Source organism: Micromonospora chokoriensis (assembly GCF_900091505.1).
GTDB lineage: Bacteria > Actinomycetota > Actinomycetes > Mycobacteriales > Micromonosporaceae > Micromonospora > Micromonospora chokoriensis.
The window spans coordinates 6,551,640-6,782,325 of the sequence record NZ_LT607409.1; the positions used below are offsets into that span (position 1 = coordinate 6,551,640).

192 protein-coding genes, 9 pseudogenes and 1 riboswitch (2 of these 202 only partly in view) are annotated in these 230,686 nt (G+C 71.5%); of the genes and pseudogenes, 58 read left to right on the forward strand and 143 right to left on the reverse strand.

Annotation, left to right across the window (positions count from 1 at the left end; translation table 11 throughout):
* Positions 1-574, reverse strand: partial view of a UdgX family uracil-DNA binding protein gene (locus GA0070612_RS29690; RefSeq protein WP_088990917.1) — the 5' portion only. The gene continues 131 nt to the left of window position 1, outside the view; the window shows 574 of its 705 coding nt (coding positions 1-574); it begins with the start codon at positions 572-574; its stop codon lies off the left edge, out of view.
* A 293-nt stretch (positions 575-867) separates the two neighbouring features.
* On the reverse strand, positions 868-2,208 hold the full coding sequence (locus GA0070612_RS29695; protein WP_088990918.1) for an aminotransferase class I/II-fold pyridoxal phosphate-dependent enzyme: 1,341 nt from the start codon (positions 2,206-2,208) through the stop codon (positions 868-870).
* 36 nt (positions 2,209-2,244) lie between these two features.
* Here GA0070612_RS29695 and GA0070612_RS29700 point away from each other — a divergent pair, with 36 nt between their 5' ends.
* Positions 2,245-3,486 carry a bifunctional pyridoxamine 5'-phosphate oxidase family protein/GNAT family N-acetyltransferase gene (locus GA0070612_RS29700; protein ID WP_088990919.1) on the forward strand — a complete coding sequence of 414 codons (1,242 nt, stop codon included), beginning with the start codon at positions 2,245-2,247 and terminating at the stop codon, positions 3,484-3,486.
* Positions 3,486-4,157 (forward strand): leucine efflux protein LeuE, encoded by a 672-nt coding sequence (gene leuE / locus GA0070612_RS29705; protein WP_088990920.1) that lies wholly within the window; start codon positions 3,486-3,488, stop codon positions 4,155-4,157. The genes GA0070612_RS29700 and leuE overlap by 1 nt, the downstream gene beginning before the upstream one ends.
* A gap of 153 nt (positions 4,158-4,310) precedes the next feature.
* Here the strand turns inward: leuE and GA0070612_RS29710 are convergent, their stop codons facing one another.
* From GA0070612_RS29710 to GA0070612_RS29755, 10 genes are all read right to left on the reverse strand, one after another.
* Positions 4,311-5,243, reverse strand: coding sequence for a sporulation protein (locus GA0070612_RS29710; protein WP_088990921.1), 933 nt, complete (start codon positions 5,241-5,243; stop codon positions 4,311-4,313).
* Positions 5,244-5,455: 212 nt separating this feature from the next.
* The gene (locus GA0070612_RS29715) at positions 5,456-6,520 is read right to left on the reverse strand and encodes a hemolysin family protein (protein ID WP_088990922.1); all 1,065 of its coding nucleotides are present in this window, start codon (positions 6,518-6,520) and stop codon (positions 5,456-5,458) included.
* 52 nt (positions 6,521-6,572) lie between these two features.
* Positions 6,573-7,928, reverse strand: a complete 1,356-nt coding sequence (locus GA0070612_RS29720) for a hemolysin family protein (RefSeq protein ID WP_088990923.1) — start codon at positions 7,926-7,928, stop codon at positions 6,573-6,575.
* 552 nt (positions 7,929-8,480) lie between these two features.
* Positions 8,481-8,810 (reverse strand): monovalent cation/H(+) antiporter subunit G, encoded by a 330-nt coding sequence (gene mnhG / locus GA0070612_RS29725; RefSeq protein WP_088991858.1) that lies wholly within the window; start codon positions 8,808-8,810, stop codon positions 8,481-8,483.
* Positions 8,810-9,073: a monovalent cation/H+ antiporter complex subunit F gene (locus tag GA0070612_RS29730; RefSeq protein ID WP_088990924.1), complete on the reverse strand. Its 264-nt coding sequence runs from the start codon at positions 9,071-9,073 to the stop codon at positions 8,810-8,812. The genes mnhG and GA0070612_RS29730 overlap by 1 nt, the downstream gene beginning before the upstream one ends.
* Complete coding sequence (locus GA0070612_RS29735) at positions 9,070-9,666, reverse strand: Na+/H+ antiporter subunit E (RefSeq protein WP_088990925.1); 597 nt, start codon at positions 9,664-9,666, stop codon at positions 9,070-9,072. Before GA0070612_RS29735 ends, GA0070612_RS29730 begins: the two co-directional genes overlap by 4 nt.
* Positions 9,663-11,168 carry a Na+/H+ antiporter subunit D gene (locus GA0070612_RS29740; RefSeq protein ID WP_088990926.1) on the reverse strand — a complete coding sequence of 502 codons (1,506 nt, stop codon included), beginning with the start codon at positions 11,166-11,168 and terminating at the stop codon, positions 9,663-9,665. Before GA0070612_RS29740 ends, GA0070612_RS29735 begins: the two co-directional genes overlap by 4 nt.
* Entirely contained in the window at positions 11,168-11,647 is a 480-nt protein-coding gene (locus tag GA0070612_RS29745) for a Na(+)/H(+) antiporter subunit C (RefSeq protein ID WP_088990927.1), read from the reverse strand. Before GA0070612_RS29745 ends, GA0070612_RS29740 begins: the two co-directional genes overlap by 1 nt.
* Positions 11,648-11,820: 173 nt before the next feature.
* Entirely contained in the window at positions 11,821-14,655 is a 2,835-nt protein-coding gene (locus GA0070612_RS29750; RefSeq protein ID WP_088990928.1) for a Na+/H+ antiporter subunit A, read from the reverse strand.
* A gap of 268 nt (positions 14,656-14,923) precedes the next feature.
* Positions 14,924-15,310 carry a hypothetical protein gene (locus GA0070612_RS29755; RefSeq protein WP_088990929.1) on the reverse strand — a complete coding sequence of 129 codons (387 nt, stop codon included), beginning with the start codon at positions 15,308-15,310 and terminating at the stop codon, positions 14,924-14,926.
* Positions 15,311-15,454: 144 nt separating this feature from the next.
* Between GA0070612_RS29755 and GA0070612_RS29760 the strand changes: the two genes are divergently transcribed.
* Positions 15,455-20,143, forward strand: a complete 4,689-nt coding sequence (locus GA0070612_RS29760) for an ATP-dependent helicase (protein ID WP_408630522.1) — start codon at positions 15,455-15,457, stop codon at positions 20,141-20,143.
* Positions 20,144-20,149: 6 nt separating this feature from the next.
* On the opposite strand, the gene GA0070612_RS29765 is transcribed toward GA0070612_RS29760, so the two are convergent.
* On the reverse strand, positions 20,150-20,752 hold the full coding sequence (locus tag GA0070612_RS29765; RefSeq protein WP_157742642.1) for a hypothetical protein: 603 nt from the start codon (positions 20,750-20,752) through the stop codon (positions 20,150-20,152).
* Between the two features lie 138 nt (positions 20,753-20,890).
* Between GA0070612_RS29765 and GA0070612_RS29770 the strand changes: the two genes are divergently transcribed.
* Positions 20,891-21,691 (forward strand): SAM hydrolase/SAM-dependent halogenase family protein, encoded by an 801-nt coding sequence (locus tag GA0070612_RS29770; protein WP_088990932.1) that lies wholly within the window; start codon positions 20,891-20,893, stop codon positions 21,689-21,691.
* 25 nt (positions 21,692-21,716) lie between these two features.
* Complete coding sequence (locus GA0070612_RS29775) at positions 21,717-21,959, forward strand: CPCC family cysteine-rich protein (protein ID WP_088946738.1); 243 nt, start codon at positions 21,717-21,719, stop codon at positions 21,957-21,959.
* 28 nt (positions 21,960-21,987) lie between these two features.
* Here GA0070612_RS29775 and GA0070612_RS29780 read toward each other — a convergent pair whose 3' ends face one another.
* Positions 21,988-23,247: a hypothetical protein gene (locus GA0070612_RS29780; protein WP_088990933.1), complete on the reverse strand. Its 1,260-nt coding sequence runs from the start codon at positions 23,245-23,247 to the stop codon at positions 21,988-21,990.
* 109 nt (positions 23,248-23,356) lie between these two features.
* Between GA0070612_RS29780 and GA0070612_RS29785 the strand changes: the two genes are divergently transcribed.
* Together GA0070612_RS29785 and GA0070612_RS29790 are read left to right on the forward strand one after the other, a co-directional pair.
* Positions 23,357-24,166, forward strand: a complete 810-nt coding sequence (locus tag GA0070612_RS29785) for a DNA-formamidopyrimidine glycosylase family protein (protein ID WP_088990934.1) — start codon at positions 23,357-23,359, stop codon at positions 24,164-24,166.
* Between the two features lie 155 nt (positions 24,167-24,321).
* The gene (locus GA0070612_RS29790; RefSeq protein WP_088990935.1) at positions 24,322-27,939 is read left to right on the forward strand and encodes a multicopper oxidase domain-containing protein; all 3,618 of its coding nucleotides are present in this window, start codon (positions 24,322-24,324) and stop codon (positions 27,937-27,939) included.
* A 19-nt stretch (positions 27,940-27,958) separates the two neighbouring features.
* Here GA0070612_RS29790 and pspM read toward each other — a convergent pair whose 3' ends face one another.
* From pspM to GA0070612_RS29825, 7 genes are all read right to left on the reverse strand, one after another.
* A complete protein-coding gene (gene pspM, locus GA0070612_RS29795) occupies positions 27,959-28,744 on the reverse strand; it encodes a phage shock envelope stress response protein PspM (protein WP_088990936.1) in 786 nt (261 codons plus the stop codon).
* Positions 28,745-28,767: 23 nt separating this feature from the next.
* The gene (locus GA0070612_RS29800; RefSeq protein ID WP_088990937.1) at positions 28,768-29,640 is read right to left on the reverse strand and encodes a PspA/IM30 family protein; all 873 of its coding nucleotides are present in this window, start codon (positions 29,638-29,640) and stop codon (positions 28,768-28,770) included.
* 196 nt (positions 29,641-29,836) lie between these two features.
* Positions 29,837-30,277 (reverse strand): helix-turn-helix domain-containing protein, encoded by a 441-nt coding sequence (locus tag GA0070612_RS29805; RefSeq protein WP_088990938.1) that lies wholly within the window; start codon positions 30,275-30,277, stop codon positions 29,837-29,839.
* A gap of 153 nt (positions 30,278-30,430) precedes the next feature.
* Positions 30,431-31,114, reverse strand: a complete 684-nt coding sequence (locus tag GA0070612_RS29810; RefSeq protein WP_408630523.1) for a CinA family protein — start codon at positions 31,112-31,114, stop codon at positions 30,431-30,433.
* A 99-nt stretch (positions 31,115-31,213) separates the two neighbouring features.
* Entirely contained in the window at positions 31,214-31,807 is a 594-nt protein-coding gene (pgsA, locus tag GA0070612_RS29815; RefSeq protein WP_088990939.1) for a CDP-diacylglycerol--glycerol-3-phosphate 3-phosphatidyltransferase, read from the reverse strand.
* A 77-nt stretch (positions 31,808-31,884) separates the two neighbouring features.
* Positions 31,885-33,393, reverse strand: a complete 1,509-nt coding sequence (rimO, locus tag GA0070612_RS29820; protein WP_088990940.1) for a 30S ribosomal protein S12 methylthiotransferase RimO — start codon at positions 33,391-33,393, stop codon at positions 31,885-31,887.
* A 114-nt stretch (positions 33,394-33,507) separates the two neighbouring features.
* Positions 33,508-34,431 (reverse strand): ornithine cyclodeaminase family protein, encoded by a 924-nt coding sequence (locus GA0070612_RS29825; RefSeq protein WP_088990941.1) that lies wholly within the window; start codon positions 34,429-34,431, stop codon positions 33,508-33,510.
* A 92-nt stretch (positions 34,432-34,523) separates the two neighbouring features.
* Positions 34,524-34,596, forward strand: a riboswitch (guanidine-III (ykkC-III) riboswitch).
* A 60-nt stretch (positions 34,597-34,656) separates the two neighbouring features.
* On the opposite strand from GA0070612_RS29825, the gene GA0070612_RS29830 reads away from it, so the two are divergent.
* Both GA0070612_RS29830 and GA0070612_RS29835 read left to right on the forward strand, forming a co-directional pair.
* Entirely contained in the window at positions 34,657-34,971 is a 315-nt protein-coding gene (locus GA0070612_RS29830; protein WP_088990942.1) for a DMT family transporter, read from the forward strand.
* Between the two features lie 74 nt (positions 34,972-35,045).
* Positions 35,046-35,291 carry a hypothetical protein gene (locus GA0070612_RS29835; protein WP_088990943.1) on the forward strand — a complete coding sequence of 82 codons (246 nt, stop codon included), beginning with the start codon at positions 35,046-35,048 and terminating at the stop codon, positions 35,289-35,291.
* Between the two features lie 65 nt (positions 35,292-35,356).
* On the opposite strand, the gene GA0070612_RS29840 is transcribed toward GA0070612_RS29835, so the two are convergent.
* Positions 35,357-37,810: a DNA translocase FtsK gene (locus GA0070612_RS29840; RefSeq protein WP_088990944.1), complete on the reverse strand. Its 2,454-nt coding sequence runs from the start codon at positions 37,808-37,810 to the stop codon at positions 35,357-35,359.
* A 113-nt stretch (positions 37,811-37,923) separates the two neighbouring features.
* Here GA0070612_RS29840 and GA0070612_RS29845 point away from each other — a divergent pair, with 113 nt between their 5' ends.
* From GA0070612_RS29845 to GA0070612_RS29855, 3 genes are all read left to right on the forward strand, one after another.
* Positions 37,924-38,403, forward strand: coding sequence for a type III secretion system chaperone family protein (locus tag GA0070612_RS29845; RefSeq protein ID WP_088990945.1), 480 nt, complete (start codon positions 37,924-37,926; stop codon positions 38,401-38,403).
* Positions 38,400-40,052, forward strand: a complete 1,653-nt coding sequence (locus tag GA0070612_RS29850) for a type III secretion system chaperone family protein (protein ID WP_088990946.1) — start codon at positions 38,400-38,402, stop codon at positions 40,050-40,052. Before GA0070612_RS29845 ends, GA0070612_RS29850 begins: the two co-directional genes overlap by 4 nt.
* A gap of 123 nt (positions 40,053-40,175) precedes the next feature.
* The gene (locus GA0070612_RS29855; protein ID WP_088990947.1) at positions 40,176-41,234 is read left to right on the forward strand and encodes an LPXTG cell wall anchor domain-containing protein; all 1,059 of its coding nucleotides are present in this window, start codon (positions 40,176-40,178) and stop codon (positions 41,232-41,234) included.
* A gap of 78 nt (positions 41,235-41,312) precedes the next feature.
* Here the strand turns inward: GA0070612_RS29855 and GA0070612_RS29860 are convergent, their stop codons facing one another.
* The 5 genes from GA0070612_RS29860 to GA0070612_RS29880 all read right to left on the reverse strand — a co-directional run bounded on the left by GA0070612_RS29860 (position 41,313) and on the right by GA0070612_RS29880 (position 47,573).
* Positions 41,313-43,001: a ribonuclease J gene (locus tag GA0070612_RS29860; RefSeq protein WP_088990948.1), complete on the reverse strand. Its 1,689-nt coding sequence runs from the start codon at positions 42,999-43,001 to the stop codon at positions 41,313-41,315.
* Between the two features lie 52 nt (positions 43,002-43,053).
* The gene (gene dapA, locus GA0070612_RS29865; protein ID WP_088990949.1) at positions 43,054-43,980 is read right to left on the reverse strand and encodes a 4-hydroxy-tetrahydrodipicolinate synthase; all 927 of its coding nucleotides are present in this window, start codon (positions 43,978-43,980) and stop codon (positions 43,054-43,056) included.
* Positions 43,981-44,027: 47 nt separating this feature from the next.
* Entirely contained in the window at positions 44,028-44,768 is a 741-nt protein-coding gene (gene thyX, locus GA0070612_RS29870; RefSeq protein ID WP_088990950.1) for an FAD-dependent thymidylate synthase, read from the reverse strand.
* A gap of 854 nt (positions 44,769-45,622) precedes the next feature.
* The gene (locus GA0070612_RS29875; RefSeq protein ID WP_088991860.1) at positions 45,623-46,240 is read right to left on the reverse strand and encodes a DUF2752 domain-containing protein; all 618 of its coding nucleotides are present in this window, start codon (positions 46,238-46,240) and stop codon (positions 45,623-45,625) included.
* A gap of 103 nt (positions 46,241-46,343) precedes the next feature.
* Positions 46,344-47,573, reverse strand: coding sequence for a winged helix-turn-helix domain-containing protein (locus GA0070612_RS29880; protein WP_088990951.1), 1,230 nt, complete (start codon positions 47,571-47,573; stop codon positions 46,344-46,346).
* Positions 47,574-47,652: 79 nt separating this feature from the next.
* On the opposite strand from GA0070612_RS29880, the gene GA0070612_RS29885 reads away from it, so the two are divergent.
* The gene (locus tag GA0070612_RS29885; RefSeq protein ID WP_088990952.1) at positions 47,653-48,204 is read left to right on the forward strand and encodes a GNAT family N-acetyltransferase; all 552 of its coding nucleotides are present in this window, start codon (positions 47,653-47,655) and stop codon (positions 48,202-48,204) included.
* Here GA0070612_RS29885 and GA0070612_RS29890 read toward each other — a convergent pair.
* Positions 48,103-49,377, reverse strand: coding sequence for a glycosyltransferase 87 family protein (locus tag GA0070612_RS29890; RefSeq protein WP_088990953.1), 1,275 nt, complete (start codon positions 49,375-49,377; stop codon positions 48,103-48,105). The two genes, GA0070612_RS29885 and GA0070612_RS29890, sit on opposite strands and share 102 nt — an antisense overlap.
* A 35-nt stretch (positions 49,378-49,412) precedes the next feature.
* Between GA0070612_RS29890 and GA0070612_RS29895 the strand changes: the two genes are divergently transcribed.
* Positions 49,413-50,006 carry a GNAT family N-acetyltransferase gene (locus tag GA0070612_RS29895; RefSeq protein WP_088990954.1) on the forward strand — a complete coding sequence of 198 codons (594 nt, stop codon included), beginning with the start codon at positions 49,413-49,415 and terminating at the stop codon, positions 50,004-50,006.
* Positions 50,007-50,015: 9 nt separating this feature from the next.
* Here the strand turns inward: GA0070612_RS29895 and GA0070612_RS29900 are convergent, their stop codons facing one another.
* The 4 genes from GA0070612_RS29900 to GA0070612_RS29915 form a co-directional block, all read right to left on the reverse strand.
* Positions 50,016-50,900: a carbohydrate ABC transporter permease gene (locus GA0070612_RS29900; RefSeq protein WP_088990955.1), complete on the reverse strand. Its 885-nt coding sequence runs from the start codon at positions 50,898-50,900 to the stop codon at positions 50,016-50,018.
* A 1-nt stretch (position 50,901) separates the two neighbouring features.
* A complete protein-coding gene (locus GA0070612_RS29905) occupies positions 50,902-52,023 on the reverse strand; it encodes a carbohydrate ABC transporter permease (RefSeq protein WP_088990956.1) in 1,122 nt (373 codons plus the stop codon).
* A gap of 71 nt (positions 52,024-52,094) precedes the next feature.
* Positions 52,095-53,345, reverse strand: coding sequence for a sugar ABC transporter substrate-binding protein (locus GA0070612_RS29910; protein WP_088990957.1), 1,251 nt, complete (start codon positions 53,343-53,345; stop codon positions 52,095-52,097).
* Positions 53,346-53,370: 25 nt separating this feature from the next.
* Positions 53,371-54,348 carry a LacI family DNA-binding transcriptional regulator gene (locus GA0070612_RS29915; RefSeq protein WP_231924392.1) on the reverse strand — a complete coding sequence of 326 codons (978 nt, stop codon included), beginning with the start codon at positions 54,346-54,348 and terminating at the stop codon, positions 53,371-53,373.
* Between the two features lie 157 nt (positions 54,349-54,505).
* Between GA0070612_RS29915 and GA0070612_RS29920 the strand changes: the two genes are divergently transcribed.
* Positions 54,506-56,626, forward strand: a complete 2,121-nt coding sequence (locus GA0070612_RS29920; RefSeq protein ID WP_088990959.1) for an amylo-alpha-1,6-glucosidase — start codon at positions 54,506-54,508, stop codon at positions 56,624-56,626.
* 235 nt (positions 56,627-56,861) lie between these two features.
* Here the strand turns inward: GA0070612_RS29920 and GA0070612_RS29925 are convergent, their stop codons facing one another.
* The 7 genes from GA0070612_RS29925 to truB form a co-directional block, all read right to left on the reverse strand.
* Positions 56,862-57,332 (reverse strand): GNAT family N-acetyltransferase, encoded by a 471-nt coding sequence (locus GA0070612_RS29925; protein WP_088990960.1) that lies wholly within the window; start codon positions 57,330-57,332, stop codon positions 56,862-56,864.
* 98 nt (positions 57,333-57,430) lie between these two features.
* The gene (gene dapB / locus GA0070612_RS29930; RefSeq protein ID WP_088990961.1) at positions 57,431-58,195 is read right to left on the reverse strand and encodes a 4-hydroxy-tetrahydrodipicolinate reductase; all 765 of its coding nucleotides are present in this window, start codon (positions 58,193-58,195) and stop codon (positions 57,431-57,433) included.
* A 152-nt stretch (positions 58,196-58,347) separates the two neighbouring features.
* Positions 58,348-59,745, reverse strand: coding sequence for a M16 family metallopeptidase (locus GA0070612_RS29935; RefSeq protein WP_088991861.1), 1,398 nt, complete (start codon positions 59,743-59,745; stop codon positions 58,348-58,350).
* Positions 59,746-59,792: 47 nt separating this feature from the next.
* Entirely contained in the window at positions 59,793-62,174 is a 2,382-nt protein-coding gene (locus GA0070612_RS29940) for a polyribonucleotide nucleotidyltransferase (RefSeq protein WP_088990962.1), read from the reverse strand.
* A 229-nt stretch (positions 62,175-62,403) separates the two neighbouring features.
* Positions 62,404-62,673: a 30S ribosomal protein S15 gene (gene rpsO, locus GA0070612_RS29945; RefSeq protein ID WP_030337594.1), complete on the reverse strand. Its 270-nt coding sequence runs from the start codon at positions 62,671-62,673 to the stop codon at positions 62,404-62,406.
* A gap of 189 nt (positions 62,674-62,862) precedes the next feature.
* Entirely contained in the window at positions 62,863-63,792 is a 930-nt protein-coding gene (locus tag GA0070612_RS29950; RefSeq protein ID WP_088990963.1) for a bifunctional riboflavin kinase/FAD synthetase, read from the reverse strand.
* 56 nt (positions 63,793-63,848) lie between these two features.
* Positions 63,849-64,733, reverse strand: a complete 885-nt coding sequence (gene truB / locus GA0070612_RS29955) for a tRNA pseudouridine(55) synthase TruB (protein WP_088990964.1) — start codon at positions 64,731-64,733, stop codon at positions 63,849-63,851.
* Positions 64,734-64,896: 163 nt separating this feature from the next.
* On the opposite strand from truB, the gene GA0070612_RS29960 reads away from it, so the two are divergent.
* Entirely contained in the window at positions 64,897-65,910 is a 1,014-nt protein-coding gene (locus GA0070612_RS29960) for a hypothetical protein (protein WP_088990965.1), read from the forward strand.
* Positions 65,911-65,921: 11 nt separating this feature from the next.
* Here the strand turns inward: GA0070612_RS29960 and GA0070612_RS29965 are convergent, their stop codons facing one another.
* The 10 genes from GA0070612_RS29965 to rimP form a co-directional block, all read right to left on the reverse strand.
* Complete coding sequence (locus GA0070612_RS29965; protein ID WP_088990966.1) at positions 65,922-67,244, reverse strand: MATE family efflux transporter; 1,323 nt, start codon at positions 67,242-67,244, stop codon at positions 65,922-65,924.
* A gap of 678 nt (positions 67,245-67,922) precedes the next feature.
* Entirely contained in the window at positions 67,923-68,132 is a 210-nt protein-coding gene (locus tag GA0070612_RS29970) for a DUF6186 family protein (RefSeq protein WP_197699506.1), read from the reverse strand.
* Positions 68,132-68,539: a hypothetical protein gene (locus GA0070612_RS29975; protein ID WP_088990968.1), complete on the reverse strand. Its 408-nt coding sequence runs from the start codon at positions 68,537-68,539 to the stop codon at positions 68,132-68,134. The genes GA0070612_RS29970 and GA0070612_RS29975 overlap by 1 nt, the downstream gene beginning before the upstream one ends.
* A 101-nt stretch (positions 68,540-68,640) precedes the next feature.
* Positions 68,641-69,699 (reverse strand): DHH family phosphoesterase, encoded by a 1,059-nt coding sequence (locus GA0070612_RS29980; protein ID WP_231924393.1) that lies wholly within the window; start codon positions 69,697-69,699, stop codon positions 68,641-68,643.
* A complete protein-coding gene (gene rbfA / locus GA0070612_RS29985; protein ID WP_088990969.1) occupies positions 69,696-70,178 on the reverse strand; it encodes a 30S ribosome-binding factor RbfA in 483 nt (160 codons plus the stop codon). The genes GA0070612_RS29980 and rbfA overlap by 4 nt, the downstream gene beginning before the upstream one ends.
* A gap of 126 nt (positions 70,179-70,304) precedes the next feature.
* Positions 70,305-70,601 (reverse strand): DUF503 domain-containing protein, encoded by a 297-nt coding sequence (locus tag GA0070612_RS29990; protein ID WP_088990970.1) that lies wholly within the window; start codon positions 70,599-70,601, stop codon positions 70,305-70,307.
* 90 nt (positions 70,602-70,691) lie between these two features.
* Entirely contained in the window at positions 70,692-73,709 is a 3,018-nt protein-coding gene (gene infB, locus GA0070612_RS29995; protein WP_088990971.1) for a translation initiation factor IF-2, read from the reverse strand.
* 93 nt (positions 73,710-73,802) lie between these two features.
* Positions 73,803-74,135 (reverse strand): YlxR family protein, encoded by a 333-nt coding sequence (locus GA0070612_RS30000; RefSeq protein ID WP_088990972.1) that lies wholly within the window; start codon positions 74,133-74,135, stop codon positions 73,803-73,805.
* Between the two features lie 16 nt (positions 74,136-74,151).
* A complete protein-coding gene (nusA, locus tag GA0070612_RS30005) occupies positions 74,152-75,195 on the reverse strand; it encodes a transcription termination factor NusA (RefSeq protein ID WP_088990973.1) in 1,044 nt (347 codons plus the stop codon).
* On the reverse strand, positions 75,192-75,881 hold the full coding sequence (gene rimP / locus GA0070612_RS30010) for a ribosome maturation factor RimP (RefSeq protein WP_088990974.1): 690 nt from the start codon (positions 75,879-75,881) through the stop codon (positions 75,192-75,194). The genes nusA and rimP overlap by 4 nt, the downstream gene beginning before the upstream one ends.
* Positions 75,882-76,036: 155 nt before the next feature.
* On the opposite strand from rimP, the gene GA0070612_RS30015 reads away from it, so the two are divergent.
* From GA0070612_RS30015 to GA0070612_RS30045, 7 genes are all read left to right on the forward strand, one after another.
* Positions 76,037-76,564: a hypothetical protein gene (locus GA0070612_RS30015; RefSeq protein ID WP_231924729.1), complete on the forward strand. Its 528-nt coding sequence runs from the start codon at positions 76,037-76,039 to the stop codon at positions 76,562-76,564.
* The gene (locus tag GA0070612_RS30020; protein ID WP_088990976.1) at positions 76,561-76,998 is read left to right on the forward strand and encodes a ferritin-like domain-containing protein; all 438 of its coding nucleotides are present in this window, start codon (positions 76,561-76,563) and stop codon (positions 76,996-76,998) included. Before GA0070612_RS30015 ends, GA0070612_RS30020 begins: the two co-directional genes overlap by 4 nt.
* 52 nt (positions 76,999-77,050) lie before the next feature.
* On the forward strand, positions 77,051-77,650 hold the full coding sequence (locus tag GA0070612_RS30025) for a PadR family transcriptional regulator (RefSeq protein ID WP_088990977.1): 600 nt from the start codon (positions 77,051-77,053) through the stop codon (positions 77,648-77,650).
* Positions 77,647-78,381 carry an ABC transporter ATP-binding protein gene (locus tag GA0070612_RS30030; RefSeq protein WP_088990978.1) on the forward strand — a complete coding sequence of 245 codons (735 nt, stop codon included), beginning with the start codon at positions 77,647-77,649 and terminating at the stop codon, positions 78,379-78,381. Before GA0070612_RS30025 ends, GA0070612_RS30030 begins: the two co-directional genes overlap by 4 nt.
* On the forward strand, positions 78,378-81,146 hold the full coding sequence (locus GA0070612_RS30035) for an FtsX-like permease family protein (protein WP_231924394.1): 2,769 nt from the start codon (positions 78,378-78,380) through the stop codon (positions 81,144-81,146). Before GA0070612_RS30030 ends, GA0070612_RS30035 begins: the two co-directional genes overlap by 4 nt.
* Before the next feature lie 68 nt (positions 81,147-81,214).
* Entirely contained in the window at positions 81,215-81,715 is a 501-nt protein-coding gene (locus GA0070612_RS30040; protein ID WP_088990980.1) for a nitroreductase/quinone reductase family protein, read from the forward strand.
* Between the two features lie 137 nt (positions 81,716-81,852).
* On the forward strand, positions 81,853-82,590 hold the full coding sequence (locus GA0070612_RS30045) for a hypothetical protein (RefSeq protein WP_088990981.1): 738 nt from the start codon (positions 81,853-81,855) through the stop codon (positions 82,588-82,590).
* A 6-nt stretch (positions 82,591-82,596) separates the two neighbouring features.
* Here the strand turns inward: GA0070612_RS30045 and GA0070612_RS30050 are convergent, their stop codons facing one another.
* Positions 82,597-83,310, reverse strand: a complete 714-nt coding sequence (locus tag GA0070612_RS30050; protein ID WP_088990982.1) for a VIT1/CCC1 transporter family protein — start codon at positions 83,308-83,310, stop codon at positions 82,597-82,599.
* A 55-nt stretch (positions 83,311-83,365) separates the two neighbouring features.
* Positions 83,366-84,223, reverse strand: a complete 858-nt coding sequence (gene map, locus GA0070612_RS30055; RefSeq protein ID WP_088990983.1) for a type I methionyl aminopeptidase — start codon at positions 84,221-84,223, stop codon at positions 83,366-83,368.
* A gap of 95 nt (positions 84,224-84,318) precedes the next feature.
* Between map and GA0070612_RS30060 the strand changes: the two genes are divergently transcribed.
* On the forward strand, positions 84,319-84,633 hold the full coding sequence (locus GA0070612_RS30060; RefSeq protein WP_197699266.1) for an STAS domain-containing protein: 315 nt from the start codon (positions 84,319-84,321) through the stop codon (positions 84,631-84,633).
* A 21-nt stretch (positions 84,634-84,654) separates the two neighbouring features.
* Here GA0070612_RS30060 and GA0070612_RS30065 read toward each other — a convergent pair whose 3' ends face one another.
* The 11 genes from GA0070612_RS30065 to pcaF form a co-directional block, all read right to left on the reverse strand.
* Positions 84,655-88,314 carry a SpoIIE family protein phosphatase gene (locus GA0070612_RS30065; protein ID WP_088990984.1) on the reverse strand — a complete coding sequence of 1,220 codons (3,660 nt, stop codon included), beginning with the start codon at positions 88,312-88,314 and terminating at the stop codon, positions 84,655-84,657.
* A 193-nt stretch (positions 88,315-88,507) separates the two neighbouring features.
* Positions 88,508-89,059 (reverse strand): pyridoxamine 5'-phosphate oxidase family protein, encoded by a 552-nt coding sequence (locus GA0070612_RS30070; RefSeq protein ID WP_088990985.1) that lies wholly within the window; start codon positions 89,057-89,059, stop codon positions 88,508-88,510.
* A complete protein-coding gene (locus GA0070612_RS30075) occupies positions 89,019-89,801 on the reverse strand; it encodes a gamma-glutamyl-gamma-aminobutyrate hydrolase family protein (protein ID WP_231924395.1) in 783 nt (260 codons plus the stop codon). The genes GA0070612_RS30070 and GA0070612_RS30075 overlap by 41 nt, the downstream gene beginning before the upstream one ends.
* 23 nt (positions 89,802-89,824) lie before the next feature.
* Positions 89,825-90,598 carry a 3-oxoacyl-ACP reductase gene (locus tag GA0070612_RS30080; protein WP_088990986.1) on the reverse strand — a complete coding sequence of 258 codons (774 nt, stop codon included), beginning with the start codon at positions 90,596-90,598 and terminating at the stop codon, positions 89,825-89,827.
* Positions 90,598-91,953 (reverse strand): aldehyde dehydrogenase family protein, encoded by a 1,356-nt coding sequence (locus tag GA0070612_RS30085; protein ID WP_088990987.1) that lies wholly within the window; start codon positions 91,951-91,953, stop codon positions 90,598-90,600. Before GA0070612_RS30085 ends, GA0070612_RS30080 begins: the two co-directional genes overlap by 1 nt.
* A gap of 107 nt (positions 91,954-92,060) precedes the next feature.
* Positions 92,061-93,425 (reverse strand): glutamine synthetase family protein, encoded by a 1,365-nt coding sequence (locus GA0070612_RS30090; RefSeq protein ID WP_088990988.1) that lies wholly within the window; start codon positions 93,423-93,425, stop codon positions 92,061-92,063.
* A gap of 114 nt (positions 93,426-93,539) precedes the next feature.
* The gene (locus tag GA0070612_RS30095) at positions 93,540-95,126 is read right to left on the reverse strand and encodes an amino acid permease (protein ID WP_088990989.1); all 1,587 of its coding nucleotides are present in this window, start codon (positions 95,124-95,126) and stop codon (positions 93,540-93,542) included.
* 383 nt (positions 95,127-95,509) lie between these two features.
* Positions 95,510-96,010, reverse strand: coding sequence for a DUF456 domain-containing protein (locus GA0070612_RS30100; RefSeq protein WP_088990990.1), 501 nt, complete (start codon positions 96,008-96,010; stop codon positions 95,510-95,512).
* A 108-nt stretch (positions 96,011-96,118) separates the two neighbouring features.
* The gene (locus GA0070612_RS30105; RefSeq protein WP_088990991.1) at positions 96,119-98,272 is read right to left on the reverse strand and encodes a putative bifunctional diguanylate cyclase/phosphodiesterase; all 2,154 of its coding nucleotides are present in this window, start codon (positions 98,270-98,272) and stop codon (positions 96,119-96,121) included.
* A 4-nt stretch (positions 98,273-98,276) separates the two neighbouring features.
* Positions 98,277-99,089: an SAM-dependent methyltransferase gene (locus tag GA0070612_RS30110; protein WP_088990992.1), complete on the reverse strand. Its 813-nt coding sequence runs from the start codon at positions 99,087-99,089 to the stop codon at positions 98,277-98,279.
* Positions 99,090-99,190: 101 nt separating this feature from the next.
* The gene (gene pcaF / locus GA0070612_RS30115; protein ID WP_088990993.1) at positions 99,191-100,396 is read right to left on the reverse strand and encodes a 3-oxoadipyl-CoA thiolase; all 1,206 of its coding nucleotides are present in this window, start codon (positions 100,394-100,396) and stop codon (positions 99,191-99,193) included.
* 107 nt (positions 100,397-100,503) lie between these two features.
* Between pcaF and GA0070612_RS30120 the strand changes: the two genes are divergently transcribed.
* The 4 genes from GA0070612_RS30120 (at position 100,504) to GA0070612_RS30135 (ending at position 104,765) form a co-directional block, all read left to right on the forward strand.
* Positions 100,504-101,469: a glutathione S-transferase family protein gene (locus GA0070612_RS30120; protein ID WP_088990994.1), complete on the forward strand. Its 966-nt coding sequence runs from the start codon at positions 100,504-100,506 to the stop codon at positions 101,467-101,469.
* A complete protein-coding gene (locus GA0070612_RS30125) occupies positions 101,462-102,178 on the forward strand; it encodes a DUF998 domain-containing protein (protein WP_088990995.1) in 717 nt (238 codons plus the stop codon). The genes GA0070612_RS30120 and GA0070612_RS30125 overlap by 8 nt, the downstream gene beginning before the upstream one ends.
* A gap of 150 nt (positions 102,179-102,328) precedes the next feature.
* Positions 102,329-103,621, forward strand: a complete 1,293-nt coding sequence (locus GA0070612_RS30130) for a dicarboxylate/amino acid:cation symporter (RefSeq protein ID WP_197699508.1) — start codon at positions 102,329-102,331, stop codon at positions 103,619-103,621.
* Between the two features lie 76 nt (positions 103,622-103,697).
* On the forward strand, positions 103,698-104,765 hold the full coding sequence (locus GA0070612_RS30135; RefSeq protein ID WP_088990997.1) for an NADH:flavin oxidoreductase/NADH oxidase: 1,068 nt from the start codon (positions 103,698-103,700) through the stop codon (positions 104,763-104,765).
* 48 nt (positions 104,766-104,813) lie between these two features.
* Here GA0070612_RS30135 and GA0070612_RS30140 read toward each other — a convergent pair whose 3' ends face one another.
* On the reverse strand, positions 104,814-108,590 hold the full coding sequence (locus GA0070612_RS30140; protein ID WP_088990998.1) for an ATP-binding cassette domain-containing protein: 3,777 nt from the start codon (positions 108,588-108,590) through the stop codon (positions 104,814-104,816).
* Between the two features lie 1,114 nt (positions 108,591-109,704).
* Here GA0070612_RS30140 and GA0070612_RS30145 point away from each other — a divergent pair.
* Entirely contained in the window at positions 109,705-110,265 is a 561-nt protein-coding gene (locus GA0070612_RS30145) for a hypothetical protein (protein WP_088990999.1), read from the forward strand.
* Between the two features lie 631 nt (positions 110,266-110,896).
* Here the strand turns inward: GA0070612_RS30145 and GA0070612_RS30150 are convergent.
* Entirely contained in the window at positions 110,897-111,736 is an 840-nt protein-coding gene (locus tag GA0070612_RS30150; RefSeq protein WP_088991000.1) for a GNAT family N-acetyltransferase, read from the reverse strand.
* Positions 111,666-113,006 carry an MFS transporter gene (locus GA0070612_RS30155; RefSeq protein ID WP_088991001.1) on the reverse strand — a complete coding sequence of 447 codons (1,341 nt, stop codon included), beginning with the start codon at positions 113,004-113,006 and terminating at the stop codon, positions 111,666-111,668. The genes GA0070612_RS30150 and GA0070612_RS30155 overlap by 71 nt, the downstream gene beginning before the upstream one ends.
* Positions 113,007-113,119: 113 nt before the next feature.
* On the opposite strand from GA0070612_RS30155, the gene GA0070612_RS30160 reads away from it, so the two are divergent.
* A complete protein-coding gene (locus tag GA0070612_RS30160) occupies positions 113,120-113,719 on the forward strand; it encodes a PadR family transcriptional regulator (protein ID WP_088991002.1) in 600 nt (199 codons plus the stop codon).
* Positions 113,720-113,852: 133 nt separating this feature from the next.
* Here GA0070612_RS30160 and ispG read toward each other — a convergent pair whose 3' ends face one another.
* The 17 genes and pseudogenes from ispG to GA0070612_RS30230 form a co-directional block, all read right to left on the reverse strand.
* On the reverse strand, positions 113,853-115,025 hold the full coding sequence (gene ispG, locus GA0070612_RS30165) for a flavodoxin-dependent (E)-4-hydroxy-3-methylbut-2-enyl-diphosphate synthase (RefSeq protein WP_088991003.1): 1,173 nt from the start codon (positions 115,023-115,025) through the stop codon (positions 113,853-113,855).
* A 9-nt stretch (positions 115,026-115,034) separates the two neighbouring features.
* Positions 115,035-116,285, reverse strand: a complete 1,251-nt coding sequence (locus tag GA0070612_RS30170) for a M50 family metallopeptidase (protein WP_088991004.1) — start codon at positions 116,283-116,285, stop codon at positions 115,035-115,037.
* A complete protein-coding gene (dxr, locus tag GA0070612_RS30175) occupies positions 116,285-117,496 on the reverse strand; it encodes a 1-deoxy-D-xylulose-5-phosphate reductoisomerase (RefSeq protein ID WP_088991005.1) in 1,212 nt (403 codons plus the stop codon). Before dxr ends, GA0070612_RS30170 begins: the two co-directional genes overlap by 1 nt.
* A gap of 171 nt (positions 117,497-117,667) precedes the next feature.
* Positions 117,668-118,327 (reverse strand): Uma2 family endonuclease, encoded by a 660-nt coding sequence (locus GA0070612_RS30180; RefSeq protein ID WP_088991006.1) that lies wholly within the window; start codon positions 118,325-118,327, stop codon positions 117,668-117,670.
* Positions 118,328-119,010: 683 nt separating this feature from the next.
* Positions 119,011-119,346 carry a hypothetical protein gene (locus tag GA0070612_RS30185; protein ID WP_088991865.1) on the reverse strand — a complete coding sequence of 112 codons (336 nt, stop codon included), beginning with the start codon at positions 119,344-119,346 and terminating at the stop codon, positions 119,011-119,013.
* Between the two features lie 420 nt (positions 119,347-119,766).
* Positions 119,767-120,120 (reverse strand): DUF6086 family protein, encoded by a 354-nt coding sequence (locus tag GA0070612_RS33105; protein ID WP_408630524.1) that lies wholly within the window; start codon positions 120,118-120,120, stop codon positions 119,767-119,769.
* A 333-nt stretch (positions 120,121-120,453) separates the two neighbouring features.
* Positions 120,454-121,287, reverse strand: a pseudogene (locus GA0070612_RS30190) (Hint domain-containing protein); the annotation flags it as partial.
* A 132-nt stretch (positions 121,288-121,419) separates the two neighbouring features.
* Positions 121,420-122,019: pseudogene (locus GA0070612_RS30195) on the reverse strand (1-deoxy-D-xylulose-5-phosphate reductoisomerase); the annotation flags it as partial.
* 283 nt (positions 122,020-122,302) lie between these two features.
* A complete protein-coding gene (locus tag GA0070612_RS31715) occupies positions 122,303-122,581 on the reverse strand; it encodes a hypothetical protein (protein WP_157742643.1) in 279 nt (92 codons plus the stop codon).
* A gap of 456 nt (positions 122,582-123,037) precedes the next feature.
* Positions 123,038-123,523 (reverse strand): SMI1/KNR4 family protein, encoded by a 486-nt coding sequence (locus GA0070612_RS30200; RefSeq protein ID WP_088991008.1) that lies wholly within the window; start codon positions 123,521-123,523, stop codon positions 123,038-123,040.
* Positions 123,524-123,541: 18 nt separating this feature from the next.
* Positions 123,542-123,898, reverse strand: coding sequence for an HNH/ENDO VII family nuclease (locus GA0070612_RS33150; protein WP_269458293.1), 357 nt, complete (start codon positions 123,896-123,898; stop codon positions 123,542-123,544).
* Positions 123,884-125,425: pseudogene (locus GA0070612_RS30205) on the reverse strand (polymorphic toxin-type HINT domain-containing protein); the annotation flags it as partial. The gene GA0070612_RS33150 and the pseudogene GA0070612_RS30205, both read right to left, overlap by 15 nt.
* Positions 125,422-125,952 (reverse strand): annotated as a pseudogene (locus GA0070612_RS30210) (1-deoxy-D-xylulose-5-phosphate reductoisomerase); the annotation flags it as partial. The pseudogenes GA0070612_RS30205 and GA0070612_RS30210, both read right to left, overlap by 4 nt.
* 403 nt (positions 125,953-126,355) lie before the next feature.
* A complete protein-coding gene (locus GA0070612_RS31720) occupies positions 126,356-126,883 on the reverse strand; it encodes a hypothetical protein (protein ID WP_157742644.1) in 528 nt (175 codons plus the stop codon).
* Positions 126,884-127,245: 362 nt separating this feature from the next.
* Positions 127,246-128,937: pseudogene (locus GA0070612_RS30220) on the reverse strand (RHS repeat-associated core domain-containing protein); the annotation flags it as partial.
* A 4-nt stretch (positions 128,938-128,941) separates the two neighbouring features.
* On the reverse strand, positions 128,942-129,415 hold the full coding sequence (locus GA0070612_RS30225; protein WP_088991010.1) for an NUDIX domain-containing protein: 474 nt from the start codon (positions 129,413-129,415) through the stop codon (positions 128,942-128,944).
* Positions 129,412-130,134: a helix-turn-helix domain-containing protein gene (locus GA0070612_RS30230; protein ID WP_231924733.1), complete on the reverse strand. Its 723-nt coding sequence runs from the start codon at positions 130,132-130,134 to the stop codon at positions 129,412-129,414. The genes GA0070612_RS30225 and GA0070612_RS30230 overlap by 4 nt, the downstream gene beginning before the upstream one ends.
* Before the next feature lie 270 nt (positions 130,135-130,404).
* Here GA0070612_RS30230 and GA0070612_RS30235 point away from each other — a divergent pair, with 270 nt between their 5' ends.
* A complete protein-coding gene (locus GA0070612_RS30235) occupies positions 130,405-130,653 on the forward strand; it encodes a flavin reductase (protein WP_088991866.1) in 249 nt (82 codons plus the stop codon).
* A 54-nt stretch (positions 130,654-130,707) separates the two neighbouring features.
* Here GA0070612_RS30235 and GA0070612_RS30240 read toward each other — a convergent pair.
* Positions 130,708-131,160: pseudogene (locus tag GA0070612_RS30240) on the reverse strand (tyrosine-type recombinase/integrase); the annotation flags it as partial.
* A 598-nt stretch (positions 131,161-131,758) separates the two neighbouring features.
* On the reverse strand, positions 131,759-139,546 hold the full coding sequence (locus GA0070612_RS30245; protein WP_088991012.1) for an RHS repeat-associated core domain-containing protein: 7,788 nt from the start codon (positions 139,544-139,546) through the stop codon (positions 131,759-131,761).
* A 445-nt stretch (positions 139,547-139,991) separates the two neighbouring features.
* Between GA0070612_RS30245 and GA0070612_RS30250 the strand changes: the two genes are divergently transcribed.
* Positions 139,992-143,108, forward strand: a complete 3,117-nt coding sequence (locus GA0070612_RS30250) for a DNRLRE domain-containing protein (protein ID WP_088991013.1) — start codon at positions 139,992-139,994, stop codon at positions 143,106-143,108.
* A 110-nt stretch (positions 143,109-143,218) separates the two neighbouring features.
* Here GA0070612_RS30250 and GA0070612_RS30255 read toward each other — a convergent pair whose 3' ends face one another.
* The 3 genes and pseudogenes from GA0070612_RS30255 to GA0070612_RS30265 form a co-directional block, all read right to left on the reverse strand.
* Positions 143,219-143,665: a hypothetical protein gene (locus tag GA0070612_RS30255; protein ID WP_088991014.1), complete on the reverse strand. Its 447-nt coding sequence runs from the start codon at positions 143,663-143,665 to the stop codon at positions 143,219-143,221.
* On the reverse strand, positions 143,662-143,853 hold the full coding sequence (locus tag GA0070612_RS30260; RefSeq protein ID WP_088991015.1) for a DUF397 domain-containing protein: 192 nt from the start codon (positions 143,851-143,853) through the stop codon (positions 143,662-143,664). The genes GA0070612_RS30255 and GA0070612_RS30260 overlap by 4 nt, the downstream gene beginning before the upstream one ends.
* Positions 143,843-144,124: pseudogene (locus GA0070612_RS30265) on the reverse strand (Scr1 family TA system antitoxin-like transcriptional regulator); the annotation flags it as partial. The gene GA0070612_RS30260 and the pseudogene GA0070612_RS30265, both read right to left, overlap by 11 nt.
* A gap of 160 nt (positions 144,125-144,284) precedes the next feature.
* Between GA0070612_RS30265 and GA0070612_RS30270 the strand changes: the two are divergent.
* Positions 144,285-144,524, forward strand: a complete 240-nt coding sequence (locus tag GA0070612_RS30270) for a hypothetical protein (protein ID WP_088991016.1) — start codon at positions 144,285-144,287, stop codon at positions 144,522-144,524.
* Complete coding sequence (locus GA0070612_RS30275) at positions 144,521-144,781, forward strand: hypothetical protein (protein WP_088991017.1); 261 nt, start codon at positions 144,521-144,523, stop codon at positions 144,779-144,781. The genes GA0070612_RS30270 and GA0070612_RS30275 overlap by 4 nt, the downstream gene beginning before the upstream one ends.
* 66 nt (positions 144,782-144,847) lie before the next feature.
* On the opposite strand, the gene GA0070612_RS30280 is transcribed toward GA0070612_RS30275, so the two are convergent.
* Positions 144,848-148,516 (reverse strand): CARDB domain-containing protein, encoded by a 3,669-nt coding sequence (locus GA0070612_RS30280; RefSeq protein WP_231924396.1) that lies wholly within the window; start codon positions 148,514-148,516, stop codon positions 144,848-144,850.
* A gap of 399 nt (positions 148,517-148,915) precedes the next feature.
* The gene (locus GA0070612_RS30285; RefSeq protein ID WP_088991019.1) at positions 148,916-149,467 is read right to left on the reverse strand and encodes a GNAT family N-acetyltransferase; all 552 of its coding nucleotides are present in this window, start codon (positions 149,465-149,467) and stop codon (positions 148,916-148,918) included.
* A 51-nt stretch (positions 149,468-149,518) separates the two neighbouring features.
* On the opposite strand from GA0070612_RS30285, the gene GA0070612_RS30290 reads away from it, so the two are divergent.
* Positions 149,519-150,367 carry a YhjD/YihY/BrkB family envelope integrity protein gene (locus GA0070612_RS30290; protein ID WP_088991020.1) on the forward strand — a complete coding sequence of 283 codons (849 nt, stop codon included), beginning with the start codon at positions 149,519-149,521 and terminating at the stop codon, positions 150,365-150,367.
* A 102-nt stretch (positions 150,368-150,469) separates the two neighbouring features.
* Here GA0070612_RS30290 and GA0070612_RS30295 read toward each other — a convergent pair whose 3' ends face one another.
* From GA0070612_RS30295 to GA0070612_RS30310, 4 genes are all read right to left on the reverse strand, one after another.
* Positions 150,470-151,681, reverse strand: a complete 1,212-nt coding sequence (locus tag GA0070612_RS30295; RefSeq protein ID WP_088991021.1) for an ABC transporter permease — start codon at positions 151,679-151,681, stop codon at positions 150,470-150,472.
* A complete protein-coding gene (locus GA0070612_RS30300; RefSeq protein ID WP_197699509.1) occupies positions 151,678-152,349 on the reverse strand; it encodes an ABC transporter ATP-binding protein in 672 nt (223 codons plus the stop codon). Before GA0070612_RS30300 ends, GA0070612_RS30295 begins: the two co-directional genes overlap by 4 nt.
* 62 nt (positions 152,350-152,411) lie before the next feature.
* Positions 152,412-153,485 (reverse strand): efflux RND transporter periplasmic adaptor subunit, encoded by a 1,074-nt coding sequence (locus GA0070612_RS30305; protein ID WP_197699268.1) that lies wholly within the window; start codon positions 153,483-153,485, stop codon positions 152,412-152,414.
* 46 nt (positions 153,486-153,531) lie between these two features.
* Positions 153,532-154,134: a hypothetical protein gene (locus tag GA0070612_RS30310; protein ID WP_088991024.1), complete on the reverse strand. Its 603-nt coding sequence runs from the start codon at positions 154,132-154,134 to the stop codon at positions 153,532-153,534.
* Between the two features lie 112 nt (positions 154,135-154,246).
* Here GA0070612_RS30310 and GA0070612_RS30315 point away from each other — a divergent pair, with 112 nt between their 5' ends.
* The 3 genes from GA0070612_RS30315 to GA0070612_RS30325 all read left to right on the forward strand — a co-directional run bounded on the left by GA0070612_RS30315 (position 154,247) and on the right by GA0070612_RS30325 (position 158,491).
* On the forward strand, positions 154,247-154,948 hold the full coding sequence (locus tag GA0070612_RS30315) for a response regulator transcription factor (RefSeq protein ID WP_197699269.1): 702 nt from the start codon (positions 154,247-154,249) through the stop codon (positions 154,946-154,948).
* Entirely contained in the window at positions 154,938-156,803 is a 1,866-nt protein-coding gene (locus GA0070612_RS30320; protein WP_231924397.1) for a HAMP domain-containing sensor histidine kinase, read from the forward strand. The genes GA0070612_RS30315 and GA0070612_RS30320 overlap by 11 nt, the downstream gene beginning before the upstream one ends.
* Before the next feature lie 92 nt (positions 156,804-156,895).
* Entirely contained in the window at positions 156,896-158,491 is a 1,596-nt protein-coding gene (locus GA0070612_RS30325; protein ID WP_088991025.1) for a phytoene desaturase family protein, read from the forward strand.
* 21 nt (positions 158,492-158,512) lie between these two features.
* On the opposite strand, the pseudogene GA0070612_RS30330 reads toward GA0070612_RS30325, so the two are convergent.
* Both GA0070612_RS30330 and GA0070612_RS30335 read right to left on the reverse strand, forming a co-directional pair.
* Positions 158,513-158,866: pseudogene (locus GA0070612_RS30330) on the reverse strand (TMEM175 family protein); the annotation flags it as partial.
* 191 nt (positions 158,867-159,057) lie between these two features.
* Positions 159,058-160,638 (reverse strand): Rieske 2Fe-2S domain-containing protein, encoded by a 1,581-nt coding sequence (locus tag GA0070612_RS30335; protein WP_088991026.1) that lies wholly within the window; start codon positions 160,636-160,638, stop codon positions 159,058-159,060.
* Positions 160,639-160,837: 199 nt separating this feature from the next.
* Here GA0070612_RS30335 and GA0070612_RS30340 point away from each other — a divergent pair, with 199 nt between their 5' ends.
* The gene (locus GA0070612_RS30340) at positions 160,838-161,059 is read left to right on the forward strand and encodes a DUF2631 domain-containing protein (protein ID WP_088991027.1); all 222 of its coding nucleotides are present in this window, start codon (positions 160,838-160,840) and stop codon (positions 161,057-161,059) included.
* An 84-nt stretch (positions 161,060-161,143) separates the two neighbouring features.
* Here GA0070612_RS30340 and GA0070612_RS30345 read toward each other — a convergent pair whose 3' ends face one another.
* The 3 genes from GA0070612_RS30345 to GA0070612_RS30355 all read right to left on the reverse strand — a co-directional run bounded on the left by GA0070612_RS30345 (position 161,144) and on the right by GA0070612_RS30355 (position 165,067).
* Entirely contained in the window at positions 161,144-162,340 is a 1,197-nt protein-coding gene (locus GA0070612_RS30345; protein WP_088991028.1) for a DivIVA domain-containing protein, read from the reverse strand.
* Positions 162,341-162,371: 31 nt separating this feature from the next.
* Positions 162,372-163,529 (reverse strand): 23S rRNA (adenine(2503)-C(2))-methyltransferase RlmN, encoded by a 1,158-nt coding sequence (rlmN, locus tag GA0070612_RS30350; RefSeq protein ID WP_088991029.1) that lies wholly within the window; start codon positions 163,527-163,529, stop codon positions 162,372-162,374.
* Positions 163,530-163,633: 104 nt separating this feature from the next.
* Positions 163,634-165,067 (reverse strand): phosphatidate cytidylyltransferase, encoded by a 1,434-nt coding sequence (locus GA0070612_RS30355; protein WP_088991030.1) that lies wholly within the window; start codon positions 165,065-165,067, stop codon positions 163,634-163,636.
* Positions 165,068-165,446: 379 nt separating this feature from the next.
* On the opposite strand from GA0070612_RS30355, the gene GA0070612_RS30360 reads away from it, so the two are divergent.
* A complete protein-coding gene (locus GA0070612_RS30360) occupies positions 165,447-165,890 on the forward strand; it encodes a hypothetical protein (RefSeq protein ID WP_088991031.1) in 444 nt (147 codons plus the stop codon).
* Positions 165,891-165,961: 71 nt separating this feature from the next.
* Here the strand turns inward: GA0070612_RS30360 and frr are convergent, their stop codons facing one another.
* From frr to GA0070612_RS30385, 5 genes are all read right to left on the reverse strand, one after another.
* Positions 165,962-166,519 (reverse strand): ribosome recycling factor, encoded by a 558-nt coding sequence (gene frr, locus GA0070612_RS30365; protein ID WP_088991032.1) that lies wholly within the window; start codon positions 166,517-166,519, stop codon positions 165,962-165,964.
* A gap of 79 nt (positions 166,520-166,598) precedes the next feature.
* Positions 166,599-167,366, reverse strand: a complete 768-nt coding sequence (gene pyrH, locus GA0070612_RS30370; protein ID WP_030335195.1) for a UMP kinase — start codon at positions 167,364-167,366, stop codon at positions 166,599-166,601.
* A gap of 161 nt (positions 167,367-167,527) precedes the next feature.
* On the reverse strand, positions 167,528-168,355 hold the full coding sequence (gene tsf, locus GA0070612_RS30375) for a translation elongation factor Ts (RefSeq protein WP_088991033.1): 828 nt from the start codon (positions 168,353-168,355) through the stop codon (positions 167,528-167,530).
* A 134-nt stretch (positions 168,356-168,489) separates the two neighbouring features.
* Positions 168,490-169,380, reverse strand: a complete 891-nt coding sequence (gene rpsB, locus GA0070612_RS30380) for a 30S ribosomal protein S2 (RefSeq protein WP_088991034.1) — start codon at positions 169,378-169,380, stop codon at positions 168,490-168,492.
* Between the two features lie 533 nt (positions 169,381-169,913).
* Positions 169,914-171,173, reverse strand: a complete 1,260-nt coding sequence (locus GA0070612_RS30385) for a hypothetical protein (protein ID WP_157742645.1) — start codon at positions 171,171-171,173, stop codon at positions 169,914-169,916.
* A gap of 282 nt (positions 171,174-171,455) precedes the next feature.
* Between GA0070612_RS30385 and GA0070612_RS30390 the strand changes: the two genes are divergently transcribed.
* The 5 genes from GA0070612_RS30390 (at position 171,456) to GA0070612_RS30410 (ending at position 177,221) form a co-directional block, all read left to right on the forward strand.
* On the forward strand, positions 171,456-171,815 hold the full coding sequence (locus GA0070612_RS30390; RefSeq protein WP_088991036.1) for a YraN family protein: 360 nt from the start codon (positions 171,456-171,458) through the stop codon (positions 171,813-171,815).
* 24 nt (positions 171,816-171,839) lie between these two features.
* Entirely contained in the window at positions 171,840-173,360 is a 1,521-nt protein-coding gene (locus GA0070612_RS30395; protein ID WP_088991037.1) for a YifB family Mg chelatase-like AAA ATPase, read from the forward strand.
* Positions 173,357-174,562, forward strand: a complete 1,206-nt coding sequence (locus tag GA0070612_RS30400; RefSeq protein ID WP_088991038.1) for a DNA-processing protein DprA — start codon at positions 173,357-173,359, stop codon at positions 174,560-174,562. The genes GA0070612_RS30395 and GA0070612_RS30400 overlap by 4 nt, the downstream gene beginning before the upstream one ends.
* A 284-nt stretch (positions 174,563-174,846) precedes the next feature.
* Positions 174,847-175,995: a tyrosine recombinase XerC gene (locus GA0070612_RS30405; protein WP_088991039.1), complete on the forward strand. Its 1,149-nt coding sequence runs from the start codon at positions 174,847-174,849 to the stop codon at positions 175,993-175,995.
* A 44-nt stretch (positions 175,996-176,039) separates the two neighbouring features.
* Positions 176,040-177,221 carry an aminotransferase class V-fold PLP-dependent enzyme gene (locus tag GA0070612_RS30410; RefSeq protein ID WP_088991040.1) on the forward strand — a complete coding sequence of 394 codons (1,182 nt, stop codon included), beginning with the start codon at positions 176,040-176,042 and terminating at the stop codon, positions 177,219-177,221.
* 49 nt (positions 177,222-177,270) lie between these two features.
* On the opposite strand, the pseudogene GA0070612_RS30415 reads toward GA0070612_RS30410, so the two are convergent.
* Positions 177,271-177,861 (reverse strand): annotated as a pseudogene (locus GA0070612_RS30415) (murein hydrolase activator EnvC family protein); the annotation flags it as partial.
* A 177-nt stretch (positions 177,862-178,038) separates the two neighbouring features.
* On the opposite strand from GA0070612_RS30415, the gene GA0070612_RS30420 reads away from it, so the two are divergent.
* Positions 178,039-179,199, forward strand: a complete 1,161-nt coding sequence (locus tag GA0070612_RS30420; RefSeq protein ID WP_088991041.1) for a sulfite oxidase — start codon at positions 178,039-178,041, stop codon at positions 179,197-179,199.
* A gap of 54 nt (positions 179,200-179,253) precedes the next feature.
* On the opposite strand, the gene GA0070612_RS30425 is transcribed toward GA0070612_RS30420, so the two are convergent.
* The 12 genes from GA0070612_RS30425 to proS all read right to left on the reverse strand — a co-directional run bounded on the left by GA0070612_RS30425 (position 179,254) and on the right by proS (position 187,559).
* Complete coding sequence (locus GA0070612_RS30425) at positions 179,254-179,577, reverse strand: DUF2469 domain-containing protein (protein ID WP_007075222.1); 324 nt, start codon at positions 179,575-179,577, stop codon at positions 179,254-179,256.
* Entirely contained in the window at positions 179,574-180,386 is an 813-nt protein-coding gene (locus GA0070612_RS30430) for a ribonuclease HII (RefSeq protein WP_088991042.1), read from the reverse strand. The genes GA0070612_RS30425 and GA0070612_RS30430 overlap by 4 nt, the downstream gene beginning before the upstream one ends.
* Positions 180,380-180,913, reverse strand: a complete 534-nt coding sequence (locus tag GA0070612_RS30435; RefSeq protein WP_088991869.1) for an NUDIX hydrolase — start codon at positions 180,911-180,913, stop codon at positions 180,380-180,382. The genes GA0070612_RS30430 and GA0070612_RS30435 overlap by 7 nt, the downstream gene beginning before the upstream one ends.
* A gap of 53 nt (positions 180,914-180,966) precedes the next feature.
* On the reverse strand, positions 180,967-181,602 hold the full coding sequence (gene lepB, locus GA0070612_RS30440) for a signal peptidase I (protein WP_088991043.1): 636 nt from the start codon (positions 181,600-181,602) through the stop codon (positions 180,967-180,969).
* A 10-nt stretch (positions 181,603-181,612) separates the two neighbouring features.
* On the reverse strand, positions 181,613-182,485 hold the full coding sequence (lepB, locus tag GA0070612_RS30445; protein ID WP_088991044.1) for a signal peptidase I: 873 nt from the start codon (positions 182,483-182,485) through the stop codon (positions 181,613-181,615).
* A gap of 181 nt (positions 182,486-182,666) precedes the next feature.
* Positions 182,667-183,023 (reverse strand): 50S ribosomal protein L19, encoded by a 357-nt coding sequence (gene rplS, locus GA0070612_RS30450; RefSeq protein ID WP_088991045.1) that lies wholly within the window; start codon positions 183,021-183,023, stop codon positions 182,667-182,669.
* A 143-nt stretch (positions 183,024-183,166) separates the two neighbouring features.
* Entirely contained in the window at positions 183,167-183,940 is a 774-nt protein-coding gene (gene trmD / locus GA0070612_RS30455; RefSeq protein WP_088991046.1) for a tRNA (guanosine(37)-N1)-methyltransferase TrmD, read from the reverse strand.
* Positions 183,941-183,951: 11 nt separating this feature from the next.
* Positions 183,952-184,563, reverse strand: coding sequence for a ribosome maturation factor RimM (gene rimM / locus GA0070612_RS30460; RefSeq protein ID WP_088991047.1), 612 nt, complete (start codon positions 184,561-184,563; stop codon positions 183,952-183,954).
* Positions 184,563-184,823 (reverse strand): RNA-binding protein, encoded by a 261-nt coding sequence (locus GA0070612_RS30465; protein WP_172862164.1) that lies wholly within the window; start codon positions 184,821-184,823, stop codon positions 184,563-184,565. Before GA0070612_RS30465 ends, rimM begins: the two co-directional genes overlap by 1 nt.
* Positions 184,798-185,265 carry a 30S ribosomal protein S16 gene (rpsP, locus tag GA0070612_RS30470; RefSeq protein WP_088991048.1) on the reverse strand — a complete coding sequence of 156 codons (468 nt, stop codon included), beginning with the start codon at positions 185,263-185,265 and terminating at the stop codon, positions 184,798-184,800. Before rpsP ends, GA0070612_RS30465 begins: the two co-directional genes overlap by 26 nt.
* Before the next feature lie 229 nt (positions 185,266-185,494).
* Positions 185,495-186,115 carry a DUF402 domain-containing protein gene (locus GA0070612_RS30475; RefSeq protein ID WP_088991870.1) on the reverse strand — a complete coding sequence of 207 codons (621 nt, stop codon included), beginning with the start codon at positions 186,113-186,115 and terminating at the stop codon, positions 185,495-185,497.
* Positions 186,116-186,152: 37 nt separating this feature from the next.
* The gene (gene proS, locus GA0070612_RS30480) at positions 186,153-187,559 is read right to left on the reverse strand and encodes a proline--tRNA ligase (protein WP_088991049.1); all 1,407 of its coding nucleotides are present in this window, start codon (positions 187,557-187,559) and stop codon (positions 186,153-186,155) included.
* Between the two features lie 69 nt (positions 187,560-187,628).
* Here proS and GA0070612_RS30485 point away from each other — a divergent pair, with 69 nt between their 5' ends.
* Positions 187,629-188,186: a hypothetical protein gene (locus GA0070612_RS30485; protein ID WP_088991050.1), complete on the forward strand. Its 558-nt coding sequence runs from the start codon at positions 187,629-187,631 to the stop codon at positions 188,184-188,186.
* 177 nt (positions 188,187-188,363) lie between these two features.
* Here the strand turns inward: GA0070612_RS30485 and GA0070612_RS30490 are convergent, their stop codons facing one another.
* From GA0070612_RS30490 to ftsY, 10 genes are all read right to left on the reverse strand, one after another.
* Complete coding sequence (locus GA0070612_RS30490; protein WP_088991051.1) at positions 188,364-189,443, reverse strand: amidohydrolase family protein; 1,080 nt, start codon at positions 189,441-189,443, stop codon at positions 188,364-188,366.
* Between the two features lie 18 nt (positions 189,444-189,461).
* The gene (locus GA0070612_RS30495; RefSeq protein WP_088991052.1) at positions 189,462-190,040 is read right to left on the reverse strand and encodes a Uma2 family endonuclease; all 579 of its coding nucleotides are present in this window, start codon (positions 190,038-190,040) and stop codon (positions 189,462-189,464) included.
* A 68-nt stretch (positions 190,041-190,108) separates the two neighbouring features.
* On the reverse strand, positions 190,109-191,668 hold the full coding sequence (ffh, locus tag GA0070612_RS30500) for a signal recognition particle protein (protein ID WP_088991053.1): 1,560 nt from the start codon (positions 191,666-191,668) through the stop codon (positions 190,109-190,111).
* A gap of 110 nt (positions 191,669-191,778) precedes the next feature.
* Complete coding sequence (locus tag GA0070612_RS30505) at positions 191,779-192,435, reverse strand: response regulator transcription factor (protein WP_088991054.1); 657 nt, start codon at positions 192,433-192,435, stop codon at positions 191,779-191,781.
* The gene (locus GA0070612_RS30510; RefSeq protein WP_231924399.1) at positions 192,432-193,568 is read right to left on the reverse strand and encodes a sensor histidine kinase; all 1,137 of its coding nucleotides are present in this window, start codon (positions 193,566-193,568) and stop codon (positions 192,432-192,434) included. Before GA0070612_RS30510 ends, GA0070612_RS30505 begins: the two co-directional genes overlap by 4 nt.
* Before the next feature lie 106 nt (positions 193,569-193,674).
* On the reverse strand, positions 193,675-196,005 hold the full coding sequence (locus GA0070612_RS30515) for a [protein-PII] uridylyltransferase (protein ID WP_088991056.1): 2,331 nt from the start codon (positions 196,003-196,005) through the stop codon (positions 193,675-193,677).
* Between the two features lie 7 nt (positions 196,006-196,012).
* A complete protein-coding gene (locus tag GA0070612_RS30520; RefSeq protein WP_172862163.1) occupies positions 196,013-196,351 on the reverse strand; it encodes a P-II family nitrogen regulator in 339 nt (112 codons plus the stop codon).
* 25 nt (positions 196,352-196,376) lie between these two features.
* The gene (locus GA0070612_RS30525) at positions 196,377-197,789 is read right to left on the reverse strand and encodes an ammonium transporter (RefSeq protein WP_088991057.1); all 1,413 of its coding nucleotides are present in this window, start codon (positions 197,787-197,789) and stop codon (positions 196,377-196,379) included.
* Positions 197,790-198,065: 276 nt separating this feature from the next.
* Positions 198,066-198,929, reverse strand: a complete 864-nt coding sequence (locus tag GA0070612_RS30530) for a phosphotransferase (protein WP_197699270.1) — start codon at positions 198,927-198,929, stop codon at positions 198,066-198,068.
* Between the two features lie 6 nt (positions 198,930-198,935).
* Positions 198,936-200,117 (reverse strand): signal recognition particle-docking protein FtsY, encoded by a 1,182-nt coding sequence (ftsY, locus tag GA0070612_RS30535; RefSeq protein ID WP_088991059.1) that lies wholly within the window; start codon positions 200,115-200,117, stop codon positions 198,936-198,938.
* Between the two features lie 215 nt (positions 200,118-200,332).
* On the opposite strand from ftsY, the gene GA0070612_RS30540 reads away from it, so the two are divergent.
* From GA0070612_RS30540 to GA0070612_RS30560, 5 genes are all read left to right on the forward strand, one after another.
* Positions 200,333-202,060 carry an alkaline phosphatase D family protein gene (locus tag GA0070612_RS30540; protein WP_088991060.1) on the forward strand — a complete coding sequence of 576 codons (1,728 nt, stop codon included), beginning with the start codon at positions 200,333-200,335 and terminating at the stop codon, positions 202,058-202,060.
* 10 nt (positions 202,061-202,070) lie between these two features.
* A complete protein-coding gene (locus tag GA0070612_RS30545; protein ID WP_231924400.1) occupies positions 202,071-202,511 on the forward strand; it encodes a MarR family winged helix-turn-helix transcriptional regulator in 441 nt (146 codons plus the stop codon).
* A 145-nt stretch (positions 202,512-202,656) separates the two neighbouring features.
* Positions 202,657-204,276: an MDR family MFS transporter gene (locus tag GA0070612_RS30550; protein WP_088991061.1), complete on the forward strand. Its 1,620-nt coding sequence runs from the start codon at positions 202,657-202,659 to the stop codon at positions 204,274-204,276.
* A 9-nt stretch (positions 204,277-204,285) separates the two neighbouring features.
* Positions 204,286-204,780, forward strand: coding sequence for a universal stress protein (locus GA0070612_RS30555; protein WP_231924401.1), 495 nt, complete (start codon positions 204,286-204,288; stop codon positions 204,778-204,780).
* A gap of 44 nt (positions 204,781-204,824) precedes the next feature.
* Positions 204,825-205,346 (forward strand): DinB family protein, encoded by a 522-nt coding sequence (locus tag GA0070612_RS30560; RefSeq protein WP_088991062.1) that lies wholly within the window; start codon positions 204,825-204,827, stop codon positions 205,344-205,346.
* A gap of 7 nt (positions 205,347-205,353) precedes the next feature.
* On the opposite strand, the gene GA0070612_RS30565 is transcribed toward GA0070612_RS30560, so the two are convergent.
* From GA0070612_RS30565 to GA0070612_RS30575, 3 genes are all read right to left on the reverse strand, one after another.
* The gene (locus tag GA0070612_RS30565; protein WP_088991063.1) at positions 205,354-205,974 is read right to left on the reverse strand and encodes an HAD family hydrolase; all 621 of its coding nucleotides are present in this window, start codon (positions 205,972-205,974) and stop codon (positions 205,354-205,356) included.
* Positions 205,974-209,588 carry a chromosome segregation protein SMC gene (gene smc / locus GA0070612_RS30570; protein WP_088991064.1) on the reverse strand — a complete coding sequence of 1,205 codons (3,615 nt, stop codon included), beginning with the start codon at positions 209,586-209,588 and terminating at the stop codon, positions 205,974-205,976. Before smc ends, GA0070612_RS30565 begins: the two co-directional genes overlap by 1 nt.
* A gap of 351 nt (positions 209,589-209,939) precedes the next feature.
* Positions 209,940-210,134 carry a hypothetical protein gene (locus GA0070612_RS30575; protein WP_007456482.1) on the reverse strand — a complete coding sequence of 65 codons (195 nt, stop codon included), beginning with the start codon at positions 210,132-210,134 and terminating at the stop codon, positions 209,940-209,942.
* A gap of 372 nt (positions 210,135-210,506) precedes the next feature.
* Between GA0070612_RS30575 and GA0070612_RS30580 the strand changes: the two genes are divergently transcribed.
* The gene (locus tag GA0070612_RS30580; RefSeq protein WP_088991065.1) at positions 210,507-211,640 is read left to right on the forward strand and encodes a CAP domain-containing protein; all 1,134 of its coding nucleotides are present in this window, start codon (positions 210,507-210,509) and stop codon (positions 211,638-211,640) included.
* 116 nt (positions 211,641-211,756) lie between these two features.
* Positions 211,757-212,599: an endo alpha-1,4 polygalactosaminidase gene (locus tag GA0070612_RS30585; protein ID WP_088991066.1), complete on the forward strand. Its 843-nt coding sequence runs from the start codon at positions 211,757-211,759 to the stop codon at positions 212,597-212,599.
* Positions 212,600-212,735: 136 nt separating this feature from the next.
* Here the strand turns inward: GA0070612_RS30585 and GA0070612_RS30590 are convergent, their stop codons facing one another.
* The 9 genes from GA0070612_RS30590 to rsmD all read right to left on the reverse strand — a co-directional run bounded on the left by GA0070612_RS30590 (position 212,736) and on the right by rsmD (position 220,646).
* The gene (locus GA0070612_RS30590; protein WP_088991067.1) at positions 212,736-214,955 is read right to left on the reverse strand and encodes an MMPL family transporter; all 2,220 of its coding nucleotides are present in this window, start codon (positions 214,953-214,955) and stop codon (positions 212,736-212,738) included.
* A 222-nt stretch (positions 214,956-215,177) separates the two neighbouring features.
* The gene (mutM, locus tag GA0070612_RS30595; RefSeq protein WP_088991873.1) at positions 215,178-216,035 is read right to left on the reverse strand and encodes a bifunctional DNA-formamidopyrimidine glycosylase/DNA-(apurinic or apyrimidinic site) lyase; all 858 of its coding nucleotides are present in this window, start codon (positions 216,033-216,035) and stop codon (positions 215,178-215,180) included.
* Complete coding sequence (gene rnc, locus GA0070612_RS30600) at positions 216,028-216,942, reverse strand: ribonuclease III (protein WP_231924402.1); 915 nt, start codon at positions 216,940-216,942, stop codon at positions 216,028-216,030. The genes mutM and rnc overlap by 8 nt, the downstream gene beginning before the upstream one ends.
* A complete protein-coding gene (locus GA0070612_RS30605) occupies positions 216,939-217,925 on the reverse strand; it encodes a phosphate acyltransferase PlsX (RefSeq protein WP_088991068.1) in 987 nt (328 codons plus the stop codon). Before GA0070612_RS30605 ends, rnc begins: the two co-directional genes overlap by 4 nt.
* A gap of 108 nt (positions 217,926-218,033) precedes the next feature.
* Positions 218,034-218,207, reverse strand: a complete 174-nt coding sequence (gene rpmF / locus GA0070612_RS30610) for a 50S ribosomal protein L32 (RefSeq protein WP_088646032.1) — start codon at positions 218,205-218,207, stop codon at positions 218,034-218,036.
* Between the two features lie 5 nt (positions 218,208-218,212).
* The gene (locus tag GA0070612_RS30615; RefSeq protein WP_088991069.1) at positions 218,213-218,776 is read right to left on the reverse strand and encodes a YceD family protein; all 564 of its coding nucleotides are present in this window, start codon (positions 218,774-218,776) and stop codon (positions 218,213-218,215) included.
* Between the two features lie 111 nt (positions 218,777-218,887).
* The gene (locus tag GA0070612_RS30620; RefSeq protein ID WP_088991070.1) at positions 218,888-219,385 is read right to left on the reverse strand and encodes an SPFH domain-containing protein; all 498 of its coding nucleotides are present in this window, start codon (positions 219,383-219,385) and stop codon (positions 218,888-218,890) included.
* Between the two features lie 218 nt (positions 219,386-219,603).
* Positions 219,604-220,086, reverse strand: a complete 483-nt coding sequence (coaD, locus tag GA0070612_RS30625; RefSeq protein ID WP_088991071.1) for a pantetheine-phosphate adenylyltransferase — start codon at positions 220,084-220,086, stop codon at positions 219,604-219,606.
* Positions 220,083-220,646, reverse strand: coding sequence for a 16S rRNA (guanine(966)-N(2))-methyltransferase RsmD (gene rsmD / locus GA0070612_RS30630; protein WP_088991874.1), 564 nt, complete (start codon positions 220,644-220,646; stop codon positions 220,083-220,085). Before rsmD ends, coaD begins: the two co-directional genes overlap by 4 nt.
* 305 nt (positions 220,647-220,951) lie before the next feature.
* Between rsmD and GA0070612_RS30635 the strand changes: the two genes are divergently transcribed.
* The gene (locus GA0070612_RS30635; protein ID WP_088991072.1) at positions 220,952-222,460 is read left to right on the forward strand and encodes a cell wall anchor protein; all 1,509 of its coding nucleotides are present in this window, start codon (positions 220,952-220,954) and stop codon (positions 222,458-222,460) included.
* 304 nt (positions 222,461-222,764) lie between these two features.
* On the opposite strand, the gene recG is transcribed toward GA0070612_RS30635, so the two are convergent.
* On the reverse strand, positions 222,765-224,963 hold the full coding sequence (gene recG / locus GA0070612_RS30640; RefSeq protein WP_088991073.1) for an ATP-dependent DNA helicase RecG: 2,199 nt from the start codon (positions 224,961-224,963) through the stop codon (positions 222,765-222,767).
* Positions 224,960-226,573, reverse strand: a complete 1,614-nt coding sequence (locus GA0070612_RS30645; RefSeq protein WP_088991875.1) for a DAK2 domain-containing protein — start codon at positions 226,571-226,573, stop codon at positions 224,960-224,962. Before GA0070612_RS30645 ends, recG begins: the two co-directional genes overlap by 4 nt.
* 287 nt (positions 226,574-226,860) lie before the next feature.
* On the opposite strand from GA0070612_RS30645, the gene rpmB reads away from it, so the two are divergent.
* Positions 226,861-227,052 carry a 50S ribosomal protein L28 gene (gene rpmB, locus GA0070612_RS30650; RefSeq protein ID WP_011905179.1) on the forward strand — a complete coding sequence of 64 codons (192 nt, stop codon included), beginning with the start codon at positions 226,861-226,863 and terminating at the stop codon, positions 227,050-227,052.
* 84 nt (positions 227,053-227,136) lie between these two features.
* Here the strand turns inward: rpmB and GA0070612_RS30655 are convergent, their stop codons facing one another.
* The gene (locus GA0070612_RS30655; protein WP_088991074.1) at positions 227,137-227,598 is read right to left on the reverse strand and encodes a GNAT family N-acetyltransferase; all 462 of its coding nucleotides are present in this window, start codon (positions 227,596-227,598) and stop codon (positions 227,137-227,139) included.
* A gap of 29 nt (positions 227,599-227,627) precedes the next feature.
* Entirely contained in the window at positions 227,628-228,560 is a 933-nt protein-coding gene (locus GA0070612_RS30660; RefSeq protein WP_088991876.1) for a thiamine-phosphate kinase, read from the reverse strand.
* Between the two features lie 153 nt (positions 228,561-228,713).
* Between GA0070612_RS30660 and GA0070612_RS30665 the strand changes: the two genes are divergently transcribed.
* Together GA0070612_RS30665 and GA0070612_RS30670 are read left to right on the forward strand one after the other, a co-directional pair.
* Positions 228,714-228,947: an Lrp/AsnC ligand binding domain-containing protein gene (locus GA0070612_RS30665; RefSeq protein ID WP_030487446.1), complete on the forward strand. Its 234-nt coding sequence runs from the start codon at positions 228,714-228,716 to the stop codon at positions 228,945-228,947.
* Between the two features lie 30 nt (positions 228,948-228,977).
* Positions 228,978-229,682 carry a DUF3515 family protein gene (locus GA0070612_RS30670; protein WP_167393729.1) on the forward strand — a complete coding sequence of 235 codons (705 nt, stop codon included), beginning with the start codon at positions 228,978-228,980 and terminating at the stop codon, positions 229,680-229,682.
* 50 nt (positions 229,683-229,732) lie between these two features.
* On the opposite strand, the gene GA0070612_RS30675 is transcribed toward GA0070612_RS30670, so the two are convergent.
* On the reverse strand, positions 229,733-230,686 hold the 3' portion of the coding sequence (locus GA0070612_RS30675; protein WP_088991076.1) for a D-alanine--D-alanine ligase family protein. Its footprint extends 147 nt past the window's final position; 954 of the gene's 1,101 nt are visible here — the last part of the coding sequence; its start codon lies beyond the right edge, outside the window; its stop codon occupies positions 229,733-229,735.

Consider the following 230,686-nt stretch of genomic DNA (forward strand, 5'->3'; position numbering starts at 1 on the left):
CGCGCTTGCCGGCGCTGTCCACCGGCACCCGTTGGAAGTCCTCCGGACGCTGGGCCGAGGCGGGCCAGGGCAGCAGCTCGCCCCGCTGCCGGGTGACCCGGAAGGACGGCCCGAGCAGGGCCTTGGCGGCGGTCGCGCCGAGCACCACCACGATCTCCGGGCGCAACCGGGCGAACTCGGCGACCAACCAGGGCCGGCAGGCGGTGATGTGCGCCTGGTCGGGGGTCTGGTGAATCCGCCGTTTGCCGCGCAGCTCGAAGCGGAAGTGCTTCACGGAGTTGGTCAGGTAGAGGTGCCGCGGGTCCAGCCCGGCGTCGTCGACGGCGCGACGCAGCAGCCGACCGGCGGGGCCGACGAAGGGCAGGCCCTTCTGGTCCTCCATGTCGCCCGGCTGCTCGCCGACCAGCACCACCCGGGCGCTCTCGTCGCCCCGGCCGAAGACCGTCTGCGAGGCGTCCCGGTACAGCTCGCAGCCCCGACAGCCGCCGGCGGCGGTGCGCAGTGCGTCGATGGTGTCGGCGTCGGGCGGGATGAACCGCTGGGCGCCCGGGGCGTTCCGGGTCTGCTCGGCCATGCCGACTGTTATATACCCGTTCGATGCCCGGTGCCGGGTACGCCCACCGGCCTAACGATCTCAGTAACCGTTTCCGCCACCGTCACCACCGGACGCGATGGCGATCAGCACGATGACGATGATGATGATCACCAGCGCCACCACGATCCAGATTCCCTTGCGTGCTCCGGGAGAAGCCATGGTTCCCACCTCCAGCGGCCCGCATACCCGCCCCGTTCACCCCGAATCCTCGCAACCTCGCACTTTCTGCCCGAACCGTAGACACCGGGTGCACGGTGGCGGAGCACGGCCGCTCAGGTGGTGAACCCCGGGGGCGGGGTGGGGTCGGCGGCGTGGGCCAGCGCGGCGGCCAGCGGGGCCAGGTCGTCGGTGTGCAGCGAGCTGACCGTGACGCGCACGGCGGGCGCGGCGGCGATCCGGTAGAGAGCGCCGGGGGCCACCGCCCAGCCGGCGTCGCGCATCGCGGTGACCGCGCTGGTCTCGTCCGGCACCGGCAGCCAGATGTTGATGCCGCTGCGCCCGTGCGCCCGCAGGCCGTGCTCGGCCAGGGCGGTCAGCAGCCCTTCGCGCCGCTGCTCGTAGCTCTGCGCCGCCCGCCGCACCAACTCGTCGACCGCGGGGTCGCGCCAGAGGGCGAGGACCAGCCGTTGCAGCACCGTGGAGACCCAGCCCGCGCCGACCCGGGTCCGACCGGCCACCCGGGCCACCGTCGTCTCGTCGCCGACCAGCACCGCGAGCCGCAGGTCCGGGCCGAAGGGTTTGCTCACCGACCGCACGAACGCCCAGCTCGCCGTCGCACCGGCCAGCGGGTGCAGGGGTACGCGGGCCAGTTCGGCGGCGTGGTCGTCCTCGATCAGCAGCAGGTCCCGCCGGCCGGCGAGCAGCGCGCGCAGTGCCTCGGCGCGCTCCGCCGAGACGGCCGAGCCGATCGGGTTCTGCGCTCGGCTGGTGACCACCAGCGCCCGCGCCCCGGCCGTGAGCGCGGCGGCCACCCCGGCCACCAGCGGACCCTCGTCGTCCACCGGTACGCCGATCGGGCGCAACCCCAGCGCGGCCACCAGGTCGAGCAGGTTGGCCCAGCCCGGGTCCTCCACGGCGACCGCGTCGCCGGGGCGCAGGTGGGCGCCGAGCAGCCGCTCGATGCCGTCCAGCGCGCCGCCGGTGATGGTCAGCTCCCCGGCCGGCACGCCGTCGGCCTCCAGTCGGGCCCGGGCGGCCTCGGCCAACTCGGGCAGCACTCCGGCGTCGGAGTAGCTGACCGACGGGCCGGCGTCGGCGGCGAGCGCCGCCAGGTGCGGGCCGAGTGGCGGGAGCAGCCGGCGGTCGGGTTCGCCCCGGGACAGGTCCCGGGCCCCGGGCAGTGGTGGCGGGCGTAGCGCGGAGCGGCGGGCGGCCACCGGGGGGCGGGGACGGACCCGGGTGCCGTGCCGCCCGGCGGTGACGAGCAGGCCACGTTGGCGCAGCTCCTGGTAGGCGCGGGCGACGGTGGCGGGGCTGACACCCAGGTCGGCGGCGAGCGCCCGCACCGGTGGCAGCGCGGCCCCCGGCGACAGCGTGCCGGTACGGATGCCCGACTCGATGCCGGCCGAAATCTCGACGGCCGTCGTACCACTGAGCTGATAGCGTGCTGACACAAACAAGGGATTGTACTAGAACAAAGGGGCGCGCGCATGTATCCACCCACCGCCCGGACCACACCCCACCGCTCCCGCGAACGGATGAGCTACGACGAGGCCGCCGCCCACGCCGTGCTCGACGAGGCGTACGACTGCGCGCTCGGGTTCACCGTCGACGGCCAGCCACGGGTGCTGCCCACCCTGCACGTACGCATCGGCGACACCCTCTACCTGCACGGATCCACCGGAAGTCGGCCACTGCTGGCCGCCCGGGGCGACGGGCTGCCGGTCTGCGTCGCGGTGACGGTGCTCGACGGGTTGGTCTACGCCCGTTCCCAGTTCCACCACAGCGCCAACTACCGCTCGGTGGTCGCGCACGGCACCGCGCGACTGGTCACCGACGAGCGGGAGAAGCTCGCCATGCTCACCGCGCTGGTGGAGAAGGTCGGCCCGGGACGCAGCACCGACACCCGTCCGCCCAGCCGGCGGGAGTTGGCCGAGACCGCCGTGCTGGCGCTGCCCCTGCGCGAGGTGTCCGTCCGGTCCCGCACCGGTGGGGTCCGCGAGGACGAGGCCGACCTGCACCTGCCGCACTGGGCCGGCGTACTGCCGCTGCGGTTGACCCCCGGACGACCCGAGCCGGACGCCGGCGTCACCGCACCGCTGCCGGCGTTCCTGCGGACGTCCCGCACCCGGTGGCACGACCCCGTGTCGCTGCACGGCGACCACGTCCGGCTGGAGCCGCTGGAGTTCGCGCACACCGACGAGTTGCACGCCGCCACCGCAGACCCGGAAGTGTGGCGACACCTCACCGTCGCACCGCCCACCGCGCCCACCGGCACCGCGGAGGTGATCGGCACCGCCCTGGCCGCGCAGCACCGCGGCGAGCGGGTGGCCTGGGTGCAGCGGTGCGCCGTCACCGGGGCGGTGGTCGGCAGCACGTCCTACTACGACATCGACCCGGAGCGGCGGGCGGTGGCGATCGGGCACACCTTCCTCGGACGGCAGTGGTGGCGTACCGGGATCAACACCGAGGCGAAGCTGCTGCTGCTCGGCCGCGCCTTCGACGACCTGGGCGCGGTCCGGGTGGCCTGGCACACCGACATCCGCAACGTCCGCTCCCAGACGGCCATCGAACGGCTCGGCGCGACCCGGGAAGGGGTCCTGCGGATGCACCGGCAGCGCCCGGACGGCTCCTGGCGGGACACCGTCCAGTACGCGATGACCCTCGACGAGTGGCCGAACGCACAGGCCAGGCTGCGAGAAAGACTTCGCCGTACGACACCGGTGGCGTGATGATGGCGGGCGTGCTGGGGATCACCGACATCTGGACGTACGTGCTGGGCACCGTGGCCATCATCCTGCTGCCCGGGCCGAACTCACTCTTCGTGCTCTCCACGGCGGCCAAACGAGGTGTCGCGGTCGGCTACCGGGCCGCCGGGGGCGTGTTCGTCGGCGACGGGGTGCTGATGTTCCTCTCCGCCGCCGGGGTGGCGTCGTTGCTCAAGGCGTACCCGCCGCTGTTCCTGGTGATCAAGTACGCCGGCGCCGCGTACCTCGGTTATGTCGGGGTGACCATGTTGCTCGGCGCGGTGCGGCGCTGGCGCGACCGCAACGACCCGAGCACGCCGCGGCTCATCGACGCCGCGGAGCCGGCGGCGCTGCGCAGCCCGTTCCGCAAGGCGCTGGTGATCAGCCTGCTGAATCCGAAGGCGATCCTGTTCTTCATCTCGTTCTTCATCCAGTTCGTCGACCCCGACTACGCCTGGCCGGCGCTGTCGTTCCTGCTGCTCGGCCTGATCGCCCAGGTCACCAGCGCGCTCTACCTGACCGCGTTGATCTTCGCGGGCACCTTCCTGGCCGCCCAGTTCCGGCAACGTCGCCGCCTGGCCGCCGGTGGCACCACCGCCGTGGCCGCCCTGTTCCTGGCCTTCAGCCTCAAACTGGCCACCGCAACCGCCGGCTGACCCGGTCGGCGCGGACCCTCGCGGACCCTCGCGGACCCTCGCGTCGATCATGGACTTGTGGTGCCCCCAAAAGGGGTGAAGCAGGATTTTCATCCCACCACAACTCCATGATCGACAGGGTTGGGGGTGGGGGCTGGGGCGGAGCGGGGGGTGTCAGGTGCCGTCGCCGCCGCCGGATCCTCCGCCGCCGACGCCTGCGCCGCCGGCGGTGCCGCCCAGCCCGAAGCCCGGGCGGATCGGCTCGTCGGGGTGGCGGCTGACATGGGCGGACCCGCCGATCTGCGCGGACCAGTCGGCGTGGGCGGCAGCGGCGGCGTGCCGGTTGATCGCCTGGCGGAGCCAGCCGTCCACGGTGGCGACCCAGTCCCGCCGGTCGGCGTCCTCGTGCCAGATCCGGAACCTGCTGATGCTCTGGTGGGTGATGCCGGCCAGCGCCAGCCGGCGGTCCATCCAGAGGATCGCCTCCAGGCCCGCCGAGTTGGTCACGAAGATCACCTCAAGCTCGGTGATCGGGCCGGCGTAGAGCGGCCCCACCCAGAAACCCCAGCGTTGGTGCAGCGGCAGGGTCTGCTCCACCCCGGGCAGCTCACCCTGCTGCAAGCCCGCCTGGCGAATCGCGAAGCCGAGCGTGTCCAACGCCGCGAACACGTGCTGCTGGGCGGGGAGCGGGTGCACGAAGACGGGCACCATCGCCCCCTGGTCGAGGTCGGGGTCGACGGATACCTCGGTCCGCAGACCCATCCGCAGGCTCAGCAGCGGCACCCCACCGAAGGTCGTCACCGGGGTCTCCCAGGGCAACGGCATGGCGAAGTCGACGGCCCTGCGCCGCCCGGCCGGTACGACGAACCGACCGGCGATCGGCACCTGGTGGAACTGCACGAGTCGTCGGGCGGCGGACGGGTCGTCCGGTTCGACAGTGGTGACCAGACCGAGCCGGATGTGCCGGACCAGCACGTCCTCCGGCCCGGCCGCGACAGTCACCCGCCCCGGCAGGCGCAGGCCCGGCCGGGTACTCGGGTTGGGGAGCGTGGTCTGCACGGACAGGCCGGTCCAACCGGACTCCCGGGACACTCCCGTCAGCCGCACCGCGCGCCCCCTCCCGGCCGGGGCCCCGTCGGCCCCACCCGGCGCGCCTACCCGGTCGGCGTGACCTCAAGCCCGCGGCGCCGACCGGGCCGCACCTGTCAGCGCGACAGCGCCAACCGGGCCGCACCTGTCAGCGCGGCAGCGCCGACCGGGCCGCACATCAGCGGCAGCGCCGACCCGGCCGCACACATCGGCGCGGCCGGGTCGGCAGGTCAGCGCAGGCGGCGTCCGCGCGGGACCGCGTCGGTCTCGTCGTCGAACTCCCCGATGACCTCCTCCAGGAGGTCCTCCAGGGCGACGAACCCGATCGGTCGAGCCGGGCCGCCGCCGTTGCGCACCAACGCGAGCTGCGACTGCCGGGCCCGCATCGCCGCCACGGCCTCGGTGACCGAGGACGTCGCGGGCAGGGTGAACGCGGGGGTCATCAACTCCCCGGCGGTCGCGACGCGACCGGTGGTGACCACCCGTACCGCCTCCCGGACGTGCACCAGGCCACACACGTCGCCCTGCTCGTCCAGCACCGCCAGGCGGGATCGGCCGCTGTCCCGGCTGACCTCCTCGATCCGCTCGGCGGGCTCGCTCCGACGGACGGTGACCATGGTGGCGAACGGTTCCATCACCTGCGCCACCGACGTGCCCTGCAACTCCAGCATGCTGGTCAGCAGCTGGTGCTGCTCCGCGCCGAGCAGCCCGTGCTCACGGGACTGCTCCAGCAGGATCCGCAGCTCGTCCGGGCCGTGCACCTGGGCGAGCTGATCCTGCTGGTTGACCCCGAACAGCCGCAGGATCGCGTTGGCCAGGGCGTTGAGCGCGGACAGCACCGGTCGCGCCACCCGGGCGAAGGCCCGGAACGGCAACGCGAGCAGCGTCGCCGACCGCTCCGCGTCGGTGATCGCCCACGACTTCGGGGCCATCTCCCCCACCACCAGGTGCAGGAAGGTCACCACCCCGAGGGCGAAGACCAGGGCGATCAGGTGGCTGGCCGCGTCCGGCAGGCCCACCGCGTGCAGCAGTGGGCTGAGCAGGTGCTCGATCGCCGGCTCGGCCAGCGCGCCGAGACCCAGGGTGCACAGCGTGATGCCGAGCTGCGCGCCGGCCAGCATCAGCGACAGTTCGCGGACGCCGTCCAGCGCGGCGCGTGCCGCCCGACCGCCGTTCGCCGCCGCCTGCTCCAGGCGGTACCGCTTGCTGGCCACCAGGGCGAACTCGGCGGCCACGAAGAACCCGTTCAGCGCCAGCAGGATCACCGAACTGAACAGCGCGATCCCGGGGCTCATCGGTGCCCGCCTTCATTCGCGACTGCGGGGCTCGCAAGCTCACTCCTCGCGCTCATGCGGACACCTCCGGCGTGGTCAGCTGCAACCGCACCGAGTCAGCCACATGCCGGTCCACGGCCAGCACCTCGACCAACGCGCGGGGCTCCGCCTCGTTGACCTCGCCGTCCGCGCCCTCCGGCAGCAGGCTGATCTCCAGCCGGTCACCGACCTCCGGCACCCGGCCCAACTCCCGCATCACCAAGCCGGACAGGGTGTCGTACTCCGGCGCCTCGGGCAGGGCGATGCCGGTGCTGTCGGCGACCTCGTCGATCCGCCAACGGGCCGGCACCACCCAGGACCCGTCGTCCTGGCGGGCGGGTGCCCGCTCCGGTGGGTCGTCCTCGTCCCGGATCGGGCCGACCAGCTCCTCGGCGATGTCCTCCAGGGTGATGACCCCGGCGAAGCCGCCGTACTCGTCGACCACGCAGGCCATCTGCCGGTGACCGGAGCGCAGGCGGTCCAGCACCGTGGGAAGGGGCAACGTCTCCGGCACGAGCAGCGGCGGCCCCGCCACCGCGCTCACCGGGGTGGTCGCCCGCTCCCCCGGGGGTACGCCGAGCACGTCGGCGATGCCGACGACGCCGATCAGGTCGTCGACACCCTCCGCACCGCGCACCGGGAAGCGGGAGTGGCCGGTGTCCAGCAGCTCGACCACCCGGCTGACCGGCTCGTGCGCCCGTACGGTGTGCACGTCGACCCGGGGCACCATGGCCTCCCCGGCGGTCAGCTCGCGGAAGTCCAGACCTCGGTCGAGCAGCGTGGACATCTCCGCGTCCAGGCTGCCCTCCTCGCGGGACTCGGCGATGATCTGCTCCAGGTCGGCCGGGGTGGCGCCGCTGGGCAACTCCTCGATGGGTTCGATGCCGACCCGGCGGAGCAGCCGGATCGACGCCCGGTCGAAGAGCCGGATCAGCGGCCCCGCGACGGCCAGGTAGACGAGGGTGGACCGGCTCAGCGCACGGGCCAACGACTCGGCGCGCGCGATGGCCAGGTTCTTCGGCGCCAGCTCACCGAGGACCATCTGCACGATGGTGGCGATGACCAGGGCCAACGCCACCGAGAGCGGCAGGGTGACCCCCTCGCTGACGCCCGCCACGCCGAGCAGGTCGGCGAGGCCGGCGCCCAGGTACGGCTCGGCGACGTAACCGACCAGCAGGGCGGTGACGGTGATGCCGAGTTGGGCGCCGGAGAGCATGAAGGAGAGCCGGCTGGTGACGGTCAGGGCCCGGGCAGCGGCCTGGTCGCCGTCATCAGCGAGCTGACGCAGCTTGCCCCGGTCCACGGCGACGTAGCCGAACTCCTGCGCCACGAAGTAACCCGTGGCGGCGGTGAGAACAACGATCAAGAGAAGACCGACGACGATCAACACGGGTCGCTCAGGGCTCCCGGGGTCGTCGGTACGGGAATATGCCGGGCACGACCCGGCTGGCTACTGCTGCCCTCCTGGGCAGAAGAGTCGATCATGCCGCCATTTTATCCGTCCCTGCTGAAGGGCCGCTGAGAGATGGTCGCGATGCTCGGCAGCCGGCCCCGGACTCCGCTCGGGGCCGGCTGACTGGTCGCTGCGGGGTCAGTACAACCAGTTGCACTCGGAGGTGCCGCCGCAGCGACGCCCCGTATCGAAGACGAAGTATCCGCCCCAGTAGAGGTCGACCTCCTTCTCGAACCTGTTCCCCCTCGTAGGCGTTCCCCGTCGTCAGTCTCGAGTAGGCCGACTGGATTCCGTAGTCCGCCAGGACGTTCGCCGCGGACGGGTAGCGCGCGTACGCGTCGGAGTGGATCACCTCCCGTTGTGAGGCGCACATCGTCACAGCTGTCGATTCGAGGCAGCAAGAGGCGTTCAGGCGCTGCCATAGCTACGTTGACATCTAGAGATCAAGAGGAGTGTGTGCCAAGGCCTGGTTCCCCGGGGGCGGGTGGGTCACCGGTCGGCCAGCTCGTCGGCGTCGAGCAGGCTCCGGTCGAGCCGCCCCGACCGGTACGCGGCCCGCCCGATCATCTGGGCCGCCACCGGCGCGGTGGCCAACTGGAAGACGGCCACCAGCAGGATCATGCCCAGATCCGCCGGGGACCGCAGTCGCAACCCGATGCCCAGCAGCAACAGCAGCACCCCGAGCACCTGCGGCTTGGTGGCCGCGTGCATCCGGGACAGCGCATCCGGGAAGCGCAGCACGCCGATCGCGGCGGCCAGGCCGAGCAACGCGCCGGCCACCAGGCAGAACGCGCCGAGCCAGTCCGCGATCGTCGCGATCACGGCTGCTCCCGGACCGCGAACCGGACCAGCGACACCGAGCCCACGAAGCCGAGCAGGGAGAGCACGACCAGCACCGGCAGTGTGGTGGCGTGCCGGTTGACCGCCGCCTCGGCGCCCACCGCGCCGACCATGGTGGCCAGCAGCATGTCCGCGGCGATCACCCGGTCCACCAGGGACGGACCGCGATAGAGGCGAATGAGCGCGAGCAGCGCCGTCACCGACAACAGAGCCGTGAGGACGACGGCCAGGAACGTGGTCACGGGCGGGTTCCCTTCTCGGACGTGCCGGTCTCGACGAGGCGCAGTTCGGCGGCGGAGCCCACCGCGCGGATGATCCGTCGTTCGACGGTGAGGGTGCGTTCCCGGGCCGCGTCCAGGTCCGCCGGCCGGTGGGTGTCCAACACGTGCAGGTAGAGCACGCCAGCGGCCCGGTCCACCTCGAGGATCAGCGTGCCCGGCACCAGTGAGACCGCCTCGGCGGTGAGCGCCAGGTTCAGGTCGCTGGACACCCGCAACCGGACCCCGATGATCGCCCCACGCGGCCGGCAGCCGGGCTGCACCGCGATCCGGGCGACGTGCAGGCTCGCGGTGACCAGCTCGACGACGAACCGGCCGGCGAACACCAGCAGCGCCCCGGGCCGCAGTCGGCCACCGAAGCTCACCGCCGGCAGCGGGTAGAAGACCAGCACCGCACCGCCCACCAGCAGGCCGCCGACCAGGTTCGCCCAGGTGACGTCCCCCCAGAGCAGGTTCCAGACCAGCACCAGCCACCCGAGCGCCACCACCTGGTCCCGCCAGCGCCCGAGCCGGCCGCGTCCGGACACCCCGGGGCCGGGTGCGTCCGGGCCGGTCACGGCTCACCGCCCGGAAGCACGGCACGCACATACGGGGTACGCAGCCGCAGGTCGGCCGCCGCGTCGGCGGTGACGTCGAAGAGCGGACCGGCCAACACCGTCAACACCAGCCCGAGCGCGACCAGGGCCACGGTGGCCCCGACCATCAGCTTCGGCAACTGGACGACGGGCTCACCGGTGGCCAGCCGGGGCGCGCGCCAGAAGGCGATGTTCCAGACCCGGGACGCCACGTAGAGGGTGAGCAGGCTGGTCACCGTGCCGGCGGCCACCAGCACCCCGGGCAGTGGCCCACCGGCCGCCACCCCGGCCTGGAGCAGACCGAGCTTGCCGAGGAACCCGGAGAACGGCGGCACCCCGGCAAGGTTCATGGCCGGGACGAAGAACAGCACACCGAGCAGCGGAGCCACCCGGGCCAGCCCGCCGATCCGACGCAGGTCGGTGCTGCCGGCGCGCTCCTCGACCAGACCGGCGACCAGGAACAGCGTGGTCTGGATGGTGATGTGGTGCACCACGTAGAAGATCGCGCCGGACAGCCCGGCGGCGGTGCTCAACGCCACCCCGAAGATCATGTAACCGATGTGGCTGACCAGGGTGAACGAGAAGAGCCGCTTCAGGTCGGACTGGGCCACCGCACCGAGGATGCCGACCACCATGGTCAGCCCGGCGACCACCATCAGCAGCGTGTCCGCCTGCCCACCGGGGAACAGCAACGTCTCGGTACGGATGATCGCGTACACGCCCACCTTGGTGAGCAGACCCGCGAAGACTGCGGTGACCGGGGCCGGCGCGGTGGGGTAGCTGTCCGGCAGCCAGGCCGACAACGGGAAGACCGCCGCCTTGATCGCGAAGGCCAGCAGCAACGTCAACTCCAGGGCCAGCCGGGCCCCGTCCGGCAGGTCGTCGAGGCGTTGGGCGAGCTGGGCGAGGTTGAGGGTGCCGGTGGCCGCGTACACCAGGCCCACCGCCGTCAGGAACATCATCGAGGAGAGGATGCTGACCACCACGTACGTCGACCCGGTCCGGATCCGCGTCTCGGTGCCGCCCAACGTGATCAACACGAAACTCGCCGCCAGCAGGATCTCGAAGCCGACGAAGAGGTTGAACAGGTCACCGGCCAGGAACGCGTTGGTCACGCCCGCGGTCAGCACCAGATACGTCGGGTGGAAGATCGACACCGGGGTGGACTCGCTCGTCTCACTGCGACCCTGACCGATCGAGTACAGCAGCACGCAGAGGGTCACCGCCGACGACACCACCACCATCAACGCGGCCAACTGGTCGGCGACCAGCACGATGCCGACCGGCGCCGGCCAACCGCCGACCGCCACCACCACCGGCCCGTGCCGGTACGCCTGCACCAGCAGCACCAACGCCACCACGAGCGTGCCGCCCAGGCAGAGCACGCTGATCGCCCGCTGAAGTCGGGGCCACCCGGCCAACAGCAGGGTCAACGCCGCACCGAACAGCGGCACCACCACCGGCAGCGGCACCAACGCGCCCATCACGCCTCGTCCCCGCGCCGCAGCCGACGACGGGCAGGCTCCGGATCGACCTGCTCCGGGTCACCGTTCGGCCCCTCGCCACCGTGGTCGACGGCACCCGCCTCGTTACGCCCGGCCCGGCGGATGATCTGCCGGTCCTCCAGGTCGTCGGGCACCTCGTCGTCACCGGACAGATACCAGCTGCGGTAGGCCACCGCGAGCAGGAACGCGGTGAACCCGAAGGTGATCACGATGGAGGTCAACACCATCGCCTGCGGCAGCGGGTCGCTCATCCGATCCACCGGACCGGTGCCGACGATCGGCGCCCCACCCGACCGCCCACCCAGCAGGATCAACAGGTTCACCCCGTTGCCGAGCAGGATCACACCCAGCAGGATCCGGGTCAGGCTGCGCTCCAACAGCAGGATCACCCCGCACCCGAACAGCACCGCGACGGCCAGCACCAGCACCAACGTCGGCCCAGCGTCGCTCGCGCTCACGGCGCCACCTCTGCTCGCGACTGCGGGGCTCGCAACACCGGCTCACTCCTCGCGCTCACGGCGCCACCTCTGCTCGCGACTGCGGGGCTCGCAAACCCGGCTCACTCCTCGCGCTCACCGTGCCCCTCCTGTTCGCGACTGCGGGGCTCGCAACACCGGCTCACTCCTCGCGCTCACGGCCGGTCCCCCTTGTCGACGGCCAGGCCACCGGTCGCCTCCCCGGTGGCCTCGATGTGCCGGTCCACCTCCGCGCCGAGGCTGCGAAGGATGTCCAGCACCAACCCGATCACGACCAGGTACACGCCGATGTCGAAGAAGAGAGACGTCACCAGGTGGGTGTCGCCGACCAGCGGCAGGGTCTGGTCGAGCCTGGCGCTCTCCAGCACCGCGCCACCGGCCAGCAACGCCACCACCCCACTGCCCGCCGACACGGCCAGCCCGGCACCGAGGATCGGGCCGGCGCCGATCGGAGCAGCCTCGGTCAACTCGTACCGGCCACCCGCCAGATACCGCACCACCAGGGCGAGACCCGCCACCAGACCACCGGCGAAACCACCGCCCGGCGCGTTGTGCCCGGAGAAGAGCAGGAAGAGGGAGAACAGCACAACGGTGTGGAAGATCAGCCGGATGACCACCTCCAACACGATGGAGCGGCGCTCCTCGTAGAGGGTGGGGCCACCGCGCAGCCACACCGACCGGCCGGACTCGCTCAGCCGCTGGTCCGACTCCGGACGGCGCGGACGCGGCCCGGTGCGGGACCGTTCGAAGATCAGGCTGGCCACCCCGGTCGCGGCCACCACCAGCACCGCCAACTCCCCCATGGTGTCCCAGGCCCGGATGTCGACCAGGGTCACGTTGACCACGTTGCGGCCGTACCCATGAATGACCGACAGGTCCGGGAAGACGGCGGAGATGTTCGGTGCCCGGCGGGCACCGGCGGCCATGAGGGCCAGCCCGGCGGCCACCACACCCACCGCCACCCCGATCAACCGGCGGACCCAACGGGTACGGCGCAGCGGGCGGGCCGAGAACCGCTCCGGCAGCCGACGCAGCACCAGCACGAAGACCGCTATCGTCGCGGTCTCCACCAGGAACTGGGTGAGCGCCAGGTCGGGTGCCCCGTGCAGCACGAACAGCATCGCGGTGCCGTAGCCGGTCATCCCCACCAGCAGCATCGCGGTCAGGCGGCGACGGGCGCCGACCGCCAGCACCGCGGCGACCGCGATCACCACGACGACCACCGGTTGCAGCGGGCTGTCCCAGAGCGGGAGCCGCGCCCGCCACGGGCCGGCGAAGAGCATCGCCGTGCCGGGCACCAACACGAGGGAGACCAGGATGACGCCCAGATACTGGGGCAGGGAACCCCGCTGGGTCGCGCCGGTGACCTCGATGGCCAGCCGGTCGAACCGACCCACGATCCACTCGTACCCCTGGTTGCCGCCCACCGGCGCGCGCAGCCGCGCCAGCACGGGGGCGAACGGCCCGCGCAGGGCGAAGAGCAGGCCACCGCCGACGAGCGCCACCACCGACAGACCGAGCGCCGGCGTCGGCCCGGACCAGAGCGCCAGGTGCGCGTGCACCCCACCGAGCAGATCGGCGTACGGACGCAGCAGGTCGTCCAGCACGCTCGCGGCCGGACCGGCGAGCAGACCTGTCCCGGCGAGCACCGCCGGCGGTACCAGCATCGACGCGGCGACCCGTCCCGGTCGGACCGGCTCCACACCCGGGCGGTCGGCGAACGCGCCCCAGAGGAAGCGTGCGCTGTACGCGACGGTGAGCACCGTCCCGGCCACCAGACCGGTGAGGAGCACCGGCTGATCGGTGAACGCCGCGAACACGGCCTCCTTGGACACGAAGCCGACCAGCGGCGGCACACCGGCCATCGATGCCGCGGCCAGCACCGCCACCACGAACAGCGGCCGGGACCAGCGCCGCAGCCCGGTCAACTCGCGCAGGTCACGGGTGCCGGCGCCGTGGTCGATGATGCCGACGACCAGGAACAGCGCCGCCTTGAACAGCGCGTGCGCCAGCAGCATCGCCACGCCGGCCAGGGCCGCGTCCGGGGTACCCGACCCGGTGACCGCGATCAGCAGACCGAGCTGGCTGACCGTCCCGTACGCCAGCAGCAGCTTCAGATCGGTCTGCCGCAGCGCCGCCCAACCGCCGACGAGCATCGTCGCCACGCCGGCGACCTGCACCACCGGCCGCCACGGGCCGACCGTGGCGAGCACCGGCGCGAGCAACCCCACCAGGTAGACGCCGCCCTTGACCATCGCGGCGGCGTGCAGGTAGGCGCTGACCGGCGTGGGGGCCGCCATCGCGACCGGCAGCCACGAGTTGAACGGCAGCACCGCCGACTTGGACAGCGCACCGGTCAGGATCAGCAGCACGGCCCCGACCAGGTACCCGCCGCCGGGCAGCGCGTGGGAGGTGATCTCCGACCACCGGTACGTGCCGGCGTGCTCACCCAGCATGATGAACCCGACCAGCATGGCGAGCCCGCCCAGCGTGGTGACCGTCAACGCCTGCGCCGCCGCCCACCTGCTGGAACGCCGTTCGGTGCTGTGCCCGATCAGCAGGTACGAGAAGATCGTGGTCAGCTCCCAACCGACGTAGAGCAGCAGCAGGTCGTCGGCGAACACCAGGACGAGCATCGCGCCGGCGAAGGCCACCAGGACCCCGGCGAACTGCGCCATCCCGGTGGAGCCGGTGCTGAAGTAGCGGGCGCTGTAGACCAGGACCAGCGCGCCGACGCCGCCGATCAGCAGTGTCATCAGCCAGGACAGCGTGGTGAGCCGTAGCGCGATGTCCAGACCCAACTGCTGGATCCACGGGTACGTCTCGACCACCGCCCCGCCGTCGGCGACGTCCGGGGTGCGCGCGACCGCCCAGCAGAACGCGGCGGCCGGCGCCAGCGCCAGCGGGTAGCAGGCGCTGGAACCCCACCACCGGACGAGCAGCGGTGCGGCGAGAGCCGCCGCGAGGTGGAGGACGAGCAGTACCAGCACCTGCGCTCCCGATCGAGGTGGCCGACGCCCGTGCAGCGGTGGCGCCTAGCAGCGATCAGACGCCAGTTCATCGCCCTTCGGGCGGTTTTGCCGGAATTAGTCCGCAGTCCACCGACCGGACCCCCGGCCCGAGGCCGTGCTGAACGGCGTCCCACAGTGCGGCCCAGCCGCGTCGATCATGGAGTTGTGGTGCCCGCTTTGCAGGGCAAAGACGCTTTTGTCACCCACCACAACTCCATGATCGACCCCGACTGGGGGTGGGGTGGGGTTAGTGCAGGAGGGCGTTGTTGAGGGGGTTGGTGTCGTCCGGGGTGGGGCGGTCGCGGTGCAGGTCGGCCAGCAGATCCAGGCGGCCGAGTTGGCGGGCGACCCGGTCGACGACCCGCTCGGCGACCGCCAACGACCGCACCGAGAGCAGTCGGCCACGGCTCTCGCGACGCAACACGAAGTAGTGGACGGCGACGCGGACCTGGCCGCGATCGGCGGCGCTCGCCTGGGCGGTGCAGCGGACCAACTCCCGCAGACAGCGGGCGAGGCGTTCGGCGAGCTCGAGCTCGGGGCCGTGCAGACCGCCACGGAGGGCGGCAAGATGACTGTCAACCTTGCGAATCAGCACGTCGGTGCCCGGTTCGACGGTGCGCTGCTCGCCGGCCATCAAATCCCCTCACCCCGGTTCGCGTTGCGAGTGAAGTTACTTTATGTTGCTCCTCAGAAGCAAGCAGTTAAGTGAGACTTAACGTATTAAGCGCACGTTCCACGCTTTTTGCTTTTGTCGGGCACATTCCGCGTCGGCTCGCTCGTGGATGTCGTACCGGCGGGGCACGATGGACCGGTGACCGGGGCAGACGCAGACACCGGCGCGGTGCTGGCCGGGTTCGGCGCGGCGACCCGCGCCTGGTTCGACGCCGCCTTCGCCGCGCCCACCGCCGCCCAGACCGGCGCCTGGCGGTCGATCGCCGCCGGCCGCAACGCCCTCGTGGTGGCACCCACCGGCTCGGGCAAGACGCTCGCGGCCTTCCTCTGGTCACTGGACCGACTGTCCCGTGAGCCAGCGCCGGCCGAGGCACGCCAGCGGTGCCGCGTGCTCTACGTGAGCCCGCTCAAGGCCCTCGCCGTCGACGTGGAGCGCAACCTGCGCGCACCCCTCGCCGGCATCCGCCAGGCGGCCACCCGGCTGGGGGTCGCGCCACCCGACATCACCGTCGGCATGCGCACCGGCGACACACCGGCCGACGAGCGACGGGCCTTCGCCCGCACCCCACCGGACATCCTCATCACCACACCCGAGTCGCTGTTCCTGCTGCTCACGTCCGCGGCCCGCGACTCGCTGCGCGGCGTCCAGACGGTGATCGTCGACGAGGTGCACGCGGTGGCCGGCAGCAAACGTGGCGCCCACCTCGCTCTCTCCCTCGAACGCCTCGACGAGCTGCTGCCCGCCCCGGCGCAACGCATCGGCCTCTCCGCCACCGTCCGGCCGATCGACGCCTGCGCGCAGTTCCTCGGCGGTGCCCGCCCGGTCGACGTGGTGCAGCCGGCCACCCCGAAGACCATCGAGGTCAGCGTCCAGGTCCCGGTGGAGGACATGACCCGCCTCGACGAGCAGGAGCAGCCACCGGAGGACGACCTCGGCGGCCCCGGGCCACGGCGCGCCTCGATCTGGCCGGCCGTCGAGGAACGGGTCTTCACCCTCATCGGGCAGCACCGCTCGACAATCGTCTTCACCAACTCCCGCCGCAGCGCCGAGCGCCTCTGCGCCCGGCTCAACGAGCTGGCCGCCGAAGAGGCGACCGAGGGCGCGAACGGCGTACCGAAAGGGTTGTCGGCCGACGACGACCTGGCGGTCGACCGCGACCCGGCGTCCGGGGCGCAGCGGTGGGGTGGGCCCGCGGGCCCGGTGCGCAACCGGCCACCGGCCGAGGTGACGGCCCAGTCCGGCGAGGCCACCGGCGCGGCGCCGGTGATCGCCCGCGCCCACCACGGCAGCGTCTCCCGCGAGGAGCGCAAGCACATCGAGGAGGCGCTCAAGTCCGGCCAGTTGCCGGCGGTGGTGGCCACCTCCAGCCTGGAGCTGGGCATCGACATGGGCGCGGTCGACCTGGTGGTGCAGATCGAGGCGCCACCGAGCGTGGCCGCCGGTCTGCAACGGGTCGGCCGGGCCGGGCACCAGGTGGGGGCGGTCTCCCGTGGGGTGGTCTTCCCGAAGCACCGCGGCGACCTGCTGTCCTGCGCGGTGGTCGCCGAGCGGATGACCGACGGCGCGATCGAGGAGCTGCACTACCCGCGCAACCCCCTGGACGTGCTGGCCCAGCAGATCGTCGCGATGGTGGCGTTGGAGCCGTGGCCGCTCGGCGACCTGGCCGTGCTGGTCCGCCGGGCCGCGCCCTTCGCCGAGCTGCCCGACTCCGCGTTGCACGCCGTTCTGGACATGCTCTCCGGCCGCTACCCGTCCACCGCGTTCGCCGAGCTCCGTCCCCGACTGGTGTGGGACCGGGCCACCGACCTGCTCACCGGCCGCCCCGGCGCGCAGCGACTCGCGGTCACCAGCGGCGGCACCATCCCGGACCGGGGCCTGTTCGGGGTCTTCCTGGCCGGCGCGGAGCGGGCCGCCCGCGTCGGTGAGCTGGACGAGGAGATGGTCTACGAGTCGCGGGTCGGCGACGTCTTCCTGCTCGGCTCCTCCTCCTGGCGCATCGAGGAGATCACGCCGGACCGGGTGCTGGTCTCGCCCGCCCCCGGTCAGGCCGCGCGGATGCCGTTCTGGAAGGGCGACCAGCTGGGCCGACCGGTGGAGCTGGGCCGGGCCATCGGCGCCCGGGTGCGCACCCTGCTGCGGCAGAGCGACGAGGCGGCGCTGGCCGCGCTGCGCGAGGGCGGCCTGGACGACTGGGCCGCCGGCAACCTGATGGCCTACCTGCGCGACCAGCGCGAGGCCACCCGCTCGCTGCCCGACGACCGGACGATCGTGGTCGAACGGTTCCGCGACGAGCTGGGCGACTGGCGGCTCGCCGTGCACAGTGTCCTCGGCGCCCGGGTCAACGGCCCCTGGGCGCTCGCCGTCGGCCGTCGGCTGGCCGAGCGGTACGGGGTGGACGCCCAGGTGATGCCCTCCGACGACGGCATCGTGGTGCGCCTACCGGACACCGCCGACGAGCCACCCGGCGCCGACGTGGTGGTCTTCGAGCCGGACGAGATCGCCCAGCTCGTCGAGGAGTCGGTCGGCACCTCGGCGCTCTTCGCCGCCCGTTTCCGGGAGTGCGCCGCCCGGTCGCTGCTGCTGCCCCGCCGCGACCCGCGCCGCCGCCAACCGCTCTGGCAGCAGCGACAACGCGCCGCCCAACTGCTCGACGTCGCCCGCGAGTACGCTGACTTCCCGGTCACCCTGGAGGCCGCTCGGGAGTGCCTCCAGGACGTCTTCGACCAGCCCGCGCTGGCCGGGCTGATGCGTGACCTGGCCAACCGCAAGGTGCGGCTGGTCGAGGTCGAGACCAGCGCGCCGTCCCCGTTCGCCCGGTCGCTGCTCTTCGGTTACGTCGGCGCGTTCCTCTACGAGGGCGACGCGCCACTCGCCGAGCGTCGCGCCGCCGCGCTCGCCCTGGACTCCACGCTCCTCGGCGAGCTGCTCGGCAGGGTCGACCTGCGCGAGCTGCTCGACCCGGCGGTGCTCACCGAGACCGATCGGCAGCTGCGGTGGCTGACCGAGCAACGCCGCCCCCGCGACGCCGAGGACGTCGTCGAGCTGCTGCGGGTTCTCGGTGACCTGAGCGATGCCGAGTTGACCGAGCGGGGGGTGCCGGAGGCCTGGCTGACCGAGCTGGAGGCGACCCGCCGGGTGCTGCGCGTCCGGATCGCCGCTGAGCAGCGCTGGGTGGGCGTCGAGGACGCCGCCCGGCTGCGCGACGCCCTCGGCGTGGCGTTGCCGGTCGGGGTGGCCGAGGCGTACCTCGCCCCGGTGGCCGATCCGCTCGGCGACCTGGTGGCCCGCTACGCCCGCACCCACGGGCCCTTCGCGGCAGCCAGTTGCGCAGCCCGCTTCGGGCTCGGCGTGTTCGTCGTCGAGCAGGCGTTACGCCGGCTCGGCGCGACCGGACGGGTGGTCTCCGGGGAGTTCACCCCGGACTCGGCCGGTGCCCAGTGGTGCGACGCCGAGGTGCTGCGGATGCTGCGCCGCCGCTCGCTCGCGGCGCTGCGCCGGGAGATCGAGCCGGTGCCGCCCCGGGCGCTCGCCACCTTCCTGCCCCGCTGGCAGCAGGTCGGCTCCTCCGGCCGAGGTGTGGAGGCGCTCGCCGCGACGGTGGAGCAGTTGCAGGGCGCGGCGGTGCCGGCGTCCGCCCTGGAGCGGCTGGTGCTGCCCGGTCGGGTCGCCGACTACTCCCCCGCCCAGCTCGACGAGCTGTGCGCCAGCGGGGAGGTGCTGTGGGCGGGTTCCGGCGCGATCTCCGGGGGTGACGGCTGGGTGACCCTCGCGTACGCGGATGCCGCACCGCTGCTGCTCCCGCCGCCGGACGAGGCGTTGACCCGTACCCCGTTGCACGACGCGGTGCTCGACGCGCTCGGCGACGGGCAGGCGCTGTTCTTCCGGGCGTTGGCCGACCGGGTCGGGTCGACCGACGACGCCGCGCTGACCACGGTGATCTGGGACCTGGTCTGGGCCGGGCACCTCACCAACGACACCCTCGCCCCGCTGCGCGCAGTGCTCGGCGCGGGCGGTGCGCACCGCTCGCGGCCGTCCGCGCCACGCACCCGTTACCGGCGTCCGGGTCGGGTGGCACTGCCCAGCCGGAGTGGCCCGCCGACCGTCGCCGGTCGGTGGTCTCGCCTGCCGGAGCGGGACGTCGACCCCACCCGACGGGCCGCCGCGCTCGCCGACGTCCTGTTGGAACGACACGGGGTGGTCACCCGAGGCGCGGTGATGGCCGAGCAGGTGGTCGGCGGTTTCTCGGCGGTCTACCCGGTGCTGTCGGCCCTGGAGGAGCGTGGCGCGGCCCGCCGGGGTTACTTCGTCGAAGGGCTGGGCGCGGCGCAGTTCGCGGTGCCGGGCGCGGTGGACCGGCTCCGCGCGTTGGCCGACCCCACCGACGGCGCACGGGGCCGGGGCGCACCGGCCAGCGTGCTCGCCGCCACCGACCCCGCCAACCCGTACGGCGCGGCGCTTCCCTGGCCGGACCGGGTGCTCGACTCCGGCGACGGGGCCGCCCCGGCGACCGGGCACCGGGCCGGCCGCAAGGCCGGTGCGCTGGTGGTGCAGGTCGGCGGTGACCTCGTCCTCTACGTGGAACGTGGCGGCCGGACGCTGCTCTCCTTCAGCGACGACGCCGACGCGCTCGCCGCGGCCGGCAAGGCGCTCGCCGATGCCGTCCACTCGGGCGCGTTGGGCGCGATGTCGGTGGAGCGGGCCGACGGCGAGGCGGTGCACTCCTCACCGCTGCGCGACGCGCTGACCGCCGCCGGTTTCCGGGCCACCCCCCGTGGTCTGCGCCTGCGCGGCTGACCACGCTCAGCCGAGGCCGTTGAGCACCTTCTCGTAGCGCAGACGGTCGGCGGCCGGGGTCTTCGCCGCCAGGTAGTTGAGCACCACAGTGCCCCGTCGGTACGACTGACCGCCCCAGGTCTCGGCGATGTCGCTGGCGCTGGTCTCGTCGGGGAACACGTACACCGTGACGGCGTCGGTGGCGACGATCTCGGAGCAGCCCAGGCCCAGCCCGTCCGGTCCGCAGTCGACCGAGCGGTCCCTCGGGTGCGGCACCTTCAGGCCCGCGGCCCTGAACGCGCTGACCACCTGCGTGGCACCCGGGGCCCCGGCCGGCCGCTGCGGCAGCACCACCGGCGGCGGGCTGGCCGGACGGCGCTGCGTGGGCCCCTGCGGCGGGAGGGACGGCGCGCCGGATCCTGGGGCCGGCGGCGGTGCGACCCCGTCGGTGCTGGGCGGGGCAGCCGAGGGAGTCGGCGCACCCGGGAGACCGGTGGCCGCCGGGGCCGAGAAGGACGAGACGCTGGGGGCCGCGCTCGACGGGCCCGCGTCGCCGTCACCGCTGCAACCAGCGGTGACGGCGACGACGACCAGCAGGGCTCCGACGGCGGGCAGGCTCCGAAGTGTCACCAACGCAGTCTGCACAACCGCGCCGGACGGCGCGAGGGGCCGGTCGGTCACCGCGCTGTCCCGTTTCCGCCAGCCACCGGTCGACCACCGTCGGCCGTCCGGGAACGACGTGTCGTCGCTCGGGGTTAGCCTGCGGGCATGTCCGCCACGCCCTGGATCTCCCTGACCACCGACTACGGTCTCACCGACGGCTTCGTGGCCGCCTGCCACGGGGTGATCGCCCGGCTCGCGCCGGCCGTCCGGGTCATCGACGTGACCCATCTGGTGCCACCGGCGGACGTCCGTCGGGGCGCGGCGGTGCTGGCGCAGACGGTGCCGCACCTGCCCGTCGGCGTGCACGTGGCGGTGGTCGACCCGGGGGTGGGTACCGCCCGACGGGGAGTCGCGCTGGCCACCCCCGGTGGGTTGCTGGTCGGCCCCGACAACGGACTGCTGCCGGATGCCGCCGCCGCTCTCGGCGGGGTGACCGCCGCGGTGCAGCTGACCGAGCCGCGCTGGCTGGCCGATCAGGTGTCCCGCACGTTCCACGGGCGGGACGTCTTCGCGCCGGCGGCGGCCCGGCTGGCCCTCGGCGCGCCGCTGGCCGAGGCGGGTCCCCCGGTCGATCCGGCGGACCTGGTCCGGCTGCCGACGCCGACGTTGACCGTGGACGACGAGGGCTTCACCGCCGAGGTGTCGACTGTGGACCATTTCGGCAATGTCCAGTTGGCCGCACCAGCGCGCCTGCTCGACCCGCTTCCGGCGACGCTGCGGGTCGGGCCGCCCGGTGCGGAGCCGTCCCGACCGGCCGTGCGGGGCCGGACCTTCGCCGACGCCCCGGCCGATGGTCTGGTGGTGTACGTCGACTCGGCTGATCTGGTGGCGGTCGCGGTCAACGGCGGGAGGGCGGTGGACCTCCTCCGGGTGGCCCCGGGTGACGTCCTGCGGGTTTCCCGCTGATATTCGACTGTGGAATGCTGCCCCGGTGGGTGAACAAGTGGTTCCCGTGGGTTGTCCCTGCTGCGCCTCACGGACCGGCGGGGGGACCTGCCCGGTCTGCTTCTGGACCGACGACGGCCAGACCGACGCCGACGCCGACGCGGTCCGGGGCGGCCCGAACGGCGACCTGAGCCTTTCGCACGCCCGACTCAACTACGCCGTCTACGGCGCCAGCCACCCGCGCTACCAGGACATGGTGCGGCAGGCCCGCCCCGACGAGCGCCCCTGACTCCACACCCGACGGGGCGGTGCGCGGCTCAGCAGACCGGCACGCTGCCGCCGTACACGCTGGAGATGTAGGCGTGGCTGACGTACTGCCCGGTCGCCAGGCGGTTCCAGCGGGTGGTGGTGCGGTAGGGCCCGGCCACCGACTGTCCGGTGACGTAGCACTGGATCGGCACGTGGGCCAGCCGGGCGGCGAGGCCCCGCACGGCGTACGAGGTGCCGGCCCCGGAGCGGATGTTGAGCGGGCCGCCACCGACCACGCCCCTCGGTCCGCCACCGGTCCACAGGTAGGCGACGTCCACCCAGGCGTTGGTGGTCAGCTGGAGGCCGTCCCAGAAGGTGCCGTCGGCGAGGTCGATGCCGGCCGGGTTGAGCACGGTCCGCCCGAACTGGTCCCGCCCACCGTTGTAACCGGACTGGTACGCGGCCTGCGCCTCGGGCCGGCCCTGCGGCAGGTCCTTCCAGTTCTCCCGTACGGATGAGGGGTTCCAGTAGTCGTCGCGGGTGTTCCACGGCCCGACGTCCCAGACCGGCGCGTACTCGCAGCGGGCGCCGTTGGTCGTGCAGACCCGCACCGTGTAGTCGCCGGTGTTGAGCGGGGACAGGCCGCGCCGCGACGGCAGCGCCACGAAGTGGTCGCGGGGTTGCACGGTACGGCCGTTGGCGGTCACCTCGCCGACCAGTCCGACGCGGGTGGCGTACACCCGGTAGGTGCGGCCGGGTGTGGCGGCGGACACGGCGGTTGTCGCGTCGGCGGTGAGCCGCACGCCGCGTACGGTCGCGGTGGCACCGTCGTTGGTCGCGGTGAGCACCACCCGGGTCTGCACCCGGGTGACCGATCTGTCGAAGACCGCGCCGGCGGTGGCGGTCTGCCACTCCGTCCAGCCGAGGGTCCGCCAGCCGCGGACCTGTGCCTCGACTGTCGCGCCGGTGGGGACCGACGCGTCGATCTCGGCGCGGACCCGGGTGGCCGGCCGGGCGAGGGTGCGGGAGCTGGTCAGCAGCATCCCTTCGGCGACGGCGCTGTGCGGGCTTCGCGCGCGGTGTCCGCTGGCCCGTGTCTCGCGCAGCCGCAGCCCGGCGGCGGTCCGTCGGACGTTGACGTCGTCGCGGTCCACGACGGAGAGGTCGGCGTGCCACTGTTCGCCGCTCGGGGCGGCGGCGAGGACGAGCGGACTGTGGGGTGCGGCGTCGGCGACGCCGCCGACGGTGGGTAGGAGCGCGGCGGTGAGCAGGAGGGCGGACGTGGCGACGAGGGCGGCGGACGGGATACGACAACGAGGTCGCGTCATGGGCATTCTCCTCAGAACCCCTTGACCTTCGCATGTCGGGAGATCATGAGGAACCTGAGTACAAATAGCGACACATGCGAATTCTGCTCGAAAGAGGGAGGATGGCAGGGTGCCCGAAGGAGACACCGTCTGGAACACCGCCCGCGTGCTGCACCGCGCGCTCGCCGGTGCGCGGATCACCAGCAGTGACTTCCGTGTGCCGCAGCTCGCGACCACCGACCTCAGCGGCTGGACCGTGCGCGAGTCGGCCAGCCGGGGCAAGCACCTGCTGCTGCGCCTCAGCGCCCCCGACGAGGCTCCCTGGACCCTGCACTCACATCTCAGGATGGACGGCGCCTGGCGGGCGTACGCGCCGGGGGAACGCTGGAACGGGCGGCCCGCGCACCTGATCCGGGTGGTGCTGCGCAGCCCCGGTGCCGTCGCGGTCGGCTACCACCTGCACGAGATGGCCCTGGTGCCGACCGCCGAGGAGGACGGGCTGGTCGGTCACCTCGGGCCCGATCTGCTCGGCCCGGACTGGGATCCGGCCGAGGCCGTCCGCCGGCTCGCCGACCACCCGGAGCAGACCATCGGCGAGGCGCTGCTCGACCAACGCAACCTGGCCGGGGTGGGCAACCTCTACAAGTGCGAGGTGCTGTTCCTGCGGGGTGTGTCGCCCTGGACGCCGGTCGACGCGGTGCCGGACCTGCCCGGCATGGTGACCCTGGCGCAGCGGCTGCTCGCCGCCAACCGTGGCCGGTGGACGCAGAGCAGCACCGGCTCGTTGCACCGGGGGCAGACCAGCTACGTGTACGGTCGCCGCGCCCAGCCCTGCCGCCGCTGCGGCACCGCGATCCGCAAGGAGGAGCTGGGCGACCGGGTCACCTACTGGTGCCCGGTGTGCCAACCCGAACGCCCCGGCCCACCCACTCCGGGCTGACCAGCGCGACGTTCTCCCAGAAACGGACGATTGGGTAATTCCTATCCGGTCGCCGGAGTCGCATGCTGCGGTTGAACCCTCACCGACCGTCAGCAGAGTGCCGAGGTCCGCCACGTCGGGGTGGCGGACGTCGTGCCCCGACCCCGGGGAGAGTCATGGCGATGTTCCGCAGACTCCGCTCCACCTTCTTCGAGCGGACGACCCGCGACACGGGCGACACCGCCAGCGGCCGGACGGTGTCCGTGCCCGCCGCGCGTACCGCCGAGGAGACCGCTCCGGCCCCGAGCCTGGACCCGGCCGTGGTGCCACGATGCTTCGGCCCGGTGCCCAACTTCGCCCACAGCCCCCGGCCGAAGCGTGATCCCGACGGACGGGTGGTGCCCGGCACCGGGCTGCGCAAGTTCGTCGACCCGCTGCCCGCTCCGGGCCGGCACTGCCGCACCGACCTCGGCAGCCACCTGCCGGTGGCGGCGCCGGACACGATCAGCTATCCGGGCTGCGACTACTACGAGATCGGCCTGCAGGAGTACGCGCAGCGGCTGCACCGGGACCTGCCGGCCACCCGGCTGCGCGGCTACCGGCAGCTGAACCTGGGCACCGACGCGACGGGCCACAACACGGTGGCACCCCCCGACCGGCCGTGGCACCTCGGCCCGATGATCCTCGCCCGCCGGGGCCGACCCGTCCGGGTCAAGTTCATCAACCAGCTCCCCACCGGCCGGGCCGGCGAGCTGTTCCTGCCGGTGGACGACACCATCGCCGGCGCCGGTCTCGGCCCGCTGGACGGACCGGCGCCGTACCCGCAGAACCGGGCCGTGCTGCACCTGGCCGGGGCGCGGACCGGCTGGACCAGCGCCGGCAACCCCGGGCAGTGGATCACCCCGGCCGGGGAGATCACCCCGTACCCCACCGGGGTCGGCGTGACCCACGTGCCGGACATGCCGGCACCGGGAGCGGGTGCCACGACGCTCTACTACCCGAACGACCAGAGCGGCCGGCTGCTGTGGTGGCACGACAACACCGCCGGCCTGGCCCGGCTCACCGTCTACGGTGGGCAGCTCGCCCTCTACCTGCTCACCGACCCGGCCGAGGATGAGCTCGTCGCCGACGGGGTGCTCCCGGCCGACCAGCTCCCCCTGGTGATCGAGGACAAGACGTTCGTGCCGGACGACACCCAACTCGCCGCCGAGGACCCGACCTGGGACCGGGAACGCTGGGGCGCCCGGGGCAGCCTCTGGCACCCACACGTGTACCAGCCCCGGCAGAACCCGTACCGGTCCGGCGGACGCAACCCGACCGGCCGGTGGGACTACGGCCCCTGGTCGCACAACCCCACACCGGACAGCGTCCACACCGACGGCTGGGCCCCGAACCCCCACCACGACCCGGTCGACGCGCCGGACGAGCCACCACTGAGCCCCGACCTGCCGCACCCCTCCGCGGTCCCCGAGGCGTACGGCGACACCCCGCTCGTCAACGGCGTCGCCTACCCGTACCTGGAGGTGCTACCGCGCGCGTACCGGTTCCGGATCCTCAACGCCTGCCTGGACCGCAACCTGAACCTCCAGCTCTACCGCGCCCGCTCCGACGGGGAGATGTGGACGGCCGACGGCGCGCTGGCCGACGCGGACGCCGGTGAGGTGCCGATGGTGCCCGCCGTACGGGCGGCGGACCGTCCGCCGGGCTGGCCGACCGACGGACGCGACGGCGGGGTGCCCGACCCCCGCGCGGCCGGGCCCGAGTTCGTCCAGATCGGGAACGAGGCCGGGCTGCTGCCCGCGCCGGTGGTGCTGCCGAACCGACCGATCGGCTACCGGTACGACCGGCTCGACCCGACAGTGCTCAACGTCGACGGGCACACCCTGCTGCTCGCCCCGGGCGAGCGGGCCGACGTGCTCGTCGACTTCTCCGCCGTACCGCCGGGCAGCACCCTGATCCTCTACAACGACGCGCCGGCGCCGCTGCCCGGCTACGACCCCCGCTACGACCAGCACACCGACGCGCCGGACCGCACCGCCGAGGGTGGCCCGCCCCCCACCGAGCCGGGGTACGGCCCGAACACCCGGACCCTGCTCCAGTTCCGGGTGAGTGGGGAGCCGGCGCAGCCGTACGACCTGCAGCGGCTGCGCGAGCGGCTACCAGTGGCGTACGCGGCCAGCCAGCGCCCGCCGATCGTGCCGCAGCCGGCCTACGACGCGGCGTTCGGCACGCGTACCGGGTCGGAGACGACGGTGCCGGTGCACGCCAGCACCGTGACGTTCACCCCGACGGGCAGCGCCGGCCCGGTCACCCTGCCGATCACGGCCAAGGCCGCGCAGCAGGTGTTCGAGCCGGACCATGGCCGGCTGGCCGGTCGGCTCGGCGTCGGGCACCCGCACGCCGGGCCGCTCAACCCGACGACGCTGCCGCTGGGCCCCACCGACCCGGTCACCGAGGTGCTCTTCGCCACCGACCCCGCCGTGCCGGTGGGCGCGCCGGGCGACGGCACCCAATTCTGGCGGATCAGTGGCAACGTCCGGCAGACCGAGCCGCTGCACTTCGGTGGCTGCGACGTGCAGGTGGTCAACCGGGTCGGCTGGGACGGCACGGTGCGGCCACCGCACGGCAACGAGCTGGGCTGGAAGGACACCGTCCGGGTCAACCCCCGGGAGGACGTCGTGGTGGCGTTGCGTCCGGTCGCCCCGGCGCTGCCGTTCAAGCTGGGTGACAGCGTCCGCCTGCTCGACCACTGTCGCCCGGCCGGTGCCCGTACCGGGTCGACGCCGGTCAGCCCCACGGACGGGCGACCCGCCACCGTGGTCAACCAACTGGTCAACCTGGGCTGGGAGTACCGCTGGCACAGCCGGCTCGCCGGCCACCGCGACGGGGGAATGACCCGGCCACTGGTGCTGCGGGTGGCGCCGAAGGCACCGACCGGGCTGACCGCCACGCCGGTGTCCGGCTCGGCCACCGCGCTACCCGCGATCGCCCTGGCCTGGACCGGCAACGGCGGGCGTCCACCAGCGACCAGCCACCTGCTGCAACGGGCCACCGACGCGACGTTCGGCGGCGAGGTCACCACGATCACCGTCGCGGCCACCGCCACCCGGTACACCGACGCGACGGTCACCCCCGGCGTCACGTACCACTACCGGATCCGGGCGGAGAACACCGTCGGCTACTCGTCCTGGTCGAACGGGGTACCCGCCTCGGTGCACCTGGCCGCCCCGAGCGGCCTGGTCGCGGCGCTCCCGCCGGCCGCACCGCTGCGGGTGGCGCTGCGCTGGTCGAACCGCTCGTTCGCCACCGGCATCGACGTGCAGCGGGCGACCAACCCCACGTTCACCAGCGGCCCGGGCACCACGGCCATCGGGGTCGCCGACAACCACCTGGACGTCACCGTCGCGCCGGACACCACGTACTACTACCGGGTGCGGACCACCTACCTGGGCGCCGCCTCGGCCTGGTCGACGGTCGCCACGGTGACCTCGCCACCAGCGCCGGGCACCCCCACCGGGGTGAGCGCCACCGCCAACGCGCCCGGCCCGGACACCGCGACGGTGATCCTGGCCTGGGCGGCGAGCACACCCACCGGGCAGGGGTCCGGGTTCATCGTGCAGCGGGCCCTCGACCCGGCGTTCGACCGGGAGGTCGCCACCTTCACGGTGACCGGTAGGGGTTTCACCAACACCGGCCTGGCCCGGGGCGTGACCTACCACTACCGGATCCGGTCGTTCAACGTCGTGGGCAGCTCGCCGTACACCGGCCCGGTGGTGGTCACGACCCCACCGTGACGGCCCGGCGCGGCCCGGTTCAGTGGGTGGGCGCGCGCAGTGGTGTGCCGACGGCACGCAGCTCGGCGAGCGCGCCGGCAACACCGTGCAGCAGGTCGGTCGCCTCGGTGAGCCGGTCGGCGGCCGGGTGGGCGGTGTCCGGGCGGGCATCCTCGGCCAGGTAACCGGCGGCGGCGACCACCAACCGTTCGTAGGCGGCGACCCCGCTCTCCAGTTGGGCGGTCAGCACGGCGTGCGCCTCGGCCAGCGGTGCCCGCGCGTCGGCCGGGGCCAGCCGCAGCGCTCGTTCGACACTGGCCACCCGGGACGCCAGGTCGCGCAAAGAATCGTCGGCGGCGGCGGCCTCCTGCACCGCGGGCTCGGCCAGCCCGGTGAGCCGGGGAGCCATCCCGGCCAGGGTGAGGGCTGCCCGGTCCAGGCGGGCCCACTGCTCGCCCGCGCTGGTGCCGCGTAGGGCGATCCGGGAGCGGACCCGGCGAACCTCGGCCAGCACACCCGGGCCGACGGGCAGCCGCTCGACGGCGGCGACCAACCGGGCCCGCGACCGGGCCGCGGCCTCGGCCGGGTCGAGCGCGGGGGGTGCCGGCTGGGCGGCCAGGGCACGCACGTCGATCCACCGCCAGGCGGCGAGCGCCACCGCGCTGCCCGCGGCGCCGGCCCAGGCCGCGTCGGGCAGACCGAGGCCGGCGTACGGGGTCAGCACCGCCGCGGCACCACTGAGCCCGCCGGCCAGCACACTCCATCGTCGGGCGGACCGGCGCAGCCGACCCAGCCTCCGGAAGTAACGCGTCCGCTCGTCTGCCACCCTGACCCCCTCGGTCCGCTCGTTCAGCCGGCGGCGGTCGGATCGCCGGTGCCCCGCTCGCGAGCCATGCTGGCGCGCAGCTCGTCCAGCCGGGCGGCGGCCGCCGGATCGTTGGCCGGGCCGGCCTTCTCGGCCTGCGGCACTGCCGGTCGCTGCGACGCGCCGCCGAGCTGCTCCCCCGCCATGCTGGACCGGATCTGCTCCAGTCTCGCGGAACCCGCCGAGTCGATGGTGGCCTTCTGAATCTCCAGCATCCGTCCTTCGACGGAGTTGCCGGCCAGCTCGGCGCGACCCATCGCGTTGGCGTAGCGCCGCTCGATGCGGTCGCGCACCTCGTCCAGCGACGGGGTGTTGGTGGGCGCGGTCAGCGACGACATCGACTCCAGCGAACGGGCCACCGACTCCTGCATCTTGGCCTGCTCCAGCTGGCTGAGCAGCTTGGTGCGCTCGGCGAGCTTCTGCTGGAGGATCATCGAGTTGTTCTCGACCGCCCGGCGGGCCTGGGCTGCGGCACCCAACGCCTGGTCGTGCAGGGTCTTCAGGTCCTCGGTGGCCTGCTCGGCGGAGACCAGCTGAGTGGCCAGGGTCTGTGCCGACTGCTCGAACCGGGTCGCCTCGGCCTCGTCACCCTTGGCCCGGGCCTGGTCGGACAGCACGAGGGCCTGTCGGGCGTTGCCCTGGAGCCGCTCGACCTCGGACATCTGCCGGGAGAGCTTCATCTCCAGCTGACGCTGGTTGCCGATCACCGCGGCGGCCTGCTGGACCAGCGCCTGGTGCTGCCGCTGGGCATCCTCGATGGCCTGCTGGATCTGCACCTTGGGGTCGGCGTGCTCGTCGATCTTGGCACCGAAGAGCGCCATCAGATAGTTCCAACCCTTGACGAACGGGTTCGCCATCTCCGCGGTATCCCCTCAGTCGCGTCGCTCCACCACGGTCGGGTCGGACAGGCCGACCACGACCGGCCGGTCTCCATCGTCCCAGTCGAACGCCAACGAGGGCACCCTTACCGTTGGTCGACTGCACCGGCAGCTCCTGCCGGCCACCCTACGCGGCCGGGGCCAACCCGCCCACGGTCGAACCGGAAGGATGGGGTCAGGCCGCGCAGACCACGTCGCGGTCGCGCTCGGTCGGGCGCACGCGCGCGCTGCGCAGCGTGGCCTTGAGCGGCGAATCCTGGCGGACCGACACGGCGACCTTGCCGTCGGAGGTGACCTGGCGGACGCCCCGGCTGGTGCTCTTGGCGGCCGCGGCGCCGTCGGCCGGCTCCTCCTGCATCGAGACCAGCACACCCGGCATCTGCTCGGCGAGCGCCACTGTGTCGCTCACCTCGCGCAGCAGCTCGGACAGGCGGGCGCCGAGGGCGTCGCAGATCGCGGCGAGCAGCTCGCTGGACGGCTCCTTGTGCCCCCGCTCGATCTCGGAGAGGTAGCCGAGGCTGACGTTGGCGGCGGTGGAGACCTCACGCAGCGTGCGCTGCTGCCCCTGACGGCGCGCTCGCAGTGCGTCACCGATCACCCGGCGTAGCAGGATCATCGCACCTCCCCCTGAGGGATACCTCGCGCTCGCCGCTGGCAGCCGGTCGCGGTGGAACCGCGCCGACCCCGAACGTCGGAGCCTTCCCGCAACCGTACCCGTTGCGAGCCCGGGCGACATCCCGCCCCGCCCGTCAGTTCGTCGGCACGGGGCTCACCGGTGGCCGGCGCCGGTCGTCCCCGCCCTGCCCGGAGGGGTCCCGGTCGGGGTCCGCGAGGTTTCCGGCGGGGGTACGACTTCTGGGGTGTCGGGGTCGGCGGTCGGGGCGCCCGGGAGTGCCTCCTGGGCGTCGACGTCGTAGATCCGCTCGGCGAGCAGCCGCAGCGCCTCGATCACCGCTGTCACGCGGACGTGTTCCCGGCCGCCGTCGAGGTCGAGGTGACGGACCTCCGCGCCGTTGGCCCCGGCGACCGCCACGTAGACCAGACCGACCGGTTTGCCGTCCTGCGGTTCCGGGCCGGCGACGCCGGTGGTGGCGACCCCCCAGTCCGCGCCGCAGCGCTCGCGCCCACCCTCGGCCAACGCCGCCGCCACGTCCGGGTCCACCGGTCCCCGCTCGGACAGCAGGTCGGCGGGTACGCCAGCCAGGCTGTCCTTCAGGTCGGTGGCGTAGACCACGAGCCCACCCCGGTAGATCGCGCTCACCCCGGCGACGTCCACGATCGAGGCGGCCAGCAGACCGCCGGTGAGCGATTCGACGGTGGCCAGGGTCTCGTGCCGCTGCGCCAGCCGGTGCACCACCGCTGCCGCCGCGCTGCCCGCCACCGCGTCGTCCGAGACACCGACCTCATGGTGTCCGAAACCAGCGTCCCGCCGCGTCGACCCGTCCGTTGCCACGCACCAATCCTTCCCCACCGACCGGTCCCCAACCCTGCCGGCCCGGACGCGTCGATCATGGGGTTGACCTCCCGACACGCCGGCCCGCAGGGGTGCGGGTCAGCGAGGGCGACGGAGGCGGAGCGCCTGGGCGATGTAGTCGAAGCCGGTGGCGACAGTGACCAGGACGGCGGCGCCCATGATCCACGGGCCGACGGCGGCGAGGGCGGCCGGCATCGGCCAGAGGTACCACGCGATGGCGAGGATCTGGAGCGCCGTCTTGAGCTTGCCGCCCCGGCTGGCGGCAATCACGCCGTGCCGGATCACCCAGAACCGCAGCCCGGTGATGCCCAGCTCGCGAACCAGGATCACCGCGGTCACCCACCAGGGCAGTTGGTCGTACCAGGAGAGCAGCACCAGGGCCGCTCCGGTGAGCGCCTTGTCGGCGATCGGGTCGGCCACCTTGCCGACCGAGGTGACCAGCCCGAAGCGGCGGGCGATCCAGCCGTCCACCAGGTCCGTCGCCGAGGCCACCGCGAAGATCAGGCAGGCCGCCATCCGCCAGCCCACGTGGGTCATCCCGGAAACGATCACCGACGCGGCGAAGACCGGTACGAGGACCAGCCGCAGGGCGGTCAGCGCGTTGGCCGCGTTGAGGACGGGCACCACGGCCGCCACCGCCGGGCCGGGCGTCGACTCCGTCGCCCCGGTCACCTCGGCACTCCGCTTCGGCTGCCGCGGCGTTGCCGGCACCGCACCACGTGGCTCCCCCGCTCCGCTCGGGCCCGCCGTCACCGTGCCGCGCCGGGCGCCGCCGAGATCATCTCATCCGGCACGGCGAGCAGGTCCACCCCTTCGGTGCCGGTCACCGTCGCGCGCACCAGATCACCGGGACGAAGCGCGGCCAGGTCGACCCCGCCGTCAGCCGGCGCGACCAGGGTGGTCGAACCGTCGACCTCCGGCGCCTGGTGCGCCGCCCGCCCCTCCACCACGCCGTCCGTGATCGAGTCGACGAGCACCTCGACGGTCGAGCCGAGCCGGTCCTCGGCCCGCTGCGAGCACAGCTCGTCGGCGAGCGCGCTGAGCCGGTCGTACCGCCGCTTGATCGTCGCGGCGGAGACCTTGCCGGGCAGCCCGGCGGCCTCGGTGCCGTCCTCGTCGCTGTAGTCGAACACGCCGATCGCGTCGAGCCGGGCCTCGGTCAGGAACCGCACCAGCTCGTCGACGTCGGCGCGGGTCTCACCGGGGAAGCCGACGATGAAGTTGCTCCGGGCACCCGCGTCCGGGGCCAGCGCACGCGCGGTCGCCAAAAGCTCCAGAAACCGGTCGGTGGAGCCGAAACGCCGCATCCGGCGCAGCACCGGCTCGCTGGAGTGCTGGAACGACAGGTCGAAGTACGCGGCCACACCCGGGGTGTTGGCGATCGCCTCGACCAGCCCGGGGCGGGTCTCGGCCGGCTGGAGGTAGCTCGCCCGCACCCGGACGATGCCGCTCACCGCGGCGAGCTGCGGCAGCAGCTTCTCCAGCGCCCGCGGGTCGCCCAGGTCCTTGCCGTACGAGGTGGAGTTCTCGCTGACCAGCACCAGCTCGCGTACGCCGGTCTTGGCCAGCCACTCCGCCTCGGCGAGCAGCTCGTCCGGCGTACGCGACACGAACGCCCCACGGAAGGCGGGGATGGCACAGAAGGCGCACCGCCGGTCACAGCCGCTGGCGAGCTTCAGCGAGGCCACCGGGCCGGTGTCCAGCCGGCGGCGCAGCACCTGCCGCAGGTGCGCCGGGGTGTGCTCGTCGGTGTCGACGGCCGTGCGGGTGACGGTGCCGTGTCCGGGCAGGGACACCGCGCTGTCGCGCCGCTTCACCGGGGTCAACGGCAGCAGCTCACGCCGGTCCCGGGGGGTGTGTGCGGTGACCTGCTCACCGGCGACGACAGCGTTCAGCCGGGCGGCGATGTCCGGGTAGTCGTCGAAGCTCAACACCGCCTGGGCCTCGGGCAGGCTGTCGGCGAGCTCCCGGCCGTACCGCTCGGCCATGCAGCCGGCCGCGACGACCTTGGCGCCGGTGCCGGCGGCGGCGAGCAGGGTCTGGATGGAATCCTGCTTGGCCTTCTCCACGAAACCGCAGGTGTTGACGACCACCACGTCGGCGCCCTCGCCGTCGGTGCTCACCTGCCAGCCGTCGGCGTGCAGCCGGGCGGCCAGCTCCTCCGAGTCGACCTCGTTGCGGGCACAGCCGAGGGTCAGCAGGGCGACGCGGCGGCCCTCGGCGTCGTCGGAAGGAGAAGGAGCGGTGGCAGACACCATCCGAGGGTACCGGGCCGGTCGGGGCGGCCCACGCACGCGGGCGGCCGGGACCGCTACCCACGTCGGTGTGCTCGGTCACTGGGCAGGTCCGCCGATCACCGCCAGCGGTGTCGGTCAACGCGCTGCGGCGGCCACCCGGGTCAGCGCGTCGAGCAGGAAGACCTCGGTCCCGGCCAGGCCGGTGGAGCAGAAGACCGAGACCTGGTCCGCGGTGGTCCGGCCCGGGGCCACGCCGGCCAGGATGCCGCCCAGGTCACCCAACCGCCCGGCGTACGGAGGTGTGGCCGCGAGCATCGGCGGCTGGTAGTCCGCCGCCTGGGTCGGCGAGTCGGTGACCAGCAGGTCCGCGACGTCCAGCAGGTCGGTGCCGAACTCGCTGCGGTCGAGCTGCTTGAAGCCGACCGCGTTGACGTGGGTGCCGGGGCTGAGGTCGGCGGCGCGGAGCACCGGGGTCGGGCTGGTGGTCGCGAGCACCACCACGTCCCGCCCGGCCACTGCCGATCCCGGGCTGGTCACCGCGCGGGCCGGCACACCCAGCTCGGCGCGGACCCGGGCGGCGAAGGCGTCCCGCCGTGCGGCGGAGCGGCTGTGCACGACGACCTCCCGCAACGGGCGGACCGCGGCGGCGGCCCACACCTGCGTCCAGGCCTGCCGGCCGGAGCCGATCACCCCGAGGCTGGCCGCGTCCGGGCGGGCCAGCGCGTCGATCGCGACACCCCCCAGCCCTCCGGTACGGCGGGAACCCAGCTCTTCGCCCACCGCCACCGCCCGCACCGCCCCGGTTCGGCCGTCGTGCAGCACCACCAACTGCTCCCCCTGCGGGTAGCCGAAGGTGTCGTACGAGCGGAAGCCGTACCACTCGCCGACCAGGTGCCCGGCGGTGAGCACCATCCGCCCACCGTCCAGCGGGGCGGCGGTCCGGGGCGGGGCGATCAGACGTCCCTCGTACGCGGCCAGGAGGGCGGCGCGCATGGCGTCGACCGTGGTGGCGGCGTCCAGGGCGGCGGCGACCTCGGGGTCGGCGTAGAGCAGGGTCATGATTGCCATCCTGCAAGTTGAAGTCAGGTGCAGGTCAACACGTGGTGGTGGTCGTCACCACCTGCCCCCGGACGCCGGTGCTAGCGTCGGCAGCGGTGGCCCCGGATGCCCGTGGCCGCTCCGGACGAGTGGTGGGCGTACCCGGTCAGGCCAAGACGCCCCGCGTGAGATGCAGACCCGACTCGTCCCGGCGCGGCAGCCCCGGGCACTACCGTGAGGTGAACGATGGCCTGGCTCGTACTCGTGCTCTCGGGAATGTTGGAGACGGCCTGGGCGGTCGCCCTGGACCGCAGCGCCGGCCTCAGCCGGTTGGTCCCGTCCGTGATCTTCGTTCTGACCCTGGTTCTGAGCATGGCCGGGCTGGCGTACGCGCTCCGGGAGATCCCGGTCGGCACCGGCTACGCGGTCTGGGTCGGCATCGGCGCGGTCGGCACCGCCCTGATCGGCATGCTGGCGCTCGGCGAGTCGGCGAGCCTGCCCCGGATCCTCTGCCTGCTGCTGGTGGTCGCGGGCGTGATCGGCCTGAAGGTCTTCCACTGAGGAAACAGGCGTGGCAACTCCCCATTGTGGGTAGTGATCGATTCGTCACGACAGGCTCTCACCCGGAGGACGACATGGCCGAGATGTCCAGCACCGCCCGCCCCCGCAGCAACGCCGCCCGCATCCTCACCATCGTGGGCTTCGTCTTCGCGGTCCTCGCCCTGCTGCTCAACCCGGTCATCTTCGGCGTGCTCGGCGTCATCGCCGGCGTCGTCGGCGCCGTGCTCGGCGACAAGCCGCTGGGCTGGTACGCCGCCGCGGCAAGCGTCGTCGCCGCGATCATCAGCCTGGTGATCATCGGTGCCCTGATCAGCAACTGACCACGCTCCGACACGGGCCCGCCGGATACCGGCGGGCCCGTCGCGTGTCCGGGATCGACCGGAGGTCAGTCCCCGTCGCCGCGGAGGCCGACCAGGACCTCGTCCAGCTCGTCGGGCTTGACCAGCACGTCCCGTGCCTTCGACCCCTCGGACGGCCCGACCACGCCGCGGGTCTCCATCAGGTCCATCAGGCGGCCCGCCTTCGCGAAACCGACCCGCAGCTTGCGCTGGAGCATCGAGGTCGAGCCGAACTGCGAGGTGACCACCAGCTCCACCGCCTGCACCAGCAGGTCCAGGTCGTCGCCGATGTCCTCGTCGATCTTCTTCTTGGTGTCCTGGGCCGGGGTCAGCACGTCCGGGCGGAACTCCGGCTCACGCTGGTCCTTGCAGAACTTCACCACGTCGGCGATCTCGCGCTCGGTGACCCAGGCGCCCTGGATGCGGACCGGCTTCGAGGCCCCCATCGGCAGGAAGAGCCCGTCACCCCGACCGAGCAGCTTCTCCGCGCCCGGCTGGTCGAGGATGACCCGCGAGTCCGCGAGCGAGGACGTGGCGAACGCCAACCGGGACGGCACGTTCGCCTTGATCAGACCGGTCACCACGTCGACCGAGGGACGCTGGGTGGCCAGGACCAGGTGGATGCCGGCGGCCCGGGCCAGCTGGGTGATCCGGACGACCGAGTCCTCCACATCGCGCGGGGCCACCATCATCAGGTCGGCCAACTCGTCCACGATCACCAGCAGGTACGGGTACGGGCGCATCTCCCGTTCGCTGCCCGGCGGGGCCTTGATCTCGCCGTTGCGGACCTTCCGGTTGAAGTCGTCGATGTGCCGGACGCCGTTGGCGGCGAGGTCGTCGTAGCGCATGTCCATCTCGCGGACCACCCAGTCCAGCGAGTCGGCCGCCTTCTTCGCGTTGGTCACGATCGGGGTGACCAGGTGCGGGATCCCCTCGTAGCCGGTCATCTCGACCCGCTTCGGGTCGATCAGCAGCAGCCGCACCTCGTCCGGGGTCGCCCGGGTGAGGATCGACACCAGCAGGGTGTTGAGGCAGCTCGACTTGCCCGCGCCGGTGGCGCCGGCGATCAGGATGTGCGGCATCTTGGCGAGGTTGGCCACCACGTAGCCACCCTCGATGTCCTTGCCGAGCGCCACCACCATCGGGTGGTGGTCGCTGGTCGCCGCCCGGGAGCGCAGCACGTCACCGAGGGCGACGTTCTCCGGGTCGGTGTTCGGGATCTCCACACCGACCGCGCTCTTGCCCGGGATCGGGCTGAGGATCCGCACGTCCGGCGACTTCACCGCGTACGCGATGTTGCGGGACAGCTGCGTGATGCGTTCGACCTTGACGCCGTGACCCAGCTCCACCTCGTAGCGGGTGACGGTCGGGCCCCGGGTGAAACCGGTGACGGCGGCGTCCACGTCGAACTGGTCGAACACGCCGGTCAGCGCGGCGATCACCTCGTCGTTGGCCTTGCTGCGGGTCTTGGGCGCCGCGCCGCTGCTGAGCATGTTCGCCGGCGGGAGGGTGTAGTCGCCGGCCAGCCCGGTCAACGCGAGCTGCTCGGCGCGGGTCGGCGCGGGCGAGTGCTCCGGCGGCTCGACCGGCGGCTTGCGGCTCGCCGGCACCTTCGCCGGCGACCTGCGCGGCAGCACCACGGTCTCCTGGAGGTCCGCGCCGTCCAGGTCCTCGAAGTCGTCCGGGTCGATCGGCGGGGGCATCCGCTTCGCCGGCCGCTTGCGCGCGGGCCGCGCCGCCTCCTCGGCCTCCTCGGCCGCCTCCGGGGCGGCGACCAGCCCTCCGGCGAGCAGACCCAGCCGCTCCGGGATCTTGTTGATCGGCGTCGCGGTGACCACGAGCAGGCCGAAGAGCAACAACAGGACCAGCAGGGGTACGGCGACCCAGGCGGTGACCGCCCGCTCCAGCACCCCGCCCACACCGGCGCCGACCAGGCCTCCGGCGTAGTCCCGCTGCACGGTGTCCACCGGGTCCTGACCGATCTGGAGCAGCGCGGCGGTCGACACCAGCAGCGAGCCCCACCCGATCAGCCCGCGACCCCGGTGCTCCGGGTCGGCCGGCTGACGCATCAGCCGCCACGCGCCGATCATGAGAAGCACCGGAACGACCACCGAGATCGCGCCCAGGAACAACCGGATCGAGTCGGCCAGTCGTGCGCCCACCGGGCCCGCTCCGGAGAACCAGAGCGCCACGGCGGAGAGCAGGGCGAGCCCGAACAGCAGCAGCCCGGCGCCGTCGCGGCGGTGCTCCGGGTCGAGGTCACGGGCCGAGGCGGCCTGTCGACCGGCGGCCCGCACCGCCCAACCCATGCCGTGTGCGAGACCCATCCACAGTGCGCCGACCGCGCGGCCCACGTAGACGGCCGGGCCGGGCCGGGCCGGCGCGGTACGACGCCGGACCGGCGCCCGGGTCTTCTTCGCCGGCTGACGGGCACGACTGTTGGTGCCACCGCGCGGCGACGCGCCGCGCCGCCGGCTCGCCTGAGAGGTACGGCCCGCCATAGAGTCACGGTAACGGTGGGGCCGGGCAGAACCCCGCTTTTCCGGGTCGTGTCCGCGCGTCGCAACACGAACCCCACCGCCGGTCGTGATATCCGCCTCAGAAGGGATGCCCCATGGCGTCGCCGGAAATCGCGAGCGATCCGGACGACCCGCTGGCCGGTCACCCCGGTACGCCGCGTCCACTGAGCGGCGAACTGGTCGCCGCGGTGCTCGCCGCTCGTGGCCGGTCCGTCGGGTTGAGCGTGGACGGCGACCTGGTGGGCCGCTTCGACGACAACCTGATCTGGTTCCTCCTGCTCGGCGACGACGGCGAGCTGCTCCAGGTCCGCACCATGGTCACCACCACGTTCGGGATCGAGCAGGTGCCCGCGCTGTACGCCTTCTGCAACTCGTGGAACCACGACCGGCTCTGGCCCAAGGCGTTCACCCACGTCGACGACGACGGTCGGGCCCGCGTCTACGGCGAGGTGATCACCGACCTGGAACGCGGGGTGACCCCACACCAGCTCGACCGTCTGCTCGACTGTGGCATCACCACCGGCTGCCAGCTCGCCGTGGCGGTCCGCCGACTGCCCGGTGCGGTGCCGTCGTGACCGGCCGGGACGAGTTCACCGGCCACCGCACCGGCACACCCCCCACCGGTGCGGACGACCGCCCCGCGCCGGTGCGCCTGCCGGCGTTGGAGGCCGCGCTCGCCGACGCCCGCGACCTGCCCGACGGTCCACCCCGGCAGGTGGCCCTGGAACGGCTCGCCGAGCGGGCCGACGCCGCCGGGGACGTCCGATCCGGTGTGGACGCCCGGTTCGCGCTGATCGAGGCGTACCTGCTGGACGGGGAGCGGTGGCGTCTGGTCGAGCCGGTCCGGCGGTGCCGGGCCGCCGCCGACCACCGGCCCGGGCTGCTCACCGACGCCGAGACCGGGCTGTTGCTGCGCTACCAGCGGTACGCGGTGGAGGCGCTGCTCGGCACCCCCCGGGTCGGGTTGGACCAGACCCGGTCCCTGCTGCACGACCTGGCCCACCGCGTCGGTGTGGACGGTCCGGACACACCCACCGTCGCGGAGCTGCACTGCCGGATCGCCGACCACCTGGGCGACGAGCCCACCGCCCGCCACTGGTACGAGCGGTGGTCCGGCACCCGGCCCGGTCCGTCCGGCGGCTGCCCGGGCTGCGCCTCCGCCCGCCGCGCCGAGCTGCTGACCGGCTGGGGCGAGTGGCGAGCCGCGCTCGACGAGCTCCGGGATTCCGACGGCGACCGGGCGGCCTGCACCGACCAACCCGAACGGGACCTGGTCGCCGTTCTGCTGCCCGCGCTGCGCGGGGGTGAGCCGGAGCGGGCCGCGGCGGCACACGTGCGGGCGTACCGCCGGCATCGGCGCGAACGTGCCGCGTTCCCCCACCTCGCCGCGCACCTGCGGTTCTGCGCGCTCGGCGGGCACCTGGAACGCGGGCTGACCATCCTGACCGAGCAGCTGCCCCGGTTCGACCGGCCCACCGACGACCTCGCCGCGATGGAGTTCGCCGCCGCCGGCGCACTGGTCTGCGCGCTGGCCGAGGAGGCCGGTCTGGGCCGACGGACGGTGCCCCGCCCGGCGTACGGCGAACGCCCCGCCACCGAGCCGGACGTGTCCACACTCGGCGCCCTGCTGGTCGGGGTGGCCAGCGACCTGGCCGGCAGCTTCGACGCCCGCAACGGCAGCGGCCACCACTCCGGTCGGATGGCCGCCTGGCTCGCCGAGCGCCCGCTCGCGGCGCCGGTCCCGCTGCCCCCCGACGACGAGCCCGGCGGGTACGACGAGCCGGACACCGGCGGGTCCGCCGAGGAGACCCGGCCCGACGAGCTGGTGGCGCTGACCCTCGACATGATCATTGGGGTGCTGGCCGGGCGCGGCGACCAGTACCTGGTGGAATCTGGCGACACTGTGGTCGGCCGCTGGGGTGCCGTGGTGATCCAGTTCCGGCGGGCCGGCGAACGTGGCGAGGTGCTGCACGCCCGGTCCATGGCCGCCCGGCGGCTGCCGGCGACCCGCCGCGCCGAGGCGTACGCCTTCTGCAACGCCTGGAACCACGACCGGCTGCTGCCCAAGGCGTACGCGCACGACCTCGGTGAGGAGTTGGTGCTGGCCGGCGACGTGGCCACCGACCTGACCCACGGGGTCACTCCGGCGCAGCTCACGGTGCTGATGGACGCCGCCGTCTCCACCGGCGTCGCCTATGCCGAGGCGGTCGCCGCGCTCCCCTGAGTCGCGAGTGGGGCATTCGGTTGCACGCCGGGGCGCGACTGTGCGACATCCGACAGCACGCAACCAGACGCTCCGCGTGGATGTGCTACGGCCATCACCGACCGCGAACCCCCGGGAGTCGTCATGAACCGCCTGCTCAGCTCCGGTCTCCTCGCCGCTGCCCTGCTCCTCGCGCCCGCCCTCGCCGGGCCGGCCGTCGCCGCGCCGACCGCGACCCCCACCGCGTCGCCCAGCCACACCGTCGCGCCCACGATCACCGCCCGGGGCGGCCTCGTCTTCCTCGGCGGGGACCCCTGGTCGCCCTCCGGCCCGCTGGAGGTGTCGGTCCGGAACTCGGGCATCACGGCGGCGAAGGGCTTCTTCATGCTGCGCCTACCGGAATCCGTCGACCTGACCTCGGGCGCGGACTGCCGGGCCGACGCCGACACCCCGCGCACCTGGCTCTGCGGCGGCGCGGAACTGCCCGCCCGGGGCGAGCGCACGTACCGGCTGACGGTGCTGTCGTCCCACGCCGAGCCGGTCTTCGGGGTGAAGGCGTGGGGCTCGGTCGCCGGCCGGAACGCCACCGGGATCACCGACGGGTTCACCGAGTTCCGGATCAACTGGCCGGACCGCACATCGGTGGGGCTGCGGGCCACCGCCACTCCGGTCGTCGACGGGACGACGAGGGTACGGGTGCGGGTGACCAACACCGGCAGCTTCGACATTGGGGGTTACTCGTTGGCCGTCACCACCCCGGCCGGTGTGCGGGTGACCGCGCCGGGGTGCTCCGACAGCGGCCGGATGAACGGCGTGGGCTGCGAGATCCTGCGGCCGATCGTGCTCACCGCGGGAACCATCGACAGCTTCGACGTACACCTGACTGTCACCGGCGGCGAGAAGACCGTGCGTCTGTCGCTCACGCCCGCCCAGCGGTACACCAACAGGGACACGACTGTGACGCTTCGCCTGGGCGGCACGGGCGGGTCCGGTGCCGGCGACACCCCGACGCCGTCGCCCGATCCGACCGCCACGGCTGCCACGCCCAGCCCGAGCGCATCCGTCCCGAGCGCGTCCACCACGCAGGCGGAGCAGCTGCCCCGGACCGGGCCGTCGGGTGGCGCGTACGCCCTCGTCGGCGCGGCGATGCTGGCCCTCGGGGCCGGGCTGCTGGTGCTGCGCCGCCGGTTGTCGCGGGGCTGAGTCGAAGCACCCCCAACAGAGCGCGGGCCGGTCACCGACATCCACGGGGGATGTCGGTGACCGGCCCGTTCACATCTGTCAGACCTCGACCACGGTCGGCACGATCATCGGGCGACGACGGTACGCGTCGTTGACCCACCGGCCGACCGTCCGCCGGACGATCTGCTGGAGCTGGTGCGGGTCGGTGATGCCATCCGCCGCGGCCCGGTTGAGGGCTTCGGTGACCAGCGGGATCACCGGGTTGAACGCCTCCGGGTCCTCGGAGAAGCCCTTCGCGGACAGCGTCGGACCGGCGACGACCTTGCCGGTGACCGAGTCCACGACGACGGTGGTGGCGATGAAGCCGCCGTCACCGAGGATCCGTCGTTCGGTGAGCAGCGACTCGCTGACGTCACCGACGGCGAGGCCGTCGACGTAGACGTACCGGCTCTTCACGTGCCCGACCAGGCTGGCGCGGCCCTCGACGAGGTCGACCACGTCGCCGTCCTCGCAGATCACCACCCGGTCGGGGGCGACCCCGGACTCGATGCCGAGCCGGGCGTGGGCCCGCAGGTGACGCCATTCGCCGTGGACGGGCATCAGGTTGCTCGGCCGCACGACGTTGAGCAGGTAGAGCAGCTCCCCGGCGGGGGCGTGCCCGGAGACGTGCACCTTCGCCACGTCCTTGTGCACGACCACCGCACCGGCCCGGGCCAACCGGTTGATCACCCGGTAGACCGAGGTCTCGTTGCCCGGCACCAGCGAGGACGCCAGCACGACGGTGTCGCCGGGGGCGATGGTGATGTGCCGGTGGTCGCCGCTGGCCATCCGGCCCAGGGCGCTCATCGGCTCACCCTGCGAACCGGTGGACATCAGCACGATCTGGTCCGGAGGCAGGGTAGTCGCCTCCTCGATCCCGACGACCAGACCGGCCGGGATGTTGAGCAGGCCGAGGTCCCGGGCGATGCCCATGTTGCGGACCATGGACCGGCCGATCAGGGCGACCTTGCGGCCGTGCTCGACGGCGGAGTCGAAGACCTGCTGCACCCGGTGCACGTGCGAGGCGAACGAGGCCACGATGATCCGGCCCTTCGCCTTCGCGAAGATCGAGTCGAGCACCGGCCCGATCTCCCGTTCGGGGGTGACGAAGCCGGGGATCTCCGCGTTGGTGGAGTCGGACAGCAGCAGGTCCACACCCTCCGCACCGAGCCGGGCGAACCCGGCCAGGTCGGTGATCCGGCCGTCCAGCGGTAGCTGGTCCATCTTGAAGTCGCCGGTGTGCAGCACCAGGCCGGCGGGGGTGCGGATGGCCACGGCGAGGGCGTCCGGGATCGAGTGGTTGACGGCGAAGAACTCACACTCGAACGGGCCGAGCCGCTCGCGGCCACCCTCCCGCACGGTCAGCGTGTACGGCTGGATCCGCCGCTCGGCCAGCTTCGCCTCGACCAGGGCGAGGGTGAACTGGGAGCCGACCAGCGGGATGTCGGGCTTGTGGGCGAGCAGGTAGGGCACCGCGCCGATGTGGTCCTCGTGGCCGTGCGTCAGCACGATCGCCTGGACGTCGGCCAGCCGGTCCAGGATCGGGCCGAAGTCGGGCAGGATCAGGTCCACGCCCGGCTGCTCGACGTCGGGGAACAGGACCCCGCAGTCGACGATCAGCAACTTGCCGTCGTACTCGAAGACGGTCATGTTCCGACCGATGGCGCCGAGCCCGCCGAGCGGGATGATCCGCAGGCCGCCCTCCGGCAGTGGCGGGGGTAGCTCCGCCTCGATGTGCGCCTCGGTCACGCGTCCACCTCAATCTGCGACGCCGTCACTCGGCGTCCGTCGTGTCGTTTGGTCATTCGGGCAGCTCCAGGCCCGCTGCCGCGAAGTCCGCGCGCAGCTGGGCGATCTCGTCGTTGGTGGCGTCCACCAGCGGGGGTCGCACCGGGCCGGCCGGCAGGTCCAGCGCTGCCAGGCCTGCCTTCACCAGAATCGTGCCCTGGGTGCGGAAGATGCCGGTGAACAGCGGCAGCAGCCGCCGGTGCAGCGCCAGCGCGGTCGGCATGTCCCCCGCGTCGTACGCGTCGATCAGTTGTGCGGTCAGCGCCCCGGTGAAGTGGGTGGAGGTGCCGACCACGCCCACCGAACCGACGGCCAGCGCCGGCAGAGTGAGGGCGTCGTCGCCACTGTAGAAGGCGAGGGAACTCCGGCTGGTCACCCAGCTGGTGGCGGTCAGGTCGCCCTTGGCGTCCTTGACCGCGACGATCCGGCCGTGCTCGGCGAGCCGGACCAGCGTCTCGGTCTCGATCGGCACACCGGAGCGGTGCGGGATGTCGTACAGCATCACCGGCAGGCCGGTGGCGTCGGCGACGGCCGTGAAGTGCCGGACCAACCCCGCCTGCGGCGGCTTGTTGTAGTACGGGGTGACCACCAGCAGGCCGTGCGCACCCGCCTTCTCGGCGGCTGCGGCCAGCTCGATGGTGTGCCGGGTGTCGTTGGTGCCGACGCCCGCGAGCACCTTGGCGCGGTCACCGACAGCCTCCACCACGGCCCGGATCAGCTGCTCCTTCTCCGCGTCGGTGGTGGTCGGCGACTCGCCGGTGGTGCCGTTGACCACCAGCGCGTCGTTGCCCTGCTCGTCGACCAGGTAGCTCGCCACTTTGGCGACGCCGTCGAGGTCGAGGGAACCGTCGGGGGTGAACGGGGTCACCATGGCTGTGATCAGCCGGCCGAAGGGGCGGGACGCCGGTCGGGCCGCGGCATCGAGGTGGTCGTGCGTCATACCCTCCAACCTAGCGGACGACCAGCCGGAGCCCGCCGGGGAAGGGCTCAGGACGCCTCGTGCGGGCTGGCCGCCACCTCGGTGCCGTCCGGCAGCGTCGAGATCACGAAATCGGCGAACACGTTGGGCGCGACACCCTGCAGCTGGCGCAGGCACTCCACGGCCAGCTCACGGATCTCCACGTCGGCGTGCTCGGTGGCCCGCATCGCGATGAAGTGCCGCCACGCCCGGTAGTTGCCGGTGACCACGATCCGCGTCTCGGTGGCGTTGGGCAGCACCGCCCGAGCCGCCTGCCGGGCCTGCTTGCGGCGCAGCGTCGGGTTCGGCTCGTCGGAGAAGCGCTGCTCCAGGCCCTCCAACAACTCGGTGTACGCCCGGACGCTCGCCTCGGCGGCCTCGGTGAACTTCTTGTGCAGCTCCGGGTCGTCGGCGATGACCGCCGGCTCGACCATGGCCGCGTCGCGCTCGGGAACGTACCGCTGGGACAGCTGGGAGTACGAGAAGTGCCGGTGCCGGATCAGCTCGTGGGTGAAGGAACGCGACACCCCGGTGAAGTAGAAGGTGACCGACCCGTGCTCCAGCACCGACAGGTGCCCGACCTCCAGGATGTGCGCCAGGTAGCCGGCGTTCGTGGCAGTGGCCGGGTTCGGCTTCTTCCAGGACTGGTAGCAGGCCCGACCGGCGAACTCGGCGAGCGCCTGACCACCCTCCGCGTCGGTCGACCACGGCACATCGTCCGGGGCCGCGAACTGGGTCCACGCGATCAACTTGACCTGGGGCTGCACCATCTCCGGCATTCCTGGGACTGTAGTGGCGCGGCACCCCCCGGCCCAACTCAGCCGCGCCCCGTGCAATCTCGATCACTCAGCCAGCAGTGAAGCCTCCGACGCCCGGCGTGTGGGCCGGGTCCGCGCCGGGGCCGCGCCTCGCTCCGTCGGGGCCGGGCCGGGCCAGGGCCGACGGCTTCATCGGCGTCCTTTGGAGCTGAATCGTTTACGACATCAGCCCCGCAGGTCGTCCACCAAGCCAGCGAGCCACCCGAGCGTCCAAGCCAAGTGCGCCGCTCCAACGCCCGAGCACAAACGGACGGACCCCGGCCAAGCGCCCAAGCCAACATGCGCCGGCCAAGCGCCCGAGCCGACGAGCGCCGGCCAAACGCCCAAGCCAACGTGCGCCGGCCAAGCGCCCAAGCCGACGAGCGCCGGCCAAGCGCCCAAGCCGACGAGCGCCGGCCAAGCGCCCAAGCCGACGAGCGCTGGCCAAGCGCCCGAGCCGACGAGCGACCAGGCGACACCACCGCCCGAACACTCAATCGACCAGCGCTGCGAGCGACCGAGCCGTCCCGAGCGCGCCGAGGGCGCGGGTGTCGGTGTGCGACACCCCTCGGGTGATCGACTCCGAGTCTTGAACATCGGGGTGTCCGGGGTGAGTGGATCGCCCGGCCTCCTGAAAACCGAGTCGATCATGGGACGACGACGGAGGGGGCGGCTCGTGATGTCGTGAACGATTCAGCTCCAAAGGATGCCCGACCGACGCATGCCGGCCGAGCGCCGCCGCAGCGAACCAGCACGAAGAACACCCGACCGACGCACGCCGCCCGAGCGCCGCCGAAAGCGAACCGGCGCGTCGGACGGCGGTGCGCTCAGACGTAGAGCGAGGTGAACGGTGCCCAGGGCAGGTTGCGCAGCACCGAGAACGCCAGCCACACGCCCAGGAACCCACCGATGACCTTCGAGCTGATCCGCAGCTCGGGCAGCCGCCAACCGAACGCCTGGTTTCCCGCCCAGGCCACGAAGAGGTACGCCAGGAACGGCAGCGCGAAGACGAACAGGAAGTGGTGCCGGGCGGCGGCCGGCAGGTCGGCGTGCAGCACGTACCAGAGCGCGCGGGTGCCGCCGCAGCCCGGGCAGTCCAAGCCCGTGGTCAATTTGAGCAGACAGGTGGGTGCGGCGTCCGGGGCGGCGTGGGTCGGATTGCTGAGCAACGCGTAGCCCATCCCGATGGCGACACAGCCGACCGCAGCCAGCGGCACGACCCAGCGCGGCGAGCGCTCGTAGAGCCGCAGCACGAACCGGGTAAGCCGGTCCGGCTCGGGAGCCGGGTAGCCACCCGGCGGGGGCGTCGGCCAACCGGTCGGACCAGCGCTGCCCGGGGCAGCGCCCGCCGGACCCGCAGCGGCCGACGCAAAGCCCGCCGGACCCGCAGCGGCCGACGCAAAGCCGGCCGAACCCGCACCGCCCGGACCGACAGCAGCCGACACCGCGCCGGTCGGACCCGCGTCGGTCGTCTCGGCCGGCACCGTGTGCACGGCCCCGGGGGTGGGCTGCGGCTCGTGGACCGGTCCGGAAGGGCTCGTCACGCGCTCACGGTACACCGGCCACGCCGGCCAACGCGGCGCTGAGCGGGCCGGCGAGGTCGCCGGCCACCGGCGGGGCCACCGCGTCCAGGCCGAGCCAGCCGGCGAGCCGGTACAGCTCGGCGGCGAGCGCGACAGCGGTCTCCCCCGGGTCGGCGCCGGGCTCGACCCAGGCAGCCGGCACCAGGAGCACCCCCGCCCTGCGGTCGGCCTTCAGGTCGACTCTCGCGGTGAACCGGTCGCCCTGCAGGAACGGCAGCACGTAGTAGCCGTAGACCCGCTGCGGCGCCGGAACGTAGATCTCGATCCGGTAGGTGAAGTCGAACAGCCGCTCGGTGCGGGCCCGTTCCCAGATCAGCGGGTCGAACGGGCTGACCAGCGTGTTGCCCCGGATCCAACGGGGCAGGCGCGCGGACGTGTGCAGCCAGGCCGGCTGACGCCAGCCTGGCACGGTGACCGGCACCAGCTCACCGGCCTCGGCCAGCTCCGCGACGGCCTGTCGCGCACCGGCCCGCGGCAGTCGGAAGTAGTCGCGCAGCTCCGGCTCGGCGGCCACCCCGAGCGACCGCGCGGCGAGGGCCACCAGCGTGCGGTACGCCTCGGCGTCGGTCGGGGTGGGCGCGGCCAGCACCGCCGCGGGCAGCACCCGCTCGGGGAGGTCGTAACGGCGGGCGAAGGAGGCGGTGCGCTCGGCGGCGACCACCTCGCCGGCCCAGAAGAGGAACTCCAACGCCCGCTTCACCGCCGACCAGTTCCACCCCCAGTTGCCGGTCTCCCGAGGGGCGTCGTGTTCGATCTCGGCGGCCGTCAACGGCCCCCGGGCGGCCACCTCGTCGCGGACCCAGGCGACCAGCTCCGGCTGCTCCTCGGCAATCCGCCGCATGCCACCCCAGGATTCGCTGTGCGCGCGGGCCATCCGCCAGCGCAGCATCGGGTGCAACTCCACCGGGACCAGAGACGCCTCGTGGCCCCAGTATTCGAACAACTCGCGCGGGCGGCGGTAGGCGGCCTGGTCGAGGAGCGTTGTCGGATAGGGCCCGAGTCGGCTGTAGAGCGGCAGGTAGTGCGCGCGTTGCAGCACGTTGACCGAGTCCATCTGGATCAGCCCGACCCGGCCCAGCACGCGCCGCAGGTGTCGGCGAGTGGGCACGCCGGTCGGCGCGGGGTCGGCGAAGCCCTGGGCGGCCAGGGCCACACGGCGGGCCTGGGCGAGCGAGAGTGATTCCGGTGCGGTCATCGTCGGCGACCCTAATTCATCGGTACGACGTCGGTGCGGGAAGCTGGACGTGACGACCAACGGGGCATAGAACGGTGCAATGCTGACCATCCGCCGGGAGGAGCCGGACGACGCCGACGCGGTCGCCCGGGTGCACGTGCACGGCTGGCAGGCGGGCTACGCCGGCTTCATGCCCGACGAGGTGCTTCGGCGGCTGAACGTGGCCGCCTGGGCGCAACGCCGACGCGACATCGGCACCGCCGACCCCGAGCACCCGTTCACCACCCTCCTCGGCGAGGTGGACGGGTTGGTCGTCGGGTTCACCACCTTCGGGCCGTACCGCCGCAATCAGGACCGGGACGACCTGGATCCGACGGTCGGCGAGGTGGTGGCGATCTACGTGGAGCCGGCGTACTGGGGTGACGGGACCGCCGCCGCGCTGCTGTCCGCCGCCCGGGCCGGGCTCACCGAGCGGGGCTGGTCCGGCTACCGGGCGTGGGTGCTGGAGCAGAACCGGCGGGCCCGCCGGTTCTGCGAGCGCGCCGGTCTGTCACCGGACGGTGAGCGGTCGACCTACCAGGTGCCGCTGGCCGGCGGCGTCCCGCCGGTCGGGCTGGTCGAGGTGCGGTACGCCGGACGCCTCGACAGCTGAGCCGTCCGGTGCCAGCCAGCGGCGGATCGGCAGGAAGGCCAGCAGCGCCAGGCTGATCCACACGTAGGCGTTGCTGCCCAGGAAGCCGTCGACGCCGGTGAAGTCCTTCTCCCAGAACCACACGGTCCGGCTGATCAGCAGCGCGTACCCGATGATCGCGGCGACGAGCAGGACGCGCCGTCGGCGGCCGGCCGGCGCGGCCATCGCGTTGTCGACGAGCAGGATCAGCGCGGGCAGCAGCCAGACCAGGTGGTGCACCCAGGTGACGGGGCTGACCAGGCACATCACCGCACCGGTCAGCGACAGACCGGTCGCCTCGTCGCCGGCCGCGACGGCGGCCCGGGACCGCCAGGCCCAGAGCGCCAGGGTGCCGAGCACCAGCAGCAGCCAGAGCACCGTGCTCGGGTGCTGCGGGTCGAGTCGGGCGACCACTCCGCGCAGCGACTGGTTGCTGACGAAGGCCAGCTCACCCACCCGACCGGTGTTCCACAGCGCCTCGGTCCAGAACTCCCGGGACGCGTCCGGGAAGAGCGCGGCGGCCAGCAGTGTCACACCGGCGGCGGCGCCGGAGGCGGTGAGAGCCGCCCGCCAACGACCGGTCACCAACAGGTAGACGATGAAGACACCGGGGGTCAGTTTGATCGCGGTCGCAAGCCCGATGCCCACCCCGGCCCACCGGTTGCCGGACGGCACCAGCCGCAGCAGGTCCACCGCCACCAGGAAGAGCAGCAATGTGTTGACCTGGCCGAAGTTGACCGTCTCGCGCATCGGTTCGAACGCGGCGGCCAGGCAGAGCGCCACGGCGAGCGCGAACCACCGGGTCCAGCCGGCGCGGCGGGCGATCGGGTCGACCAGCCACCAGATCAGCACCGTCGTGGTGACGACGCTGGCGAGCACGCTCACCACGATCGCGGCCGTCCACGGCAGGTACGCCATCGGGAGCATGACCAGGGCGGCGAACGGTGGGTACGTGAAGCCGTACTGGGTGTTCGGCTTGAGGTAGTCGTAGATCTCCCCGCCGTCGTGCACCCACCACGTCAACGCCCCGTAGTAGACCTTCAGGTCGAAGAAGCCGTGGCGTACGGCAGCGACGGCGAGGAAAGCGGTGACCGCCGCGGCGAGCACCACCACCCCCACGACCTGCGCGGTCGTCCGTTTGGCACCCTGCGCCACCGTCGCCTCCCTCGCCCTGCGTAGGCTTCCGTCCCATGGCTCTCGGGTACGTCCGCCCGGCGCGTCCCGAGGACGCCGGCGAGATCGCACGCATCCAGCTCGCGACCTGGCGGGTCGCGTACCGCCGGATCCTGCCTCGGCACGTGCTCGACAACCTGGACGAGGCGTTCCTCGCCCGGCGGTGGAGCGCTGCGGTGCTGGAGCCGCCCTCCGGCAGGCACCGGGTGCTGGTCGCCGTCGAACAGGCCGAGCAATCGTATCTGGTGGGGTTCGCCGCCTCCGGCCCGGCCGACGGCGAGGCCCTGGCCCCGGGTGAGCCGGCCGACGCGCTCGGCCCGGACGTGGCGGCGGTGACCGATCTGCTGGTCGAGCCGCGGTGGGGTCGGCGTGGGCACGGCAGCCGGCTGCTCGCGGCGGCCGTCGACCTGTGGCGGGAGGACGGGTTGAGTCGGGCGGTGGCCTGGGCGTTCGACGGTGACGAGGCGACCCGGAAGTTCCTCACCAGCACCGGCTGGGAGCCCGACGGCGCGGCCCGCGCGCTGGACGTCGACGACATGCTGGTGCCGCAGGTGCGCCTGCACGTGGCGGTGCCGACCGAGCCACTCGCCGAGGACGACCCCGGCGAGTGACCCGGCGCGTCAGCCCTTGTCCGACCCGTCGTTGGCGTCGCGGACGAAGTACCGCTGGAACACCACGAAGATGATCGCCACCGGGATGGTGGCGAGCAACGCCGCGCCCAGTTTCAGCGGGTACTGGGTGCCCTTGCCGAGCGAGCCGCTGACCAGGTCGGCGAGGCCGCGCGGCAGGGTGAACAGGTCCGGGTCCTGCACCGACACGAGGCTGTGCGGGAACTCGTTCCAGGAGCCCTGGAACGACAGGATGGTCAGGGTGATCAGCGCCGGTTTCGCCATCGGCAGCACCACCGACCAGAAGGTGCGGAAGATGCTGGCCCCGTCGATGCGGGCGGCCTCCTCGACGCTGACCGGGATCGACTCGAAGAACTGCTTCATGATGAACACGCCGGCCGCGTCGGCCAGCAACGGCACCACCAGCCCGGCGTAGCTGTTGTAGATGCCGAGCTGGTTGAGCACCAGGAACTTCGGGATCAGCAGCACCACGCCGGGCACCGCCATCACCGCGATGACGGCGGCGAACAGGCCGCCGCGACCGGCGAACCGCAGCCGGGCGAGCGCGTACCCGGCGAGCGAGTCGAAGAACACCCGACCGACGGTGACCAGCACCGTCACCAGCAGCGAGTTGCCCAGCCACAGCGGGAAGTTGGTGCCGGCGAAGATCCGTTCGAAGCCGGCGAGGGTGAGCGGGTCCGGGAACGGCGACAGGGGGTTCGCCGCCGCGTCGGGCTCGGTCTTGAGGGCGTTGCCGATCTGGATGACGAACGGGTAGAGGAACACCAGCCCGAAGAAGACCAGCGTCGCGTACCCCAGGAAGCGGGTGGCCAGGGTGCGGGCCGCGCGGTGGTCGGGCCGCGCGGGCGTCGCCGGGCGGTCGGTGAGCACGGCCATCTCAGGACCTCTCCGGTACGCGTCGACGCCGCCAGCCCCGTCGCGGCCGGTCGGTGTCCCGCTCGGCCAGCACCCGGCGCTGGATCAGCGTGAGCACGATGATGATCAGGAACAGGACGAAGGAGATCGCCGCCCCGGAGCCGTAGTCGAAGTCCCGGAAGGCGGTCCGGTACGACAGGTAGGCCGGGGTGAGGGTGGTCTTGGCCGGGTCGCCCTGGCTCATGACGTACACCTGGTCGAAGACCTGCCAGGAGCCGATCATGCCGAGGGTGAGCACCAGGAAGGTGGTGGGCCGCAGCAGCGGCAGGGTGACGTACCGGAACCGCTGCCACCGGGACGCCCCGTCGAGGGTGCTGGCCTCGTCGAGCGTGACCGGCACGTTCTGGAGCCCGGCCAGGAACATCAGCATGAACGTGCCGGACGTGGTCCAGACCACCAGCGTGATGATCGAGACCATCGCCACGCTGGGACCGGCCAACCAGTCCCACCAGGTCAGCCCGAAGGGGCCGCCGTCGGTCAGTGCCGCCGGCGGCGAGTCGACGCCGACGGCGCCGAACAGCAGGTGCAGCACACCCCTTGAGTCGGCGAACCACTCCGGGCCGTCGATTCCGAAAAAGCCGAGCAGCGCGTTCACCGCGCCGGAGTTGGCGAAGAGGAACAGGAACACCACGCTGATCGCCACCGAGCTGGTGACCGAGGGGAAGTAGAACGCGCTGCGGAAGAAGCTCTTGCCCTTCAGCATCCGGTTGTTGACGACCAGGGCCAGTCCGAGCGCGAGCACGGTCTGCGCCGGCACCACGATCGCCACGTAGTAGATGTTGTTGCGGATGCTCGTCATGAAGTCGCGGCGGGCCAGCCCGTCCTCGGCGAACAGACGGGTGTAGTTGTCCGCGCCGACGAACGGGACGTCGCCGGTGAAGGGACTGCCCTGACCGTTCCAGTCGGTCAGGCTGACCCAGAGCGCCATCAGGATCGGCAGCAGCAGGAACAGCCCCAGGATGACGATCACCGGTGCGACGAAGAGCCAGCCGGCGAGTGTCTCGTTGCTCCGGATGCCGCCTCGGCGTCGGCGCGGCCCCGCGTCGGGCGTGGTCGCCACGGCGGTCAATGTCTCGGTTGCCATCGTTCCTCCCTCCTTCTCTCGGGCCGACGTGCGGCGGGGCCCCGGCGTTCGGCCGGGGCCCCGCCGACACCTCAGCTGCCGCCGAGCGCCGCCTTGGCGTTCTTGTCGAAGTTCTGCAGGATGGTCTTCGGGTCGCCGTTGGCCAACCCCTGCAGACCGGTGTCGAGGTCCTTGAGGACGCTGTCCATCTTCGGGGCGTTCACCGGGCCCTGGGCGTACGCGGCGCCGTCGATGAACGGCTTGTCGGCCGGGAAGGCGCTGGTGTACTGCTCACCCGCGGACTGCCGGGACGGCATGACGCCGATCGCCTTCGCGAAGGCCATCTGCTGCTCGCCGCTGGTCATCGCCTCGACGAACGTGATCGCCTGGTCCTTGTACTTGCTCTTGGCGGCGACACCCCAGCACTGGGTGAAGGACAGGGTGCCCTGCCCCTTGGGGCCGGCCGGCAGCGCCACCACCTTGTACTTCAGGGTCGGGAAGTCGTTCTGCAGGGCACCCTTGATCCAGTTGCCCTCGATGGTCATCACGGCCTTGCCCTTGCCGAACGCCTCACCGGACCAGCCGGCGTCGAGCTGCTTCGGGTACTTCGCCAGGCCGGTGGTGAGCATGGTCTTGACGTACTGGAGGGCGGCCAGGTTCTCCGGGGTGTCGGCCGTGGGCTGCTTGCCGTCCTTGCTGGTGAGCCAGCCGCCGTTCTGCACCATGAAGGCGCCGATCCGGTCCCGGGTGTCGCCGAGGGCGAGCGGGACCTGCCCCTTCGCCTTGATCTTCTGGGCGACGGTGGTGAGCTGGTCCCAGGTCGTCGGCACGTCGGCGTCGGTCAGCCCGGCCTTGGCCCACAGGTCGGTGTTGATCTGCAGGGCCAGCGTGGAGAAGTCCTTGGGCGCGCAGTAGAGCTTGCCGTCGTACGTGAAGGTGGCGCGCAGGCTCTCGTAGAAGTCACCGGAGTTGTTGATCTTGTCGCCGTACGGTTCCAGGGCGCCGACGCTGGCGTAGTCGGCGAACTGGGCCGCGTCCACGTAGAAGACGTCCGGCGGGGTGCCACCGGCCAGCGCCTGACCGAGCTGCTGGGTGAGGTCCTGCGCCGGGGTGACCGTGGCGGTGTTGCCGGAGCTGCCGGCCCACTTCGCCGCGGCGTCCTGCACCGCCTTGGTCTCGGCCTCGCCGGACGAGCCGATCAGGATCTGCAGGCTGGCCGGCCCGCTGGACTGGGCGGTGTCGCCGGACGAGTCGTCGAAACCGCTGCCGCAGGCGGCGGAGCCGAGGAGCGCGACGGCGGCGAGGCCGGCCACCGCCGCCCGGGTGATTGTTCGAGGTGCCATGGGTTTCTCCTGGTGGGGGGTGGGACTATGCGGTGTGCCGCAGCGCCAGCGCGGGCTGGAGCAGCACGGGGGCGGGGGTCTGGTGGTCGTCGTCGAGGACCCCGGTGAGCAGGTCCACGCAACGGGCGGCGGCCTCGCCGAGCGGTTGGCTGACGCTGGTCAGCCCGACTGCGGCGGCGACCGGTGTGTCGTCGAAGCCGATCACCGACACCGGCGGGTCGATGCCGCGGATCGCCTGGAGCGCACCGAGGGCGAGTGAGTCGCTGGCGCAGACCACTGCTGTCGGCGCCACGGCGTCGTGCAGGTCGCGCATCAGTCGTTCGCCCTCCGCGATGCCGTCCTCGGTCTCCCGGTGCAGTCCGGTGGGATCGATGTCGGCCGCGCGCAGCGTGTCCTGCCAGCCGGCACGCCGGTCGTCGCCGACGCCGGAGCCGACCGGCCAGCCGACGAAGGCGATCCGGCGGTGGCCGGCGTCCAGCAGGTGCCGGGTGGCCCGGGCGGTGCCGGCGGCGCCGTCCACGTCCACCCAGGGATGCGCGTCGAGCGCGTCCCACGGGCGACCGAAGGTCACGAACGGCACGTTCCGGTCGGCGAGCCAGGCGGTACGCGGGTCGCCGTGCGTGGTGCCGACCAGCACGAACGCGTCCAGCTCGTACGTGCCGAGCAGGTCGTCGTAGGTGGCGATCTCCCGGTCGTGGTCGGTGGCGGTGTAGAGGAGCACCCGGTAGCCGGCGGCGTCGGCGGTCTCGGTGAGACCGTGCAGGAATCGGTCGAGTACCGAGCCGTTGATGCCGTCGCGGGTCGGTTCGATCCGCGCGGCGATGAGTCGGGACCGGCCGGTGCGCATCTGCCGGGCGGCCTGGTTGGCCCGGTAGCCGAGCGCGTTGATCGCGTCCTGGACCCGCTGGCGGGTCTCCTGCCGCACGATGTGCGGGCTGTTGAGGACGTTGGACACCGTCTGCCGGCTGACTCGGGCGTGCCGGGCCACCGTCGCTATGGTCACCTTTTCGGCCACTTAATCCCTCTCGCCATCTTGAACGATCCAATTTGGATAAGGCAGGATTAGATCGTTCAAGTTTCTGGAATGTTTCGCACTTTGCACGGCCAGGGTCGCGATGTCAAGACGTCCGCCCCGCACCCCGAGGATCTGGAGCCACACCGTGATCGAACGCCAGCTGCAACCCCTCCTGCACGAGTTGGTCGGGGTGGTCCACGCCCCGACCAGCGCACTGGGGGACGCGACCGGGCAGATCCGCCCGACCGGCGTCCAGGGCGTCTTCCACGCCGACGCCCGGGTGCTCTCGTGTGCCGAGGTACGCGTTGACGAGCGGGAACTCGAAGGGCTGACCCACGGCGACGACGGCCCACACGGCGCACGGTTCGTCGGCCTGGCCCGCTGGCTCGGCGACCCCACGCCCGACCCGACCGTCCGCGTCGAGCGGCACCGCCGGGCCACCCGCAACGGTCTCACCGAGGAGCTGCGGATCGTCTCCACCGCCACTGTCGGCGTACGGGCCACCGTCACCGTCGACCTCGGCTGCGACCTCGCACCCATCGAGGCCGTCAAGTCCGGCGGCGCCACCACCGCGTTGGAGGCCAAGACCGGTCAGCCGGGCCTGCTCACCTGGTCGGCAGCCGGGATCACCGTCACCGTCAGCGCACCGGGCGCTGAGGTGCTGGCCACCGCCGAACGCGCCACCGCTCCCCGGCTGACCTGGCCGGTCGACCTACCCCCCGGCGGCGAGACGGTGCTGAGCTGGACGCTGACCGTCGAGGACCCGCGCGCCGTCGTCGTCGGCCCCGCCGGCGACCCCGAGTGGTCCCGGCCCGAGGTGACCGCCGACGACCGCCGCCTGGTCCGACTGCTCAACCGCAGCCTGGACGACCTGCGCGGTCTACGGCTGGCCGAGACCGGCGCGCCGACCGACGTGTTCCTCGCCGCCGGGGTGCCCTGGTTCCTCACCCTGTTCGGCCGGGACAGCCTCTGGGCCGCCCGGATGATGCTGCCGCTCGGCACCGACCTCGCCGCCGGCACCCTGCGCGTCCTCGCCCGCCGGCAGGGCACCCGGGTCGACCCGGCCACCGGCGAAGCCCCCGGCAAGATCCTGCACGAGCTGCGCCGGCACGAGTTCACGGTCCCCGGCAACGGCCTGCGCCTCCCACCCGCGTACTACGGCACCGTCGACGCCACCATGCTCTGGGTCAACCTGCTGCACGACGCGTGGCGCTGGGGTCTGCCCGCCGAGCAGATCGAGCCGCTGTTGCCGCACCTGGAGGCGGCCCTGAGCTGGCTCGGCGAGCACGCCGACCCGGACGGCGACGGCCTGGTCGAGTACATCGACACCACCGGGCACGGACTGTCCAACCAGGGCTGGAAAGACTCCGGCGACGCCGTCCGCTTCCACGACGGCACCCTGGCCACCGCGCCGATCGTGCTGGCCGAGGTGCAGGGGTACGCACACGAGGCGGCGGTGAACGGCGCCGCCCTGCTGGACGCCTTCGGCCGTCCGGGCGCGGACCGCTGGCGCGAGCACGCCGCCGGCTTGGCACGCCGGTTCCGGGACAGGTTCTGGGTCGACGGCCGGTACGGCCCAAAGCCCGCCCTCGCCCTCGACCGGGACAAGCGCCCCGTCGACTCGCTGACCAGCAACATCGGCCACCTGCTCGGCACCGGTCTGCTCGACCGCGACGAGGAGGCCCAGGTCGCCAGGCTGCTCACCACCGACACCCTCGCCGGGGGATTCGGGCTGCGGACCATGGCCACCGACGACGCCGGCTTCAGCCCGCTGTCGTACCACTGCGGTTCGATCTGGACCCACGACACCGCGATCGTGCTCGCCGGCCTGGCCCGCACCGGGCACCGGGAGGCCGCTCTCGGCCTGGCCGAGGGGCTGCTCAGCGCTGCCGAGGCGTTCGACTACCGGATGCCGGAGCTGTACGGCGGCGACGACCGCGCGCTGCTGCACCGCCCGGTGCCGTACCCGGCCGCCTGCCGCCCGCAGGCGTGGGCCGCGGCCGGAGCGGTGCTGCTGCTCCAGGCGGCGACCGGCCTCTACCCGGACGTGCCCGGCGGCACGGTCCGGTTGGCCCCGCTGGCCGGGCCCGAACTGGGCGGGTTGCACGTCGACGGACTACGCGTCGGCGACGCCTCCGTGACCGTCACGGTCGACCAGTCAGGCGAAGCCACAGTCACCGGCCTCCCCACCCCGCTGACCCCCCTGACCCCGCTAACCCCCACCATCCCCACCCAACGCCGCCCCACCACCCCAGCCCCGCACTGAACCCACCCCACCCTGCCCCACCCCCACCCCCACCCCCGCCCCACCCCCGCCCCGCCCCCGCCCCGCCCGTCCCACCCGTCCCGTCCGTCCCGCCCGTCCCGCCCGTCCCCGCCCTCGTCGATCATGGAGTTGTGGTGGGCATTCGCTCCACATGTGCCCCTTATGGGGGGCACCACAACTCCATGATCGACGCGGAAGGGGCGGGACGGGACGGGGGCGGGGGTGGGGGCGGGGGTCAGGGGCGGAGTTCGGTGATCAACTCTTCGTCGTCGACCTCGCCGGTGGGGTGGAAGCCCAGGGAGGTGTAGAGGGCGGCGGCCTGGGTGTTGTCGGGGTGGTAGGAGAGACGGACCGGGGGGTTGCCCTCCCGGGTGGACAGCCAGTCGGCCAAGGTCCGCACCGCTGCCCTGCCCACACCGCGGGTCTGCTCGGCGGCGTCGATCAGCATGCCGCCGATCCAGTGCGAGCCGTCGTCGTCCACACCCCACATGACGTGCCCGACAACGGTCTCGTCGGCATAGACGGCCAGGGAGTTCCACACCTCGGAACGGGTGCTCAGCAGCAGGTAACGCGCGCCCAGGGCGGCCACGAAGCGGCGTTGCTCGTCGCGCGGGGCGACATCGGCGACCGCCCGCCAGTTGTCGTCGTCGACCGGCCGGAGCGTGATTCGGCGCCCCTGCCGGTCCAGGTGTCCACCATTGATCATCGGCGGATGCTACCCGGTCGGCGACCTGAGATCTTGGACAGTTTCCGTCAGCGCGTGACGGGAACTGTCCAAGATCTGCGCCAGCAGCGAGGGAGGGATCAGTCGAGCAGGGCGTCGAGGCCGACGGTGAGGCCGGGACGGTTGCGCACCGCGCGGACGGCCAGCAGCACACCGGGCATGAACGACACCCGGTCGTACGAGTCGTGCCGAATGGTCAGCGTCTCCCCGGTGCCACCGAAGAGCACCTCCTGGTGGGCGACGAGCCCGGTGGCGCGTACGGCGTGGACGCGTACACCGTCGATGTCGGCGCCGCGCGCACCCGGAACCTCGTCCTTGGTCGCGTCCGGCACTGGGCCGAGGCCCGCCTCGGCGCGAGCCCGGGCGATCTGCCGGGCGGTGTGCGTGGCGGTGCCACTCGGTGCGTCCAACTTGCGCGGGTGGTGCTGCTCGATGATCTCGACGGACTCGAAGTGCCGGGCGGCCCGCGCGGCGAACTGCATCATCAGCACCGCGCCGATGCCGAAGTTCGGGGCGATCACCACGCCCACCTCGGGCTTGTCGGCGAGCCAGCCGCGCACCTGCGCCAACCGCTGCTCGGTGAAACCGGTCGTGCCGACCACCACGCTGATGCCCTGGTCGACGCACCACTTCAGGTTGTCCATGACGACGTCCGGCGTGGTGAAGTCGACGACCACCTCGGCGGCGGCGACTGCGGAACGGTCGTCACCCTGGTCGATCGATGCCACCAGGGTGAGGTCGTCGGCGGCGTCGACCGCCTTGCAGACCTCGACGCCCATCCGGCCGCGGGCACCAAACACGCCGACCCGCACCAGCCCGGCGGGGGTCTTCTGCTCGTCAGTCACGGGGCACAACCTATCCCAATCGGGACGTGCCCCTCGGGCCGGATCCGGTCGGCTCCACCGCCCGGGACGACCAGCCCGTAAGGGCTCCGCGCGCACGGGACGCCCGGGCCGAAGCCCGCGCCCCGGACGACCAGGCCGAAGGGGCTCCGATCTCAGACCGCGAAGTCGCCCTCGCCGAAGGGGCCGACGACGGCAAGCGACATCGGTCGGCTGAGCAGCTCGGCGGCGAGGACGTTCACGTCCTCCACGGTCACCTCGTCGACCCGCCGGAGCAGCTCGTCGACCGGCATCAGGTCGCCGTAGAGCAACTCACCCTTGGCCAGCCGACTCATCCGGGAACCGGTGTCCTCCAGGCCGAGCACGAACGAGCCCTTGCTCATCCCCTTGCCCCGGGCCACCTCGGCCTCGGTCAACCCGGCGGCGGCGACCCGGGCCAGCTCGGCGCGGGTCAGCGCCAGCACCTCGTCCACCTTGCCCGGCGCGCAGCCGGCGTAGACGGCGAACAGGCCGGTGTCGGCGTACTGGCTCGCGTAGGAGTAGACCGAGTACGCCAGGCCGCGCTGTTCGCGGATCTCCTGGAACAGGCGGCTGGACATGCCGCCGCCGAGCACGTTGTTGAGCACCCCGAGAGCGAAGCGCCGCTCGTCGAGGCGGTCGATGCCGGGGCAGCCGAGGATGACGTGCGCCTGCTCGGTCTCCTTCGGCTCCACGACGGTGGTCGCCGGCTTGGTGCGTACCGCAGGGGTCGCCGCGCGGTGCGGCGCCGGGGTGGCCGGGTCGCTGTCCAGAGGGGTGCCGCGCACCGCCTGGCGGACCAGCTTGACCACTGTGGCGTGGTCGAGGTTGCCGGCGGCGGCGATGACGATCTGCGGCGCGGTGTAGCGGCCCCGGTAGAAGCTCTGGATCTGCCGCCGGGTCATCGGCGTGACGGTCTCCGCGGTGCCGGAGATCAGCCGGCCCAGCGGGTGGTCGCCGTAGACCGCCTGGACGAAGAGGTCGTGCACCTCGTCACCGGGCTCGTCGTCGTGCATGGCGATCTCTTCGAGGATCACGCCACGTTCGGTCTCGACGTCGGCCGGTTCCAACAGCGAGTCGGCGACCAGGTCGCACATCACGTCGATCGCCAACGGCAGGTCCTCGTCCAGCACGCGGGCGTAGTAACAGGTGTATTCCTTCGTGGTGAAGGCGTTGGTCTCCCCGCCCACCGCCTCGATCTGCGAGGAGATCTCCAGGGCGTTGCGCTTGTTGGTGCCCTTGAAGAGCAGGTGTTCGAGGAAGTGCGCGGCGCCGGCCTGCGGGCCGGTCTCGTCGCGGGAGCCGACCGCCACCCAGATGCCGAACGAGACGCTGCGCATCGCGGGAATCGCCTCGGTGAGCACGCGCAGGCCGCTGGGCAGCACGGTACGTCGTACCGTGCCGCCCAGCGGGTCGTCGCTGAGCGTCCGGGTCACCGCGCGGGTGGTGCCGCCGGAGCGACCCACCCCTGCGGCCCGAGAAGGAGCCACCCCCCGTCGATCCGGCGGAAACGGCGCGCTGAAGGCCCGACTCACGTGGTGCTCCCGGTTCAACGAGGGGTGGGTGTCGCAGGTGCTACTGGTCAGCTGTGCCGGGTCCGGCGGCGCGGACGCTCGCCGCCCTCGCCACCCTCGCCGCCGCCGCCCTCGCCGCCGCGCTCCGGGCCACGCCCGCCCCGGTCGCCGCCACGCTCGCGGTCACCGCGGTCACGCGGAGCCCGGTCGCCACGGTCGCGACCGGCGGGGCGGTCGCCACCGGCGGCCTCACCGGCGGCCGGCGCCTCGGCGCCCTCCGGACGGACCTTGTCCAGGTAGATCTTGCCGCGGGCGTCGATGTCCGCGATCTCGACCTCGACCCGGTCGCCGACGTTGAGGAAGTCCTCGACGCGCTCGACCCGCTTGCCGTCGCCCACCTTGGAGATGTGCAGCAGGCCGTCGCGGCCCGGCAGCAGCGAGATGAACGCACCGAACGCGGCGGTCTTGACCACCGTGCCGAGGAACCGCTCGCCCTGCTTGGGCAGCGTCGGGTTGGCGATCCCGTTGATCCGGTCGACGGCCGCCTGGGCCGACGGGCCGTTGGTGGCACCGACGTAGATCGTGCCGTCGTCCTCGATGGAGATCTCGGCGCCGGTCTCGTCCTGGATCGCGTTGATGGTCTGACCCTTCGGGCCGATCACCATGCCGATCTTGTCCACCGGGATCTTGACGGTGGTGACGCGCGGGGCGTAGTCCGACATCTCGGCCGGGGCCTCGATCGCCGCCTTCATCACACCGAGGATGACCTGCCGGGCCTCGTTCGCCTGCTGCAGCGCGGCGGCCAGCACGTCCGACGGGATGCCGTCGAGCTTGGTGTCGAGCTGGAGCGCGGTGACGAAGTCCGGGGTGCCGGCGACCTTGAAGTCCATGTCACCGAACGCGTCCTCGGCGCCGAGGATGTCGGTCAGCGTCACGTACTGGGTCTTGCCGTCCACCTCGTCGGAGATGAGACCCATCGCGATGCCGGCGACCGGCGCCTTCAGCGGGACACCCGCGGAGAGCAGGCCCAGCGTCGACGCGCAGACCGAACCCATCGAGGTGGAGCCGTTGGAGCCGAGGGCCTCGGACACCTGCCGGATGGCGTACGGGAACTCCTCGCGCGTCGGCAGCACCGGGATCAGCGCGCGCTCGGCGAGAGCGCCGTGGCCGATCTCGCGACGCTTCGGCGAGCCGACCCGGCCGGTCTCACCGGTCGAGTACGGCGGGAAGTTGTAGTTGTGCATGTAGCGCTTGCGGTTCTCGGGGGACAGCGTGTCCACCATCTGCTCCATGCGGAGCATGTTCAGCGTGGTGACACCCAGGATCTGGGTCTCGCCCCGCTCGAACAGCGCCGAACCGTGCACCCGGGGCAGCACGCCGACCTCGGCGGTCAGCGCCCGGATGTCGCGCGGGCCGCGGCCGTCCATGCGGACCTGCTCGCGCAGCACGCGGTTGCGCACCTCGGACTTGGTCAGCGACCGGAAGGCGGCGGACAGCTCCTTCTCCCGGCCCTCGAACCGGGCGCCCAGCTCCTCGGCGACCCGGGCCTTGACCCGGTCCAGGGCCTCCTCGCGGTCGGCCTTGCCGGCGATGGTGATGGCCTCGGCCACGTCGCCGCGGGCGAACTCGGCGACGGCGTCGTACGCGTCGTCCTGGTAGTCCAGGAACACCGGGAACTCGGTGACCGGCTTGGCGGCGACCTCGGCCAGCTCGCTCTGCGCGCGGCACAGCTCACGGATCGCCGGCTTGGCGGCCTCCAGGCCGCTGGCGACGATCTCCTCGGTCGGGGCGGTGGCACCGGCCGAGATCAGGGCGACGGCGTTCGGCGTGGCCTCGGCCTCCACCATCATGATCGCGACGTCGCCGTCCTCGAGCGTGCGGCCGGCCACGACCATGTCGAACGTGGCCCGGGCCAGCTCCTCCAGCGTCGGGAAGGCGACCCACTGGCCGTCGATGTGGGCGACGCGGGTCGCGCCGATCGGGCCGGAGAACGGCAGACCGGAGAGCTTGGTCGACATCGAGGCGGCGTTGATCGCCACGACGTCGTACGGGTGCTGCGGGTCGAGCGCGAGGACGGTCTCGACGACCTGGACCTCGTTGCGCAGGCCCTTGACGAACGACGGGCGCAGCGGCCGGTCAATCAGCCGGCAGGTGAGGATCGCGTCCTCGCTGGGCCGACCCTCACGGCGGAAGAACGAGCCGGGAATGCGGCCCGCGGCGTACATCCGCTCCTCGACGTCGACGGTCAGCGGGAAGAAGTCGAACTGCTCCTTCGGGTGCTTACCGGCGGTCGTGGCGGAGAGAACGACCGTCTCGCCCAGCTGGGCGATGACGGAACCGGCGGCCTGGCGGGCCAGCCGGCCGGTGGAGAAGGTGATCTCACGGGTGCCGAAGGACCCGTTGTCGATCACGGCGGTGCGGGATTCGGTGCCGAGTTTGGTCTCGGTCATGTGCTGTCGTGCTCCTTCGCGTCGTGGGCCCACGACATCGGGGAGCTGCTCAGCCGGCCGGTCTTCGATCGAAGCGCCCGGGGTGGCCGGCATCATGCCGGGGTTCCCGGGGGCCACTACCGGAGACCGGTACGCTGACCGGCTCCCTCTCGGGTGGTCGCGCGGCCCATGGTTCTTCTGGTGGGGACGCGGTACGGGGGAGCGACCGGTCGGTCACTCCCCCGTCACGTCACCGGCGCAGGCCGAGCCGCTCGATGAGCGACCGGTAGCGGGCAATGTCCTTCTTCTGGACGTAGTTGAGCAGCCGACGGCGACGGCCGACCAGCAGCAGCAGCCCACGGCGGCTGTGGTGGTCGTGCTTGTGCACCTTCAGGTGCTCGGTCAGCTCGGCGATCCGCTTGGTGAGGACCGCGACCTGGACCTCCGGCGAACCGGTGTCGCCCTCGGCGGTCGCGTACTCCGCGCGGATGCTGGCCTTGGCTTCCTGGTCGAGCGCCATGTTCTCCCTGTTTCGATGGGTTGATCAAGTAGGTTGTCCGTCGTCCCGATGGACCGGGAACGGACCGGTACCTCGCACCCGCGGCGTCGAGCAGGCACGCGAGGCCCCACGCCGGTCACCCGACGTCCCGGCAAGACTACCAGCACTCGCCGGTAACACCCGGCCAAGGGCCGCCGCCGGACCCGCCGATCAGGCCAGGGCGTGCCGGGTACGGGTGACGTCCTGCTCCATCTGGGCGATCAGCGGCTCGATCGAGTCGTACCTGACCTGGCCGCGCAGGTGCGCCACGAAGTCCAGGGCCAGGCGCTCGCCGTACAGGTCACCGGAGAAGTCGAGCGCGTACGCCTCGACCCGCCGCTCCCGGCCGGAGAAGGTCGGGTTGGTGCCCACGGACACCGCCGCCATCAGGGGCTCACGTTGCCCGCGGCGGATCAGTCGGGCCGCGTACACCCCGTCGGCGGGCACCGCCGCGTACCTGTGGCACAGCAGGTTGGCGGTGGGGAAGCCCAGCTCCCGACCGCGCTGGTCGCCGCGGACCACCACGCCCTCCAGGCGATGGGGGCGGCCCAGCGCGGCGGCGGCCGCGCCCACGTCACCCGCGTCGACGCAGGAGCGGATGTACGTGGAGGAGAAGACGGTGCCGTCCTCGGCGACCAGCGGGCCGCCCTCGACGCCGAAGCCGAAGGTACGGCCCAGCTGCTCCAGCAGTGCCACGTCGCCGGCCGCCCGGTGCCCGAAGCGGAAGTTGGCGCCGACCACCACCAACGCCGCGTGCAGGTGCTCGACCAGGACGTCGTGCACGAACTGTTCGGCGGGCAGCCGGGAGAACTCCGGTGTGAACGGCACCACGCAGAGCACGTCCACGCCGAGCGCCTCGATCAACTCGGCCTTGCGGGCCGGTTCGGTGAGCACCGCCGGGTGCGAGCCGGGCCGGACCACCTCGGCCGGATGCGGGTCGAAGGTCACCACCACCGACTGCACGCCCAACTCCCGGGCTCGGGTCACGGCGTGCCCGATGGTCGCCTGGTGCCCCTTGTGCACGCCGTCGAAGACGCCGATGGTGACGACCGAACGCCCCCACCCGCCGGGCGCCGCGTCGTACCCCCGCCACCGCTGCATGCCGCTCCTCCCCTGCTGTCCCGCCGGCTGAGGGCCGGCGGACCTGCGCCCCGCCGTCAGGCCGGGGCGAGCACGATCTCCGCGCGGGCTCGCCCGTCCCGCTCGCTGACGATAGCGATCAGACCGCCGGCGGGGCCGAAGACGGCGTACGGCCCGGTGAGGCCGGCCGGGTCCAACGGCCCACCGTGGGCGAGCACCCGAGCCTCCTCGGGCGTGGCCTCCCGACGCGCGAAGAAGCGGTCGGCTGCCGCGTCCAGCGGCAGGTTCACCACCTCCGGGGCACGCTGCTCCAGGTCGTCGAGGGTGGCCGCCTCGGCGAGGGTGAAGCCCCCCACCGCGGTCCGGCGCAGCGCGGTCAGGTGCCCGCCGACACCGAGCGCGAGGCCCGCGTCCCGGGCGATGGCCCTGATGTACGTGCCGGAGGAGCAGGTGACGTCCACGTCCACGTCCACCAGGTCCGCTTCGGTACGGCGGATCGCCAGCACCTCCAGGCGGGAGATGGTGACCCGCCGCGACGGCAGTTCGACGCTCTCCCCCTCGCGCACCCGCTTGTACGCGCGCTGACCGTTGATCTTGATGGCGCTGACCGCGCTCGGCACCTGGTCGACCTCACCGCGCAGTGGGGCCAACGCCGCCCGGATCGCGTCGTCGGTGAGATGACCGGCCGGCGTGCTGGCGATCACGTCGCCCTCGGCGTCGTCGGTGACGGTGGCCTGGCCGAGCCGGATGGTGCCGGTGTAGCTCTTGCCCGCGCCGATCACGTAGGTCAGCAGGCGGGTGGCCCGGCCCACACCGATCACCAGCACACCGGTGGCCATCGGGTCGAGGGTGCCGCCGTGGCCGACGCGTCGGGTCCTGGCCAGCCGGCGGATCCGCGCCACCACGTCGTGCGACGTCATGCCGCCGGGCTTGTCGACGACGATCAGACCATCGGTGCTCACGTCGGCCAAGCCTGCCAGACGGCGCGCTCGCCGGAGTGTGTGGGCCGCCCGGCGTGACCCGAGCCTCCGTCGACGACCCGCGCCCTGCGGGACCGCCTTGCCGCCGGCACCTACTATCTGCTCGCGCTGACGAACAGCGGCGAGCGCTGACGGGGGACGAGAGATGACAGAAACGACGCCGAACGAGCCCGCACCGACGAATCCGACCGACCCGCCTCCCCCGCCGCCGGTCGCGGTCGCGGAGGTCAACCCGGTACGGCTACCGGAGTGGATGAGCTCAGCGCAGACCGAGCACCAGCCCACCGGCTGGGACCGGGTGCGGTTCTTCTCCGCCCGACACAACGGTGCGCTGCTGCTGGGCATCGGGTTCGTGCTGGCCCTCCTGATGGTCGGCGGCGGCCTGGTGATGGTCGACTGGGTAGCCGACGGCGTCCGCGCGGGGACCCCGGCGACCCCGACCGCGAGCGCCACCCCGCCGGTCAGCAGGGTGGGTGAGCCGCGCGACCTGTTCGCCGGTTCACCGGCGGCCTCCTTCGCCCCGGGTGAGCAGGCCGTGCGGATGCCGGCGGCCAAGGCCACCGGGCCGTTCACCGCGGCCCAGGTCCAGGCCGCGCTGGAGTCGGTACGCAAGGGGTTGATCGAGAGCCGACTGGACATGTCGATGTTCATGGGCGACACGGAGCCGTTCCTCAAGGTGCTCGCTCCGGACGCCCGCGAGCAGCTCAGGTCGGACTTCACCGGCAACAGCTTCCTGCGGTACGCGACCAGGATGGCGTCGCCGTCGGACTGGGAGCCGGGCGTCCGGGCCGACGGTCGGGTCAGTTACCGGGCCATCGAGGAGAACGGTGTGCGGGTGCTGGAGGTCTCCACCGAGTTCGTCTGGGCGTACCCGTTCGACGTGGACCTGCGGGCACCCGCCGGCGCCAGCGTGGTGGCGTTGCGCGACCGGGTGGTGTGGCAGGTGCCGCACCCGGACGACGTGCCGGCCACCGCTCGGGGGCTCTGGATCACCTCGGCCGAGGCGGTGACCTGGAACGCGGACTGCGCGCAGCTCCGTGACGGCTGGGTGCAGGAGCAGTTCTGGGTGGCCGACGTGCACCGGGACCGGATCCCGGCCGGCGACCCGGGCACGATCTTCGACATCGACGCGCCCGCGCCGACCACCACCCGCTGCTGATCCGGCGGTGGTCAGCGGACCGCGCCGACCACCGCCCACCTGCCGTTGCGCAGGCGCAGCAGCAGTGCGACCAGCCGGATCACCACGAACACCGTGAGCCCGGCCCAGATGCCGCCCAGCCCGAGGTCGAGGGCGTACGCCAGCCAGATGGCGGGAAGGAAGCCACCGAGCGCCGCCACGATGGTGAGGTTGCGCAGGTAACGCACGTCGCCCGCGCCGATCAGCACGCCGTCGAGGGCGAACACCACCCCGGCCAGCGGCAGCATCACGACGAACCACGGCCACGCGATCATGGCCTGCTCGCGTACCCCCGGGTCGGAGCTGAACCACGTCGGCACCACGCCGGCGCCGGCGGCGACGAACAGCGCGAAGCCGACGCCGCAGATTCCGCCGAGCAGCCCGATCCGGCGGGCGAGCGCCCGCGCGCCCGCGTCGTCGCCGGCACCGAGCGCGGCACCCACCAGCGACTGCGCGGCGACGGCGAGGGCGTCGAGCACCAGCGCGGTGAAGAACCAGAGTTGCAGGGCGATCTGGTGGGCGCCGACGGCGGCGGCGCCGAAGCGGGCGGCGACGGCGGTCGCGGAGAGGAAGCTCGCCTGGAACGCCAGCCCCCGGATCAGCAGGTCCCGGCTGAGCACCAACTGCTGGCGGATCACGTGGGGTCGGGGCCGCAGCGACACCCGTTCGGTGACCAGCGCGGCGGCGAAGAGCGCACCGCAGAGGGTCTGCGCGACGACGTTGGCCACCGCCGAGCCGACCAGGCCCAGCCCACCGGGGTAGACCAGCAGCGGGCAGAGCAGCGCGGAGAGCAGGTTGGGGCCGAGCACGAAGTACAGCGGGCGGCGGGTGTCCTGCACGCCGCGCAGCCAGCCGTTGCCGGCTGCGGCGAGGAGCAGGCCGGGGGCGCCGAGGGCCGCGATGCGCAGCCAGTGTTCGGCGGCGTCGGCGACGTCGCCGGCACCTCCGGCGAGGGTACGCGCCAGCGCTGCTCCGCCGAACTGCATGCCGATCGCGATCAGCAGACCGACACCGAACGCCAACCAGGACGTCTGGACGCCCTCGGCCACAGCGGCAGCCCGGTCTCCCGCGCCGAAGCGGCGGGCCGCGCGCCCGGTGGTGCCGTACGCGACAACGGTGCCGACCCAGGCGGTGAGCGTCATCACCGTGCCGCCGACGGCGAGCGCGGCGAGCGGCACCCGGCCGAGGTGACCGACCACCGCCGTGTCGACGAGCACGTAGAGCGGCTCGGCGGCGAGCACCACGAGGGCCGGCAGGGCGAGGCTGGCGATCCGGCGCGGCGATACGGATCGGTCGGTGGTGACGGTCTGGCTCATCGCCGCCGATCCTGGCACGACCGAGGTAAGGATCGCAATCCCGCCGACCGCTTACCTTGCCGGCGCCCCCTCCAGCGGGTGTCCCCCGGTCGTCGTTGATCCACCGCCCGGTGCCCGCCGGCGGGCGGTCAGGGTGTCGGCCTCTCTGGTCAGAGGCTTTGGAGCTGATGTCGTAGACGATTCACACCGGCCGGGAAGACCCCCCACAGAACCCGGGCGTGATGTCGCAGACGATTCAGCTCCACAGGCGCACCGGGAAGCGTCGGCCCCTCCCCGACCGCACCGACCAGAGGGGTCAGCGCTGGCCCGGTCGGGTCACTGGCGGGTGTCCATCGACGTCTGCAGCGCGCGGCGAGCCTGCTCGCGGGCGTCGTCGGTGGTGGTCTCGGGCTTGGGCTTGTTCGGCATGGTGGTGGTCCTTCCAGGGAGACGAGCCACCGAGACACGGCAGCCCTCACGGGCGGTCCTGCTGAGCGCCCCACGGCGGTCCGGGGTTACCGGAGCAGCCGCCTGGGCAGCGTGAGCCCGGGTCGGTCCGACCCTGGAGGGAGGCGGCACGAGGTGTGGCACCACCACCCATGACCTGCACCGCCACGCGGCGCCGGCCCTCTCCCAAGTTATCGTTCAGGTCCATATGCTGCTCACGGTTCCCGCCATCTGGACGGTCGGCAACCCGGCTCAACGGGCCAGGAAGTGCCACCCCAGCCACCACCAGAACCCGAACAGACCGATCCGGCCCACCGGCACCGGACCGACCTCGTAGCGCATCACGTACGCGCAGACCTCGCCGAGGGTGGGGATCCGGGAGCCCTCCCGCCGGGCCAGCCACTCGACCACGGCGAAGAGCACCAGCGCGGCCAGGAAGCCGCCGATCGCAAGCGCCCGCATCATCGCCGCACCAGCCCCCAGAAGGCCGCCAGCCAGGCGAACCAGGCCGCCGAACGGGTCAGCTGATCTTCCAGGAGAGGGTCGGCGAGCCGGGAGAAGGTGGGGAAGTCATCACCGGCGGCCAACACGAAGGTCGCACCCTCGAAGACGCCGAAGACCACCACCGGCACCGCCCACCAGGCCGCTCCCGCGCCCAGCCGGCGCGGCGCCGGTCGCCGAGGCACCCGGTTGCTCAGACCGAGCCAGATCAGCACCCCACCGGTGCCGAGGGTGAAGAGATTCGCCTCGGTGGAGAAGGAGGCGAACCGGCCACCGACCAGCGACAGGCAGACCAGGACAGGAACGGAGACGGCGGGCCGGTCCCAGGCGCGGGGGGCCTCCACGGTGAGGTCGTGCGGCTGCTCCATCCCGCAATTCTTCCCGGTCTCACGGAGCGCGGGAAGACCGACACTCCCCGGAGCTGACCCTGATCTTCGAGATCAGCGGATCGATGACGGTGAACGCCGTGTCAGCTGGTCGGCTGAATCAGCGCCGCGTCCAGGTGGTCACGGATCGACTCGACCACCTGCTCGACGGTGCCCCGACCGGTGAAACCGGCCGCGAACGTGTGACCACCACCGCCCAGCGCGACCGCGACCCGGCTGACGTCCACAGCGCCCTTGCTGCGCATCGACACCGCCCACTCGCCCGACGTGGTCTGCTTCAACACACAGCCCACGTCCGCCTCGGCGGTGCAGCGCACCGAGTCGATCAACGCCTCCAGCACGTACGGCCGCTGGTCGTGTCGGGCCAGGTCGTCCAGCGTGGCGAAGGTCCAGACGAACCCGCGGCCAGCGGCGGCGGTCGGCTCCAACCGCGCCCGACCGAGCACCTCACCGAAGAGACGGACCGCACCGAAGGGTCGGGTGTCGAAGACCCGCCGCGAGATGTCGCCCGGCGAGATGCCGGTGGCCAGCAACCGGGCAGCCATCTCGTGCACCGCCGGGGTGGTCGCCGCGAACCGGAACGAACCGGTGTCGGTCGTCAGGGCCACGTAGAAGCACTCGGCGATCTCCCGATCGACCACGACCCCGAGCCGGGCCAGCAGCCGCTCGGCCACCACCGACGTCGCTGCAGCACCCGGATCGACAAGGTTGACAGTGCCGAAGCCCGGGTTCGAGGCATGGTGGTCGAGCACCAGCGCCGCACCCGCCGACGACAGACGCCCGGCCAACTCGCCGAGGCGCGACTCACTCGCCGCGTCGAAACAGATCACCAGATCGGGTGCCGGGTCCGCCGCGTCGGCCGGGACCAGCAGTTCGAGCCCGGGCAGCCCGTGCAACGGCTCCGGCACCTCCGGCGGCCCGGGGAAGGTCGCCTGCACCTCGCGGACGCCGAACTGCCGCAGGCCCAGAGCGAAGCCGAGCATGCTGCCCAGCGCGTCGCCGTCCGGGTTGACGTGACAGATCAACAGCACCCGGGCGCCCACCGGAAGATCCCGCAGCAACGCCTCGGCCGCAGCCCAGTCCGCCTCGGTGGGGACAACCCCGGCCGCCCCGGCCAGCGGGGCGCTGGTGGCGCTGGTCACCGCGTTTCCCCACCCCGCGGGGTCTCCGGGACGTCGGCGGCCTCGTCCGACTCGTCGTCCTCGTCCTCCACCCGGTACGGCTGGGCCTCGCCCGCGTACTTCGCCTGGGCGGCGAGCCGCTGCACCTCGGCGTCGGCGTTACGAGCGGCGGCGAGCAGGTCGTCGATGTGCTTGACCTGGTCCTGTACGTCGTCGAGGACGAACGTCAGGGTCGGCGAGTGCCGCAGCCCGAGCGCCTTGCCGACCGTGCTGCGCAGCATCCCCTTGGCGCTCTCCAGGGCGGCTGCGGTGTCCGCCTGGGCCACCGAGTCGCCGAGCACCGTGTAGAAGACCGTCGCGTCGCGCAGGTCCGCGGTGATCCGGGCGTCGGTGATGGTGATCATCCCGAGCCGCGGGTCCTTGATCTGGCTCCGCACCACCGACGCGACCAGCTCACGCACCCGCTCGGCGTGCCGGCGTACCTTGGCCGGATCAGACATCTCGCCACCTCCACGGCGTCCTGCTCCCGATCGGCCCGGCGACCCGGAGGCCGCCGGCCGACCGGCCAACATCTCGAACACTACCTTCGCGGCCGTACCGGTCGCCCGGCACAGCCCGCACCGTGGTCAGTCGTCGTCCACGCCGTACAGCCGGCGTCGCACCGACAGCAGCTCGACCTCGGGACGGGCGGCCACCAGGCGCTCACAGGAGTCGAGCACCTCGCGGACGTGCCCTGTCTCGGCGGCCACCACGGCCACCGCAATCTGCGCCCGACCGTGCAGGTCGAGCGCTCCCACCTCGGCGGCCGACACGTCGAAGCGACGCAGCGCCGCCACGATCGGCCGTACATATGATCTCTTGGCTTTGAGCGACCGGGAGTCGCCCGGCAGCAGCAGGTCGAAGACCGCGGTTCCGGTGAACATCGCCCCGGACGATACCGCCAACCCGCCCCGCATGATCAAGGGGTTTACGCCGTACGGCGTAAACCCCTTGATCAGCGTGTCACTGCCGGATCAGGCGCGAACCTTCTCCCGCATCTCGAAGGTCTCGATGACGTCGCCGACCTGGACGTTGTTGTAACCACCCAGGGTCAGACCGCACTCGAAGCCCTCGCGGACCTCGGTGGCGTCGTCCTTGAACCGCTTGAGCGAGGTGATCGTGAGGTTGTCCGCCACGACCGTCCCGTCCCGAAGCAGTCGAGCCTTCGCGTTGCGCCGGATGATGCCCGACCGGACGATGCAACCGGAGATGTTGCCGATCTTGGACGAGCGGAACACGTCGCGGATCTCCGCGGTGCCCAGCTCGGCCTCCTCGTACTCCGGCTTGAGCAGGCCCTTGAGCGCTGCCTCGATCTCCTCGATGGCCTGGTAGATGACGGTGTAGTACCGGATCTCCACGCCCTCGCGGTCGGCCATCTCACGGACCTTGTTGGAGGCCCGCACGTTGAAGCCGATGATCGTGACCGGCTCGGACGACGCGCTCGCGAGCATGACGTTGCTCTCGGTGATCGCGCCGACGCCCCGGTCGAGGACCTTGAGCTGGACCTCCTCGGGGATGTCGAGGTTGAACAGCGCGTCCTCCAGGGCCTCCACCGAACCGGAGACATCGCCCTTGAGGATGAGGTTGAGCGAGGTCTTCTCGCCCTCCTTGAGCTGCTCCATGAGCGTCTCGAGGGTGGCCCGACCACGGGAGTTGGCGAATGCCGCCGCCCGCCGCCGCGCCTGCCGCTGCTCGGCGATCTGCCGCACGGTGCGGTCGTCCGCCGCCGCGAGGAACGTGTCGCCCGCGCCGGGCGGCGCGGTCAGACCCAGAACCATGACCGGACGCGCCGGACCAGCCTCGGAGAGCTGGTTGCCGTTCTCGTCGAGCATGGCCCGGACCCGGCCGTGCGCCCCACCGGCGACGATCGAGTCGCCCGCCCGCAGGGTGCCCTTCTGCACCAGCACCGTCGCCACCGCACCGCGACCCTTGTCCAGGTGCGCCTCGATGGCCACACCCTGCGCCGGCCCGTCGATCGGAGCGGTCAGCTCCAGCGACGCGTCGGCGGTCAGCAGGACGGCCTCGAGCAGCTCCTCGATGCCGATGCCCGGCTTGGCGGCCACGTTGACGAACATGGTCTCGCCGCCGTACTCCTCGGCGACCAGGCCGTACTCGGTCAGCTGCTGGCGGACCTTGTCCGGGTTGGCGTCCGGCTTGTCGACCTTGTTGACCGCGACCACGATCGGCACGTCGGCCGCCTTGGCGTGGTTCAACGCCTCGATGGTCTGCGGCATCACGCCGTCGTCGGCCGCGACGACCAGGATCACGATGTCCGTCACCTGGGCACCACGGGCACGCATGGCGGTGAACGCCTCGTGACCCGGGGTGTCGATGAAGGTCACCGCGCGGTCCACACCCTCGTGCGGAACGTGCACCTGGTACGCACCGATGTGCTGGGTGATGCCACCCGCCTCACCGGCCACGACGTTCGCCTTGCGGATCGCGTCGAGCAGCTTGGTCTTACCGTGGTCGACGTGACCCATGACGGTCACCACCGGCGCACGGCTGACCAGACGCTCCTCGGCCACCTCCGCGTCGAGGTCGATGTTGAACTGCGCGAGCAGCTCGCGGTCCTCGTCCTCCGGGCTGACGATCTGGATGTCGAAGCCCAGGTGCTCACCCAGCAACTGCAGGGTGTCGTCAGAGCAGGACTGGGTCGCGGTGACCATCTCGCCCAGGTTGAACATCTCCTGGACCAGCGAACCAGGGTTGGCGTTGATCTTGTCCGCGAAGTCGGACAGCGAGGCGCCGCGGGACAGCCGGACGACCTGACCCTGACCCCGGGGAGCACCCGAGCTCATGGTCGGAGCCGACAGGTTGTCGAACTCCTGTCTGCGCTGCTTCTTGGACTTGCGACCGCGCGTCGGCCGACCACCCGGACGCCCGAAGGCACCCGCGGCGCCGCCGCCACGGCCACGACCGCCCGCACCCGGACGACCGCCGCCACCGGCCGGACCACCCGGACGGAAACCGCCGCCGGGGGCACCGCCACCGCCACCGGGACCGCCACGGTAGCCACCGCCACCACCGGCGCCACCGCCACCACCGGGACCGCCGCGGTAACCGCCGCCGCCACCGGCGCCACCGCCGGGACCGCCACGGAAACCGCCGCCACCGCCACCGGGACGACCGGCGCCGCCACCGGGACGACCAGCGCCACCGGGACCGGGACGACCGGCGGCCGGACGCTGACTCGGCATGGAAGCCGGGCTGGGCCGCGGCGGCATCGAGTTCGGGCTCGGCCGCGGCGGCATACCCGCCGGGGTGTTGGGCCGGGGACCACCCGCGCCAGCGGCCGGGGGCCGCTGCTGCTGGCCACCCTGGATGCCGAACGGGTTGTTACCGGCGCCGCGCGCCGGCGGGCGACCACCCGGTCGGGCACCCGGACCCGGAGCAGGCGCGCTCGGGCGAGCTGCCGGCGAACCGGGACGGGGCGGCATCGCGGCCGGACCCGGCCGAGGGCCGGGGCGGTTGGCGCCGTCCGCCGGAGGCTCCCGGCGAACCGGGTTCTCCCGCTGCTGCTGGCGGGCGGCCTGCGCGGCCTTGACCGCGGCCTCCTGCTCAGCCTTCAGCGCGGCGGCACGCGCCTCCGCGGCCGCCACCTCGATGTCGTGGGCGCTCGCCGGCTTGGCGACCGGGGCCGCGGGCTGCGGCGCAGCGGGCACCGGACCCTTCGGCTTCGGGCCGGGCACCGGCGCGGCCGGCCGCCGAGGCGGCATCGGCTTGGCCGAGACCCGGGGCGCGCCCGGGGTCGGGGACGTCGTCGGGGTCGGGTTGGAAGCCGGCGTCGACGCGGGCGCCGACGGGGCAGCCGCTGCCGGAGCACCGGCGGACGCGACGAATGCGTTACGCAGCCGCCGGGCGACGGGCGCCTCGACGGTGCTCGACGCGGACTTCACGAACTCGCCCATTTCCTTCAGCTTGGCGAGAACGGTCTTACTCTCGACCCCGAGCTCTTTTGCAAGCTCGTGTACGCGGGCCTTGCCTGCCACTGCACTCCTCACTCCGAGGTCGTGCGGGCAGCACCCGCAGCGACCTCACTCGTGCACTTGAAGCCTGGTCATTTCAGGGACTTCATCGTGTGCTCATGTCGGTCGTCCTACCCTGCTAGCGACCCTCGCCCGGTCGGGTTGACCGGACGTAGTGGTTGGCGCATCGACGTGCTCCGCCAGCACACCGTGGTCGAGGACCTCGGTGATGCGCAGCGCACGCCCGAAGGCGCGGCGCCGCACCGCCAGCGCGAAGCAGGCCGGATCCGGGTGCATGTTCGCTCCCCGACCCGGCAGCCTGCGAAGCGGATCAGGCCGGAGGCTGTGACCAGCCTCGTCCCTGACCGCGACTATCCGCAGCAATTCGCTGGCCGGCGCACGTCGCCGGCAACCCACACAGGTGCGCTCCGGCTGCGCGCGTCGTACCACTGGAAGAAGTCTACCCCTAGCCGCCGGAGATCGCGCCGCCCGGCTCCCGCACGTGATCGGCTCCCTCACGCGCGACCGGGGCGCTCTGCTCCGCATCGGAGCGGATGTCGATCCGCCAACCGGTCAGACGGGCCGCGAGACGGGCATTCTGCCCCTCCCGGCCGATGGCGAGCGAAAGCTGGAAGTCGGGAACCGTCACCCGGGCGGCGCGACCGGCCAGGTCGACCACCTCGACCCGCAGCGCCTTGGCCGGCGACAGCGCGTTACCGACGAAGGTGGCCGGGTCGTCCGACCAGTCAATAATGTCGATCTTCTCGCCGTGCAACTCGCTCATCACGGCGCGCACCCGCTGGCCCATCGGCCCGATGCAGGCACCCTTGGCGTTGACACCGGGGGTCGTGGAGCGCACGGCGATCTTCGTACGGTGACCTGCCTCACGGGCGATAGCGCCGATCTCGACAGTGCCGTCGGCGATCTCCGGAACCTCCAGCGCGAACAGCTTCTTGACCAACGCCGGGTGCGACCGGGACAGGGTGATCTGCGGCCCGCGCATGCCCTTGGCCACGTGCACCACGACGCAGCGGACCCGCTCACCGTGGGCGTACCGCTCGCCGGGCACCTGCTCGGACTGCGGCAGGACGCCCTCCAGCTTGCCCAGGTCGACGCTGACGATGCCCTTCTCGGTACGCGTCTCGTGCGCCTGCACCACACCGGTGACCAGGTCACCCTCGCGGCCCACGTACTCACCGAAGTGCACCTCGTCGGTGGCCTCCCGCAGACGCTGGAGGATCACCTGCTTGGCGGTCATGGCGGCGATCCGGCCGAAGTCGTGCGGGGTGTCGTCCCACTCCCGCACCAGGCTGCCGTCGGAGTCCATCTCCTGCGCGTACACCAGGGCCGCGCCGGACCTGCGGTCGATCTCCACCCGGGCGTGCGGCTCGGCGCCGTCGGTGTGCCGATAGGCGGTCAGCAACGCGGTCTCGATCGCCGCGAGAATCGTGTCGAACGGGATCTCCCGCTCGCGCTCGAGTGCGCGCAGCGCCGCGAGGTCGATGTTCACCTCTCCTCGTCCTCCACATCATCTTCGTCGTCGATGTCGTCTGAATCGTCGATCTCGTCGGAATCGTCCGCGTCGTCGAACTCGTCGTCCGGCTCACCGAGTTCGGCCAGGCGGGTGAACTCGACCTGCACGCGCCCCGGGCCCAGCTGGTCGTACGCCCAGGAGGTCCGGCCGTCCTCGGTCTCCAGCTGCACGCCCTCGTCGTCGGCCGCGACCACCCGGCCGGTCAGCTGGCGGTCGCCGGCGGGCTGCTCGCCGCGCTGCCCGGGCAGCGCTGTCGCGCCCCGGACGGTGACCTTGACGAGTCGGCTCACGTTGCGCCGCCAGTGCCGGGGCAGGGTGAGCGGTCGGTCGACGCCCGGCGAACTGACCTCGAGCTGGTATTCCCCGGCCACGATGTCGCCACCGGTCTCCTCCGCGGCGTCCAGCGCGGCCGAGACCGCCCGGGAGACGTCCGCGACGGCGTCCAGGTCGATCCCGCCGTCGGCGTCCACCATCACCCGCACCACGTGCCGACGACCGGCCCGGGAGACCGACAGGTCCTCCAGGTCGTAGCCGGCGTCGTTGACGACGGGTTCGATCACGGCTCGCAACCGGGCACGCCGCCCGGCGAGGTCACCACCGCGGGGACCCGCGGCAACGCGGGGTCGACCGGTCGGCCTGGTGGCACGGCCACGCTGCGTCATCTCCGCACCCTTTCCCTGGTCGACGGTGGTGGGTCTTCCCGCCATGCCGGCACGCCACCGGAGCGGACACGCCGGTGGCTGCGCAGAGCGTAACGCGCCTGCCCGGCGGCGGGCCGAGCGGCGCACCGACGCCGGTGACCGCTGGACGGGCCGCCATGGTGTTGACTTGCCCGGTGGGGATCGGCAGAACGACACAGCGCAACCAGGCATCCGGGCATTCCCGGCGAAAGCTCCTGCGTGGTGGGGCGCTGCTGGTGCTCGGTGGCACCGCCGCGCCGCTGACCGGCTGTGATCTTTTCGACCGTGACGACAAGCCGGCGCCGCCACCGGACCCGCTGCGCCCGATGGTGGACGAGGCGCTCGCGCTGGCCGAGGCGTACCGGAGCAGCGCCGCCGCGCACCCCGACCTGGCCGGCCGCCTCGGCCCGATCGGCGAGGCGCACACCGCCCACGCCACCGAGCTGGCCCGGGTGATCGGCGTCGCCCTGCCCTCGGCGGCGGCCACCGCCCCGACCACCGCTCCGGCGGCCGACCCGGCCGGCGCGCTCGCCGCGCTGCGCGCCCTGGAGAAGACCGCCCAACAGTCGGCGTCCACCGCCTGCGCCGCGGCGCCCGCCGAGCGGGCCGCACTGCTCGGGTCGATCGTCGCCGCCCGCGCCACCCACCAGGAGGCACTGAAGTGAGGCAGCCGTCCGCCGGGGAGGCTCTCGCCGCCGCCCTGTCCGCCGAGTACGCGGCCATCTACGCCTACGGGCGGATCGGTGTCCGGCTCACCGGCGCGGCGCGGGAGGCGGCACAGCAGGCCGAGGCCGCGCATCGACGTCGGCGCGACACAGTGGTGGTGCAGCTCACCACCGCTGGCGGCGTCGTACCACCGGACCGGGCCGGCTACGCGCTGCCGTTCCCGGTCACCGACCGGGCGAGCGCCCTGCGGCTCGCCGCCGAGGTGGAGGAACGCACGGCCGCGCACTGGCGCGCGGCGTTGGCGTCCACCACCGGCGCCGACCGGGACCAGGCGCTGGCCGCCCTGGTGGAGTACGCCGTTCGCGCCACCCGGTGGCGCAAGACGGCCGGGCTGACCCCGCTGACCGTCCCGTTTCCCGGTCGACCAGCCTGAACAGTCCCGCTCCGGTTGCGGAGCGCATACCAGGTATGCATACTCCGTTGCCATGTCCATCCGTCACGGGTTGCTCGCCCTGCTCGAACGCGGCCAGATGTACGGCTACCAGCTGCGCGCCGCGTTCGAGGAGTCGACCGGCTCGACCTGGCCGTTGAACATCGGGCAGGTCTACACCACGCTGTCCCGGCTGGAACGGGACGGTCTGGTGCGCCCGCTGCCGGAGAGCGAGGCCGGGCAGCGCCCGTACGAGATCACCGATGCCGGCCGGGCGGACCTGGCGCTGTGGTTCGCCACCCCGATCAGCCGCACCGACCGACCCCGCGACGAGTTGGCCATCAAGCTGGCGTTGGCGCTGACCACCCCGGGGGTGGACGTCCGCTCGGTGGTGCAGGCCCAGCGCAGCGCGACGATGCGTGCCCTGCAGGAGCTGACCCGGCTGAAGTACGGCAGCAACCGGCCGGAGGACCTCCCCTGGCGCCTCGTCCTGGACTCCATGGTGTTCCAGGCCGAGGCGGAGGTGCGCTGGCTGGACCACTGCGAGACCAGTCTGGTGCGCCACCGACCCCCCGGCCCGCCGCCCGTTCCCCGACCGGGAAACGATGACGCGCGGGACGCGGCGAGCTGGGCCGGCGAGGAGGCGCGACGGTGAGCGGGGCGGACGACGCGGTGCTGGAGCTCCGCGACGTCCACCGCACCCACGGCACCGGACCGGCGGCGGTGCACGCGCTGCGCGGCGTCAGCCTGGCCGTCCGGCCCGGCGAACTGGTCGCGGTGATGGGACCGTCCGGATCCGGCAAGTCGACGCTGCTGGCGCTGGCCGGAGGGCTGGACCGTCCGACCGGCGGCGAGGTCCGGGTCGAGGGGCAACCGCTCGGGGCCCTGGACCGTCGCGGGCTGGCCCAACTGCGTCGACGCCGGATCGGCTACATCTTCCAGCAGCTCAATCTGCTGGGCAGTCTGACCGCGCTGGAGAATGTGGCCCTTCCGCTGGAGCTCGACGGCACCAGCGGACGCCGCGCCCGCGCGCTGGCCCGGGCCGCGCTCACCGAGGTGGGCCTACCCGGGCTGGGCGACCGCTTCCCCGACCAGCTCTCCGGCGGGCAGCAGCAGCGGGTGGCCATCGCCCGCGCGCTGGTGGGTGAGCGGCGGCTGGTACTCGCCGACGAGCCCACCGGCGCACTCGACTCGCAGACCGGCGAGGCGGTGCTGCACCTGCTGCGCCGCCGGATCGACGCGGGCGCCGCCGGGGTGCTGGTCACCCACGAGGCACGACACGCCGGCTGGGCGGACCGGGTGGTGTTCCTCCGCGACGGCGTGCTCGTCGACACGACGGCACCGCTGGGCAGCGTCGAGCAACTGCTGTCCGGTAGCGAGCGGTGACGATCCGCCGTCCGCGGCAGCCCTCTGGTGCGGCCGACCCCGTGCCGGCGTCGCCGGTCCGGCCACCCGTCCTCGTCGGCCGGCGGCGGATCGCCGAGCTGACCGGCTCCTGGCGGACCGCGCTGCGGATCGCGCGGCGCGAGTCCCGCCGCGCCCGGGGTCGAACGGCCCTGGTGCTCGCGATGATCGCCCTGCCGGTGGCCGCGCTGGCCTTCCTCGCGGCGAACTACGACATGGCCGAGCTGACCCCGCAGGAACGTGTCGACCGTCGGCTCGGTGTCGCCGACGCGGAGTTGCAGTGGGTCGCCAACGGCCCGATCGAACAGGACGAGTGGGGTGAGGGCTGGAGCACGACCAACGGCACGGCACCGGGGAGGGCCACCGCGGCCCAGATGACCGCGCTGCTGGGGCCGGGCAGCAGGGTCACCGAGGTACGCCCGCACGCCCCACTGACCCTGCGCGGCCCGAACCGTGACGAGGACGTGGCCGGTCGGGTGCTGGACCTCGGTGACCCGCTGGCCCGCGGGCTGGTGCGGTTCGTGGCCGGCCGGGCACCGCAGCAGCCCGGCGAGGTAGCGGTCAGCCAGGCGGCACTGCGCCGCCTGGACCTGCGCCTCGGTGACGCCGTCACGGTCGCCGACGAGAGCAGGGCGTACACGGTGGTGGGGCTGGTCGAGTTCCCCGACGACCTCGGTCCGGTCGTGGCGCTGCACCCGGGAGCCGTACCGAGGACCGGTCCGGAGCCGGACAGCGTCTGGTTGGCGGACGTACCCGGGACCGTCGACGCGGCGCTGGTGTCCCGGCTGAACGAGCGCGGGGTGGTGGTCACCGCCCGGCACTCGACCGGCGCGGGGGGCGGGACGAACCGGACGTGGTTCGGGTTGACCGGGGCGACCGACGCCAACGACCTGAGCACCGGCGTCCTGATCGCCGGCCTCGGGCTGCTGGAGGTCGTCCTGCTGGTCGGGCCGGCCTTCGCCGTCGGCGTCCGGCGCCGACGGCGGGATCTGGCGCTGGTCGCGGTGGCCGGTGGGGACGCCGCCCAACTGCGCCGGGTCGTGCTGGCCGACGGCGTGGTGCTCGGGGTGCTGGGCGCCGCCGCCGGCCTGGTCGTCGGCGTCGGCGCGGCGTTCGCCGGGCGCCCGCTGATGGAGGAGTACGTCTTCGGCGTCCGTTTCGGCGGTTACCGCTGCTGGCCCGCCGCCCTGGTGCTGCTCGGCGCGGTGGCGGTGCTGGCCGGTGTGCTCGCCGCGTCGGCACCCGCGTGGGCGGCCGCCCGGCAGGATGTCAGCGCCGGGCTCGCCGGGCGACGTACCCCACCGGTGTCCCCGGCCCGGTGGTTGGTCGTCGGCCTGGCGCTGGTCGTGGGCGGGGCGGGGCTGGCGGCGTACGGGTCCAGCCGGACCTCCCCGGCGGTGATCCTCACCGGTCTGATCCTCGGTGAGTTGGGGCTGGTGGCCTGCACGCCCACGTTGATCGGGGCGCTCGCCCGCCTCGGCCGGCTGTTGCCGTTGGCACCACGGATCGCGGTGCGCGACGCCAGCCGTAACCGGGCGTCGGCGGTGCCGGCCATCTGCGCCGTGATGGCCGCGGTCGCCAGCAGCGTCGCGCTCGGTGGGTACCTGACCAGCGACGGCGTCCGCGACGCACGCGCCTATCAGCCGATGCTGCCGACCGGTCACATGCTGGTCTACCAGAACGGGTCGGGTCAGCAGCCCACACTGGCCCAGGTCGCCGACGCGGCCCGGGCCCAGTTGGGGGTCGGCGCGGTGGCCACCGTCCACGCCCCGGACTGCGACGCGGCGGGCACCGGCTACTGCGACATCGCGCCGGTGCTCCCCGCGAGCCGGGCCTGCCCCTGGCAGATCGGCGACGACCTGCCCGCGTCGCACCGCCAGCAGGCTCGGTCCGACCCACGCTGCGCGGCGGACCCCTCCGAGGGCTACCTGCAACCCGAGGTGGACGACGGCAGCGCGCTACCACTCCTCACCGGCGCCGACGCCACGACGACGGCGGCGGCCTCGGCGGTCCTGCGCGCCGGCGGGGTGGTGGTGACCGACCCGCGCTACCTGCACGACGGTCTGGTGACCGTACGCGTCAGCCGGATGGACACCGGGCCGGACCCGCTGAACCAGGTCCGTGACCTCCCGGGGTACGCGCTGCCCCGGGCGGTCGGCTACCCCCGTCTGCTGCTGTCCACCGGCGCGGCCCGACACCTCGGCCTGAGCTGGTCATCGTCCGGCTGGGTGGTCGGCACCACCACCCCGCCCGACGAGGAGCAGCAGGCACGGTTCAGCGCCGCCCTGCGCTCGTTCGGCACGTTCTCGCTCAACGTGGAGCAGGGTTCCGCGCCCCGGGACGTCTCGCCGCTGCTCCTACTGATCGCGGCGGCGGCCGGCCTCATCACGGTGGGGGCGGCCGGTATCGCCACGGCGCTCGCCGCCGCCGAGGGACGCGCCGAACTGACCACCCTGGCGGCCGTCGGCGCGGCACCGGCGTTACGCCGGTTGCTGGCGATCTGCCAGGCCGGGGTCATCGCCGGGCTCGGTTCGGTGCTCGGCATCGTGGCCGGGCTGGGCACCGCGGCGATCGTGCTGTTCTCGGTCAACCGGCAGTACGCCAACGCCTGGCCGGTACCCGACCCGTACCCGATCCTGGTGCCGTGGCCCACGCTCGGGGTGCTCGTGCTGGTCCCGGTGGTGGCGATGCTCGGGGCCGGTCTGTTCACCCGCGCCCGGCTGCCGATCGAGCGGCGACTGGACTGACCGCCGGTCCGCGATCGGGCGCGTGCGGGGGGTGCCGCGCGGGCCGGGCAACCGGCACACTGATCCGCGTGTCAGTGCTGGGAAATCTCACTCGCCGAGTTGGTCACTACCGGTGGTTCGGCGCCACCGCCCGTCTGCTGGTTCCCGCCGACCGGGTGATCGGTCGGCTCACCCGGGGCCGGGTGGTCGCGCTCGGCCTGATGCCGTCCCTGGTGATCACCACGACCGGCCGCCGCTCCGGCAAGCCCCGCAGCAACCCGCTGCTGTACGTGCGGGACGACGACGCCTACGTGGTGATCGGCTCCAACTGGGGGCAGACGCACCACCCCGGCTGGGCGATGAACGTGCTCGCCGACCCAGCCGCCACGGTGGACGTGAAGGGTCGACGGATCCCGGTACGCGCCGACCTGGCGTCCGGCGCCGAGCGGGACCGGTTGTGGCAGTTGCTGGTCGCCGCGTGGCCCGCCTACCGCACGTACGTCCAGCGGGCCGGCGGTCGGGAGATCCACATCTTCCGGCTGGTGCCGACCGGGCGCGGCGAGCCCGCCGCTCGCCCGCCGGCTGGCTAGACTTCACCGGCAGTAAGCGAGCCGATACGCCGCACGCCGCACGATCCGAGCAACGTCCCGGATGGTGCTGCCCTCAACCCGCGGGAGACACCAAGAGCCCTGATCTTGCGCGGATCTCGGGAAGGTGAGGTGACCCCGTGAGCGCGAGCAGCGGGCAGACCGGTGTCGATCGGGGTCTCGACGATGGCCGCTGGGCGGTCGCGGAGCGGGTCGCCGAGGCGGTCCGGCGGCGCTTCCCGGCCGACGTGCTCGCGGTCGCCGTCCACGGGCCCCTGGCGCACGGTGACGACGACGGCGGTGGCGACCGCGAGGCGGGGATGTTGGTGGTCACCTACCGGTCCGGGGCCGGCCCACCGCCGGCAACCCGTCGGGTGGACGGGGTGCTCGTCGATCTGACCGTGGCCGGCGCGGAGGACTATCTGGCGCAGGCCCGGGTGGTCTCTCCCCTGTGGCCGCTGACCGCCCACCGGTACGTCACCACGCAGGCGTTGCACGACCCGACGGGTTGGTTGCGGACGCTGCGCGACGAGCATCTGGGCCGGTTGGCCCGGGCTCGACCGGCGGAGTTCAGCACCGCAGCCCGGCAGGCCTGGTATCGGGGCAGCGCGGCGCACGCCCGGGCGGCCCGGCTCGCCGAGTGGTACGAGACCGACCAGGCCCTGCTGATGCTCGGTGAGGCCCGGCTGGCGGCAGCCACGGTGACGGGTCTGCTCAGCCGCACCTACTTCCGGGACCCGGGAGACGCGGTTCGGCGCACCGGGTTGGCCGGAGCGGACATGACCGAGGTGGGTGCGGTGCTGGCCCGGCAGGCCGAGGAGTTGGCCGCCCGTGGTCGAGCGGTCGACGGAACGATCGACGACCTGCTCACGGGCTGACCGACGTCACAGCCCGCCGTGCACCCCGATCAGCGTGCCGATGAGATAGGTCGCGCCGGCCGCGGCGGCACCGAGCAGCAGTTGCCGGAGGCCGCCGGTCCACCACTGTCGGTTGGTGAATCGGGCGACGATCGCACCGGCGGCGAACAACCCGAGCCCGCCGACGGCGAGTGCCAGCCACAGTTCGGTGGCGCCGAACAGGTAGGTCAGCAGCGGAATCAGGGCGCCCAGCGAGAAGAACAGGAACGACGAGGTCGCCGCCGCCCACGGGCTGGGCTGGTCGTCGGGGTCGATGCCCAACTCCTCGCGGACGTGCACCCGCAGGGCTTCCTCCGGGTTGCGGCGTACCGCTTCGGCGACCTGGGTGGCGAGGTCCCGGGGCAGGCCGCGAGCCACCCACGCGTCGGCGAGTTCACGGGCCTCCGCCTCGGGGTGGCGTTCCAACTCCCGGCGTTCCTTGGCCACCTCGGCGGCGACCTGCTCGTTGGCGGACCGGACGCTCGTGTACTCACCGAGACCCATGGAGATCGCCCCGGCGACCAGGCCGGCGGTGCCGGTGAGCACGATGCTGTGCGACGACACCCCGCCGCCGCCGACGCCGGCGATCAGGGCGATGTTGGTGACCAGGCCGTCCATCGCGCCGAAGACGGCCGGGCGCAGCCACCCGCCGGAGACGTCGGCGTGGTGCGCCTCGCGCAGTGCTGCCGGGGCGTCGCTCACGATGCCTGCCCTTCGTTCGCGACTGCTTGACTCCGCTCCGCTGCGTTCCTCGCGCTCACGGCAGGGTGAGGATCTCGTGGCCGTCGTCGGTCACCACGATGGTGTGCTCGAACTGGGCCGTCCACTTCCGGTCCTTGGTGACGACGGTCCACCCGTCGTCCCACATGTCGTACTGGTAGGTGCCGAGAGTGATCATCGGCTCGATGGTGAACGTCATCCCCGGTTCCATGATGTCCGTGGGACGCGGGCTGTCGTAGTGCGGCACGTAGAGCCCGCTGTGGAAGGCCTCACCGATGCCGTGGCCGGTGAAGTCGCGGACCACCCCGTAGCCGAAGCGCTTGGCGTACGACTCGATGACCCGGCCCACCACGTTGATCTGCCGGCCCGGGGCGACCGCGCGGATGCCGCGCATCATCGCCTCGTGGGTGCGCTCGACCAGCAGGCGGGCTTCCTCGCTGACCTCACCGACGCAGAAGGTGGCGTCGGTGTCACCGTGCACCCCACCGATGTACGCGGTGACGTCGACGTTGATGATGTCGCCGTCCTGGATGACTGTGGAGTCCGGGATGCCATGGCAGATGACCTCGTTGATGCTGGTGCAGCAGGACTTCGGGAAGCCCTTGTAGCCCAGCGTCGACGGGTAGGCGCCGTGGTCGCAGAGGAACTCGTGCACCACCTTGTCGATCTCGTCGGTGGTCACGCCGGGCTTGCAGTGCTCGCCGGCGAGTTGGGTCGCCTGGGCGGCGAGTCGGCTGGCGACCCGCATCTTCTCGATGGTCTCCGCCGTCTGCACGTGCGAACCACGCCACTCCTGCGGACGCTTCTTGCCCACGTACTCCGGTCGGGCGATCTGGGACGGCACCGGTCGCAGCGGGGAGAGCGTGCCGGGTGTCAGCGGAGGGCGGACGGTCATGCCGCAAGCCTATCGCCGGGAGCGCTGGTGACCCGCGCCACGGCTGCCGTGAGGTGGTTGTTGCCCTGCAACTGTCGCTGTGCCATCGTGTCTGCGTGGATCAAGGGGGAGCACCGCCCGTCTTCTCCGCCAGCGCGGAGATCGACGGTGACCGCCTTCGCGTGGTGGTGGCCGGCGAGGTCGACATGGCGACCGCGGACACGATGCTCCAGACCGCGCTGCGCGAGCCCGCCGGGCGGATCATCCTCGACCTGCGCGCTGTCACCTTCTTCGACTCGGCCGCCATCCACGCCCTGGTCCGGCTCGCCCAGCAGTTCCCGGGCACGCTCACCGTCCTGCCGTCCCGGCAGGTCCGTCGGGTGCTGGACATCTCCGGCCTGGGCGGGCAGAGCTGGCTCAGCCCGACCTGAACGGCCGCGCCGGGCGGGTGGTCAGTCCCTCAGCTGCCGGCGCAGCGTCACCTCGGTGCCCTCGTCGGTACGCCGCACCGACAGGTCACCCAACGCCTTGATCAGGGCCAGACCACGCCCCCGGAACCCGGAGCCGGTCGACTCACGCCACTGCCCACTGTCACGCACGGTGGCCGTCACCGTCCGGTTCTCGATGGCCACCTCCACGCTGATCGTGGCCTCGGCCGGGTGGACGGGATGTTCGATGGCGTTCGCGGCGGCCTCGGAGACCGCCACGGTCAGGTCGAACACGTCGGTCTCACCGACCTCGTGCGCGACGAGGAAGTCCTCCAGACGCTTACGCAGCACGCTCAGCCGGGTCGGGTCCGCCGGTAGCCGCAACGCGAAGCGGTTCAGCTCCGCCGCCTCCAGGGCGAGGACGGCCACGTCGTCACGGCGGGGCCGCCCGTCGACTCGTTCGACCACCGCGTCGATCAGGTCGGCCACGTGCTCGCTGGGGGTGGCGGCGTCCAGGCACAGGTGGGCCAGCGCGCCGTCGATGTCGAGCTGACGGTCCTCGATCAGCCCGTCGGTGTAGAGCAACAGCCGACTGCCCGGCGTCAACTCGCCCTCGACCGCCTCGTACGTGGCGTCGGGGATGGCGCCGACCGGCGGGCCGAGCGCGCGGACGTGCAGGAACGCCACGTCGCCTCCTCTGATCAGCAGTGGGGACGGGTGACCGGCACTGGCGTACCGCAGGCGGCTGGTACGCGGGTCGAACACCAGACAGACCACCGTCGCGAAGGAACGTCGCTCGGTGGACCCGACCAGCCGGTTGAGCCGGGTCAGCGCCTCGCCCGGCCCGTAGCCCTCCAACAGGTACGCCCGCAGCGCGTTGCGCAGTTGCCCCATCGCGGCGGCGGCCTGGACACCCTTGCCCACCACGTCACCGATGACCAGCACCAGGTCGCCGTTGTCGAGGGCGATGGCGTCGTACCAGTCACCGCCGACCTCGACGTCGGCGGTGCCGGGCAGGTAACGGCTGGCCAGCACCGCACCGGGCAGCTGCGGCAGCGCTCGCGGCAGCAGGCTGTGTTGCAGGGTGGTGGCGATGCGGTGTTCGGCCTCGTAGAGCTGGGCGTTCTCCAACCGCACCCCGACCAGCCGGGCCAGCTGGGTCAGCGCGGCGTCGTCGGCCTGCGCGTCGTCGCCGTCGGGTCTCCAGACCCGCAGCTCACCGAGCACGTCTTCGGCGGTGCCGGTCAACTCGGTCGCGAAGGACGGGTCCGTGGCGGTGGTGCCACCACCGTCCGCCTCGGCGCGGGCCCCGGCCGCGGTGATCACCACTCGGGCGGCCTCGGCGAGGCTGAGCGCGTGCCGGGCGGCGACCTGGAGCACGTCTGAGGTGGACCGGGCGGTGTTGACCGCCACCGCCGCGTCGGCCAGCGCCCGGAGCCGACGGATGATCTGCCCGCGGAGCTGGCCCAGCTCGACGTTGGCCCGGACCCGGGCGATCAACTCCTGGCTGGCGAAGGGCTTGGTGAGGTAGTCGTCCGCGCCGGCGGAGAGACCGGCGACGGCCTCCGCGGCGCCGGCCCGGGCGGAGAGCAACACGATCGGAACATGCCGGGTACGCGGGTCCGCGCGCAGCGCGCTCACCAGACCGAACCCGTCGAGTCGGGGCATCATCACGTCGCTGAGCACCAGGTCGAACCCACCGTCGCGAGCCAGTGGCAGCGCGGCCAGTCCGTCGTTCGCGGTGACCACCTCCCAGGTCGGGGAGAGCAGCCGGGTGACGTGCTCGCGCAGGTCCGCGTTGTCGTCGACGACCAGGATCCGGCCGGCCGGGGCGGCGTCGGTCGGCCGGCTGTCGTCATCGGGTGCCGGGCCGGTGCCGCTCCACAACGCGGTCTCCGCCACGTAGAGGCGGGCCTGCTCGGGCTCCGCCGTGGGTACGTGGCCGAACGTGACGACCCGGTCCGCCGGCAGGTGGTCCGCACCGGTCGGGATGGTCACCGTGAAGGTGCTGCCCTCGTCGACCCGACTGGTCAGCCCGACCTCGCCGCCGTGCATCTCGACCAGCTCCCGGACCAGGGCCAGGCCGATCCCGGTGCCCTCGTGGGTGCGTGCGCGCGCCCCGGGCACCCGGTGGAACCGCTCGAAGACGTGCGGAATCTCGTCCGGCACGATGCCGATGCCGGTGTCGGTCACCTCCAGCCGGGCCGCACCGTCCAACGCCCGGACCTGCACCCGGATCTCGCCGTCGAAGGTGAACTTGACAGCGTTGGACACCAGGTTGAGGACGATCTTCTCCCACATGTCGCGGTCGAGGAAGACCGGGGCCGGCAGTGGCGGGCAGTCCACCACCAGTCGCAATCCGGCCCGGTCGGTGGCCGACCGGAAGGTGCTGGCGAGCCGGGCCGTGTAGCCGGCGAGATCGGTGGGCTGGTAGCGGGCGGCGAGCCGACCGGACTCCAGTCGAGAGAAGTCCAGCACCGTGTTGACCAGCTTGAGCAGGCGCAACGCGTTGCGGTGCATGGTGGTGAGCCGCTCGGTCCCGGAGGCGGGTAGCGCCGGGTCGGCCAGCATGTCCTCCAGTGGGCCGAGCACCAGGGTCAGCGGGGTGCGGAACTCGTGGCTGACGTTGGCGAAGAAGTTGGTCTTCGCCCGGTCCAGTGCGGCCAACTCGGCGGCCCGGGCCCGCTCCTGCTCGTACGCCCGCTGCGTGCCGACCGCACGGGAGATCTGCGCGGCGACCAGGTCGAGGAAGTTCCGGTACTCGTCGCCGAGCGGCAGCTGACGGCCCACGCCGACGATCAGCGCGCCCACCGTCTCGTTGGTGGCCGTGAGCGGCAGCACGAGGGCCTGGTCGGCGGCGTCGGCCGGCGGCGAGTCGACCAGGTCGGCCACCTCGACCGTGGCGGGCGTGCCGTCGGCGGTCACCCGGGCCAGCACCTGCGCGACGGCGTCGACCGGCGGTGGGACGCTACCCGTGCAACCCGCCAGGGCGAGCTGACCGCTGTCGTCGGTCAGGTAGATCAGGGCGAACGGCACGTCCGCCCGGTGCCGGCCGAGCACCTCGGCTGCGGTTCGGCCGAGTTCGGCGGCGGTGCCGATGTCGTTCAGCTCGGCGCCCAGTTCGGCCAGTGCCCGCAGCCGGCGCTCGCCGAGCACCCGTCCGGTGGTCTCGCTGACGATGCAGTAGACGCCACCGACCGAACCGTCGGCGCTGCGGATCGGGTCGTACGAGACGTTGAAGTAGGTCTGCTCGACGAAGCCGTGCCGGTCCAGCAGGAAGGGGTGGTCCTCGCCCCGGTAGGAGCGACCTGTGGTCCGCACACCGTCGAGCAGCGGGCCGAGCACCGGCCAGGTCTCCGCCCAGAACGAGCGGGCCGGTTGGCCGATGGCGTCCGGGTGCTTGGCACCGATGGTCGGCCGGTACGCGTCGTTGTAGAAGGCGCGCTGGTCGTCGCCCCAGAACATGACGATCGGCGCGCTGGAGGCGAGCATCATGCCGACCGCGTTGGACAGCGCGACAGGCCACTGACCGGGCGTGCCCAGCGGGCCGGAGGACCAGTCGAAGTTCGCCAGCCGCTCGCCCAGCTCACCACCCGCCGCGAACGCCGCTGCCAGCATCGGGGAGGTGTCACCGCCGGACGCGGCAGGATGCCGTTCGTCCGCTCCCCCCTGGGCCGAGCTCATGCAGCCTCCCGCTCCGGCCGTACCCCGCGGCCGTTGATCTTCTCCCACCGTGCTCGGACTTGTACCCCAGCGGACCAGCAACGTAACGCATCACGACAGGTGGACGCTGTTGACGTTCGATCGATCCGCCGGACACCGGACAGCACGGGTGCGTGTCAGCGTCCAACGGTGGTGGTCGAAGCGCCCCGACCAGTCAGAAGACCGGCAGCCCGTCGATGCTTGCCGCGTTCTTGGTGGCCCGGTAGACCACCAGATCCTCGGCCGTACGACGGGAGTGTGACGTGAGCAACAGGTCACGCTCGGTGCGATAGTCCATCAGCGGCACCGCGTAGCCGCAGGAGTCGCTGACCCGCTCCACCTCGACGGTGATCACCGCCCGGACGGCGTGCATGTCCGGAGGGGCCGGGAACTCGGCGAGCCGGTCGGCGAAGGTCTCCTCGGTCACCGCGACGCTGGTGCCCCGGCCGTGCAACCGGACGATCTTCGGCGGACCGTCGAAGGCACAGAACATCAGCGTGATCCGGCCGTTGTCCCGCAGGTGGGCGATGGTCTCCGCGCCGCTGCCGTGATAGTCGAGGTACGCCACCCGGTGCGGCCCGAGGACCACGAAGGTGCCCCGCATGCCCTTCGGCGAGACGTTGACGTGCCCCTGCGCGCCGGACGGCGCGGTGGCCACGAAGAAGACCGGCTGAGCCGCGATGAAGTCACCCAGTCGAGAGTCGATCTCCGGATAGACCTTGCCCATCCGTCGATCCTCCCACCGGGGACGTCACCGCACGGGGGCGACGAGCGTCACACCCGGCCTCGACCGGCCGCCCGGCGGCCCGGACCAGCGCGGTGATCGGCCGCGGGTCCGGCTCGTTCTCCGGATGCCACTGCACACCGAGCACGAACGGCAGGGCCGGATCCTCCACCGCCTCCACCACCCCGTCGTCCGCCCAACCGGTGACCGCCAGCCGGCCCGGGTCGGCGACCGCCTGGTGGTGGTAGGAGTTGACCCGCTCCACCCCGGCCAGCACCGTCGCCGACAGGCTTCCCGGCGCGAACCGCACCGGATGGCTGCCGTAGACACCGGGCGCCGGACGGTGCGCGTCATGACCGACCACGTCGGGCAGGTGCTGGTGCAGGGTTCCCCCGTAGGCGACGGCGAGCAACTGCATGCCCCGGCACACGCCCAGCACCGGCAGATCGGCGGCGAGCGCGGCGGCCAACACCGTCAGCTCGCCGGCGTCCCGGTCCGGCCGGTCCTCGGTACGCGGGTCGGGCCGCTGCCCGTACCGCCCCGGACCGACGTCGGCGCCACCGGCCAGCAGCAACCCGTCCAGGACCGCCACCACGTCACCGTCCACGTCGTCCGGCGGCAGGACCACGGCCCGGCCGCCGGCAGCCGTCACCGCCCGCGCGTACGCCTGCGGCACCAGGACGGCCGGCACGTCCCGCCACACCGCCCAGCCGGCCGGCTCGACGTACGCGCTGATCCCGATCAACGGCCTCCGCACCGAGCCGGCGTTCACAGCGGTGTGACGTACGCGCCGGTGATGCCGCCGTCGACCACGAACTGCGCGGCGGTCATGAACGAGGCGTCGTCGCTGGCCAGGAACGCCACCGCGGCGGCGATCTCCTCCGGCTGCCCGAACCGGCCCATCGGCACGTGCACGAGGCGGCGGGCGGCCCGCTCCGGGTCGGCGGCGAACAACTCCAACAGCAGTGGGGTGGCCACCGGGCCGGGGCAGAGCGCGTTGACCCGGATGCCCTCGCGGGCGAACTGCACACCCAGCTCCCGGGTCATCGCCAGCACCCCGCCCTTGCTCGCGGTGTACGCGATCTGCGACGTCGCCGCACCCATCAGCGCCACGAAGGAGGCGGTGTTGATGATCGAACCCTTGCCCTGGCGACGCATGTGCGGGATCGCGTACTTGCAGCACAGGTAGACGCTCGTCGTGTTGACCCGCAGCACCCGCTCCCACGCGTCGAGGCCGGTGTCCAGGATGGAGTCGTCGTCGGGCGGGGAGATGCCGGCGTTGTTGAACGCGATGTCCACCCGGCCGTGCCGGTCGGCCACCCCGTCGAACAGGTCGCGTACCGCCGACTCGTCGGCCACGTCCGTCTGGACGAACTCGCCGCCGCACTCCTCGGCCGCCTTCGCGCCGGCCGTCGTGTCGATGTCGACGCACACCACCCGGGCACCCTCGGCGGCGAACCGCCGGACGGTGGCCAACCCGATACCGCTGCCCGCGCCGGTGACCACTGCCACCCGGTCCTGCAACCGACCCTGCACCCGCATCACTCCTCCGTCGCGATGAACACGTTCTTGACGTCGGTGAAGGAGTGCAGCGCGTCCGGGCCCAGCTCACGGCCGAGCCCGGAACGCTTCATCCCACCGAACGGGGTCCAGTAGCGCACCGAGGAGTGCGAGTTGACGCTGAGGTTGCCCGCCTCGACGGCGCGGGCCAGGCGCAGCGCCCGACCCACGTCCCGGGTCCAGATGGAGCCGGACAGGCCGTACTCGGTGTCGTTGGCGAGCCGGACCGCGTCGGCCTCGTCGTCGAACGGCAGCACCGAGACCACCGGCCCGAAGATCTCCTCCCGCCAGTGCCGGTCGGCGGGTGAGTCGGCCAACAGCACTGTGGGCGCGTGCCAGAACCCGGGGCCGTCGGGGCAGGAACCCGTGAACGCGACAGTCGCGTCGGTCAGGTAACCGGCGACCCGGTCCCGCTGGGCCGCCGAGATCAGCGGGCCCATCTCGGCGGTGTCCCGGGACGGGTCCTCGACCCGCACCGCGCGTACCGCTGGTTCGAGGAGCGCCAGGAACCGGTCGTACACCGGCCGTTGGACGAGGATCCGCGACCGTGCGCAGCAGTCCTGGCCGGCGTTGTCGAAGACCGCGCCCGGCGCGGTCGCCGCCGCGCGTTCCAGGTCCGCGTCCGCGAACACGATGTTCGCGCTCTTGCCGCCCAACTCCAGGGTGAGCCGCTTCACCTGGGCGGCGCAGCCGGCCATGATCCGCGTGCCGACCTCGGTGGAGCCGGTGAAGCAGATCTTGCGGACCGCCGGGTGGCTGACGAAGCGCTCCCCCACCACCGATCCCTCACCCGGTACGACGGTGAACACGTCGTCGGGCAGGCCGGCCTCGCTGGCCAACTCGGCCAGCCGCAGCGCGGTGAGCGGGGTCAGCTCGGCGGGTTTGAGCACCACTGTGTTGCCGGCGGCGAGGGCCGGCACGAATCCCCAGGCGGCGATCGGCATCGGGAAGTTCCACGGCACGATCACGCCGACCACGCCCAGCGGCTCGTGGAAGGTGACGTCCAGCCCACCCGGCACCGGGATCTGCCGTCCGGTCAACCGCTCGGGCGCCCCGGCGTAGTAGTCCAGGACGTCCCGCACGTTGCCGGCCTCCCACCGGGCGTTGCCGATGGTGTGCCCGGAGTTGCGGACCTCCAGCGCGGCCAACTCGTCCAGATGCGTATCGACGACGGAGGCGAACCGCCGCAGCAACCGGGCCCGATCCCCCGGCCCGACCTTCCGCCAGGTCTCGAAGGCGGCACCCGCCCGCGCAACAGCCGCGTCCACCTCGTCCAGGGAAGCCCCAGGAACCTCCCGGACGATCTCCTCCGAAGCAGGATCACGAACCAGGGTCACGCCCCACCCCCGCCTCGTCGATCATGGAGTTGTGGTGCCCCACGAAAGCCGCGAACCACCTCGTACCGACCACCACAAGTCCATGATCGACGCCGGTCAGGCGTGGGTTACAGGCGTTCGAAGCCACGTTGCAGCTCCCAGTCCGTCACCGCGGCGTCGAAGGCCGCCAGCTCGACCCGCGCCTGGTTGGCGTAGTGGGCCACCACCTCCGCCCCGAACGCGTCCCGGGCCACCGTGGACGCCTCCCAGAGGGCCAGGGCGTCGCGCAGCGTGCCGGGCACCCGCTCGGCCTCCGGGTCGTCGTACGCGTTGCCGGTGCACTCGTCACCCAGCTCCAGCTCCTGCTCGATGCCGTGGAGCGCGCCGGCGACCAGCCCGGCGATCGCCAGGTACGGGTTGACGTCCGCCCCGGGCACCCGGTTCTCCACCCGCATCCCCTGCCCGTGGCCGACCACCCGCAGCGCGCACGTGCGGTTGTCCACCCCCCACCGCAGCGCCGTCGGGGCGAACGAGCCCGGCTGGTACCGCTTGTAGGAGTTGATGTTCGGGGCGAAGAGCAGGCTGAACTCCCGCATGGTGGCCAACAGTCCGGCGAGCACCCGCTGCCCGGTCGTCGACAGGTGGGCGGGCCCGTCACCGAGCATCGCCGACCGACCACTGCTGTCCCGCAGCGAGAAGTGGATGTGGCAGGAGTTGCCCTCCCGCTCGTTCGGCTTGGCCATGAAGGTGATCGCCATGCCCTCCTGGGCGGCGATCTCCTTGGCGCCGTTCTTGTAGATGACGTGGTGGTCGGCGCAGGCCACCGCCTCGTCGTAGCGGAACGCGATCTCGTGCTGGCCGAGGTTGCACTCACCCTTGGCGCTCTCCGGCGTCAGCCCGGCGGCGGCCATCTCGGTGCGGATCCGGCGCAGCAGCGGCTCCACCCGGGCGGTGCCGAGCAGTGAGTAGTCGACGTTGTACTGATTGGCCGGGGTGAGGTCCCGGTAGCCCCGCCGCCAGGCATCCTCGTACGAGTCGCGGAACAGCACGAACTCCAGTTCGGTGCCGGAGTACGCGGTCAGCCCGTGCTCGGCCAGCCGGTCCAGCTGGCGGCGCAGGACCTGCCGGGGCGAGGCGACCACGTCGCCCGAGCCGTCGAGCCAGGTCAGGTCGGCCAGCAGCATCGCGGAGCCGGGTTGCCAGGGCACCCGGCGCAACGTGCCGAAGTCCGGCACCATCGCGAAGTCGCCGTAGCCCCGCTCCCAGCTCGACATCGCGTACCCGTCGACGGTGTTCATGTCGACGTCCACGGCGAGCAGGTAGTTGCAGCCCTCGCTGCCGTGCTCGGCCACCTGGTCGAGGAAGAACGGCGCGTGGAACCGCTTGCCCTGCAACCGGCCCTGCATGTCGACCAGGGCCAAGACCACCGTGTCGATCTCGCCCTCGTCGACGGCGACCCGCAGTTGTTCCAGCGTGAGCGGCGCGTTACTCATGGCGGGCCTCCATCACCAAGGTCTACTGGCAAACCGGATCACCGTCAATGCCCCCGCGCGGGTCGGCGGCAAACCCGGCGGGACGGGAGCGACGCCCGTCCCGCCGGGCGCGGCTCAGGCCGGGCCGTCGACCGCCGCCGGCTGCGACCCGGTGGCAGGTTCCTCGACGGTACGCACCGGACCGGTGAACCACGTACGGGCCGACGCGTACCACCAGACAGCGACCACCAGCAGCACCCCGCCGACGGCGAGCGGCGCGTAGTTCACCGCCGACCAGGTGAACCCGTCGTTGCCGGGCACCCCGGCGGGCACGATCGGCAGCACGAAGTAGACAGCGATCACCGCGATCTCGATCACCGCGATCCAGCCGAGCAGCCTGTACCTGCGCCCCAGCGTCCAGGGGCCGGGGACGAACCGGTCGCCCATCCGCAGCCGCAGGGCGATCGGGATGAGGAACGACAGGTAGAGCCCGAGCACCGCGACGGAGACCACCGCGTAGAACGCGACCGGAATGCCGGCCGAGCTCTCGTAGAGCGCCGGCAGGGTCAGCACCAGACCGGCCACTGTGGCGCCGATGATGGCGTTGACCGGGGTGCCGTTGCGGTCGACGGTCGACCAGAGTCGCCAGCCGGGCACCGCACGGTCCCGGCTGAACGCGTAGGCCATCCGGCTCATCGAGGTCACGCAACTCATGCCGCAGAAAAACTGGCCGATGGTCGAGATGATGATGACGATCTTGAAGAAGACCGGTGTCAGGGCGGATTCGAAGATGGCGCCGGAGAAGCCGCCGGCCGCGTTGACCGCGTCCACGTCGGTGGCCGCGAAGAGGAACGCCAGCAGCAGGATCCAACCGCCGACCGCCGAATAGAAGATCGACTGCCAGAGTCCACGCGCGGCAGCCTGCGAAGCGCCCCGGGTCTCCTCGGAGACGTGCGCGCAGGCGTCGAAACCGGTGATCGTGTACTGGGTCAGCAGGAAGCCCAGCGGCAGCACGTAGAACCAGAACGTCAACCCGCCGACGTCTCCGTCACCGAAGCCTGAGTTGTTGAAGCGCTCGGTGAACACGAACTGGAAGCTCTGGTGGTTGTCCGGGACGAAGACCAGGATGGCCACCACGACGGCCGCGCCGGCCACGTGCCACCAGACCGAGACGTTCTGGAGTACGTCGATGATCCGGTGCCCGAAGATGTTGATCAGACCGTGCAGCACCAGGATGATCACGAAGAGGACGAACGCCTGGCGCAGCGTCCCGGCCCAGCCGTCGAAGAGCGCCGACAGGGTGAGGTTGAGGAACGTCGCGCAGCCGTAGTCCACCGAGGCGGTGACCGCCACCAGGCCGATCAGGTTCAACCAGCCGGTGAACCAGCCGTGCACCGGGCGGCCCATGGTCGCCGCCCACCAGTAGATCCCGCCCGCTGTCGGGTACGCCGACACCAGCTCCGCCATGCAGAAGCCGATGATGAGGATGAACAGCGAGATCAGTGGCCAGCCCCAGGAGATGGCGACCGGCCCGCCGTTGTTCCACGCCTGGCCGAAGGTGGTGAAGCAGCCGGCCAGGATGGAGATGATCGAGAACGAGATGGCGAAGTTGGAGAAGCCGCTCCACGTGCGGCGCAGCTCCTGCTTGTAGCCGAGTTCGGCGAGCCGTCGGGCATCGTCGTCCATCGGTTGCTCGGCGGTCGGCACGGGGGTCGTTGCCACTGCACACCTCCCTGAGGTGGTTCCGCGTGCGAGTGGGCAAAGTGTGATCCCGGCCGATCAAGACGGTCAATACACGGCCGGTGGGGATGTCACCGCCGTCGGGCTAAATGCGTTGCCGTCCCGCCACCCCGACGCGCATCCTTGACCCCGTGACCAGGCCCGATCCGGGCCGACCCCGGGCACTCGGACCGCCCGGACCCTAACGGCGCGGGGCACACCTCTCTCTCACGTACGGCGTCCCGCCGTACCCGAAAAGTGCCCCGCGCCCTCCCCCTCCCCCTCCCCCCTGCCCGGCGTGATCAAGAGGTTTGCGTCAGATTTCGGCTCCGGCCTGACGCAAAGCTCTTGATCACCACGATGACGGGTGGGGGTCTAGGTCCGGTCTAGGTCAGGAGGAGGCCGGCTACCCAGAGGGCGGCGATGATCACGCCGGCCAGGAACTCCACGAGCATCGAGAGACCGGCGGCCTTGAGCGCCTGCACCGTGGACGGCCAGGCGAGGCCATTGCTGCCCAGTCGGAGTCGTTCCGCCGCCCACACCCCGCCGACGAAGCCGAGCACCAGCCCGACGACCGGCACCACGAAGAACCCGATGATGCCGAGCACCCCGCCGGCGAGCAACGTGGACGTCGGCACACCGGCCTGTTTCAGGTTCCGACCGGGCCACGCGTACTTGATCACGAAGCCACCCGCGGCGACCACCGTGGCAGCGGCGAACACCGCCCAGCCAGCCGTGCCCGCGCCACCGAAGATCGCCCAGACCAGCACGCCACCCCAGCACAGCGGCAACGCCGGCAGGCCGGGCACCACCACGCCGGCCAGCCCGGCCAGGATGGCCAACCCGGCCACCACGGTCACCGCCGTCTGCGAGTCGGTCAGGTCCACGCAGTCACCTTGCCCTGCCGCCGGTCAGCCCGCAACGTCCACCCGCTCCACGCCGTGCCGCTGCTTCGCGCCACGCCGCCGCACCACCGGTTCGCTCGCCACGCTCGCTCACGTCACCGCGTCTCCACGCAGCCGGGCGGTGATCGCACCGGCTGGGGCCGGGGCGCCGAAGAACCGGCCCTGCCCGGTGTCGCAGCGCAGCGCCCGCAACCGTTCCGCCTGTTCCCCGGTCTCGACCGCCTCGGCGGTCACCCACAACTCCAACGCGTGCGCCAACCGGACCAGCGCGTCGACGATCCGTTCGTCGCGGTGGTCGGCGGCACTGTCGGCGCGGATGCCCTCGACGAACGGCCCAGCGAGCTTCAGACAGTGGATCGGTAGCCGTCGCAGGTACGCGAGGTTGGAGTACCCGGTGCCGAAGTCGTCCACGGCCAGCCGGACACCCAGCGCGGCGAGCCGGTACAGGCTGCGCAACGGCTCGTCGGCGCTGCCCATCACCGCGCTCTCGGTCAGTTCCAGTTGGAGCAGGTCCGCGGGCAGTCCGCTGGTGTGCAGGGCGTCGGCCACGGTCTCCACGATCGTCGGGTCGTCGGCCTGGCGCGCGGCCAGGTTGACGCTGACCACCAGCCGGGCGTCGGGGAACTCCCGCCACCACCGCTCGGCGTCGTGACAGGCCTGCCGGAGCACCCACTCCCCGAGCCGGACGATCAGGCCGGTCTCCTCGGCCAGGCCGATGAACCGGTCCGGTCCGATCAGGCCCAGCTCCGGGTGCTCCCACCGGACCAGCGCCTCCACCGCGAGCATGCTGCCCTCCAGCAGCGACACGATCGGCTGGTAGTGCAGGACGAACTCGCCCCGGTCCAGCGCGGCGGGCAGCCCGGCGACCAGCGCCGACCGGGCGATGTCGCGGGCGCTGCGCTCCGGGTCGTAGACCGCCCACTGGCCCCGGCCCGCCGCCTTCGCCCAGTAGAGCGTGGTGTCCGCGGCCTTCATCAGCTCCGACGGGCTGGTCTCCTCCGCCGGGCACTGCACGATGCCCACGCTGGCGGAGACAGCCAACTGGTGGTCGCCGACGTGCACCGGGGCCGCGACGGCCGCCAGCGCCGCCTCCGCGACTGCCACCGCGTCGTCGATGTCGTCCCCTCCGTCGACGAGGATCACGAACTCGTCGCCACCCATCCGGGCGACGAGGTGGCCGTGGTCCGCCACGCACGCGTTCAGCCGCCGGCCGATCATCACCAGCAACTGGTCACCGAGGTCGTGGCCGAGGCTGTCGTTGATCGCCTTGAAGCCGTCCAGGTCGAGGAAGCACACCCCGACCCGCCGCCCGGTGCCCGCGCCGTCGAGGACCCGACCGAGCGTCTCGAAGAACAACGTCCGGTTGGGCAACCCGGTCAGTGGGTCGTGCAGCGCCTGGAAGCGCAGCCGCTGCTGGAGTTCGTACCGCTGGGTGATGTCCTCGATCATCGCCACGGTGTAGCGGGGCCGACCGTCGTCGTGGCGGATCAGTGAGACGGCCAGGTCGGTCCAGACCATGCTGCCGTCCTTGCGGTGGTAACGCTTCTCCACCCGGGCGGACTCATGCTTGCCCTCGACCAGCTCCTGGTACAGCTCCCACATGCCGACGGCGTCGTCGGCGTGGAACAACGCCGCCACGTTGGTCTCGCACAGCTCCTCGATCGAGTAGCCGAGCATGTCGGCGAATGCCTGGTTGACATCGACGATCCGGCCGTCGACGTCGGCGATGCCGATTCCGATCGCGGCTCCGGTGAAGACGGCCCGAAAACGCGCCTCGCTGTCACGCAGCGCCTGCTCGACCTCGTCACGGGCCTGCCAGGCCGATCGGGCGATCCGCTCCTGCTGGCTGAACGTGCGGTCACGGAGCGCCCGGGCGAATCCGGCGGCCAGCCCACCCTGCAACGCCGCCATCCGGTCGGCGAGGTCCGCCGGCCGGTCGGCCACCAGCACCCGGTGCGGGAAGTCCGCACCGAGCGCGTGCACCGTCCAGTCCAGGGCCTGCGGCTCGGTCAGGTGCGCCTCCACCAGCGCGGCCCCGACCTCCTCGGCGGGGCGGGCGGTGAACGGCTCCGCCCGTACCGCCTGCGCCAGCCGGATCGTGTGCACCAGCAGCAGCCGCTCGGTCTCGGCCGCGCTGAGCGGCACGAAACCGAGGCGGCGTACCGCGCGGGCCCAGTCGGCGGCGTACCCCTGGGCGTCGGCCCGGCCGGCATCGACCCCGGCGGGATCCGGGACGGCGGCCATGGGATCAGCCGGCGGGCTGGTCGTACCGGGCGACGCCGCCGAAGGCGCCGAACCGCTCCGGGTGCTCGTCCACGTCGGACGGTGAGTCGGGCCGCCAGAGCGGCATGTGCACGACGCCCGGCTCCAGGACGGTCCAGTCGCCGAAGAAGCCGGTCACCTGGGCACGGGAGCGCAGGGTGATCTCGGTGTCCGTTCGGGCGGAGAGTCGCTGGGCGTCCAGCATCTCCTGCGGCTGGTCCTCGAACGTGGAGTGCGAGAGGACCAGGAAGCTGCCCGGTGCGGCGGCGGCCCGCAGGGCGGCCAGGATCCCCTCGGGCCCGTCGCCGTCGGGGATGAAGTGCACCACCCCGGCCAGCAGGATGCCCATCGGTCGACTGAAGTCGATCAGCCCGAGCTGCCGGGTCTCGGCGAGGATGCGCTCCGGCTCGCGCAGGTCGGCGTGGATGACCCCGGTCAGCTCGTTGCCCGCGAGCAACTCCCGGCTGTGGGCGACCGCGACCGGGTCGATGTCGACGTACACCACCCGGGCCTTGGGGTTGACCCCCTGGGCCACCTCGTGCACGTTGCCGACGGTGGGAATTCCGGAGCCGATGTCGAGGAACTGGTCGATGCCGGCGTCGAGCAGCACCCGGACGGCCCGGCGCAGGAACTCACGGCCGGACCGCATCGTGGCGGCGAGGTTCGGGGTCATGCTCGCGATCTGTTCGGCCAACTGCCTGTCGATCTCGAAGTTGTGCGCCCCGCCAAGGAAGTAGTCGTACACCCGGGCCGCACTCGGCCTGGTCAGATCGATCTCGGTCGGCAGTCCGTCGGGCATCAGTGCGCTCCCCAGTTCGTCGCCGCGGCGCGGGACACCACCGGCGTCGACGGACGTGCGCGACCACCGGCGGACCCGCGGGTCGTGTGGTGTGGACCACTCTAGGCGGCTGACTCCAGCATCAGCGAGATGCCTTGACCAACCCCGATGCACATGGTGGCCAGAGCCCTGCGACCGCCGCGACGACGCAACTCCAGGGCGGCGGTCAGCGCCAGCCGCGCGCCGCTGGCACCGAGCGGGTGCCCCAGCGCGATCGCGCCGCCGTTCGGGTTGACGTGTTCGGCGTCCACGGGCAGACCCAGCTCCCGCAGCACCGCCACGGACTGCGCGGCGAACGCCTCGTTCAGCTCCACCACGTCCACCGCGCCCAGCTCGACGCCGACCCGGTCGAGCAGCTTGCGGGTCGCCGGCACCGGGCCGATGCCCATGATGCGGGGCGGTACGCCGGCCGCCGCCGCCCCGCTGACCCGGGCCAGTGGCGTCAGGCCGTACCGCCGTACCGCCGCCTCGCTCGCGACCAGCAGGGCGACAGCTCCGTCGTTGACGCCCGACGAGTTGCCGGCGGTCACCGTGCCGCCGTCGCGGAACGGGGTCGGCAGCGCCGCGAGCTTCTCCAGCGAGGTCTCGCGGGGGTGCTCGTCGACAGCGACCAGCCGGGTCTCCCGACGGCCGGCGGGCACGGACACCGCCACGATCTCCTCGGCGAACCGGCCGTCGGCCTGCGCCTTGGCGGCGCGCTGCTGCGAGCGGTACGCGAAGGCGTCCTGCTCGGCCCGGCTGACGCCGTACTCGGCGGCCACGTTCTCCGCCGTCTCCGGCATCGAGTCGACGCCCCACCCGTCGCGCATCAGCGGGTTCACCAACCGCCAGCCCAGCGTGGTGTCGTACACCTCCGCCGACCGGGAGTACGCCGACGTCGCCTTCGGCATGACGAACGGCGCACGGCTCATGCTCTCCACCCCGCCGGCGATCACCAGCTCGGCGTCCCCGGCGACGATGGATCGGGCGGCGGTGGCCAGGGCGTCGAGGCCGGAGCCGCAGAGCCGGTTGACGGTGCTGCCGGGGACCTCCTCGGGCAGACCGGCCAGCAGCGCCGCCATCCGGGCGACGTTGCGGTTGTCCTCGCCCGCCTGGTTGGCGCAGCCGAGCACGACGTCGTCCACCCGGGCCCAGTCCACCGAGGGGTGCCGGGCGACCAGCTCGCGGATCACGTGCGCGGCCAGGTCGTCGGGGCGGACGCCGGCCAGCGCGCCGGCGTACCGGCCGATCGGGGTACGAACACCGGCCACCAGGTATGCCACTGTCATCGCGAGTCCTTCGGGGGTGCAGACGGCGGGGGGTGGGGCACGCCCACCGGGTCGCGGGGGCTACCGGCCGCCAGGATATCCGCGCCGCCAGCGGATAGGTTGACGGCATGGCCCGGGCCCAGTTCAGCGCAGAGACCAGCGGCGGCGGCGCGTTCGTCCGTCAACCCAACCGGTTCACCGGGCGGGTCACCGCCGACTCGACAGCGCCGCCGGGCGGCGGTCCGGACGAGCAGGACCGCTGGCCGCTGGAGGCCGGCCGGTACCGGTTGATCTGGTGTCGGGCCTGCCCGTGGGCGCACCGGGCGAGGATCGTGCGCGGCCTGCTCGGGCTGGACGACGCGATCTCGCTGGGCACCGTCGACCCGATCCGGGACGAGCGGGGCTGGGCGTTCGCCCTCGACCCGGACGGCTTCGACCCGGTCCTCGGCGTGAGCTTCCTGTCCGAGGCGTACCTGGCCACCGACCCGGACTACACCGGCCGGGTGACGGTGCCGGCGCTGGTGGACACAGTGACCGGCCGGGTCGTCACCAACGACTATCCGCAGCTCACCCTCGACTTCTCCACCGAGTGGCGGTCGCTGCACCGGGCGGGCGCGCCGGACCTGTACCCGGTCGAGCTGCGCCCCGAGATGGACGCGCTGATGGCCGAGATCCACACCGACGTCAACAACGGGGTGTACCGGTGCGGGTTCGCCACCTCCCAGGAGGCGTACGACGAGGCGTTCCGGGCTCTCTTCGCCCGACTGGACGTCCTCTCCGAACGCCTCGCCGGGCAGCGTTACCTGATGGGCGACGCGATCACCGAGGCCGACGTGCGGCTGTTCACCACGCTGGTCCGCTTCGACGCCGCGTACCACGGGCACTTCAAGTGCAACCGCAGCAAGCTGACCGAGATGCCGGTGCTGTGGGCGTACGCCCGGGACCTGTTCCAGACCCCGGGCTTCGGCGAGACGGTGGACTTCGACCACATCAAACGGCACTACTACGCCACCCATCGGGAGATCAACCCGACCGGGATCGTGCCGCTCGGGCCGGACGAGTCCGGCTGGGGCACGCCGCACGGGCGTGGTTGAGCCGGGTCGACCCGGCACCACGACCGCGCCGACGGTCCGTGCTGACGTCGCCCGCCGGGTCGCCGGGTCCGCCGCCGCCGGGTGCGCGGTGGCCGGTGCGGCAGCGGTGACGGTCGCCGTGGTCGCCGGTCCCGGCCCCGGGTTCACCGGGTACGTCAGCGAGGCGGGCATCGCCGGCAGCGCGCACGCCCTGACGTACCGGATCGGGATCCTCGCTCTTGCCGCCGCGCTGCTGCTGATCGGCGCGGCGTTGCCCCCCGGGGTGTGGGCGGCCCCGGCGCTGCTCGCCACCGGCGCGGTCCTCACCGCCGTGTCCGGGGCGGTGACCTGCTCTGCCGGCTGCCCGTTGCCGCCGTTCGAGCGTGCGACGGTGGCGGATCTGGTGCACGGCGGCGCGAGCATCGCGGCGACCGCGGCGGTGGTCTTCGCCATGGTCGCGCTCGCCGTGTCCGGGCCGGCGGGCCGGGCGGTACGCCGACTGGCCGGCCTGGCCGCCGCGCTGGCCCTGCCGCTCTGCGCCGCCGTGGGGCTGGCGATGCTCGTCCTCGGTCGGGGCACGTTCGTGGGCGTGCTGGAGCGGCTGATCCTCGCACTCGCCGTGCTGTGGGGTGTGGCCACCGCCACCGCACTGGCCCTGGCAGCGGAAAGTTCACCAGCTGTAAGGAGCCTCACGCCGACCACTCCTTCCGATGAGCGGAAATCGGCGTAACGTCGGCGAACGATGACCAATGTCTGGGGCCTCACTGTCCGCCTGTATGTCGATCTCCGACTGCAGGCCAGTGGCATCTGTCCGGGCTAGCTGCGCTTTCTCGCCTGCCCTGATTCAAACCGGACAAATGGATAGAACATGCCCTTCAGCCTGCGCAAGATTCCCTTCTCCGTGCAGATCCTGCTCGGCCTCGTGCTCGGCGTCGCACTGGGCTTCCTGGCCCGTGGCAACGACCTGAGCTGGCTGACCAGCACCCTGCACACCGTCGGCAGCCTCTTCGTCCAGCTCCTCAAGCTGGCCGTGCCGCCGTTGGTCTTCACCGCCATCGTGGTCAGCGTGGTCAGCCTGCGTGGTGTCGCCAACGCCGCCCGCCTCGCGCTCAAGACCCTGATGTGGTTCGGCATCACCGCACTGGTCGCGGTGAGCATCGGCATCGGCCTCGGTCTGCTGATCAACCCGGGCAGGGGCGTCTCCCTCGACCTGGGTGGCGCGACCCCGCCGAAGAACACCGGATCGTGGACCGACTTCCTCACCGGCATCGTGCCCACCAACCCGGTCGGCGCGTTCGTCGAGGGCAACGTCCTCCAGATCGTCTTCCTGGCCCTCGTCATCGGTGCGGCCGCCCTGCTGGTCGGTGACGCCGCGGAGCCGTTCGTCGCGCTCAACCGTTCCCTGCTGGAGATCGTCCAGAAGGCGCTCTGGTGGGTCATCCGCCTCGCCCCGATCGGCACGCTCGGCCTGATCGGCAACGCCGTGGCCTCGTACGGCTGGGACCTGCTGGCTCCCCTCGCGAAGTTCACCACCGCCGTCTACGTCGGCTGCGCCATCGTGCTGTTCGTCGTCTACCCGCTGGTGCTGATCCTGGCCGGCCGGCTCAACCCGCTGCGCTTCTTCGCCGGCGCCTGGCCGGCCATCGAGCTGGCGTTCGTGTCCCGTTCCTCGGTCGGCACCATGCCGGTGACCCAGCGTTCCGTCGAGCGGCTCGGCGTGCCCCGCGAGTACGCCTCGTTCGCGGTGCCGTTCGGCGCGACCACGAAGATGGACGGTTGCGCCGCCATCTACCCGGCGCTCGCCGCGATCTTCGTGGCCCAGGTGTTCGGCGTACACCTCGGCATCGGCGACTACCTGCTGATCGCCTTCGTCTCGGTGGTCGGCTCGGCGGCCACCGCCGGCCTGACCGGCGCGATCGTGATGCTCACCCTGACCCTCAGCACGCTGGGTCTGCCGCTCGCCGGCGCCGGTCTGCTGCTGGCCATCGACCCGATCCTGGACATGATCCGCACCGCCACCAACGTGGCCGGGCAGGCTCTGGTGCCGACCGTCGTCGCCGCCCGCGAGGGCACCCTCGACCGGGCAGCGTACGAGTCCGCCGGTCGACGCGACCTGACCGAGCCGGAGCCGGTCGCGGAGACCCGACCCGACCTGACCCCTGTTCCTGCCTGACCACGTCACCCGGTACGGCGACGGGCCCCTCTCCCCGGGGGCCCGTCGCCGTTGCCGTTCCGAGAGGATGTCCCCCATGAGCTCCCTGTTCACCCCCCTGGCCCTGCGTGGCGTCACACTGCCCAACCGGATCGCCATGGCCCCGATGTGCCAGTACTCCTGCGGCCCCGACGGTCTGCCCACCGACTGGCACCTGACCCACCTCGGCAGTCGCGCGGTCGGCGGCGCCGGCCTGGTGATGACCGAGGCGACGGCCGTACTCCCCGAGGGCCGGATCAGCCCCCAGGACACCGGGCTGTGGTCGGGTGCCCACGTCGACGCGTGGCGACCGGTGACCGCGTTCGTCGCCGCCCACGGCGCGGCGCCGGCCGTGCAGCTCGCGCACGCCGGGTTCAAGGCCTCCACCTACCGGCCGTGGGCGCCGGAGTCGGGCGGTGTGCCGGACGCCGAGGGCGGCTGGACTCCCGTCGGCCCCGGCTCGGAGCCGTTCACCGCCGGCTACCGGACGCCGACCAGCCTCGACGAGGCCGGCATCGCCGGTGTGGTCGAGGCGTTCGCGACCGCCGCCGAGCGGTCGCTGGCCGCCGGCTTCACCGTCGTGGAGATCCACGCCGCGCACGGTTACCTGCTCAACGAGTTCCTGTCGCCGCTGACCAACCACCGCACCGACTCGTACGGCGGCGACCGGACCGCCCGGATGCGGCTCACCCTGGAGGTGGCCCGCGCGGTACGCACCGCCGTCGGCGAGGACGTGCCCGTGCTGACCCGGATCTCCGCCACCGACTGGGTCGAGGGCGGCTGGACGATCGAGGACAGCGTGGTGCTGGCCGGCGAGTTGGCCAGCGTCGGCGTCGACCTGGTCGACGCGTCGTCCGGGGGCGTCAGCGTCGAGCAGCGCATCCCCCTCGCTCCCGGCTACCAGGTGCCGCTGGCCGCCCAGATCCGCCGCGAGGCCGGCGTGCCGACCGGCGCGGTGGGCCTGATCGTCGAGCCCGAGCACGCCGAGCAGATCGTCGCCGCCGGTGAAGCCGACCTGGTGCTGCTCGGCCGGGAGCTGCTGCGCGACCCGTACTGGCCGCGCCGCGCCGCCGCGAAGCTCGGCGTCACGTACAGCGGGCCCGACCAGTACGCCCGCGCCTACTGACACCCGACGTGGTCGGGCGGCTGCCGTACCCCGGCAACCGCCCGACCGTCAGCCGGCCAGGTGCGACCAGTCGCCCTCCAGCTCCTGCCAGGTGCCCTGGGCGGCGACCGCCCCGCCGAGCAACACCACCACGTGGTCGGCCCGGACCAGCGCCGCCCGCTTCGCGGTCGAGCCGACCACTGTCACCCCGTGGTCGCGCAACGCCTGCCACAGCGCCAGCTCCGTGGTGACGTCCAGCGCCGACGACACGTCGTCGGCGACCAACAATTCGGTACGCGGTGCCAGCGCGCGGGCCAGCGCCAACCGCTGCAACTGCCCGCCGGAGAGCCGGGTGCCCTTGTGCCCGATGAGCAGACCGAGCCCACCGCCGGCGGCGACCAGGTCATGGTCGAGCTGGGCGGTGCTGACCGCGCCGGCCGCGTCGACCTGGTGCCCGAGCGCGATGTTCTCGGCGACCGTGCCGGACAGCACCCGGGGCAACTGGCCGACGTAGCCGACCTGGTTGGGGCGCAGGAACAACTCCGGCTCGGTGACCGGGTCACCGTTCCAGGCCAGCTCACCGGTGTGGTGCACGATCCCGGCCAGCGCCCGCAGCAACGAGGACTTGCCCGACCCGACCGGCCCGACCACCAGCACCAACTGCCCCCGTTGCACGGTCAGGTCGACGTTGCGGACGGCCACCGTACCGTCGGAGTGCACCACCCCGAAGTCGCGCAGCTCCAGGCGGCGCAGCGGATGCCGGGGTGGTGGCGTCGGCGCCGGCGCCGTCCCGGCGGCCAGGTCGACTGCCGGAACCCCAGCGGAGTACGTGCTCACTCCGGTCATCGCCACCGTGCGCCGGGTCCAGACCCGCGCCGACGGCAGCTGCGAGATCAACGACGCGGTGGTCCAGGCGAACCAGCGGGCCGCGCCCAGCGTGGAGACGGCCACCAGCACCGCACCGGCGGAGAGTCCGCCGCCCAGGTAGAGCGCCCACGCGCCGATCGGCAACAGCCCGCTGGCCATCGAGGGCGTGGAACGCGCCCACACCTGCACCGAGATCTCCCGTCGCTGCCGGTCGCTGCGCAGCACGTCCAGGCTGGCCAGATGGCGTAGCACAGCAGTGGTCGCACCGGCGAGCTTCACCGTCCGTGCCGCGGACAGCGCGGAGACCAGCGCCGTCGCGAAGGCGGCCCGCGCCGCCACAGTGGCCCGCGCCGCACGTTCGAGCTTCGGCCCGAACAGCGTCGCGGCCAGCCCGGAGACGACCATCGTGCCGAGGAAGAACAGCCCGGGTACGACACTGCCGGTGACCGCCGTCATGGCGACCACCAGGACCAGCGCGACCGCCTGGTCCAGCACGTTGTCGGCGAGCTGAACCACCCGCTCGGTGTCGCCGCCCTGCGCCACGACCTCGGCCGGGGTGTGTGAGCTGACCCGGCGCGGCCCGGTCTGACCGTGCACCAGACGCAGCCCGATCCGCAGCATCTGCCGCACCCACCAGCCCGGGAACCAGACGTGGGTGTAGTACGGCAGCGGCATGGTGACCAACAACCCGGCCACGATCCCCACCGCGGGCAGGTACGGGCTGCCGGTGCCGTCGACCAGATCGGCCCAGAGCCAGGGCAGCACCGGCCCGTCCAGCCCCAGCAGGCTGAGCCCGAGGAACAGCCCGATCGCGGCCATCCCGTACCGGGGGTCGTTGAGGCAGAGCCGGAAGATCTCCCGCAACGTCCGGGCCGGCGGCACCGGTGGCAGTGGCGGCGGGTCGGCACGGGTCATCCCGGACATCGCGGGTGTCGACCCGGCCAGCTCAGCCCGCGTGGTCGTCGGCTCGATCTGCTTGTCCCGCTCGGCCCGGACGGTCTTGTCCGGCTCGCCCAGCACGGTCGGGTTGTCCGGCTCGCCCAGCACGGTCGGGTTGTCCGGCTCGGCCGAGGCGGTCGGGTTGTCCGGCTCGGCCGAGGCGGTCGGGTTGTCCGGCTGGATGGCCAGTCCGCTCGGGTCGGCCCACCGGGAGGCCGGCCCGGTCGGGTCGGCCCACGCGGTCGCCGACCCGACCGGGTTGTCCGGCTCGATCCACGCGCTCGCCGGATCGGTCGGCCAGTCAAGAGCCGGGTCGGGACCGACCAGCAGGTCGGTGCCACCGCCGGCGCGGCCGGCCGTTCCCGCCGTGGCGTAGGCGGCAGCGTGACTGGTGGCCAGCAGCTCGGCGAAGCGCGTCGAGGTCTCCAGCGGACCGGCCTCCACCACCGCGCCGTCGGCCAGCACCACCACCTCGTCACAGCGGCGCACGGAGGAGAGCCGGTGCGCGATGACGATGCCGATCCGGTCGCGCAGCAGCCGTTCGGTGGCCCGCTGCACCCGCGCCTCGGTCACCGGGTCGAGGCGTGCGGTGGCCTCGTCGAGGATCACCACATGGGGGTCACGGACCAGGATCCGAGCGAACGCCACCAACTGCTCCTGACCGGCGGAGAGGATGTGCCCTCCCTCCCCCAGCCGGGTCGCCAAACCGTCCGGCAGCTCGGCGATCCAGCCCGCCAGGCCCAACTCGTCGAGCGCCCGGGCTGCGGCGTCGAGCAGGTCCGGGTCGAAGAGCGCGACATTCTCGGCGAGCGTGCCGGCGAGGATCTCCGTACGCTGCGGCACGAGCGCCACCCAGCGACGCAGTTGCTCGACGTCGAGGTCACCCAGGTCGGTGTCGCCGAGGTAAACCGATCCCGGTGGCACGTCGACAGCTCTGGTGAGCACCTTCGCCAGTGTCGACTTACCCGAACCGGTCCGCCCGATCAGCGCGTACGAGCGACCGCGCGCGAAGGTCAGGCTGAGCCCGCGCAGCGCCGCCCCCCGGCCGCCCTCCTGGTACGTGAACGTCAGGTCCTCGATGCGTAGGTCACCCTCGGTCGGGCTGACGCCGCCGACGGGTTCCTGCCGAGCCCGCTGGAGCAACTGCACCCGGGCCCATGCGCCGAGAGCCTCCTGGATCTCCGGCACCATCCGACTGACATGCTCCGCGGTGGCCCCGAAGGCCAACGCCAACAACCAGATGGCGGTGAGGCGTGCGGCGTCGACCCGACCGGTGGCCAGCGCCCAGGCACCGCCGAGCACCACCACGCCGATGCCGGCCCGGATCGTCGCGGTGGCGGCCGACGCCACCTTGGCGGACAGCACCCAGACCAGGCGACCCCGGGACAGCACGGCGGCGGCCCGCCGCGCGTACAGCCGCAGGACGTACGGCCGGGCCAGACTGGTCCGTACGTCGTCCTGACCGTGCACCGCCTCCTCCATGACCGCGGCCAGATCTGACCACGCCTCCTCCTCGGCCATCCGGGCCGGACCGATCCGCGCGGTTGGCCGGCGCAGGCTGACGGCGAGCACCACGGTGAGCAGCAGCATCGCCACTCCGGCCGGCCACCACACGACCAGCGCCACGATCATCGACAACAGACCGACGCAGAGGCCCTGGGCGAGCCGCGTGCCCTGGTTACGGATCGCCGACGCCACCTGGTAGACGTCCCCGTCGATCCGGTCGAGCAACTCCCCCACCGGGGTCGTCTCCAGGGTCGGCAGGTCCTGCCCGAGTGCGACCCGGCAGAGCCGGCGGCGCACGTCGGCGGACCAGTCCGCGGTCAGGCCGGCCATCAGCAGGCTCACCGCGAGGTCGCTGAGCACCACGGCGACCAGCGCCGCGGCCAACACGGCGAAGAAGCCGGCCGAGCGGTGCACCAGCACCGCGCCGGCCAACGCCGAGGCACCGGCCTGACCGGCGGCGCCGAGCACGATCAAGATGACCACGATCGTCATACGACGCGTCGAGGTGCCCCACAGATCTCGGAGCAGGCGCATGAAAGTCCTCCGGATATGGGGTGGCGGAGACTTCAGCCTGCCGGCGTCGACACCTCGTCTCAACCGATTTTCCGGGCTCTGAGCAGGGCAACGGCTGTCTCCCCCCTCCGCCGCGCCGGGCCCATGGCACCTCGATGACGCGCTCGGGCGACGCCGCCCAGAGCTGGCTGGCGAGTTCGCCGAGCCGATCGCCACGTCGCGAGGAGCAGCCCCGCCACGCCGCCCGGATCCTCGACCCCCGCTTCGCAAGACGGCACAGACCACCCGATCGCGCAACGCCGCCCAAACCCCGGCCACGAAGGCGCGCCCGAACCCCCGCTGCCGCAACGCCGCCCAAACCTCGACCCCCGAGGGCACAACGCCGCCCACTCCCCGGCCCCGAGTGCGCGCCCGAACCCCCGCGCTGCCGCAACGCCGCCCGAACCTGGCCCCCGGAGGGCACAGCGCCGCCCGAGCCTCGACCCTTGCCGGCGCAACGCCGCCCGAACCTCCCGCACGGGCATGATCGACTCGGTTTCGGTGAAGTCGCGGTATCAATCCCTCGCGGATACCCCGACTTCGGTGAAGTCGTGTGGATCATGCGTGAGTCGGAGTGTTCTGCCTGCCGGTCGGGGGTGGTTTGGTGCCTCGGTCAGGTGGGGCCGTGCGTTTTGTCCGGCGTGGGTGGTATCGGCGTGTGGTCGGGGGCACGTGTCGGCCGGAATGCTGGCCGGGTCGGGGTCGTTACACACCCTGACGATGGCAGGACCGCGGCCTGTCGGCGCGATGGTCAGCCCCCGGGGAATGACCCCTGGTCCCGGGTGGTTATACCTGGACCCCGGGCACCGCCCGGCACCCCGCTTCACCGGCGGATGGGCCGACCCCGGAATGACCCCGGCCCCCGGGTGGTTACATCTGGGCCCCGGCCCGACCGGCGCCCCGTTTCACCGGCGGATGGGCCGACCCCGGAATGATCCCGACCCCCGGGTCGTTTCACAGGGACCCGGCGCCGCGAGCCCACTGCTGGTCGGCTGCCGATGATCCCCCCTTCAAGGCTTTTGTTGCAGCGCCGGACGAGGTGCTCTCACCCGTGTCCCCTTGGGCGGGTGTCTTTACCCCCGAAGGAGCTTCCCTCATGAACACGATCATGCGTAAGAGTGTGCTGTCCGTTGCGGGTCTCGCGTTCGCCGGTGGTGTGTTCGCCGGTCCGATCGCCGCCCACGCTAACCCCGTGGACGCCAAGCCCACCGCTGTTGCCGTGCAGGCGGGTGTGTCGAAGCCGCAGGGCGAGCAGTCGCGCATCTCCCTGGACGGTGAGCAGACTGCGAACGTGAAGGCGATCATCGCCGCGACGAAGAAGGCCGGTCTGCCGGAGCGGGCCGCGGTGATCTCGATCGCGACGAGCCTGCAGGAGTCGAAGTTGGAGAACCTGGGCCACCTCGGCGACGCCAACGACCACGACTCGTTGGGCCTGTTCCAGCAGCGCCCGAGCTCGGGTTGGGGCACGCCGGAGCAGATCACCGACCCGGCCTACTCGACGACGGCGTTCCTGAAGGGTCTGAAGCAGGTCGACGGGTGGCAGGACATGCCGCTGACCGAGGCCGCGCAGACCGTGCAGGTGTCGGCTTACCCGGACGCGTACGCGCAGTGGGAGCAGCAGGCCACCGACCTGGTCGGCCAGTACTGGAACAGCTGACCCCCACCGAAACCATCCGACCGCTGGCCGGCACCCCCACCCGGGGTGCCGGCCAGCGGCATATCCACCACCACGCCACCCGCCACCGCGCCACCCGCCATCCGCCACTCCCGGGCATCCCCGCGGTGCAGCGGCGGTAGCCGGTGCCCCTACCGTCGTCCGCCGGCGAATCTTGGACAGTTTCCGTTACGCGAGAACGGAAACTGTCCAAGATCTACGGGGCTGCACACGATCTGCACGTCGGGAGAGCGAACAGGCGGAGCCAAGTCGACCCCCGACTAGCCACCCGAAACGGCGAGCCGCGCAAGGCGACGGGGACAGCGAGCCGGCCGGCCACGGGCACAGCGAGCCGGCCGGCCACGGGCACAGCGAGCCAGGCACTGCCACAGGCACAGCGAGCCAGGCACTGCCACAGGCACAGCGAGCCAGGCACTGCCACGGGCACAGCCAACCACCCAATCGCCCCGACACAGCGAGCCGCGCAACCACCACCACGGGCATGGCGAGCCGGGCAACCGCCACCAACACAGCGAGCGGGCAACCGCCACCAACACGGCGAGCGCCCAACCACGCCCGCGCTACAAACGCCGAAGGGCGGAACGGTCACGGACCGGCCAAGCCAGCCCCACAGTCAGAACAGGACCGTCGCGAGGGTGCCGATCGGTTGGAAGCCGCAGCGTTCGTAGACCCGGCGGGCCGGGAGGTTGAAGTCGTTGACGTACAGGCTGACCGTGGGGGCGACCCGCAGCAACGCGTCGCGGACGACGGCTGCCATGGCGGCGGTGGCGATGCCGCGGCCTCGCCACTCGGGTGCCACCCAGACGCCCTGGACCTGTGCGGTCCGCTTGGTCACCACGGCCAACTCGGCCTTGAAGACGACAGTGCCGTCAACGAAGCGGGCGTAGGCGCGACCGGATCGGACCAGGTCGTTGACGCGCCTGCGGTAGCTGCGCCCGCCGTCTTCGGCCAGCGGGGACACGCCGACCTCCTCGGTGTACATGGCTACCGCCGCCGGGAAGAGTCGGTCGACCTCACCGGGGCGGACCTGGCGTACCTCCGGGTCGGCGGGTACGGATGGCAGGGCGTCGGCGGCCAGCAGTGGCTGGTTGGGGCGGACGTCTCGCGCTGGCCCCCACGCGTCGGAGAGCCGGTCCCAGAGCCCGAGCACGGCGTCGGCGCGCCCGACGATGGAGGAGCACAGCCGTTCCTCGCCGGCGAGCAGGTCGGCGAAGGCCGCGACAGCGGCGTCGCTCGCCAGCACGGGGGTCAGGTTGCCGCCGAGCCAGCACAGCGATTCCAGGTTGCGGCGTGCGCCGTACCCCAGGATTCTGCCTTCGGCCCGCCACCACGAGAGGCCGCGCGCGGCGATTCGCTCGGCGACCTGCGCGCCCGCGAACGGGTCATGGTCGAGTAGTCGCTCGACCGCGCGGCGCTCCGATTCCCCCAGTTGCCGTACCGGCACCGTCAGCACGACTACCAGCCTGCCAGATCGACCCCCTGCTCCGCCGGTCGAGTGACAAGGCCGGCACCGGCTCGGCCGGCCCGCTGGTGGGGCGGGTCCGCTCGGCCCACCGGACGACGGGTGGCACGAGGGCTCCGAGTAGGAGAAACAGCGCAGCGAGCACCAGCCAGCCTGGTACGCCCCAACCGAGGGCAAGGGTGGTCACCACGACGGGGGCGAGCATCTTGCCCAGTTCGTAACCCATGCCGTACGCCCCCTGGTACTGCCCCTGGGCATTCGTCGGAGCGAGTCCGAAGGAGATCGCCCAGCCGGCGGCGGAGTGCCACAGTTCCCCGATCACGTGGGCGAGCGACCCGACGCCGAGCAGGCCCACCGCCCCGGCGGTGGGGAGCGCGCCGCTGACGGCGAAGAGTACGCAGGCCAGGGCGATGGCGACGCCGGCTCGACGGGCGGCGCGGGCGGCGGCGGGCACTGTGGCGGCGGCGCCTGCGGCGCGTACCTGGAGGAGGACCACGAGCCCGGTGTTGACCAACGTCAACGCGGAGATCATCCAGACGGGTGCCCGGGTGTGCCCGGCGATCCACAGCGGCAGGGCGATGGTGAGCAGGCTGAAGTGCATGGACATCAGCCCGTCGACAAGGGTGAAGGCCAGGAACGGGCGGTCCCGTAGGGCGATCAGTCGGGGGCCGTGCGTCGGGGCGGCGACCGGGGCGATGCGGGGCAGCCGGAGGAAGACCAGCGCGGCGGCGAGTGACGCCGCCGCGGTGGTCAGGATCAGTGCGACGTACCCGGTCCGGGTGTCGGCGGCGATGGCGAAGCCGCCGAGGACCGCGCCGACGGAGATCCCGACGTTGGTGGTGGCGCGCAGGTAGGCGCGGGTGCGTACGCGCTGGTCGGCCGGGATCGCTCCGGCGATCAACGCGCCCCGGGCCCCGCGTTCCACGGCGTCGGCGAGGGCGGTGGCGGCACCCACCAGGACGAACGTGGGGAAGGACCGGACGGCGATCAGGCCGACGGTCAGGGTGCCGGCGACGAGCAGCGCGCCGACCTGGACGCCGCGCGGGCCGACGCGGTCGGCCAGGTAGCCGCTCGGTGTGCTGGCCAGGACCCCGACGAGCGCCGAGATGGTCAACCCGATGCCGACCTGGGTCGCCGACAGGCCTACCGATCGGGTGAGGAAGAGGGCGCTCGCGACGAGCCAGAGGCCACGCCCGACGGTCTTGACCAGGGTTCCGAGGGTGAGGATCCGGGCCGGGCCGGGTGGGGGGAGCAGGCGCATGGACGGGACGCTAGCAAGACGTACGTACGGTTTGCAAAATTGAATGTTGTCGGCGATGCATTGCCGATATATCGTTGATGCATCAGCGACAGTACGAAGAGAGGGAGAACCTGATGAGGTTCCATCGACAACACCACCCGATGCACGAGGCGCGGATGCGAGGGTTCGGCTTCCCGCCGGTTCCGCCCGGCCCGCACGACCATGGTCACGAGCACGGACACGGCGGCCCCTGGGGTGGCCGGGGTCGCGGCCGCGGTCGAGGTCGGGGGCGACGCCCCAACGTCCGGGCCGCCGTGCTGGCTCTGCTCACCGAGCGGCCGATGCACGGCTACGAGATGATCCAGGAGATCGACTCCCGCACCGGCGGTGCGTGGCGACCGAGCCCCGGGTCGATCTACCCCACCCTCCAGCTATTGGAGGACGAGGGCGTGATCGTCGCCAGCACTGAAGAGTCCGGCGGCGGACGCAAGCGGTTCACGGTCACCGAGGCCGGTCAGGCGGAGGCCACCGAGGCCGCGCAGAGCCCGGCCTGGGCGGACGTCGCCCCGACGACAGTGACCAGTTGGCACGACATCCGCGACTCCGGCGCGCAGGCGATGAACGCCCTGCGCCAGGTCATGATGAACGGCACCGACGACCAACGCGAGCGGGCCGCCCAGGTGCTCGACGAGACGCGACGCAAGCTGTACGCGATCCTCGCCGAATCCGAGTGACCCGAACGCCGACGCCCGCACGACGCAGGCCGGCACGCGCGACCCGCGCCGCGCACGGCAGCAGGACGCCATTGGGTACGACGACAGCGGCCGTTCCCCGCACGGGGAACGGCCGCTTTTTCCAAATGGAAAATCAGTGCACGGTGACCGTCGGGCCGGTGACCAGCCCGCGCAGCTCCTCGGGGAGTTCGGCGCCCATCTCGTCGGCGATCCGCAGCGCCTCCTCGATCAGCGTCTCCACGATCTGCGCCTCGGGCACCGTCTTGACGACCTGCCCCTTGACGAAGATCTGGCCCTTGCCGTTGCCGGAGGCGACACCGAGGTCGGCCTCGCGGGCCTCGCCGGGACCGTTGACGACGCAGCCCATGACGGCGACCCGCAGCGGCACCGGCAGCCCTTCCAGGCCGGCGGTGACCTCCTCGGCGAGCTTGTAGACGTCGACCTGGGCCCGCCCGCAGGACGGGCAGGAGACGATCTCCAGGCCCCGCTCGCGCAGACCGAGGGACTCCAGGATCTGGTTGCCGACCTTGATCTCCTCGACCGGCGGGGCGGAGAGCGACACCCGGATCGTGTCGCCGATCCCCTCGGCGAGCAGCGCACCGAAGGCGACCGCCGACTTGATGGTGCCCTGGAACGCCGGCCCGGCCTCGGTGACGCCGAGGTGCAGCGGGTAGTCGCACTGCTCGGCGAGCTGCCGGTACGCGCGGATCATCACGACCGGGTCGTTGTGCTTGACCGAGATCTTGATGTCCCGGAAGCCGTGCTCCTCGAACAGCGAGCACTCCCAGAGCGCCGACTCGACGAGCGCTTCGGCGGTGGCCTTGCCGTACTTGGACAGCAGCCGCTTGTCCAGCGAACCGGCGTTGACGCCGATCCGGATCGGCACTCCCGCGTCCCCGGCGGCGCGGGCGATCTCCTTGACCTTGTCGTCGAACTGGCGGATGTTGCCCGGGTTGACCCGGACCGCGGCGCAGCCGGCGTCGATCGCGGCGAAGACGTACTTGGGCTGGAAGTGGATGTCGGCGATCACCGGGATCTGCGACTTCTTGGCGATCGCGGGCAGCGCCTCGACGTCGTCCTGGGACGGCACTGCCACCCGGACGATCTGGCAGCCGGACGCGGTCAGCTCGGCGATCTGCTGGAGTGTCGCGTTGATGTCGGAGGTGAGGGTCGTGGTCATCGACTGCACGGACACCGGCGCACCGCCACCGACCGGGACCGAGCCGACCATGATCTGGCGGCTGGCCCGACGGGGTGCGAGCGGCGGGGGCGGCACGGCGGGCATACCGAGACTGATAGCTGTCACTTCAGGCACTCACCTTGAGAAGAGCGTGATCGGGTTGACGACGTCAGCGGCGATGGTCAGCAGCGTGAACGCGCCACCGATCAGGATCACCGCGTACGTGAAGGGCATCAGTTTGAGGTAGTCCACCCGGCCGGGGTCGGCGCGGCCGACCTTGCTGTAGATCCAGGAGCGGGCGCGTTCGAACCAGGCGATGGCGATGTGGCCGCCGTCCACCGGGAGCAGCGGCAGCAGGTTGAACACACCGATGAAGAAGTTCAGCGACACGAAGAGCATGAAGAAGACCAGCCAGGCGTTGTTCTCCACGGCTTCGCCGCCGAGTCGGCTGGCGCCGACGACGCTGATCGGGGTGTCCACGTCGCGCTCGCCGCCGGTGAGGGCGGTCCACAGGGCGGGAACCTTCTGCGGGAGCCGTTGCAGCGCCTGGGCGGTGCCGACGGCCAACTGGCCGGTGAAGTCGGCGGTGGCGCCGAAGGCGCCGACCGGGCCGTACGTCACGCGGGTGGGGGTGCTGGGGACGAGCCCGACGCCGAGCGCGGCCACCGGCGCGACGGTGCCGCTCGGGTCGTCCAGCGGCGGACGTTGGGTCTGCGCGAGCACGGTGCTGGTGGTGGCCGGCTGCCCGTCGCGGACGTACGCGATCTGCGTGGTGTCGCCGGGCTTGAGCCCTCGCAGTGTGGTGAGCAGGTCGCCGTAGGAGTTGACCGGGGTGCCGTTGATCGCGGTGATCCGGTCGCCGTTCTTCAGCTGCGCCTGGGCGGCCGGGCTGGCGGCGTCGCCGGGGGCGCAGGCGCGCACCGAGTTCTCCGCCACCACGCAGTCACTGAGCCGGATGACGGCCGGCTCCTGGCGGGCCTGCGCGTCGGTGGTCGGGAAGTCGGGGTTGGGCAGGCCGGCGGAGACGGCGAGGATCCAGATCGTGACCAGGGCCAACGCGAAGTGCGTGATCGACCCGGCGGCCATGACGATGGTCCGTTTCCAGACCGGGTAGCGCCACATCACCCGCGACTCGTCGCCCGGCTCGACGTCGTCGTCCTGCGGGGTCATCCCGACGATCTTGCAGAAGCCGCCGAGGGGGATGCCCTTGAGCCCGTACTCGGTCTCACCCCGCTGGAACGACCAGATCGTGGGGCCGAAGCCGACGAAGTACTTCGTGACCTTCATCCCGAACGCCTTGGCGGTGAGCAGGTGCCCCGCCTCGTGCAGGCTCACCGAGACGAGAATGGCCAGGGCGAAGAGGACCACCCCGAGCAGGTACGACATCAAGCTCCTTCCACCGAACCCGCGATGATCTCCTGCGCGTGCGCGCGCGCCCACGACTCGGCCGCGAGCACGTCCTCGACGGTACCTGGTTCGCCGAAGTCCGGAGCCTCCTCCAACACGCGTTCGAGGGTGTCGACGATGCCGAGGAACGGCAGCCGGCCCGCCACGAACGCGGCCACGCACTCCTCGTTCGCCGCGTTGTAGATCGCCGGGCGGCACCGTCCGGCCTCCCCGGCGGCCTTGGCGAGGGCGACGGCCGGGAACGCCTCGTCGTCGAGCGGCGCGAACTCCCAGGTGTGCGCGGCCGTCCAGTCGACAGCGGTCGCCGCCTCGGGGACCCGGTCCGGCCAGCCCATGCCCAGCGCGATCGGCAGCCGCATGTCAGGTGGGCTGGCCTGGGCAATCGTCGACCCGTCGACAAACTCGACCATCGAGTGGATCACCGACTGCGGGTGCACCATCACGACGATGTCGGCGTAGGGCACGTCGAACAGCTCGTGCGCCTCGATCACCTCAAGGGCCTTGTTGACCATGGTCGCCGAGTTGATCGTGACGACCGGCCCCATGTTCCAGGTCGGGTGCGCGAGCGCCTGCTCGGGTGTGACCTGCGTCAACTCGTCGCGGCTCCGACCCCGGAACGGGCCACCGCTGGCGGTGACGATCAACCGTCGCACCTCACCGCGCGTACCGGAGCGCAGACACTGGGCCAGCGCCGAATGCTCCGAGTCGACCGGCACGATCTGCCCCGGCCGCGTCACCGCGGCCCTGACCAGGGGGCCGCCGGCCACGAGCGACTCCTTGTTGGCAAGCGCGAGGGTACGACCAGCACCCAGCGCGGCCAGCGTAGGAGCGAGGCCCAGCGAGCCGACCACCCCATTGAGCACGATGTCGCACGGCCACTGGGCCAGCTCGGTCATGGCGTCCGGCCCGGCCACGATCTTGGGAAGCTTGAAGTCACCGGTGGCCCACCCGCGCCGGCTCGCCTCGGCGTAGAACGCGAGTTGGAGATCCTGCGCGGCGGACGCCCTGGCCACCCCGACCGCCTCGACGCCCAATTCGAGGGCCTGCGCGGCGAGCAGCTCGACGTTGCCGCCGCCAGCGCCCACGGCGACCACCCGGAACCGGTCCGGGTTACGCCGGACGATGTCGATGGCCTGCGTACCGATCGAACCTGTGGACCCGAGCAGAACAAGATCGCGGGGTGAAGTCACAGGGCCATTCTTCCCCACCGTCACTGCAAGCCCGCTGGGAGCCTCAGCCCTCCCCCGCGCCGTCCCGCCCCGCTGCGCCCGCCGCCGCGCCGACCTTTGATCAACTCGGGTTCACGGAAGTCGCGGCATCCCAAGCACCAGGACACCCCGATTTCCCGCAAACCGTGTCGATCAAGCCTCTTCGTCGGTCGACTCGGGCACCGGCTCGGTCGGTGCCGCCTCCTCGCCCAGCAGGTCGCCCGGATCGATGGAGAACTCGAACGGCTCTCGCATGACGAACCGGGTTCCGGCAGCCGCAGCGGCCACCGGTCGGTACTCCCCCTCGATCAACTCGTACAGCGCGATCGTGGGCACCCGATTACGCAGGTCGACCCGGAGGAAAAAGGGAACACCGACCGCGGCGTACTCACGCGGACGGTCGATGATGTCCTTGCGCCGGTTCCCGGGGGAGACAATCTCGCCCAACAGCACGGCGTGCCCGATGCCCATCGTCGTCCGGCCACCGCCCGGCGCGTCGAGGATCACGATGTCGGGGATAAAGAGATCTTCACCAGAGACGACGTTCGTCTCCAGATAGAGCCACAGCTTTGCACGGCGGGCTGCCTGCTTCAGGTGATACGCGAGGTCCAACTCCGCGTCCTGATGGTCGTATCCGGCATGTGGTGTCACGATCACGCTTCCGCTCAGGACCTCAACCTTGGGGCCGTTGGTCTCCGGCAACAGGTCAAGGGCGAGCTGCGCAGTCCACGGCTCGTCGTGCCACCGCAGCACATCGAACGACGGCTCGGTGTGCTGCGGCGCCGGCTCCGGCGCGAACGCGGCCTGGGCCATCCGGGCTCACCCCCTCAGCGGACCATCCTGCTCAGGTCAGCCTAACCACCACAGCCCGTACGACGCGTCATCGCACACCCAGTGCGACGGTCTAGCCACCTCGCCGACCTCGTGTCGATCAAGGGGCGGCTCTGCCTTCCTCGCCTGACTCCTGGTCGTTTAGCAACGATTCGAACTTGCTACGGACCAAAAACCGCCACTCACTTACTTCAAGCATCAGCACTATCCGACTCTGGGGTGCCTAGCTACGACCGACATGAGCACGGTGTCAAACGAGCAGAGCAAGAAAGGTCATCGCCAGCCTGCCGGAGTTTCAGACCGTTTTCGTCGGCGCGAGACCACCTTCCAAGCCTATTTTCCCTCGGAGGGAGCTGCACGACTCATGCCTGGCAGCCGTTGAGCTCGTCGTCATGAGGCTACTCGACCACGCCCACATCGGCGTCGCCGCCACCGCCTACGGGTAACTTCGCTTTCAACGCGAGGCATCGACACCTCAGCACCGCCCTGGACGGTCCCGGTGAGCCGTCGTGCGCCCCTTTGTCTGCGGACGTTGCCGTCAACCCCCGCAGTCAAACCGCCTCGAAAAGCCGCAACAGCTTTCCGGAAACGGCGAGGGACGCTTTTTTGCGGAAACAGAAATCAGATATCGGTTCCTTGATTAACCGGAAAAGCTGAATGGCCCATCATTGACCAATTCCTTCACCTGCAAGCAGGGCCCTGAGACGCCTAACCTCTTCCACAAGGCGCGGCACAGCCTCCCGCGCCATTGCAATGAACGCGGCGTTCTCGTCCCAGCGTTCGTCGCCAGAATCGACGTATCGCGGATGCTGAACCAATGTTGCAGCAATCATCTCTCGATGATCAAAGTTCGGCCACCTCTCGGCAGCACCAGTGTCGGGAGCCGTGCTAACCGCTACAAGATTCATAGCGAATTCATCGTCCAAGGTCCTAACAAACCAAGGCGCCGGAGTTGCCGCTCGGCACAACTCTTCAATCTCCTCAAGTTCATCTTCACGCATGTGGCCACCCCCCAGCAATCTATTTAAACCGGCCGGGGTGCCCGCAGGCCGGAAAGCACTGGGGCACCACCGACATCAGCGACCGGCCCATGTTGGCCTGCGCCTGCGACACCATCGCCGCCGACAGGCCCATGTCGGCCAGAACCGCGGCAGGTCAACACTCTCATCCGAAAAGGAATCGAGATCGGTTCGAATGCGAGCGTCAGTTCTCCGACATTACCCGGAGATATAACCACAACAACCGCTGCTCCGACATAATCGCTACCAGATCAATCTACCTTAGGCATTCCGACAACCGAGGACGTCAGCCTCCGCCCTAGGCGTCCCGTAAGTACCTGAACGGAACGGAGACTGATAACCACACCTGCCCGCGCCCCTCATCGCCACGTCAACATGCGGTGCAGTCAGTCCAAACTTCTTCTACATAGCCTTCGCGAGCAGACGCACAGCTTCCACCAACTCTCGCTCGCCCCGGAAACCGGGAGGCACTTCAAGACCTCCCCGATCCAGGAGCACAAGAGACGTGAGGAGAATTCCCCGTATTAGATCACGACGAACTGGATGGCGACTCTCCGAATAACATTCAAATAACGCGCCTACAAATCGGGGAAAGACCTGCGGGTCAACTTCGCACGTATCATCGTCGGAAGGCGCCAATCCACTTGGGATACCGAGAACAACCGCAGCGCCGTCCGCAAGCGAGACGAATAGGTGACCGATCCTCAGAGCAGGATCCCAGACGTCATCCCCGGAAACTGTGAAGTAGTAGCTCACTCAGCCATCTCCAATCGTAGATCGAGTTCTGGTCCACCTCTCCGCAGGACGGCGAAGTAATTCTCAAGGGTGGCCCGGAAGCGCGGGTCTATGGCCGGGTTCGTAAACCTGAAGCCAATCGGAGCATTCTCGTAACCAGGGAGGTGCTGACGCGCCCGAGGTACGCGTCCAACTTCCGGTTAATGTGCTTATTCACCCACGACTCATCGCCGAATATTGCGCTTTTCTCTTCCCAGAGTACGCCACCCTCAATGTGATCGATGTCAGTGATTCGATCCCTGTCTCCGGGTCATAGACATCGTAGTCGCGCTCGCCCTCAAGGCATCCATTAGTGTTATGAACGAGGACCGGCGTCTCGCCTACGAGCACATAGTACGTGTGGGTGTTGGCGACGGTGAGGTTGTGGACGGTGGCCCACTCGGTGCTCCAGCGCTCGATTGCCGTGATCTGCACGAGGGTGCCTGCACTGGTGCGCAGCATCTGCCCGGATGCCAGGTCGGTGGCGTCGACCCACTCGTTCAGCTCCGGCACCCAGAACGGGTGACCGTCGGTCGCCGTGACCTCGGCCGTGTCCGAACCCCGGTCACCGTCGGTATCGATGGTGACCTTCACCAGGTGCTTGACACCCTCACCCTTGATCGCGGCGGTGACCGTCGACACCTCGACCCGACTCGTCTCCGGATCAGTGACCTGGACCTTGTCGCCCGGCTTTACGTCCTCAATCGGCTTGGCCGACCCGTCAGCCATGAGCACCTTGGTACCCGGTACGAAGCTGTTTCCAGGAGTCTCGCAGGATCCACCGCTGGAGCCGCCGTTACTACGTTCCGAGGCACCTGCTTTCCCGCCGGGCTTCGAATCGCCCTTGCCGCCACCGGACTTGCCAGCGCCGCTCGATCCGGCCGACGATCCCTTCGGATTACTCTTCGCCTGGGCCTGTTTCTGGACCGGGTTAACCGTCTTCTTCGACGCCTGCGTCGTCGTGTTGACCTTGTCGGCGGCCTTCTTCTTGGCTGCCTGCGCGGCCTTCTTCGCCCGCTCGGTCGCCAGCTCCTTGGCGTTCAACGCGGCCGTCTCCGCCACCCGGGCAGCAGCCAAAACCGCCTCAGCAGCCCGCTTCGCTGCCCGCCACGCCTGGATCGCGTCAATCGTCCGGATGACCGCCCGCAGGGGTGGCCTGACGCTGCTGGACCGTCAGCAGACGGGTGCCGCCCGGCCCGTAAATGTGCCGAGTCTCGTCCTGCGCCGCCCACTGCTGCGCGGGCACAGTGGCGCACCCGGCCAACCCAATCGGCATACCATCAGCGGGTCACGCCGCCGACCCCGGAACGGGCCACCGCTGGCGGTGACGATCAACCGCCGCACCTCACCGCGCGTACCGGAGCGCAGACACTGGGCCAGCGCCGAATGCTCCGAGTCGACCGGCACGATCTGCCCCGGCCGCGTCACCGCGGCCCTTACCAGGGGGCCGCCGGCCACCAGCGACTCCTTGTTGGCAAGCGCGAGGGTACGACCAGCCTTCAGCGCAGCCAGCGTAGGAGCGAGGCCCAGCGAGCCGACCACCCCGTTGAGCACGATGTCACACGGCCACTGGGCCAGCTCAGCCATCGCGTCCGGCCCGGCCACGATCTTGGGAAGCTTGAAGTCACCGGTGGCCCACCCGCGCCGACTCGCCTCCGCGTAGAACGCGAGCTGCAGATCCTGCGCGGCGGACGCCCGAGCCACCCCGACCACGTCGACACCCAGCTCCAGGGCCTGCGCGGCGAGCAGCTCGACGTTCCCACCACCCGCGCCCACGGCGACCACCCGGAACCGGTCCGGGTTACGCCGGACGATGTCGATGGCCTGCATACCGATCGAACCAGTGGACCCGAGCAGAACAAGATCGCGCGGTGAAGCCACAGGGCCATTCTTCCCCACCGTCACTGCAAGCCCGCTGGGAGCCTCAGCCCACTCCCGCCGCCCCGCCCGCCCTCGCTCCCGCAGGCCCGTCCGGAACCATGATCAACTCGACTTCCTGCGAACCGGGGGCCATCCATCTCACCCGGACACCGCGACTTCCTGGAAACCGTGTCGATCAAGCCATGCCGACCACCAAGCAGCGGGTCTCGCATCCCGTATCGCAGCTCATCGCATCCTCCGGGCAGTCAGCCCTTCTTGCGCCACCTGCGGAGACATCGACTTATCACTCTGCGACCTCACTTTCAGCCGAGGCAACGCTCTCTATGACGTCATGGAAAGTTGAATGAAACGCGGCATCCTCTCTCCAGGCCACGCTTTCCACAACAATTTCCTTAGCCTCAGTCATCGCCATTCCACGATACCGGGCGAACACAATAGTCGACTGCACAATCGACAGCCCAGAACCTTTTAGATACCCAATGAGTACGGAGTCGTCCACTTCATCAGGAAAAACCTCTCGCACGTTCTGCAAATGCTTGCCCGAGTCGAAAGTCGTCGCCACCGCTAGCCCTTCCTCAAGCGACCCGACGCGACATCCAGCACATAGCTGAATTCTCGTCGCGGCTTCCCTGGCGTGACACGTTTTCCGGGGAGGATGATTGTTGCAATTCCGCCCGTCGGCCATCAGAACCTTGGTACCCGGTACAAGCGACGTTGCCACCGCCCGCACCCACGGCGACCACCCGGAACCGGTCCGGATTACGCCGGATGATGTCGATGCCGTGCGTAATTCTTCCCCGCCGCCACTGCAAGCCCGCTGGGAGCCTCAGCCCTCCCGCTGCCGCCCCGCCCCGCTGCGCCCGCCCTTTGATCAACACCCCATCGCCGATCTAGCGGTAACCCCGCTACCCGACGCCCCCACCTCGCCGACCTCGTGTCGATCAAGCGGCGACTCAGCCTTCCTCGGGCAACCCTCCGGCAGACCGGGGGAACCTCAGCAAGCGACCCCGAGCTAGCTTCATTGCAACGCCGCGAGAGCGCGCTTCGTGCGCTTTAGCGCGAACCCGCCGAAGCTATCCGCAGCACGTTCCAGGATAGAGCCAGGAATCGAGCCTCCCGGTTCCCATAGCACTACTGGAGCCTCGCCCTCTTCATCTGAGGCGGCGGTATCCATTGCATACAGACCACCCATACCATCAGACATAAAAACAACCAAAGCAGCCGGCATTGCGCTCGTTCGCCGAGCCTCTAAAGTCATCCGCACCGCCCCGAAGAGGACATTTCGATCGTCATCACGTGCCCAGACTCCGTAGAATTCCTCACCGGCAATATCGCATTCACCAAGCTGTCGCAAGAATTCGCGATAGGTGAGCGGCAGGCTGAGGCCGAGCTGGGCTTCGGCCCGCGCGATTAAGTCCTCGTCACAGCCGCCAGCAATGTTGGCGATCTGCGAGTTGGCCCGAACAAGCCGAATAAACTCCTCGGCGTCCTCGTGGGCACTCACTCCACTGACCTCCTCTTACTAAAATCCGGCCGCACGACTCTTCCAGTACGCAGTCTTCCACACGGCGAACGCATCGCGGTCGATGCCACTCGGTATACGAGTTCCAACGTTGATATGAAGTTGTCGGAACCAGCCCTGATGCATCGATTGAGTTAGTTCGGCGAGTGGGCCATCCTGGGTCTGCAGCATATGGTGAAGAACTACGGGGTTATCGTCCGGCCCCATTGGCGCGAGACCCTGCTGCATCCGCTTCAAATTCGTCCTGCCATATTTATCTTTCGGCGAAGTGTAATTCGGATCAACCAAGTCGTCGCGCTGATAGACGCGCTGCCCATCGACATCTGTTGGTGTCCATTTTCCGCCGCAGTTGTGCACGAGTACCGACGCGCTGCCGGCGATTACATAGTACGTGTGGGTGTTGGCGACGGTGAGGTTGTGGACGGTGGCCCACTCGGTGCTCCAGCGCTCGATTGCCGTGATCTGCACGAGGGTGCCGGCGCTGGTTCGCAGCATCTGGCCGGTTCGCAGGTCGGTGGCGTCGACCCATTCGTCCAGCTCCGGCACCCAGAACGGGTGACCGTCGGTCGCCGTGACCTCGGCCGTGTCCGAACCCTGCTCACCGTCGGTGTCGATGGTGACCTTCACCAGGTTCTTGACACCCTCACCCGTGATCGCGGCGGTGACCGTCTCCACCTCGACCCGACCCGTCTCCGGATCGGTCACCTGGACCTTGTCGCCCGGCTTGACGTCCTCGATCGGCTTCGTTGACCCGTCGGCCATCAGAACCTTGGTGCCAGGGACGAAACTATTGCCGTCTGTCGGGCACGAACCGCCGGCGTCAGGCTTGCCGGCGCCGCCGCCTCCGCTGGTTCCGCCATTACTGCGACCGGAAGCACCCGACGCACCACCGGGCTTAGCGTCGCCTTTGCCGGCACCGCCGGAACTCTTGTTACCGCCGGACTTGCCGGCACCGCTCGATCCGGCCGACGATCCCTTCGGATTGCCCTTCGCCTGGGCCTGTTTCTGGACCGGGTTGCCGGTCTTCTTCGACGCCTGCGTCGCCTTGTTGCTCGTCGTGTTGACCTTGTCGGCGGCCTTCTTCTTGGCTGCCTGCGCGGCCTTCTTCGCCCGCTCGATCGCCAGCTTCTTGGCGTTCAACGCGGCTGTCTCCGCCGCCCGGGCGGCAGCTAGGACAGCCTCGGCGGCTCTCTTCGCTGCCCGCCACGCCTGGATCGCGTCGATCGTCCGGTTGACCGCCCGCATCACGGCCGGGATCTTGCCGAGCTTGGCCCACGGAATCGCCCCGATGATCAAGCTGCCGCACGCCCACATGTCACCGCCGAAGCAGTTCATGGCGTCGTTGATGCCGATGAACTCCTTAAGGATGTACCAGGCCGAGTCGAGCACCACCGACATCAGCGACCGGCCCATGTTCGCCTGCGCCTGCGACACCATCGCCGCCGACAGACCCGCACCGGCCAACGCCGCCGCCGTCTCCGACGCGGTCAACGCCACCGACAGACCCGACGGGTCCGAGTGGGTCACCGGATTGTTGTGGGCATACGCGTACCCGTTGGACTGCGCCGGGTCAGCCAGATCCGAGATCGGGTCCGCGGCACCCGTGCAGCTCTGCACCGCGAAGGCCGAAGCCGCGGTGTACACGGCCGGCTGCACACACCAGGTGTCGTACGCAGCCAGCGTGCCCAGGTTCGGGTTGCTCTGGTTCGGCGTGGCAGCAAAGCCCCACCGCTGCGCGGGTGACCCATTGCACCCGTACAACTACAAAGGCTGGTTCGGAACGGCCAACCCACGACTGAGGTCGACGGCACTTGTTAGCCAGGCCGACGTACGAGCTCCGGCCCTGGCGCCCGCACCGACGATCCGCTCGACCTGGCCGTCGTAAACTCGTCGCGGCTGCGGCCCCGGAACGGGCCGCCGCTGGCTGTCACGATCAACCGTCGCACCTCACCGCGCGACCCGGAGCGCAGACACTGCGCCAACGCCGAATGCTCCGAGTCGACCGGCACGATCTGCCCCGGCCGCGTCACCGCGGCCCGGACCAGGGGGCCGCCGGCCACCAGCGACTCCTTGTTGGCAAGCGCGAGGGTACGACCAGCACCCAGCGCGGCCAGCGTAGGAGCGAGGCCCAGCGAGCCGACCACCCCGTTGAGCACGATGTCACACGGCCACTGGGCCAACTCGGCCATCGCGTCCGGCCCGGCCACGATCTTGGGAAGCTTGAAGTCACCGGTGGCCCACCCGCGCCGACTCGCCTCCGCGTAGAACGCGAGCTGCAGATCCTGCGCGGCGGACGCCCGAGCCACCCCGACCGCCTCGACGCCCAACTCCAGGGCCTGCGCGGCGAGCAGCTCGACGTTGCCACCGCCCGCACCCACGGCGACCACCCGGAAGCCCGCTGGGAGCGTCAGCCCAGGCCCCGGCGCCGCTTCATGATCGACACGGCATCGTCGATCTGGCGGCATCCTCGCCCGACACCCCCACCTCGCCGAACTCGTGTCGATCAAGCCCTACCGTCCACAGACGTGCCCGATGGCACAGCGAGACCAACGTTCGATTACTCCGATCTGCACGAAGGCCCCGGCGCTCGTTGCGGCATCTGGACGAATCTCACATCCACGCATTGGCATACATGCCATGTACCTGACAGCAACCGTGACAGCAACCCGCGCGCACAACCACACCCCACGGCGCACAAGGTTAACAATCAACAACGGAGCGTTGCATGCCAGTCGCAGAGAACGCGCACCGCTGAAATTTGCAGGAGTCGATTGCTCGGCACTTGTTAATTGCGCGTTGCGGACGCCATTCTTCCTACAGCCCGGGCGTTCGACCCCTGGCCACAAAATCGCGTATGACGACGAGCAGTCGATCTAGAAACTCAGACAAGTCATGCGCAATCTTTCGAGGCTCGCCGAGACCGCCGCTATAGATCCCATCCACGACTTGCCCCGGCGGTAGGTAGTAGGCAGAACAGTCTGCCGAAACCAAGGAGAAGAAGCCGCCGCCGCCGTCCGATCCAAATGTTGCGACGCTTCCGATCGAGTCCGCTTCAACCCGGACCGGTAGGCCCCAATCAACGGATGATGGAAACCTGCTCGCCGGATGGATAAAGTATCCGTTGTGGATGTCCGGGAGGGACACCTCGCCGACCTCGTCATAGAACAGGGCCAGCGCTGGCGGAAGCAGCGGCTTACTCCCGCCAGCCTGAGCCACCTGGTCGGCGTCACTGACGAAGTTCGCGCCGTCTTCGAGTGGGTAGCCGAAGCGGGCCTCAAACACTTGGCCGAGCCGATCGAGCTCAGCGCGGACGTTCGTCTTCCATCCGGCGATCCCACTCATTGATCCTACTTCCAGTAATGCTGTCCGAATAGGTTGTCTATATGCCCCGCGAACATCTCAATTGAGGATCGTGAAGCATTTGGTGCGGCTCTCTGGAAATCCGCCCACATATTCGTAATCTGCTGATGAATATTGTTTCCGGGTCCAGCCCTCGATCCTTGAACCCCGCGCATATTTGCCGGGGAATCGAAGTCGAAGTCATCGAACTCAGGATGGTTCCTGTAATACTGGGGAATTGCGTGGTGCGCATCCCAGTCTCTTGGCAATCTCGGCTGCCCATTCTTTGCAAGGTCAGCGTTGAACCTGCCGCGATAGTTGTCGTCCGCGATATTACACGAGCACGGGTTTCCACGATGATCGACACCGCCGCCGCAGTTGTGGACGAGGACCGGTGTGGTGCCGGCGATTACATAGTACGTGTGGGTGTTGGCGACGGTCAGGTTGTGGACGGTGGCCCACTCGGTGCTCCAGCGCTCGATTGCCGTGATCTGCACGAGGGTGCCGGCGCTGGTGCGCAGCATCTGACCGGATCGCAGGTCGGTGGCGTCGACCCATTCGTCCAGCTCCGGCACCCAGAACGGGTGACCGTCGGTCGCCGTGACCTCGGCCGTGTCCGAACCCCGGTCACCGTCGGTGTCGATGGTGACCTTCACCAGGTGCTTGACACCCTCACCCGTGATCGCGGCGGTGACCGTCTCCACCTCGACCCGACCCGTCTCCGGATCGGTCACCTGGACCTTGTCGCCCGGCTTGACGTCCTCGATCGGCTTCGTTGACCCGTCGGCCATCAGAACCTTGGTGCCAGGGACGAAACTATTGCCGTCTGTCGGGCACGAACCGCCGGCGTCAGGCTTGCCGGCGCCGCCGCCTCCGCTGGTTCCGCCATTACTGCGACCGGAAGCACCCGATGCACCACCGGGCTTAGCGTCGCCCTTGCCGGCACCGCCGGAACTCTTGTTACCGCCGGACTTGCCGGCACCGCTCGATCCGGCCGACGATCCCTTCGGATTGCCCTTCGCCTGGGCCTGTTTCTGGACCGGGTTACCCGTCTTCTTCGACGCCTGTGTCGCCTTGTTGCTCGTCGTGTTGACCTTGTCGGCGGCCTTCTTCTTGGCTGCCTGCGCGGCCTTCTTCGCCCGCTCGATCGCCAGCTTCTTGGCGTTCAACGCGGCTGTCTCCGCCGCCCGGGCGGCAGCCAGCACCGCCTCAGCAGCCCGCTTCGCTGCCCGCCACGCCTGGATCGCGTCGATCGTCCGGTTGACCGCCCGCATCACCGCCGGGATCTTGCCGAGCTTGGCCCACGGAATCGCCCCGATGATCAAGCTGCCGCAGGCCCACATGTCACCGCCGAAGCAGTTCATGGCGTCGTTGATGCCGATGAACTCCTTGAGGATGTACCAGGCCGAGTCGAGCACCACCGACATCAGCGACCGGCCCATGTTCGCCTGCGCCTGCGACACCATCGCCGCCGACAGACCCGCACCGGCCAACGCCGCCGCCGTCTCCGACGCGGTCAACGCCACCGACAGACCCGACGGGTCCGAGTGGGTCACCGGATTGTTGTGGGCATACGCGTACCCGTTGGACTGCGCCGGGTCGGCCAGGTCCAGGACCGGGTCCGCGGACAGGAACCGCCCCACCGTCGGGTCGTACAGACGCGCACCAAGCGGGGTGAAACCCGAAGCGTCATCACGGACCGCACCGAGGAAACCGGTGTTGTTCTGCATGTTGACGGCGAGCGGAGCGCTGCCCCGCTGGTTGCCGAACGGATCCTGTTTCCGGATCCGCACCGGCATCGCCGTGTCGTACATGCCGACCTCGGCATACGTGCTGCCCTGATGGTCACCGGCCAGGGCCAACAGATGGGAGCCGGCGACGGCACGGTTCGCGTAACGCACCACGGTGCCACCCGGCGCGGCGTACGAGCGCTGGACGGAAACCTGCACCCCGCCCCGCTGCACCGTCAGCTGCGCCTCGCCCAGGTTCAGGGTGGCCTGCCGCTGCTGGATCGTCAGCAGACGCGTGCCACCCGGCCCGTAGATGTGCCGGGTCGTGGCGTTATCCGAGGTAGGGGGTGTCGCGGCGCTGGGCGTGGTGGTGGAGGCGGAGGCGGACGGTGTCGTGGATGGGGATGTGGTCGAAGTCGGTGGGGTGGATGAAGCGGACCTCGGTGGACTCGTCGCTAACGGTCAGCGTGCCGTCGGTGACTCGCGCGAGGTAGGTCACGGTGAACTCCTGCCGCACCTCACCGTCGGCGTATGCGATGACGTGCGCCGGGTCGGTGTAGATGCCGAGCAGGCCGGTGATCTCGACGTCAAGGCCGGTCTCTTCCTTGACCTCACGGACGGCGCACTGTTGAAGGGTTTCGCCGATGTCCATGGCGCCGCCGGGTAGTGCCCAGTTGCCAGAGTCGGTGCGCCGTTGCAGCAGGACGCGGCCTTGCACGTCGGTGACGAGGGCGGCGGCGCCGGGGACGAGGCTGTTCGCGGCGGGTGCCTGGGGGTCGTGGTAGTAGTCGCGCCGGCCGGTCACCGGGTCTCCTTGGGGTAGGCGGTGGTGGTTTGCCAGATCTGTTCGAACTGGTCGGCGTGGGCGGCGAAGATGCCGTGCGGGGAGAGTTCGCGCAGGTGCAGGGCGGGGTGTTGGTAGCCGCGGGCGCGGTACAGGTGTGGGGTGACGATCATCTGGTGGTCGAAGCGGAACACCGAGTTGTACAGGTGCACGGTGTGCAGGCCGATCTCCACCCCTGGCACGCCGTGGAGGGGTTCGCAGAAGTTGAGGGCGTTGCGGATCCGGCCAGGCAGAGTGCCGCCGATCTGTTCAAGGGCGTCGCGTTCAGCCACGTGCGGGCAGTCGGGGTCGGCGAATGCGAGCCGGAACCGGGCGCCGTTGGCGGCCTTGTCGGTGATGAGTTGCATGGTGTTGGGCAGCAGCTCTAGGAGGAACGGGTAGGCGTAGCCGAGCAGGTCGATCCGGCTGGTGGCGCCGGCGAGGAGGGCTGCCCAGACGTGGTGGGGGATGTCGGCGCGGTGGGCGTAGGCGGCGACGACCTCGGCGGTGGCTTCCGCGCCCGGTGCCTGGTCGGGGCGGGTCTGGGGCCACAGGTCGGCTTCGGTCTCGCCGAGGGCGTCGGCGACGGCGAGGCGGGTGCGTTGGTGCGGGACGCGGCCGGCGAGCCACCGGGTGACGGTCTTGACGTCGACACCGACGGCTGTGGCGAGGGCGGCGGGGTCGAGGTGGGCGCGGAGCATGGCCGCGCGGAGGCGGTGACTCATACCGTCCCACGGTAGTGGACACAGCGGGACGCACCAGGGTCGTGGAAGTGTCCGGGGTGGTGTCCGTCGGGACGTTGGGGTGCCCGAGGCTGGTTTATAGGTTCAGCGGCAGGGCCTCGCTGGTTCGCTTGCGGCAGATTCGCCGGGCAGGTGGGTGCCAGGGGAAGGGGTTGTCGCCGGCCCGGGATGCGGTCGGTTCGGGTGTCGGCGGCAGTCCCTTCCCCCTTTCAACGTTCCGGAGGGGTGGTGGGGTGGGTGTCGGTGCATCAGCCGGTACGGCCGCAGTGGATCTGCGCGGGGTGCGGCGCGGCGTGGCCGTGTCGGACACGCAAGCGGCAGCTCGTGGCGGAGTTCACCGGTGCGCGGGTGTCGCTGATGCTGCACCTGTCGGCGTACCTGGTGCAGGCGTGCGAGGACCTGCCGCACTCCCCGTCGGGGGTGTTGCACGCGCGGTTCCTCGCCTGGCCACGCTCGGCGGTGCTGCGCAGCGAGTAGCGGGGCGCCCCGACCAGGATCATGGGTCCGGGTCGGGGCGCCGCTGGTCGGGTGTCAGTCGTCGGCGGGTGGGGTGTCGTCGTCTGGGTCGGTGTCGTCGGGGTGTAGGGCTCGGTTCATGGCTTCGATGGCATTACGGTGCAGGCGGGGTCGGACGTGGGCGTAGATGTCGGCGGTGACGTGCAGCCGGGCGTGGCCGAGGAGTTCCTTGATGGTGACGAGTTCGACGCCCTGTTCCAGCAGCAGCGTGGCGCAGGTGTGTCGGAGGTCGTGGAAGCGGATGTAGCGGACCTCGGCGAGGTAGCAGATTGTCTCGTGCTGGCGATGCACGTTGGCGGGGCCGAGCGGACGGCCCGTAGTTGAGGCGAACACCAGGTCGAGATCTGCCAAGGTGTCGCCGGCTTCCCGCCGGTCGATGTCCTGGCCTTGGCGGTAGCGGTAGCGGGTCAGCGAGGTGATGCAGTCGCGGGGTAGCAGGATCCGCCGTTGTGAGGCGTCCGCCGAGGGCAGCAACCAGCACAGAGGAAGCGCAGCCGTCGACAGCATTCGGTCACCGTACGCAGTCGTCGGAAATTAGACTCGAAGGGCCAGGCCAACGATTTACCAGATACCCGGCCTGGCTCCTTCGAGCCGCCTTTAGCGTTACGCCGCGCCGGTAAGCGCCTTATTGTGGATTCACCTTCTCCCGCGAGGATTGCCACGCCCGTCTGCAGCGCCTTGGGAAAGCCCATCCCGAGCAGCTCGATACCTATCCACTACGAACTCCCGCCAAGCCGTCGGAGAATTCTTGACATTCCCTCCACAGCACCTCTCAGCGTATCGTCAAGAGCAGCAAGATACTCCACGCGATTTTGAGCGTAAGCGCCAGAGGACACCTTTTTCCACGCATCCCGGTAAGCATCCTCTAGACCAAGGACCTCTTCGACAAGCTCTGCTCTCTGGTCGAACGAAAGACCGACTGCGCCCTGCAGGATCATGCTTAATTGCGCCCTGGTCGAAATAACGTCCCCAACGAGCCGAACATGCGCTAGACCAACCCTCTTACTTAAAAGGATCTCCGCAAGAACAGCGTCGTGATGTTCCTCTTGATCCAGCAACGTAGCCCCTAGCCTAAAGTCCTTTTGAGCGCAACCATTCCTCGCGCTCCCGCTGGTATATCCACGCCACCAGCTCGCAAAATCGACACGCAGTATGTTACGCAACTATTGTGGATGCCGTCATAGCCGCCGAGGTCCGCTCCAATTGAGCTTTGCTGTGCGCGCATGGCCGCTCCTACGTCAGGAACATCGAAGGTTCGCTCAATAACGTTTGGACCAAGTGACTCCGCTCGCGCACCCGTCGTCGGGAGACCATTTGGGCTTCCTACCCCATCCCATCCTGGGATTACTTGTTCAGTCTCCAGCGACCTGCCGCCACCCTCTACCCGAATCGTGGCATGCTCCATATCTTCGTCCCAACGCACCGTTGCCTTGCCGCGGCAGTTGTGGACGAGGACCGGTGCATCACCGGCTATCACATAGTACGTGTGGATGTTGGCGACGGTGAGGTTGTGGACGGTAGCCCACTCCGTGGTCCAGCGCTCGATTGCCGTGATCTGCACGAGGGTGCCGGCGCTGGTTCGCAGCATCTGGCCGGTTCGCAGGTCGGTGGCGTCGACCCACTCGTTCAGCTCCGGCACCCAGAACGGGTGACCGTCGGTCGCCGTGACCTCGGCCGTGTCCGACCCCTGCTCACCGTCGGTGTCGATGGTGACCTTCACCAGGTTCTTGACACCCTCACCCGTGATCGCGGCGGTGACCGTCTCCACCTCGACCCGACCCGTCTCCGGATCAGTCACCTGGACCTTGTCACCCGGCTCGACATCCTCGATCGGCTTCGTCGATCCGTCGGCCATGAGCACCTTGGTGCCGGGCACGAAACTGTTGGTGAGGCACTCGCCGTCGGGCTTGCCGGCACCGCCACCTCCGCTGGTACCGCCACTACTGCGACCGGAAGCACCCGACGCACCACCGGGCTTAGCGTCGCCCTTGCCGGCACCGCCGGAACTCTTGTTACCGCCGGACTTGCCGGCACCGCTCGATCCGGCCGACGATCCCTTCGGATTGCCCTTCGCCTGGGCCTGTTTCTGGACCGGGTTACCCGTCTTCTTCGACGCCTGTGTCGCCTTGTTGCTCGTCGTGTTGACCTTGTCGGCGGCCTTCTTCTTGGCTGCCTGCGCGGCCTTCTTCGCCCGCTCGATCGCCAGCTTCTTGGCGTTCAACGCGGCTGTCTCCGCCGCCCGGGCGGCAGCCAGCACCGCCTCAGCAGCCCGCTTCGCTGCCCGCCACGCCTGGATCGCGTCGATCGTCCGGTTGACCGCCCGCATCACCGCCGGGATCTTGCCGAGCTTGGCCCACGGAATCGCCCCGATGATCAAGCTGCCGCAGGCCCACATGTCACCGCCGAAGCAGTTCATGGCGTCGTTGATGCCGATGAACTCCTTGAGGATGTACCAGGCCGAGTCGAGCACCACCGACATCAGCGACCGGCCCATGTTCGCCTGCGCCTGCGACACCATCGCCGCCGACAGACCCGCACCGGCCAACGCCGCCGCCGTCTCCGACGCGGTCAACGCCACCGACAGACCCGACGGGTCCGAGTGGGTCACCGGATTGTTGTGGGCATACGCGTACCCGTTGGACTGCGCCGGGTCGGCCAGGTCCAGGACCGGGTCCGCGGACAGGAACCGCCCCACCGTCGGGTCGTACAGACGCGCACCAAGCGGGGTGAAACCCGAAGCGTCATCACGGACCGCACCGAGGAAACCGGTGTTGTTCTGCATGTTGACGGCGAGCGGAGCGCTGCCCCGCTGGTTGCCGAACGGATCCTGTTTCCGGATCCGCACCGGCATCGCCGTGTCGTACATGCCGACCTCGGCATACGTGCTGCCCTGATGGTCACCGGCCAGGGCCAACAGATGGGAGCCGGCGACGGCACGGTTCGCGTAACGCACCACGGTGCCACCCGGCACGGCGTACGAGCGCTGGACGGAAACCTGCACCCCGCCCCGCTGCACGGTCAGCTGCGCCTCACCCAGGTTCAGGGTGGCCTGCCGCTGCTGGATCGTCAGCAGACGCGTGCCACCCGGCCCGTAGATGTGCCGGGTCTCGTCCTGCGCCTCCCACTGCTGCGCGGGCACTGTGGCGCACGCCGCCAACACGATCGGCGTGCCGTCGGCGGTCGCGGCGTCCTTGACGGCGACGCAGAGGCCGGAGGCGGTGTGCTTGAGCTGACCGGTCGACAGGCGTTCCACCTGCTGACCCGCCGCGCCCGTGCAGCTCTGCACGGCGAAGACCGAGCCCGCGGTGTTGGCGGCCGGCTGCACACACCAGGTGTCGTACGCAGCCAGCGTGCCCAGGTTCGGGTTGCTCTGGTTGGGCGTGGCGGCGAAGGCCCACTTTTGCGCGGGTGACTCGTTGCACGGGTACAGCATCAGGGGCTGGTTGGGGACGGCGAGCCCGTTGCTGAGGTCGAGGCACTTGTCGGCCAGGCCGACGTACGGGCTCCGGCCCTTGGTGCCCTCGCCGGCGATCCGCTCGACCTGGCCGTCGTACGTCCACGACAGGGTCTGCTGGTCACCGTTCTGCAGGGAGGTGACGGACTTCGTCTCGCCGGTCAGCTCGTACAGCCGCTCGGCGGCTGCGGTGATCGCGGCGCCGGCCGGGGTGAGGTAGTTCTTGGTGGCCTTGGTGAGGGTGCGCGGCTGGCTGCCGTCGGCCTTGCCATAGGTGTACGTGGTGGTGGCGTCCTTGGCGGTGGCGCCGGTCAGGTCCTTCTCCACCAGCTTGGTGCGGTTACCGAGCAGGTCGTACTCGTACTCCTGCCAGTAGCCGGACTTGTCAGTGCCGGCGGCCACGTTGAGGGTGCCGTCGGTGTTGACCGGGCCCGGGGAGCACAGCGCCTGGTTCTTGGCGGTCCAGGCCGTCTTCAGCCGGCCGAGCGCGTACTGGAAGCACTGCCGCTCCTCGATGCCGGTCGCCTCCTCGCGGATCGCGAGGACGTTGCCGGCGTCGTCGTAGGCGTAGGAGCGGTTGGAGACGAGGTTGCCGCCGACGATGCTCTTGTCGCCGGTCTGCTCGCGGTAGACCTGCTGGCTGTTGAGGGCGCCGCTCGCGTCGTCGTACGAGGCCATCGTCCACACCCGGTACGGCTGGGCGCCGAGGGTGGAGCGCAGCACCTGCCCGTACGGCGAGTAGACGGTCTCCGCGCCGTACCAGTTGTTGCCGGACACCGAGAGCGGCAGACCGTCCTTGGTGTAGCGGACGAGGAGCTTCTCCGACGGCAGGCTGCCGACGGCGGGCAGGGTCGACGACTCGGGCAGACCGGTGTCGGTGTAGGTGCTGTCGTAGGTGTACGAGGTCCGCAGCCCCCAGGTGTCGGCGATGGACTGCGGCAGCGTGAGGGTCGTCGACGTGGGCTGGTAGTCGTCGCTGTAGCTGTTGACCCGCTGGGTGTACGGCAGGCCGTCGGTGTAGCGGGTGGCGCTGGCCGGCAGGCCCTTGCCATTGGCGACGGTGTCGTAGGTGAACTCACCCAGGAGCGTGCCGGTGCTGCTGCCGAGCCGCTGAGACGTCGGGCGGGACAGCTGGTCGTAGCCGTTCCAGACGGTGACGCCGCGGGCGTTGGTGGAGGTCAGCTGCCGGTCCCGGTGGTCGTACGTGATCCGGGTGGTGCCGGAGTCCGGGTCGGTGGAGCTGTCCATCCGGCCGCGCTGGTCGTACGTCCAGGTCCACGGGCGGGTCGGGCTGGCCGAGTGGGTGGCCTGCGCGAGCTGACCACGCGCGTCGTGCTGGTAGCGCATGCTGGTGAACTCGGTGCGGGCGCTGTTGGTGAAGGTGTCGACCCGGGTGGTCCGGCCCAGGGCGTCGGTGAACATCCGGTACGAGGTCGCACCCGCCGGGTTGACCACTGTGGAGTGGTCGGCGCCGTACACGTAGCGGGTGGCCCGGTTCGGCTGTTCGACGCCGTTCAGGACGGGCAGTTCCTGGGTGACCCGGCCGAGGCCGTCGTAGGTGTAGAGGGTGGCGTTCGGTACGGGCCCGGGGTTGTCGGGGTCCACGAACGGCGTGAACAGTTGGCCGCCGGGCGAGCCGTTGGCAAGGTACGCGTTGTTGGTCCGCCACACCTCGCCGGAGCTGTTGTACTCCGTGTCGGTGATCAGTCGGCCGCCGCCGGTGGCCTCCTCCTGGGTCTGCCGTTCGCGGCCCAGGCCGTCGTAGATCGTGACGGAGGTCTGGATCCGGTTCTCGTGCCCCCGGCTGAAGGTGGTGATGACCGGTGGTTTCCCGGCGGGCACGACGTACTGGGCCCGGAAGTCCGGGACGGCAGCGGACGACGGGGTACGCCCGGGGCCCCACGCCTCGACGAGGCGGCCCAGCGCGTCGTACTTCGCCTCGCTGACCCGGTTGTTCAGGTCGGTGGTCTTCACCGTGACGGCGCGGCCCGGATCCAACTCCCGGGTCTGCTTGTGCCCCAGCGAGTTCTCCTCGGTGACGCTGGTGGCCTGGCCGGTGGACGGCGTGTAGGTGATCTTTGAGGTCTTGCCGTCCGGGTCGGTGTTGCTGACCACGCGACCGATGGCGTCGAAGCCGGTGGTGCCGTCGGGCTGGAAGCCCGTGCCGTCGCCCTTCAGCGACCAGGTCTGGGTGGCCAGGCCGCGGGTCGACGCGCCCAGGGCGACGTCGTACGCCTGGCCGTCGTAGGCGACCCGGCCGGCGGAGCTGAGCGTCTTCAGGTCGTCGAAGGTCGCGTCGGCGCAGGTCGTCGGGCTGGTCCGGATCTGCTTGGTCAGCCCGATGAGGTTCTTGTCCTCACGGTTGAGGTAGTGCACCTCGGTGCACGACTCGTCGCCGGTCTTGTCGGTGTCACCAAGCGACTCGATGAGTTCCGGCAGGCCGGAGTCCTCGTCGAACTTCGTCCTCGTCTCGACGGTCCGCAGGGTCCGGGTGTCGTCGCCGGTGCCGGAGGACCGGGTGTACGAGGCCTGCCGAGGCTCCGTGACCCGCCAGGCCTTCAGCGGGCTGAGCCCGTCGTCGCGGGTGCGGGACGCGAGTTCCTGCGCGGCGGGGTACGTGACGCTGCGGGTGAGCCAGTTGGTGTCGGCGTCGCCGGCGTCGGCGTACGTCAACTCCTCGGCGACCCGGCCGGCGAAGGCCTCCCGGTCCTTGGCGATCTCGGCCTCGGTCACGTCCCGGACGGAGACGTTGTCACCCAGGCCCCGGAAGTACCGGGTGACGGACTTGGTCCGCTTGCTGCCGATGTCGGGATCGTCCGCGCCGGTGTAGACGGTGACCTGGTCGACCCCGGCGAACTGGGAGTACGTGCGGGTCGACTTCTTGGTGAACTCCTGTTCGGCGAGCCGCCAGGCCGGCGTGCCGTACGCGTACCGGGTGGTCGTGGTGAACGCGCCGTCCAGGTTGGGGAGTTCCTCGACGCTGTCGACGACGTACTTCTGGAACCAGTCGATGTCCTCGACGGCCGGGTCCGGATGCCAGAAGGCCGGGTAGCAGAACCGGTCGTTGGCCTTCAGCGCCGCGGTGTCGCTCTTGCCGGGCAGGCCGGTGCCCTTGTCGCAGTCGCCCACCGGCGCCTTGTAGTTGATGACGGTCTCGCCGCCGTACTCGTTGATGACCCGGGCGATACGCAGCCGGGCGAAGCCGGGGCGGTTGTCCCGCTTGACGCGGTTCGGCATCTCCTCGGTGTTGGATTCGAAGCGCACCGCGTTGAGCGCGATCTTGTCGTTGTTCCTGCCGTGGCCGGTGCGGGTGATCGACTCCAGCCACAGGGCGGTGTTGGGGCCGGTCTTCAGGATCGGGAACGACTGCTTGAGCTGGTACTCGTCAACGGTCTGGAGGGTCTTCGCCGACGTCCGCTGCGCCGAGGTGGTGATTTTGTCGAGGCGCTTACGGGTGAAGAAGGACGGCGAGGCGTTCCAACACTTCTGGCCGGCGGCACAGCGCAGGTCGGCCGGGGTGTCGTACCAGATCCGGTACTTGTCCGGCTTGGCGCTGGCGAAGTTCTCATCGGTGCAGGTGAGGGAGCCCTCGGCGAAGCAGCGCTCCGCCACGCTGAAGGCGATCCGCGCCAGCGGCGCCTCCGAGAAGAGGGTGTCCCGGCGCTGCCCGTAGTCGATGCGGGTCAGGTAGCCACCCCGGTCGTAGCTGACCGGGTCCTTGAAGTTGAAGTTCCGGGCGTAGTGGTTCGTCTCGCGTTCCCACCAGAGGCTCATCGCGTTGCCGTGGATGTCCTCGACGTAGTCGAGGGACCACCGCCATGCCTGGGTGCAGACCGAGCCGGCCCAGTTGCCCGCCTTGTAGCAGTCCTCGTCGGAGTGGTTGCCGTACACCGGCACGGTAAGCACCGAGTTGGTGACCGGGTCGTCGGCGGCGCTGCCCCGGTCGGACCAGCCCGGCAGGCGGTTGCGACCGAAGTGGTAGCGGGTGCCGTCCCGCGTGGTGACGATCCAGTACTCGCCGTCGGCGTCGCCGTTCGCCAGGCTGGTGTCCTTCACCAACTCGACCTTGGAACCGTCACCGTTGGCGGTGAACCAGGCCTTCTTGCCCTCGTCCCAGACCAGCTCGGTGGTCATGCCGGCGAGCGACAGGGTGGCGTTGTTCTTCGAGCCCCAGCAGAGGTCGGCGGTCCGGTGCGAGGAGTTGTTCGCGCCGGGCTTCTTCGAGTCCTCCCGGCAACTGGCGTAGCTGCGGGTGATCGCGCCCGCGCTGTAGTCCCAGCCGTCGCCGATCCAGGAGGCCTGGTTGTTGGTGGCGGAGGTGCGGCCGTCCACCGACTGCGAGGAGTACGACAGGGCGACCTTCGGCATCAGGCCGGCGGCCGTCTCGGGGGTCTGGACCTGGTACGAGTAGGTGAACGCCCCGGACGACGAACCAGCGGCCCAGGAGCCGGAGGACAGCAGGGGCGTGGCGGTGAAGTCGCCCGCCGCAGACGCTCCGGTGTCCAGCACCCCGACGACGCTCGACCCTTCCGCCGCGGCAGCGCGGGCACCCGGGCCGCTGCCCGCACCCTGCGCCGCGAGCAACGCGCCCACGGGCACCTTGCCCGAGACCACCCGCTGCATCGGCTCGTCCGCGGTGGCCGCGATGCGTGCCGACGCCTTCTTGGTCGGCACCAGCGTCACCTCGCTGGGCACCGTCCGGGCGCTCGCCGTGGCGGGCGCGGACGCCGTCATCCCGCTGCTGCCGGCGGTGGCGCAGTCCCCGGAGTCGGGGGCGTCGAAGACGCAGTCGGGCAGCAGCATGACGCCGAAGCGGTCGGCGGCCAGCGGCCCGTACAGGTCGGCGAACTCGGAGTAGTTGACGTCGAGGGCGACCTCGGCGGCCGGGTCGGCGGTCGCCGGCGGACTGATCTTCATGATCAGGCCCGACACGCTGGCGGCCTGGGACGCCTCGGGGGCGGCAAGGTCGACGGTCCAGGTGCCGGCGAGGGCGGCGGGGTCACCACCCTCCGGTACGCCGAGCGAGACGGGCAGATCGTCGACCTGCTTGGTCACGCCGGGCTCGACGCCGGTCAGGTCCACGACGCCGGAGTCCTGCTGCCACGGCTTGACGGCACCGGGCTTGTACGGGACGACCGGCACCTCGTCGGCGGTGAGTAGGGCGGTCTCGGCTTCCCCGTCCTGACCGACCTGCTTGGTCTTCGGGATGTCGGGCAGTTGGACCTGGGTGTCCTCGCGGCTCATGCCGGCACCGGGCACCGCCCAGGCCGGCGCGGGCACGGATGTCGCGACGAGCGTCGTGGACAGGAACAGCACCATCGCCGTACGGGCACGACGCCCCTGCTCCGTCGAGGTCCGTCGGCCATGCCACCGCCGGGACAGCAACCCGATACCACGCATACGTGTCGACTCCACCCAGGCGCAAAAGAACGAGAAGGCGCGGAAGACCGCGAAAAAGCACGCACCGGATCGGCACGTGCGTGAGCACTCTGCGGTAGGAGTGGCAGCTACTCAAGGCCAGCCGGTCGTCACCGATGGGACTGGAAGTGATCTGGGTCACGCCACCATTGATGATCAGTTGGCTGCGGCCGGCAGGAACCGGGCCATCAGGGCAGATGCCACCAGGGGCCCGTGAAACGACTGACCAAACCGTACACAAGATCAAAATCTGCCTGAACGTGCGGCGACAGCCAGGAGGCTTGTAACGGATCGATAACGTTGGCGGGATAGACGAAAAGGCCTCACGTCGTGCGATCGTGTGCTCGCATTTTGCCCCTCGGCCCGCCGAAAGGGGCCACTTGTTGTGCCTTCCTTGTCGCCGGCCCCCCAGGGGAGTAGAAGCGCCGTGACCGTGCCTCGCCTGCTCAGCCCCTTCGTGCGTACGCGCACCAGGCTGATCCTCACCATGGGCGTCCTGCTGGCCGCACTCGTCGCGATCCCTCTCCCGACGCCGTGGGCCGACCAACCTCGCGACAGCGTCCTCGCGCCGACGCCCCCCGCCCCGCGCGACGAGGCGACCGCGATGGCCGATGCGCTGCGGACCGGCACGGACGTGCTCGTGGAGACCGCCACCAGCGCCACCTCACTCACCTGGGCACTGCCGAGTGGACACCTGCGCACCACCACCCACGCCACCCCCCAGCGGACGAAGAACCCCGCTGGACAGTGGGTGGCCGTCGACAACACGCTGACCCGCAACGGGACGGCCGCCGACGGGCTGACCATCCGCCCCGTCAACGCCTTCACGCCGATGCGGTTCTCCGGTGGGAGCGCGCCGGACCAGCGAGACGACGCGTCGACCGTCCTGACCGAGATGGACGTCCAGGGACACACCATCGCGTACACCTGGCCCGGTCGGCTTCCGAAGCCGGTGCTCGACGGTCCGCGCGCCCTCTACCCGGAGGTCCGACCCGGGGTGGACCTGCTCCTCGTCGCGCGCGACGACGGCGGCTTCGCGCAGCTGCTGATCGTCAAGAACCGTGCGGCCGCCACCATCCAGGCGGTCAGCACCCTCACCTACGGACTGCGGTCCGACTCGGTGGTCTTCCGCCGGGACGCGACGACCGGCGGTGTCCAGGCCCTCGACAAGGTCAGCGGTGACGAGGTCAGCTCCATCCCCAGCCCCTTCGCCTGGGACTCCGCGGGACGCGACCCCGAGGCACCCGCCAGCGCCCCCCGTACCGCCGTAGCCACGCCCGCCGACGTGCTGAAGCTGTCCGGCCTCGCCGGCGGCGAGCCCGGCGCACGCCAGGCCCAGATGCCCACGCGCCTCGACGGTGACGGCACGGGTGACGCCCGACTGCACCTCGACGCCGCCGCCACCGGGCTGCTCACCGACGCGGACGTGCTCTTCCCCGTCTTCCTGGATCCGACGATGACCAGCGGCAAGCAGGCCTGGGCCACCGTCTATTCGCAGCACCCGAACACCAACACCTACAACGGCACCAACTTCAACTCCGGGACGACGGACGCCCGGGTGGGCTACGACAAGGACACCCCGCTGCGCGCCCGCTCGTTCTGGCGCATGGGCTACGACACCAAGATCAAGGGTGCGACGGTTACCGCCGCCAGCTTCAAGGTGCTGAACAACCACTCGTGGCAGTGCACGGCCCGGGAGATGCAGCTGTGGCGCACCGGCGCCATCTCCAGCGGCAGCACCTGGAACAAGCAACCGGCGTGGGTGGAGGAGGAGTCCCGGCGGTCCTTCGCCTACGGTTACGGCAGTAACTGCGCCGACGACTACGTCAGCTTCGACGTGAAGAAGGGCGCCCAGGCCGCTGCCAACGGCGGCTGGTCGAACCTCACCCTCGGCATGCGCGCCACCAGCGAGTCCGACACGATCACCTGGCGCAAGTTCCAGGTCAGCTCCGCGGTGTTGAGCGTCACCTACAACCGGCCGCCCAACGAGCCGGTCGACGGGGCCACCTCCCCCGGCGGCCTCTGCGTTCCCGGGCCCGGCGCGGGCGTGACGGTGGCGAAGACCAACGTCGTGCTCTCCGCGAGGTCCTCCGACGCCGACGGCAACCTCAAGAGCCTGCGCTTCCGGTTCTGGAAGAACGGCGCGGCTGTTCCGGCGGGCACCGTGGTCCCGACCACGAGCGACGGCAAGGCCAGCCTGACGATCCCCGCGGGCAACCTGGAGGACAAGGCGGTCTACTCCTGGGAGGTGAGCGCCGAGGACGCGACCGGCGCCTCGTCCTCCTTCTTCCCACCCGGCAACGAGCCGTGCCGCCTCACCATCGACGCCTCCGCGCCGCCGGCGCCGGACGTCACCAGCGACGTCTTCAAGCGGGCCACCCCGGACGGCGCGACGTGGGCGACGATCAAGTTCGGCGAGACCGGTCCCATCACGTTCAGCGCTTCCGGCGCCGCGAGCTTCACGTACTCGTTCGAGAGCATCGGCGCCGTGGCCGTCCCGGCCACCAACGGCACGGCCACCGTGCCCAACCTGGCACCCCGGCACGCCGGGCCCACCACCCTGCACGTGTACGCGTTCGACACCGTCGGTAACCGCAGCGCCCGCACCGACTACACGTTCTACGTGCCGCCCCGCTCGACGGCCGACGGCCCGGGTGACACGGGCGGTGACGGTATTCCCGACCTGCTCCTCGTGGACTCCTCGGGCAACCTGCGCAACTACGCCGGCGACACGGGCGGCGAGTTGTACGCCTGGCTCGTCGGCTCCTACACCGCCGACGGCAGGCTCAACCCCACAGGTCACTGGTTCGACCCGGCCACCGGCAAGGCAGCCCTGCTCACCAAGTACGCCGACGTCTATCCCGGCGACGGCACTACCGACATGTTCGCCCGTACCCCCGACGGTGGGTTCTGGATCTACCCGGGCGACGGGTACGGCACCTTCGACGTCGACCGCCGCCTGCGGGTCCTCCTGCCGCCCACCGGCGTCGGTGGGACCGCCATACCGGCACCCTCGACCTGGACCCAGATCAAGGCGGTCGGTGACATCACCGGCGACAAGCTTCCGGACCTGATCCTGCGAGCCGGAACCGCGTTCTGGACGCTGAGCGGCTACACCGGTGGCAGCTTCCAGGAGGCGACCCTGATGGAGGGCACCGCCTGGGCCCGCCGCGAGATCGTCAACGTGGCGGACATCGACCTGGACGGCACGCCGGACATGCTCTGGCGCAACATGGACAACGGCAACATGTACGTCCGGCACGGCAAACCCGGCTCACTCCCGGGCAGCGTGAACCTGGACTCGCTCAAGTCGGCCGCCGGCTCCCGCAGCGGCGACGTCTCGTACGGGACGGGCTGGTCCGAGGCCAACATCAGCGCGATGATCAGCATCCCGGACGTCAGCGGAGACCGGGTGCCGGACTTCTGGACCCGGTCCGGCACCGACGGCATGATGCGGATCTACCACCCGTCCAAGACCGACACCGGCGGGCCGGTGAAGGTCGTCCTGGGCGACGACTGGCGCGGGGTCAAGTCCTTCGGCTGAGCCGCCGCGTCGCGCGGCAACGGGCTCGAGTGACTGGTTCACTCGGGCCCGTTGCCGTGTGCTGGCGCCTCAATGCATGCGGCTTGCGCGCAGATCTTGGACAGTTTCCGTCACGACCGAACGGAAAGTTTCCAAGATCTGCGGGCCCGCGCCCGACTCGTCGTGGTGCGGTGCCGCACGACGGCCAGCCGGACCGCTGCGCCGACGCAGAGCACGGCCAGTAGGGACAGCAGCACCAGAGCTGGGTTGACCCAGGCGGGCACCAGGTCGTGGGTGGCGTTGCATCGGTCGTGGAGGGGGAACCATCGCGTCGACTCACGCCAGTGGGCTGCGCGGTAGGCGCTGTCGTAGCTGACGCCGGCCTGTCGGCAGGACTCCTCCGAGTTCATGGAGGAACCCGCGAACGCCCCGACGAACCAGGTGACGGCGGTGGCGACGACCGAGAGCGCGGCCGTCGCGGCGAACCAGCCCGGAGTCTTCCAGCGGCCGGTGAGCAGAGGCCGACCCCAGAACCAGAGCACGATCAGGAGGGGTACGGCGAGACAGAGCGCGGTCATCGTGTGGGCTGGCTGACCACCGTGAACTCGACGAAGGCGGTCCAGGCCGAAGGGGTAAAGGTCAGCACCGGCCCCTGCCGGTCCTTGCTGTCGCGTACGCCGACCGTCTCGGCGAAGCCCGCCACCTCGACGCAGTCGCCCTCGCCGCCGGACCGGGTCGAGGTGCGCCAGACTCCGTCACGCTCCATCGGTCATCTCCTTCGCTATGGCCACGATCAGCTCACGGGACTCGTCGGCGCTGAGCGCCCGCTCACTGAGCGAACGCCACGCGTCGTCGTAGATCTCGATTTCGTGGGTCTTGTCAAGGTAGACCGCGCCGCACGGCCCGTCCATGTAGATGGTGGTCGGCTCCGGGGAGCGCACCTCGGACGGGAAGTCGAGCATGGTGAAGGTGCCGGCCTGCGCCCAGCGCACCAGCCCGGCACCGAACGGCAGCACCCGGATGCCGGTCTGGATTCTGCCGCGAAAGATTGCGTTGGGCCAGCAGTGGAACGACCATCGTGGACAGCCAGGACAAGAGATCGGGTCGGTCACCTTCGGGAGTGTTATACCTCAGAGTCATATTTATGACTGTGCGGTATAGCGCTCGTCGGGAGGTCGCCGCTCGGACGGGAGAACCATGGGCTCTGCCGACGATCTACCGCTGCCGCCCCACGTCACCACGGAGGACGTCGTGTTGGCGCTGAGGGCGGTCACCGTGCACACCCCCGAGCGGCCCGACGGTACGCGCTGCCGCAAGGACGAGGCAGCACACCCGTGCCCTCTGCACCGCTGGGGCCGTCGCGTCCTGCAGCGGCGCGGCCTGACCGCTGAGCAGGTGCAGACGTTGATCGCTGGAGGAACGGTGGCGTTGCGTTGAGTGCGCCGCGGTGGATCATCCACCTCCCGACCACGCTGACCAGCCTCGACGAGGTGACCGCGCTGGCCGTGGCGCTCCGCGACTCGCTCGGTCACCTCGCCGTCGTCGACTTCGGTGAGATCACGCTCAGCGAGGAGGACGCGCAGTTCCTGCGTACCCGAGTGTTCTGTGACGCCCGGCTCGGCGATGCCGGTCGTTGCCGGCGGCGCGACGCCCACGACGGATCCTGCGCTGCGGCGATCGACTCGGCTTCATGAAAGTCGGGGTGTCCGCAGTCCGCGGACACCCCGACCTCACTGAAACTGTGGTGATAAAACGGCGAGCTAGCCGCCGTTGACGACGAACTGCGAGCCCGGCTGGATGACGATGTTGCCGTCGGCCGAGTTGGTGATTGTCACGTTCGTCAGGTTGGCGTTACCGCGCGCGCCGCTCATCGCGAGGATGCCGGCGCCGTTGGTGGACTTGTCGATCCGCACGTTGGTGATGGCGACGTTCGGCATGTTGCCGCCGCCGTTCTTGAACTGAATGCCGTCGAACGTGGAGTCGATGATGTCGGTGTCCCGGATCGTGACGCCCACGATGTCCCGGGTGGAGGGGAAGAGGGTGATGGCACCGAACTCCTGGTCCTCGTTCCAGAACGCGCCACCGGTGCGGTAGAGCCCGTTGTTGGCGATCAACGTCGTGCCGGAGAACGGCAGCGGGTCGTGGTCGGTCGCCAGCATGATGCCCGGGTAGTTCGCGGTGTCGTAGATCAGGTTGTTCTCGATCGAGTTGTCGTAGCCGCCGTAGATCGCGATGCCGTTCGCCCGCCAGGGCAGTTGGATGGTGTTGTTGACGAAGTGGTTGTCGTGGGCGATGTCGACGGTGCGGTCCTTGACGTACGGGTTGGCCCAGACGGCGAGCGCGTCGTCACCGGTGGTGCGGAACGACGAGTTGAACACCCGCGAGTTGCGCGTGCCGTTGCTGAAGTTGATGCCGTCGGCGTACGTGTTGCGGATCCGCATGCCGGTGAACTCCAGCCCGTCGGCCGGCCCCCACAGGTCGGGGATGTTGTCGTAGTCCCGGCCCACCCAGGCACCCACGTTGGCGTGCTCGATCCAGACGTTGCTGATCTTGGTGCCGGTGCCGAAGCGACCGTTCAGCCCCACGCCACCCTCGGCGTTGCCGTCACCACCGCGGATCCGGCCGGAGCCGAAGATGGCGATGTCGGAGATCTGGGTGTTCTTGTCGATGTCGAAGCCGAAGTTGCCCTCGTGCGGGTGGTTGATGCCACCCGCGTTCTGCGGCTCGGTCAGCGTGTACAGCTGCGAGTGCCACATGCCGGCGCCCCGGATCGTGACGTTGCTGATGCCGACCTGGTTGTGCATGCCCCGGTTCAGCGGGTCGTCGGTCAGGATCTTCTGCTCCTGCCGCCACTGCCCGGCGGGGATCCAGACGCAGCCGATGACACCGTTCTGGTCGTCGGTCACCGCCCGTTGGATCGCGGCGGTGTCGTCGAGCCCGTCGTTCGGGACCGCACCGTACGACGTGATCGAGGTGCAGCCGGCCGGCTGGCTCGCCGGGGGCGCCACCTGCTCCAGGTCGATCGTGTCGATGACGTAGAACGAGGCGGTGTCACCCGAGTCGCGCTGCAACTTGAACCGGGTGCCGACCGGGTACGACTGCGCCAGCAGCGCGTTCGACTCGTCGAAGAGCCGCCGGGCGTCGGCCTGCGGGGTGTTGGTCAGCGCCTCCGGCCCGTCGGTGTTGCCGTAGAGCCAGCTGTGCTTCGACGACAGGGTCAACTTCCGGGAGAAGACGTCGTTGACGTACAGGCTGATGGTCGCCTCGATGCCGCCGCCACCGGGGGCGTCCGGGATGGAGTTGCGCACCACGATGGAGTTGGCCTGGTTGGCCGAGGTGAACTCCACGAACTGACCGGTGCTGGTGAGCCGTACCGACTTGCGACCCGAGGACTCGCTCGCGAAGTTGGTGTGGCCGAAGGTCCGCAGCGGGTCGGTCTCCAGCAGCGTGCCCGAGTAGCGACCGGCCTCCGCCTCGTAGGAGACGTACGGGACGGCCGCCCCGCGCCCGACCACTATCGACTGGCTGAACGCGTTGTTGGTCTCGTTGGTCTCGGCGACCACGTTGGTGGCGTCAGCGGTCGCGGTGAGGGTGGCACCGCCGCTGGTGGCGGTCCAACTGCCGCTGACGGCCACGGTGACGGTCGCGCCGGCCGCGATCGAGGCGGTGTTGGTGTTGAGTGTGGTGCTGCCCGCCACCAGCCGGGTGACGGTGGTCGCGCCGGTCGCTGCGGTGCCCCGGTTGCGGACCGCCACGGTGAAGGTGACGGCCGCCCCGACCGCCGGGTTCGGCGGGTTCGAGGCGATGCTGAGCACCTGAAGGTCCGGGCCCGGGGCCTGCGTCACCACGAGAGGCGACGCCGCGGTGAAGCTGTTGTTGCCGTTGTTCTGCTCGACGATCGTGTTCGTCGGGTCGACCACCGCTGAGACGGCGTAGCTGCCCATCGGCCGCGTACCGGCGTTGACCGACACGGTGGTCGAGGCGCCGGCGGCGAGCGCGCCCACCGTGGCGCTGCCGACGACCGCGCCGGCCAGGCTGACGTTGACAGTCGTCGCCCCGGCGGACGCCGAGCCGATGTTCTGCACCACCGCCGACAGGGTGACCGCGCTGACCTCGCTCGGCGACGAGGGTGACCAGGTCACCGAGCTGACCACCAGGTCCGGGTTGGGGGCCGGCGTGCCGCACACCTCAAGCTCCGCGACCTGGCCGGACGGCGCGCCGGTGTTGCCGGTGAACCGCAACTGCACGTCCGCCGTGGTCGCGCTGACCGGGATCGTCACCAGGTTGGTGCCCTGCACGAACTGGTAGGCCGCCGCCGACACCAGACTGGTGTACGACGACGACGCCTGGTCGCGACCGAGGACCTGGATGGTCTGGGTACGGGTGCCCCAGGCCGAATCCGGGTTGAGTTTGACGGTGACACCGGAGATCGAGTGGTTCGCGCCCAGCGCCACTGTCAGGTTCTGCGGGTAGCTCGCCGCGCCCTCCCAGTAAGTGCCGAGCTGCCCGTCGTTCGCCTTGTCCGGGGTGAAGCTGAAGGTGGACCCGCTCGCCGTCATGCTCTTGCCCTGTGCCACGTTCGTGCAGGCGGGCGGGTTGCTGCCGGTCCGGGTGACGGTGTTGCTGGTGCCGGACAGGTTGCCGGCGCCGTCGCGGGCCCGGACGTAGTAGGAGACGGTCGCCGTGGCCGGCTGGGTGTCGTTGAAGGTGGTCACGTTCCCGACGGACTGGAGGAACGCGCCGTTGCGGTAGACGTCGTAACCGGCGATGCCGCTGCCGCCCGCGTTGTCGGTCGACGCGACCCAGTTGAGGCTGATGGTGGTGCCCGACTGGGTGTACGAGAGGTTGCCCGGCACGCTCGGGGCGGTGGTGTCCGGGGTGGTGCCGCCGCTGCCGTACACCTCCAGCTCGGAGAGCTGCCCCGCCGGCCAGCCGCTGTTCGCGGTGACGGTGATCCGCACGTAGCGGGTGGAGGTCGCGCTGAAGTTGATCGTGACCGTGCTGGCGCTCGCCGGGTTGAAGGTGTACGTCTGCGACCCGACCAGATCGATGAAGGACGAACCGTTCGTGCTGCCCCGCACGCTCAACGTCTGCGTCCGGGTCGCCCAGCCGTTCGTCGGCAGCTTCAGCACGACCTGGTTGACGCTCTGCGCCGCACCGAGGTCGACCTGCACCCACTGCGGGAACGCGTTGTTGACGCTCTCCCAGTAGCTGCCGGCGTTGCCGTCGACGACCTTGGACGAGTCGTAGACGTCGGCGTGGCCGCTCTCCTGGGTGGGGCGGCCCTGGGCGAGGTTGGTGGCGGCCGGGGCGAAGCCACTGCTCGGCGCGGCCACCGTGTCGGCCGGGCGGGCGGCGACGGCCGGGTTCGCGACAGCTGTCGCTCCCGCCGTGGCGATCAGCGTGGCCGCGGCTGTCGCCGCGACCATTCTGAACAGATTCGTTCGTCTCATGACTGTCCTGTCGTCGGGGGACGGTTGCCGCGGGCGGGGGTGACCACGGGTGGGGGTGAGCGGCGGTGCGTCGCCGGCCGGTGAGGCGGGCCGGCGTCGAGGGGGTACCGAGCATCAACGGGCCTCCCCAGGAGGCCCGTTGAATCTTCCGCATGCATGCACAGAACCGTGCACGTCTTTGTCGAAATCTTGCGTTACTTTGACCAAAGGTTACTGACGTGCTACGGGAGCGTCAACACTTCGACCACGGTAACTATTGACGGAGTTGCCCACTGTCGACCGCCGACAACGCGAAGGAAGGTGCCGCCTTCGACGACTGGAGGCGGCACCTTCCCCGAACCTGCGCGGATATTGCGTCAGGTCGTAACGGAACGATCAGGCATCTGGTGCTCGGACCACGAACGTCTCCAACAGCTCACCGCCGTACCAGTCGGTGCGCTGGCCGACGTGCGCCATCCCGAGCCGCCGGCAGACCGCCATCGACGCCTCGTTGCCCGGCGACACCAGCGCGTGAACCTCCGGGCCGCCGGCGGCGAACTCCCGTGCCACGAGCGCGCCTGCCGCCTCGGTGGCGTACCCGTGACCCCACGAGTCCGGGTGCAGGTGCCAACCCGTCTCGATCTGCTCGGTGAGCACCGCCTCGTCGACGCCGGGGATCGGCTTGAGCAGCACCGTGCCCGCCACCTGACCGGTCTCGCGGACCTCGATCGCCCAGGTGCCGTACCGGCCGTCGTCGGCCGCGTGCCGGTCTCGCCAGATGCGCAGCCGCTCGGCGGCCTGAGCCGGGTCGGTCATCGGCAGGCCGGGCGACACGGCCAGCCAACGGGTGATGTCCGGACGGGAGTAGATGTCGTAGATCCGGGCCAGGTCCGCCGGATCATCGGTCCAATCGCGCAGGATGAGGCGTTCGGTGGTGACAACAGTCATGACCGGCGATCTTAAGGAGTGACGGCTCCGACGACAGGGAAGGAGACGGCGATGGGCAACGGATGGCAGCGGGCGAAGCGGATCACCAGCGCCGCGTTCCGCCCGGTACGTGGGCGGGACCTGTCGCTGCACGCCGCCGCGATCACCTTCTACGGAGCCATCGCCGTGGTGCCGGTCGCCCTCCTGGCGATCTGGCTCACCTCGCTGGTGGCCGGGGCCGATCGGGTACGCCGACTCACCTCGCACGCCGTGGAGGCGCTGCCCACCGCCATCGGCGCACCCCGGGCCGTGGACGCGCTGGTCAACGCCGGAGTGGAGCTGACCCCGCTGCTGGCGCTGGCCTCACTGCTGCCCGCGTCGCTCTACGGCGAGGGTCTGCGCCGGGCCTTCGTGTCGGTCGCCGCGCCCCGCTCCGACGAGCACCTGGTCGGCTGGCGGGGCCGACTGCTCCTCCTGCCGCTGCTCGCGCCGGCCCCCGCGCTGCTGCTGTCGATCCTGCTGGCGCTCCCGCTCACCACCGGCCTCGTACGCCAGGGCGGCTGGCGCGGTGTCCTCGGCGTGGTGCTGTCGTTCCTGGCGGTCTGGGTGGTGCTCACGCCGGTGCTGATGTGGGTGTTCCGGGTGGTCGGGCCGGCCTCACCGGACTGGCTCTCCACGCTCGCGATCGGGTCGTTCACGGCGGCCAACCTCTCCGGCTTCCTGCACGGCTTCGTCCTCTTCGCCTCGCTCCCCCTGAACCTGGGGGTGCCGTTCGGCGGCTTCGACGAGATCGGCGCGGGAGTCGCCGTGCTCCTCTGGCTGTACCTGTTCCACGTGATCGTCCTGGCCGGTTACTCCGCCACCCTGGCCCTCTCCACCTGGCGCACCACCCGCGCCACCCCCACCCCTCAATCGGGTTGATCAAGAGGTTTGCGTCAGTTTCGCGCCGTGCGCTGACGCAAACCTCTTGATCACCGGGACGGATCGAGGGGGTGGGGGTGGGGGTGGGGGTGGGGGTGGGGTTCAGGGGGTGGAGAGGGCTTCGGTGGGGGTTTGCCGGGCCGCTCGGATCGACGGGTAGACGCCGGCGATGACGCCGACCACCAGGGCACCGCCGACTCCGCCGACCACCGCGATCAGCGGGATCGTGGGCGGCCACCCCTGGTAGCCGGCGTAACCGACGGTGGCGAGCACCCCCAGGATCGCACCGGCCGCGCCACCGAGCACACTGAGCAGCACCGACTCGGTGAGGAACTGCAGCCGGATCTGGCCCCGGTTCGCGCCGAGCGCCCGGCGCAGGCCGATCTCCCGACGGCGCTCCAACACCGAGATGACCATCGTGTTCGCCACGCCGATCCCGCCGACCAGCAGGGCGACCGCCGCCAGGCCGAGGAACAGCCCGGAGAAGCTGCTCTCCGTGGCCCGTTTCGCGGCGAGCGCGTCGGAGGGGCGGCTGACCTGGACCAACCCGGGCAACTGCGGGTTGAGGGTGGCCGGCAGTACCGCCCGGACATCCTCCAACGCGTCCTCCCGGGCCCGCAGGTAGACGACGGTGGGATGGCCGTCGAAGCCGAGCATGGCCTTCGCGGCGTCCCACCCGACCAGCACCGAACGGTCGAGATCCGGGGAGAGCGGCAACGGGTCCAGGATGCCGATCACGGTGAACCACCGTTCGCCGATGAGCACCTGGGGTGGTTGCCGTGGGTCCACCGTCGCGAAGCCCAGCCGGCTCGCCGCCACGTGACCGAGGACCGCGGTCGGGAGCCCTACCGTTCCGGCGTCGAGAGCCCGGCCACTGTGGACCCGGCCGTTGACCGTCGCCAGCAGGTCCGGACGGGACGCGAGGACGGTGAGCCCGGACGTGTCGTACCGGTCCATCAGATCGTTGCGGCGCACCGTGGTGTGGGTGTTCGCGACCGCGCTCGCCGTCTGGACCGGCCCGATCCGCGTCGTCATGGCGGCGGCGTCCTCGGGGAGCAGGGCGGGCGGCGTCTGATCCGGCACCGGCTCGGCCCGCAGCATGTTGGTGCCGAGGGCGCTGAGCTGGTTCATCAGGTCGCGGTGGCTGGACGCGGGGATCCCCACCACCACGACCAGCGTGGCGATGCCGATGGAGATGCCCAGGGCGGAGAGGACCGCCCGCATCCGGCGGGTGGTCAGCCCGAGAAGACCGAGCCGGAGTACGTCGGAGGGGGCGAGCCGGGTCGGCCGGATGCCCCCGGGGGACGCGCTCATGCCCTGCTCCCGGTGTCGGAGACGATCCGGCCGTCGCGGATCTCCACCTGTCGAGGCATACGGGCGGCGAGATCGCGGTCGTGGGTGATCACGGCGATGGTGGTTCCCTCCGCGTTCAGGCTCATGAGCAGAGCCAGGACCGCTGCACCGTTGGTGGTGTCGAGCGCCCCGGTCGGCTCGTCGGCCAGCACCAGCGCCGGCTCGTTGACCAGCGCCCGGGCGATCGCCACCCGCTGCCGCTCCCCGCCGGAGAGCTGCCGCGGCAGGTGGTCGACCCGGTGCGCCAACCCGACGCGGTCCAACGCCTCGATCGCGGTACGGCGACGACGGCGGCGGGGCACCCCGGCGTACAGGAGGCCGGTGGCGACGTTCTCGGCGGCGTCCAGCCCGTCGGTGAGGTGGAACTGCTGGAAGACGAAGCCGAGCCAGCGGCCCCGCAGCGCGGAGAGCCGCCGGTCGGAGAGGGCGGTGACGTCCTGGCCCGCGACGCGTACGCGGCCACTGGTCGGCAGGTCGAGGGTGCCCATGATGTTCAGCAGCGTGGACTTGCCGGACCCGGACGGCCCGACGATGGCGAGCATCTCGCCCGCGCGGACGGTCAGCGAGACGTCGTCCAGCGCGGTCACCCCGCCCGGGTACGTCCGGCTCACCCCCTCGACGCTGAGCACCGTCTCGGCGTACGCCGGAATCACCTCGGTCGGGGTGTCGCCGGCCCGGGTGGTCACGCCGTTCACGACGCGGTCACCACGTCGAGGCCCTCGGTCACTCCGGTGCCGCTGATCTCGACAAGTCCCCGGGCGAACATCCCGGTCTCCACCGCCACCAGACCACCGCCGGGCAGTTGGAGTGCGTGTCCGCCCTCGCTGAGCGCCACCAGCGCGCCGACCGGCACCGCGAGCACGTTCTCGTGCACGGCGGTGGTGAACCGGACCTGCACCGCAGCGGCGTCGATCTTGGCCACGTCCGCCGTTCGGGTCGGCGCGACGAGGACCTCCACCGTCGGAGGTTTGCCCTGGCCACCGCCCCCGTCCGATCCGCCGCCGGTCACCGTCTGGGAGACCGAGGCGACCTTGCCGGGGATCTCGGAGCCGTCGGGCAGTGCGACGACCACCGCGGCTCCGACCGTGATGGTGCCGACCTCGGTGGCGGCGACCGGGACAGTGACCAGCTTGACCTTCTCGGTGACGGCCAGCAGCTCACCGGCGACCGCATCACCGGGCAGTGCCTTCACCGCGCTGACCCGGGCCGGTCCGGTGAGCACGGCGACCTGCCCGACACCGATCGTGCCGGTCGGTTCGAGACCGATGGACTGCTGCCACTTCTTGATCGCGGCGACGAGGCTCGCAGTGAGCAGCGCCTGACCCGCGCCGATCCTGGTGCCGTCCTTGCCGCGGGACGGCTGCGACCCGGTGTGGAAGCCGAGCGCCTTCAGGTTGTCCGACACCAGCCGCACGTCGCTGCCCACCAGGCCGGGCTTGTCGAGGGTACGGAAGAGCGGAGTGCCGCCGAACAGCACCGGCACCGGTCGGTCGTCGACGTGGTAGAGCGGCTTGCCCCGGGCCACCGTGTCGCCCACCTTCGGCAGCCGGGTGACGATGCCCTCCCCCGCGCCTTTCACCACCCGCTCCGGGCCGAAGCCGAGCGTGCCGTTCAGCGAGCGGGTGTCCGACAGGTCGGCCCGGGCCACCTTCGTCGTCGTGACCTGCGGTGGGGCGCTCGCATCGGCACCGCCGGGGTGGCGCCGCAGGGCCAGCGCCCCGACGCCGGCACCGACGGCGACCACCACTGCGACAGTGGCAGCCACGATTGCGGTCCGCCGATTCGTCCACCGGCCCCGCCCTTCGGTCGGATTACTTCTTGGCACCGAAGATCTCCATCGTGCAGTCCCTCTCCAGCTTGGCCATGGCGGGACCCTCAAGACCGTTGGTCGGGTCGGCGACCCCGTCGTCGTAGGTCCAGCCGGAGCCGTCCGGCAGGGAGTGGATCTTCAGTCCGTGCCCGCGCAGGCACTGGACGTAGTCGTTCCACTGGCTCACGTAGTTCGGGTTCCGGTCCCGATCCAGCTCCGGCGGCTGGAGCGGCATCTTGCCGGCGCACGCCACGTACGCCGCCTTCGGCTCCCCGCTCTGGTCGAGGGAGAGGCCCGTGCCGCTCCCCGTCGGTCCCGGTGCCCGGCCGTCGTTCTTCTTCACCCCGTGCTCGTGCAGGCAGATCTTGTACGTCTCCCAGAGCTGGGTCTCCTCCTCGTCGGTGGTGTCGAGGCGCAGCTGTGGGCGGCCGTTCACCGCGGTCCCGGCAGTGCTCGCCGGTGCGGACGGGGTGGTCAGGGACGCGACGTCGCCCGTACCGCTGGCGGTGTCCTTGTCGGCGTCAGGGCCGCAGCCGGTGAGGGTGACGGCGAGCAGGGTGACCGCGGCGAGCCCGACCGCGACCCGGTGCGTTGAGTTGGTCATGGCAGGCAGCCTCACGCCCAACTGTCAGAGACCTGTCAGGAAGTGATCGTCATCCGGTAGTCCCAGGTCACGGCATCGTCGGAGCCCACGGCGGGCACGTACAGTCGCTGCCGTGTGCGCGTACGTGCTGGTAGCCGAGGACGACCGGAAGCAGGCGGAGTTGGCCCGCCGGTACCTGGAACGCGAGGGGCACGAGGTGACGGTGGTGTCCGACGGGCGGGCCGCCCTGGAGGAGATCCGACGGCGACCGCCCGCGCTGCTCGTCCTTGACGTGATGATGCCGAAGGTCGACGGCCTGGACGTCTGTCGCATCCTGCGCCGGGAGTCCGACCTTCCCGTGCTCATGCTGACCGCCCGCTCGACCGAGGACGACCTGCTGCTCGGCCTCGACCTGGGCGCCGACGACTACATGACCAAGCCGTACAGCCCGCGTGAGCTGGTCGCCCGGGCCCGCAGCCTGCTGCGCCGGGGCCAGCGGGCGGTGCGGCAGGCGGACCCGGTGCTGCGGGTCGGCGCCGTGCACGTCGACCCGGTACGCCACGAGGTCCGCGCCGACGGACGCCTCGTCGACTGCACCCCTGGCGAGTTCCAACTGCTCCAGGCGATGGCCACCCAGCCCGCCCGCGCGTTCACGAGGGACCAGCTGCTGGGCTACCTGCACGGGTTCGACAGGTACATCACCAACCGAACCGTCGACGTGCACGTCATGAACCTCCGCCGGAAGATCGAGCCGAACCCGCGCAAGCCGGCCCGCCTGCTGACCGTGTACGGCATCGGATACAAGCTGGTCGACGAGGCACCCCGTGGCACGTGAGGTTCCGCTGCGCCGCAGCCTGCTGCTCCGGCTGCTGGCGCTGGCCGTGCTCATCGCCGTCGGCTCGATCGCGGCGACCGCCTGGCTGGCCGTCCGCACCACCGCTGGGGCGATCCGGCAGGAGCAGGGGCAGGCGCTCGCCGACGACGCCCGCATCTACGACACACTGCTCGCGTACGCCGCCACCCACCCGAGCTGGGACGGTGTCGACGCGGCAGTGCAACCGCTCGCGCGGGACGTCGGCCGGCGGATCGCCCTGACCACCGAGACTGGTGCCCTGATCGCCGACTCGGCACCCGGGTCGGGCCCGTTGCCGACCACGTCGTCCGCGACCGTCGACGCGCTCGCCGTCGACACCACACTGATGCCCGGGAGCAGCCCACCGGGCGGCGGTGCGGGCGGCATGGGCCGCATCGACCCGCGCGCCGGCGGCCCGTACCTCCTTCCCCCCGAAGAACGCGCGACGCTGCGCGGCAGGGCCACCGAGGCGGTCCGGTGCCTACGGCTACGCGCGCGGATCGACGCCGTCGTCGTCGACGGCCCCACCGGGCGACCACGCATCGACACCCCCGGGACCGACCTCGCCGACACCGCCGCGTGCGCCCAGTCGAGATCGGCACTGGCGACTCCCACGGCCACCGAGAACAGGGCGCTCGCCCAGCTCAACGCCCTGGTGAACACGTGCCTGGCGCGGCGGCGGATGTCCGCCGTGCAGGTCGACCTGAACTGGACCTGGACGCGGCAGCCGGCGGCCAGCGCGCCCGACGCCCCGCCCACCGAAGGAATCGACCAGGAGCACAACCGAGCGATCAGCGCCTGCGTCGGCACCAGTCGACGCGAACAGCTCCTGCCGTACGTCGCCCCGGCCGCGACCCTCTTCGTCAGCGACCCGGGTGGTCGCCCGTCGAGCACCTTCGACCTCTCCCCGGCCAACCAGACCCGCATCGTCGCCGTCGCCGGTCTCGTCCTGCTGGTGACGGTCGGCGTCACCGTCCTCGCCGGCATCCGGCTGACCCGCCCGCTGCACGCCCTGACCGGAGCGGCGCAGCGGATGCGCGACGGCGACGGCTCCGCCCGGGTCCGGGTGACCGGCCGCGACGAGATCGCCCGGCTGGCCGAGGCCTTCAACGACATGGCCGAACGGCGGGAGCGCCTGGAGCAACTCCGCCGGGCGATGGTCAGTGACATCGCGCACGAGATGCGTACTCCGGTGAGCAACATCCGGGGCTGGTTGGAGGCGGTCGAGGACGGCCTGGCGGCTCCCGACCACCGGCTGCACTCGTCTCTGCTGGAGGAGGCGACACTGCTTCAGCACGTGATCGCCGACCTGCAGGACCTGGCCGAGGCCGACGCGGGCGCGCTGCGGCTGCACCGCGAGCAGGTCTACCTCGACGACCTGCTCGCCCAGGTGGCGGAGGCGCACCGGGTCCAGGCCGACCGGGTCGGCGTCACCGTCGCGGTACGCACCGAAGCCGACCCGCAGGTGGACGCCGACCCGGTGCGGCTGCGCCAGGTCGTCGGCAACCTGGTCGCCAACGCGGTACGACACACCCCGTCGGGCGGGCACGTGACGATCAGCGCCCGGGCGACCGACACCGAGGCCGTCGTCTCGGTGACCGACACCGGCAGCGGGATCAGCGCCGAGGACCTTCCCCGGGTCTTCGACCGCTTCTGGCGGGCGGAGAAGTCCCGCAGCCGGCAGACCGGCGGCAGCGGCCTGGGCCTCGCCATCGTCCGCCAGCTGATCGAGGCCCACGGCGGCACCGTCACCGCCACCAGCGTCCCCTCCCACGGCTCCACCTTCACCCTGCGCCTCCCCCACCACGACCCCACGCCCCCTCCCCGCACCCGGTGATCAAGAGGTTTGCGTCAGTTCCGCGCCGTTCACTGACGCAAACCTCTTGATCAACAGGGCAAAGGCAGCGGAGCGGACTAGGCTGCGGCGGCATGAGTGGTGAGATTCCGGCTCGCGCCGACGTCGTGATCGTCGGTGCCGGGCACAACGGCCTGGTCTCCGCGATCCTGCTGGCCCGCGCCGGCCTGGACGTCCTGGTGCTGGAGGCCGACGACGTGCTCGGCGGCGCGACCCGCACCGAGAACCCGTTCCCGACGGTGCCGGGGCTGCGCCACTCCACCGGCTCGTACCTGCTCGGACTGATGCCGCCGGAACTACTCGCCACCCTGGACGTGCGGATCCCGGTGCTGCGCCGCGACCCGCACTACTTCCTGCCCACGCCGGGCGGCCTCGGCTCGCCGTACCTGCTCTTCGGCAGTGACACCGCCGCGACCCGGGCGCAGCTGGCCGAGTTCCTCTCCCCCGCCGACGTCGCCGCCGACGACGCCATGCAGGCCGAGCTGGCGGCACTGCGCGAAGACCTCGCCCCGGCCTGGCTGGCCGAGCCGCTGAGCGTCCAGGAGACCGCCGGGCGGCACGTCCGACCAGCGCTGCGGCAGGTCTTCGTCGACCTCGTCCAGGGTTCGGTCGCCGACTACCTGGCCCGGTTCGAGTTCCGCTCCGAACTGCTGGTCAGCATGTACGCGGTCACCGACGGGCTGTCCGGGCTCAACGCCGGCCCGGACGACCCCGGAACCGGCCACAACTTCCTCGTGCACAACATGTGCAGACTCCCCGGCTCGGGCGGCACCTGGATGATCGCCGAGGGCGGGATGGGCACCGTCTCACGGACGTTCGCCGAGGCCGCCCGCGCCGCCGGGGCGACCATCCTGACCGGGTCGCCGGTGAGCGCGGTGACACTGGACGGCGGCGCGGCCAGCGGAGTGGTGCTGGCCGACGGCCGACAGGTCGCCGCCCGCGTGGTGCTCGGCGCGTGTGACCCGTACCGTCTGATGGACCTGTTGCCCGACGGCGCGCTCCCGGCGCCACTCGGCGAACGGATGGCGGCGGTCCGCCGCCCCGGCACCACCCTCAAGCTCAACCTGGCGCTCACCGGGCTGCCCCGGTTCTCCTGCCTGCCGGACGGCACGCCGAGCCCGTTCGGCTCGACCATCCACCTGCTGCCCGGCTCCGCCTCGCTGGTCGGCGGGGAGGCCACCGCACCGATGACCGCGCTGCGGGCGATGTGGGCGGACGTGCAGGCCGGGCGGCTGCCGGCCGAGCCGACCATCGAGTGGTACCTGCACACCACCGTCGACCCGTCGCTCTCCGACGCCGCCGGGCACCACTCGTCGGCGCTGTTCGTCCAGTCGGTCCCCTACGAGCTGGCCGGCACGACCTGGGACGCGGAACTCCCCGGCTACGTCGACCGGCTGGTCGAGATCGTCGAACGGTACGCCCCGGGCACCGGTGACCTGATCGCCGACGCCGTGCCCCTGCCCCCGCCCGGCATCGAGAAGCACTTCGGCATCACCGGCGGGCACATCCACCACGTCGACAACACCGTCTCGTTCACCGACCGGATGCCCTACGCCACCGGGATCGACGGCGTGTACGCGGGCAGCGCCGGCTGCCACCCGGCCGGCAGCGTCATCGGCGCCGCCGGCCACAACGCCGCCCGCCGAATCCTCGCGGACCTAGGTCGCTGAAGCCTCCTCGGCCCGGTGCTCGGCGGTCAGCCGCTGCTCGGTGGCGCTGCCCCGCAGATTGTCCGACAACAGGTCGGCGGTGAACGGAATGGTGGCGATGAAGAGCAGCACGAGCAGGTTGAGCACCAACAGCATCTGGTCGACCCGGACCACGTACCGCCAGATGTTGTGGTGGGCGATCCACACCTGACCGGCGATCCCGAAGGTGATCACGTACGCCAGGTAGGACGGCCAGGCGTCGGCGAGGGCCTCGGGGAGTTCCCTCCCGCCCACCCGGGCCGGGCCGGTCTGGAGCAGCTCGACGGCCATCACCGTCAGGACGACCCCGAAGACCCCGTCACTGAACGTCTCCACCCGCGCCGCGTCCCGGGCCATCTCCCGGCCGCGCCCGTACCGGTACGAACCCTGTCGCGCGTTCGCGCCCGCCACGTCCGCCCCACTCTCGATGGCGCCCGGGAGATACCGGACTGCGGCTTTCGCCGCCCTCCACTGCATCGTGGCGTATCGGAGGGTCGGGCGGACGCGGATCGGCCGGGCGCCACCTCAGGCGCGGATCGGCCGGCAGGTCAGCTGAGCGCCTCCCCGGCCGGGGCCGGGGTCTCGGCGTCGACGCGGTGGGCGCGCACCTTGTGGCCGACGCTGGTCAGGCAACGGCCGGACGGCAGGTCGAAGCGCCATCCGTGCAGCTGGCAGGTGAGCTGGTCACCCTCGACAATGCCGAAACGGGTCAGGTCGGCCTTCAGGTGCGGGCAGCGCCGCTGCACCACCCAGTCGCCCAGCGTGATGTCCTCGGCGTCGGTGGTGCGCTCGTGCTCGTCGTACCAGCCCTCGGCGTACTGGAGACGCTCCTCGGACAGGCACTTGAAGAACGCGTAGACGAACTCGTTGTACTGACCGATCCGGGCCGCCGAGAACCGGCAGGACAGGAAGAGCGAGTTGACCCAGTCCACCTCGTCGATGAAGAGCAGGTGCTCGACCAACGACCGCTCGGTCCGGAACCGGTAGCGGACCTTCTCGTCGGCGTACGGCCGGACCTCCTTACCGGGGAAGTCCACCACGATCGACTCGACGCTCTCGCCGTCGTACCCGACCAGGTCGAAACGGACCGGACCACCGACCCCCTTGGCCAGGTAGATCGACTCGTCGAGCAGCGGCTCGATCCGGCGCTTCATCTCGCCGAGCACGTCGACCTCGGGGTGCCGCCAGGACGCCTTCTCCGCCTCGATGATCGGGCGCTTGCGCTCCCGCATCTCCTCCAGGTGGGCGACCTTGTTCGCGAAGAACTCCTCGACCGGGACCGGGTGCGTCGTGGTCGCCCCCTCGGTGGTGACCTCGGCGACGCTGCCCGGCAGCAGCACGATCCCGTTGGTGCCGCCGACCTTGGCGTACTCCGTGAGGAAGACCGACTGGTCGGGAAAGATGTTGCCCTCGTCGCCGTGGATGTCGTTGAACTGCCACAGCTCGTCGTCGAGGAAGCAGGGCGGGCCGGCGATCGGGAAGACGTGGTCGGCCTTCAGGTCGTCGATGTAGCGCCAGGTCCGGTCGAACTGCCGATCACGCTTCTGCTTGCCGAACGCGGTCTTCGCCGCCTGCGGCAGCTCGTAGACCATCGGGTACCAGATCGCCCCGGAGAACTGGAGCAGGTGCGCGTGCACGTGCCCCAGCTCGGCGAAGACGCTCAGGTCGGTCGGGCGGGCGTCGTTCTGGTTGAGCAGCCGCACCCCGTCGTACTCGACCCAGAGCGACGAGTCGCCGATCGGGCCGTCGGTGGGGCTGGTCAACGCCTGGATCATGATCTTCAGGCCGCCGGGCAGCTCGACCACCTGCTCGTTGGGCGCCTTCAGGAACTTGGTGAAGCCCAGCGCCCGGAACTCGTCCTCCATCTCCGAGGTGGGGAACTCGGGCAGCAGGACGGTGGCGTCCTTCGAGACGAAGTCCCGCAGGTGCTTCGCGTCGAAGTGGTCCCGGTGCAGGTGCGAGACGTACAGGTAGTCGACCTGGCCCAGGCTCCCCCAGTCGAGCAGGGAATTGTCCGGGAAGGGGAACCACGAGGCGAAGTACGCCGGATTGACCCACGGGTCGCACAGGATGCTGCCCGCGGCCGTGTCGATCCGCATGCTGGCGTGCCCGGTTCCGGTCACTCGCACCGCACAGTCCCCCTCAAACAGACAATCAGGTGTACGCCAAACGCTACCGGAGTGAGTCTGACCGTCGCCCCGCGACGCCGGTAGTGCTGTCCGGCCCGGGGCAGGCAGAGCCTGATGGCCGAGAAACCCCCACCTCGCCGCCCCGAGCGGGAGGCGTGCCAGACTAACCAAAGATCCGATCGCGAGGGAAGGACCGACAGTGGCAGGAAGCGAGCCGGTAACGTCGCCGGACCAGCACAAGCCCGGGCACCGCAAAGCCGGGCAGATCGGCGCGGTGCTGTCGGCGCTGGCGCTGCTGGCGATGATCTGCGGCAACCACGAGGGCAGGGTCGAGGACCTCTGGCTGATCGGCCTGGCCGCACTGCTGCTGATCATCGTGATCGGCGACATCGTGCTGCGGCGCAGCGGTCTGCGCTCCTGACCCGACCGTCCGCCGGACGACCGGCCGACGTACGCCGAGGGCCCGCCCCCACCCGGGGACGGGCCCTCGTCCGTACGCGTCGGATCAGCGCCCGAAGAGAATGTCCTGCACGTCCTTGAGCGCGGCGTCCACCTCGGCCTCGAAGTAGCCGCCCGGAACCAGCCCGAACCGCAGCGTGTCGAGGTCCTTCGGGTCGACCGGCATCGGGTTGCGGCGCTGCATCCCACCCAGCAGGGTCTCGAAGAACCGGTCCACCTGGTCGGGGTCGTACCCGCTGCCGAACCGACGGACCTGGAAGCTACGGCGGATCTGGTCGACCCGGTACAGGTCGCTGCCGGGAGGACCGGCCATCGGCGGACCGACCATCGGGGGGCCACCCATCGGAGGGCCGCCCATCGGAGGGCCGGCGACAGCGGGCGGACCGGCCATCGGCGGGCCACCCATGCCCTGCTGGGGCAGCTGAGGCGGACCAGCCGGGCCCCGGCGCATGTCGCGCAGGTCCCGCTCGGGCATCCGGATCTCGGCGGTCATGTCGGTGCGGCCGTGCCGACCGGCCTCGAAGCCGTCGAAACGCGACTCGTCCGGCGGGCCGTACCCGCCGGGGGCGCGCTGGTCGTCCTGGCCGTAACCAACCGGCGCGCGCTGGTCGTCCTGGCCGTAACCAACCGGCGCGCGCTGGTCGTCCTGGCCGTAGCCGGAAGGGCCGGCGGGGAGACCGCGCGGCGGAGCGCCGTGGCCACCCATCGGACCGGGCCCCATCGGGCCGCCAGGGCCCATCGGACCACCGGGGCCCATCGGGCCGGGACCGGCCGGGCCACGCTGTGCGTCGTAACCGCCGCGGGGGCCGTCGTACCCACCCGCGAAGGCGCCGGTCGGCTCGTCGTAGCGGCCGTACCGGTCCGCGGGCGGGCCGGCCTGGGCGGGCATCGGACGCGGCGGCATCGGCGGGGCCATGCCCCGTTCATCGCGCATCGGCGGCCCCATCCGGTCCGGTGGGCCCAACCGGTCAGCCATGCCGCCACCGCGCCCGGCGCTGTTGCGCTCCTCCAGCTCGGCCAGCTGCCGCTCCACCCGGTCCAGGTGAAGGTCGACCTGCCACTCGTCGTAGCCGTTGAACCGGACCCGGAAGACGACGTCGTGGACCTCCTGGGAGGCCACCGGCGCACCAACCTGTCGGCCGTCGAGCGTCGCCTCGACCCGGTCGAGGAAGGCATCCACCTCGTCGACCTTGTATCCCCGGCGGAGCGCCTTGCGCCGGAAACGCTGACCCTGACTCGCCACTATGTCTCCTGGTCTCGTTCGCCACGCCCGGTCACGCCGGTGCCTCTCCGGCGCGGTCGGTGTTGGTGTCGTTGTCCTCGGCGGCGGCGAGTTGGCCACACGCACCGTCGATCTCGCGACCTCGGGTGTCCCGTACGGTGGTGGACACCCCGGCGTCGCGCAACCGCCGGACGAACTCCCGCTCCACCGGCTTCGGGCTCGCGTCCCAGCGACTGCCCGGCGTCGGGTTGAGCGGAATGAGGTTCACGTGGGTCAATTTGCCGGCCAGCAGCCGTCCGAGGAGGTCGGCCCGCCAGGGCTGGTCGTTCACGTCCTTGATCATCGCGTACTCGATCGACACGCGACGGCCCGTCCGGGCGGCGTAGTCCCACGCTGCGTCCAGCACCTCGGCTACCTTCCAGCGCTGGTTTACCGGCACGAGTTCGTCGCGCAGATCATCATCGGGCGCGTGCAACGACAACGCAAGGGTCACAGAGAGGTCTTCGCTGGCCAGTCGGCGGATGGCCGGAACCAGGCCCACCGTGGAAACGGTGATGTGCCGCTGCGACAGGCCGAGCCCTTCCGGAGCTGGGCTGACCAGCCGACGGATCGCCGCGACGACCCGGTTGTAGTTGGCCAGCGGCTCGCCCATGCCCATGAAGACGACACGCGACAGCCGCGGCGGTGACCCGGCGACCACGCCGGAGGCGGCCACACCGGCCATGTAGACCGCCTGGTCGACGATCTCGGCAGTCGACAGGTTGCGGGTCAACCCGGCCTGGCCGGTGGCGCAGAACGGGCACGCCATGCCACAGCCCGCCTGGCTGGAGATGCAGACGGTGACCCGGTCGGGGTAGCCCATCAGCACGCTCTCCACCAGCGCACCGTCGTGCAGCCGCCACAGCGCCTTGCGGGTCGCGCCGTCGTCACAGGCGAGCTCGCGCACCGGGGTGAGTAGCGTGGGCATCAACCGCTCGGACAGCCGCTCCCGGGTCGCCGCCGGCAGGTCGGTCATGGCCTGCGGATCGCGGACCAGCCTCCCGAAGTAGTGGTTCGAGACCTGCTTCGCGCGGAAGGCAGGCTCACCCAACTCGGTGACCAGCGCCTGGCGACCGGCCAGGTCCAGGTCGGCGAGGTGCTTCGGCGGCATGGAGGCCCGGCGCGCGGCGGGGGCATCCGAGATGGCGGGGATCAACGGCAGGCTCGTCATGGCTGGTCCAGTGTGTCACGCCTTCGACGGCAGGTGCCGATCCGGAGGTGCCGAACGGGCCGCGACCCCCGCAGCCGGACGACCGGAACGCCGTGATCCATGCCTCAGTTCACCACCGGCACCAGGACGGCCAGCAACAGGTAGGCGGTCGGCACGGCGAAGAGGATCGAGTCCAGTCGGTCCATCAGACCACCGTGGCCGGGCAGCAGGTTGCTCATGTCCTTGACGCCGAGATCCCGCTTGATCATCGACTCGGCCAGGTCACCGAGGACCGCCGCGCAGGACACCGCCACCCCGAACAGCGCACCCCACCAGGGGGCCACCTCGAACATCAGCCACAGCAGCAACGCGCTGCCCAGGGCCGCCGCGGTGACCGAGCCGGCGAAGCCCTCCCAGGACTTCTTCGGGCTGATCGACGGGGCCATCGGGTGCTTGCCGAACGAGACGCCGGCCGCGTACCCGCCCGTGTCGGAGAGGACCACCGCGACCAGGGTGGCCAGGATCCGCATCCAACCGTCGTCGGGAGCCGCCGCCAGCAACGCCGCGAAGCCGGCGAGGAACGGCACGTAGACGGCGATCAGGGTGGCCGCCGTGAGGTCCCGCTGGAAACCGGCCGGACCGTCACCGAGCCGCCAGATCATCGTGCCCAGCACGGTGACGAGCAGCCCCAGGCTGAGCGCGTCCGGGCCGGCGAACCAGGCCAGGCCCACGGTCAGCACTCCGCCGGCGATCAGCGGCACCAGGGGTGGGTGGGCCCCGCTGCGGCGGACCGCGCGGGCCATCTCCCAGATGCCCACGGCGACCGCACCGGCGATCACCGGCAGGAACGCCAACGGGTAGAACACCAGCGGCACCACGATCAGCGCGCCGAGCGCCAGCCCGACCCCGATCGCCGCCGGGAGATTGCGGCCGGCCCGCCCGTTGCCCACCTGCTGCGTGGCCGGTCGGTCGACGCCGGCCCGACGCCGACCCTTCGTCCGCCGACCGGCCGGCGGCTCCGGCTCGTCCACCGGCTCCGGGTCCGGCAACAGCTCGGCACCGATCGGCGCGAGCTGCGCGGTCGGGTACGCGTCGTCGTCGAAACGGACCGGACCGGACCGTTCCGGCTCGTCGTACCGAGCAGGCTCGTCGTACCGGGCGGGCTCGTCGTACCGCTCCGGGCGGGTGGGGGCGGCGTCCGGACCGACGGGCGCACGATCACCGGGCCAGCCGGAGCGCCCCCGGTCCTCGTACCGGTCGGGTTGGTTCCGCTCGTCGTCGCGCCGGTCCCGGCCGTCGAAGCGACCGCGCCGGTCACGGTCGTCGAAACGGTCCCGGTCGTCCGGGCGGACCGCACGGCCGCGCTCGTCGTACGGGCCCGTCGGGTGCGGCTCGGCGTACGGCCGGGTGTGCGGGTCGGCGTACAGCTCAGGACCGGCGGTGGGACCGCGGCTCCACTGGCCGGCGTCCAACTCCTGGTCGGGCCAGGGCAGCGCCACCGGGCGCTCCGGGCGGTCCCAGCCGCGAGGCTCGCTGCCGTAGGGGTCGGGGCGGGACATCACGCACCGCGACGGGGCGCGAGAACCACCACATGACGCACGACCACAAGCATCCCCTACACGCGCGATGTTCTCCGATTGACCGCCTCGACGGTCGGTCGACTCCCCTGGTTCACCACCCGGTGGCCGGGAATCCTGCCGAGCCTACTGCACTCGCCGGATCGGCACGGCGGACGAGGCACGCCGACGGACCCCGACCTGGTCGGCGGTCCGCGTGACGGCGGCGCCCACCCGGTCGGTACGCCATCGCGAGCGGAATCCGCAGTCATCGATCCGACTCGTCTCCTGCCCGATCAACAACTGAGCCGGGCACGTCCGACGTGGTGCCCTGGGGGCGCGCCGGCTCCCGCCGGCGGGTCCGACGGGGAGGGACACACACATGTACAAGACGAGTCTGACGGCGTTGACCGCAGCCGCCATCGTCCTGGCAGCGGGGGCACCGGCCGCCGCCACCACGGCACCCACCAGGATCACCATCGATCGCCAGGCGAGCGAGCTGTACCTGTTCGAACCGCCCCTGGCCGAGCCCGGCGAGGCGTACCCCGCGACCAGCGCCCGCGCCACCGCCCGCAACTGTCCCGCCGGCCCGCACCTCATGTCGGCCTCTCTGGTGCAGGACGACCTGCCGACGCTCTGGGCCACCTCGGGACGGGGCGCCGGCGAGATCCAGTGCGACGGTGGCACCGTCCAGCTCGCGATGGGCTTCGCGCGCAGGGATCCGGTGCTGCACCCGGGCCGGGCCACCGTCCGCTTCGCGCTGCGCGACGCGGACACCGGGGAACAGCTGGCGGAGCGCACCAGGACCGTCTGGATCCCCTGCTGACGTACGACACGAGGCCCGTTCCCAGGTCGGGAACGGGCCTCGGAGCGTCACACCCGACAGCGGGCGGATCGTCACACCTCGAGAAGCTCGGTTTCCTTGTGCTTCACCAGGTCGTCGACGCTGGCGACGTAGCGCTGGGTCAGGTCGTCGAGTTCCTTCTCGGCGCGGCGACCCTCGTCCTCGCCGGCCTCACCGTCCTTGACGATGCGGTCCAGCTCCTCCTTGCCACGGCGGCGGACGTTACGGATCGCCACCTTGGCCTCCTCGCCCTTGTGCCGGGCCACCTTGATCATGTCGCGGCGGCGTTCCTCGGTCATCTGGGGAAGCAGGATGCGCAGCTGGCTGCCCTCGTTGTTCGGGTTCACCCCGAGGTCCGAGTCGCGGATCGCCTTCTCCATCGCGTTGATCTGCGAGTTGTCGTACGGCTTGATGATCGCCATGCGCGGCTCGGGGATCGCGATGGACGCCATCTGGGTCAACGGCGTGGGAGTGCCGTAGTAGTCAATGATGACCTTGGAGAACATGGCGGGGTTGGCGCGACCGGTGCGGATGGCGCCGAACTCCTCCTTGGCGTGCTCCACCGCACGCTCCATCTTTTCCTCGGCCTCGAGGAGGGTGTCGTCGATCACCGGTCTCCTCGCCTCCTTCTGTGCTCGTCGTGGGCTCTGCTGAAAGTCGTCAGACCGCCGCCACCGCGATCGGCGGGGCTCAGGCGGTGATCAGGGTGCCGATCTTGTCGCCACCCACCGCGCGGATGATGGTGTCGTCACCCTGCGCGCCGAAGACCAGCATCGGCAGGCCGTTCTCCATGCAGAGGCTGAACGCCGCCGCGTCGGCCACCCGCAGGTTGCGGCGCAGCACCTCGGAGAAGGTGATCGAGTCGAGCTTGCTGGCGGTGGGGTCGATCCGGGGGTCGGCGGTGTAGACGCCGTCCACCCCGTTCTTGCTCATCAGCACCACATCGGCCCGGATCTCCAGAGCCCGCTGGGCGGCCACCGTGTCGGTGGAGAAGTACGGCATGCCGGCGCCGGCGCCGAAGATGACCACGCGGCCCTTCTCCAGGTGCCGGATCGCCCGCAACGGGATGTACGGCTCGGCGACCTGGGCCATCGTGATGGCGCTCTGCACCCGGGTCTCGATGCCCTCCTTCTCCAGGAAGTCCTGGAGCGCGAGGCAGTTCATCACGGTGCCCAGCATGCCCATGTAGTCGGCGCGGGCCCGGTCCATCCCACGCTTCTGCAGCTCGGCGCCGCGGAAGAAGTTGCCGCCGCCGACCACCACGGAGACCTGCACGCCGCGGCGTACCACTGTGGCGATCTGCCGGGCGATGGCTTGGACGACGTCCGGGTCGACGCCGATCGCGCCACCACCGAAGACCTCGCCGGAGAGCTTCAGCACCACCCGGCGGGCCCGCCCCGGCGGCGGTGCCGTCGGATCGTCCAGCTCCAGCGTCCGGTCACTCACAACCTGCGTCATCCGCCCCGCCCTTCACCACGCGCACACCCCGTGCGGCGCATACCGCGAACCTGCCGCTGCCGACCCTATGTGACGAGGAGGCCGCGGTGCCTGTCACGTACACCGGCGGCCTCCTCGTCGACGTCTCCTGCCCACGGGCGCCCAGGGCGCCCGGTGACGGCTCAGGCCTGGCCGACCTCGAACCGCACGAAGCGGGTGACCTCGATGCCGGCCTCGGCCAGTACCTGCTTCACCGACTTCTTGTTGTCGGCCACCGACGCCTGCTCGATCAGGACGTAGTCCTTGAAGAAGGAGTTCACCCGACCCTCGACGATCTTCGGCAGGGCCGCCTCGGGCTTGTTCTCCTCGCGGGCGGTCTGCTCGGCGATGCGCCGCTCGGACTCGACGATCTCGGCCGGAACCTCGTCCCGGGTGAGGTACTTCGGTCGCATCGCGGCGATCTGCATGGCCACACCGCGGGCGTCGGCGTCGCCGGCCTCGTCGGTCTTACCGGTGTACGACACCAGCACGCCAACGGCCGGCGGCAGGTCCTGGGCCTTGCGGTGCAGGTAGACGGCGGTGGTGCCCTCGACCTTGGCGAACCGGTTGAGGACCAGCTTCTCGCCGATCTTGGCGGACTGCTCCTGGATCAGGTCGGCGACGACCTTGCCGTCGAGCTCGCTGGCGAGCAGCTCCTCGGCGTTGTTGACGCCGGAGCGCTCACCGTGCTCGACCAACTGCTGGGCCAGCGCGATGAACGACTCGGTCTTGGCGACGAAGTCGGTCTCGCAGTTGAGCTCCAGCAGGGCCTTGCCGGAGTGGGCGACCAGACCGTTGGCGGCCGTACGACCGGCCCGCTTGCCGACGTCCTTGGCGCCCTTGACGCGCAGGATCTCGACGGCCTTGTCGAAGTCGCCCTCGGCCTCGGTCAGCGCCTTCTTGCTGTCCATCATGCCGGCGCCGGTGAGGTCGCGGAGCTTCTTGACGTCCGCGGCGGTGATTTGGGACATGGCTCTCTCTTCGGTGTTGAGACGGCGTGTGGATGGTCAGAGGTGCCGGTTACCCGGATCCGGGCGGATCGTGCCCGGCGTACCGCCGCTGCCCGCCGTTCGCGAAAACGGACGGCGGGGCAGCGACGGTGCGATCACTCCGCGGTAGCGGCCGCCGGCTGCTCGGTGGCGGCCTGCGCCGGCTGCTCGGCGGCGGGCTGCTCGGCGGCGGGCTGCTCGGCGGCGGCGGTCGACTCGTCGGCCTTCTTCGGCTCGAGCAGCTCGCGCTCCCACTCGGTCAGCGGCTCGTCGCTCGCGACACCCTCGGGCTTCTCGTCGTTGCCCCGGCGACGGCCGGAACGCGCGATCAGACCATCCGCGACGGCGGCGGCCACGACCTTGGTCAGCAGCTCGGCCGAGCGGATCGCGTCGTCGTTGCCCGGGATCGGGAAGTCGACCTCGTCCGGGTCGCAGTTGGTGTCCAGCACCGCGATCACCGGGATGCCCAGCTTGCGGGCCTCGTCGACGGCGATGTGCTCCTTCTTGGTGTCGACGATCCACACCGCGGCGGGAAGCTTCTGCATGTCCCGCAGACCACCGAGGGTGCGGGTCAGCTTGATCTTCTCGCGGGAGAGCTGCAGGGTCTCCTTCTTGGTGTAACCGGCGGCGGTGCCGCTGAGGTCACCCAGGCCCTCCAGCTCCTTCATCCGCTGGAGCCGCTTGTACACGGTCTGGAAGTTGGTCAGCATGCCACCGAGCCAGCGGTGGTTGACGTACGGCTGGCCGACCCGGGTCGCCTGCTCGGCGATCGCCTCCTGGGCCTGCTTCTTGGTGCCGACGAACAGGATGCTGCCACCCTCGGCGACGGTCCCACGCACGAACTCGTACGCCTTCTCGATGTAGTCGAGGGTCTGGCGCAGGTCGATGATGTAGATGCCGTTGCGCTCGGTCATGATGAAGCGCTTCATCTTCGGGTTCCAGCGCCGGGTCTGGTGCCCGAAGTGGACACCGCTCTCCAGCAGCTGGCGCATGGTCACGACGGCCATGGTTGGGGTACTCCTCTAGATCCCTGGTTGTCACGCCCGGCCGGTGGCCGGGCGTCCTGGCGCCTGGTCGCCGGCCCATGGTGGGCCCGATCGAGATCGGGACCAGGGAGGCCGTCGCTCCACGACGATTCGTGAAGAGGGCGCGCGAGGTCGACCGCACGAGGCGGTCGCCAGTTGGCCAGTGTACGCCCCTCACCCGCTCAGCCGCCCCGGGGTGCGCCGCGCCGTCCTCGCGTCCCCGGCCCCGCGTGAGCCCCGGCCGGGGCCGGCCCCGGGCGCGCCTCAGGTGCCGCCCCGGCCCCGCGTGAGCCCCGGCCGGGCCGGCCCCGGGCGCGCCTCAGGTGCCGTGATCGACTCGGGTTCCTGAAAAGCGGGGCGTCGCAGTGGCGTGGACACCGCGATTTCCAGGAAACCGAGTCGATCATGCGGGCGCGGCGGACAGGGCGCGGCGGACAGGGCGAGGCGGACAGGGCGAGGCGGACAGGGCGAGGCAGGCAGGGCGGGCCGGGTGGCGCGGGCGGCTCGGCTCAGGATCAGTCGGCGGCGAGCGCTGCGGCGATGAAGAGCACCAGGCCGACGGTCAGGTAGGCCGTCGGTGGGCGCAGCCAGCCCCGACCCGTGTCGGACAGCGCCAGACCTCCGGTTCGAAGCCCGTAGAGCCCGATCGCGAAGATCGGCAGCCCGGCGACCAGGGCGATGCCCACCACGACGTTCCCGGCGTCCACCGGGTCGCCGGTCACGCCCGCGAGCAGCACCCGCAGCGCGGGCACCTCGAAGATCAACACCAACAGGGCGAAGAGTACGGCCAACACCGGCCGACGGGTCCGGTAGACGCCGTCGGCGGCCGGCGGATACACCGACGGCTCGCCGGTGGGCAGGTCGGGACGGGGGCCGATCCCCGGCATCGGACCGGTCGGCATCTCCAGCGGATGCGGAGTGTCGCCACCGCCACGGGTGGGCTCGATGATCGGATACCCGCCGAGCGGGGCGGGGCGAGCCTGGTCGGCGACAGCGCCGGCCGGGGTCTCGGCTACCGGCGTCGACGAACGGCCGGCCTCCTCGCGACCGACGGTCAGCGATGCGTCGGTCCCGGTCGACTCCCGGGCGGCCCGGCGACCCGGCAACTCCCCCGAGGTCTCCGAAGGATCCCGGACGGTGAGCGGCGCTCCCGCCCCGGTCGGCTCCGGGGCCGCCCAACGAGCGGGCAACTCCCCCGAGATCTCCGAAGCATCCCGGTCGGCGCGCCGTGAACGGGTTGCCCGGTACCCGTCAACCTCCGGCCGAGCATCCCCCAACGGGTCGACCACGCCGAACCGTCCCGAGTCGGGCTCACCCGCGCCGAATCGACCAGGCTGGGCATCGACAGCACCGAAGCGACCGGAGTTCGACTCCGGCGAACTGCCGAACCGACCGGTGTCCACCGCGCTCAGCCGACCCGAGTCCGACTCCACCGCACCGCCGAACCGACCCGCGTCCGACTCCACCGCACCGCCGAACCGACCCGCGTCCGACTCCACCGCACCGCCGAACCGACCCGCGTCCGACTCCACCGCACCGCCGAACCGACCCGCGTCCACCGCGCCGAAGCGTCCGGAGTCGGGCTCCCGGCGTCGGCCGACGCCGGTGTCCTCGACGGAGCGGCTCTCGATCGGGCCACGCTGCTCGGGGACGTCGTTGTCCCGGTACCGCGGTTCACCCGCGCCGCGCCACTCCGACTCGCCATAACCGCGACCCCGCTCTTCGGCGTACCAGCGCGGCTCCTGCTCTTCCGGCAAACTCCGTCGTCCGTCCACGTCAGGCACCGTATGCGACCGGCCACGCCCGCGCCATTTCGGCCCGACCCGCGCTCGCGTCCACCACCAGCCTTGATCAAGTGATGAGAAAGAGGTCCACAGCTGTCCTGGAAGCTGTTTTTCATCACTCGATCAAGGCGCTGCCGACAGCGGTGAGTTCGCGAGGATCGCCCCTAGCACGACGCGGGCTTGATCGTCCGGTTGTCCACAGGTCAGAGGTTGTCCACAGATCTGCTGTCACCGAGGTCGCGGCGTTCGCACTTCGGCGGGCACCGTGCCTTCATGACGAAGCGGAACCAGGCGGTCGGCGCGTACGGGGAGCGGTGCGCCGTCCGACACCTCACCGAGGCAGGGCTGCGGCCGATCGCCCGCAACTGGCGCTGCCCGGCCGGAGAGATCGACATCATCGCCTGGGACGGGCCGGTGCTCGCCTTCTGCGAGGTGAAGACCCGCCGGGGCGACGCCTTCGGCACCCCTGCCGAGGCTGTCGTACCGGCCAAGGCCCGCCGCCTGCGGGGGCTGGCCGCGCGCTGGCTGACCGAGACCGGCACGACCGCCGAGGAGGTGCGCTTCGACGTGTTGTCGGTGCGGCTGCCCGACGCCGGTCCGGCACGGGTGGACCACCTCAAGGGCGCGTTCTGAGATGCGCACTCCGAAGGCGGCGTCATGAGCTACGCGAAGGTGCTCTGCGTGGGTCTGGTCGGGGTGACCGGCCACCTGGTCGAGGTGGAGGCCGACCTTGCCGCCGGGCTGCCGGCCGTGGTGATCTCCGGCCTGCCGGATACCGCCCTGCACGAGGCCCGCGACCGCGTCCGCGCCGCCGTGGTCAACTCCGGTCAGCGTTGGCCCAACCGGCGCATCACCCTCAACCTGCTGCCCGCCGCCCTGCCGAAGTTCGGCTCGGCCTTCGACCTGGCCATCGCCGCGGCTCTGTTGGGTGGCTCGGGTGAGCTGCCGCTACTCCCCCTGGAGGGTGTGGTGGTCCTCGGCGAGTTGGGGCTCGACGGCACGGTCCGACCGGTGCGCGGCGTGCTCCCGATGGTCGCCGCCGCGGCCCAGGCCGGCGTCGAGCGGGTGATCGTCCCGATCGGCAACGCCGCCGAGGCCGCGGTCATCCCTGGGGTACGGGTACGAGCGGTGGACCATCTGCACCGGCTGGTCGCCTTCGTCCGCGACGGCACCCCGCTGATCGAGCCGCCGGCGGCCACGCCGACACCCGTCGTCGCTGGGCCGGATCTCGCCGACGTCGCCGGGCAGCAGTTGGGCCGGCGCGCGCTGGAGGTGGCCGCCGCCGGCGGGCACCATGTGGCGCTGCTCGGCCCTCCGGGCGCCGGCAAGACGATGCTCGCCGAACGGTTGCCGTCGCTCCTGCCGCAGTTGGACGACGAGGCGGCGCTGGAGGTGACGGCACTGCACTCGGTGGCCGGGCTGCTGCCGCCGGGCGGCCGGTTGCTGCGCCGTCCGCCGTTCCAGGCGCCGCACCACACGGCGACGGTGCCGTCGCTGGTCGGCGGTGGCTCGGGGCTGGCTCGGCCCGGCGCGGTGTCGCTGGCCCACCGTGGGGTCCTGTTTTTGGACGAGGCTCCCGAGTTCAGCAAGGGCGCGTTGGAGGCGCTGCGCCAACCCCTGGAGCACGGCCGCATCCAACTCAGCCGCAGCGGGGGCGGCACCGTCTACCCGGCACGAACCCAGTTGGTGTTGGCGGCCAACCCCTGCCCCTGCGCGAAACCGGCCGGCGACTCGCAGTGCGAGTGCACCGCGCTGGTCCGTCGCCGCTACCTGGGCCGACTCTCCGGGCCACTGCTCGACCGGATCGACGTGCAGGTGCGGCTGATGCCCGTGCGGGCGGCGGAGTTGATGGCACCCGACGGCGATGTCGAGCCGTCGGCGACGGTCGCCGCGCGGGTGGCGGCGGCACGACAGGCGGCAGCGACCCGCTGGGCCGGCCTCGGCCGAAGGCTCAACGCCGAGGTGGACGGCCCGCACCTGCGTCGACCGCCCTGGCGGCTGCCCGCCCGAGTCACCGCCGAACTGCGTGGCCGGCTCGACTCCGGTTCGCTGTCGGCGCGCGGCTTCGACCGGGTGATCCGGATGGCCTGGACCATCACCGACCTGGACGGCCGAGATCGACCGGACCGGGACGACGTGCGGGAAGCGATCCAACTCCGGACGGGAGAAGCGATGTGAACGCCGACGAGGAGCGCAGGTTGGCCCGGGTCGCGCTGACCTGGCTGGCCGAGCCCGGCACCCGCGTGGTGTACCGCCTGGTGCAACGGCTCGGCCCGGTGGCGACCCTGGATCTGCTGCTGGACGGGGGCAGTCCGGACGGCTGGCTGCACAGCACGGTGGCGGCCCGGTTGGCGGGCGGCGACGCCCGGGCGGTGGCAGCCGAGGCACTGGAGCGCGCGGACCGGCTCGGTGCCCGACTGGTCACGCCGGACGACGAGGAGTGGCCGGCGCGGGTTGCCGGTCTCGCCGACCTGCGCCTGCCGGACGTGACCCGGCGGGTGGACCTGGAAACCGCCCCACCGCTCTGCTTCTGGGTACGCGGAGGTTGGCCGCTGGGCGAGGCCCTGGAACGTTCGGTGGCCGTGGTCGGGGCGCGGGCAGCCACCGGGTACGGCCAGCACGTCGCCACCGAGCTGGGGTACGGGCTGGCCGAACGGGACTGGACAGTGGTGTCGGGTGGTGCGTTCGGCATCGACGCCGCCGCTCACCGGGGTGCCCTGAACGCGGGCGGTCTGACCGTGGCGGTGCTCGCCTGTGGACTGGACCGGCCGTACCCGATGGGAAACACCGCGCTCTTCGACCGGATCGCCGACACCGGGTTGCTGGTCAGTGAGTGGCCGCCCGGCGCCGAGCCGCTGCGGCCCCGGTTCCTGATCCGTAACCGGGTGATCGCCGCAGGCACCCTGGGTACCGTCCTGGTGGAGGCGTCGGCACGCAGTGGCGCGACCCAGACCGCGCGCCGAGCCGTCTACAGCAACCGGGTGGCGATGGTGGTGCCCGGGCCGGTGACCTCGGCGATGTCCGTCGGCGCGCACGAGTTCCTCCGCGACAACCCCAAGACCCGCCTGGTCACCGGCGTCGCCCACGTGCTCGAGGAGGTGGGCCGGATCGGCGCGGACCTGGCGCCACCAGCGCGGGGTCCGCAGCGGCCCGCCGACTCACTCGACGACGATGCGCGGTCACTGCTGGAGGCGCTGCCGCGTCGCGGTGCCCGCGGTGTGGACGCCCTCGCGACCCGGGCCGGCCTCGACGTCCGCACCGCGATGCGCAAGCTGTCCCTGTTGGAGGAGCTGTCCATGGTGGTCCGTCGCGACGACGGCTACGCGCTCGTGGCAACGGTCGCGCCCAAACGCGGCAGCACGACCGTCCCGGCTCGGTGAGTGCTGGGGCACCCCGACAGTCGCTGCTCCCGGTACGGTGCGCAGCATGGGTGCGATCAAGCCGTGGCACATCTCCGTCCTGTGCCTGCTCGTCACGACCGCTGTCGTCGTCGTGGGCCTGGTGGTGTTCCTGGCCAAGAGGAACAACCGTCGATAGCCGAGCTCCGAGAATCGGCATCACGTGACCGGTGGGGCGCACCCGTCGGTCGTAGGCTGACGGGTGTGCCAGCAGCCAGCGAGGGTGCCGAGGTCGACAGGCCGGCCGGCGGATCCGCGCGTCCGCGATGAGCCGACCTGACCGGAGCACCCGGGTCATGCACCAGGCACTGCCGCCAGCCCTGCGCGAAGCGGTCGACGACTTCGCCGAGCACCTGTCCCGGGTGCGCAACCGGTCGACGCACACCGTCCGCGCGTACGTCACCGATCTGGTCTCGCTGTTCGACCATGCCGTACGGATGGGCTGCGTCGACCTGGCCGAGCTGGACCTGTCGGTGCTGCGTAGTTGGCTGGCGCGGCAACGCACCACCGGTGCGGCGCGCACGTCGTTGGCGCGGCGGGCCGCGTCGGCGCGGGCGTTCAGCGCGTGGGCGCACCGGGCCGGGTTACTCTCCGCCGACGTCGGCGCGGCGCTGGCCAGCCCTCGTGCGCATCGGGAGTTGCCCAGTGTGCTGCGCGCCGACCAGGCCGCCGCTCTGGTCGAGGCCCCGGCCCGTCGCGCAACACCCACCAACCCGCCACCCACCGACCTCCCGCACCCACAACGCACAGACCAGGCACGCACGGACCCAAGGGGCAGGGACCCAGAGCACGCGGACCCAGCGCGCACGGACCCAAGGGGCGCGGACCCAGCGCGCACGGACCCAAGGGGCACGGACCCGGCACGCACCGGACCGGAGGCCGGGGCGACATCGGGCACGCCGAAGGAGACCGCGGTGCCGTTGCGCGACCGGGTGTTGCTGGAGCTGCTCTACGCCACCGGCGTACGGGTCAGTGAGGCCTGCGGGCTGGACGTCGCCGACGTCGACCACGGCCGACGGGTGATCCGGGTGTTCGGCAAGGGCGGACGGGAGCGCTCGGTGCCGTACGGGGTGCCCGCACAGCGGGCGTTGGACGACTGGTTGCGCCAGGGCCGGCCGGCGATGGTGGGCGGCCACTCCGGGGACGCGCTGCTGCTGGGTGCCCGAGGTGGTCGGCTCAATCCGACGACAGCGCGTCAGATCGTCGGTGCGTACGCCGAAGCCGCCGGCCTGCCCCGGACGAGCCCGCACGGTCTCCGGCACTCGGCGGCCACCCATCTGCTGGAGGGTGGTGCGGACCTGCGCGCCGTGCAGGAGTTGCTGGGCCACTCGTCGCTGGCCAGCACGCAGATCTACACGCACGTCTCGGTGGAGCGGCTGCGGGCCGCCTACCGTCAGGCTCACCCCCGCGCCTGATCAAGGGCCGGAGGACGAGAGGCCCCGGCGGTTACGATCATCGGGTGAGCGTCCCGCAGCCCCCGGAGCCGATCCCGGGCGCCCGCCTGCTCTTCTCCCTGGACCCGGCGGTCAGTCACCTCAACCACGGCTCGTTCGGCGCGGTCCCGATCGGCGTGCAGCGAGCCCAGCAGCGGCTGCGCGACGAGATGGAATCCAACCCGCTGCGCTTCTTCACCCAGGGGCTGGTCGACCGGATCGCGCACACCCGCCGGCACCTCGCCGGTTTCCTGGGCGCCGACCCGGACGGCAGCGCCCTGGTGGGCAACACCACCACCGGCGTCGCCGTTGTGCTCCAGTCGATGGGCCTGCGACCCGGCGACGAGATCCTCAGCACCGACCACGGGTACGGGGCGGTGAGCCTGGCCATCCACCGTGAGTGCCGCCGTACCGGGGCGGTCAGCCGGGTCCTGCCGATTCCGCTGGCGGCCACCGACGAGCAGCTGGTGCAGATCGTCCGCGACGGCCTGCGTCCGGGCCGGACCCGACTGCTCGTCGTGGACCAGCTCACCTCGGCCACCGCCAAGCTCTTCCCGACCGCCGCGATCGTCGGGGTGGCCCGGGAACACGACGTGCCGGTGCTGGTGGACGCCGCACACGCCCCGGGGATGCTGCCCACCACGGTGGCCAGCATCGGTGCCGACTTCTGGGTGGGCAACCTGCACAAGTGGGCGTACGCCCCACGCGGGACCGCACTGCTGGCGGTGGCACCGCGGTGGCGGGACCGGATCGAGCCGCTGGTGGTCTCGTGGGAGCAGGAGTCGGGCTTCCCGGCCCGGCTCGAGTGGCAGGCGACCCTCGACTACACGCCCTGGCTGGCGGCCCCGGCGGGTCTGTTCACGATGCGCAGTCTCGGTGTGGACCGGGTACGCGCGCACAACGCGGCGCTCGCCGCGTACGGCCAGCGGGTGGTGGGGGACGCCCTGGGCGTGCCGCCCGCCGATCTGCCCGACCCCGGCGGACCGGGGGTGTCCCTGCGTCTCATTCCGCTGCCGGCCGGGACGGGCACCACGATCGACGCGGCGCGGGCGTTGCAGGCGCGGATAGGCGAGCGGCTCGCCGCCGAGGTGGCGGTGATGAGCTGGAACGGTCGGGGGTGGCTGCGGCTGACCGGTCAGGTGTACAACACCGCTGACGAGTACGAACGGCTGGCCACACGGTTGCCGCCGCTGCTCGCCCAGCGCTGACCGACCGCACCGGCCCAAGGCCCGCCGGCCGAACGGCACCGGCAGCAGACCCGCTGACCGGGAGCAGTCGTACCGGGCCGAGGCCGAGCAGGGCGAGCGGGTCGAGGTACTCCTCGCCCCGGCGCAGGCCCCAGTGCAGGCACGCGTCCGCCGGGCAACCCGGATGGCCGGGCAGCAGGTCGCCCAGCGGCGCGCCTGCGGCGACCGCCTGACCGGGGCGTACCCCGGGTTGCACGGGCTCGTGGGTGGTTCGTAGCCCGCCGGCATGCCCCACGGTGACCACCGGTCGGCCGGCCACCAGACCGGCGAAGAGCACGGTGCCCGGCCCGGCACTGCGGGCCACCGCTCCGGGCGGGGCGGCCAGGTCGACGCCCCGGTGGCCGGGCAGCCACGGCCGGGGTGGCGGGTCGAAGCGGCGCACCAGTCGCGGTGGCCCGTCGAGCGGCCAGCGGAAGTGTTCGGCGGGATCGGGCGCAGGAGCGGCGGCCTGGAACGCGACCGGCACGCTCGGTGTAGGTGGCTGGCCGGGCATCGCCGCGACCAGCACCGACAGACCGCAGAGCTGCACGGTCAGCGCGAGGGGTACGGCGGCGCAGAGCAGCACGGTACGGCGGATCGAGCGGACCCATGGCTGTCGCATGACGGCAGCCTCCGGCCACGGTCGGTGGGACGCCAGCCCGGTCGGCGAACCTGTGGACAACCGGCGGCGCTGTGGACGACCACCCGACGCCCTCGCTGATCTGCTATGCGCGACGCCCAAGGCCCTAAGCTGGGCCGCGTACGGCGGGGTGCCGCCGTCTGTACCGGGGAGGCCCGCATGACCACTCTCGACGACCGGACGACGTCCCGTGCGGGCGGCGCCGAAGGTTCCGGCCCGACCGTGGCGGATGTGAGCGGCCCGTCCCGGCTCGCGGAGCCGGGCGAGGCGATCAGCGCCGAGGAGTTGCAGCTCGCCGCGCGTAACCACGGGATCCCGTTGGAGGCGTTGCGTTACGACATTACCCCGGCCGGGCTGCACTACCTGCTGATCCACTACGACATCCCGGAGGTCGACGCGGCGACGCACGCGCTGACCATCGGCGGCGCGGTGGACCGGCCGCTGACGGTCAGCCTCGCCGACCTGCGTGAGCGGCCCCGGGTCACCCGGCAGGTCACCCTGGAGTGCGCCGGCAACGGCCGGGCCCTGTTGCATCCCCGACCGGTGAGCCAGCCGTGGCTGGTCGAGGCGGTCGGTAACGCCGAGTGGACCGGCACTCCCCTCGCTCCGCTGCTGCGGGAGGCGGGGCTCGGGCCGGAAGCGGTGGACGTGGTCTTCACCGGTGCCGATCACGGCGTCGAGCGCGGGGTGGAGCAGGACTACCAGCGGGCGCTGCCGGTCGCCGACGCGCTGCGCGAGGAGGTGCTGCTGGCGTACGAGATGAACGGCGCTCCCCTGCTGCCGCAGCACGGCGCGCCGCTGCGGCTGATCGTGCCGGGCTGGTACGGCATGGCGCACGTGAAGTGGTTGCACTCGATCGAGGTGCGGACCGAGCCGTTCGACGGGTACCAGAACGCGGTGGCCTACCGGGTACGACAGGACGCCGACGACCCGGGCGTGCCGGTCACCCGGATCGAGCCGCGTGCGCTGGTCCGCCCGCCCGGCTTCCCGGATTTCATGTCCCGCCGCCGTGTGCTGCGCCCCGGCCCGTGCACGGTCGACGGTCGGGCCTGGTCCGGGCACGCCCCGGTGGTGGCCGTGGAGGTGACGACCGACGGTGGGCAGAGCTGGGCGTCGGCCGAGCTGGACCCGGCGGCTTCCGGGGATTTCGCCTGGCGGCGGTGGCGGTACGAGTGGACCGCCACCCCGGGCCACTACGTGCTGGGTGCCCGGGCGACCGACGCGTCCGGGCGGACCCAGCCCGTCGAACAGCCGTGGAACCGTGGCGGTTTCGCCAACAACCTGGTGCAGCGGGTCGAGGTCGTGGTGCCGGCCGAGTGATCGGCGGCCGGTGCTACGCCACGGGTGGGGGGCCCATGGCGTGGCCGGGTGCCCTCAGCCGCCGAAGCCGGAGTCGGCCGGCAGCGAGATGTCGGGCTTCTCCAGCTCCTCGACGTTGACGTCCTTGAAGGTCATCACCCGGACGTTCTTCACGAAGCGGGCGGGACGATACATGTCCCACACCCAGGCGTCGTGCATCTCGACCTCGAAGTAGACCTCGCCGTCGGAGTTGCGCACGTGCAGGTCGACCTGGTTGGCCAGGTAGAACCGACGTTCCGTCTCCACCACGTACGAGAACTGGCGGACGATGTCGCGGTACTCCCGGTAGAGCTGCAGCTCCATCTCGGTCTCGTACTTCTCGAGATCTTCCGCGCTCATCGCACTCCGCCTTCCATGGCCACATCTTCCCCCACCGGCGCCGGAGGCCGAGGCTGCTCGCCCAACGCCACGCCGACGGTACCCCCTGACGCCCCGGAGCGCTCCATCGGCTCTTCCGAGGCGTGGCCGCCGGGCCGCCGGGCGCGCGGCGGTCGACCGTCGCGGCCGGAGACCGCTGCGACATTGACGTACGAGAACCGGTGCTCCCGGCACGGCCCGTGCTCCCGCAGCGCCGCCGAGTGCTCCGGGGTGATGTAACCCTTGTGCTCGGCGAAGCCGTACGCCGGGAACACCCCGTCCAGCTCCACCATGAGCCGGTCCCGGGTGACCTTGGCGAGCACACTGGCCGCCGCCACGCACGCGGCCACCCGGTCGCCCTTCCACACCGCCAGCCCGGGCACCCCCAGGCCGTCCACGCCGAAGCCGTCGGTCAGCACGTACTCCGGCCGGGTCGTGAGCGAGGCGAGCGCCCTGCGCATCGCCGCCAGGTTGCACACGTGCAGCCCTCGGGCGTCGACCTCGTCGGCGGGGATGACCACCACGGCGTACGCGAGGGCACGGTCCACGACCTCCGCGTACACCCGTTCCCGGCTGGCCGGGGTGAGCAGCTTCGAGTCGGCCAGCCCCTCGATCTCGCCGCGCCGCCCCTCGGGCAACACCGCGGCAGCGGCGACCAGCGGACCGGCACACGCTCCCCGGCCCGCCTCGTCGGCGCCGGCGACGTGCCGGAACCCGCGCCGCTGCAGTGCGCGTTCCAGGGCGTAGAGGCCGGCCTCCCGGCGCACGACGGTGCGCGGCGGGGTCAGCACGGGGCCTCGTCCCGACCCGCGGCGGTCGACTGGCCCAGCCTGGTCAGCAGGGCGGGCAACTCGGGCGGGTAGAACCGCTCACCGCTGGCCACCAACTCGTCCGGGAGCCACCAGCGGTGGTCGGCGATGCTGCGCTGCTCGATGTCGTTGAAACCGGTGGTGTCGACCTGCCAGGACTGCACCCGGAGGAGGAAGAAGTCCTGCTCCTGGCGGTACCAGTTGGCGTCGAAGGTGAATTCGGTCGTGTCGGAGAAGACCGCCTCCCCCAACGCGGCCGGGTCGAGCCGCAGCCCGGTCTCCTCGGCTAACTCCCGTGCCGCGCCGTCTGCCGGGGTCTCCGCCGGATCGAGCCCACCACCGGGGGTGAACCAGTATCGATGCCCTGGTCGGGCCGGATCGAAGCCCTGGAACAGCAGGACCCGACCGGCCGCGTCGACGAGCAGCACGCGGGCCGCGCGTCGACTGGTGTAGACACGGTCGGCACTGTTCGCGACTGCGGGGCTCGCGCCCTCACTCCTCGCGCTCACGTTCACCGCCCCAGCCTGCCAGACCGACAGCGGATCGCCCACGCCCCGGTGGTCTACGGCTTGGGAATGCCGTCGAACGAGTCGGGCACGGTGAGCCAGGTGGCCCGGTTGACCGGCCAGAAGACGGTGAACGCCCGCCCGACCACGTCGTCCTCGGGGATGGTGGCCTCGGTGATGTTCTGCCCGGACTGCTGCCAGTGCTCCAGCGAGTCACCGGAGGCCGAGCGGTGATCACCCATCACCCACAGCCGACCCTCCGGCACGGTGATGTCGAACTCCTGGTCGGCGGCCTTGTCGCGCACCCCGTCCAGGGAGAAGATGTACGGCTCGTCCAACGACTTGCCGTTGATCATCAGCCGTTCCTGCGGGTCGCAGCAGACCACGTGGTCACCGGGGACACCGATCACCCGCTTGATGAAGTCCTCACCGTCGGGGTTGCCGCTCCACGTGGTGGGCGCCTTGAAGACGATCACCTCACCGCGGTGCGGCGACCGGAAGTCGTAGACCAGCTTGTTGACCAACACCCGGTCATCGATCTTGAGTGTGTTCTCCATGGACGGAGAGGGGATGAAGAAGGTCTGCAGCACGAAGGCGCGGACCAGAACCGCGACCAGGATCGCCACACCCAGCAGGATCGGCAGCTCCTTCCAGAAGGAACTGCGCGGCTTGTCGGTCTGCTCGTCAATCACGCCAAGGAGCCTACGTTGCCGAACTGGACGTCACCGCCCGGAACGCGCGGGAACCACGCAGCGCGGCTACCAACGCCGGGACCAGCAGCACCACGTCGCCCTGCGGGGTCGGTCGCACCGGTGGTGCTCCAGGGGAGGCCGTGACCGGCCCGGACACGTCGTCGAACGTCGACGGCACCGACAACGAGGTCCACCGTGACGAGGGCCAGACCACCATGAAGGCCCGGCCGACGACGTTGTCGATCGGCACCGGGCCCTGACAACGGGCGTCCTGGGAGACCTCGCGGTGGTCACCCATCACGAAGAGCTGACCCGGCGGTACGACGACCTCGTCGAAGCGCCGCGACCGGCACTCCTGCGGGTTGGGTGGGAGGTCCAGCGGGGAGTCCCGCAGCACGTACGGCTCGTTGAGGGGCGTGCCGTTGACCGTCACCCGCCCCTGGCTGTCACAGCAGGCCACCCGATCGCCGGGAACGCCGATCACCCGCTTGATGAAGTCCTTCTCACCGGGGCGGCTCACCCCGACCAGGTCGCCGACGGTGCGGGCGAGCCGACCGGCGACGCCCGGCTTCGGCTGCTCGTCGACCTGCGGCGCCCAGCGGTCGGTGCCCCGGAAGACCACCACCTCACCGCGTACCGGGTCGCGGACGTCGTAGACGACCTTGTTGACCAGCACCCGGTCACCGACGAGGAGGGTGTCCTCCATCGAGCCGGACGGGATGAAGAACGCCTGGAGCAGGAAGGTGCGGATCAGCACGGCGAGGCAGAACGCGACCACCAGCAGCAGCGGAAGCTCCTGCCAGAGGGGCATCTGCCGGCGGGTACGGCGAGCCCGCCGGCGCCACGGATCGACGGTGCCGTCCTCGTCAAGCGTCTGCACCACGCCACTCCCCGGTCCACAGAAGCACTACCGCCCGGGAGCCTCGACGAGGCTCCACGGGCGGTAGTGAACGGCTGTCCGCCGCGTGGGCGGACCCGCCGCTTCGCTGCGCCCGTACGACCAGGGTAGTGCGGTCTGGTCGGTACGGCATACGCGCAGCTCAGGCGGCGTGGCGAGCGGGAAGTCAGCTGGGCTGCTTCTCCCGCTTCTCCTTGATCTTGGCCTTCTTGCCGCGCAGCTCGCGCAGGTAGTAGAGCTTGGCGCGGCGCACGGCGCCACGGGTCACGACCTCGATCCGGTCGATGCCCGGGCCGTTGAGCGGGTAGGTCCGCTCGACACCGACACCGAAGCTGACCTTGCGGACCGAGAAGGTCTCGCGCAGACCGTCACCCTGGCGGCGGATCACGACGCCCTGGAAGATCTGGACACGGGACCGGTTGCCCTCGACGACGCGGGCGTGCACCTTGACGGTGTCACCGGCCCGGAAGTCGGGAAGGTCGGTCCGCTTCGACTGGGCGTCAAGGGCGTCCAGGATGTTCATCGCTGCGTCCTCGTAAGGCTCACGGCGCACCGTCACTCGGTGCGCGGGTGGGTGATTCTGATCCCCGGGTGGTGGTCGGCGGGCCGACCCCGGTCGGGGATCCTCGCAGCCGCCCGCGGGCGCGGACGGATACGGCAACCTCCCTACTTTGCCACATCCCCCGGCGGCACCTGAAATCCGGCCTGACCCAGGGCCGCGATGTCCCGTATGTCGAGCCGATCGGCGGGCAGTGCGGCCAGCAGGTCGGGGCGGCGGGCGGCGGTACGCAGCAGGCCCTCCTCGCGTCGCCAACGGGCGATCCTGCCGTGGTCCCCGGAGCGGAGCACCTCCGGCACGTCGTGCCCACGCCAGCTCGGCGGCTTGGTGTAGATCGGCGCCTCCAGCAACCCGTGCGCGTGCGACTCCTCGTCGAGCGAGCCCGCGTTGCCCAGCACCCCCGGCAGCAGCCGGGTGACCGCCTCCACCATCACCAGCACCGCGACCTCACCGCCGAAGAGCACGTAGTCACCGAGCGAGACCTCGGTCACCGGCATCCGGGTGGCGGCGTGCTCCAGGACGCGTTGGTCGATGCCCTCGTACCGACCGCAGGCGAAGAGCAGGTGCGACTCGGCGGCCAACTCGTGGGCCATCGCCTGGGTGAACGGGACACCGGCCGGCGACGGCACCAGCAACCGGGGCGGCGGGGCCTCGGCCGGCGCGAGCGCGTCCAACGCCGCACCCCACGGCTCCGGGCGCATCACCATCCCCGGCCCGCCGCCGTAGGGGGTGTCGTCGACGGTGCGGTGGACGTCGTGGGTCCAGGTCCGCAGGTCGTGCACGGCGAGGTGGAGTACGCCGTTGGCCCGCGCCCGCCCGATCAGCGACAGGTCCAGCGGGGCGAAGTACTCCGGGAAGATCGACACGACGTCGACGCGCATGCGGGGTGGTCCTAAAGGTCGAGCAGGCCGGCCGGCGGGTCGACGATCACACGTCCACCGGCCAGGTCGACCTCGGGGACGATCGCCCGCACGAACGGGATCAACGCGGTACGCCCCTCGGGTCGCCGCAACACCAGCAGGTCGGACGCGGGCGCGTGGTCGATGCGGGCGACCTCGCCCAGACGCTCGCCGGCCGGGGTGACCACTGCCAACCCCACCAACTGGTGGTCGTGGAACTCCTCCGGATCGTCCGGCGGGGCCACGTCGGCGCTGTCCACCACGAGCAGGGTGCCGCGCAGCGCCTCGGCGGTGTTGCGGTCCAGGATCCCGTCGAACGCGACGAGCATGCGGCCCTGGTGGAAACGGGCCTCCTCGATGGTCAGCTCGGCCGGAACCCGGAACGGCACGCCCGGCCCGTCCGCCGGAACCGGCGACGGGACGGCCCCCGGCGCAGTGCGCAGCACAGTGCTGTGCGCAGGTGCAGACGGGGGCGTCGCCCCCGGCGCAGTGCGCAGCACTGTGCCGGGGGCGAACCGCGCTTCGGGCTCGTCGGTCCGCACTTCCACGGTGACCTCACCGCGGACACCGTGCGGCTTGCCGATCCTGCCGACGACGAGCTGCATCAGTACGAGTCGACGATGTCGACGCGCACGCCGCGCCCGCCGATGGAGCCGATCACCTGACGCAGCGCCTTGGCGGTCCGGCCGGACCGCCCGATCACCGTGCCGAGGTCCTCGGGGTGCACGCGGACTTCGAGCCGCTTACCCCGACGGGAATCGACCATCCGCACCCGGACGTCGTCCGGGTGGTCGACGATGCCCTTGACCAGGTGCTCCAACGCCGGACGCAGAGGCATGTCAGGCCTGCTCACCGGCGTCGGCAGCCGGGGCCTCGGCCGGAGCCTCGGTCTTCGGCGTCTCGGCCGGAGCCTCGGCAGCCTTGGCGGCCTTCTTGGCCGGCTTGGCCGGGGTCTCCGGGGCGAGCCCGGCGGCGGCCTTCGCCTCAGCCTCGTACGCGGCCTTACGGTCGGTCCGCTCGGCGGCGACCTTCAGCGGCGGCGGGGCCGGCAGGCCCTTGTACTTCTGCCAGTCACCGGTCAGCTCCAGCAGCCGCTGCACCGCCTCGCTCGGCTGAGCGCCGACGGACAGCCAGTACTGGACCCGCTCCGACTTGACCTCGATGATCGAAGGGTCTTCCTTCGGCTGGTACACCCCGACGAACTCGATCGCCCGACCGTCACGCTTGGTGCGCGAGTCGGCGATGACGATGCGGTACTGCGGGTTGCGGATCTTGCCCATCCGCAGGAGCCGGATCTTTACGGCCACAGTTGTTTCGCTCCTGTTGCGATCTCACCGGCCCCGTACGGGCGGTGTGCATGGGTGAGCGCCGACGGCACAGTGGGGTTGGGCCGGAGACTACTCGGTGGACTGGCGACGCGCCCGGGTTAGAGGGCGCCGGACGCGCGCCGGATACCAGCGACCCATTCTGCCAGATCCGGTGCCGATCTTCCGCACCGGACCCGGACACCACGTCACCGGTGACCGGAGACACCCCTCACCGCACCGGCGGGCGGTCCCATCCTGGCGGAAGTTCGTCCGGTACGTCCCATTCTGGCGGAGGGGTGAAGTCGCACCAGGTGCCGTCGAACGGGAACTCACCGGCCTCGGCGAGGGCGATCACCCGCTCCCCCTCGGCCCGGACCGCCTTCTCGTCGGTCACCCAGTAGTCGTCGCCGAAGGCGAGCCGCTCGACGAACTCGCCCTCGTCCTTCCACTCCCAGCTCAGGTCCGGGCGCACCACCACGTCGAGGTCCTGGTCCACCACGTCGACGCCGGCCACCGGGCCGTCGTCCCAGCGGACACCGTGCTCCTCCAGGTTGACGTACCAGTGGGCGAACCGACCCTGGGCGTCGCGGAACCACCAGACGGAGTGCGCCGCACCGGCCGGCAGGAACTTCAGCAGCGGCGGGCCGTTCCAGCGCCCGTGCGCCAACCGGTACGACGACGAGACCCACTGGGCGAAGGGCATCGCCCGCATCCCCAGCCCCGCCTCGGTCACCTCGTGGGCCACCGGCGAGTCCCGGGCGATCCACACCAGCAGGCCCCGCTCGTCGTCACTGACCACGCGGCCCGGCCGGACCCATCCGATCCGGCCGTGCCGCACGTTGCGGTGCATGATCAGCCGACCCGGCTCAAACCGGTCGACCAGCACCTCAGTAGGCGCGGGCGAGGATGGCGACCAGGTCGGGCTCGTCCTCGGAGTCCGGCACCGAGCCGTCGGCGCGCACCAGGCAGCGCACCGTGACGCCCTGGCCGTTCGCCTCGGCCTCGCCGGCCACACCGACCGCCGACCACGGCACCCGGGCCCAGCCCGTCGCGGCGGCCTCGATCGCCTCGGTCAGGGTCGCGACCTCCACGGTGCGCGACTCGCGGTTGGCCAGCGCCTGGTCGTGCAGCACCTGCTGGTCGGTCTCCAACGCCGCCAGCACCGCGGCGACCACGTCGGCCACCGGCGTCGGCGACTTCGACCCGTCGGTGCGGCGCACCACCGTCGCGTTGCCCACGGCCAGATCGCGGGGGCCGACCTCGACGCGTACCGGATAGCCACGCAGCTCGGCGTCGACGGCCCGGCGGCCGAACGCGGTGTCGGTCCGGTCGTCGAGCGCGACCCGGACACCGGCGTCGCGCAGGCCGTCGCGCAGCTTGGCCGCCGCCTCCGCGACGCCCTCGCCATCCTTGACGATCATGATGTACGCCTGGATCGGCGCCAGCTTCGGCGGCACGCGCAGGCCGTTGTCGTCACCGTGCGCCATGATCAGGCCGCCGAGCATCCGGGTCGACGTGCCCCAGGAGGTGGTCCAGGCGTGCTCCCGGCCGCCCTCCTTGGAGGAGTAGGTGATGTCGAACGCCTTGGCGAAGTTCTGCCCCAGCTCGTGGCTGGTGCCCAGCTGGAGCGCCTTGCCGTCGCCCATCATGCCTTCGCAGGTGTACGTGGCCGTCGCGCCGGCGAACCGCTCGCGGGCCGTCTTCAGGCCCACCACCACCGGGATGCCGATCACGTTGACCATCAGGTCCTCGTACGCCTCGTGCAGGATCCGCCGCGCGTACGCCCGGGCGTCCTCGCGGGTGGCGTGCGCGGTGTGCCCCTCCTGCCAGAGGAACTCGCTGGTACGCAGGAAGATGCGCGGCCGCAGCTCCCACCGGACCACGTTCGCCCACTGGTTGAGCAGCAACGGCAGGTCCCGGTACGAATCGATCCACTTGGCCATGAACTCGCCGATGACCGTCTCGCTGGTCGGGCGCACCACCACCGGCTCGGCGAGCGGCTTGCCGCCACCGTGGGTGACCACCGCGAGCTCCGGCGAGAAGCCCTCGACGTGCTCGGCCTCACGCTTGAGGTAGTTCTCCGGGATGAAGAGCGGGAAGTACGCGTTCTCCGCACCCGCCGCCTTGATCCGGGCGTCCATCTCGGCCTGCATACGCTCCCAGATGGCGTAGCCGGCCGGTCGGATGACCATGGTGCCGCGGACCGGGCCGTTGTCGGCCAGCTTCGCCTTGGCGATCAGGTCCTGGTACCAGCGGGGAAAGTCCTCCGCACGGGGAGTGAGCACGCGTGCCATGACCGCACATCCTATGCGCCGCTCGTCGGGGCAGTGCGGTCGGGCGCGGCATCGTTAGCATCTGCCGTCATGACCCCCCTCGATCCACACCTCGGCGCGGCCTCCAACCCGACGCCCGACCCCGTCGAGCTGGCACACCTCGCGATCCGATGGGTGCGCTGGGTGGCCCGGCACCGGCAACCCGCCAATCCGATCGGCGACGGGTCCGGCCGGCACGCCGGGCACCACCAACCCGCCGACGTGTGGTTCCTCGCGGGTACGTTCGGTGGCAGCGTGCACCGGCGGTGCGTGGTGCCCGCCGGACGGCCGCTGTTCTTCCCCGCGTTGTACTGGTCGGAGGTCGGCCGCACCACCGAACCGGCGGAGGCGTTGGAGGGTGCGACCGCCCACGCGCAACTCGACGGGGTGGCGATCGCCCTGCGCGAGGTCGGCTCGGCCCAGTCGTTCCCGGTCAGCGGCTTCTTCAACAACGTCGTCACCGTCTGGCCGTGGCCCAGACCGGTCTCCTGCTGGGGTCTGTGGGCACTGGTGCCGCCGCCCGCCCCCGGTCAGCACGAGCTGAGCTTCGGTGGCAGCGACGGCGGGCGGTTCTGGGTCGAGGCGCAGTACCAGATCGACGTGCGCTGAACCCCCTACACGTCGACCACCATGATCGAACGGAGCGGCACCACCCCGGTGCGGGACCGCATCGTCGACGCCGCCCGCGCGCTGACCGTGGCGACCGGCTACTTCACCGAAGTTGCGCGGATCTTGGGGAGGGCGCGCGGGGCGCGCGAGGCGCGCAGCGCGCACGCCGTGCACGGATCAGCGGACGACGTGGCCGCGGAGGATCGTGCGGGACGGGGCGCGGACGACGCGCAGGTCGAGGCGGGGGTCCTCGGGGTAGACGGTCAGGTCGGCGAGGCCGCCCTCCACCAGGCCGGGAAAGCCGAGCCACTCCCGGGCGCCCCAGGAGGCGGCGGCGAGCACGTCGATCGGGGCCATGCCCGCCCGCTCGTGCAGCAGCAGCATCTCCTCGGCGGCCAGCCCGTGGTCGATGCCACCGCCGGCGTCGGTGCCCACGTAGATCGGCACGCCCGCCTCGTGTGCGGCGCGCACCACCTCGGGAAAACCGTCGCGCAGCGCGAGCATGTGCTCGGCGTACCCGGGGAACTTGCCGCGCGCCTGCTCGGCGATGCCCCCGAAGGTGGCGATATTGATCATTGTGGGGACGAGCGCGGTGCCCTGCCGGGACATCTCGTCGATCAGGTCGAGGCTGAGCCCGGTGCCGTGCTCCACCGAGTCCACCCCGGCCCGCACCATGATCTCGACAGCGGACTCGGAGAAGGTGTGCACTGCGGCGCGTACCCCGGCGTCGTGGGCCGCGCGCACGGCGGCGGTGAGGGTGTCCGCGTCCCAGGCCGGGGCCAGGTCACCGACTCCCCGGTCGATCCAGTCGCCGACCAGCTTGACCCAACCGTTGCCGGATCTCGCCTGCGCGGCCACCGTCGCGGCGACCTCGGTCGCGTCGACCTCCACGCCGATGTCCCGCAGGTAGCGCTTCGGCGGGGCGACGTGCCGGCCCGCGCGGGCCAGGCGCGGCAGGTCCGGCTCGTCGTCAAGCTCGGGGTACGGGTACGGCGAGCCGGCGTCGCGGATCGCCAGCACGCCGGCGTCCCGGTCGAGGCGGGCCAGCTCGCGGGCCTGGTCGAGTGAGGTGATCGGGGCGCCGCCTCGGGCGATGCCGATGTGGCAGTGCGCGTCGACCAGCCCCGGCAGCACGTAGCCGCCGTCGACAACCGTCTCCGCGTCGGGCACCGGGGTGAAGGTCACCCGGTCGTCGACCAGCCAGAGATCCCGGACCTCGTCGTCGGGGAGCAGCACGCCGCGCACATGAAGGGCCATGCGCACAGTCCTACCCGATCACTCCTCGTCAGGGGCGAGCAGGTCGTTCTTCCGAGCGGTCAGGGCGGGCAGGTCCACGGAGACCTTCCACGGCCGCTCGGTGACGAACAGGTCCTCGGTGTGTGCGACCTGTTCGTACTCGCGGTTCGCGCCGAGGGTGTACTCGGTGAGCGTGACACGCTCCTGCGACGGGTCGACCACCCAGTAGGACCGGATTCCGGCGTGCGCGTAGACCTTCGCCTTGTCGTACATGTCGCGGAAGCTGAAGGTCGGGGAGACGATCTCCACGGCGAGCAGAGCGTCCTCGACGGGGACGGGCGACCGGCCGGCGTGCTTGCGGCGGATGACCACCACGTCGGGGCGGGGCTCATTACGCCGGTCGACCCGCATCGACAGGTCGATGCTGACCAGGTATTCCGGCGGACAGTTGACGCGAAGCGTGAGCAGCAGCTCGACGCAGAACTCTTGGTGCACGGCAGTCGGCGACGGCACGATCAACCTTCCGTTGATCAGTTCGTACGGAAGGTCCTTCGGTAGGTCACCGAGGTCGTCGACCGTCCACTCGTGCCGTTCGGGCAGGATCGGGGCCGCGGTCATGACATCTCCTTCCCGGGGGCGACATCACCCTAAGCGCCGGACAAGTCGCCCACCGTCACCGACACGCGTCAGCGCGGGCCCTTGTCGCCGCCCTTGCCGAGCTTGTTGAAGTCGATCTTTGGAAGCTTGAAGCCGGGCGGGAGCCCCTGCCCACCGGCGAGGTCGTTCGGGTCCATCCCCGGCGGGAGCTGCGGCATGCCACCCGGGAAACCGCCCGGCACCCCGGCGCCGGCGCCCGTGCGCGGCCGACCGCCGCCCTTGGTGCCCTTGCGCTTGTTCTTCGGGCTCTTGGTCGCCTTGCGCCGGCCGCCACCGGGCAGGCCCATCATGCCGCCCATCTGCTTCATCATCTTCTGCGCGTCGGCGAAGCGGTTGAGCAGCTGGTTGACGTCCATCACGGTGACCCCGGAACCGTTGGCGATACGCGCCCGACGGGAGCCGTTGATGATCTTCGGGTTGGTCCGCTCGCCCGGGGTCATCGACCTGATGATCGCGGTCACCCGGTCGAAGTGGCTGTCGTCCAGCTCGGCGAGCTGGTCCTTCATCTGCCCCATGCCGGGCATCATGGCCAGCACGTTGGCGATCGGGCCCATCCGTCGGACCGCGATGAGCTGGTCGAGGAAGTCGTCCAGGGTGAACTGCTCGCCGCCCATCAGCTTGGCGGTCATCTTCTCCTTCTGATCGGAGTCGAAGGCCTGTTCGGCCTGCTCGATCAGAGTGAGAACGTCGCCCATGCCGAGGATGCGGCTGGCCATCCGGTCGGGGTGGAAGACGTCGAAGTCCTCCAACTTCTCACCGGTGGAGGCGAACAGGATCGGCTGCCCGGTGACCTCACGCACCGACAGCGCGGCACCACCACGGGCGTCGCCGTCGAGCTTGGAGAGGACCACACCGGTGATCCCGACGCCGTCGCGGAACGCCTCGGCGGTGCGGACGGCGTCCTGACCGACCATCGCGTCGATGACGAAGATGACCTCGTCCGGCGAGACGGCGTCGCGGATGTCGGCGGCCTGCTGCATCATCTCGGCGTCGATACCGAGTCGGCCGGCGGTGTCGACGATGACGATGTCGCGGGCGGCGCGCTTCGCGTGCTCGATCGACGCGCGGGCCACCTGCACCGGGTCACCGGTGCCGTTGCCGGGCTCCGGGGCGTACACCTCTACACCGGCCCGACCACCGAGCACCTGGAGCTGCCCGACGGCGTTGGGGCGCTGGAGGTCGGCGGCGACCAGCAGCGGCTGGTGCCCCTGGCCCTTGAGCCACCGGGCCAGCTTGCCGGCCAGCGTGGTCTTACCGGAACCCTGGAGACCGGCCAGCATGATCACCGTCGGCGGCTGCTTGGCGAACTGGAGCCGCCGGCCCTCGCCACCGAGCACGTTGATCAGCTCTTCGTTGACGATCTTGATGATCTGCTGGGCCGGGTTCAGCGCCTGGGAGACCTCCGCGCTGCGAGCCCGCTCCTTCACGGCCGCGATGAAGCCCTTGACCACCGGCAGCGCGACGTCCGCCTCCAGCAGCGCGAGGCGGATCTCGCGCGCGGTGGCGTCGATGTCGGCGTCGGTGAGCCGCCCCTTGCCGCGGAGCTTGGTGAAGATCCCGGACAGGCGGTCACTCAAGGTGTCAAACACGCGAACATCCCGTTTGTCAGTGTTCCGGCGGGCACAACCCGGCCGGCACTGCGGAGTCCGGCCACCGCTAGGGTAACCGGCCACCCGCAAGGCCGCTGGCGGCCCGGGTCTCACCCCGAGACCAACCCCGATTGGTACGCGAAGACGACGAGCTGGGCCCGGTCCCGGGCTCCCAGCTTGCCCATCGCCCGGCTGACGTGGGTCCGCGCGGTAGCCGGGCTGACCACCAACCGGGCGCCGATCTCCTCGTTGTTCAGACCCTCCCCGACGAGGCCGACGACCTGGCGCTCCCGGTCGGTGAGCGTGTCCAGCCGGGGGTGCGGGCGAGGTGCCCTCGACGGCCGGTTGGCGAACTCCCGCACCACCCGGCGGGTCACCGACGGCGACAGCAGCGCCTCCCCCTCGGCGACCAGCCGGATCGCGCGCAGCAGGTCGACCGGCCGGGTGTCCTTGGTGAGGAAGCCGCTCGCGCCGTGCCGCAACGCGTCGAAGACGTACGCGTCCAGCTCGAAGGTGGTGAGCACCACCACCCGCGTGCCGGTCAGGTCGGGATCGGCGACGATCCGCCGGGTCGCCTCGATGCCGTCGATGCCGGGCATCCGGATGTCCATCAGCACGACGTCCGGCCGTTCCCGGCGGACCAGCTCGACCGCCCGCAGACCGTCGGCGGCCTCACCGGCGAGCACCAGGTCGTCCTCGCTCTCCACCAGCGCGCGCAGGCCGAGCCGGACGAGGTCCTGGTCGTCGGCGACCAGCACCCGGATCACGTGGTCGGCTCCACGGGCAGCCGGGCGTACACCCGGAAGCCGCCACCGGGGCGCGGCCCGGTGTTCAACCGCCCGCCCAGCGCCGCGACCCGCTCCCGCATCCCGGCCAGACCGTGCCCGCTCTCCTCGTCGGCCGAAGCCGCTCCGGCGCCCTCGTCGGTCACCTCCACCGTCACCTCGTCGGCGCGGTAGTCCACGGTCACCTCGGCGCTGGTCACCCCCGCGTGCCGCAGCACGTTCGTCAACGCCTCCTGCACCACCCGGTACGCGGTCAGGTCCACCGCGGCGGGCAGCTCCCGGGCGTCGCCGACCACACGCGTCTGCACGGCGAGCCCGGCACCGCCCAGCCGGTCACGCAACGCCGGGAGCCGGGCCAGGCCGGGCACCGGCCCGCGCTCGGCGCCCTGCCGGACCGCCCCGAGGGTGACCCGGAGCTCGTCGAGCGCCTCCCGGCTGGTCCGGCTGATCGCGGTCAACGCGGTCTCCGCCTGCTCCGGCCGCTTCGGCAGCAGGTGCAGGGCGATCTCCGCCTGCATGCTGATCGCGGCCAGCCCGTGCCCCACCACGTCATGCACCTCCTGCGCGATGCGCAACCGCTCCTCGTCGGCCTGCCGACGAGCCTGTTCGGCACGGGCGCGGGCCTCCTCGGCGCGGGTACGCGCGGCCGACTCCCGGTTGACCCGCACCACCACACCCACCGCGAACGGTACGACCACCCAGGCGGACGCGGGCAGCACTCCCGCCCAGCCCGGCGCCGGGCCTCGGGAGACGAAGACGTGCACCACCAACAGGACGAACGCGGCCCCGGCGGCGAGCGCCGCCGGGGGCGCCGGCAGTCGCACCGCCACGGTGTACACCGCGAGCAGGAACGCGAGCAGGATCGGCCCGTACGGGTAGCCGAGCACCAGGTACGTCGAGGTGGCCACGGTGACCACGGCCAGGATGGGCACCGGGGCGCGTCGCCGGAGCAGCAGGGCGAGCGCGGCGACCGCGATCAGTGCCCGACAGAACGCGTCCACCCGCCTGGACCCCGGCTGGTTCTCTCCGGCCAACCCGGTGGCGAGCAGCCCGAACGCGAGCAGCACCAGGGCCGGCACGACATCCGGCCATCCCCACCGCCCACCTGGTCGCATGGCCGTCATTCTGCCCGCGCCGAACCGCCACGGCGTGCGTCAACGAGCGGCACCGCGGCTACGCCCCCGGACGTACCCCGGTCTCGACGTCGGCGGCGACCACCGGTCAGACGGCGGCGAGGACCGCGGCCTCCAGGCGGGCCCGGGTGTCGTCGTCCGGCCAGCCGCCGACCAGGTAGAACGCGTCGACCACGTCGGCGCCGAGCGTGGAGATGCGGGCCGCGCGGACCAGTGCGCCCGCCTCGTCGAGCGCGCAGGTCACCCGGTAGAGCAGCCCGGCGGCGTCGGCGGCGCGCAACTCCAGCAGCACCGCGTCGGTGGCCGCCTCGCGGTGCCAGACGACCCGGGGAGCAGCCCCGCCGCCCCGGGCGGCCAGCGCCCGGCCGCGCAGCCGCTGGGTCACCGACACGTCGCCACCGACGGCCCGACGCAGGTCCGCGCGGAGCGGGACCGGGTCCGGCGGAAGGCCGTAGCGGGGTTGCACCCGGCACTCGACCAGGGCCCGACCGTCGACCACCGAGGCGTCGGCGGAGAGCACCTCCATCCGGTGCAGGGCCAGGCAGCCGGCCACGGTGGCGAGCAGGCCCCTCCGGTCGGCCGCGGCGACCGACACCCGGTCACCGGTCAGGTGGACGACCGGTAGCGGCCCGGCCAGCAGCGCCGGGTCCGGGGTGGGTGGTTCGGGGAGTACGCCGGTGTCCAGTGCGGTGCGGACCCGGGCGACCAGCTCGGCGACGAGTCGGCCCTTCCAGTCCGACCAGGCCGCCGGCCCGGTCGCCGCCGCGTCGGCGCGGACCAACGCGTGCAGCAGGTCGAGGGTGCCGGTGTCCCCCACCGCCTCGGCGACCGAGGCGATGGTGACCGGGTCGGTCAGGTCCCGGCGGGTGGCCACGTCGGGCAGCAGCAGATGCAACCGGACCAGCGTGCCGATCAGGTCGACCTCGGCGGGAGGCAGACCGATCCGGGTCGCCGCCTCCTGGGCCAGTGGCACACCGACGGTGCTGTGGTCGCCGGTGAGCCCCTTGCCGATGTCGTGCAGGAGCGCGCCGAGGAGCAGCAGGTCGGGGCGCTCCACCTCACGGGCGTGCCGGCTGGCCTCGTACGCGGTCTGCACGAGGTGCCGGTCGAGGGTGTAGCGGTGCACCGGGTTGTGCTGCGGCAGGCTGCGCAACCGGGTCCACTCGGGCAGCCAGTTGTCGACCAGCCCGTACCTGTCGCAGGTCTCCCAGGCGGGCACCAGGCCGGGCCCCGCGCCGAGGAGGGTGGTCAGGGCGGCCCGGGCATCGGCCGGCCACGGCGCGGGCAGCGGCGGGCAGTACGCCGCCAGCCACTCACAGGTGGCTCGGGCGATCGGCAGTCGGGTCGTGGCAGCCGCGGCGGCCACCCGCAGGGAGAGGCTCGGGTCGGGCCGTGCCCCGATCGCCGTTCGGGCCAGCACCAGCTCACCGTCGTGCTCCACCACGTCGCGGGCCACCGGGCGGCGCACGGGGCGCGCACCGCCGTTGCGGGAGCGGCCGGAGCGCAGCCGGTCGGCGGCCCGGAACGCGTCGTCCAACGCGTGGCTGACCGTGCGGGCGTCACCGGCGACCCGGCGCAGCAGCGCGTCACCGTCCTCCAGGAGGGCGCCAGGCTGCCGCGCGGCGTCAGACGCGCCGGGCTGGAGTTGTCGCAGCCCGAGCAGTCGTGCCACTCCGTCGCGTTCCTGGGCGACCAGCCGGTCGACCCGGCGACCGACCTGCTGGTGCAGGGCGTCGCGGGTGTCCAGCAGGCGCAGGTGAGCCGCGCGCACGGCGGGGCGCAACGCGTCGGTGATGCCGGCGGCGGAGATCGCCCGCAGCAGCCCCACGTCCCGCAGACCGCCGGCGGCCTCCTTGAGGTCACCCTCCAGGAGGAAGGCCAGCTCGCCGTGGGCCTGCCAGCGGGCCTCGGTCACCTCCCGCAGGCCGGGCAGGTGCCGGACGGCGGTGCGCCGCCAGTGGTCGGCGGCGGTGCGGATCAGCGAGTCGGCCAGCGCCGGGTCGCCCACCACCAGGCGGGCGTCGAGCAGCCCGAGGGCGACCTTGACGTCGTCCTGGGCCACGGACAGCGCCTCGGCGACGGTACGCACCGAGTGGTCGAGCCGCAGGCCGGCGTCCCAGATCGGGTACCAGAGCGAGGCGGCCACCTCGTCGATGCCGGGCACCCCGGCGTGCAGCAGGACGAGGTCGAGGTCGCCGTACGGGGCACACTGCCGCCGACCCAACCCACCGACGGCGAGCAGCGCCACCCCGTCCCGCACCGGGAGAAGGCCGCGCAGGAACACGTCGTACGCCGCCGCCCGGGAGAGTCGAGCGGCCTCTCCGATCCCCCCGGTAACGCCGACGACCTCGTTGACCAGGAGGTTCGCGTCACCATCGGCGGCGTGCCCTGACGCGTTCTTCCTGATCAACGAGGTCATGTCGTCGTCAGAGCGCGTCGAGGCCGCGCTCGCCGGTACGCACCCGGACGACCTCCTCGACACCGGTGACCCAGACCTTGCCGTCACCGATCTTGCCCGTACGGGCTGCTCCGACGATGGCGTCCACCACCTTGTCGACGTCGATCTCGTCGGTGAGCACCTCGACCCTGATCTTGGGCAGGAACTCGACCGTGTACTCGGCACCCCGGTAGACCTCGGTGTGCCCCTTCTGCCGTCCGTACCCCTGGACCTCGCTGACGGTCAGCCCGGCCACCCCGAGGGCGTGCAGGGCCTCCTTCACCGCGTCCAGTTGGTACGGCTTGATGACTGCGGTCACCAGCTTCATGTCCAACCCCTCCATCCCAGGAACGTTAACCGGCGACCTTTTCGCTGACCGGCTCGGCGGGCTCCGCCTCCGGCTTGGCACCACTCGTCGCACCGCCACCGGAGGTGCCGATGCCGGCCATCGCGAACGCGCCGCCCGCGCCGCCACCGGCCGGGGACAGGTCGTAGCCGCTCTCGGCGTGCTCGCCGATGTCGATGCCCTCGACCTCCGCCTCGGCCTTGACCCGGAAGCCGATCGTCTTCTCGATGACGAAGGCGAGCACCCAGGCGATGCCGAACGACCAGACGGTGACGATCAGGCCGGCGAGCGCCTGCCGCCCGAGCTGGGTCACGCCGCCGCCGTAGAAGAGCCCGTCGGAGGCGCCCACCACGTCGCTGATGGCGGCGTTGACCGAGTTGGTGGCGAACAGGCCGAGCCAGAGCGACCCGATCCAGCCACCGACGAAGTGCACGCCGACGACGTCGAGCGAGTCGTCGTAGCCAAGCTTGTACTTGAGGCTGATGGCCAGCGCGCAGACGGCACCGGCGACGATGCCGAGCAACACGGCAGCCCACGGCGCGATGAATCCACAGGCTGGGGTGATGGCGACCAGGCCGGCGACGGCGCCGGACGAGGCACCGACCATCGTCGGCTTCCGGGTCTTGATCCACTCGACAGCGATCCAGCCGAGCACCGCGGCGGCCGTGGCGAGCTGCGTGTTGATGAAGGCGAGGCCGGCGACCGAGTCGACGGTCAGCTCGGAGCCGGCGTTGAACCCGAACCAGCCGAACCAGAGCAGACCCGCACCGAGCGCGACCAGCGGGATGTTGTGCGGCTTCATGCCCTCGCGCGGCCAACCGAGCCGCTTGCCGAGCACCAGCGCCACGGCCAGGGCCGCCGCACCGGCGTTGATGTGCACAGCGGTGCCACCGGCGAAGTCCAGCGCGTGGATGTCGGCGCCGATGATGCCGCCGCCCCACACCCAGTGGGCGACCGGGAAGTAGACCAGGGTGGCCCAACCGAAGGCGAACAGCAGCCAGCCGGCGAACTTGGCCCGGTCGGCGATGGCGCCGCTGATCAGCGCCACGGTGATCACCGCGAAGACCATCTGGAAGGCCATGAACACGTAGAGCGGAACCCCGATGCCGCTGGGGTTCTCCGCGGTGGCACCCCACAGGTCGGTCTCGGCGAGGAACGTCTTGGTGCCGAGGTACGCGCCCGGGTCGCCCCAGAAGCCGTTCACGTCGGCCCCGAAGGCGACGCTGAAACCGTAGAACCACCACAGAATGGAGATGAGCCCGATGGCGGAGAAGCTCATCATCATCATGTTGAGTACGCCCTTGGCCCGGTTGAGGCCGCCGTAGAACAGCGCCAGTCCGGGGGTCATGAGCAGCACGAGCGCGGTCGAAACCAGCAGCCACGTGGTATTGGCGCCGTCGATCGTCGGTGCTTCAGGCACGCTGGCCTCCTAAAGGGTGAAGTCCTCCTTCGCGGCTTTCCGGGGCAGCGTCGCCCGTAGGCCGGTTGCGCGGAAGCTTCGCGGCCGGCTGTTTCACCCAGGGTCCCGCGCGGGTTTCCGGTTCGTGACAGGTTGTTTCGTACGTGTCACGAATACCGCACACTCAGCGGCATGGACGGTGGTGGATCGCCCGGACGGCGGACGTCGATGGCTGACCGGCCCGACCCGTCGACCGGTCCGCCCGACGGGACCGACCGAGCATCGTCCGGTCGGCCCTCAGCGGAGGGCGTTCTCCAGCGCGTGCCGCTCGTAGTCGAGCAGCCGGAGATCGCGCATCGGTCGGCGCAGGTGGCCCTTGTGCACGATCCGGACGAACGCCGGCTCACCGGCGGCGGCCATCCGGCGGATGCCCTCGACATGGTCGACGATCCGTTTGCGGATGGTCCGGATCAGCCGGTGCCGGTCCCGGGGGATCAGCCCGTACGCGTCGGCGAAGAGCCGGAGCCGGCGGGGCCGGTCCGGGTGCTTCCAGCCCAGCGTGATCGAGTCCCGGTCCGCGAAGATCGGCACCCAGGTCCAGGCCGCGTACGCCACGTCGTAGATCCGCGCGCCGGGCGAGGCGAGGTCGAAGTCGATCAGCCCGAGGGTGCCGTCCGGCCGCCAGATCACATTGTGCGGCGCGGCGTCGTGGTGGCAGATCACCTCGGTGTCCGGCGGCGGGGGGCCGAACGAGCGCCATACCGCGCTCGGTGGCGGGGTGAACCCGTACTGCGCGTCGTGGAACATCCGGAGCATCGTGGCGACGGTGACCAGTGCTTCGTCGGTCACCCAGTGCGGGGCGAGCGGGTACTCCCCGCACTCCCCCTCCAGGTACGACAGCACCTCACGGTTGCGCTCGTCCATGCCGAGCGCTCGCGGGGCGCCGGTGAAGCCCACGTACTCCAGGTGCCGCAGGAGGGCGTGCACGGACGGTGTCCACGGCCCGGCGTTGCGGCGGACCGTGTCACCGACGCGGACGACGGTGCTCACGTTGCCGCCGTGCAGCGGGATCTCCTGCGAAGTCACGTACGGTCTCCCGAGGCGCTGCGAGGGGTGGCCGGGTTCACGCCAGCCCGCGTATGCGCGGTTGTCACTGGACACCCGAGACTACGCGTCCCGTCCGGCGGCCTCGGTCCCCAGCAACGCGTCCACGAACTGCGCCGGGTCGAACGGGGCCAGATCGTCCTTGCCCTCACCGAGGCCGACCAGCTTCACGGGGATGCCGAGTTTGCGCTGCACCGCGATCACGATGCCGCCCTTCGCGGTGCCGTCGAGCTTGGTCAGCACCACACCTGTCACGTTGACCACCTCGGTGAAGACCCGGGCCTGCTCCAGGCCGTTCTGACCGGTGGTGGCGTCCAGGATGAGCAGTGTCTCGTCGATGGGGCCCTGCTTCTCCACCACACGCTTGACCTTGCCCAGCTCGTCCATCAGGCCGACCTTGTTCTGCAGCCGGCCGGCGGTGTCGATGAGCACGGTGTCCACGCCGGTGTCGATGCCGCGCTTGACCGCGTCGAAGGCGACACTGGCCGGGTCGGCGGCCTCGGGCCCCCGGACGGTCTCCGCTCCGACGCGCGAGCCCCAGGTCTCCAGCTGGTCGGCGGCGGCGGCCCGGAAGGTGTCCGCGGCGCCGAGCAGCACGCTGCGGCCGTCGGCGACGAGCACCCGGGCGATCTTGCCGCAGGTGGTGGTCTTGCCGGCGCCGTTGACGCCGACGACCAGGACCACAGCTGGCACACCGTCCTTCGGTGCGGTCCGCAACGACCGGTCCATGCTCGGGTCGAGGGCGTTGACCAACTCGGCGGCGAGCAGTGCCCGCAGCTCTGAGGCCGAGCGGGTGCCGAGCACCCGGGTGCGCTCCCGGAGGCGGTCGACGATGTCGCGGGTGGCGTCGACGCCGACGTCGGCGGTGATCAGGCTGTCCTCGATCTCCTCCCAGACGTCCTCGTCGAGGTGGTCGCGGGCGAGCAGGCCGAGCAGGCCCTTGCCGAAGACGTTCTGCGAGCGGGACAGCCGCGAGCGGAGCCGGACCAGCCGCCCGGCGGTCGGCTCGGGCACCTCGACGGGCGCCTCGACGACCGGCGGCGGCTCGACCAGGACGCCGGTGGACAGATCGGACTCCGGTGCCTCGACCGGCGGGCCGGCGAGATCCTCCTCTGCCCTGGTGTCGACCTCCGTGCGCGGCAACGGGGGCTCGGGTCGCCGCCGCAGTCGCGGGACGACCAGCCCGACTGTGCCGGCAATCAGCACACCGAGCAGGACCAGAGCGAGGACGAGATATTCGGCCATGCCGGAATCCTGTCAGATGCGGGCGGCCGCGTCCCAGCCACCGCACCCCGAGCGGTGCCACGGGTCTCCGTCACCGCACCCCGAGCGGTGCCCGGGGTCTCAGCCACCGCACCCCGAGCGGTGCCCGGGGTCTCCGTCACCGCACCCCGAGCGGTGCCCGGGGTCTCAGCCACCGCGCCCGGCCGGTGGCGGAAACCGGCGGTAGGCTCGGCCGCATGCCCGCCGCACACCTCCTCATCGGCCCACTCCTGCGGCGAGTGGTGGACACCCGGGCGACCATCTGGGTGGAGACCGCCGCGCCCGCCGTGGTCACCGTCCGCACCGCGGACGGCGCCACCGGCACCGCGCACACCTTCTCGGCGTACGACCACCACTACGCGCTCGTGGTGGTGCAGGGGCTCACCCCGGACAGCGAGACCACCTACGAGGTGCTGGTCGACGACGAGCTGGTCTGGCCGGTGTCGAGCAGCGGCTTCCCGCCGAGCGTGATCCGCACCCGGGCCGCCGACGACCGGGACCAGCCGGTCAGCCTGATCTTCGGCTCGTGCCGGGAGACCACCCAGCACGCCACGACCCGCAAGCTGCCGCCGGACGCGCTGGACGCGTACGCCCGCAGGCGGATGGCCGACCCGGAGTCGAACCCGCTGCCGGACCTGCTGGTGCTGCTCGGCGACCAGGTCTACGCCGACGTCACCTCGCCCACGGTGCGCCGGTTGCTGCGTCGGCGGCGTCGGCGTCCGAAGGGCGCCCCGGCCGACCAGGTGGTGAGCTTCGACGAGTACACCAAGCTCTACCTGGAGTCCTGGCGTGATCCGGAGATCCGTTGGCTGCTCTCCACGGTGCCGAGCGTGATGATCTTCGACGATCACGAGATCATCGACGACTGGAACACCTCGGCGGCCTGGCGGGCGGACGTCCGCGAGCAGCCGTGGTGGCAGGAGCGGATCGGCAGCGGGCTGGCCTCGTACTGGGTCTACCAGCACCTGGGCAATCTCTCCCCCGACGAGATCACCGCCGACCCGGTCTTCGCGAAGGTGATCGCCGCCGAGGACGCCACCGGCGTGCTGCGCGAGTTCGGGCACCGGGTCGACCAGGAGTCGGACGTGGCGCACGACACGGAGCGCTGGCGCGCGGTGCAGTACCAGTGGAGTTACGCACTGGACCTGGGGCGTACCCGCCTGGTCATGCTCGACAACCGGTGCAGTCGGGTGCTCGACCCGGGCAGCCGGGCGATGCTGCCACCGGGCGAGTGGTCCTGGTTCCTGGACCAGGCGCACGGGGTCTACGACCACCTGGTGGTCGGCGCCTCGCTGCCCTGGCTGCTGCCGCAGGGCATCCACCACATCGAGGCGTGGAACGAGAAGCTGGCGGAGTCGCGTCGCCCGTGGGTGGCGCGCGGGGCGGAGAAGCTGCGTCGCGCACTGGACCTGGAGCACTGGGCGGCCTTCCGGCGTTCCTTCGAAGGGCTCGCGGAGACCTTCGCCCGGATCGGCACCGGCACTCCGAGGGAGTCCGGCGCGCGGATCGGCGCCGGTCCGGCGTACGCCCCACCGGCGTCGATCAGTGTGCTCTCCGGGGACGTGCACCACTCGTACGTGGCCCGGGCCCGGTTCGGCGACCCGGCGGTGGTCACACCCGTGCACCAGCTCACCTGTTCACCGATCCACAACCAGGTGCCGGCCGGTATCCGTCCGCTGATGAAGATGGGGTGGTCGGCCGGTCCGGCCGGTGCCACCCGGGCGCTGGCGCGTTCCGCCGGTGTGCGCCGACCGAGCGTGCGGTGGCGCAAGCTGGCGGGGCCGTACTTCGGCAACGCGGTCGCGACCCTGACGCATCGGGGGCGCGGGGCGGACGTGGTCATCGAGGGCACCACGAGGGACGGGCACCTCCGCACCGTGATGCGGCGTCGACTGTCGGCCGCCGCATCACCGACCTCGCCGTAGTCTCTACGCCGTGGACGAGCACCTGCCGGAACCGATCAGGGCGGTCGAGCACGAGTTGACCGCCCTCCTGCGTCGTGGGCGGGCGGTCTCCTGGGAGATCGCCCGCGAGGTGCACCCGAACCTGGAGCCGAACACCTACGGGCTGCTGCTCTGGCTGCGGCGCAGCGGGTCGATCCGGTTGACCGAGTTGGCGGCGCGGCTCGGTGTGGGCAAGGGGACGTTGAGCCGACAGATCAACGCCCTGGAGGTCCTCGGCCTGGTCTACCGCGATCCGGATCCGAGTGATCGGCGGGCCGCGCAGATCAGCCTGACCGAGGAGGGGCAGCACCGGTTCGACGTGGCCAGGGCCGCCCGGCTGGGCGAGTTCGTGCGCGCGCTGGACGGCTGGCCGGAGCGGGACATCGAGGAACTCGCCCGGCTGCTCGGCCGGCTCAACGACTCCTGGTCCTGACCCCCGGGTGACGGGGAATACGGCATCCACTCCCCCAGTTGTTGCCTTAGGCAACCAAGCATACGGTTGCCCCAGGCAACTCTCAGGCGGCCCGCACACCTCAGCCCGTCGCCGTCCATCTCACTCCGCTCGGAGGCACCAAACGATGAGCCAGGCGACCGCGACCGCGCCCACCAGGGCGACCGCCGTCGACATGACCCACCGGCAGATCCTGGAGGCACTCTCCGGCCTGCTGCTGGGCCTGTTCGTCGCAATTCTCTCTTCCACGGTCATCTCGAACGCGCTGCCGCGGATCATCACGGAACTGCACGGCGGCCAGTCCGCGTACACCTGGGTGGTCACCTCAGCCCTGCTCGCGACCACCGCAACCACCCCAATCTGGGGCAAACTCGCCGACCTGACCAGCAAGAAGACACTCGTCCAGCTCGCCCTGGGCATCTACGTGCTGGGCTCGGTCCTGGCCGGCCTCGCCCAGGGCACCGGCGAGCTGATCGCCTGCCGCGTGCTCCAGGGCATCGGCGCCGGCGGCCTCACCGCACTGGCCCAGGTGATCATGGCCACGATGATCGCGCCACGCGAGCGGGGCCGCTACAGCGGCTACCTCGGGGCCGTGATGGCCGTCGGCACCATCGGCGGCCCGCTGATCGGCGGCGTGATCGTGGACACCGCCTGGCTCGGCTGGCGCTGGTGCTTCTACGTCGGCGTGCCGTTCGCCATCGTGGCGCTGATCGTGCTGCAGAAGACCCTGAAGCTGCCCGTGGTCAAGCGGAAGGCCCAGATCGACTGGTGGGGCGCCACCCTGATCACCGCGGCCGTGTCGCTGCTGCTGATCTGGGTCTCGCTCGCCGGTGACCAGTTCGCCTGGGCGTCCTGGCAGACCGCCGCGATGGTCCTCGGCGCGCTGGTCCTCGGCGCCCTGGCGATCCGGGTCGAGACCCGCGCCGCCGAGCCGATGATCCCGCCGCGTCTGTTCCGCAACCGCACCATCACCCTCGCCGTCGTCGCCAGCATCGCGGTCGGCGTGGGGATGTTCGGCGCGTCGATCTTCCTGGGCCAGTACTTCCAGATCAGCCGCGGTCAGAGCCCGACCATGTCCGGCCTGATGACCCTGCCGATGATCCTCGGCCTGCTGGTCGCCTCCACCGTGATCGGACGGGTCATCACGAAGACCGGCCGGTGGAAGCGGTACCTGGTGATCGGGTCGGCCCTGCTCACCATCGGCTTCGCGCTGATGGGCACGCTCCGCGCGGACACCAACTTCATGGTGCTCAGCGTCTACATGGCGGTGGTCGGCGTCGGCCTGGGCATGACCATGCAGAACCTGGTCCTCGCCGTGCAGAACACCGTCGGCCCGCACGAGCTCGGCGCGGCCAGCTCGGTGGTGGCCTTCTTCCGCAGCCTCGGTGGCGCGATCGGTGTGTCCGCCCTCGGCGCGGTCCTCGCCCACCGGGTCAAGGACTACACCGCCGAAGGGCTGGCCCAGCTCGGCATCCCGGCGTCCAGCTCCGGCGGCGCCCTGCCCGACGTGCACACCCTGCCCGGCCCGCTGCGGGCCGTGGTGGAGAGCGCGTACGGCCACGGTGCCGGTGACATCTTCCTGACCGCCGCGCCCTTCGCGCTGATCGCGTTGATCGCTGTGGCCTTCATCAAGGAGGTTCCGCTGCGGCAGCACAACGGCGACCCGGTTTCGGCGGAGGTCGAGCGGGAATCGACAGTGGCTGCCGGTGCCGGCGCGGCCGTGGTCCGTACCGGTGAGCAGAGGTGAGGTAGAGCCATGGGCGTGGGAGCACCGGACCGCGAGGAATACGGCCCCCGGACCCGACCGCTGCCCTTCGAACGGGGCACGGACGGCCCTCGGGTGATCATGGTGGGCGTCGACGGCACCCGCACCTCCGAGCGGGCCGGCTCCTACGCCGCAGGCCTGGCCCGTCGACAGGGCGCCTCCCTGGTCGTGGTCTTCGTCAGCTCGGCGAGCGGCCTGACCGCCCTGGTGCCCGGGATGGACGCCGGGGCGGTCCAGCGCACCCGCGACGAGTTGGCCGACGAGCTGCGCCGGGAGTGCCGGCGCGGGGCCGAACAGTGGGGCATTCCGGTGACCCTGGTGGTGCGGCGCGGCGACGCGTACGGCGAGCTGCGCGCGGCGGCCGACGAGTTCCAGGCCGACATGGTGGTGGTCGGCGCGTCCGAGCAGGCCGGGCACCGGCTGGTCGGCTCGGTCGCCACCCGCCTGGTGCGGGCCGGTCGCTGGCCCGTCGTCGTGGTGCCCTGATAACCCGTCGCGGAATGTCGGGCGGGCCGGGCAGGATGCGCGCCATGACGTGGACCGCACCGGAGATCACCCGGACCCCCGAACCGTACGTCGGCGACGAGCGCACCATGCTCGAGGGCTGGCTCGACTACCACCGACAGACCCTGCTGCTCAAGTGCTCCGGGTTGACCGAGGAGCAGCTGCGGACGCCGAGCGTGCAACCCTCCGGGCTGACCCTGCTCGGCCTGGTCCGACACCTGGCCGAGGTGGAGGCCTGGTGGTTCCGGGAGAACTTCGCCGGCCAGCCTGTCGACTACCCGTACTTCACACCGGAGACGCCGGACGCCGACCACGACGTCACCGACGCCGACGCCGAGGCGGACTTCGCCGTCTTCCACCGGGAGGTGGCACTGGCCCGCGAGGCCGCCGCCGGTCACTCGCTCGACGAGACGTTCACCGAGGTCGGCGGTAAGAAGCGCACCTTCAACCTGCGCTGGGTGTACGTGCACATGATCGAGGAGTACGCCCGGCACAACGGCCACGCCGACCTGATCCGGGAACGCATCGACGGCGTCACCGGCGAGTGACCGGCGCTCAGTAGTCCAGGGCCGCCCGCAGGTAACGGAGGTCGGCGTGACCGCCCCAGCGGTGCGCCGACAGCCCGGCGGCGCGGGCGCCCCGGACGGCCCAGTCCTCGTCGTCGACGAAGAGGACGCGGGCCGGCGCCGTGGCCAGCGCCACGCAGGCGCCCTGGAAGTACTCCGGGGCGGGCTTGTGCACACCGAGCGTCGACGAGTTGACCACCACGTCGAACTCGCCGACCAGGCCGAGGGCGGCCAGGTCGGCGTCGAGCAGGTCGGTGGCGTTGGTGCCGAGGCCGACAGTGATGCCGGCGGCGCGCACCTCGCGGACGAAGTCGAGCACCTCGGTGTCCACCTCGCCCCGGTAGCGCTGCCACTGCTCCACCGCCGCCCGGGCCCGGTCCGGGCCGCCGGCCGGCTCGGCCAGCGCGTCGGCCACGCTGTCCACCCACTGGGCGTGACTGACCTGGCCGGTGAGCACCGGCCGGAGCCGGCCCCACTGCATGGCGATCTCGAGGAGAACCCCGTCCGCGAGGCCGTACTCCCGCTCCACTCCGGCGGCCACCGCCGGGTCGAACCGGCGCAGGACGCCGTCCAGATCCAGCAGGAGCGCCGTCGCGCGTTCCCGAGCCACTACCCGTTCTCCTCGCCGCGGCCCTGCCGCTCGTCGTCCTCGTCGGCCCTGTTGAGCCGTTGGCTGATCACCTGGGTGACACCGCTGCGCATGGTGACCCCGTAGAGCGCGTCAGCGATCTCCATCGTCCGCTTCTGGTGGGTGATGACGATCAGCTGACTCTTCTCCCGCAACTGTGCCATCAACGTGATCAACCGGCCCAGGTTGACGTCGTCCAGGGCCGCCTCCACCTCGTCCATGATGTAGAACGGGCTGGGCCGGGCCCGGAAGATCGCCACCAACATGGCCACCGCGGTCAGCGACCGCTCGCCACCGGAGAGCAGCGACAGCCGCTTGATCTTCTTGCCCGGTGGGCGGGCCTCCACCTCGACGCCGGTGGTGAGCAGGTCGTCCGGCTCGGTGAGGATCAGCCGGCCCTCGCCGCCGGGGAAGAGCACGTTGAACACCTGCTCGAACTCCCGGGCGGTGTCCTCGAACGCGCTGGCGAAGACCTCCAGGATCCGCTCGTCCACGTCCTTGACCACGGTGAGCAGGTCCCGGCGGGTCGCCTTGAGGTCCTCCAGCTGCTCGGAGAGGAACTTGAAACGTTCCTCCAGCGCGGCGAACTCCTCCAGCGCGAGCGGATTGACCTTGCCGAGCAGGGTCAACTCCCGTTCCGCCTTGGCGGCCCGCTTCTCCTGCACCGGCCGCTCGTAGCGGACCGGCTCGGGCACCGGCAGGCCGTCGCGTTCGGCGGCGGCGACGTCGACAGGGGTCGGCGGGACCAGCTGCGTCGGGCCGTACTCGGCGACGAGCGTCTCCACGTCCAGCCCGAAGTCCTCGGCGGCCTTCGCCTCCAACTGCTCGATGCGCAGCCGTTGCTCCGCGCGGGCGACCTCGTCGCGGTGGACCTGGCTGGTCAGCCGTTCCAGCTCCGCGCCGAGCCGTTTGGCCGCGCCGCGTACCTCCTGGAGCTCCGCCTCGCGGGCGGCGCGCTCCCGGGCGACCTCGTCGCGGTGTTCCTCGGCTGTCGCGATCGAGGTGGTGAGCCGGGCGAGCGCCTCCCGGGCGCCGCCGGCGACAGCCCGGGCGATCCCGGCGCCCCGGGTGCGCGCGGCCCGCCGGGCCGCGGCGCGTTCCCGGGCGGCCCGCTCGGCCGTGGCCTGCCGCGCGAGGGAGTCGGCCCGGCCTGCGATCGAGGAGACCCGCTCCTCGGCGGTACGCACCGCGAGCCGGACCTCCATCTCGTTCTGCCGGGCCTGCGGCACCATGGCCGCGAGTTGATCCCGTTCCTCGGTGGAGGGCTCCGCGTCGACAGGTGTCTCCTCGGCCAGCCGCAGCCGCTCCTCCAACTCGTCGAGCGCGGTGAGGTCCCGTTGCCGGGCGGCCTCGGCCCGGGAGCGGGACTCCCCGAGCCGGTCGGTCTCCGCCTTCGCCGAGCGGGCCGCGGCGCCCAGCTCGGCCAACCGGCGGGCGGCGGCGTTGCGGTGGCTCTCCGCCTCGCGTTTCTCGGCGGCGGCGTGCTGCACGGCCTCCTTGGCGGCGGCCACCTCGGCACGGGCCTCGACGAGTTGGTCGCGCAGCTCCGCGCCGGCGCGTTCGGCGGTCTGTCGGTTGGCGCGAGCCTCCTCGACGGCCGCCTGCACCTCGATGAAGCTGGGGGCCTTGGCCGACCCGCCAGCCGCCGCGTACGCCCCGACCACGTCGCCGTCGGGAGTGACCGCCCGCAGCTCGGGGTTGCTGGCGACCAGGTCGGCGGCGGCGGCGAGGTCGTCGACGAGCGCCACGTCCCGCAACGCCCGGTGCACCGCCGGACGCAGTTCCGCGCTGCACTCCACCAGGTCGGGGGCCCATCGGGCCTCGTCCGGCAGCTTCGGGCGCAGCGCGTCCGCGGAACCGGTCATACCCGGGCCCGCCGGGCTGCCGACGAGCAGGCCGGCCCGGCCGGCGTCGGAGATCTTCAGCAGCCGCATCGCCTCGACGGCCTCGTCCACCCCGCTGACGGCCACCGCGTCGGCGAGGCCGCCGAGCGCGGCGGCCAGCGCGGCCTCGTGGCCCGGCGCGACGGTGAGCAGCCCGGCGAGGCTGCCGAGCAGCCCGGGTACGTCGTCCGCGCGGGCGAGCAGCGCCCCCGCGCCGTCCTTGCGCCGCAGCCCCAGCGCCAGTGCCTCCTCACGGGCCTTCCAGGTCGCGGCGTCCTTCTCCGCCGCCCGCTCGGAGTCGGCCAGTGAGCGTACGGTCGCCTGCGCCCGTTCCTGCGCGGCGACCGCCTCGGCGTGGCGGGCGTCCAGGTCCGCGTTGTCCCGGTCGGCCTCGGTGGACTGTGCGGCCACCGCGTCCAGCTCGGCCTGCGCCTGCTCGGCGCGGCCCAGCGCGTCGGCGTGCGCGACCGCGAGTCGTTCGATCTCCTCGCCGGCGCTGGTGGTGCGGGCGCGGGCCGAGTTGACCTGACCGGTCAGCTTGGCCATCCCCTCCCGCCGGTCGGCGATGGCCTTGGCGGCGGCGACCAGTTCCCGCTCGGCGGCGGCGAGCTGCCGTTCCAGCTCCTGCCGGTGTTCAACGGCCTCGGCCAGCCGGATCTGGTCGTCGGTGAGAGCCGCGCGCAGCTCTTCCTCCTGCTCGCGGACCCGTTCCGCCTCCGCCTCCAGCTGGTCCGGGTCGCGGCCGGGCCGCTCGTCGTCGCCGGTGGCGCTGAGGTGCCGCAGCCGCTCCCGGGCCAACTGCTCGATCGAGCGGAAGCGTTCCTGCAGGGCCGACAGCTTGTACCAGGTGTCCTGCGCGGCGGCGAGCAACGGCGCGTCCTCGGCCAGCGCGGCCTCCAGCTCACCGAGCCGACCCTGCACCTCGACGTGCTCGCCCTCGATCTGCTCGCGCCGCTCCCGCAACGCGGTCTCGTCGGCGATCTCCCGGTCCAGGGTGGTGCGCAGGGTGGCCAGGTCGTCGGCGAGCAGGCGCAGTCGGGCATCGCGCAGGTTGGCCTGGATGGCCGCGGCGCGGCGGGCCACCTCGGCCTGCCGACCCAGTGGCTTGAGCTGGCGGCGCAGCTCGGCCGTGAGGTCGGTGAGGCGGTTGAGGTTGGTCTGCATGGCGTCGAGCTTGCGCAGGGCTTTTTCCTTGCGCTTGCGGTGCTTGAGGACGCCGGCCGCCTCCTCGATGAACGCCCGACGGTCCTCCGGCTTGGCGTGCAGCATGCCGTCGAGTCGGCCCTGCCCGACGATGATGTGCATCTCCCGGCCGATGCCGGAGTCACTCAACAGCTCCTGGATGTCGAGCAACCGGCAGGAGTTGCCGTTGATCTCGTACTCGCTCTCACCGGAGCGGAACATCCGGCGGGTGATGGAGACCTCGGTGTACTCGATCGGCAGCGCACCGTCGGTGTTGTCGATGGTGAGGGTGACCTCGGCGCGACCCAGCGGCGCCCGACCGGCGGTGCCGGCGAAGATGACGTCCTCCATCTTGCCGCCGCGCAGCGCCTTGGCGCCCTGCTCGCCGAGGACCCAGGCGATGGCGTCGACGACGTTGGACTTGCCGGAGCCGTTCGGGCCCACCACACAGGTGATCCCGGGCTCCAGTTTCAACGTCGTCGCGGAGGCGAAGGACTTGAACCCCTTCACCGTCAGACTCTTGAGATACACCTTCTCGATCCTCGTCCGGTGGCCGCCCCGGCTCTGGGGACCTGGGTGAACTCGCAGACTAACCCGATGGCGGAAGCGGGCCGGCATGCGACCCGCCCCCGGTCGGATACGTCGAGGACGCGAGGCGAGCACGCGCTGTTGTTCGGAAGGCCGCGATAATGGCGAGAGCAGTTCATGATCGGCTTATCCGCCGGTGCGCTATTCGGATGCGACCGGGACGGTTCCCGCGCGACCGATCGCAAGATCATAAATCGTCGACCCGAAAACGAACCGGACAGTGTTGCGCGCCGGCACAGGACGTGTCGGCGCGCTTTTCTGCGATGGTGCGATTCAGTTTTGTCGACGCGGAGATCAGGTCAGCGCCGGCTCGGCCAGACGGAGCAGATCGTCCGCCTCCGCCGCAGCCGCCGCGAGCCGATCATTGTCGGCACGCAGACGCGTGATCTCGAACTCCAGTGCCTGCACCCTGGCACGCAGCCGGGTGACCTCGTCGAGCAGACGCCGGTCGGGCGCTGCACCTACGTGGCCGTAGAGGGCCTTCGCCATGCTGACTCCTTGATATGCGCTGCCGGAAAGGCCGGCCAACGCGCGCCCATTTGTACGCGGCTGTCATTCCAGGCTGTATCTGGGCATGACCGGGCGCGACTGGCGACACCTATATATTGAGCCGCAAACCCCTCCTCCGTCAAGTTCTCGCAGGCCGTAGATCATCTCCACGTCGACCTGTCCACTTGTCGGGGGGCTGCCTTCACGGCACGGACACGCTCTGTCCGGACACCTTTACTGTACGCCCGGATTCCCGGAAGTCCGCCCCCTGTCGTCCGACTTCCCCTTAACTCTTCCTTAGCCACGTTGCCGCAGGTCGCGGGCGCGCCGTAGCGTCACCCCGGCCCGCAACCGACCTCTGGAGGCATAGGCGTGTACGGCTGGACCGACCCGATGGACCCGAACGGCGCCCCCCGGCGCGCTGAACGGCCGACCGACGAGCCGGCCTGGCTGCACGACCGCCCGGAGCCCCGCTCGGCCTACCTGTTCGGTGACGACACCGACCAGCCCGCCGACGAGTGGCACCCGCAGCAGCCCGGCGACGACTGGCAGTCGGGCCGGCCGACGCCCACCGCCCCGGCCGACGCCCCCACCGCCGCCTGGCCGGCCCACCGCCCGGGCGGCGACACCGGCCACCGGGGCGACAGCCACCCGACCGAGGACACCACCGGCGGATGGCACACCGACAGCGACCCCGCGACCACCGGCGGATGGCGTACGCCGGACGGGGCGACCGGCCGTTCCGGCGAGGGACGGCACCGCTCCCCGCGCCGCTGGCGCAAGCCGATGATGATCGGCGGCGCCGCTGCCGCGGCCACCCTCGTGGTGACCTTCGGCGTCGGCGCGCTCGCGATGCCCGGCGGTGGCGACGGAGCCGACCAGCCGACCGCCGTCGACGACACCTTCGCCGCGTCGCAGGCACCGACCGAACCGCCGGCTCTCGACACCCTGGCCGCACCCTCCCCGTCCGCCGCGCCGAGTTCGGCGCAGCCGAGCCCCTCGCCGACCAAGGTCGTCAAGCCGACCCCCGCGGCGTCGCGGACCACCGCCGCGTCGCGTCGCGCCCGCAGCACCGCGCCGAGCACGACCAACGGTTCGGGTTCCGGCGGTTCCAGCGGCACCGTCAGCTCGCAGGCCCGCGAGGTGGTGGACCTGGTCAACGCCGAGCGGGCCAAGGCCGGCTGCAAGGCGCTGACCATCAACGACAAGCTGATGACCGCCGCGCAGAAGCACAGCCAGGACCAGGCCGACCACCAGAACATGTCGCACACGGGCAGCGACGGCAGCAACGCCGGCGTCCGGCTGGACCGGGTCGGCTACGCCTGGCGCACGTACGGCGAGAACGTGGCCTGGAACCAGAAGACCCCGACCTCGGTGATGGACGCCTGGATGAACAGCTCCGGCCACAAGGCCAACATCCTGAACTGCGCGTTCACCGAGATCGGCGTCGGCATCGCCACCAGCAACGGCCCGTACTGGACGCAGGTCTTCGCCGCGCCGCGCTGACCGCGCGTCGTCCGCGCCCCCGCGCTCGTTTGACCCGGTGAGGTACGTCGGGCCGAGCGTGGGGCCGGCGTACCGGTGAGGGCGGCGACCGGCCGCCCCGGCCCCGGGAGCTGCCGATGCGGATCCGGCCACGGCGACGCGCCGCCGTACGCCCGCTGCGCCGCGTCGTGTCGGCGGGCGTCGCGCTGCTCCTGGTCGTCCCGGCGTACGGGTGCCGTCCGGCAGTGACCCCGCCCGGCGCGCCCACCGCGTGGCCCGCCGGACAGTCCCGCCACTGGCAGTGGCAGTGGCAACTCAGCGGGCCGCTCGACCCGACGGTGCAGGCGGACGTCTTCCTGCTCGACCCGGTGGCCACCACCGCCGCGGAGACCGCCGAGCTGCGCTCCCGGGACCGCCGGTTGATCTGCCAGGTGTACGTCGGGTCGGTCCGCTCCACCGACCCGGACGCCAGCCGGTTCCCGCACGTCGTCCAGGGCTCGACCGGGCCCCGACCGGACAGCCGGTGGTTGGACGTCCGGGGCTGGGACGCGCTCGAACCGGTGCTGGCCGACCGGTTCCGACTGTGCCGGGGCAAGGGGTTCGGCGCGGTCGCGCTCGCCGACGCCGACGGGTACGCGTTCCGCACCGGCTTCCCACTCGACTTCGACGACCAACTGCTGTTCAACCGCCGGCTGGCCGAGCTGGCCCGCTCGCTGAGCCTCTCCCCCGGGCTGGTCAACGACGTGCCGCAGCTCGCCGCGCTGGCTCCGGACTTCGACTTCGTGGTCAACGAGGAGTGCGTCCGGCTGGCCCAGTGCGCCAAGCTGCTGCCCTTCGCCGACGCCGGCAAACCGGTCTTCCACGTGGAGTACGCCGGCTCGACCGACGACTTCTGTGTGACCACCGTCGGGTACGGCTTCGCGTCGATCCGGAAGGACCGCGCGTTGGACGCGTCCCGGGAGGCCTGCCCGTTGCCCTGACACGGTGCACCCCGCCGCTTGATCGACTCGAATTTCCTGATGTCGCGGTATCAGGCGGCCCGGGATACCGCGACATCAATGAAACCGAGGTGACCAAGGGCGGGGCAGGGACGGCGTGGGTGCTCGCCGGGTGGGGTCAGGGCACCGGCACCAGCTCCGGGGTGGGGGCCGGCGGGTCGGCCGGCGCGGCGGCCGGGCGAGGGCGCAGGAAGCGCGGGGCCCACCAGTTGGCGTCGCCCAACATGGTCATCAGGGCCGGCAGCACCACTCCCCGGATGATCGTGGCGTCCAGCAGGATCGCCGCCGCGAGGCCGATGCCGAGCTGTTTCATATCGATCGTGCTCAGCGTGGCGAAGATCGAGAACACGCCGACCATCACGATCGCCGCGCTGGTCACCACCCCGGCCGACGAGGTGATCCCGTAGGACACGGCATCCCGGTTGGGCATGCCGGCCCGTACCCCCTCGCGGATCCGGCTGACCACGAAGACGTGGTAGTCCATCGAGAGGCCGAAGAGCACCACGAAGAGGAACAGCGGCAACCAGGACACGATGGCGCCCATCGACGTGAAGCCGAGCAGTCCCTCGGCCCACTCACCCTGGAAGACCAGTACCAGCAGCCCGTACGCGGCACCGGCGGAGAGCAGGTTCAGTGCGATCGAACTCGCCGCGACCACCACCGACCGGAAGGTGAACACCATGACCAGGAAGGTCAGCACCAGCACGAAGCCCATCACCAGGGGCAACTTGTCCCGGACGTGGGCCGCGTAGTCCTCGCTGTCGGCGACGCTGCCACCGACCGCGTACTCGATGCCGGGGATGCCCCGCAACTCGGCCGGGACCAGGTCCTCGCGCAGCTTCTCCAGCGACTGCACCGACCGGTCGTCGCGGCTGGCGTACGGGGTGGCGACGTCCAGCACCGACACCCGCCGGTCGGCCGACACCTCGATCTTCGGGCCGTCCGCCTCGACCGGGGCGAACAGCGGGTCGCCGGCCGCCCGGCCGGACAGGTCGGTGAGGGCGGCGCGTACCCGGTCGGCCTGCTCGGCCGGCGCCCGCACGGCCACCACGTGGTTGGTGCCGGTGCTCGGGAACGCCGCGGTGAGCCGGTCGTACGCCTGCATGGCCGGTGTGGTGCGGGGCAGGTCCTCCATGCCGGGGAACTTCAGCTTCATGCCGAGCGCGGGCGCGGCCAACGCGAGCAGCAGTCCGACCGAGATGACCAGCGTCACCACCGGCGCGCGCAGCGCGGGGAGGAGCACAGCGGGCCAGAGCCGGGGCGCGCGGGGCTGGCCGTGCCGTCCGGTGCGCGGTGCGGTCAGCCGCCAGAGCAGCGGCACCCGGGGGCGGTCGACCCACCGGCCGAGCCGGGCCAGCAGGGCGGGCAGCACTGTCAGCGAGCCGGTCACCGCGACGGCGACCACCAGGATCGAGCCGACCGCGAGGGACGAGAAGACCACGTCGCCGGCGAGCAGCAGCCCGGCCATCGAGATCATCACCGCGAGGCCGGAGACCACGACAGCGTGCCCGGACGTCTCCGCCGCGATCTCCACGGCGTCGAGACCGGAGCGGCCCTTGGCGCGTTCCTCCCGCTCGCGGCGGATGTAGAACAACGAGTAGTCCACCCCGACCGCCATACCGATCAGCAGGATCACCGGGGCCGTGGTGTCGGTCGCCGGCACCAGGTGCGAGGCGAGGGTGGACAGACCCATCGCGGCGGCGACCGACGAGAGCGCCAGCAGCACCGGCACGCTGGCCGCGATCAGCGCACCGAACGCGATGATCAGGATCGCCAGGGTGACCGGCAGGCTGAGCAGCTCGGCACGCTCGAAGTCCTTGCCCAGGGTGTCGTCGAGGGCCTGGCCGATCGACGGCCCGCCGACCTGTTCCACGCGCACCTGCGGATGTGCGGACTGCACCTCGTCGGTGGCGTCGCGCAACGGCTGCACCCGCTCCGAGGCCGTCTCCGGGTCACCGGACATGGTGATCGGCACGAGTAGCGCCGAGCCGTCCCGGGCGGTGACCGGCTGACCGACCGCGGCCACCCCGACGACGGTACGCAGCCGGGCCGCCGCGTCGTCGGCCGCTGCCGTCGCCGCCGCCCGGTCCAGCGCACCGCCCCGAGAGGTGATCAGGACGTTGTCCACGGCCGGGTCGTCGAAGTTGGCGGCGTCCACGATCAGGCCGGCCCGCCCCGCCTCACCGATGGCCTGGTCACCGCTGGTGGCCTCGTTGAGACCAGCGGCGTTGCCGCCGACGAAGCACACCGCGACGAACACCGCCCACAGCGCGATCGCCCGCCACGGGTGCTCGGCGCTCCATCGCGCCAGCCGCACCGTCACCGGTCTTTTCCGCATCTCGGATCCCCCTGTCACGTCAGCCCCCCAGTCAACGGAGCTGACGTTAGGGGCGTGACGAGGCGGTCACATCGGGGATCGGCCCCGGCCCGCCCCGGAAACCCGGGGCCGGCCGGCGGGGGTCGGCGCGGCGGGCATCAGCCACCAATCGGACGTACGCCCGGGTCCAGCCCGGAGCAACCCGCGGCGACCCGCCGACACCGCCCCGGAGTCGACTCCGGGTCATCCCCGAAGGGAACCCCGGGGTCGCGGTTGGCAGCGCGGGCAACTGTACGAGGACCGGTTCATGAACGCCTCGCGGCGGATCGGCGCGCCGCACCGACGGCACGGCTCGCCCTCGCGGCCGTACGCGTTCAGCTCCCGGTCGAAGTAACCGCTCTCGCCGTTGACGTTGACGTAGAGGGCATCGAAGCTGGTGCCGCCCTGACTGATCGCCTCGCCGAGCACGTCACGGACGTGGCCGAGCAGGCGCTGCGCGGCCGGGGCGGTCAACGCGTCGGTGGGACGGCCACCGTGCAGCCGGGCGCGCCAGAGCGCCTCGTCGGCGTAGATGTTGCCCACCCCGGAGATGAGGGTCTGGTCGAGGAGCGCCCTCTTCACCTCGGTGTGTCGGCGGCGCAGCGCGGTGACGAAGTCCGCGTCGGAGAACTCCGGGTCGATCGGGTCACGGGCGATGTGCGCGATCTCGTCGGGCAGGTCGGCGCCGCCCTCGCTCACCGAGAGGCCACCGAACGTGCGTTGGTCGACGAAACGCAGCTCCGGCCCGTCGTCGGCGAACCGGAACCGGACCCGCAGATGGGTCTCGTCGGTGGTGCCGGTCGGCTGGAGCAGCATCTGGCCGGACATGCCGAGGTGACCGATGATCGCGTCGCCGCTGTCCAGTGGCAGCCACAGGTACTTGCCCCGACGCCGGGCGTCGCGCACCGTCCGACCGGCGAGCACGTCGGCGAAGTGCACGTCACCGGGCACGTGTCGACGGACCGCACGGGGGTGCCGGACCTCGACCGAGACGATCCGGCGGCCGACGACCCACTGGGCCAGCCCCTGCCGGACGGTCTCCACCTCGGGCAGTTCAGGCACGCCGGGACCCCGTCTCGTGGCCGTCGGCACCCCCGGCCGGCAGGGCCTGCGCCAGGTGGTCGGCCTGCTCGGCCTCGGCCGCCCGCTCGGCGCTTTCCAGCAGCCCGCCCCGGCCGTCCTGGTCGGCCCCGCCGTCCTGGCCCGCCCCGCCGTTCTGGCCCGCCCCGCCGTTCTGGCTGTCGTCGCCGTTCTGGCCGTTCTGCTCGGCGAGCGTCCGCCAGGCGGCCTCGGCGGCGCGCTGCTCGGCCTCCTTCTTGCTGCGCCCCTCGGCGCCGCCGTACCGGTTGCCGGCCACCACCACCCACGCGGTGAACGTCTTCAGATGGTCCGGGCCGGTGCCCTCGATCCGGTACTCCGGAACACCGAGCCCGAGCGCCGCCGTCAACTCCTGCAGGCTGGTCTTCCAGTCCAGCGCCGCGCCCCGGCCAGCCGACTCGGCCATCAACGGGTCGAAGAGTCGGTGGATGACGATGCCCGTGGTGTCCAGCCCGTACTGGAGGTAGATCGCGCCCAGCAGCGCCTCCAGCGTGTCGGCGAGGATGCTCGCCTTGTCCCGACCGCCGGTGGTCTCCTCACCCTTGCCGAGCAGCAGGTACGCGCCAAGGCCGTCCGGGCCCAGACCACGGGCCACGTCGGCGAGCGCCCGCATGTTGACCACGCTCGCCCGCAGCTTCGCCAACTGCCCCTCGGGCAGGTCCGGGTGGTTGTGGAACAACGCCGTCGTGATCACCACGCCGAGCACCGAGTCGCCGAGGAACTCCAGCCGCTCGTTGGTGGGCAGCCCACCGTTCTCGTACGCGTACGAGCGGTGGGTCAGCGCGCGCTGGAGCAGCTCGGGTTCGAGACTCACGCCGAAGGCGGCTTCCAGGTGACCGACGGATACCCGCCGCCTCTTGTCGTTGCTCATGATGTGCGTACCTCGGTGTCGGTGGAACGGTTGGCGCGGTCCGTCGCGGCGTCGCCGTCGAGCAACGCGGAGACCAGATCGGTGGCGCGCCGTCGCCACAGGTGAGCGGCGAGAGCGATGCCGGAGGCGACGTCGCCGGCGCGGGCGGAACCGTGGCAGACGACCACCGTCCCCGCCACGCCCAGCAGGGCGGCAGCGCGGGGAGCGCCACCTTCGGCGGGAGGGCCACCGGCCATGGCGTACGCGCCCTCGATGGCCTTGAGCAGCACGTTACCGGTGAACCCGTCGGTGACGACCACATCGGCGCGCGCGCCGACGGCCACGTCGTACCCCTCGACCAGGCCGACGTAGCGCGCCCCGGCGGGGAGTCGTTCGGCGGCGAGCAGCGGGTCGGTGGCCCGGCGGACCCGGTCTCCTTTGCCGGCCTCGGTGCCGACCGACAGCAGCCCGACCCGGGGCGCGGAGATCGAGTGGGCCACCACGGCGTACGCGACACCCAGGACGGCGTGGCGGGCGAGGGTGGCGGGGCGCGGTTCCAGGGACCCGCCGACGTCGAGCAGGACCACCGGCCCGGCCACGGCGGGCAGGGTGGCGACCAGGGCGGGTTGGCGGATCTCCGGCCAGCGGCCGAGGCCGAGAACGGCGGCGGTGACGGTGGCACCGGTGGCGCCGGCGGACACCAGCGCGTCGGCGGTGCCGTCGCGGACGGCGGTGACCGCGGCGCGGACGGTGCTCTCCTTGCGGGCGGCGCTGGGGTGGTCGGCCATGCCGACGACGTCGCGCACGGGACGCACCGCGACCCGGACGCGCTGCGCCGGATCGAGCTCAGCGATCAACTCGTCGGCGACCTCGGTCGGACCGACGAGGAGCAGGTGCAGGTCAGGGTCGGCACGCATGGCCCGCAGAGCGCCGTCAACCACGACGGCGGGAGCGTCGTCCCCGCCGAGGAGGTCAACGGCGATCCGCGCGGTGCCCGGCTCCACGGGAACGCCGGCCGGAGTCGGCCGGGCATCGGGAGCCGGGGCACCGGGCGATTGCCAGGATGCGCGCGCCGCCCGACCTGGGGTCGGGGGCGTCACTGGGCGTCCAGGTCAGACCTCGAGAACCTGGCGGCCGTTGTAGGTGCCGCAGACGGAGCAGGCGGCGTGCGGCAGCTTCGGGGACTTGCACTGCGGGCACGCAACGGTCGCGACCACTGCCGCCTTCCAGTTCGCCCGGCGGGACCGGGTGTTGCTGCGCGACATCTTGCGCTTCGGGACGGCCACGGTTCTTACTCCTCTGTAACGGTCAGTTGCGACAGGCCCGCCCAACGCGGGTCGATCTGCTGGTGACTGTGGTCGGCCGGCAGATCGTCCCAGTGCGCCCCGCATTCGGGGCACAGTCCTGGGCAGTCCTCCCGGCAGAGCGGGTTGGTCGGCAGCGTGAGCACCAACGCGTCCCGCAGCGCCGGCTCCAGGTCGATCAGATCGCCCTGCATCCGGCCCACCTCGTCCTCGTCGGTCGTGGCGTCCGTGGTGCTGTCCTCGTACGCGTACAGCTCCTGGATCGTCACGCCCATCGAGTCGTTGATCTCGCGCAGGCAACGGCCGCACTCGCCCTTGACGGGACCGGTGATGGTCCCGGAGACGAGCACGCCCTCGGACACCGACTGCAACCTCAGATCGAGGTCGAGATCCGCACCCTCCGGCACGCCGATCAACTCCACGCCGAGGTCCGCCGGTGCCGGCACGACCCGCTTGACCTCACGCAACGCGCCAGGGCGGCGCGGCAGGTCCCTCGTGTCGAGGACCAGCGGCGACCTGGGGTTGAGTGTCGATGGCGAGTGCTTGGGCATAGTTAGACTCCGGCCGGTGAGAGGCCGACAAAAAAGGTTACCTGGGCGACCGCCGGACCGTCGAACCGGGGGCGACGCCTGCGGCGAGAATGTCGGCTGGTGAGGTGCCGCTCAGAAGGGTAGCGGGCGTTCCGCCTCGTCCCCAGCGAACGTGCCGATCTCCCGCAGGGCGTGCATCTTGTCCCGGCCGCGCTCTATCGAGGCCAGCGCCCGGGTGAGGAACTGTTCGAAGTTGGCCAGCGCGGTGTCGACGTAGTCGTCGACCTCCTCCCGCAGGCGCTGCGCCTCGGCTCGGGCCTCCGCGATGATCCGGGCGCCCTCGTGCTCGGCCGACACGGTGATCTCGTTCACCGAGACCAGGCGGGCGTGTTCTGCCTCACCCTCGCTGATGATCCGGTCCGCCTCGCGCTTGCCGGCCTCCATGATCTTGTCCCGCTCCTCGAGGAGCGCGGCGGCGCGACGCAGGTCGGCGGGAAGATCGGCACGTATCTCGTCGAGGGCCGCGATCGTCTCACCCCGGTCGACCATGCAGTTGTTGCGCGACATCGGGACGGAGCGGGCCTGCTCCACCATGGCGATCAGTTCGTCGATGCGATCGAGCGGGTCCACCGGTACCTCACTCCTGTCGTTCTTCGGCCGACCTCCATGATGCGGGCTACGGCCGTTCCCCGCGTCACCAATCATGGCGTGCCCGCCCCACCCGCGCCCCATCCGCCCCAACCCGGCGCGTCGCGACATCGTCACCCGGCGCCCACCGTGCCCGTACTCTTGCCTCGATTTCTGGCAAATGGGGCGCCCCGGTGGCCGGAGCGGTGACGGAGGGCAGATCAGCTACGGGGGCCGAGACGAGCCTGGAGAGCCTTACGGACCGGGTCGGGAACATGCGCGGAGATGTCGCCACCCCACTTGGCCACGTCCTTGACCAGACTCGACGAGAGGAACGAGTAGAGCGGGTTGGTCGGCATGAAGAGCGTCTCGACACCCGCCAGCCCGATGTTCATTTGGGCCATCTGCAACTCGTAGTCGAAGTCGCTGACCGCGCGCAGGCCCTTGATCAGCACACTCGCCTGCTGGGCCCGGCAGAAGTCGACCAGCAGCCCGCGGAACGACTCGACCCGCACGTTGCCGTACGACGAGGTGACCTCGCGGAGCATGTCGATCCGCTCCTCGACGGTGAAGAGGCCACTCTTCGACTGGTTCACCAGCACACCGACGATCACCTCGTCGAAGAGCCGACTGGCCCGCCCGATGATGTCGAGGTGTCCGTTGGTGACCGGATCGAACGAACCGGGGCACACCGCACGTCTCATGATCGGCGACCGTACCAAAGTGTGGTCTCGCCGTAACGGCGACTGCGGTCCGAGGTGATGCCGTCCACCCAGTCGAACTGCCTGGTGCGGCTGGACCGCTCCACCACCACCAGCGCGTCGGGCGCCAGCCACCCGCCGCTGACCAGCGCGGCCAACAGCGCGGTGATCTCCTCGTCCGGCAGCGCGTAGGGAGGGTCGGCGAAGACCACGTCGTACGGGCCGCCGTCCGGGCCGGCGGCCAGCGCCGTCGCCACCTTGCCGACGACCAGGCGGGCTGCCGGGCCGACACCGAGGGCCGCGACGTTCTCCCGGATCACCCGGGCCGCGCGCGGGTCGGACTCGACCAGCAGGACGTGTCGAGCACCCCGGGAGAGCGCCTCCAGCCCGACCGCGCCGGAACCGGCGTACAGGTCGGCGAAGCGGGCGCCGTCGAGGTCGACCTCGGCCTCCACGGCGCTGAACAGCGCCTCCCGAACCCGGTCGGACGTGGGTCGGGTGCCGGCACCGGGAGGCGCGGCGATCCGCCGGCCACCCAGCGTGCCGGCCACGATCCGGGTCATGGTCTCCACCTGCTCATGCCCGCGACGCTACGCGACCCTTCGGACCTGCCGGTCGACACGGTCGGTACCCCTAGAAAGATCACGTGATCACTTCTCGTATATCAATGATCTCAACTTCATAACATCCGTCTTAGCAAATCCTGAGCGCTGTCTCATGCGAGGCGATCTCGCTAGGGTCTGCCGGGTGCCGGCGGCAACCCACCGGCCCGCGGTACGGGAGGGCGCCTCTCCGATCGGACGTGCAGCGACCGTCCACTGTCACTCCCGTGCCACACCCCTGACGCTTCAGCACTCCAGGAGTACCCGTGATCCGTCCCAAGCTGTCGCTACAGCGACCGCTGGCCATCCTGGGAGCCGCCCTCATCGGCCTCACCGGGGCAGTCGCGGTGGCCGGCCCGGCCAGCGCGCACCACACCACGATCACCGCCGTAGCCGACTGTGACCGGCTCACCGGCGAGCGAGTGATCACCTGGAAGGTGGAGAACAGCGAGCGCAACAAGGCTGTCACCCTCAAGAAGGTGACCGCGGACCCGTCGACCGACGTCACCGTGCCGGTCAAGGGCTCCAAGGCCGTTCCGCTGGAGGGTTCCGTCATCCGCAAGGGCGGCAGCGTCCTGGCTGTTCAGCGGGTGCCGGGCGACACCAAGAGCGCCAAGCTCACGGTGTTCGGCAAGTGGAAGAAGAACGGGCAGGAAGCCACCAACGACGGCAGCATCAACCTGGCCGCCGACAGCTCCTGCGTGCCGACCCCGACGTGCGTCGACGTCAACAAGGCCAAGTACAGCCACACGTTCGACGGCCCGAAGGGCACCGCCACCGTCAAGCTCGACGGTGACCTGCCGCTCTGCGGCGAGGGCAAGCAGTGGTTCACGCTGGTGTCGTACTTCGCGCCCCGGCCGCAGTTCGCCACCCCGCAGTACGTCTACGGCACGCCGGACAGCAACTGGATCGGCGGCACCCAGACCGAGATCACGCTGAACGTCGAGATCCCGGACTGCCACACCCAGGTCGACCTGATCTGGGGCGGCAAGGACCAGGTCATCGACGAGCTGGTCGAGGGCGGCAAGCGCTACGACAACAAGAAGCTCGGTTCCTCGGGCGCCCCGGGCAACCGCTCGAAGGGCCCGCAGGGCTGGTACAACGGCGGCAGCAAGAGCTGCACCACCCCGGCCTCGACCTTCGCGTCCAACTGCGACGGATCGGTCGCCGTCTCGCTGAGCAACGACGGCAAGATCAGCAAGTACGCCGTCGAGTTCGAGGTCAAGGGCGAGAACGGCTTCACCAAGAAGGTCTCCGTCCCGGCCGGCAAGGCCGACACCAGCGTTGTCGTGCCCGCCGCTGACGCCGGCAAGATCGAGGTGCTGGTCGACGGCAAGGTGGTCGAGAACGGCACGTACTCGTGGCAGCGCCCCGAGGACTGCCCCCTGCCGGTCGTCACCACCAAGGCCGACTGCAAGGACTTCGCCCTCACCGTGAGCAACCCCGAGGGTGGTCTCCCGGTCAAGGCGACGTTCACCTACGGCGACAAGAACGAGACCCGCACGGTCGCGTCCGGCTCGTCGGAGACGGTGACCTTCAAGGCCAGCAAGGCCGAGTCGGCGCTCGTCGCGCTGCCTGACCTCGACCTGGAGATGGAAGCGGTCTACACGCCGGAGGGCAACTGCGGTGGCGGTGGCGCCGGCGGCGAGGAGCCGGGCCTCCCGGTCACCGGTGCGGCGGCGGGCGGCATCGCCGCCGGCGCGATCGCGCTGCTGATCGCCGGCGCGGTGCTCTTCGTCATCGCTCGGCGTCGTCGGGTGACCTTCACCGCCTGAGACACCCCGCTCTGACAACAGAGGGCGCGTCGACCACCCGGTCGGCGCGCCCTTCGTCATGCGCGGGGTGGCCCGCCACGCCCTGAGCGGCCTCATCACACCCCTGGCCCGTCATGCCCCGTGCGGTGTGATCGACTCGGAGTCTTTGAAGTCGGGGCATCCCTCAGGGCCCGACACCCCGATTTCCTGAAACGGGAGTGGATCACGAGCGGAGCGAGGGCCAGCGCGGGGCGGGCCCGGGGCGGGGCGGGCGCAGGGCGGGGCGGGCGCAGGGCGGGGCGCGCGCAGGGCGGGGCGGGCGGGCTCAGCCCTTCTCCAGGTACTCCGCGCGGTCCTCGTCCACCAGTGCGGCCACCGAGGCGGCCAGCGCCGGGTTGCGGGTCAGCTCCGGGTCGTCCTCGATCAGGGTGATCGCCTCGGCGCGGGCGTCGCGGATGAGTTCCGTGTCCCGTCGCAGCGACAGCAGGCGTAGGTGGGAACGGTGACCGGACTGGGTGGCGCCCAGCACGTCACCCTCGCGGCGCTGCTCCAGATCCAGCTCGGCGAGCTTGAAGCCGTCACTCGTGGACGCCACCGCGTCCAGCCGCTCCCGTGCCGAGGAACCCTCGGCCGCCTCGCTGACCAGCAGACAGAGCCCGGCGGCGGCACCCCGCCCGACCCGGCCCCGCAACTGGTGCAGCTGGGAGACACCGAAACGGTCGGCGTCGAGGACGATCATCACGGTCGCGTTCGGCACGTCCACGCCGACCTCGATCACTGTGGTCGCCACCAGCACGTCCAGGTCGCCGGCCGCGAAGGAACGCATCACCGCGTCCTTCTCGTCGGCCGGCAGGCGACCGTGCAGCACCCCGATCCGCAGCCCGTGCAGCGGCCCCTCGGCCAGCAGCGGGGCGACCTCGGTCACCGCCAGCGGAGGGCGTCGACCGTTGTCGTCCTCGGGTGGCGGCTCCTCGTCGGACGTGGGGCCGTCGCCGATCCGGGGACAGACCACGTACGCCTGGTGGCCGGCGCTCACCTCCTCGCGCAGCCGACGCCAGGCCCGGTCCAGGTAGGCCGGCTTCTCGGCGGCCGGCACCACGTGCGAGGCGATCGGTGACCGCCCCCGGGGCAGCTGGGAGAGGGTGGAGACCTCCAGGTCGCCGTAGACGGTCATCGCCACCGTGCGCGGGATCGGGGTGGCCGTCATCACCAGCACGTGCGGCGGCTGGTCGGCCTTGGCCCGCAGGGCGTCGCGCTGCTCCACGCCGAAGCGGTGCTGCTCGTCGACGACCACCAGGCCGAGATCGGCGAAGTCGACCCCCTCGTACAGCAGGGCGTGGGTGCCGAGCACGATGCCGGCGGCACCGCTGGCGACCTCGCCCAGCGCCCGCCGTCGCGCCGCCGCGCCCAGCGAACCGGTGACCAGCTCGACCCGGGTGGCGTGCTCGGCGGAGCCCAGCTCACCTGCTCTGCCCAGCGGCCCGAGCAGGTCGAGCATGCCGCGGTGGTGCTGGGCGGCCAGCACCTCGGTGGGCGCCAGCAGCGCGGCCTGGCCGCCCGCGTCGACCACCTGGAGCATCGCCCGCAGTGCCACGACCGTCTTGCCCGAGCCCACCTCGCCCTGCAACAGGCGGTGCATCGGGTGCGGTGCGGCCAGGTCCGCGGCGATCTCCACGCCCACGTCACGCTGGCCTTCCGTCAGCTCGTACGGCAGACGGGCGTCGAAGGCCGCCAGCAGCCCACCCGGGCGGGCCGGGCGGGGTCGGGCCGGCCAGTCGGCGGCCCGGTGCTTGCGCTGCACCAGGGTCAACTGGACGGCGAACGCCTCATCCCACTTGAGCCGCCGCCGTGCCCGGTACAGCGCCTCCTTGCTGGACGGCCGGTGGATCTCCTTCAACGCGGTGCCCAGCCCGACCAGCTTGCGGCTGGCACACACGTCGGCGGGCAGCGGGTCGTCCGGCGGGGTGAACGTGTCCAGCACGACCCGTACGCACCGCGCGATCACCCAGGTCGGCAGGGCCGCGGCGGCCGGGTAGACGGGGATCAGCGCGCCGGCGAACTCCTCGATCTCGTCGCTGGCCGCCGCCTCGCCTTCCCCACCCTCGCCGAGCAGCACGTACTCCGGGCCGTTGAGCTGCCGCTTGCCCCGGAACTCGGTGACCTTGCCGGCGAACAGCCCCCACCGACCGGGACGCAGCTCGCGCTCCCGCCACGCCTGGTTGCCGAAGAAGGTCAACGTCAGCACCCCGCCGGAGCCGTCACCGACGGTCACCTCCAGCAGGTTGCCCCGTCGCTGCCGCATCGGACGCACCGCGGTGCGCTGCACCTGGGCCAGCACGGTGACCTGCTCGCCGACGTCCAGCGAACGGATGTCGGTGTGCTCGCCGCGCTCGTCGTAGCGGCGCGGGAAGTGGTAGACCAGGTCACCCGCCGTGTGCAGGTCGAGGTGCGCGGCCAGCGCCTTGGCCGTCTTGTCCCCGACCAGCTTCTTCAGCGGAGTGTCCACGGTGGCTGGTTCGCTCATTCGATCCCTACCAGGAGCGGATAAAACGGCTGACCCCCCGGGTACGCGTGCACCTCGACGAACGGCCAGCGACTCTCGACGTGGGCGCGGACGGCGTCGGTGAGCCCGGCCGGGGCGTCCAGACCGGCCAGCAGGGTGACCATCTCACCACCGCCGCCGAGCATCCGGTCGACCACGGCGGCGCAGGTGTCGGTGAGGTCGGTGCCGATCAGGTGCACCTCCCCCTCGACCAGCGCCAGCACGTCGCCGGGCCGGCACGGGCCGGCCACGGTCAGCGCCTCCCGGCTGGCATGGCAGACCTCGGCGTACCGGCACGCGCCGGCCGCCTCGGCCATCGCGATCACGTCGTCCTCGAAGCGGCGGTCGCCGTCGCGGACCGCGAGGGCGGCGAGCGCCTGCACCGGCGAGCGGGTCGGCACCACGCTCACCTTGATGCCGTGCCGGTGGGCCTCGCGTGCCGCCGCGCTGGCCACGGCCTCCGTGTTGGCGTCGTTGGGCAGCACCACCACCCGGGCCGCGCCGGTGCCGCGGACGGCGTCCAGCAACTCGCCGGTGGACGGGTTGCCCGGCACCACTGTCGCGCCCTCCGCGGCGAACAGCTCGGCGATGCCACCCCCGGTGGCGACCACCACCGCGGCCCGGCCGGTCGCCACCGGCCCGGGAGGCGGCTCCGGCTGGTCGGCGAAGCGGGTCACCGAGATCCGGTACGGGCGGCCGGCGGCGACACCGGCCTCGACCGCCGCGCCGACGTCGTTGACGTGCACGTGCACGTTCCAGGTGCCCTCCGGCTCCCGCCCGTCGCCGACGACGACCAGGGAGTCTCCCAACACGTCCAGCGCCCGACGCAACCCGTCGACCGCCTCCACCCGGGCGTCGAGCAGGAACTGCACCTCGTACGCGTACTCCTCGGAGCCGGTCTCCCGGGCGGCGGTGGCCGCCGGGCGGGCGGAGCGCGGCGTCGGCGCGGGGTGGGCCGCGGTCTCGCCGGTGAGCACCGCGACCAGGGCGTCGAGCAGCACGCAGAGCCCTCGGCCGCCGGCGTCCACGACACCCGCGCGGGCCAACGCCGGCAGTTGCTCCGGTGTCCGGGCGAGCGCCTCAGTCGCGGCTCGGGCCGCCGCGCGGGCCACCACCGGCAGATCGTCGGTGCCCGCCTGGTCGGCTGCCGTCGCGGCCGCCGCGACCACGGTGAGCAGAGTGCCCTCGACCGGCCGGGCGACCGCCGTGTACGCGGCAGCGGCGCCGGAGCGCAACGCGGCGGCCAACTCCCGGCCCCGCACCACCGGTGCCACGGCGACCTCGTCGGCGACCCCCCGCAGGATCTGCGAGAGGATCACCCCGGAGTTGCCCCGCGCGCCGAGCAGCGCGCCCTGCGCCATCAGCCGCAGCGCGTGCCCGTGTGCGGTCGGCCCGCTGTGGGGGAGGGTGTCCAGGTCCATCGCGAGTGCCTGCTGAGCCGAGGTGAGGGTGAGCACCAGGTTGGTGCCGGTGTCGCCGTCGGGCACCGGATAGACGTTGAGCTGGTCGATCTCACCCTGGTGACGCTTGAGCGCGGCCAACCCGCTCGCGCACCAGCGGCGGACCGTGGCGGCGTCGAGGGTGTCCAGCACGGGCAGAAGCCTACTGGCGCGCACCGACACGCGCCGGAGTCGTCCGGCGTGTCCCCCGCGTCCCGGTCCGGCGGTCACCGCAACGCGACCCGGCCCCTCCGGTAACCTTGCCGCCGGGCCGGCCCACTCTCGGGCGGACGGGCCCGCGACCAGGTGGGAGCCGGAGCACCACCGAGCGCCGGACCGGGCCGGTTGGCCGGGTCGGCGAGTCATCGGGTAACCTGACCAGGTTGCCCGGGTAGCACCTGCCGGCGACCCCATGAACGTATCAATCCCAGGAGTATCCCGTGGCTAGCGTGTGCGACGTCTGTGGCAAGGGACCGGGCTTCGGCCACAACGTGTCCCACTCGCACCGGCGGACCAACCGCCGCTGGAACCCGAACATCCAGTCGGTGCGTACCCCGGCCGGTGGCGGCAACACCAAGAAGTTGAAGGTCTGCACCTCGTGCATCAAGGCCGGCAAGGTCACCCGCGCCTGACGCGGTAGCACCCACTTCCTCGTACGGCTCAGCCGGCGGACCTGAGGTCCGCCGGCTCTGTCGTGTGGTGGGGACCGCTCGCCCTCAGAGGGTGCGGCCGAAGGAGACGCAGCCCTCCGCGTCCTTGTAGAAGCCGAAGTTCGGGATCCGCTCGTATCCGGCGGAGCGGTACATGGCGATCGCCTCGGGCTGCTTGTCCCCGCACTCCAGGACCACGCGCTTGCGGCCCTGCTCACGCGCCGAGCGCTCGACGGCGGCCAGGACCGTGCGGGCCACGCCCCGGCCCCGCGCCGCCGGCGCCGTGTACATCCGCTTCAGCTCCGCGGTGTCCGCGCCGTGGCTGCGCCAGCCACCGCAGCCGACCGGCTCACCCGCCAGGTAGGCGACCAGGAACGCGCCGTCCGGCGGCTCGAACTCGGTGGCGTCCACCGGGGTCTCGTCGCCGGAGCCGCCGTAGCGGGCACCGAGGTCGGCCAGTGCGGCTTGGATCAACTGCTGCGCCACGGGTGCGTCGAACCGCACCACCCGGATCTCGATCTCACTCACGGTATTCAGGGTACGGCGGGCACCGGACCCTAACGGAAGTGGTCCCAGCCGGTCGGGCCGTCGTAGGGCGCCCCGTCGACCGTCACACCGGCACCGTGCGTGACCACGCCGATCGGCCGCCACTCCGCCGGCAGCGCCACCGCCGGGGGGAAGGTCGCGGCCAGCGCGTGGTCCTCGCCACCGGCCAGGATCCAGGTGTACGGGTCGACGCCGAGCGCCTGCGCCGCGTCGGCCATCTGCCGGGGCACGTCGAACGCGTCCCGGCGTACGTCGATGGCCACCCCGCTCGCCGTCGCCACGTGCCCGAGGTCGGCGAGCAGCCCGTCCGACACGTCGATCATCGAGGTGGCGCCGAGTGTGGCGGCCTGCGGACCGGCCGCGTAGGGCACCTGCGGCCGTCGGTACGCCTCGACCAGCACCCGGGGCGTGCGGAAGCCCCGGGTGAGCACGGTCAGCCCGGCGGCCGCGTACCCGGTGCGTCCGGCCAGGGCGAGCACGTCCCCGGGACGGGCCCCGGACCGCAGCACCGGCGGACGCCCCTCCAGGTCGCCCAGAGCGGTGACCGCGACGGTCAGCGTGGGGCTGGAGGACATGTCCCCGCCGACGACGCTCGCGCCGACCGACGACGCCTCCGCGGACAGCCCGTCGGCCAACCCCTCCGCCCAGCCGGTCTCCAGGTCCGCCGGCATGCACAGGGCGACCAGCAGGGCCGTCGGCGTCGCGCCCATCGCCGCGATGTCCGCCAGATTGGCCGCCGCCGCCTTGTGCCCCACGTCGAGGGCCGAGCACCAGTCCCGCCGGAAGTGCCGCCCGTCGACGAGCACGTCGGTGGAGGCCGCGACCCGGCCGTCCGGCGCGGTCACCACCGCCGCATCGTCACCTGGACCGAGCAGGGCCGTCGGCCCGTACGACAGTCGAGCGGTGATCTTCCCGATCAGCCCGAACTCCCCGATCCCGGACACGCTGACGCCACCACCGGCGTTCCGCCCGTGCCGCCCGGTCCCGCCCTGCTCGCTCACCGCTGCTCCTTGACCACCGATAGGGATCAGACCTGGTCCGTAAGGTAGTTTCACCCTTCGGGCCGCTCCCGGGCGGCGACGGACGGAGGTCGAGTCGTGGTACAGGCGTACATCCTCATCCAGACCGAGGTCGGCCGCGCACGTGACGTGGCGGGTCTCATCGCGGACATCCCCGGCGTCGTACGGGTCGACGCCGTGACCGGGCCGTACGACGTGGTCGTCCTCACCGAGGCGAACACCGTCGACGAGCTCGGCAAACTCATCGTCAGCAAGGTGCAGATGGTGCCCGGCATCACCCGCACCCTCACGTGTTCGGTGGTGCGGCTGTAAGTGGACGAGATCACGACATCCTCCTCCGCTCTGGACGACGACGGCACGGGCGACGCAGCCGACGGGACGCGCCAGGCAGCCGACGGCACGCGCCAGGCAGCCGACGGGACGCGTGGGCCGGCTGACGGTAACCGCGAACCGGCCGACCCGGCCGCCGCCGCGCCGGCCGGTCGGGACCGGACCATCCGCGGCGCCGCCCTGCTGGCCACGTTGATCGCGCTGCCCGTCACGTTGCTGGTGGCTGTGCTGGCCTTCACCAAGCTCACCCCCGACACGCCGGCCGCCGCGCCGAGCCCGTCGGCCAGCAGCGCCCGGGTGCAGTCCACCACTCCGGTGCAGATGGCCGCCCCGGCCCTGGCCGCCCGCCCGGCCACCGTCTGCCGGGCGCTGCTCTCCCAGCTTCCGGCGAGCATCCGCGACCTGGCCCAGCGCCCGGTGACCGCGGGCCCCGAGCAGAACGCCGCCTACGGCGACCCGGCGCTCACCGTGGCCTGCGGCGGCGCCGAGCCGACGTTCCCCAGCACCGACGAGGTCTGGACGGTCAACCGGGTCTGCTGGCACCTGGCCGAGCAGGCCGACGCGGCAGTGCTCAGCACCGTCGACCGGGAAACCCTGATCACCGTGCGGATCCCACGCTCGTACGAGCAGCCGTTGCAGTGGGTGCCGACCATCTCCAGCACGATCGTGGCGACGGTGCCGTCCGGCGGCGCCATCCCGTCCGGCTGCCAACGCTGACGCGCAGCGGGCCCCGCACCGGCTGACGTACGCGGGCGGGGCCGGCTGGCTCAGTGCAGACCGATGCCGCGCCGCTGGGCGGTACGGATCAGTCGGTTGACCAGCTTCGGGTATTCCAGGCCGGAAGCCGCCCACATCCGCGGGAACATCGACGTCGGGGTGAACCCGGGCATCGTGTTGATCTCGTTGAGGTAGACGTCCAGCTCGGGTGTGACGAAGAAGTCCGCCCGGGCCAGGCCGGCGCAGTCCAGCGCGGTGAACGCGCGGACGGCGTACTCCTGCACCTGACGGGTGACCCGCTCCGGCAGGTTGGCCGGGATGTCGTACTCGCACGAGTCGTCGAGGTACTTCGCCTCGAAGTCGTAGAAGTCGTGGTCGGTGACGACCCGCACCTCGGCCAGCACGGACGCCTCCGGCGCGCCGCCGGCCTCGCCCTCCAGCACCCCGCACTCGATCTCGCGGCCGATGATCGCGGCCTCGATGATGACCTTCGGGTCGAACTTCCGGGCGGCGGCGACCGCGTCGTCCAGCTGCGCCCAGTCGCTGACCTTGCTGACGCCGAAGGACGAGCCGGCCCGTGACGGCTTGACGAAGACCGGCAGGCCCAGCCGCTCCTTGTCCTGCTCGCTGAGGGTCATCCCGTTGCGCAGCACCGCGTACGTGCCGACCGGGATGCCCTCGACGGCACACAGTTTCTTGGTGAACTCCTTGTCCATCGCGGCGGCGGAGGCGAACACGTTCGCCCCGACGTAGGGGATGCCGGCCATCTCCAGCATTCCCTGGATGGTGCCGTCCTCGCCGTACGCGCCGTGCAGCACCGGGAAGACCACGTCCACGTCGGCCAGCACCCGCGGACCCTCGGTGGGGTCGAGCACCATCAGCCCGTTGCCGGTGGGGTCGGCGCGCAGCACGATGTCGTCGCCGGATTCGGCGGTGATCTCCGGCAGCCGGCGGGCGTTGATCGCGAGCTGGGCGGGATCTCCGTCGGTCAGCACCCACTGGCC

What these genes read in the sequence shown, in the direction of transcription:
- rsmD (WP_088991874.1), bottom strand. Translation starts at nt 220,646, where the DNA reads ATGACCCGGATCGTGGCCGGCACGCTGGGTGGCCGGCGGATCGCCGCG.
- GA0070612_RS30285 (WP_088991019.1), bottom strand. Translation starts at nt 149,467, where the DNA reads ATGACTGTTGTCACCACCGAACGCCTCATCCTGCGCGATTGGACCGAT.
- GA0070612_RS29910 (WP_088990957.1), bottom strand. Translation starts at nt 53,345, where the DNA reads ATGGCACCTCGAACAATCACCCGGGCGGCGGTGGCCGGCCTCGCCGCC.
- GA0070612_RS30310 (WP_088991024.1), bottom strand. Translation starts at nt 154,134, where the DNA reads ATGACCAACTCAACGCACCGGGTCGCGGTCGGGCTCGCCGCGGTCACC.
- rlmN (WP_088991029.1), bottom strand. Translation starts at nt 163,529, where the DNA reads ATGACGAGCCTGCCGTTGATCCCCGCCATCTCGGATGCCCCCGCCGCG.
- GA0070612_RS30255 (WP_088991014.1), bottom strand. Translation starts at nt 143,665, where the DNA reads ATGACCGCGCTCTGTCTCGCCGTACCCCTCCTGATCGTGCTCTGGTTC.
- GA0070612_RS30615 (WP_088991069.1), bottom strand. Translation starts at nt 218,776, where the DNA reads ATGCCCAAGCACTCGCCATCGACACTCAACCCCAGGTCGCCGCTGGTC.
- ftsY (WP_088991059.1), bottom strand. Translation starts at nt 200,117, where the DNA reads ATGGCCGAATATCTCGTCCTCGCTCTGGTCCTGCTCGGTGTGCTGATT.
- pyrH (WP_030335195.1), bottom strand. Translation starts at nt 167,366, where the DNA reads ATGACGCAGGTTGTGAGTGACCGGACGCTGGAGCTGGACGATCCGACG.
- recG (WP_088991073.1), bottom strand. Translation starts at nt 224,963, where the DNA reads ATGAGCGAACCAGCCACCGTGGACACTCCGCTGAAGAAGCTGGTCGGG.
- GA0070612_RS30135 (WP_088990997.1), top strand. Translation starts at nt 103,698, where the DNA reads ATGAGCTCCCTGTTCACCCCCCTGGCCCTGCGTGGCGTCACACTGCCC.
- rplS (WP_088991045.1), bottom strand. Translation starts at nt 183,023, where the DNA reads ATGAACATCCTGGACGCCCTTGACGCCCAGTCGAAGCGGACCGACCTT.
- pcaF (WP_088990993.1), bottom strand. Translation starts at nt 100,396, where the DNA reads ATGACAGTGGCATACCTGGTGGCCGGTGTTCGTACCCCGATCGGCCGG.
- GA0070612_RS30360 (WP_088991031.1), top strand. Translation starts at nt 165,447, where the DNA reads ATGTACAAGACGAGTCTGACGGCGTTGACCGCAGCCGCCATCGTCCTG.
- rimO (WP_088990940.1), bottom strand. Translation starts at nt 33,393, where the DNA reads ATGGTGTCTGCCACCGCTCCTTCTCCTTCCGACGACGCCGAGGGCCGC.
- GA0070612_RS29960 (WP_088990965.1), top strand. Translation starts at nt 64,897, where the DNA reads ATGACAGAAACGACGCCGAACGAGCCCGCACCGACGAATCCGACCGAC.
- GA0070612_RS30590 (WP_088991067.1), bottom strand. Translation starts at nt 214,955, where the DNA reads ATGCGGAAAAGACCGGTGACGGTGCGGCTGGCGCGATGGAGCGCCGAG.
- GA0070612_RS30325 (WP_088991025.1), top strand. Translation starts at nt 156,896, where the DNA reads ATGAGTGGTGAGATTCCGGCTCGCGCCGACGTCGTGATCGTCGGTGCC.
- GA0070612_RS29855 (WP_088990947.1), top strand. Translation starts at nt 40,176, where the DNA reads ATGAACCGCCTGCTCAGCTCCGGTCTCCTCGCCGCTGCCCTGCTCCTC.
- GA0070612_RS30355 (WP_088991030.1), bottom strand. Translation starts at nt 165,067, where the DNA reads ATGTCCCGCCCCGACCCCTACGGCAGCGAGCCTCGCGGCTGGGACCGC.
- tsf (WP_088991033.1), bottom strand. Translation starts at nt 168,355, where the DNA reads ATGTCCCAAATCACCGCCGCGGACGTCAAGAAGCTCCGCGACCTCACC.
- GA0070612_RS30065 (WP_088990984.1), bottom strand. Translation starts at nt 88,314, where the DNA reads ATGAGCTCGGCCCAGGGGGGAGCGGACGAACGGCATCCTGCCGCGTCC.
- GA0070612_RS29800 (WP_088990937.1), bottom strand. Translation starts at nt 29,640, where the DNA reads ATGGCGAACCCGTTCGTCAAGGGTTGGAACTATCTGATGGCGCTCTTC.
- GA0070612_RS30270 (WP_088991016.1), top strand. Translation starts at nt 144,285, where the DNA reads ATGGGCTCTGCCGACGATCTACCGCTGCCGCCCCACGTCACCACGGAG.
- GA0070612_RS29805 (WP_088990938.1), bottom strand. Translation starts at nt 30,277, where the DNA reads ATGATCCTGCTACGCCGGGTGATCGGTGACGCACTGCGAGCGCGCCGT.
- GA0070612_RS30140 (WP_088990998.1), bottom strand. Translation starts at nt 108,590, where the DNA reads ATGCGCCTGCTCCGAGATCTGTGGGGCACCTCGACGCGTCGTATGACG.
- GA0070612_RS30110 (WP_088990992.1), bottom strand. Translation starts at nt 99,089, where the DNA reads ATGCCCGACGGACTGCCGACCGAGATCGATCTGACCAGGCCGAGTGCG.
- trmD (WP_088991046.1), bottom strand. Translation starts at nt 183,940, where the DNA reads ATGCGCGTCGACGTCGTGTCGATCTTCCCGGAGTACTTCGCCCCGCTG.
- GA0070612_RS30510 (WP_231924399.1), bottom strand. Translation starts at nt 193,568, where the DNA reads ATGCGACCAGGTGGGCGGTGGGGATGGCCGGATGTCGTGCCGGCCCTG.
- rbfA (WP_088990969.1), bottom strand. Translation starts at nt 70,178, where the DNA reads ATGTCTGATCCGGCCAAGGTACGCCGGCACGCCGAGCGGGTGCGTGAG.
- proS (WP_088991049.1), bottom strand. Translation starts at nt 187,559, where the DNA reads ATGGCACGCGTGCTCACTCCCCGTGCGGAGGACTTTCCCCGCTGGTAC.
- coaD (WP_088991071.1), bottom strand. Translation starts at nt 220,086, where the DNA reads ATGAGACGTGCGGTGTGCCCCGGTTCGTTCGATCCGGTCACCAACGGA.
- GA0070612_RS30290 (WP_088991020.1), top strand. Translation starts at nt 149,519, where the DNA reads ATGGGCAACGGATGGCAGCGGGCGAAGCGGATCACCAGCGCCGCGTTC.
- GA0070612_RS29715 (WP_088990922.1), bottom strand. Translation starts at nt 6,520, where the DNA reads ATGAGCCCCGGGATCGCGCTGTTCAGTTCGGTGATCCTGCTGGCGCTG.
- GA0070612_RS30160 (WP_088991002.1), top strand. Translation starts at nt 113,120, where the DNA reads ATGAGGTTCCATCGACAACACCACCCGATGCACGAGGCGCGGATGCGA.
- GA0070612_RS30550 (WP_088991061.1), top strand. Translation starts at nt 202,657, where the DNA reads ATGAGCCAGGCGACCGCGACCGCGCCCACCAGGGCGACCGCCGTCGAC.
- GA0070612_RS29970 (WP_197699506.1), bottom strand. Translation starts at nt 68,132, where the DNA reads ATGCGGGCGCTTGCGATCGGCGGCTTCCTGGCCGCGCTGGTGCTCTTC.
- GA0070612_RS29965 (WP_088990966.1), bottom strand. Translation starts at nt 67,244, where the DNA reads ATGAGCCAGACCGTCACCACCGACCGATCCGTATCGCCGCGCCGGATC.
- GA0070612_RS30495 (WP_088991052.1), bottom strand. Translation starts at nt 190,040, where the DNA reads ATGACCGCGGCCCCGATCCTGCCCGAACGGCACGAGTGGACGGTCGAC.
- GA0070612_RS30520 (WP_172862163.1), bottom strand. Translation starts at nt 196,351, where the DNA reads ATGAAGCTGGTGACCGCAGTCATCAAGCCGTACCAACTGGACGCGGTG.
- rpsB (WP_088991034.1), bottom strand. Translation starts at nt 169,380, where the DNA reads ATGGCCGTCGTGACCATGCGCCAGCTGCTGGAGAGCGGTGTCCACTTC.
- GA0070612_RS30555 (WP_231924401.1), top strand. Translation starts at nt 204,286, where the DNA reads ATGGGCGTGGGAGCACCGGACCGCGAGGAATACGGCCCCCGGACCCGA.
- GA0070612_RS30420 (WP_088991041.1), top strand. Translation starts at nt 178,039, where the DNA reads ATGACCACTCTCGACGACCGGACGACGTCCCGTGCGGGCGGCGCCGAA.
- GA0070612_RS30515 (WP_088991056.1), bottom strand. Translation starts at nt 196,005, where the DNA reads ATGACCTCGTTGATCAGGAAGAACGCGTCAGGGCACGCCGCCGATGGT.
- GA0070612_RS29925 (WP_088990960.1), bottom strand. Translation starts at nt 57,332, where the DNA reads ATGATCAATGGTGGACACCTGGACCGGCAGGGGCGCCGAATCACGCTC.
- GA0070612_RS30180 (WP_088991006.1), bottom strand. Translation starts at nt 118,327, where the DNA reads ATGGCCCAGGCCGCGTTCGCGCCGGAGCCGGCGCCGCAGCACACCGAG.
- GA0070612_RS29700 (WP_088990919.1), top strand. Translation starts at nt 2,245, where the DNA reads ATGTATCCACCCACCGCCCGGACCACACCCCACCGCTCCCGCGAACGG.
- GA0070612_RS29790 (WP_088990935.1), top strand. Translation starts at nt 24,322, where the DNA reads ATGGCGATGTTCCGCAGACTCCGCTCCACCTTCTTCGAGCGGACGACC.
- GA0070612_RS29900 (WP_088990955.1), bottom strand. Translation starts at nt 50,900, where the DNA reads ATGGCCGTGCTCACCGACCGCCCGGCGACGCCCGCGCGGCCCGACCAC.
- GA0070612_RS30395 (WP_088991037.1), top strand. Translation starts at nt 171,840, where the DNA reads ATGAGCTACGCGAAGGTGCTCTGCGTGGGTCTGGTCGGGGTGACCGGC.
- GA0070612_RS29755 (WP_088990929.1), bottom strand. Translation starts at nt 15,310, where the DNA reads ATGGCCGGCGAGCAGCGCACCGTCGAACCGGGCACCGACGTGCTGATT.
- GA0070612_RS29740 (WP_088990926.1), bottom strand. Translation starts at nt 11,168, where the DNA reads ATGGGCGCGTTGGTGCCGCTGCCGGTGGTGGTGCCGCTGTTCGGTGCG.
- rimM (WP_088991047.1), bottom strand. Translation starts at nt 184,563, where the DNA reads ATGCAGCTCGTCGTCGGCAGGATCGGCAAGCCGCACGGTGTCCGCGGT.
- GA0070612_RS30090 (WP_088990988.1), bottom strand. Translation starts at nt 93,425, where the DNA reads ATGAGTAACGCGCCGCTCACGCTGGAACAACTGCGGGTCGCCGTCGAC.
- GA0070612_RS30425 (WP_007075222.1), bottom strand. Translation starts at nt 179,577, where the DNA reads ATGAGCGCGGAAGATCTCGAGAAGTACGAGACCGAGATGGAGCTGCAG.
- rimP (WP_088990974.1), bottom strand. Translation starts at nt 75,881, where the DNA reads ATGACGCAGCGTGGCCGTGCCACCAGGCCGACCGGTCGACCCCGCGTT.
- GA0070612_RS30540 (WP_088991060.1), top strand. Translation starts at nt 200,333, where the DNA reads ATGCCCGCCGCACACCTCCTCATCGGCCCACTCCTGCGGCGAGTGGTG.
- GA0070612_RS30015 (WP_231924729.1), top strand. Translation starts at nt 76,037, where the DNA reads ATGGTGTTGACTTGCCCGGTGGGGATCGGCAGAACGACACAGCGCAAC.
- GA0070612_RS29770 (WP_088990932.1), top strand. Translation starts at nt 20,891, where the DNA reads ATGTCCGCCACGCCCTGGATCTCCCTGACCACCGACTACGGTCTCACC.
- thyX (WP_088990950.1), bottom strand. Translation starts at nt 44,768, where the DNA reads ATGGTGCAGCCCCAGGTCAAGTTGATCGCGTGGACCCAGTTCGCGGCC.
- GA0070612_RS29845 (WP_088990945.1), top strand. Translation starts at nt 37,924, where the DNA reads ATGGCGTCGCCGGAAATCGCGAGCGATCCGGACGACCCGCTGGCCGGT.
- GA0070612_RS30145 (WP_088990999.1), top strand. Translation starts at nt 109,705, where the DNA reads ATGAACACGATCATGCGTAAGAGTGTGCTGTCCGTTGCGGGTCTCGCG.
- GA0070612_RS30475 (WP_088991870.1), bottom strand. Translation starts at nt 186,115, where the DNA reads ATGCACCGCAACGTGCGGCACGGCCGGATCGGATGGGTCCGGCCGGGC.
- dapA (WP_088990949.1), bottom strand. Translation starts at nt 43,980, where the DNA reads ATGACGCACGACCACCTCGATGCCGCGGCCCGACCGGCGTCCCGCCCC.
- GA0070612_RS29905 (WP_088990956.1), bottom strand. Translation starts at nt 52,023, where the DNA reads ATGGCAACCGAGACATTGACCGCCGTGGCGACCACGCCCGACGCGGGG.
- GA0070612_RS30575 (WP_007456482.1), bottom strand. Translation starts at nt 210,134, where the DNA reads ATGGCGAAGGCCCTCTACGGCCACGTAGGTGCAGCGCCCGACCGGCGT.
- GA0070612_RS30560 (WP_088991062.1), top strand. Translation starts at nt 204,825, where the DNA reads ATGACGTGGACCGCACCGGAGATCACCCGGACCCCCGAACCGTACGTC.
- map (WP_088990983.1), bottom strand. Translation starts at nt 84,223, where the DNA reads ATGACCGTCCGCCCTCCGCTGACACCCGGCACGCTCTCCCCGCTGCGA.
- GA0070612_RS30080 (WP_088990986.1), bottom strand. Translation starts at nt 90,598, where the DNA reads ATGCGGGTGCAGGGTCGGTTGCAGGACCGGGTGGCAGTGGTCACCGGC.
- rpsO (WP_030337594.1), bottom strand. Translation starts at nt 62,673, where the DNA reads ATGGCGCTCGACCAGGAAGCCAAGGCCAGCATCCGCGCGGAGTACGCG.
- GA0070612_RS29840 (WP_088990944.1), bottom strand. Translation starts at nt 37,810, where the DNA reads ATGGCGGGCCGTACCTCTCAGGCGAGCCGGCGGCGCGGCGCGTCGCCG.
- GA0070612_RS30070 (WP_088990985.1), bottom strand. Translation starts at nt 89,059, where the DNA reads ATGGGCAAGGTCTATCCGGAGATCGACTCTCGACTGGGTGACTTCATC.
- GA0070612_RS30170 (WP_088991004.1), bottom strand. Translation starts at nt 116,285, where the DNA reads ATGTCGTACCTGCTCGGGGTGGTCCTCTTCGCCCTGGCCATTCTCGTC.
- GA0070612_RS30105 (WP_088990991.1), bottom strand. Translation starts at nt 98,272, where the DNA reads ATGGCCGCCGTCCCGGATCCCGCCGGGGTCGATGCCGGCCGGGCCGAC.
- rnc (WP_231924402.1), bottom strand. Translation starts at nt 216,942, where the DNA reads ATGAGCAACGACAAGAGGCGGCGGGTATCCGTCGGTCACCTGGAAGCC.
- GA0070612_RS30025 (WP_088990977.1), top strand. Translation starts at nt 77,051, where the DNA reads ATGTCCATCCGTCACGGGTTGCTCGCCCTGCTCGAACGCGGCCAGATG.
- GA0070612_RS29990 (WP_088990970.1), bottom strand. Translation starts at nt 70,601, where the DNA reads ATGTTCACCGGAACCGCGGTCTTCGACCTGCTGCTGCCGGGCGACTCC.
- GA0070612_RS30485 (WP_088991050.1), top strand. Translation starts at nt 187,629, where the DNA reads ATGACCCCCCTCGATCCACACCTCGGCGCGGCCTCCAACCCGACGCCC.
- GA0070612_RS29975 (WP_088990968.1), bottom strand. Translation starts at nt 68,539, where the DNA reads ATGGAGCAGCCGCACGACCTCACCGTGGAGGCCCCCCGCGCCTGGGAC.
- GA0070612_RS30405 (WP_088991039.1), top strand. Translation starts at nt 174,847, where the DNA reads ATGAGCCGACCTGACCGGAGCACCCGGGTCATGCACCAGGCACTGCCG.
- GA0070612_RS30185 (WP_088991865.1), bottom strand. Translation starts at nt 119,346, where the DNA reads ATGCGTGAAGATGAACTTGAGGAGATTGAAGAGTTGTGCCGAGCGGCA.
- GA0070612_RS30585 (WP_088991066.1), top strand. Translation starts at nt 211,757, where the DNA reads ATGCGGATCCGGCCACGGCGACGCGCCGCCGTACGCCCGCTGCGCCGC.
- GA0070612_RS29880 (WP_088990951.1), bottom strand. Translation starts at nt 47,573, where the DNA reads ATGACCGCACCGGAATCACTCTCGCTCGCCCAGGCCCGCCGTGTGGCC.
- GA0070612_RS29780 (WP_088990933.1), bottom strand. Translation starts at nt 23,247, where the DNA reads ATGACGCGACCTCGTTGTCGTATCCCGTCCGCCGCCCTCGTCGCCACG.
- GA0070612_RS30155 (WP_088991001.1), bottom strand. Translation starts at nt 113,006, where the DNA reads ATGCGCCTGCTCCCCCCACCCGGCCCGGCCCGGATCCTCACCCTCGGA.
- GA0070612_RS29885 (WP_088990952.1), top strand. Translation starts at nt 47,653, where the DNA reads ATGCTGACCATCCGCCGGGAGGAGCCGGACGACGCCGACGCGGTCGCC.
- leuE (WP_088990920.1), top strand. Translation starts at nt 3,486, where the DNA reads ATGATGGCGGGCGTGCTGGGGATCACCGACATCTGGACGTACGTGCTG.
- GA0070612_RS29835 (WP_088990943.1), top strand. Translation starts at nt 35,046, where the DNA reads ATGGCCGAGATGTCCAGCACCGCCCGCCCCCGCAGCAACGCCGCCCGC.
- GA0070612_RS29940 (WP_088990962.1), bottom strand. Translation starts at nt 62,174, where the DNA reads ATGACCGAGACCAAACTCGGCACCGAATCCCGCACCGCCGTGATCGAC.
- GA0070612_RS29825 (WP_088990941.1), bottom strand. Translation starts at nt 34,431, where the DNA reads ATGACCCTGCTCTACGCCGACCCCGAGGTCGCCGCCGCCCTGGACGCC.
- GA0070612_RS30490 (WP_088991051.1), bottom strand. Translation starts at nt 189,443, where the DNA reads ATGGCCCTTCATGTGCGCGGCGTGCTGCTCCCCGACGACGAGGTCCGG.
- GA0070612_RS29830 (WP_088990942.1), top strand. Translation starts at nt 34,657, where the DNA reads ATGGCCTGGCTCGTACTCGTGCTCTCGGGAATGTTGGAGACGGCCTGG.
- GA0070612_RS30260 (WP_088991015.1), bottom strand. Translation starts at nt 143,853, where the DNA reads ATGGAGCGTGACGGAGTCTGGCGCACCTCGACCCGGTCCGGCGGCGAG.
- GA0070612_RS30120 (WP_088990994.1), top strand. Translation starts at nt 100,504, where the DNA reads ATGGCCCGGGCCCAGTTCAGCGCAGAGACCAGCGGCGGCGGCGCGTTC.
- GA0070612_RS29895 (WP_088990954.1), top strand. Translation starts at nt 49,413, where the DNA reads ATGGCTCTCGGGTACGTCCGCCCGGCGCGTCCCGAGGACGCCGGCGAG.
- GA0070612_RS30390 (WP_088991036.1), top strand. Translation starts at nt 171,456, where the DNA reads ATGACGAAGCGGAACCAGGCGGTCGGCGCGTACGGGGAGCGGTGCGCC.
- GA0070612_RS30280 (WP_231924396.1), bottom strand. Translation starts at nt 148,516, where the DNA reads ATGGTCGCGGCGACAGCCGCGGCCACGCTGATCGCCACGGCGGGAGCG.
- GA0070612_RS30245 (WP_088991012.1), bottom strand. Translation starts at nt 139,546, where the DNA reads ATGCGTGGTATCGGGTTGCTGTCCCGGCGGTGGCATGGCCGACGGACC.
- GA0070612_RS29950 (WP_088990963.1), bottom strand. Translation starts at nt 63,792, where the DNA reads ATGCAGCGGTGGCGGGGGTACGACGCGGCGCCCGGCGGGTGGGGGCGT.
- GA0070612_RS30295 (WP_088991021.1), bottom strand. Translation starts at nt 151,681, where the DNA reads ATGAGCGCGTCCCCCGGGGGCATCCGGCCGACCCGGCTCGCCCCCTCC.
- GA0070612_RS30230 (WP_231924733.1), bottom strand. Translation starts at nt 130,134, where the DNA reads ATGCTCCGCGCCCACCTCGACCCCGCCGCCCTCGCCACAGCCGTCGGT.
- GA0070612_RS31720 (WP_157742644.1), bottom strand. Translation starts at nt 126,883, where the DNA reads ATGAGTGGGATCGCCGGATGGAAGACGAACGTCCGCGCTGAGCTCGAT.